The organism is Pedobacter ginsengisoli (assembly GCF_002736205.1).
GTDB lineage: Bacteria > Bacteroidota > Bacteroidia > Sphingobacteriales > Sphingobacteriaceae > Pedobacter > Pedobacter ginsengisoli_A.
This window is the reverse complement of record NZ_CP024091.1, coordinates 1,730,144-1,960,829: the sequence shown is the minus strand read 5'-3', so window position 1 is coordinate 1,960,829 and position 230,686 is coordinate 1,730,144. Positions and strand designations below refer to the sequence as shown.

The 230,686-nt window shown below is 37.6% G+C and carries 194 protein-coding genes, 1 tRNA gene, 1 other RNA gene and 1 pseudogene (2 of these 197 cut by a window edge); 79 read left to right on the top strand and 118 right to left on the bottom strand.

Features of this window, described 5'->3' with window-relative positions:
* On the bottom strand, nucleotides 1-251 hold the beginning of the coding sequence (locus CPT03_RS08050) for a FadR/GntR family transcriptional regulator (RefSeq protein ID WP_099438372.1). Its footprint begins 454 nt before the window's first position; only the first 251 of its 705 coding nucleotides appear in the window; the start codon lies at nucleotides 249-251; its stop codon lies beyond the left edge, outside the window.
* A 172-nt stretch (nucleotides 252-423) separates the two neighbouring features.
* On the opposite strand from CPT03_RS08050, the gene CPT03_RS08045 reads away from it, so the two are divergent.
* The 10 genes from CPT03_RS08045 to CPT03_RS08000 all read left to right on the top strand — a co-directional run bounded on the left by CPT03_RS08045 (nucleotide 424) and on the right by CPT03_RS08000 (nucleotide 16,563).
* On the top strand, nucleotides 424-3,879 hold the full coding sequence (locus CPT03_RS08045) for a SusC/RagA family TonB-linked outer membrane protein (RefSeq protein WP_216641621.1): 3,456 nt from the start codon (nucleotides 424-426) through the stop codon (nucleotides 3,877-3,879).
* Nucleotides 3,880-3,902: 23 nt separating this feature from the next.
* Entirely contained in the window at nucleotides 3,903-5,480 is a 1,578-nt protein-coding gene (locus tag CPT03_RS08040; RefSeq protein WP_099438370.1) for a RagB/SusD family nutrient uptake outer membrane protein, read from the top strand.
* A 70-nt stretch (nucleotides 5,481-5,550) separates the two neighbouring features.
* Nucleotides 5,551-6,480: a dihydrodipicolinate synthase family protein gene (locus CPT03_RS08035; RefSeq protein WP_099438369.1), complete on the top strand. Its 930-nt coding sequence runs from the start codon at nucleotides 5,551-5,553 to the stop codon at nucleotides 6,478-6,480.
* 17 nt (nucleotides 6,481-6,497) lie between these two features.
* Nucleotides 6,498-7,679, top strand: a complete 1,182-nt coding sequence (locus CPT03_RS08030; protein ID WP_099438368.1) for a kelch repeat-containing protein — start codon at nucleotides 6,498-6,500, stop codon at nucleotides 7,677-7,679.
* A 4-nt stretch (nucleotides 7,680-7,683) separates the two neighbouring features.
* Nucleotides 7,684-8,925, top strand: coding sequence for an MFS transporter (locus tag CPT03_RS08025; RefSeq protein ID WP_099438367.1), 1,242 nt, complete (start codon nucleotides 7,684-7,686; stop codon nucleotides 8,923-8,925).
* 31 nt (nucleotides 8,926-8,956) lie between these two features.
* Nucleotides 8,957-10,531 carry a sialidase family protein gene (locus tag CPT03_RS08020; protein WP_245870005.1) on the top strand — a complete coding sequence of 525 codons (1,575 nt, stop codon included), beginning with the start codon at nucleotides 8,957-8,959 and terminating at the stop codon, nucleotides 10,529-10,531.
* 2 nt (nucleotides 10,532-10,533) lie between these two features.
* Complete coding sequence (locus CPT03_RS08015) at nucleotides 10,534-12,606, top strand: GDSL-type esterase/lipase family protein (RefSeq protein ID WP_099438366.1); 2,073 nt, start codon at nucleotides 10,534-10,536, stop codon at nucleotides 12,604-12,606.
* 11 nt (nucleotides 12,607-12,617) lie between these two features.
* Entirely contained in the window at nucleotides 12,618-13,802 is a 1,185-nt protein-coding gene (locus CPT03_RS08010; RefSeq protein ID WP_099438365.1) for an AGE family epimerase/isomerase, read from the top strand.
* A 6-nt stretch (nucleotides 13,803-13,808) separates the two neighbouring features.
* Nucleotides 13,809-15,770 carry a beta-N-acetylhexosaminidase gene (locus CPT03_RS08005; RefSeq protein ID WP_099438364.1) on the top strand — a complete coding sequence of 654 codons (1,962 nt, stop codon included), beginning with the start codon at nucleotides 13,809-13,811 and terminating at the stop codon, nucleotides 15,768-15,770.
* A 43-nt stretch (nucleotides 15,771-15,813) separates the two neighbouring features.
* Nucleotides 15,814-16,563, top strand: coding sequence for a hypothetical protein (locus CPT03_RS08000; RefSeq protein WP_099438363.1), 750 nt, complete (start codon nucleotides 15,814-15,816; stop codon nucleotides 16,561-16,563).
* On the opposite strand, the gene CPT03_RS07995 is transcribed toward CPT03_RS08000, so the two are convergent.
* Both CPT03_RS07995 and CPT03_RS07990 read right to left on the bottom strand, forming a co-directional pair.
* Nucleotides 16,564-19,662: a PVC-type heme-binding CxxCH protein gene (locus CPT03_RS07995; protein ID WP_099438362.1), complete on the bottom strand. Its 3,099-nt coding sequence runs from the start codon at nucleotides 19,660-19,662 to the stop codon at nucleotides 16,564-16,566. It lies immediately after the preceding gene.
* 223 nt (nucleotides 19,663-19,885) lie between these two features.
* Complete coding sequence (locus CPT03_RS07990; RefSeq protein ID WP_099438361.1) at nucleotides 19,886-22,609, bottom strand: PQQ-dependent sugar dehydrogenase; 2,724 nt, start codon at nucleotides 22,607-22,609, stop codon at nucleotides 19,886-19,888.
* Nucleotides 22,610-23,239: 630 nt separating this feature from the next.
* Here CPT03_RS07990 and CPT03_RS07985 point away from each other — a divergent pair.
* From CPT03_RS07985 to CPT03_RS07975, 3 genes are all read left to right on the top strand, one after another.
* Complete coding sequence (locus CPT03_RS07985; RefSeq protein ID WP_099438360.1) at nucleotides 23,240-24,676, top strand: DUF1080 domain-containing protein; 1,437 nt, start codon at nucleotides 23,240-23,242, stop codon at nucleotides 24,674-24,676.
* Nucleotides 24,677-24,690: 14 nt separating this feature from the next.
* Nucleotides 24,691-26,655, top strand: coding sequence for a c-type cytochrome (locus tag CPT03_RS07980; RefSeq protein WP_099438359.1), 1,965 nt, complete (start codon nucleotides 24,691-24,693; stop codon nucleotides 26,653-26,655).
* A 114-nt stretch (nucleotides 26,656-26,769) separates the two neighbouring features.
* The gene (locus CPT03_RS07975; RefSeq protein ID WP_099438358.1) at nucleotides 26,770-28,455 is read left to right on the top strand and encodes a sodium/sugar symporter; all 1,686 of its coding nucleotides are present in this window, start codon (nucleotides 26,770-26,772) and stop codon (nucleotides 28,453-28,455) included.
* 154 nt (nucleotides 28,456-28,609) lie between these two features.
* Here the strand turns inward: CPT03_RS07975 and CPT03_RS07970 are convergent, their stop codons facing one another.
* Genes CPT03_RS07970 through CPT03_RS07960 form a run of 3 tightly spaced genes read right to left on the bottom strand, consistent with a single transcriptional unit; the run spans nucleotide 28,610 to nucleotide 32,390 of the window.
* Entirely contained in the window at nucleotides 28,610-29,968 is a 1,359-nt protein-coding gene (locus CPT03_RS07970) for a Gfo/Idh/MocA family protein (protein WP_099438357.1), read from the bottom strand.
* A gap of 9 nt (nucleotides 29,969-29,977) precedes the next feature.
* Nucleotides 29,978-31,339: a DUF1080 domain-containing protein gene (locus tag CPT03_RS07965; protein WP_099438356.1), complete on the bottom strand. Its 1,362-nt coding sequence runs from the start codon at nucleotides 31,337-31,339 to the stop codon at nucleotides 29,978-29,980.
* 25 nt (nucleotides 31,340-31,364) lie between these two features.
* Nucleotides 31,365-32,390: a PmoA family protein gene (locus CPT03_RS07960; RefSeq protein ID WP_099438355.1), complete on the bottom strand. Its 1,026-nt coding sequence runs from the start codon at nucleotides 32,388-32,390 to the stop codon at nucleotides 31,365-31,367.
* Nucleotides 32,391-32,561: 171 nt separating this feature from the next.
* On the opposite strand from CPT03_RS07960, the gene CPT03_RS07955 reads away from it, so the two are divergent.
* Genes CPT03_RS07955 through xseB form a run of 3 tightly spaced genes read left to right on the top strand, consistent with a single transcriptional unit; the run spans nucleotide 32,562 to nucleotide 35,146 of the window.
* Nucleotides 32,562-33,602, top strand: a complete 1,041-nt coding sequence (locus CPT03_RS07955) for an LD-carboxypeptidase (protein WP_099438354.1) — start codon at nucleotides 32,562-32,564, stop codon at nucleotides 33,600-33,602.
* Nucleotides 33,577-34,968, top strand: coding sequence for an exodeoxyribonuclease VII large subunit (xseA, locus tag CPT03_RS07950; protein WP_099438353.1), 1,392 nt, complete (start codon nucleotides 33,577-33,579; stop codon nucleotides 34,966-34,968). The genes CPT03_RS07955 and xseA overlap by 26 nt, the downstream gene beginning before the upstream one ends.
* Complete coding sequence (gene xseB / locus CPT03_RS07945; RefSeq protein WP_099438352.1) at nucleotides 34,946-35,146, top strand: exodeoxyribonuclease VII small subunit; 201 nt, start codon at nucleotides 34,946-34,948, stop codon at nucleotides 35,144-35,146. Before xseA ends, xseB begins: the two co-directional genes overlap by 23 nt.
* A gap of 5 nt (nucleotides 35,147-35,151) precedes the next feature.
* Here the strand turns inward: xseB and CPT03_RS07940 are convergent, their stop codons facing one another.
* From CPT03_RS07940 to spt, 3 genes are read right to left on the bottom strand one after another with little or no spacing between them, the layout of a single operon-like run.
* Nucleotides 35,152-36,141, bottom strand: a complete 990-nt coding sequence (locus CPT03_RS07940) for an NAD-dependent epimerase/dehydratase family protein (protein WP_099438351.1) — start codon at nucleotides 36,139-36,141, stop codon at nucleotides 35,152-35,154.
* Nucleotides 36,138-37,256 carry a hypothetical protein gene (locus CPT03_RS07935; protein ID WP_099438350.1) on the bottom strand — a complete coding sequence of 373 codons (1,119 nt, stop codon included), beginning with the start codon at nucleotides 37,254-37,256 and terminating at the stop codon, nucleotides 36,138-36,140. Before CPT03_RS07935 ends, CPT03_RS07940 begins: the two co-directional genes overlap by 4 nt.
* Nucleotides 37,253-38,458 carry a serine palmitoyltransferase gene (gene spt, locus CPT03_RS07930; RefSeq protein WP_099438349.1) on the bottom strand — a complete coding sequence of 402 codons (1,206 nt, stop codon included), beginning with the start codon at nucleotides 38,456-38,458 and terminating at the stop codon, nucleotides 37,253-37,255. Before spt ends, CPT03_RS07935 begins: the two co-directional genes overlap by 4 nt.
* Before the next feature lie 757 nt (nucleotides 38,459-39,215).
* Here spt and CPT03_RS07925 point away from each other — a divergent pair.
* From CPT03_RS07925 to CPT03_RS07915, 3 genes are all read left to right on the top strand, one after another.
* Nucleotides 39,216-40,067, top strand: coding sequence for a dienelactone hydrolase family protein (locus tag CPT03_RS07925; protein ID WP_099438348.1), 852 nt, complete (start codon nucleotides 39,216-39,218; stop codon nucleotides 40,065-40,067).
* 175 nt (nucleotides 40,068-40,242) lie between these two features.
* Nucleotides 40,243-40,545, top strand: a complete 303-nt coding sequence (locus CPT03_RS07920; protein ID WP_099438347.1) for an RNA recognition motif domain-containing protein — start codon at nucleotides 40,243-40,245, stop codon at nucleotides 40,543-40,545.
* Nucleotides 40,546-40,845: 300 nt separating this feature from the next.
* Nucleotides 40,846-41,046, top strand: a complete 201-nt coding sequence (locus CPT03_RS07915) for a tyrosine-type recombinase/integrase (protein ID WP_245870004.1) — start codon at nucleotides 40,846-40,848, stop codon at nucleotides 41,044-41,046.
* A 37-nt stretch (nucleotides 41,047-41,083) separates the two neighbouring features.
* Here the strand turns inward: CPT03_RS07915 and CPT03_RS07910 are convergent, their stop codons facing one another.
* The 4 genes from CPT03_RS07910 to CPT03_RS07895 form a co-directional block, all read right to left on the bottom strand.
* Nucleotides 41,084-41,659 (bottom strand): YdeI/OmpD-associated family protein, encoded by a 576-nt coding sequence (locus CPT03_RS07910; protein ID WP_099438346.1) that lies wholly within the window; start codon nucleotides 41,657-41,659, stop codon nucleotides 41,084-41,086.
* Between the two features lie 2 nt (nucleotides 41,660-41,661).
* Nucleotides 41,662-42,054: a RidA family protein gene (locus CPT03_RS07905; RefSeq protein ID WP_099438345.1), complete on the bottom strand. Its 393-nt coding sequence runs from the start codon at nucleotides 42,052-42,054 to the stop codon at nucleotides 41,662-41,664.
* 81 nt (nucleotides 42,055-42,135) lie between these two features.
* Nucleotides 42,136-42,825, bottom strand: coding sequence for a helix-turn-helix transcriptional regulator (locus CPT03_RS07900; RefSeq protein ID WP_099438344.1), 690 nt, complete (start codon nucleotides 42,823-42,825; stop codon nucleotides 42,136-42,138).
* A gap of 127 nt (nucleotides 42,826-42,952) precedes the next feature.
* Complete coding sequence (locus CPT03_RS07895) at nucleotides 42,953-43,285, bottom strand: hypothetical protein (RefSeq protein WP_157766378.1); 333 nt, start codon at nucleotides 43,283-43,285, stop codon at nucleotides 42,953-42,955.
* 297 nt (nucleotides 43,286-43,582) lie between these two features.
* Between CPT03_RS07895 and CPT03_RS07890 the strand changes: the two genes are divergently transcribed.
* The 6 genes from CPT03_RS07890 (at nucleotide 43,583) to CPT03_RS07865 (ending at nucleotide 48,824) form a co-directional block, all read left to right on the top strand.
* Nucleotides 43,583-44,329: an SDR family oxidoreductase gene (locus tag CPT03_RS07890; protein ID WP_099438342.1), complete on the top strand. Its 747-nt coding sequence runs from the start codon at nucleotides 43,583-43,585 to the stop codon at nucleotides 44,327-44,329.
* 240 nt (nucleotides 44,330-44,569) lie between these two features.
* The gene (locus CPT03_RS07885; protein WP_317044344.1) at nucleotides 44,570-45,322 is read left to right on the top strand and encodes a helix-turn-helix transcriptional regulator; all 753 of its coding nucleotides are present in this window, start codon (nucleotides 44,570-44,572) and stop codon (nucleotides 45,320-45,322) included.
* Nucleotides 45,323-45,398: 76 nt separating this feature from the next.
* Complete coding sequence (locus CPT03_RS07880) at nucleotides 45,399-45,965, top strand: Crp/Fnr family transcriptional regulator (RefSeq protein WP_099438340.1); 567 nt, start codon at nucleotides 45,399-45,401, stop codon at nucleotides 45,963-45,965.
* 75 nt (nucleotides 45,966-46,040) lie between these two features.
* Entirely contained in the window at nucleotides 46,041-46,781 is a 741-nt protein-coding gene (locus CPT03_RS07875; RefSeq protein ID WP_099438339.1) for an SDR family NAD(P)-dependent oxidoreductase, read from the top strand.
* Nucleotides 46,782-46,930: 149 nt separating this feature from the next.
* Nucleotides 46,931-48,157, top strand: coding sequence for a sterol desaturase family protein (locus tag CPT03_RS07870; RefSeq protein ID WP_099438338.1), 1,227 nt, complete (start codon nucleotides 46,931-46,933; stop codon nucleotides 48,155-48,157).
* The gene (locus CPT03_RS07865) at nucleotides 48,132-48,824 is read left to right on the top strand and encodes a lysoplasmalogenase (protein ID WP_099438337.1); all 693 of its coding nucleotides are present in this window, start codon (nucleotides 48,132-48,134) and stop codon (nucleotides 48,822-48,824) included. The genes CPT03_RS07870 and CPT03_RS07865 overlap by 26 nt, the downstream gene beginning before the upstream one ends.
* Here the strand turns inward: CPT03_RS07865 and pbpC are convergent.
* The 4 genes from pbpC to topA all read right to left on the bottom strand — a co-directional run bounded on the left by pbpC (nucleotide 48,821) and on the right by topA (nucleotide 60,014).
* On the bottom strand, nucleotides 48,821-51,295 hold the full coding sequence (gene pbpC / locus CPT03_RS07860; protein WP_245870003.1) for a penicillin-binding protein 1C: 2,475 nt from the start codon (nucleotides 51,293-51,295) through the stop codon (nucleotides 48,821-48,823). The two genes, CPT03_RS07865 and pbpC, sit on opposite strands and share 4 nt — an antisense overlap.
* 23 nt (nucleotides 51,296-51,318) lie before the next feature.
* Entirely contained in the window at nucleotides 51,319-56,895 is a 5,577-nt protein-coding gene (locus CPT03_RS07855) for an alpha-2-macroglobulin family protein (protein WP_099438335.1), read from the bottom strand.
* Nucleotides 56,896-57,006: 111 nt separating this feature from the next.
* Nucleotides 57,007-57,411: a hypothetical protein gene (locus tag CPT03_RS07850; RefSeq protein ID WP_099438334.1), complete on the bottom strand. Its 405-nt coding sequence runs from the start codon at nucleotides 57,409-57,411 to the stop codon at nucleotides 57,007-57,009.
* An 11-nt stretch (nucleotides 57,412-57,422) separates the two neighbouring features.
* On the bottom strand, nucleotides 57,423-60,014 hold the full coding sequence (topA, locus tag CPT03_RS07845; RefSeq protein ID WP_099438333.1) for a type I DNA topoisomerase: 2,592 nt from the start codon (nucleotides 60,012-60,014) through the stop codon (nucleotides 57,423-57,425).
* 243 nt (nucleotides 60,015-60,257) lie between these two features.
* Between topA and CPT03_RS07840 the strand changes: the two genes are divergently transcribed.
* The 3 genes from CPT03_RS07840 (at nucleotide 60,258) to CPT03_RS07830 (ending at nucleotide 62,624) form a co-directional block, all read left to right on the top strand.
* Complete coding sequence (locus CPT03_RS07840) at nucleotides 60,258-60,770, top strand: glutathione peroxidase (protein ID WP_099438332.1); 513 nt, start codon at nucleotides 60,258-60,260, stop codon at nucleotides 60,768-60,770.
* Between the two features lie 149 nt (nucleotides 60,771-60,919).
* Nucleotides 60,920-61,687, top strand: coding sequence for a 5'-nucleotidase C-terminal domain-containing protein (locus tag CPT03_RS07835; protein ID WP_099438331.1), 768 nt, complete (start codon nucleotides 60,920-60,922; stop codon nucleotides 61,685-61,687).
* On the top strand, nucleotides 61,665-62,624 hold the full coding sequence (locus CPT03_RS07830) for a bifunctional metallophosphatase/5'-nucleotidase (protein ID WP_099438330.1): 960 nt from the start codon (nucleotides 61,665-61,667) through the stop codon (nucleotides 62,622-62,624). Before CPT03_RS07835 ends, CPT03_RS07830 begins: the two co-directional genes overlap by 23 nt.
* 92 nt (nucleotides 62,625-62,716) lie before the next feature.
* On the opposite strand, the gene mnmA is transcribed toward CPT03_RS07830, so the two are convergent.
* Nucleotides 62,717-63,808, bottom strand: coding sequence for a tRNA 2-thiouridine(34) synthase MnmA (mnmA, locus tag CPT03_RS07825; protein ID WP_099438329.1), 1,092 nt, complete (start codon nucleotides 63,806-63,808; stop codon nucleotides 62,717-62,719).
* 388 nt (nucleotides 63,809-64,196) lie between these two features.
* On the opposite strand from mnmA, the gene CPT03_RS07820 reads away from it, so the two are divergent.
* Nucleotides 64,197-66,482 (top strand): GH92 family glycosyl hydrolase, encoded by a 2,286-nt coding sequence (locus tag CPT03_RS07820; RefSeq protein ID WP_099438328.1) that lies wholly within the window; start codon nucleotides 64,197-64,199, stop codon nucleotides 66,480-66,482.
* Between the two features lie 62 nt (nucleotides 66,483-66,544).
* Here CPT03_RS07820 and CPT03_RS07815 read toward each other — a convergent pair whose 3' ends face one another.
* The 5 genes from CPT03_RS07815 to ribD form a co-directional block, all read right to left on the bottom strand.
* Complete coding sequence (locus tag CPT03_RS07815) at nucleotides 66,545-66,865, bottom strand: hypothetical protein (RefSeq protein ID WP_099438327.1); 321 nt, start codon at nucleotides 66,863-66,865, stop codon at nucleotides 66,545-66,547.
* A gap of 82 nt (nucleotides 66,866-66,947) precedes the next feature.
* Nucleotides 66,948-67,826 carry a nucleoside phosphorylase gene (locus tag CPT03_RS07810; RefSeq protein ID WP_099438326.1) on the bottom strand — a complete coding sequence of 293 codons (879 nt, stop codon included), beginning with the start codon at nucleotides 67,824-67,826 and terminating at the stop codon, nucleotides 66,948-66,950.
* A gap of 10 nt (nucleotides 67,827-67,836) precedes the next feature.
* Nucleotides 67,837-68,451, bottom strand: coding sequence for an IMPACT family protein (locus tag CPT03_RS07805; RefSeq protein ID WP_099438325.1), 615 nt, complete (start codon nucleotides 68,449-68,451; stop codon nucleotides 67,837-67,839).
* Nucleotides 68,441-69,307: a DMT family transporter gene (locus tag CPT03_RS07800; protein ID WP_099438324.1), complete on the bottom strand. Its 867-nt coding sequence runs from the start codon at nucleotides 69,305-69,307 to the stop codon at nucleotides 68,441-68,443. The genes CPT03_RS07805 and CPT03_RS07800 overlap by 11 nt, the downstream gene beginning before the upstream one ends.
* Nucleotides 69,304-70,359 carry a bifunctional diaminohydroxyphosphoribosylaminopyrimidine deaminase/5-amino-6-(5-phosphoribosylamino)uracil reductase RibD gene (ribD, locus tag CPT03_RS07795; RefSeq protein ID WP_099438323.1) on the bottom strand — a complete coding sequence of 352 codons (1,056 nt, stop codon included), beginning with the start codon at nucleotides 70,357-70,359 and terminating at the stop codon, nucleotides 69,304-69,306. Before ribD ends, CPT03_RS07800 begins: the two co-directional genes overlap by 4 nt.
* A gap of 48 nt (nucleotides 70,360-70,407) precedes the next feature.
* Here ribD and prmC point away from each other — a divergent pair, with 48 nt between their 5' ends.
* The gene (gene prmC / locus CPT03_RS07790) at nucleotides 70,408-71,277 is read left to right on the top strand and encodes a peptide chain release factor N(5)-glutamine methyltransferase (protein WP_099438322.1); all 870 of its coding nucleotides are present in this window, start codon (nucleotides 70,408-70,410) and stop codon (nucleotides 71,275-71,277) included.
* Here the strand turns inward: prmC and xerD are convergent.
* Entirely contained in the window at nucleotides 71,239-72,138 is a 900-nt protein-coding gene (gene xerD, locus CPT03_RS07785) for a site-specific tyrosine recombinase XerD (protein WP_099438321.1), read from the bottom strand. The two genes, prmC and xerD, sit on opposite strands and share 39 nt — an antisense overlap.
* A 44-nt stretch (nucleotides 72,139-72,182) precedes the next feature.
* On the opposite strand from xerD, the gene aroQ reads away from it, so the two are divergent.
* Together aroQ and CPT03_RS07775 are read left to right on the top strand one after the other, a co-directional pair.
* On the top strand, nucleotides 72,183-72,617 hold the full coding sequence (gene aroQ / locus CPT03_RS07780; RefSeq protein WP_172954147.1) for a type II 3-dehydroquinate dehydratase: 435 nt from the start codon (nucleotides 72,183-72,185) through the stop codon (nucleotides 72,615-72,617).
* Nucleotides 72,607-73,575, top strand: coding sequence for a M20/M25/M40 family metallo-hydrolase (locus tag CPT03_RS07775; RefSeq protein WP_245870002.1), 969 nt, complete (start codon nucleotides 72,607-72,609; stop codon nucleotides 73,573-73,575). Before aroQ ends, CPT03_RS07775 begins: the two co-directional genes overlap by 11 nt.
* On the opposite strand, the gene CPT03_RS07770 is transcribed toward CPT03_RS07775, so the two are convergent.
* The gene (locus tag CPT03_RS07770; protein ID WP_099438319.1) at nucleotides 73,572-74,588 is read right to left on the bottom strand and encodes a glycosyltransferase family 2 protein; all 1,017 of its coding nucleotides are present in this window, start codon (nucleotides 74,586-74,588) and stop codon (nucleotides 73,572-73,574) included. The genes CPT03_RS07775 and CPT03_RS07770 overlap by 4 nt on opposite strands.
* Nucleotides 74,589-75,473 (bottom strand): lysophospholipid acyltransferase family protein, encoded by an 885-nt coding sequence (locus CPT03_RS07765; protein WP_099438318.1) that lies wholly within the window; start codon nucleotides 75,471-75,473, stop codon nucleotides 74,589-74,591.
* Between the two features lie 38 nt (nucleotides 75,474-75,511).
* On the opposite strand from CPT03_RS07765, the gene CPT03_RS07760 reads away from it, so the two are divergent.
* The 4 genes from CPT03_RS07760 to bioB are packed head-to-tail and all read left to right on the top strand — an operon-like array spanning nucleotide 75,512 to nucleotide 79,653.
* On the top strand, nucleotides 75,512-76,123 hold the full coding sequence (locus tag CPT03_RS07760) for a WbqC family protein (RefSeq protein ID WP_099438317.1): 612 nt from the start codon (nucleotides 75,512-75,514) through the stop codon (nucleotides 76,121-76,123).
* 1 nt (nucleotide 76,124) lies between these two features.
* The gene (gene corA, locus CPT03_RS07755; protein WP_099438316.1) at nucleotides 76,125-77,246 is read left to right on the top strand and encodes a magnesium/cobalt transporter CorA; all 1,122 of its coding nucleotides are present in this window, start codon (nucleotides 76,125-76,127) and stop codon (nucleotides 77,244-77,246) included.
* A gap of 27 nt (nucleotides 77,247-77,273) precedes the next feature.
* Nucleotides 77,274-78,623, top strand: a complete 1,350-nt coding sequence (gene mgtE, locus CPT03_RS07750) for a magnesium transporter (RefSeq protein WP_099438315.1) — start codon at nucleotides 77,274-77,276, stop codon at nucleotides 78,621-78,623.
* Between the two features lie 19 nt (nucleotides 78,624-78,642).
* Entirely contained in the window at nucleotides 78,643-79,653 is a 1,011-nt protein-coding gene (bioB, locus tag CPT03_RS07745; protein ID WP_099438314.1) for a biotin synthase BioB, read from the top strand.
* A 74-nt stretch (nucleotides 79,654-79,727) separates the two neighbouring features.
* On the opposite strand, the gene CPT03_RS07740 is transcribed toward bioB, so the two are convergent.
* From CPT03_RS07740 to CPT03_RS07700, 9 genes are all read right to left on the bottom strand, one after another.
* The gene (locus CPT03_RS07740) at nucleotides 79,728-81,905 is read right to left on the bottom strand and encodes an FUSC family protein (protein ID WP_099438313.1); all 2,178 of its coding nucleotides are present in this window, start codon (nucleotides 81,903-81,905) and stop codon (nucleotides 79,728-79,730) included.
* A 156-nt stretch (nucleotides 81,906-82,061) separates the two neighbouring features.
* Complete coding sequence (locus CPT03_RS07735) at nucleotides 82,062-83,210, bottom strand: tetratricopeptide repeat protein (protein ID WP_099438312.1); 1,149 nt, start codon at nucleotides 83,208-83,210, stop codon at nucleotides 82,062-82,064.
* A gap of 67 nt (nucleotides 83,211-83,277) precedes the next feature.
* Nucleotides 83,278-84,351: a tetratricopeptide repeat protein gene (locus CPT03_RS07730; protein ID WP_099438311.1), complete on the bottom strand. Its 1,074-nt coding sequence runs from the start codon at nucleotides 84,349-84,351 to the stop codon at nucleotides 83,278-83,280.
* A 32-nt stretch (nucleotides 84,352-84,383) separates the two neighbouring features.
* The gene (gene gyrA, locus CPT03_RS07725; RefSeq protein WP_099438310.1) at nucleotides 84,384-86,981 is read right to left on the bottom strand and encodes a DNA gyrase subunit A; all 2,598 of its coding nucleotides are present in this window, start codon (nucleotides 86,979-86,981) and stop codon (nucleotides 84,384-84,386) included.
* 121 nt (nucleotides 86,982-87,102) lie between these two features.
* On the bottom strand, nucleotides 87,103-87,999 hold the full coding sequence (gene hemF / locus CPT03_RS07720; protein ID WP_099438309.1) for an oxygen-dependent coproporphyrinogen oxidase: 897 nt from the start codon (nucleotides 87,997-87,999) through the stop codon (nucleotides 87,103-87,105).
* A gap of 82 nt (nucleotides 88,000-88,081) precedes the next feature.
* The gene (locus CPT03_RS07715) at nucleotides 88,082-89,302 is read right to left on the bottom strand and encodes an MFS transporter (protein WP_099438308.1); all 1,221 of its coding nucleotides are present in this window, start codon (nucleotides 89,300-89,302) and stop codon (nucleotides 88,082-88,084) included.
* A 139-nt stretch (nucleotides 89,303-89,441) separates the two neighbouring features.
* Complete coding sequence (locus tag CPT03_RS07710) at nucleotides 89,442-89,636, bottom strand: coproporphyrinogen III oxidase (protein WP_099438307.1); 195 nt, start codon at nucleotides 89,634-89,636, stop codon at nucleotides 89,442-89,444.
* 141 nt (nucleotides 89,637-89,777) lie between these two features.
* Nucleotides 89,778-90,374, bottom strand: coding sequence for a fasciclin domain-containing protein (locus CPT03_RS07705; RefSeq protein ID WP_099438306.1), 597 nt, complete (start codon nucleotides 90,372-90,374; stop codon nucleotides 89,778-89,780).
* A 72-nt stretch (nucleotides 90,375-90,446) separates the two neighbouring features.
* On the bottom strand, nucleotides 90,447-90,752 hold the full coding sequence (locus tag CPT03_RS07700; protein WP_099438305.1) for a phosphoribosylpyrophosphate synthetase: 306 nt from the start codon (nucleotides 90,750-90,752) through the stop codon (nucleotides 90,447-90,449).
* A 79-nt stretch (nucleotides 90,753-90,831) separates the two neighbouring features.
* Here CPT03_RS07700 and CPT03_RS07695 point away from each other — a divergent pair, with 79 nt between their 5' ends.
* The 4 genes from CPT03_RS07695 (at nucleotide 90,832) to CPT03_RS07680 (ending at nucleotide 94,394) form a co-directional block, all read left to right on the top strand.
* A complete protein-coding gene (locus CPT03_RS07695) occupies nucleotides 90,832-91,317 on the top strand; it encodes a DUF4442 domain-containing protein (protein ID WP_099438304.1) in 486 nt (161 codons plus the stop codon).
* 30 nt (nucleotides 91,318-91,347) lie between these two features.
* Nucleotides 91,348-91,971, top strand: a complete 624-nt coding sequence (locus CPT03_RS07690; RefSeq protein WP_099438303.1) for a helix-turn-helix domain-containing protein — start codon at nucleotides 91,348-91,350, stop codon at nucleotides 91,969-91,971.
* 34 nt (nucleotides 91,972-92,005) lie between these two features.
* Entirely contained in the window at nucleotides 92,006-93,373 is a 1,368-nt protein-coding gene (locus CPT03_RS07685) for an MATE family efflux transporter (RefSeq protein WP_099438302.1), read from the top strand.
* A gap of 82 nt (nucleotides 93,374-93,455) precedes the next feature.
* A complete protein-coding gene (locus tag CPT03_RS07680) occupies nucleotides 93,456-94,394 on the top strand; it encodes a sulfite exporter TauE/SafE family protein (RefSeq protein ID WP_099438301.1) in 939 nt (312 codons plus the stop codon).
* A gap of 325 nt (nucleotides 94,395-94,719) precedes the next feature.
* Here CPT03_RS07680 and CPT03_RS07675 read toward each other — a convergent pair whose 3' ends face one another.
* Complete coding sequence (locus CPT03_RS07675) at nucleotides 94,720-95,757, bottom strand: aldose epimerase family protein (protein WP_099438300.1); 1,038 nt, start codon at nucleotides 95,755-95,757, stop codon at nucleotides 94,720-94,722.
* 154 nt (nucleotides 95,758-95,911) lie between these two features.
* Between CPT03_RS07675 and CPT03_RS07670 the strand changes: the two genes are divergently transcribed.
* From CPT03_RS07670 to CPT03_RS07650, 5 genes are read left to right on the top strand one after another with little or no spacing between them, the layout of a single operon-like run.
* A complete protein-coding gene (locus tag CPT03_RS07670) occupies nucleotides 95,912-97,063 on the top strand; it encodes a galactokinase (RefSeq protein ID WP_099438299.1) in 1,152 nt (383 codons plus the stop codon).
* Nucleotides 97,064-97,102: 39 nt separating this feature from the next.
* On the top strand, nucleotides 97,103-97,633 hold the full coding sequence (locus CPT03_RS07665; protein ID WP_099438298.1) for an RNA methyltransferase: 531 nt from the start codon (nucleotides 97,103-97,105) through the stop codon (nucleotides 97,631-97,633).
* A gap of 44 nt (nucleotides 97,634-97,677) precedes the next feature.
* The gene (locus tag CPT03_RS07660; RefSeq protein WP_157766377.1) at nucleotides 97,678-98,310 is read left to right on the top strand and encodes a YdeI/OmpD-associated family protein; all 633 of its coding nucleotides are present in this window, start codon (nucleotides 97,678-97,680) and stop codon (nucleotides 98,308-98,310) included.
* Between the two features lie 40 nt (nucleotides 98,311-98,350).
* On the top strand, nucleotides 98,351-99,145 hold the full coding sequence (locus tag CPT03_RS07655) for a metallophosphoesterase family protein (protein WP_099438296.1): 795 nt from the start codon (nucleotides 98,351-98,353) through the stop codon (nucleotides 99,143-99,145).
* Complete coding sequence (locus tag CPT03_RS07650) at nucleotides 99,126-99,731, top strand: hypothetical protein (protein ID WP_245870001.1); 606 nt, start codon at nucleotides 99,126-99,128, stop codon at nucleotides 99,729-99,731. The genes CPT03_RS07655 and CPT03_RS07650 overlap by 20 nt, the downstream gene beginning before the upstream one ends.
* Nucleotides 99,732-99,806: 75 nt before the next feature.
* Here CPT03_RS07650 and CPT03_RS07645 read toward each other — a convergent pair whose 3' ends face one another.
* Complete coding sequence (locus CPT03_RS07645) at nucleotides 99,807-101,273, bottom strand: glutamate synthase subunit beta (protein ID WP_099438295.1); 1,467 nt, start codon at nucleotides 101,271-101,273, stop codon at nucleotides 99,807-99,809.
* Nucleotides 101,274-101,276: 3 nt separating this feature from the next.
* Entirely contained in the window at nucleotides 101,277-105,788 is a 4,512-nt protein-coding gene (gene gltB / locus CPT03_RS07640; protein WP_099438294.1) for a glutamate synthase large subunit, read from the bottom strand.
* 452 nt (nucleotides 105,789-106,240) lie between these two features.
* Here gltB and ffs point away from each other — a divergent pair.
* Both ffs and fsa read left to right on the top strand, forming a co-directional pair.
* An RNA gene (ffs, locus tag CPT03_RS07630) (signal recognition particle sRNA small type) lies at nucleotides 106,241-106,340 on the top strand.
* A gap of 139 nt (nucleotides 106,341-106,479) precedes the next feature.
* Nucleotides 106,480-107,142, top strand: a complete 663-nt coding sequence (gene fsa / locus CPT03_RS07625; RefSeq protein WP_099438292.1) for a fructose-6-phosphate aldolase — start codon at nucleotides 106,480-106,482, stop codon at nucleotides 107,140-107,142.
* Between the two features lie 66 nt (nucleotides 107,143-107,208).
* Here fsa and CPT03_RS07620 read toward each other — a convergent pair whose 3' ends face one another.
* Entirely contained in the window at nucleotides 107,209-107,742 is a 534-nt protein-coding gene (locus CPT03_RS07620) for a D-glycero-alpha-D-manno-heptose-1,7-bisphosphate 7-phosphatase (protein ID WP_099438291.1), read from the bottom strand.
* Between the two features lie 162 nt (nucleotides 107,743-107,904).
* On the opposite strand from CPT03_RS07620, the gene CPT03_RS07615 reads away from it, so the two are divergent.
* Together CPT03_RS07615 and CPT03_RS07610 are read left to right on the top strand one after the other, a co-directional pair.
* A complete protein-coding gene (locus tag CPT03_RS07615; protein ID WP_099438290.1) occupies nucleotides 107,905-108,732 on the top strand; it encodes an alpha/beta fold hydrolase in 828 nt (275 codons plus the stop codon).
* A gap of 222 nt (nucleotides 108,733-108,954) precedes the next feature.
* Nucleotides 108,955-109,027, top strand: a tRNA-Lys gene (locus CPT03_RS07610).
* 114 nt (nucleotides 109,028-109,141) lie between these two features.
* On the opposite strand, the gene CPT03_RS07605 is transcribed toward CPT03_RS07610, so the two are convergent.
* Both CPT03_RS07605 and CPT03_RS07600 read right to left on the bottom strand, forming a co-directional pair.
* On the bottom strand, nucleotides 109,142-109,381 hold the full coding sequence (locus tag CPT03_RS07605) for a hypothetical protein (protein WP_099438289.1): 240 nt from the start codon (nucleotides 109,379-109,381) through the stop codon (nucleotides 109,142-109,144).
* 36 nt (nucleotides 109,382-109,417) lie between these two features.
* On the bottom strand, nucleotides 109,418-110,365 hold the full coding sequence (locus CPT03_RS07600) for a hypothetical protein (RefSeq protein WP_099438288.1): 948 nt from the start codon (nucleotides 110,363-110,365) through the stop codon (nucleotides 109,418-109,420).
* 192 nt (nucleotides 110,366-110,557) lie between these two features.
* On the opposite strand from CPT03_RS07600, the gene CPT03_RS07595 reads away from it, so the two are divergent.
* The 6 genes from CPT03_RS07595 to CPT03_RS07570 all read left to right on the top strand — a co-directional run bounded on the left by CPT03_RS07595 (nucleotide 110,558) and on the right by CPT03_RS07570 (nucleotide 114,158).
* Nucleotides 110,558-111,523 (top strand): DKNYY domain-containing protein, encoded by a 966-nt coding sequence (locus tag CPT03_RS07595; protein WP_099438287.1) that lies wholly within the window; start codon nucleotides 110,558-110,560, stop codon nucleotides 111,521-111,523.
* 114 nt (nucleotides 111,524-111,637) lie between these two features.
* On the top strand, nucleotides 111,638-111,820 hold the full coding sequence (locus tag CPT03_RS07590; RefSeq protein WP_099438286.1) for a hypothetical protein: 183 nt from the start codon (nucleotides 111,638-111,640) through the stop codon (nucleotides 111,818-111,820).
* 37 nt (nucleotides 111,821-111,857) lie between these two features.
* Nucleotides 111,858-112,592: a hypothetical protein gene (locus CPT03_RS07585; protein ID WP_099438285.1), complete on the top strand. Its 735-nt coding sequence runs from the start codon at nucleotides 111,858-111,860 to the stop codon at nucleotides 112,590-112,592.
* Nucleotides 112,593-112,681: 89 nt separating this feature from the next.
* Nucleotides 112,682-113,209, top strand: coding sequence for an RNA polymerase sigma factor (locus tag CPT03_RS07580; RefSeq protein ID WP_245870000.1), 528 nt, complete (start codon nucleotides 112,682-112,684; stop codon nucleotides 113,207-113,209).
* The gene (locus tag CPT03_RS07575; RefSeq protein WP_099438283.1) at nucleotides 113,190-113,462 is read left to right on the top strand and encodes a hypothetical protein; all 273 of its coding nucleotides are present in this window, start codon (nucleotides 113,190-113,192) and stop codon (nucleotides 113,460-113,462) included. The genes CPT03_RS07580 and CPT03_RS07575 overlap by 20 nt, the downstream gene beginning before the upstream one ends.
* 12 nt (nucleotides 113,463-113,474) lie before the next feature.
* A complete protein-coding gene (locus CPT03_RS07570; RefSeq protein ID WP_099438282.1) occupies nucleotides 113,475-114,158 on the top strand; it encodes an ATP-dependent Clp protease proteolytic subunit in 684 nt (227 codons plus the stop codon).
* Between the two features lie 98 nt (nucleotides 114,159-114,256).
* Here the strand turns inward: CPT03_RS07570 and arr are convergent, their stop codons facing one another.
* The 5 genes from arr to CPT03_RS07545 form a co-directional block, all read right to left on the bottom strand.
* A complete protein-coding gene (gene arr, locus CPT03_RS07565) occupies nucleotides 114,257-114,694 on the bottom strand; it encodes an NAD(+)--rifampin ADP-ribosyltransferase (RefSeq protein WP_099438281.1) in 438 nt (145 codons plus the stop codon).
* A gap of 34 nt (nucleotides 114,695-114,728) precedes the next feature.
* Nucleotides 114,729-115,325, bottom strand: a complete 597-nt coding sequence (locus CPT03_RS07560; protein ID WP_216641620.1) for an ester cyclase — start codon at nucleotides 115,323-115,325, stop codon at nucleotides 114,729-114,731.
* Nucleotides 115,326-115,409: 84 nt separating this feature from the next.
* Nucleotides 115,410-117,878, bottom strand: a complete 2,469-nt coding sequence (locus CPT03_RS07555) for a mechanosensitive ion channel family protein (RefSeq protein ID WP_099438280.1) — start codon at nucleotides 117,876-117,878, stop codon at nucleotides 115,410-115,412.
* A gap of 82 nt (nucleotides 117,879-117,960) precedes the next feature.
* Nucleotides 117,961-118,746, bottom strand: a complete 786-nt coding sequence (locus CPT03_RS07550; RefSeq protein ID WP_099438279.1) for a GDSL-type esterase/lipase family protein — start codon at nucleotides 118,744-118,746, stop codon at nucleotides 117,961-117,963.
* Nucleotides 118,747-118,783: 37 nt separating this feature from the next.
* Nucleotides 118,784-120,316: a SulP family inorganic anion transporter gene (locus tag CPT03_RS07545; RefSeq protein ID WP_099438278.1), complete on the bottom strand. Its 1,533-nt coding sequence runs from the start codon at nucleotides 120,314-120,316 to the stop codon at nucleotides 118,784-118,786.
* A 164-nt stretch (nucleotides 120,317-120,480) separates the two neighbouring features.
* On the opposite strand from CPT03_RS07545, the gene CPT03_RS07540 reads away from it, so the two are divergent.
* From CPT03_RS07540 to CPT03_RS07510, 7 genes are read left to right on the top strand one after another with little or no spacing between them, the layout of a single operon-like run.
* Entirely contained in the window at nucleotides 120,481-121,098 is a 618-nt protein-coding gene (locus CPT03_RS07540) for a TetR/AcrR family transcriptional regulator (protein ID WP_099438277.1), read from the top strand.
* Nucleotides 121,099-121,150: 52 nt separating this feature from the next.
* Nucleotides 121,151-122,413, top strand: a complete 1,263-nt coding sequence (locus tag CPT03_RS07535; protein WP_099438276.1) for a TolC family protein — start codon at nucleotides 121,151-121,153, stop codon at nucleotides 122,411-122,413.
* 18 nt (nucleotides 122,414-122,431) lie between these two features.
* Entirely contained in the window at nucleotides 122,432-123,334 is a 903-nt protein-coding gene (locus CPT03_RS07530) for an HlyD family secretion protein (protein ID WP_099438275.1), read from the top strand.
* Nucleotides 123,331-124,251 carry an ABC transporter ATP-binding protein gene (locus tag CPT03_RS07525; RefSeq protein WP_099438274.1) on the top strand — a complete coding sequence of 307 codons (921 nt, stop codon included), beginning with the start codon at nucleotides 123,331-123,333 and terminating at the stop codon, nucleotides 124,249-124,251. Before CPT03_RS07530 ends, CPT03_RS07525 begins: the two co-directional genes overlap by 4 nt.
* 2 nt (nucleotides 124,252-124,253) lie before the next feature.
* Entirely contained in the window at nucleotides 124,254-124,991 is a 738-nt protein-coding gene (locus CPT03_RS07520) for an ABC transporter ATP-binding protein (protein ID WP_099438273.1), read from the top strand.
* On the top strand, nucleotides 124,957-126,102 hold the full coding sequence (locus tag CPT03_RS07515) for an ABC transporter permease (protein WP_245869999.1): 1,146 nt from the start codon (nucleotides 124,957-124,959) through the stop codon (nucleotides 126,100-126,102). The genes CPT03_RS07520 and CPT03_RS07515 overlap by 35 nt, the downstream gene beginning before the upstream one ends.
* Nucleotides 126,099-127,217: an ABC transporter permease gene (locus CPT03_RS07510; protein WP_099438272.1), complete on the top strand. Its 1,119-nt coding sequence runs from the start codon at nucleotides 126,099-126,101 to the stop codon at nucleotides 127,215-127,217. The genes CPT03_RS07515 and CPT03_RS07510 overlap by 4 nt, the downstream gene beginning before the upstream one ends.
* A gap of 5 nt (nucleotides 127,218-127,222) precedes the next feature.
* Here CPT03_RS07510 and CPT03_RS07505 read toward each other — a convergent pair whose 3' ends face one another.
* Nucleotides 127,223-128,197, bottom strand: coding sequence for a DUF1080 domain-containing protein (locus CPT03_RS07505; RefSeq protein ID WP_099438271.1), 975 nt, complete (start codon nucleotides 128,195-128,197; stop codon nucleotides 127,223-127,225).
* 135 nt (nucleotides 128,198-128,332) lie between these two features.
* Between CPT03_RS07505 and CPT03_RS07500 the strand changes: the two genes are divergently transcribed.
* Nucleotides 128,333-128,917, top strand: a complete 585-nt coding sequence (locus CPT03_RS07500) for an O-methyltransferase (RefSeq protein ID WP_099438270.1) — start codon at nucleotides 128,333-128,335, stop codon at nucleotides 128,915-128,917.
* 69 nt (nucleotides 128,918-128,986) lie between these two features.
* Here the strand turns inward: CPT03_RS07500 and CPT03_RS07495 are convergent, their stop codons facing one another.
* Nucleotides 128,987-129,805, bottom strand: a complete 819-nt coding sequence (locus tag CPT03_RS07495; RefSeq protein WP_245869998.1) for a DUF6515 family protein — start codon at nucleotides 129,803-129,805, stop codon at nucleotides 128,987-128,989.
* Between the two features lie 123 nt (nucleotides 129,806-129,928).
* A complete protein-coding gene (locus CPT03_RS07490) occupies nucleotides 129,929-131,314 on the bottom strand; it encodes a Gfo/Idh/MocA family protein (protein WP_099438269.1) in 1,386 nt (461 codons plus the stop codon).
* 142 nt (nucleotides 131,315-131,456) lie between these two features.
* On the opposite strand from CPT03_RS07490, the gene CPT03_RS07485 reads away from it, so the two are divergent.
* Entirely contained in the window at nucleotides 131,457-133,061 is a 1,605-nt protein-coding gene (locus CPT03_RS07485; RefSeq protein ID WP_099438268.1) for a Na+/H+ antiporter, read from the top strand.
* Between the two features lie 5 nt (nucleotides 133,062-133,066).
* Here CPT03_RS07485 and CPT03_RS07480 read toward each other — a convergent pair whose 3' ends face one another.
* Nucleotides 133,067-133,753, bottom strand: a complete 687-nt coding sequence (locus CPT03_RS07480) for an FAD-binding oxidoreductase (RefSeq protein ID WP_216641619.1) — start codon at nucleotides 133,751-133,753, stop codon at nucleotides 133,067-133,069.
* A gap of 68 nt (nucleotides 133,754-133,821) precedes the next feature.
* On the opposite strand from CPT03_RS07480, the gene CPT03_RS07475 reads away from it, so the two are divergent.
* The 3 genes from CPT03_RS07475 to CPT03_RS07465 all read left to right on the top strand — a co-directional run bounded on the left by CPT03_RS07475 (nucleotide 133,822) and on the right by CPT03_RS07465 (nucleotide 135,843).
* Nucleotides 133,822-134,172, top strand: a complete 351-nt coding sequence (locus CPT03_RS07475) for a DUF488 domain-containing protein (protein WP_099438267.1) — start codon at nucleotides 133,822-133,824, stop codon at nucleotides 134,170-134,172.
* A gap of 70 nt (nucleotides 134,173-134,242) precedes the next feature.
* Nucleotides 134,243-134,803, top strand: coding sequence for an elongation factor P (efp, locus tag CPT03_RS07470; RefSeq protein ID WP_099438266.1), 561 nt, complete (start codon nucleotides 134,243-134,245; stop codon nucleotides 134,801-134,803).
* A 254-nt stretch (nucleotides 134,804-135,057) separates the two neighbouring features.
* Nucleotides 135,058-135,843 (top strand): response regulator transcription factor, encoded by a 786-nt coding sequence (locus CPT03_RS07465; RefSeq protein WP_099438265.1) that lies wholly within the window; start codon nucleotides 135,058-135,060, stop codon nucleotides 135,841-135,843.
* 17 nt (nucleotides 135,844-135,860) lie between these two features.
* Here the strand turns inward: CPT03_RS07465 and CPT03_RS07460 are convergent, their stop codons facing one another.
* The 23 genes from CPT03_RS07460 to CPT03_RS07355 all read right to left on the bottom strand — a co-directional run bounded on the left by CPT03_RS07460 (nucleotide 135,861) and on the right by CPT03_RS07355 (nucleotide 167,640).
* On the bottom strand, nucleotides 135,861-136,295 hold the full coding sequence (locus CPT03_RS07460) for a hypothetical protein (protein WP_099438264.1): 435 nt from the start codon (nucleotides 136,293-136,295) through the stop codon (nucleotides 135,861-135,863).
* A gap of 22 nt (nucleotides 136,296-136,317) precedes the next feature.
* On the bottom strand, nucleotides 136,318-141,159 hold the full coding sequence (locus tag CPT03_RS07455; protein ID WP_099438263.1) for a DUF4157 domain-containing protein: 4,842 nt from the start codon (nucleotides 141,157-141,159) through the stop codon (nucleotides 136,318-136,320).
* A 28-nt stretch (nucleotides 141,160-141,187) separates the two neighbouring features.
* Nucleotides 141,188-142,696, bottom strand: a complete 1,509-nt coding sequence (locus tag CPT03_RS07450) for a DUF4157 domain-containing protein (protein ID WP_099438262.1) — start codon at nucleotides 142,694-142,696, stop codon at nucleotides 141,188-141,190.
* Between the two features lie 10 nt (nucleotides 142,697-142,706).
* Nucleotides 142,707-143,951: a DUF4157 domain-containing protein gene (locus CPT03_RS07445; RefSeq protein WP_099438261.1), complete on the bottom strand. Its 1,245-nt coding sequence runs from the start codon at nucleotides 143,949-143,951 to the stop codon at nucleotides 142,707-142,709.
* 23 nt (nucleotides 143,952-143,974) lie between these two features.
* Complete coding sequence (locus CPT03_RS07440) at nucleotides 143,975-145,348, bottom strand: ATP-binding protein (protein WP_099438260.1); 1,374 nt, start codon at nucleotides 145,346-145,348, stop codon at nucleotides 143,975-143,977.
* On the bottom strand, nucleotides 145,342-146,808 hold the full coding sequence (locus tag CPT03_RS07435; RefSeq protein ID WP_099438259.1) for a contractile injection system tape measure protein: 1,467 nt from the start codon (nucleotides 146,806-146,808) through the stop codon (nucleotides 145,342-145,344). Before CPT03_RS07435 ends, CPT03_RS07440 begins: the two co-directional genes overlap by 7 nt.
* A gap of 3 nt (nucleotides 146,809-146,811) precedes the next feature.
* Nucleotides 146,812-149,661 carry a hypothetical protein gene (locus CPT03_RS07430; protein ID WP_099438258.1) on the bottom strand — a complete coding sequence of 950 codons (2,850 nt, stop codon included), beginning with the start codon at nucleotides 149,659-149,661 and terminating at the stop codon, nucleotides 146,812-146,814.
* A gap of 6 nt (nucleotides 149,662-149,667) precedes the next feature.
* Nucleotides 149,668-152,298 (bottom strand): hypothetical protein, encoded by a 2,631-nt coding sequence (locus CPT03_RS07425; RefSeq protein ID WP_099438257.1) that lies wholly within the window; start codon nucleotides 152,296-152,298, stop codon nucleotides 149,668-149,670.
* A 20-nt stretch (nucleotides 152,299-152,318) separates the two neighbouring features.
* Nucleotides 152,319-155,537: a baseplate J/gp47 family protein gene (locus CPT03_RS07420; protein WP_099438256.1), complete on the bottom strand. Its 3,219-nt coding sequence runs from the start codon at nucleotides 155,535-155,537 to the stop codon at nucleotides 152,319-152,321.
* Nucleotides 155,534-155,965 carry a GPW/gp25 family protein gene (locus CPT03_RS07415; protein WP_099438255.1) on the bottom strand — a complete coding sequence of 144 codons (432 nt, stop codon included), beginning with the start codon at nucleotides 155,963-155,965 and terminating at the stop codon, nucleotides 155,534-155,536. Before CPT03_RS07415 ends, CPT03_RS07420 begins: the two co-directional genes overlap by 4 nt.
* 25 nt (nucleotides 155,966-155,990) lie before the next feature.
* Nucleotides 155,991-156,242, bottom strand: a complete 252-nt coding sequence (locus CPT03_RS07410) for a hypothetical protein (RefSeq protein WP_099438254.1) — start codon at nucleotides 156,240-156,242, stop codon at nucleotides 155,991-155,993.
* 2 nt (nucleotides 156,243-156,244) lie between these two features.
* Nucleotides 156,245-158,122: a type VI secretion system tip protein VgrG gene (vgrG, locus tag CPT03_RS07405; protein ID WP_099438253.1), complete on the bottom strand. Its 1,878-nt coding sequence runs from the start codon at nucleotides 158,120-158,122 to the stop codon at nucleotides 156,245-156,247.
* Nucleotides 158,123-158,129: 7 nt separating this feature from the next.
* Nucleotides 158,130-158,846 (bottom strand): CIS tube protein, encoded by a 717-nt coding sequence (locus CPT03_RS07400; protein WP_099438252.1) that lies wholly within the window; start codon nucleotides 158,844-158,846, stop codon nucleotides 158,130-158,132.
* 2 nt (nucleotides 158,847-158,848) lie between these two features.
* Nucleotides 158,849-159,013, bottom strand: a complete 165-nt coding sequence (locus CPT03_RS22900; protein ID WP_172954146.1) for a DUF5908 family protein — start codon at nucleotides 159,011-159,013, stop codon at nucleotides 158,849-158,851.
* 3 nt (nucleotides 159,014-159,016) lie between these two features.
* On the bottom strand, nucleotides 159,017-159,562 hold the full coding sequence (locus CPT03_RS07395) for a phage tail protein (protein ID WP_099438251.1): 546 nt from the start codon (nucleotides 159,560-159,562) through the stop codon (nucleotides 159,017-159,019).
* An 11-nt stretch (nucleotides 159,563-159,573) separates the two neighbouring features.
* A complete protein-coding gene (locus tag CPT03_RS07390; protein WP_099438250.1) occupies nucleotides 159,574-160,008 on the bottom strand; it encodes a phage tail protein in 435 nt (144 codons plus the stop codon).
* A 37-nt stretch (nucleotides 160,009-160,045) separates the two neighbouring features.
* Complete coding sequence (locus CPT03_RS07385; protein ID WP_099438249.1) at nucleotides 160,046-161,617, bottom strand: phage tail sheath family protein; 1,572 nt, start codon at nucleotides 161,615-161,617, stop codon at nucleotides 160,046-160,048.
* A gap of 16 nt (nucleotides 161,618-161,633) precedes the next feature.
* Nucleotides 161,634-162,674, bottom strand: a complete 1,041-nt coding sequence (locus tag CPT03_RS07380) for a hypothetical protein (protein WP_099438248.1) — start codon at nucleotides 162,672-162,674, stop codon at nucleotides 161,634-161,636.
* Nucleotides 162,675-162,696: 22 nt separating this feature from the next.
* Nucleotides 162,697-163,308 carry a DUF4255 domain-containing protein gene (locus tag CPT03_RS07375; protein WP_099438247.1) on the bottom strand — a complete coding sequence of 204 codons (612 nt, stop codon included), beginning with the start codon at nucleotides 163,306-163,308 and terminating at the stop codon, nucleotides 162,697-162,699.
* Between the two features lie 18 nt (nucleotides 163,309-163,326).
* Nucleotides 163,327-163,977: an FkbM family methyltransferase gene (locus CPT03_RS07370; protein ID WP_099438246.1), complete on the bottom strand. Its 651-nt coding sequence runs from the start codon at nucleotides 163,975-163,977 to the stop codon at nucleotides 163,327-163,329.
* A 9-nt stretch (nucleotides 163,978-163,986) separates the two neighbouring features.
* Complete coding sequence (locus tag CPT03_RS07365; protein WP_099438245.1) at nucleotides 163,987-164,736, bottom strand: capsular polysaccharide synthesis protein; 750 nt, start codon at nucleotides 164,734-164,736, stop codon at nucleotides 163,987-163,989.
* Nucleotides 164,737-164,751: 15 nt separating this feature from the next.
* Complete coding sequence (locus CPT03_RS07360; protein WP_099438244.1) at nucleotides 164,752-166,935, bottom strand: glycosyltransferase; 2,184 nt, start codon at nucleotides 166,933-166,935, stop codon at nucleotides 164,752-164,754.
* A 186-nt stretch (nucleotides 166,936-167,121) separates the two neighbouring features.
* Nucleotides 167,122-167,640: a UpxY family transcription antiterminator gene (locus tag CPT03_RS07355; RefSeq protein ID WP_099438243.1), complete on the bottom strand. Its 519-nt coding sequence runs from the start codon at nucleotides 167,638-167,640 to the stop codon at nucleotides 167,122-167,124.
* Nucleotides 167,641-168,121: 481 nt separating this feature from the next.
* Between CPT03_RS07355 and CPT03_RS07350 the strand changes: the two genes are divergently transcribed.
* The gene (locus tag CPT03_RS07350; RefSeq protein ID WP_099438242.1) at nucleotides 168,122-168,481 is read left to right on the top strand and encodes a hypothetical protein; all 360 of its coding nucleotides are present in this window, start codon (nucleotides 168,122-168,124) and stop codon (nucleotides 168,479-168,481) included.
* 52 nt (nucleotides 168,482-168,533) lie between these two features.
* On the opposite strand, the gene CPT03_RS07345 is transcribed toward CPT03_RS07350, so the two are convergent.
* The 15 genes and pseudogenes from CPT03_RS07345 to CPT03_RS07270 all read right to left on the bottom strand — a co-directional run bounded on the left by CPT03_RS07345 (nucleotide 168,534) and on the right by CPT03_RS07270 (nucleotide 188,070).
* Nucleotides 168,534-169,079, bottom strand: a complete 546-nt coding sequence (locus tag CPT03_RS07345; RefSeq protein ID WP_099438241.1) for a CHRD domain-containing protein — start codon at nucleotides 169,077-169,079, stop codon at nucleotides 168,534-168,536.
* Between the two features lie 210 nt (nucleotides 169,080-169,289).
* Entirely contained in the window at nucleotides 169,290-170,060 is a 771-nt protein-coding gene (locus CPT03_RS07340) for a Ku protein (protein WP_099438240.1), read from the bottom strand.
* Between the two features lie 61 nt (nucleotides 170,061-170,121).
* The gene (locus CPT03_RS07335; RefSeq protein WP_317044343.1) at nucleotides 170,122-170,448 is read right to left on the bottom strand and encodes a DUF6686 family protein; all 327 of its coding nucleotides are present in this window, start codon (nucleotides 170,446-170,448) and stop codon (nucleotides 170,122-170,124) included.
* 104 nt (nucleotides 170,449-170,552) lie between these two features.
* Entirely contained in the window at nucleotides 170,553-173,087 is a 2,535-nt protein-coding gene (ligD, locus tag CPT03_RS07330; protein ID WP_099438239.1) for a DNA ligase D, read from the bottom strand.
* Between the two features lie 17 nt (nucleotides 173,088-173,104).
* Nucleotides 173,105-173,779, bottom strand: a complete 675-nt coding sequence (locus tag CPT03_RS07325) for a PRC-barrel domain-containing protein (protein WP_099438238.1) — start codon at nucleotides 173,777-173,779, stop codon at nucleotides 173,105-173,107.
* Between the two features lie 1,031 nt (nucleotides 173,780-174,810).
* Nucleotides 174,811-174,918, bottom strand: a pseudogene (locus CPT03_RS07315) (3-methyl-2-oxobutanoate hydroxymethyltransferase); the annotation flags it as partial.
* A gap of 31 nt (nucleotides 174,919-174,949) precedes the next feature.
* Nucleotides 174,950-175,273 (bottom strand): cupin domain-containing protein, encoded by a 324-nt coding sequence (locus CPT03_RS07310; RefSeq protein WP_099438236.1) that lies wholly within the window; start codon nucleotides 175,271-175,273, stop codon nucleotides 174,950-174,952.
* A gap of 11 nt (nucleotides 175,274-175,284) precedes the next feature.
* Nucleotides 175,285-176,241 (bottom strand): bifunctional helix-turn-helix transcriptional regulator/GNAT family N-acetyltransferase, encoded by a 957-nt coding sequence (locus CPT03_RS07305; RefSeq protein ID WP_099438235.1) that lies wholly within the window; start codon nucleotides 176,239-176,241, stop codon nucleotides 175,285-175,287.
* A 157-nt stretch (nucleotides 176,242-176,398) separates the two neighbouring features.
* The gene (locus tag CPT03_RS07300; protein WP_099438234.1) at nucleotides 176,399-176,887 is read right to left on the bottom strand and encodes a hypothetical protein; all 489 of its coding nucleotides are present in this window, start codon (nucleotides 176,885-176,887) and stop codon (nucleotides 176,399-176,401) included.
* 104 nt (nucleotides 176,888-176,991) lie between these two features.
* Nucleotides 176,992-178,500 (bottom strand): sulfatase family protein, encoded by a 1,509-nt coding sequence (locus CPT03_RS07295; protein WP_099438233.1) that lies wholly within the window; start codon nucleotides 178,498-178,500, stop codon nucleotides 176,992-176,994.
* A 23-nt stretch (nucleotides 178,501-178,523) separates the two neighbouring features.
* Nucleotides 178,524-179,405, bottom strand: coding sequence for an AraC family transcriptional regulator (locus CPT03_RS07290; RefSeq protein ID WP_099438232.1), 882 nt, complete (start codon nucleotides 179,403-179,405; stop codon nucleotides 178,524-178,526).
* A 73-nt stretch (nucleotides 179,406-179,478) separates the two neighbouring features.
* Nucleotides 179,479-180,816, bottom strand: coding sequence for a c-type cytochrome domain-containing protein (locus CPT03_RS07285; RefSeq protein ID WP_099438231.1), 1,338 nt, complete (start codon nucleotides 180,814-180,816; stop codon nucleotides 179,479-179,481).
* Nucleotides 180,813-182,333, bottom strand: coding sequence for a DUF1501 domain-containing protein (locus tag CPT03_RS07280; protein ID WP_099438230.1), 1,521 nt, complete (start codon nucleotides 182,331-182,333; stop codon nucleotides 180,813-180,815). Before CPT03_RS07280 ends, CPT03_RS07285 begins: the two co-directional genes overlap by 4 nt.
* A 4-nt stretch (nucleotides 182,334-182,337) precedes the next feature.
* Nucleotides 182,338-185,571 (bottom strand): DUF1553 domain-containing protein, encoded by a 3,234-nt coding sequence (locus tag CPT03_RS07275; RefSeq protein WP_099438229.1) that lies wholly within the window; start codon nucleotides 185,569-185,571, stop codon nucleotides 182,338-182,340.
* Nucleotides 185,572-185,697: 126 nt separating this feature from the next.
* Complete coding sequence (locus tag CPT03_RS07270; RefSeq protein ID WP_099438228.1) at nucleotides 185,698-188,070, bottom strand: ABC transporter permease; 2,373 nt, start codon at nucleotides 188,068-188,070, stop codon at nucleotides 185,698-185,700.
* A gap of 322 nt (nucleotides 188,071-188,392) precedes the next feature.
* Between CPT03_RS07270 and CPT03_RS07265 the strand changes: the two genes are divergently transcribed.
* Nucleotides 188,393-188,836, top strand: coding sequence for an SRPBCC family protein (locus CPT03_RS07265; RefSeq protein ID WP_099438227.1), 444 nt, complete (start codon nucleotides 188,393-188,395; stop codon nucleotides 188,834-188,836).
* An 18-nt stretch (nucleotides 188,837-188,854) separates the two neighbouring features.
* Nucleotides 188,855-189,379, top strand: a complete 525-nt coding sequence (locus tag CPT03_RS07260; protein WP_099438226.1) for a hypothetical protein — start codon at nucleotides 188,855-188,857, stop codon at nucleotides 189,377-189,379.
* Nucleotides 189,380-189,498: 119 nt separating this feature from the next.
* Here CPT03_RS07260 and CPT03_RS07255 read toward each other — a convergent pair whose 3' ends face one another.
* The 4 genes from CPT03_RS07255 to CPT03_RS23360 all read right to left on the bottom strand — a co-directional run bounded on the left by CPT03_RS07255 (nucleotide 189,499) and on the right by CPT03_RS23360 (nucleotide 193,920).
* Nucleotides 189,499-191,856 (bottom strand): hypothetical protein, encoded by a 2,358-nt coding sequence (locus CPT03_RS07255; protein WP_099438225.1) that lies wholly within the window; start codon nucleotides 191,854-191,856, stop codon nucleotides 189,499-189,501.
* 112 nt (nucleotides 191,857-191,968) lie between these two features.
* On the bottom strand, nucleotides 191,969-193,051 hold the full coding sequence (locus CPT03_RS07250) for an acetylserotonin O-methyltransferase (RefSeq protein ID WP_245869997.1): 1,083 nt from the start codon (nucleotides 193,049-193,051) through the stop codon (nucleotides 191,969-191,971).
* Between the two features lie 36 nt (nucleotides 193,052-193,087).
* Nucleotides 193,088-193,735 carry a class I SAM-dependent methyltransferase gene (locus tag CPT03_RS07245; protein WP_099438224.1) on the bottom strand — a complete coding sequence of 216 codons (648 nt, stop codon included), beginning with the start codon at nucleotides 193,733-193,735 and terminating at the stop codon, nucleotides 193,088-193,090.
* Between the two features lie 47 nt (nucleotides 193,736-193,782).
* Entirely contained in the window at nucleotides 193,783-193,920 is a 138-nt protein-coding gene (locus tag CPT03_RS23360) for a MepB family protein (protein WP_099438223.1), read from the bottom strand.
* A gap of 257 nt (nucleotides 193,921-194,177) precedes the next feature.
* On the opposite strand from CPT03_RS23360, the gene CPT03_RS07235 reads away from it, so the two are divergent.
* Both CPT03_RS07235 and CPT03_RS07230 read left to right on the top strand, forming a co-directional pair.
* The gene (locus CPT03_RS07235) at nucleotides 194,178-194,819 is read left to right on the top strand and encodes a hydrolase (protein WP_099438222.1); all 642 of its coding nucleotides are present in this window, start codon (nucleotides 194,178-194,180) and stop codon (nucleotides 194,817-194,819) included.
* A 222-nt stretch (nucleotides 194,820-195,041) separates the two neighbouring features.
* Nucleotides 195,042-195,275: a hypothetical protein gene (locus CPT03_RS07230; RefSeq protein WP_099438221.1), complete on the top strand. Its 234-nt coding sequence runs from the start codon at nucleotides 195,042-195,044 to the stop codon at nucleotides 195,273-195,275.
* Here the strand turns inward: CPT03_RS07230 and CPT03_RS07225 are convergent, their stop codons facing one another.
* Both CPT03_RS07225 and CPT03_RS07220 read right to left on the bottom strand, forming a co-directional pair.
* Entirely contained in the window at nucleotides 195,276-196,115 is an 840-nt protein-coding gene (locus CPT03_RS07225) for an SDR family NAD(P)-dependent oxidoreductase (RefSeq protein WP_099438220.1), read from the bottom strand. It lies immediately after the preceding gene.
* An 82-nt stretch (nucleotides 196,116-196,197) separates the two neighbouring features.
* Nucleotides 196,198-197,100, bottom strand: coding sequence for a helix-turn-helix domain-containing protein (locus CPT03_RS07220; RefSeq protein ID WP_099438219.1), 903 nt, complete (start codon nucleotides 197,098-197,100; stop codon nucleotides 196,198-196,200).
* A 238-nt stretch (nucleotides 197,101-197,338) separates the two neighbouring features.
* Between CPT03_RS07220 and CPT03_RS07215 the strand changes: the two genes are divergently transcribed.
* Nucleotides 197,339-197,623: a hypothetical protein gene (locus tag CPT03_RS07215; RefSeq protein ID WP_099438218.1), complete on the top strand. Its 285-nt coding sequence runs from the start codon at nucleotides 197,339-197,341 to the stop codon at nucleotides 197,621-197,623.
* Nucleotides 197,624-197,636: 13 nt separating this feature from the next.
* Here CPT03_RS07215 and CPT03_RS07210 read toward each other — a convergent pair whose 3' ends face one another.
* The 21 genes from CPT03_RS07210 to CPT03_RS07110 form a co-directional block, all read right to left on the bottom strand.
* Nucleotides 197,637-198,359 (bottom strand): carboxypeptidase-like regulatory domain-containing protein, encoded by a 723-nt coding sequence (locus tag CPT03_RS07210; RefSeq protein WP_099438217.1) that lies wholly within the window; start codon nucleotides 198,357-198,359, stop codon nucleotides 197,637-197,639.
* A 400-nt stretch (nucleotides 198,360-198,759) separates the two neighbouring features.
* Nucleotides 198,760-199,407: a zeta toxin family protein gene (locus CPT03_RS07205; RefSeq protein WP_099438216.1), complete on the bottom strand. Its 648-nt coding sequence runs from the start codon at nucleotides 199,405-199,407 to the stop codon at nucleotides 198,760-198,762.
* The gene (locus CPT03_RS07200) at nucleotides 199,394-199,657 is read right to left on the bottom strand and encodes a hypothetical protein (RefSeq protein WP_099438215.1); all 264 of its coding nucleotides are present in this window, start codon (nucleotides 199,655-199,657) and stop codon (nucleotides 199,394-199,396) included. Before CPT03_RS07200 ends, CPT03_RS07205 begins: the two co-directional genes overlap by 14 nt.
* A gap of 266 nt (nucleotides 199,658-199,923) precedes the next feature.
* Nucleotides 199,924-200,190: a hypothetical protein gene (locus tag CPT03_RS07195; RefSeq protein WP_099438214.1), complete on the bottom strand. Its 267-nt coding sequence runs from the start codon at nucleotides 200,188-200,190 to the stop codon at nucleotides 199,924-199,926.
* A 1-nt stretch (nucleotide 200,191) separates the two neighbouring features.
* Nucleotides 200,192-200,530: a YnfA family protein gene (locus CPT03_RS07190; protein ID WP_099438213.1), complete on the bottom strand. Its 339-nt coding sequence runs from the start codon at nucleotides 200,528-200,530 to the stop codon at nucleotides 200,192-200,194.
* A gap of 14 nt (nucleotides 200,531-200,544) precedes the next feature.
* Nucleotides 200,545-200,880, bottom strand: a complete 336-nt coding sequence (locus CPT03_RS07185) for a hypothetical protein (RefSeq protein WP_099438212.1) — start codon at nucleotides 200,878-200,880, stop codon at nucleotides 200,545-200,547.
* Between the two features lie 33 nt (nucleotides 200,881-200,913).
* Entirely contained in the window at nucleotides 200,914-202,671 is a 1,758-nt protein-coding gene (locus CPT03_RS07180; protein ID WP_099438211.1) for a TetR/AcrR family transcriptional regulator, read from the bottom strand.
* Between the two features lie 5 nt (nucleotides 202,672-202,676).
* A complete protein-coding gene (locus CPT03_RS07175) occupies nucleotides 202,677-203,939 on the bottom strand; it encodes an aminotransferase class I/II-fold pyridoxal phosphate-dependent enzyme (RefSeq protein WP_099438210.1) in 1,263 nt (420 codons plus the stop codon).
* Between the two features lie 126 nt (nucleotides 203,940-204,065).
* On the bottom strand, nucleotides 204,066-204,458 hold the full coding sequence (locus CPT03_RS07170) for a helix-turn-helix domain-containing protein (RefSeq protein WP_099438209.1): 393 nt from the start codon (nucleotides 204,456-204,458) through the stop codon (nucleotides 204,066-204,068).
* A gap of 89 nt (nucleotides 204,459-204,547) precedes the next feature.
* Entirely contained in the window at nucleotides 204,548-205,606 is a 1,059-nt protein-coding gene (locus CPT03_RS07165; protein ID WP_099438208.1) for a thioredoxin family protein, read from the bottom strand.
* Nucleotides 205,607-205,623: 17 nt separating this feature from the next.
* Nucleotides 205,624-208,461 (bottom strand): M16 family metallopeptidase, encoded by a 2,838-nt coding sequence (locus tag CPT03_RS07160; protein WP_099438207.1) that lies wholly within the window; start codon nucleotides 208,459-208,461, stop codon nucleotides 205,624-205,626.
* 20 nt (nucleotides 208,462-208,481) lie between these two features.
* Complete coding sequence (locus tag CPT03_RS07155) at nucleotides 208,482-209,522, bottom strand: hypothetical protein (RefSeq protein WP_157766375.1); 1,041 nt, start codon at nucleotides 209,520-209,522, stop codon at nucleotides 208,482-208,484.
* 44 nt (nucleotides 209,523-209,566) lie between these two features.
* Nucleotides 209,567-209,833, bottom strand: a complete 267-nt coding sequence (locus CPT03_RS07150) for a hypothetical protein (protein WP_099438205.1) — start codon at nucleotides 209,831-209,833, stop codon at nucleotides 209,567-209,569.
* A 23-nt stretch (nucleotides 209,834-209,856) separates the two neighbouring features.
* A complete protein-coding gene (locus CPT03_RS07145) occupies nucleotides 209,857-210,330 on the bottom strand; it encodes a MauE/DoxX family redox-associated membrane protein (protein ID WP_099438204.1) in 474 nt (157 codons plus the stop codon).
* 64 nt (nucleotides 210,331-210,394) lie between these two features.
* Nucleotides 210,395-213,016 (bottom strand): sugar-binding domain-containing protein, encoded by a 2,622-nt coding sequence (locus tag CPT03_RS07140; RefSeq protein WP_099438203.1) that lies wholly within the window; start codon nucleotides 213,014-213,016, stop codon nucleotides 210,395-210,397.
* A 96-nt stretch (nucleotides 213,017-213,112) separates the two neighbouring features.
* A complete protein-coding gene (locus tag CPT03_RS07135) occupies nucleotides 213,113-215,587 on the bottom strand; it encodes an alpha/beta hydrolase family protein (RefSeq protein ID WP_099438202.1) in 2,475 nt (824 codons plus the stop codon).
* Nucleotides 215,588-215,612: 25 nt separating this feature from the next.
* Complete coding sequence (locus tag CPT03_RS07130; protein ID WP_099438201.1) at nucleotides 215,613-217,061, bottom strand: RagB/SusD family nutrient uptake outer membrane protein; 1,449 nt, start codon at nucleotides 217,059-217,061, stop codon at nucleotides 215,613-215,615.
* Between the two features lie 17 nt (nucleotides 217,062-217,078).
* Entirely contained in the window at nucleotides 217,079-220,402 is a 3,324-nt protein-coding gene (locus CPT03_RS07125; RefSeq protein ID WP_172954145.1) for a SusC/RagA family TonB-linked outer membrane protein, read from the bottom strand.
* A 411-nt stretch (nucleotides 220,403-220,813) separates the two neighbouring features.
* Nucleotides 220,814-222,064 carry a FecR family protein gene (locus tag CPT03_RS07120; RefSeq protein WP_099438199.1) on the bottom strand — a complete coding sequence of 417 codons (1,251 nt, stop codon included), beginning with the start codon at nucleotides 222,062-222,064 and terminating at the stop codon, nucleotides 220,814-220,816.
* A 68-nt stretch (nucleotides 222,065-222,132) separates the two neighbouring features.
* Nucleotides 222,133-222,720, bottom strand: coding sequence for an RNA polymerase sigma-70 factor (locus CPT03_RS07115; RefSeq protein ID WP_099438198.1), 588 nt, complete (start codon nucleotides 222,718-222,720; stop codon nucleotides 222,133-222,135).
* Nucleotides 222,721-222,804: 84 nt separating this feature from the next.
* The gene (locus CPT03_RS07110) at nucleotides 222,805-223,038 is read right to left on the bottom strand and encodes a hypothetical protein (RefSeq protein ID WP_099438197.1); all 234 of its coding nucleotides are present in this window, start codon (nucleotides 223,036-223,038) and stop codon (nucleotides 222,805-222,807) included.
* A 338-nt stretch (nucleotides 223,039-223,376) separates the two neighbouring features.
* On the opposite strand from CPT03_RS07110, the gene CPT03_RS07105 reads away from it, so the two are divergent.
* The 3 genes from CPT03_RS07105 (at nucleotide 223,377) to CPT03_RS07090 (ending at nucleotide 224,984) form a co-directional block, all read left to right on the top strand.
* Nucleotides 223,377-223,712 (top strand): hypothetical protein, encoded by a 336-nt coding sequence (locus CPT03_RS07105; protein ID WP_157766374.1) that lies wholly within the window; start codon nucleotides 223,377-223,379, stop codon nucleotides 223,710-223,712.
* Between the two features lie 429 nt (nucleotides 223,713-224,141).
* Entirely contained in the window at nucleotides 224,142-224,414 is a 273-nt protein-coding gene (locus CPT03_RS07095; protein ID WP_099438194.1) for a hypothetical protein, read from the top strand.
* 24 nt (nucleotides 224,415-224,438) lie between these two features.
* The gene (locus CPT03_RS07090; protein WP_099438193.1) at nucleotides 224,439-224,984 is read left to right on the top strand and encodes a hypothetical protein; all 546 of its coding nucleotides are present in this window, start codon (nucleotides 224,439-224,441) and stop codon (nucleotides 224,982-224,984) included.
* 26 nt (nucleotides 224,985-225,010) lie between these two features.
* Here the strand turns inward: CPT03_RS07090 and CPT03_RS07085 are convergent, their stop codons facing one another.
* A complete protein-coding gene (locus CPT03_RS07085) occupies nucleotides 225,011-226,021 on the bottom strand; it encodes an RES family NAD+ phosphorylase (protein WP_099438192.1) in 1,011 nt (336 codons plus the stop codon).
* A gap of 83 nt (nucleotides 226,022-226,104) precedes the next feature.
* On the opposite strand from CPT03_RS07085, the gene CPT03_RS07080 reads away from it, so the two are divergent.
* The gene (locus CPT03_RS07080) at nucleotides 226,105-227,163 is read left to right on the top strand and encodes a hypothetical protein (protein ID WP_099438191.1); all 1,059 of its coding nucleotides are present in this window, start codon (nucleotides 226,105-226,107) and stop codon (nucleotides 227,161-227,163) included.
* Here the strand turns inward: CPT03_RS07080 and CPT03_RS07075 are convergent.
* Nucleotides 227,158-228,543, bottom strand: a complete 1,386-nt coding sequence (locus CPT03_RS07075; RefSeq protein ID WP_099438190.1) for a hypothetical protein — start codon at nucleotides 228,541-228,543, stop codon at nucleotides 227,158-227,160. The genes CPT03_RS07080 and CPT03_RS07075 overlap by 6 nt on opposite strands.
* Before the next feature lie 70 nt (nucleotides 228,544-228,613).
* The gene (locus CPT03_RS22770; protein ID WP_157766373.1) at nucleotides 228,614-228,754 is read right to left on the bottom strand and encodes a hypothetical protein; all 141 of its coding nucleotides are present in this window, start codon (nucleotides 228,752-228,754) and stop codon (nucleotides 228,614-228,616) included.
* A gap of 192 nt (nucleotides 228,755-228,946) precedes the next feature.
* Between CPT03_RS22770 and CPT03_RS07070 the strand changes: the two genes are divergently transcribed.
* Complete coding sequence (locus tag CPT03_RS07070) at nucleotides 228,947-229,861, top strand: toprim domain-containing protein (protein WP_157766372.1); 915 nt, start codon at nucleotides 228,947-228,949, stop codon at nucleotides 229,859-229,861.
* 137 nt (nucleotides 229,862-229,998) lie between these two features.
* A protein-coding gene (locus tag CPT03_RS07065; protein WP_099438188.1) for a hypothetical protein crosses the window boundary here: on the top strand, nucleotides 229,999-230,686 show its 5' portion. The gene runs 182 nt beyond the window's last position; 688 of the gene's 870 nt are visible here — the first part of the coding sequence; it begins with the start codon at nucleotides 229,999-230,001; the stop codon falls past the right edge of the window.

The following is a 230,686-nucleotide window of genomic DNA, read 5'->3' as shown; positions in this document are numbered from 1 at the left end:
TCAGGACTGGTAATTACAGATCCTTTCTTTTTCTTTGTGTCTATAAGTCCCATCATTCGTAGCCTTAAAAGAGCCTCACGTACTACTGTGCGACTTACGCCTAAACTTCTGGAAAGATCGAGTTCAGTAGGTATAAGATCACCAACTTTTAATTTTCTCTCTACCAGGAGCTTTACAAGATTGGCTTCAACTTTATCAACCAGAGAACTGGTATCTAATTGAATAAAGGAGTCGGTTGTATTGATTGTCATATTATGTTATACATATGTAAATTGTTAACAGAATCGCTAAAAATAAAGATTTAGTGCTTATTTAACACAATGTTAATAAAAAAAATTATAAATATTTCTTGCAATAAAGAAAAATAAGTCCCAACTTAGATCTATTATGTTATACATAATGCTAAACCTAACCAAAATAACAATGAAAAGACTTTACCAAAAGTACGTTAGTCAAGTCCTGCTGACGTTAATCTTAAGCATAACAATGCTTACAGTATCAGGCCAAAACATTAAAATATCTGGACGGGTAACAGATGCCAAAGGGCAGGGGATACCTATGGCTAGTGTTTTGATTAAAGGAACCAAAACTGGAACCGCCACAAATGAATCAGGTAATTATACAATTGCCGCAAAGGGTGGAGATGTACTCGTAATTAGCTACACAGGGTTTATTACCCAGCAAATAACAGTAGGAAATCAAAGCACCTTAAATATTATCCTTGCGGAAGATACTAAGGGACTTGATGAGGTGGTTGTAGTAGGATATGGAACTGCGAGCCGCTCTAAAATCACATCCTCAATTGCAAAGCTGGATTCAAAAGTATTGGAAACAGGTATGCGTTCAAATCCAGCACAGGCTTTAGCAGGAACAATTCCCGGAGTAAGAGTAGCCACTTCAACCGGAAGACCCGGCTCTGTTGCTGCCATCACCTTAAGAGGAGGTACGAACTTCGATGGAAGTGGTAGCCCTTTAATTGTTATGGATGGCCAGGTGCGACCATCATTCAGCGATATAAATCCTGAGGATATTGAAAGTATGGAGGTATTGAAAGATGCTTCTGCTACAGCTATATATGGTGCAAGGGCTAGCAATGGAGTAATTTTAATCACCACCAAAAGAGGAAAAGCAGGTTTCTCATCTATTTCTGTAAAAGGAAAAACAGGTGTTAATTATTTAAATAATCCTTACGACGTGCTAAGTGCAGGCGATTATATAAAATGGACTCGTTTGGGTGTTGTTGAAGCAATGAGAAATGGAACATTAGGAACATTTGCTTCAAATAGTGCACTATCTGCAGTAGGACCAAGAGGTACAGGAAACTTATATAGAGATGCTAACGGAAATATTCTTGATGGTAATTATGATAACCGTGCAATTTGGAGCTTAATGCGTTTAACTGATGCTAATAAAGATGTACTTTCATTAAATGATGGTTGGAAAACTATGAAAGATCCTGTTAAAACTAATGCAGCAGGAAATTATGATCCAAATGGAACTAATGCTGATTTACTTTATAAGGACTTTAACTATGGCGATTATGCATTTAAATCTCCAGCTATTTCTCAGGATTACAATATTGGTATGACTGGTGGTAACGACAAAGGAAATTACTATGCAAATCTTGGTTATTACAATGAAGACGGTTTATCATTAGCTACCTTTTATCGTAGATACAACTTTACACTGAACGGTGATTACAGGGTTAAGGAGTGGTTGAAATCAGAAAGTAATTTGCAATATGCAAGAGCAAACTGGAGAGATCAATCGTTACAAAATGGTGAAGGTAACTTTTGGGGACGTATGCTTTTTGCGCCACCTACTATGCGAGGAACTAATAGCAACGGAGACTTAATCTTAGGTCGTGATGCTTCGGATGGTAATCCGGCAATTAATGTTGATAAATACAAAAGATCTAATCAAAGTGACAAATTTACTTTAGGGCAATCGTTTAAAGCTGATATTTTAAGGAATCTTTATATCAAATTAAGCGGTATTGTAATGTATGATCAGAGAGATGCAGAATCATTTAATAAAGATTTTCGTACTGGTTTATTGAGCTTAACAAATCCTAATACTGGTTGGAACAGAGATAGGGCCAGCAGTGCAAGTACTGATAAAACCATCAGACAAACCTATAATGCAATTGTTAGTTACAAAACTCAATTTCTTGGCAAAAACAATATTGATGCATTAGCGGGTTTTGAATATTATGATGAATACAATAAAGGCTTTAGTGCAGGTGGAAGACTTGCGCCAACTGATGATTTCCAGGATTTGGGCTTAACAGTTAGAGATGTTTCGGGTGTTGGAGCAAGGGATATTGATTCTTATCACTATCGTGAACGCATCAGCTCTACTTTTGCAAGAATAAACTACGATTGGGATGAAAAATACCTTGCATCTTTTACAGTTAGGAGAGATGGTTATTCAAGATTAATTGGCGATAATCAGTTTGGTACTTTCCCGGCTGTATCAGCAGGTTGGTTGGTTCATAAAGAAAACTTTATGAAATCCACTGAAAATTGGCTTTCTATGTTAAAACTAAGAGCAAGTTACGGATTGAATGGAAATATTGGTGAGGTAGGAAGAAGAAGTGATGGAACAATTAATGTTTATGAATTACAGGGTTCTTATGGTGCTCAAACACCTTACAATGGTGTGGTAGGGTTTTTACAGTCAGGTTTGGCAAATCCAGGTTTGAAATGGGAAAAATCAAACACTTTTGAAGGTGGTTTAGAGATGGGATTCTTTAAAAATAGAATTGTTGCATCAGTTGCTGCTTATAACAGAATTACAAAGGATAAAATTACAAACATTCTATTACCAAGTTCATCAGGGGTAACAAATCCTAATGATAACAACAGATCTAGTATTCGCACAAATAACGGAAGTATGCAGAATACAGGTGTAGAAATGGACGCGACTTTTAAAGCGGTTCAGAATGAAGATTTAAAAATTCAATTTGGTATAAACGCATCATGGAATAAAAACAAGGTGCTTAAACTTCCTTTTAACGGTAATGAAAATAATCGTCAGGATGGTCAGCAGATTTTTGATCCAAGAAGCGGAAGATTAATTTGGGTTGGTGGATTACAAGAAGGCCAGGAACCAGGTGCGCAGTATGGTTTTGTAAGTGATGGTATTATTAGAACTGCTGCTGATCTGGCTGCTTACAACAAAGTTGACCTTGCTGCCGGACAAGTATGGTACGGAGCCTCGGCAGGAAAAAAAGTGGCTAGTCAATCATTAATTAATTCAAAAGGATTAAATCCAAACCCAGCTTCTCCAACATTTATTGCTACTCAGCTGGGTGACATGAAATGGAAGGATATCGATCAAAATGATACCATCGATACAAGAGACATGGTTTTCTTAGGTCGCAGTATTCCACGCTGGACTGGTGGTTTTAATACTCAGATCAGCTGGAAAGGAATTTCATTATATACCCGTATTGATTTTGCTTTCGGACATATTCAGCAAGATTTTCAACAAATGTGGACACTGGGTTCTATGCAGGGAGAATTTAATGGTACCCAGTTAATTAAAGATACATGGACCCCTGAAAACCCTAATGCACAATATCCTCGTTATACATGGGCAGATCAATTGAATTCGAAAAACTTTGACAGGCCAAGTAGTATGTTCTTTGTAAATTCTGGTTATCTGGCTTTTAGAGAAGTTTCATTAAGCTATTCAATTCCAAAGAAACTATTGGATAAAGCAAAAATATCTGGTTTGACTTTTACTGCAACAGGACAAAATTTAGGGTATATAACCAATAAACAACTGAATTTGCCTGAGCGTACAGGAAATCAAACCAACGCAGCTTATACCATTCCAACATCATTGATTTTTGGATTGAACCTAACTTTTTAATGTAGACTATAAAGAACTTTGTTATGAAAAAGTATAAATATTTAATCTTAGTGGTCATTTGGACCTTAACCACTATGTCCTGCAAAAAGGCGTTAGACCTTAAGGCAGAAGACAATTTTGGAGATGGAACGTTTTGGCAAAACGAATCTCAGGTAACCAACTTTATGGTTGGTATGCACAAGCAATTCAGAGACAATCAATTTCAGTTTGAGCGTTTAGGAGAGATGAGGGGCGGCAGTTTTAGTAATGTTGACAGACAAAACACATCATTAAACGAATTGCCAATTATACAGCAAGATATCAATGAAAACTCTTCTGGAGTTAGTAACTGGGCCGGATTTTATGGACCTATCTTTCAATTAAACCTTTTTATTCAGAAAACGCAGGAGACCACTTTTTTATCTGAGAATAATAAAAACTATTTTTTAGGACAAGCTTATGCAATGCGTGCTTACTATTATTTTCATTTATTACGTACATATGGCGGTGTACCTTTAAGATTAGAACCAGATGCATCTAACCCAAATCCAACAGCTGTTTCACTTCGCAAAGCGAGATCAACAGAAGCTGATGTGTTGGCTGCGGTAAAAAGTGATGTAGATAAATCTGTATCTCTTTTTGGAAATACAGCAAGTCCAGCTGATAAAAGTTTATGGTCGCCAAAGGCAGCTCTAATGTTAAAAGGCGAGGTTTACCTATGGTCTGCAAAAGTATATAATGCAACTGCCGATCTTGAAGTAGCAAAAGGTGCTTTAAATGCCGCGGCAGGATCTACCTTGATGCCAAATTTTGCTAATGTTTTTACTTCTGCCAATAAGAATAATGCAGAAGTAATACTTGCAATCCGCTACAGAGTTGGAGAGGCCGAGATGAATAATGTTGCTAATTTTACTTATTCAACATTTAACTTCAATGGTGCTCATTATAAAGATTCAACAGCAACGGCAGGTGTTGGTAATTTCCTTGTGGATCCACTTATATTGGCCCAGCCTAACTCTCAGCAAGTTATCCAGCGTTATGCTTATACCTATGAGCTTTTCCAGTCATACGATTTAAAGGATACCAGAAGAAATGCAACATTCTATGACTATTATAGAGTTAACACCTCAACAACACCATATACAGTAACCATTAGAAACACTGCATTAGTGAAGTTTTTGGGTGTTATAGATGCAAATAAAAGGTATTTTTCTGATGATTGGACAGTTTATCGTGAAGCTGACAGATTATTAATGTTAGCGGAAATTGCAAATGCTGAGGGAGCAGATCCAACCCCTTACATAAAACCTGTTCGCGATCGTGCTTTTGCAAATGCAGATCCAACTCCTTTTGTTAACGGTGGAAAAGATGCTAATGAATTGGCAATATTTGCAGAGAGAAGCAAAGAATTTGTTTACGAAGGTAAGCGTTGGTATGACCTCCGCAGAATGAAAATAGGTAATGAACCACTTGTGTTTAAAACGGCTGGTAATAAATATGGTGTTCTTGATAAAGTAACCCAAGGATATAAAATACTTTGGCCAATTGAACCAGCTATCTGGACTAATGATCCACTGGTAAAACAAACACCTGGTTACGCTACCACTAATCCTAATAAATAAATTTTCTAATTTACAACAGAGCATAAGGATTATTACCTTATGCTCTGAATAATCAATTCAACATACACATATGATTTTCGAGAAATTACAAGGCTTAATTGCAGCTCCTTTTACCCCAATGGATAGTAATGGAGCCATCAACTTAAATATTATTCCGGATTACTATAGCTTTTTAAAGCACAATAAGGTTACAGGAGCTTTCATTTGCGGATCAACTGGCGAAGGAGTTTCAATGTCGACCGAAGAGAAAAAACAAGTAGCACAAGCCTGGGCTGAATGTACCAAAGGTGATCCTGATTTTAAAGTGATGTTATTTTTAGGGGGTACAAGCATTACAGATTGCAAAGAACTGGCTTTATATGCTAAACAGATTGGGCTATATGCCATTTCATTTACTGCCCCTTTCTACTTTAAACCTGCCAATGTAGATATGCTTGCTAAAGCATGTGCAGAAATTGCTGCGGTTGTACCTGATATGCCTTTCTATTATTACCATATACCGGTATTAACAGGCGTAGGTTTTGCCATGTACGATTTGCTACAAGCAATTGATGGTAGAATAGAAAACTTTGCCGGCATAAAATATACACACGAAGATTTTATGGATTTCTTATCTTGTATGAACTTTAAAGATGGAAAGTATGACATGCTTTGGGGACGTGATGAGAATATGCTCTCGGCATTAGCGCTGGGTACAAAAGGTGCTGTAGGCAGTACATTTAACTACGCCGCTCCATTGTACTATGATATGATTGATGCTTTTGAAATAAACGACCTGAAAAAGGCGAATTCATTGCAACAAAAATCTATTGATATGATCAGGTTGTTAGGTAAATATGGAGGTATAGCCACAGGAAAGGCTTACATGAAACTGGTGGATGTAGATTGCGGAGAATTTAGATTGCCTGTTAAAAACATGGATGGCAATCAGTTTGAACAATTCAAATCTGATGTGACAGCTCTTGAATTTAATACTTTTAAATCAAACGCGCCTCATTAGTTTTTAGTAATAGGCTTATGAACAAATACATATTTTCCCTATCAATCCCTTTTATGTTAATGTTAACAGACGTTTCTGCCCAGGAAACTACAATAAAGCAAGTGCAATGGTGTACGGCTGCAAAATTGCAAAATGCTGATGGCAGTACTTCATTGGGCTTTGCCGGTGCCGTTAATGCAGTTTTTAATGATGCCCTTATGGTTGCAGGGGGAGCTAATTTTCCTGATAAAATGCCATGGGAAGGAGGCAAGAAGTATTATTCCGACAGGATCCAGATATTGATTAAACAAAATGGGAATTTTGCCTGGGGTACCAAACCTTTAGCAGCAAAACTTCCTGAACCAGTGGCGTATTGCGGTAATACTGCTACTGATCTGGGTGTGGTTTATGCAGGTGGCGAAGGCCCGAATGGTTTATCAAATAAAGCTTTCATCATTAACTGGGACACTTCTGATTTAGATATTAACATAAAAAGATTGGCCGATTTGCCTTTTGCTGTTACAAATGCAGGGCTTACTCATGTAGGAAATGTGGTATATCTGGTAGGTGGCGATAAAGAAAAAAACTCATCCGATTCTTTCTATATGCTTGATTTAAATGCTAATGAAGCATCATGGGAAAAATTACCTGATCTTCCAATGCAATTGGCAAATGCGCTTGTAGTTGCCCAAGCCAATAAAATTTTTGTAATTGGTGGCCGTACCAAAACAGCTTCAGGAATTAGCGATTTGCATCATACAACTTTCGCTTATGATCTTAAAGCGGGCACCTGGCAACAACTTGCCGATATCTCTGATGGTAAACAAATTACAAACTTTTCGGCCGGTGCCGGTGTTGCGGTAGCAAACGATCTTATATTGGTTGCCGGGGGTGATAATGGAGAAGTTTTTCATAAAATAGAAAACTACATCTCCCAAATTGCAAAATCTCAGTCTCAGCAAGAAAAGGACAAACTTACTATCGAAAAGAATAAACTAAGCATAAATCATAAAGGTTTTTATAAAGCACAACTGGTATACAATGTTACCACAAATAAATGGGCCAAAATAGGTCAGTTGCCTTTTCTGGCGCATGTTACAACAACCGCTGCCAAATGGGGCAACGATATTGTATTGTCTAACGGCGAAATTAAACCTGGTGTAAGAACCCCATCAGTAATGATTGGCAAGATAGAAACTGGTTCGGCTTCAAAAAAATAACAATATGCAAAACAAAAACACAAATAATTATGCCTGGGTGCTGGTTGGATTACTATGGGTAGTGGCATTATTAAATTATATGGATAGACAAATGTTGTCGACCATGAAGCCAGCGATGCAAATCGATATAGCAGAGCTGCAATCGGCTACAAACTTTGGCTATCTGATGGCAATTTTTCTGTGGATATATGGTTTTATGAGCCCTGTTTCAGGAATTATAGCAGATAAGTTTAATAGAAAATGGCTAATTGTGGGGAGTTTATTTGTGTGGTCGGCAGTTACTTTTTTAATGGGTTATGCCGAAACTTTTAATCAAATCTATTGGTTAAGAGCTGTAATGGGTGTTAGCGAAGCTCTTTACATTCCGGCAGGCCTATCTTTAATAGCCGATTTTCATTCGCCCAAAACAAGATCTCTTGCAATAGGTATTCACATGACAGGACTGTACATGGGACAGGCGTTAGGTGGCTTTGGAGCTACCATTGCCGATAAGTTCTCCTGGCAATCTACTTTTCACTGGTTCGGAATTGCAGGTATTATTTACTCGTTTGTACTAATTTTATTTTTAAGAGAGAAAAAGCTTACAGATCATGAAATGGTTTCAGATAAGTTAACCATCAAACCTTCACTTTTTAAAGGTTTGGGCATTCTATTTACCAATATTTCATTTTGGATTATTCTATTCTATTTTGCAGTGCCAAGTCTTCCGGGTTGGGCGGCAAAGAACTGGTTACCTACGCTGTTTGCGCAAAACCTGAATATACCAATGGCTACTGCTGGTCCATTATCAACCATTACCATAGCAGCTTCATCTTTTTTAGGTGTAATACTAGGAGGTATTTTATCTGATAAATGGGTCCAGAAAAATTTAAAAGGACGTATTTATACCAGTGCAATTGGTTTGGCATTAACCATTCCATCGCTTTTATTATTAGGCTTTGGTCACTCACTCTTTCATGTTGTGGGAGCGGCCATTTGCTTCGGTTTAGGCTTTGGAATGTTTGATGCCAATAATATGCCTATTCTTTGTCAGTTTGTTTCGGCCAGATACAGAGCAACAGCATATGGATTAATGAATATGACCGGAGTGTTTTTTGGAGCTTTTATAACCGATTTATTAGGCAAATCATCAGACGCAGGAAGCCTTGGTAAGGATTTCGCGATGCTGGCCGGAATTGTAGTAATTGCATTAATAGTTCAGCTTTATTTTTTACGACCAAGACACAATGATTTTGTTGATGCATAATGCATTTAATAGTTAAATAGATTTATATAAAATGATGATACATAAGAATATATGGAAGGCTGTTTTAGGGATGGCTATTGTACTAGGAATTACCTCATGCAGTAAAAAAATATATACAGCAACAGGTGCTAACGCTATAAAAATTAATGCCACCGTTACAGAAAATCCAATCTTTACAAGAATGGAAGCAAATGCTTATCTGCGAATTGAGGTAAATATACCGGCAGGTAATTCAGAAATAGATTATAAAGCCATTTCAGGATCTATTAATAAAGAAACATTAAAAGATATTGCTAAGCTGGAAGTATACCAGAATAATGAAAAGCCTGACTTTAATAGTGCTAAATCAATAGGCAGCACTGTTCCTTCAGGCAATAAATTTACAATTCCTTTTGATTCAAAATTAAAACCAGGTATTCATTATCTCTGGCTTAGCGTTAGTTTAAAAGACAATGCCAATATCGATCATAAACTAGATCTTAAAGCAGATTTCTTAACGGATCTGTCTGGTCTTGCTTATAAGATTAATCAAAATAAACATACAGCCAAACCTCTGGGTATTGCCTTGCGCAAACCTAAGGACCAGAACGTGCATACCTATCGTATTCCCGGAATTGTTACTACCGATAAAGGTACTCTTATTTCGGTTTATGACATCCGTTTCGATCATAGTGGCGATCTTCCGGCTAATATAGATGTGGGGATGAGCCGTAGCGTTGACGGAGGTAAAACATGGGATGCCATGAAAACAATTATGGATATGGGGCGTCCGGATGAAAATAGCGGAGTAGGTGATCCTTCCGTTTTGTTTGATCCTGTAACTAAAACAATATGGGTTTCGGCCTTGTGGAGCAAAGGGAACCGCTCTATCGCGGGTTCAGGCCCTGGTCTTACACCTGAAGAAACCGGACAATTTGTAGTAACCAGCAGTACTGATGATGGACTTACCTGGAGCAAACCTTATAGCATTACATCGCAGGTGAAAAATCCTGAATGGAGATTATTTTTTCCCGGCCCGGGAAATGGTATTGCCATGGCTGATGGTAAGATTGTTTTTCCTGCCCAATATTGGGATGCCCAAAAAATGCCTCATTCTACGTTAATCTATAGCGATGATCATGGTAAAACATGGAAAAGCGGAATCGGCGCAAAATCCAATACCACCGAAAGCCAGCTTGTAGAAACTACACCAGGAACTATTATGCTCAATATGAGAGATAACCGTGGTGGTTTTAGAAGCGTTGCTACTACAACAGATATGGGTAAAAGCTGGACAGCACATGCAACTTCTTATAATACACTTGCAGATCCGGTTTGTATGGGGAGCTTTATTAAAGCAAAAGTTAAGGTAAATGGGGTGTTAAAAGATGTATTGTTCTTTAGCAATCCAAACGTTTCTAAAGCTCCAAGAAAAGATATTACTATTAAAGCCAGCCTGGATATGGGCGAAACATGGTTGCCTGCCAACCAATTATTGATCGATGAGCGTGATTCCTTTGGCTATTCTGCACTTACTAAAATAGACGATAATACCATTGGAATTTTGTACGAAGGCATAAGCAGCCTATTATTTGTAAGGGTGCCGGTAGCGGATATCATTAAATAGTTATGTTCAAAAAAAAGTCAATATTTTTATTTATTGTCTTGTTAGCTCTTGATTTGGTATCATATGCTCAGGAAGTAAAAGTGGCATGTATTGGGAACTCAGTAACTTTCGGTTATGGCTTAAAAAATCCTGAAAATGAATCTTATCCCTCTGTATTGCAAGGTTTACTTGGGCAAAAATATGAGGTTAAGAATTTTGGATTAAGCGGAGCTACACTTTTAAAAAAAGGACACAGACCTTATTACAAAACAAAACAGTTTGAAGAGGTGATGTCTTTTAAACCTGATGTTGCAATAGTACACCTTGGTTTGAACGATACCGACCCCAGAGATTGGCCAGAATTTAAAGACGATTTTAAATCAGACTATTCATGGTTAATAGATACACTTAGAAAACAAAATCCTAATGTAAAACTATTTATATGTAAGCTCACGCCAATTTTTAACGGTCATCCACGCTTTAAATCAGGTACTCGCGATTGGTATTGGCAAATTCAGCAGCAAATTATTGAAATTGCCAAGGCAAATCATACAGGCCTTATCGATTTAACATCCGCATTGTATAACAGACCAGATCTGTTTGCTGATAATTTACATCCCGATAAGGAGGGGACAGCCATTATAGCAAAAACTGTTTACGGAAACCTTACCGGTAATTACGGTGGGCTTAACCTTCCCGAAATCTTTACAGATCATATGGTGCTTCAGCGTGATAAACCTATAACTATATATGGCACAGCAAATAGCAATGAGCAAGTAAAAGTTTTATTTAATAATAAACAGCTTGTTGCAGTGGCCGATGCATATGGCAAATGGAAAGTTCAGTTTTCCGAAATGCCACATGGCGGGCCCTATATCTTAAATGTACAATCAGGTAATAAAACCATTGCCTTAACCGATATTCTTATTGGCGATGTATGGCTATGTTCAGGGCAGTCGAACATGTCGTATACCTTAAGTGCATCTAAAACAGGGAAATCAGAACTTGCTCAGATAAAAGCAAATAAGATAAGGTTATTTAAGTTTAACCAGTACGAAGAAACTAATGATGCGCCCTGGAATGCTAAAGTTTTAGAAGAGGTTAATCAGCTCAATTATTTTTCAGGAAGCTGGGCGCCAACCACTCCAGCAACAGCTTCAGGTTTTTCGGCCGTAGGCTATTATTTCGGTAAGCAAGTGGCACAGGAGTCTGGTGTTCCAATTGGCTTAATACAACTTGCCGTTGGAGGTTCAACCATAGAATCGTGGATAGACAGGTATACTATGGAACACGATGATGAGCTTGTTGATGTACTTACAAACTGGCGTAAATCTGATTTTATACAAGAATGGGCCAGAGGCCGTGCCGATGTTAATTTAAAGGAGGCATCAAATCCAAAACAACGCCACCCATACGAGCCAGTATATAATTACGAGGCGGGTGTAGCCAAACTAACCCAATTTCCAATAAAAGGTGTAATATGGTATCAGGGCGAAAGCAATGCTCAAAATGTTGATTTATATAAGCATACATTTCCGGTACTGGTAAATAGCTGGCGTAAAAAATGGGGTTATAATTTTCCATTTTATTATGTACAGCTATCAAGTATAGATCGCCCTTCATGGCCTTATTTCAGGGATGCCCAACGCAAATTACTAAAAGACATTACTAATGCCGGTATGGCCGTAAGTTCAGATGTTGGCGATTCTTTAAATGTACACCCCAACAGGAAAATGGAGGTTGGACAACGATTGGCACTTTTAGCCATAAAAGGCACTTATCATAAACCAATAACTGCCAATGGTCCGGTTATTTTAAGTGCCAAACAACAAAACAACAATATTGTACTTTCATTTACCGAAGCTAAAAAACTTACAACAAGAAATGGAGAACCCTTAATCGGGTTTCAATTAGTTAATCAGAAAGGAAATCACCTTACTGCAAAAGCTATAATAGCTAATAACAAGGTGATTTTAAAGGTTCCGCAAGGCGAAACCATAACCGATGTGCTTTATGCATGGGAGCCATTTACCAGAGCCAATCTGGTTAACGAAGCAAATTTACCGGCTTCAACTTTTTCAATTCCATTAGATTAAAATATTTCAAAATGAGCTATACAGCACAAGATTTACAGAGTCTCAGGAGATTCTACAGCAACAAGTTACTAAATGATACCATTCCCTTTTGGTTTCCCAGATCTATAGATACCGAATATGGAGGTTATCTGTTAATGCGCGATCAGGATGGTAGTTTAATTGATGATGATAAAGCTGTTTGGATACAAGGCCGGGCAGCCTGGCTATTGTCGACCCTGTACAATACTGTTGAACAAAAACAGGAATGGCTAGATGGCGCTAAATCGGGAATTGATTTTTTAAACAAATATTGCTTTGATACCGATGGGCAGATGTTTTTTCATGTAACACGCGATGGACAACCTATTCGTAAACGCCGTTACTTTTTCTCAGAAACCTTTGCTGTAATTGCCAATGCGGCTTATGCCAAGGCTAGCGGCGATGAAGAAGCAGCCGCCAAGGCAAGATATTTATTTGGTAAATGTATAGAGTATGCAACTACACCCGGCCTATTGCCTGCAAAGTTTACCGGTACAAGACCTATGAAAGGAATTGGTGTACCAATGATCATGATGAATACCGCGCAGCAATTGCGTGAAACAATTGGCGACCCAAGATGTGATGAATGGATTGACAAATGGATTGCCGAAATAGAGCAGTTCTTTGTTAAAGATGATATTCAATGTGTTATGGAACAAGTTGCTCCTGATGGGAATATAGTTGACCACATTGATGGAAGAACCTTAAATCCTGGCCATGCCATTGAAGGGGCATGGTTCATATTACATGAGGCAAAATACAGAAATAACGATCCTCGTTTAATAAAGCTAGGCTGTAAAATGCTCGATTATATGTGGGAACGTGGTTGGGATAAAGAGCATGGGGGGATACTATATTTCAGAGATGTATATAACAAGCCCGTTCAAGAATACTGGCAGGATATGAAGTTTTGGTGGCCTCATAATGAGGTTATTATAGCTACATTGTTGGCCTATACTATTACCGGCGACAAGAAATACGCAAAATGGCATAAAATGGTAAATGATTATAGTTATCAGCATTTTCATGACCCCAAAAATGGCGAATGGTTTGGATACTTACATCGCGATGGCAGCATAGCACAAACAGCCAAAGGAAATTTATATAAAGGACCGTTTCATTTACCCAGACAGGAGTGGTATTGCTTATCCCTGTTAAACGAATTCTTAAAAGCATAATCCGATATGATTAAAAAATTGCTACTAATTCTGCTTACTTTAAGTATAAATGCAGTTGCCCAGCCGGCCATAAAATCTATGAATAACCAGCCGGCACTAATTCCGTACCCTCAAAAAATGGAGTGGAAAAAGGGGCAGTTCGCAATTAAAAATTATAAAAGTATAATTATAGAAAATGTTTCGCTAAACCATGAGGCCGAGCTGTTACAAAAGCAACTGAAAGAAATTGGACTAATACTTCCCATTAAAAGAGAATCTCTAAATGAGCCTGGTATTGTTCTAAAATTAGGAAAGGTTGATGCACCAGATACCACCTCCGAAGCATATAAACTCAATATTACTGCAAGCTCAATAACAGTTACGGGTGCTGGTAAGGCCGGTTTGTTTTATGGTTTGCAAACCTTTAAGCAGTTGATTAATAACAAGTATATACAAGGATGCAGCATTACGGACTGGCCTGCTTTTTCGTGGAGGGGATATATGATAGACGCCGGAAGGAACTATCAGCCAATGGATTTGCTAAAACAGCAAATTAATGTACTTGCAGCCTATAAGCTCAACATATTTCACTTTCATTTTACCGAAGATATTGCCTGGCGATTAGAAAGTAAGCTATATCCACAGCTTACAGCTCCTGAAATTATGATACGCAATAAAGGTAAGTTCTATACTCAAAATGAGCTTAAAGAATTGATAACTTACTGCAAAGACCGCCATATTACTTTAGTGCCAGAAATAGATATGCCTGGGCATAGTGCAGCATTTAAAAGAGCAATGAAAACAGATATGCAAAGCGATAGCGGCTTGCTTATTGTTAAAAATATTCTAAAGGAATTTTGCGAAACTTTTGATGTTCCTTACCTGCATATCGGTGCAGATGAGGTAAAAATCACCAATAAAAACTTTTTACCCGAAGTAACTGCATTAATTGAAAAACAAGGTAAAAAGGTAATAGGATGGGAGCCCGGCGGTGAGTTTACAGAAAGTACAATTAGGCAATTATGGAGTGAAAATGCTACAGAAGTGAGTGTTAACCCAAATGTAAAGTATATAGATTCTCGTCATTTGTATGTTAACCATATGGATCCTTTAGAGAGTGTGGTATCCATATTTAAAGGAAAGATTTCCAACCTTGATGAAGGGAATAATGCCGCACTGGGTGGCACACTTTGTATATGGCCGGACAGAAGGGTAAGCAAACCTGAGGATGTATTTATGCAAACGGCTGTATATCCTGCTATGTTGGCTTTTGCCGAAAGAAGTTGGCGTGGTGGAGGTGAACCTGGCTGGTTAACCTATGTAGGTTTGGATGGAGCAAAAGAAGTTAAAGTGTTCAAAGAATTTGAAGATCGTTTAATGAAACACAAAAAGCATTATTTTTCAAAAATGCCATTTCCATATCAGGCCCAGGCACATTTAAAATGGAAATTCTACGGGCCTTTTAATAATGATGGTGATCTTACCAGAAAGTTTTATCCCGAAGAAACGAAAGATATTGATACCAGTAAAGCAGCATTAACTGCTGTAGGCGGCACTTTTATTTTAAGGCACTGGTGGGGACCTTTAGTTAAAGGGCTTATAGAAAACCCGGAAGAAAACACTACCTGGTATGCAACTACCAAAATTTGGAGTGATAAAAACCAGTTAATAAACTTCTGGATTGGCTTTAATAATATATCAAGATCTTATGGTTCAGACTCGCCAAATGAGGGCACCTGGGACAACCGAAAGAGCCAGGTTTTTGTAAATGATAAACCCGTAGCACCACCATTATGGAAACAAGCCGGTGCTAAAGGCAATTTAGAATTGCCACTAATTGATGAAGGATATGAATACCGAGAACCAACAAAAGTTCAATTAAAAAAAGGCTGGAACACCATATTGGTTAAATTGCCTGTTAAGTCTTTTAAAAGCAAAGATTGGCAAAATCCAGAAAAATGGATGTTTACAGTTGTACCTTGGCTTTAAATTTGATAGTCTCAGCAGTATTACATAAAAGGTGATTCTCTGTATGATTAAAAACTACAAACTTCTATTATATCTATCCCTGATTTTTTTTAGTTCTTGTTCTTCTGTTTATATGCCAAATGTGCCCAATACGCCTATGCTAAGCCAAAAAGGAGAGTTTAGCGGTGGTGGCCACATCTCTTTCCGCGGCAATGCAAGTTTAAATGGCGCTTATGCAGTTTCAGATCACTTTGGTGTACTGTTTAGCGGGGCATACATGAATAATGAAAAGCATAGTAAAGATTTTAAGCATAAATTAATAGAAGTTGGTGGAGGTTATTTTAACACCTTTGGCCCCGATAAGAATCGGATTTTAGAAATATACGCAGGCTATGGTGGCGGTAAAACAAACCGTGCATTCAGAACCTTCGATGATAATGATATATTAACAAATACTGATCTTGAAGAAATAACCTACAATAAAACATTCATACAGGTTAATTACAGTTCAAAGAAAAGTAATAATCTGCACTTATTTGGAACAGACTTCCCCATAAATTATGGAACAGCATTACGCATCAGCAGTGTGCAAATGAAAACCTTTATGCGCAATTCAGTAGGTCAGGTTAGAGAAGGTAATACCTTTTTAGAACCAATTTTCTTTACCAGAATGCGCCTAAGTGATGCAGTGCAACTTCAATATACATCAAGTGGTAATTTCGGACTAAATAGCCGCAAGTTTATGAGCGCCGGTAATTCAATATTTACCATTGGCGCTGTAATAAATGTTGGCGGCAAAAAGCTCAAACAATAGTTATTGCTCTTTTTTCTTTAATGAAGAAAGGAATTCAAGCAAATCAGAAAACTCCTGCTTTGTTATTGTTTCCTGTAACCCATCAGGCATCATAGAGCCTGGAACTTCTTTTATAAAATTAACATTAGCCGATTTTAGTTTTTGACTGGCTCCCCCTGGATATTTCAATTGAATATCAGATTCTGTTCTGCTCGAAATAATACCTACCAGGGTTGAACCATCTTTCATATCCAATTGCGAAGTTTCATAACCAAAGCTTACACCGGCCGATGGTCTTACAATGGCATCAAAAAGACCTTCTTTAGGTAGTTTTGCACCAATTTCAGACAAGTTTGGTCCAAAATCCAATCCTTGTCCATTTGCTTTATGGCATATAAAGCAAGCTTTGTTAAACACTGCTTTTCCTTTCAATGCATTTCCTTTCAATGCAATGATCTCGTTAAAGCTAACCATGGTGTTCTTTTTTGCCTCGTCTGTTTTAGCGCCTGGTAAATAGGTTTTTGCTTCATCGTATAATCCTTTAATACCCGATCCGCTTACGCCTTTTACTGCAAACGGAATCAAGTCATCAGACAAAGCCTTGCTTTTCAGTAAATCTAAAGTTCTCTTTTCACCGTTTCGGCTTTTCCCCAGCATTTCAGCAGCTTTCTGGCGTAATGCTTTATCATAAGATGTGCTGGTTGCCGCGCCAGAAAGTATACTTATAGATTCTTTATTACCCACCGCACCCAGAGCCTCAAAAACCGGGGCTATTTTATTCAAATCCTTGCTTTTAATAACCTCATTAATCCGTTCAGTATCTTTAAATTCAATTAAAAGGCGTGCAGCATCAACTCCGGCCGACTTACTTCCATTGGCAATTACCATTTCTAATAATTTGGCACCTTCTGTTTTAATTTGATATTTAGTTATCAGATTAATGTATTCCGGTGTTTGGGATTTTGATTCAAGTACCTTTTTCAAAGCATTTAAAGAAACAGGAGAACTTGCAACCTCTTTCGCATCCATTAAACTAAGTATAATAGAAGTTGTAGCAAGATCAGTGTTTTTACCAAGCATAGCTATTAAAGTTTTAGTTCTGTCTGCACCATCCTCAATAAAGTCAAATGCGCGGAAATATCTAAGCCTATTAGCTAACGGTACGCTTTGGTCAGATGTTAATTTTTCTAAAAAGGGTAGGGCTAGTGAAGTTCTGGAACGCCAGATAATATCTTTACCTCCAGCACCTGATAACGGATCGTTTACCAACTTTAAATATGCTGCCAGATAGCTATTCCATTGCCTATCTGCACCAATACCTAAGGCTTCAAGGTACCATCTGTCAGTTCCGTTGTGTTTTGTAGCCAGCTTGGCCCAAAGTTCAGCAGCCTCTGCAGTCTTATTATGTCTAAGCGCTATAGCACACTCTCTTAAAACCTCCATATTGGCATCATTTACCAATTGCGTCACATAATCAGTTACATTTAAATTAGTTTGTTTTACGGCTCTTAAAGCAGTAATGCGGATGTCAGGATTTTTATCCTTAATGGCCTCATCTAAATATTTCTTGGAATCAGACGATTTAGATAAAATCCATAAAGCCCTGGCTCTCATACGCTGATTGGCCGACGATTTCCATAATTTATTTAAAGCCGGAATCGCTTTTTTATCCATCTCCGTCAAAGCCAGGTAAGCATGTCGTCGCACTGCTAAATTCGGATTCTGAAGGGCTGCAATAGCGCCATTAGGCGTTTCAAAATTAAATACCGGAACAGAGTACTTTGATGCAAGAGCATTAGGAGCAACCCTGTAAATGCGCCCGCGTTCAAGGTCGCCAACTCTGTGCCCGCCAACTCCGGGATCATACCAGTCTGCTATAATTAAAGAGCCATCCGGAGCTATACAAACATCTGCTGGTCTAAACCATTGGTCTTTGTCATTATTTAATATGTTAATGATTTCTGCAGAATAGCCTGCGCCATTTTTCTTTACAGGGTATGATCTAACTACGTTATGCCCAGGTTCTGAATGTATAATCTGATTGTGGAATTGAGCAGGCAATAATGAGCCCTCATAAATCAAAATACCTGTCGGAGATCCGGAGCCTGTTTGCAAAAGGTTAGGAACCACACCCGGATCATTTAAGTGCCAATGGCGCAGTGGGATAGAGTCTTCCATATTAATACGCTCTGCAGGCCAGTATGCACCAGTCATTTCATCTTTAAAACCAAAATTACCGTGTTCCATTACATAGTTAATCCGCACACCTTTATTACCGTCATCATCATTGTCACTTTGCCAAACCGTACCGTAACTATCAACCGCAACCTCAAAAGGGTTTCTAAAATTGTGTCCTAAAACCTCCACATTAGACCCATCAGGATTACACCTGAACACCATACCTTCTTTATATTTTTTAGGGCCAATCTCATCGCCATCCTGATCAAGTACCGTTTTGTTATTTTTATCCTTTAGTGTTTCCCCCATATTCCCGAAATTGAAATATAGTTTTCCATCAGGGCCAAAAGTAAAGGTGTGTACACCATGGTCATGTTGTTCACCGCCGATTCCCTGAAACAGGATTTCTTTACGATCAGCCTTATCATCACCATTGTCATCGTAAAAAGCCCACACATAAGGACTTTGAGCAACAATAACCCTGTTGCCCAACACACAAATGCCTAATGGCGCATTAATTTCAGCTCCCTGATAAAATGTTTTGCTGGTTTCTAAAACTCCATCGCCATCCTTATCTTCTAGTATTAAAATCCTGTCGCCTTCAGGTTTAGGTTTGTTGTTGTTAATTTCAAACCTGTAATTGTAGGCTTCAGTAACCCAAACCCTGCCTTTTTCATCAACGTCAATATTGGTCGGATTTATTAATGTAGGTTCAGTTGCCATGGTTTGAACATGCAGACCCGGAAATGTGCGCAAACCGGCCAGGCTGTTACCCGGCAAATGTTTTGTTGCTTCTGTTAAAGGAGTATCAGTTTGAACCTTTAAGCGGTCTTTCTGTTCACTTACAGACGGGTTACATGTTTTAAATAATAGAACAGGTTGAAACAAAACTAATGCAACCTTGGCAGCAAATAGGGTGGTTTTGGTAAAATTAATAGCCATTCTTTGTACGGTTTAAAGCGATCTATTCTCTTCAAGTGGTTAGCCTGTTTAAATAGAACACAGGATATTTGGTTAACGAATTTAGAAAAAATATCCAATAAAGCAATCGATTGCTTAAGTTTTATTTAATTATCAGAATAGCAAAGTTTTTTCAATAAAAAAAGGCTGTATCATATTAAGATACAGCCTTTTTTGTAATAGTCATCCAACGATAACTATCGCCTTAAATAGGCTTAACTGTTACAGTTTTTAAAAGAGGTCTGTCTTTTACATCTTCATGAGCAGCTTTAACCACTATATAAACATCATGGAATTTACCATCAGTTACCGGGCTTATAGCTACACCTGAAGCAATTGAACCTTGCTTTCCAATTACCTGCCCATCTTTACCACCCAATCTGATTTCAGCGCTGTAATCAGCATTTGCATTTTCCAGATTTAGGTTAAAGGCAGCAACATTAGTTAAATCAATACCTTTTAATTTAATCCAGCCAGCTTTTTGAGGCAATATTAATGATTGAACCCCATCGGCATCTTTACGTCCGAAATCAGATATATCTTTAATATCGGCTGCATTTATAACATTGCTTCTTAAATTAAGGACCTTGGTGTTTGATAAAGGTTTTAAGCCTGCAGCTCCTAAATCAGAGTAAGTTGCTTTAATATTTAAAACAGATTTATCTTTATTGGTTTCTGCCGGAGGCACAATTTTACCTGTAGCAGGTAAAGAAGGACCAGTTGTAGATTTTGCACTTAAAGTCATGATCCATTCAGCAATTTCCTTAACATCAGCAGCTTTCATAGTAGGGTGGGCAGGCATAGGAACTTCGCCCCAAACACCTTTACTACCGTTAATTACTTTAGAAGTGATATAATCAGCAGCTTTGGCTTTTGTCTGATATTTGGCAGATACCTGCGTAAATGCAGGGCCAATTGATTTTGTAGAAATTTTATGGCAGGTACTGCAATCTGCTTTAAGCATTATGGCTTTACCCACAAGTGTTTGTGCAGCTTGCTGATGGCCCAGTTTAGCTCCCGCCATATCCAAACCTTCGGTATAAGTATTTGATACATAGATTCTGCTTTTATTTACAGCAGCACCTTTATCAGAAACCAATACCTGATAATTAATTGGTTTTCCTGGGAAATAGAAGCTCTTGTTTCCTGTTAAAGCTATATCAACCTTAGGCTCTTCATTTCCTGCGTAAACAGTTACAGTATTGCTTTTTGACGAAGCTTTATCTTTATCCAATACCTGAACACTAATTGCATATTCTCCAGATTTGGTAAATGTATGCTGTAATTCAGGTGTTGTTGTAGTTTTTTTGATGCCTTTTCCTAAGTTCCATACGTAAGTTAAAGCATCACCATCTGGATCTGTTACATCTACTTTAGCCACAAGTTTATATGGCAATAAGCCACTTGTTTTTTCAATTTCAAGGTTTTTCACAACAGGAGGTCTGTTGCCGGCCATGTAATCAATTCTGGTAATACCAGCATCAGGATTTTTAGAGAACCATCCTTTACCATACTCAAGGATGTATAATTTATTATCCGGACCAAGTTCCATATCAATAGGTGCAGCTAACGAAATGTTACTTAGCATCGGCTCCATACTTACATAATCTCCCGCTGGCGACATAGTTACCGCTTTAACCCATCCACGGATCCATTCGTAAATAATCAATTTACCATCATAATATGAAGGATATGGCGAAGCACCTGGTCTTGAATAATAAACCGGGCCAGCCATTGCAGTACGGCCACCTGCACCAACCTGAGGAAATTCTTTAGATTCTCCGTAAGGATACCATATAAAAGCCGGATTAGCCGGAGGAAGGCTAGATAAACCAGTATTGTTAGGCGAGTTATTTAAACCAGCTTTAGGGTCAAATGCCTCACCATTTTTACCGTCGGTATAATCATAAGCTTTATAAGGATAGTTGTTACCTATAAATAAAGGCCATCCAAAAAATCCTGCTTTGCGGGCCTGATTTACCTCGTCATAACCTCTTGGCCCTCTTAAAGCATCATCGTTTGATGCATCCGGGCCAACTTCGCCCCAATACAGGAAGCCTGTTTTTTGATCTACTGATATTCTGTAGGGGTTTCTGTTTCCCATTACATAAATCTCAGGTTTGGTTTTTTCCTGGCCTTTAGGGAACAGGTTGCCATCAGGAATACTATAAGTAGCATCCTCGTTAACCTTAATTCTAAGTACTTTACCTCTTAAGTCGTTGGTGTTACCTGCAGATCTTCGGGCATCATACTGCTGAAATCCCTCACGATTGTCTAGCGGTGCATAGCCATTGTTTACATACTTAGATTTTGGTGCATCAAAAGGAGTGGAGTTATCGCCTGTTGATACATATAGATAGCCTTCAGGACCAAAAGCAATAGAACCACCGGTATGGCAGCATATTTCGCGCTGAGAGTAAAACTCAAGTACAACCTTTTCTGAAGCAAGGTTTATTTTATCATTTATCAGCTTAAAGCGCGATAACCTGTTAACAGAAGGTTTTACCGGACTATAAAAAGCATATACATATTGGTTTTTTGCAAAGTTAGGGTCAAGTGCTATACCTAATAATCCTTCTTCAGCATTTACATCAGGGGTATTTAATGTTTTAGAATATACTTCGAGCTTACCTGCTTCCTTAAGCGTCTTGGTGCTGTTCTTGTAAAGCATAAATTCACCACGACGCTGCGATACCAAAATATCGTAATTAGGCAATACCGCTAATTCGGTAGGTTCAGTAAGCTGCCCTTGTACAAGGCTAACTTTAACAAACCTGTTCTGGTCTGGTGTGTCAATGCTAAGTTTTGGTTTCAACTTGCTCTGCTTAAGGTTGTTCAGCAGCAAAGTTTCTGTTTTTTTTGTTCTGGTTAGCGGTGGAAGCAAGCCAAGCGCAATACCAGAAATTAACAATGCAAAAGAAGTTTTCATTAAAAGTTTAATTACTGTGTGTTGTTTCGAAGACTAAATATAAATGAATATTTCATAAAACAAATAAAATTTAGGCAATCGATTTCCAAAGCTTTTGCAAAGCGCTCCATTTAGTACCAATTAAGGAATGTTTTTAAGCTGCATGGTATCGGGATTGTGACAGTGTAGGTCAGGTTCTTCACAAGATTAGCATTTCTTCACACATGGTTCACACATTCTACACACCAAATACACAAACAGGTACCTTTTTGTGTATTTGGTGTGTAGAATGTGTGAACCATGTGAGGACTTGGTATAGTGAATATGAGGTTTGTAACCCATCTTAGTGTAAATAACACACACGGTTGTTAGTGTTATTAGTACACCTTGTTAAATAATTTATTTTACAATTCAGTAAAAGTGCTTACAAAATTGTTTGAGCAACAATTCCAAAAAATGACGTTTTTCTAAAAACTATACTTTTTTTATGACTACTAATAAATGTTGATAAATAGTTTTAGCAAAACTTTAATGGCTTATTTATTGATTTTAAGGGGTTATTGTTTATTGTAACAAAATCATTATTTTGCAATCCTTTTAAACCAACATGAAATTATATACATTTAATTTTTTTTAACCAAAAAACACAACATGAAGCTTAATTATTTAAGGTTTGGAACAACCGCCTTTATCTGGTTGTTAGGAACTGCCCTTGTGTCTGGTCAGCAGCTTGCCGATCAGTCAGAAATTGATCTGAAAGATCTTTCTTCATTTAAAACTCCGGGAAAGACCTGGACGCTTGCCGGTGGTGTTACTGCCAATTTGAATGAGGTAAACGTATTAAACGTAGCAAAAGGTACCGGTATTCTGGTAAATGTACCCTCTAAGAAAGATCATGGATCAGACCTTTTAACTATTGGTGAACATGGCGACATTGTTCTTGAACTGGATTATTTGCTTGCAAAAGGAGCTAACTCAGGAATTTATCTTCAGGGAGTTTATGAAATTCAGTTAGAAGATTCATGGGGCATCTTGAAACCTACATCTTCAAACAACGGCGGGATTTACCAACGTTGGGACGATTCAAAACCAGAAGGTCAGCAAGGTTACCAGGGTTATGCACCACGTCAGAATGCAAGTAAAGCACCTGGCTTATGGCAGCACATTAAAATTGCATTCCAGGCACCTCGCTTTGATGCATCAGGAAACAAAACAGCTAATGCAAGAATTTTAGGAATAGAACTGAATGGAGTACTTATACACGATAATATAGAATTATTTGGCGTAACAAGAGGTGCCAATGATAAAGAAAAGGCTTTAGGTGCTTTACGTTTGCAAGGCGATCATGGAGCTGTAGCTTTCAGAAACATTAAAACCTCAAAATTACCTGCCGAAATGTTAAACGGTGGTCAAAGAGGTGGTAGCGATACTGATCCTATTTATATAGATGTAACTACTACACCAAACATCCGCAGTTTTGTTGATGTTCCGGGTGGTCCTAAAGTAGTTCATGCTATCTCTGTAGGTAGCCCTACACAGGTTCACTTTAGTTATGATTTAGATAACGGTGCTTTGTTCCAGGCATGGCATGGTGAGTTTGTTGATGCAACTCCAATGTGGCACGACAGAGGTAACGGTACATCGCGTCCTCGTGGCAGTGTAACAGCTTTCACTAAAAAACCTGTTCCTACCTTAGCTAAACTTACTGATGCTCAGGGAGCATGGCTTACTGATACTACCGGTACAGGCTTTAAAACTAAGGGCTATACTTTAGATGATCAGGAACGTCCTACGTTTAATTACAATATCTATGGTACTAAAGTTTCGGATGCTATTAAAGCACTTGAAAATGGTCAGGGCCTAAGCAGAGAAATCATTCTTGAAACTCCGGTTGATAACATCTATGCATTAATAGCTGATGCATCGAGCGTAGAAGAGGTTTCTAAAGGACTTTACCTTGTAGACGGACAATCTTTTTATTTAAAATTTGACGATACCAAAGACAAACCTGTTATCAGGGATGTAAACGGCAGAAAACAACTTGTTGTTCCTGTTCGTGGCAAGTTAAATTATTCTATTTTATTTTAAAAAGGGGTTAGATAATGAAATACACTTTTAAAATGCTGGCAATGCTGGCTTTAAGCTTTAGTTTTACAACGGGGTTTGCTCAGGAAACTCCGAAAGAAGAAGATTTCTTCAAAATAAATAAGGTAAGAATACCCGAAGGACCAATTTTAGAGGTTGGTGGTTTGGTTACTTTGCCAAATGGAGATCTTGGTATCTCGACCAGAAGAGGTGAGGTTTATATTGTAGAAAATCCTACAAGTAAAAACCCTTACTTCCGTAAGTTTGCATCAGGCTTACACGAAATATTAGGTTTGGCTTACAAAGATGGCGCACTTTATTGTGCACAAAGAGGTGAGTTAACTAAACTGATTGATAAAAATCAGGATGGTAAAGCTGATGTTTACGAAACTATTTATGCATGGCCATTAAGCGGTCACTATCATGAGTACAGCTTCGGACCAAAAATCGCTAAAGACGGTTCATTCTTTGTTACCGGAAACGTGGCTTTTGGTGATGAGGAATGGTGGCGCGGAGAAAGCCGTGTACCAATGCGTGGCTGGACAATGAACATTACTGAAGATGGTAAAATGCAGCCTTGGGCTACAGGTCAGCGTTCTCCTGCTGGTCCAAACGTAATAGACGGACAACTTTATTACACTGATAACCAGGGAGACTGGTTCGGTTCTGGTGCTATCTGGCAAGTTAACAAAGGAGATTTCTTAGGTCACCCTGCCGGATTAAGATGGACTGGAAGAGCCGATTCGCCAGTTAAACTTACCACAGAGTATTTTAACTCTAAAATTGACGAAAGAAGAACAAGAAATGCTGAAGGAAGAGCTATAAAACCTGAAAACAGAGTGAATGAAAACTTCAAGATGTTATGGGAAATGAAAAAAGATTTTCCTGAGTTAAGATTGCCTTCTGTATGGTTGCCTTATGGTATCCTTGGTATCTCTACTTCAGAGCCTGTTAAAATTCCTCAGGGAGCTTTTGGTCCTTTTGAAGGTCAGATTTTAGTAGGTGACCAAGGTATGAGTATCATTTCGAGAGTATTCTTTGAAACTGTAAACGGTGTAGAGCAAGGTGCTTCATTCATGTTCAGAAGCGGTTTCCGTTCAGGAGTATTAAGAATGGCATGGGGTACTGATAATTCATTGTTTGTTGGAGAAACCAACCGTGGTTGGGGATCAGCAGGTGATGCAAACGAAGGCCTTGAGCGTTTAGTTTATACCAATAAAGTGCCTTTCGAGATGAAAGCTGTTAGAGCAATGCCTGATGGTTTTGAAATTGAATTTACTAAACCAGTTGATTTAAAATCGGCAGAAGATTTAGCTTCATATGATGTAGAAAGCTATTTATATAAATATCACCCGGTTTATGGTTCACCTCCAATCAACAAAGAAAAGTTGAAAATTAAAGGTGTTAAAGTATCGGCTGATGGTTTAAGAGCAAGACTTATTGTTGATAACCTTCGTCAGTATTATATCCATACCATTACTATTGATGGTGTTCGTTCACAAGAAAACTTCTATTCTTTAGTTCATCCAATAGCTTACTATACTTTAAATAGTATTCCAAACGGTGAGAAATTATCTATGAGCGATGTAAGTACTAAAAACTCAGCAAATGCTCCTGTAGCTAATGCTGCTCCTGGAAAAGGAACTGGTAAAAAACCGGTAGCTGGTGCTAAAACTACTGCTGCAGCACCAAAAGCTGTTGAGGGTGGCGCTAAAGCGGCAGCTCCAACTTATGCTCAGGTTAAAGGCTTATTAACAACTTATACTTGTACTGCTTGTCATAACCCGACAAAAAGACAAATCGGACCTGCGTTTGCTGATGTTGCAAAACGTAAGTATACTGCAGAAAAGATTCTTTCTTTAATTCACAACCCTCAGCCTCAAAACTGGCCAGGTTACGCGACAGAAATGCCGCCGATGCCTCAGGTTACTAAAGAAGACGGTATAAAAATAGCCAACTGGATTAATTCCTTGAATAAATAAAGGACCCGGTGCTAAAGTCCAATTAATATATCGGCATTTCCCTCGGATATCTATGGGGAATGCCGATTTATTTTATACTTTAGTTCCTCATTTCAAAAACAACCAATATAAACGATGAACAAACTAGACTATCGCGATTACATTGTATTCTTTATATACTTTATAATCGTATCAGCTTATGGATTTTGGATCTATTATAAAAAGAAGACCAAAACAGCAGATTCAAAGGATTACTTTTTAGCAGAGGGCTCATTAACATGGTGGGCAATTGGTGCTTCTCTTATAGCATCTAATATATCTGCTGAGCAAATGATAGGTATGAGCGGATCAGGATTTAAGCTTGGCCTTGCAATTTCTGCTTATGAGTGGATGGCTGCCGCTACCTTAATTATTGTAGCTATATTCTTTATGCCGGTTTATCTTAAGAACAAGATATTTACCATGCCACAGTTCCTTAGTCAGCGCTACAATGAAAAGGTGGCAATGATTATGGCGGTATTCTGGTTAATGCTTTACATTGTAGTAAACCTAATGTCTATCCTATATCTTGGAGCTTTGGCCATTAGTGGTATATCCGATCTTCCTATCACTTTCTGTATCCTTGGCTTAGCTGTATTTGCTATTATCATCACTTTGGGTGGTATGAAAGTTATTGGTTATACTGATGTTATTCAGGTATTTTTCTTAGTGCTTGGTGGTTTGGTAGCTTCATACATAGCATTAAACATCATCTCAGATAATCAAGGTATTGTAAAAGGCTTCTCTATTTTAACCAATGGTGCCTCAGAGCATTTCCATTTGATATTTAAAAAGGATAACCCTAACTATATGGATCTTCCTGGTTTAAGTGTATTAATAGGAGGTATGTGGATTGCAAACTTAAGCTATTGGGGATGTAACCAATACATTACTCAAAGAGCATTGGGTGCTTCTTTACCGGTTGCCAGATCGGGTCTTTTATTTGCAGCATTCTTAAAAATGCTTATGCCTGTAATTGTTGTTATTCCTGGTATTGCAGTTTATTATATCATAAAAGAGAAAATTCCTAATATAAGCCCAGAGAGTTTATTAACTTCTTCTGGTGTTCAGGATCCTAATAAAGCATATCCTGCATTGTTAGGTTTATTACCTGTAGGTTTAAAAGGACTTTCATTTGCAGCACTTACAGCAGCAATTGTTGCTTCATTAGCAGGTAAAGCAAACAGTATTGCTACTATTTTTACCTTAGATATTTACAAGAAAGCATTTAATAAAAATGCCGGCGAGGGAACATTGGTAAACGTTGGTAAAATTACTGTAATCGTTTCAATGTTACTTGCAGTAGTATTGTCGCTAATAGTTGGTGATGCTTTAATGGGGGAAGGAAAACAAGGTTTCCAGTACATTCAGGAATATACAGGTTTTGTATCACCGGGTATTTTTGCCATGTTTATTTTAGGCTTTTTCTGGAAAAAGACTACATCAAATGCGGCATTGTTTGCTACTATAGGTGGTTTTATTGCTTCGGTAGTATTAAAGTTCTTACCAGGATGGATAGATCTTGCTCCTTTACATGATATGGGATGGTCTGTGGCTAACTCGGCAGGTGTATTTGAAATTCCATTTATGGACAGGATGCTTATCGTATTTGCAATCTGTGTAATTGGAATGTATTTCATCAGTACTTATGAAACCAAGAAAGGCGTTGTAGCCCATGGATTAGAGGTTGATACAAAAATGTTTAGAGTATCTACATCTTTTGCAGTTGGTGCATTAATTATTGTAACTATGTTGGTAGCACTGTACTCTGCTTTTTGGTAGTATACAGGAAAACAATAACAATAAAGTAATCGAAAAAGGCGCCTTGGGTTTATCCAAGGCGCCTTTTTTACTTATTCATTTATAACACACGTTATTAAACTTTTCTTTTGTTGCACCCGTCATCCTGAATCTATTTCAGGATGACGGCATAGTGCTAGTATTTAAATACTTTACCACCAACCATGACTTCTTGTGTTGCTTCATCAAATGTAGCCTTTTGGCCGGTTCTTGCTGACGCATTAGTCATAATGTTTGCAATTGAATGATAATAACCAGCTTCAACAGGAGCATTTGTTTCCTGTCTGCTGCGAACGCATTCCATCCAGTTACGCATATGTGCTGAAGTTAGTTTATCACCACCAGTATTGGCAGAAGTTGCAACCTTTTCAGCAAGTTCAGTAAGCTTAAGCTCTGGTAATAAATTGGCTTTCATATTCATTTCGGCAGCTGCTTTTGCAGTAAGGCCACCCTTAGGAGATACTGTATTTGTATTCAGGTTCATTTCTCCGCCATTTGCATAATAAATCTCGGCAGGGTTTTCATCACCATTGTGCATTCTTGAAGTAAATACCACCTGGAATCCGTTATTAGGATCATTTGGTTTACCGTAGTCAAACACAGCAGTAGTAGTGTCCCAGTTTCTGCGACCATCTTTCCATTGATAAATACCACCATTTGCCACAACACTTCTTGGGTGTTTTAAGCCGGTAAACCAGTGTACAGTATCAATTTGGTGCGACATCCATTGGCCTGGCATTCCAGACGAGAATGGCCAGAACAGGCGATATTCTAAATATTTACGAGGATCCCATTCTTCAAATGGACGGTTTAGTAAGAAACGTTTCCAATCCGTGTCTTCTTGTTTTAATCTGGCCACAAGATCAGGTCTGCGCCAACGGCCAGGCTGGTTTACATTCCAGCTTAGTTCTACCATTGTGATATCGCCAAACTTGCCGTCTTTTATAAACTGAGAAGCCGCTTTATAATTTGCACCACTTCTGCGCTGAGAACCAATCTGTAAAATCTGTTTCGATCCTTTTACTGCTTTTAGTGCTGCTCTTGCATCTTCCATAGTTTCGGCGAAAGGCTTTTCACAATACACATCACATTTGGCATTTACAGCCTCAATTGCATGAGATGCGTGTGCAAAATCAGGAGAACTGATAATTACGGCATCAATATCTTTTAAACTATACAATTCATCATTATTGCGGCATGCAGTTATGTTATGGCCAAATTTTTCTTTTAAATGATCAACACCCAAACCGCGACGGTAATTCCATAAATCTGATACAGCAACCATATCAAAATTCAATTCCTTATGATGATTTAGGAAACAAGGTAACAGTGAACTTTTAAAACGGTCTGAAAAGCCAACAACACCAACCCTTACACGGTCATTTGCACCAATAATATTTCCATAGCTTTTTGCACTTAAACCCATAGTACCTAAATAGGTTCCGGCAGCTGCGATGGCAGATTGCTTAATAAATTTTCTTCTTGAATCTAACATGATCTATGATTAAAGTTGTTTAATTTTTATACTTCTGAATGAAACATTATCGCCATGGTCTTGAAGTAAAATATGTCCTTTAGGGGCCATACCAAAGTCTTTCCAGTCTTTATACTTACTGCCAGCAACTAAGTCAAGAAACTCCTGCGTACCTCTGGTAAATTCTACAACCTTAAAGCCATTTAGCCAGTATTCAATTTTATTGTTAGGGAATACCCTGATTAAACCTCTGTTCCACTCACCAATTTTTCTTTGCGCATTAGCGATTTTTTTACTTGCAATAAGGTCATAAAGAGAGCCAAGAGTACGGTTACCATTTTTACCCAGCTTAGCATCCGGATGTCTTTCATCATCAAGAATCTGATATTCCATACCAATTGCAGAACCTTTGTTTTTTTCAGAAAGTGTTACAAAAAACTTAACACCACTATTGGCACCTTCAGTAAGTTTAAAATCAAATTTCAATTCAAAAGCACCATATTCTTTAACAGTAACTATATCGCCACCATTGGTAGATTCTGCACCGTTAGCCTTTACAACGCTAAGTACACCATCTTTAATTTCCCATCCTTTTTCAGGGAATTTGGTTTTGTATGCGCCAATCCAGCCTTTTGTAGTTTTTCCGTCCCATAGCAAAGAAAAACCTTCAGCTTTTTCTTGCTTAGATAGATCATTTGGAACCATATTTACTACAAAAATATCGTCTATTTTAGATGGCTTAAGGTTTTCTGTCTGGATACGTACATTACGCCAGCGAATCTGCTTTCCCGGTGTATCATTTTTTCCAATACCGTGTACCTGTAAAGCGATAAAGCCAGATGGAGTCATTGCATCAACAACATTTGCAGTTGGAATACCATTTACCCATGTCCTTATAGAATTGCCAATACACTCTATATGATATTTGTTCCATTGGTCATTTTTAAAAGCGGCCTGGCCTTTAGGATTGATATCTAAAGGATATAACCATCCACGACGTGCCTCGTCATATAATCCTCCGCTCCATTTTCTATCTGATGGATCAACTTCTACCTGATAGCCATGAACCCTGCCATTATTATAGTCTGCTTTACTTTCACTTCTGATTTGTATGCCAGAGTTCATTGAATTATCAACCAATAATTCCACTTCGAGTATAAAATCTCCGTAATTTTTTTCAGTTGTTAAAAAAGAGTTAGGCGTATTTGAAACCGTTGTGCCTACTATTTCTCCATTCACAACTTCATACTTAGCCTTGCCGTTCAATTGTTTCCATCCCTGTAAGTCTTTTCCGTTAAAGAGATTTTGCCATTTTCCTGTTTGTGCCTGCAATGTAAACGGGGTGGCTCCAAGCATCAGGGCAGCAACAATCAGTAACTTTGTTTTTTTCATTAGTGTGTATTATTTGTTTTTATGTTTATTTTCCAAAATTGGCAGCTTGTGCATTCAATGTTTCGGCCGAAACTTTAGTACCAGACCCCACAATAATTCTGTATCTGAAAGTAACCGAAGCGCCTGGTTTTAAAGTAAGGTTTAAAGTCTCTTTTCCCTCGCTAAATATGGCCTGTCCAAGCGGATTGGCTGCAAACAAACCATAATCACGTGCATGCCAGTAAGTAGGGTAGCCCGGGTTTTTAGGATGATCAATTATAGCAACAGAAAGGTGCTTGCCATCTTTTACTCCGTATAAAACACACCAGTTACCTCTGGTGCCCCAGGCATCGTTGCCGGTTTTACCAGCACTGGTTAGATAGGTGCCATTGGCACCATTACCTGATGCTGATACTTTAGTTATATTTCCTTGACTGTCAGCAAATTCTTCAACCTTATTTGAAGGAAACTCAAGCTCTTTTGTAACACGGATGCCAAGCATACCATCTTTAACATCTTTAAAGTTTACAGGATCTTTTTGTGCGGATAGTGTAGTTATCCTGTCAATAACCCTGGTATGATCTGTACCCGAGAAAACAAATGTAGTTTGCTCTTTCAACAAAACATCTTTAGCTTGATTTTCCCAGTTGGCGCTATAGCTTAATTTGCCACTGGACTTGCCGTTTTCAACCTTGTTTACCTTTACATTTCTAATCCATCCGTATTTTACTTTCTTTTCGGCAGGAATAGCATAGGAGTTGTTCCAGAAGTCGAGGCCGTTAACACTTTCGTAATTAAACCATAAACCAACATGATGCGGGTGATCAACACGTTCACCTTCGCGTTTATTAAGCGGAAAGCCTCTGGTTAAAATAGCACCATCAGCAGCAAATATCGGATAGAGGATAGGCTTTTCCATATCAGCGGGATAGATAAAACTGGTAAAAGGCTTACCATCTATCAGCACATCAACCTTACGATCCTGGTCATTTCTTACAAACGACACATTTTTAGTTTGTGCATTGGTACTTAAACTAAAATAACAACAGGCGATAATCAAGTATTTTTTCATTCAGATTGTGCAGGTTATAATCATATTTGGTAAACTAATATACCGCTCTTGAAATACAATTTCCCCAGAAAAGTGCATTTGTATATAGAAAAAATACGAAAACGATTGCGAGGAATTCCTTCGGATTTCATCAATTTGCCTTATTATTGTATATAGAAAAAGCCACCAGCAATGAACCGTAAACACTTTCTTTCCTTTGCTATTACTGCCGGAGTATCTGCTTCAGCATCAAAGGTATTAGGGAATGCGAGTGTGGTAAGTAAGGCTGAAGTGCCCGAACTGGCTAAATCAAAAATACCGCCATACCTTAAACCGGGTGATACAATAGGGATAACAAGTCCGGCAAGCTATATTTCTTTATTAGATATCCAGCCATCTGTTCAATTGATGCAAAGCTGGGGCTTTAAAGTAGAAATCGGGAAAACTATTGGGACACGGGATTTTTCGCTTGGGGGTACCGATTTGGAAAGAGCAGCTGATTTGCAGCGTATGCTGGATGATCCAAATATTAAAGCAATTATGTGTGCCAGAGGAGGCTATGGCTTGGTTCGGATAATTGATAAGCTGGATTTTACAAAGTTCAAAGCCAATCCAAAATGGATAATAGGATTTAGTGATATTACAGTTCTGCATACCCATATTAATAGTAATTATGGTATTGCAACCATACATTCTAAAATGTGTAATAGCTTTCCAAATGATTGGTTGCTTGCAAAACCAATGCAAATAGAAACTATACTCTCCATCAGACAGGTACTTACCGGGGCCGATGTTAAATATACCGCAGCACCGGTAAGTTATAACCGTGCTGGTAAAGTAGAAGGTATTTTGGTAGGTGGCAATCTTAGTTTGATTGAAACACTTGCAGGAAGCAATTCTGATCTTAAAACTGATGATGCTATTCTATTTGTAGAGGATACCCATGAAGAACTATACAGCATAGACCGCATGTTCTGGAATCTTAAGCGAAGCGGAAAACTTGATAAGCTTAAAGGATTAATAATAGGAGGGTTTAGTTTAAAAGAAGAAACACCCGGCGAAGAATTTGGACGAACGGTTTATGAAATTGTTGCCGAAAAAATAAAGGAATATGATTATCCCGTATGTTTTGATTTCCCGGTAGGGCATCAAATTAATAACTTTGCACTTAAATGCGGCACTAAGCATATCCTTAATATAGATGTAAATGGCAGTTCCCTTGTATCCATCTAATCCTGCTTCCATAAAACTCTCTGAGCTTACCGGTCAAATCCAGCAGGCAATGGATGGTGTATTTGGGCAAAAGACTTTTTGGGTAATTGCTGATGTAACCAATTATACCTACAAACCGCAAAGCAACTATCATTACTTTGAGCTGGTAGAAAAAGAAAAATCATCGAATAAGATACTGGCTAAAATTGCCGGAAGAGCATGGGGGAATGCTTCTTTAAATATCACAAATTTTGAACAGGCAACAGGCCAGAGGTTTAAAAACGACATTAACGTATTGGTGCAGGTAAATGTTCAATATAATCCTGCTTTTGGCCTTCAGTTAAACCTGATTGATATTGATACCAATTTTACCCTTGGGTTATTTGAACAGCAACGAAAAGATACACTTGAAAGGCTACTGAGAGAAAACCCTGAATTTATACAAAAAAAGGGAGAGTATTACTTTACTAAAAACAGTAGCCTGCAGTTAAATAAAGTATTGCAGTATATTGCAGTAATATCCTCAGACACGTCTGCAGGTTATATGGATTTTAAACACACGCTCGAAAACAATTCTTTTGGGTATAGTTTTAAAATTGATGACTATTTTACTTTGGTACAAGGTGAGGCAAACGCCAAACAAATTCTTAATAAGATCATAGAAGTATATCAATCATCAAAATCTTACGATGCCGTTGTAATTATCAGAGGTGGTGGCTCGCAAACAGACTTTCTGATATTTGATAATTACGATCTGAGCAGGGCTATTGCTAAATTTCCCATTCCGGTAATTACAGGGATAGGGCATCAGAAGAATGAAACCATTGCCGACCTTATGGCGCATACTTCTACTAAAACACCAACAAAAGCGGCCGAATTAATAATAGCACATAACAGGGCATTTGAAGAATCAGTATTGAGTATTCAAAAAATGATGCTGATTAAAACTTATCAGATAATAAACCATCATAAAGACAGGCTTAATCATCTTAATCAGATCACTATAAATACAACCAGAAATCTGCTGAATGAGCATCACAGAAGCATTTTGAATTTATCGGGTCTGATCCTCATCAATCCTAAAATAATTATCTCAAATAAGCGCAAAGACCTCAGTAATCTAAATAATAACCTTCAATCGTATAGCAGAATGTATTTTGCTAATAAAAGAGGGTATATTGGCCACTTTCAGTCGCTGGTAAAACTAATGAGTCCTCAAAGTATTTTAAATAAAGGGTTTGCAATATTAAAAGTGGAGGGCAAGATTGTGAGTAATGCAGATAACGTAGAGGTGGGACAGGAATTAACAGTAAGACTGGCTACAACAGAAATAAAGACAACCGTAAAATCTAAATCCAGAAACAATGGAAACGAATTTAACATATGAGGCTGCCTATAAGGAGCTAACAGAGATTGCACAGGAGATAGAAAATGAATCTGTATCAGTAGATGTACTTGCTGATAAGGTTAAGCGTGCTTCGGAACTGATTGAGTTTTGTCAAACCAAACTTAGAGCAACCGAAACAGAAGTAAATAAGATTATTAAACAAATGGAAAATCAATAACCCCCCTATAACCAATTATTAGCTTTATACCACTTAACGGTATCAATTAATCCTTTTTCTAGATTAAATTGTGGCGCATAATTAAGATCACGTTTAGCATTATCAATATTGCAAGCCCAGTTAATTGCCGTAAGCTCAGCCATTTTTTCTTTATTTAAGGTAGGCGTGTTCTTGCTGTTTGTGTAAATGAAATCCATAAATGAAGCCATAGCACTTACTACAGGAACAGGCAAATGGAATTTAAAAGTCCTTTGTTTCAAAGCCTTCTTAACCAGCTCTGCAAGTGCATAACGATTATATACATTGCCATCCGAAACATTGTAATGTTTTCCGTTAACCTTAACAAAAAGAGAATTCACAATAACATCTGCAAGATCTTTTACATAGATAAAGCTTAGTTGTTGTTTAAAGCTACCTATGTGGGGCTCCAAGCCTCTGCTTATACTTTTAAATAAAATAAAAATATCCTTTTCACGAGGCCCATATACAGCTGTAGGACGAATGGTGATTAATGGTAAACCGGGTATTTCTGAAAGGTATTTTTCGGCAAGTAGTTTACTTGCACCATAATTGGTTACCGGATGGGCAGGGGTATCTTCTTTAATTTCCTGGCTAAGATCGGTAAGCGGGCCTAGTGCAGCCAGACTGCTTACAAATACAAATTTCTCTAACTTAATGCCAGCAGTAATTGCCGCAACAGCCAGGTGTTCGGTAAATTCAGCATTAACTTTATTGTAATCTGCTTTAGTTTTGGCTTTGGTAATACCTGCCGCATGAATAATATAGCTAAACTGATGCTCTTCAAGCTGTGATCTTAAACTCTCTACAGAGCTGTAATCCAGATCAACATACTTAATGTTAAACTCGCTCAGGTGAGCTTTACTGCTGCTTTTGCGAACAGCTGCATAAACCTCTAAGCCAGATTGTATAGCTTTTTCAATAAGATGATAACCCACAAAACCTGTAGCACCGGTAATTAATACCCTTTTACTCATATTGCTTTCTCGTAGATCCTGTATTTCTTATAAGGATCGCCTTTGATGGCAATAATAGCATTATTTACAAGATCGTTATGCTCTAATGTCCATCCAGCCTCTGCGTATTCGAAATTTTTAGCACGGTAAGATTTAATGATGCTACCATAAATACAAGCCTCGATACCCATTTTACGATAGCCATCAATAACACCAAGAAGTAAAATCCTGATTCCTTTTACATTTTTCTTGCCAAATAACAATTTGAATATACCGGTAGGAAGAAGCCTTCCTTTTTTAATTTTAATCTGGATCTGGTTCATGTCTGGAATGGCAGCGCCAAAACCAACAAGTTTACCATCTTGTTCCGCCACAAAACAAAAATCAGGATCAAGCACCAGTTTCAGGTCTTTAGCCTGATAATCAAATTCCTCATCATTTAAAGGTACAAAACCGGCATTTTTATCCCAGGCTTTGTTGTAAACTTCACGCAGGTTGGCAGCTTCCTGTTTAAAATTTTTCATATTGATTTTACGGATGGTGATGTTATTTCTGTTCAAACGTTCCTCTAACCGGTCCATAAGCTTTACAGAACGGTCATCGTAATTGTCGCCATTAAATTTCCATGCAATTAGGTCTACTTTCTTATTAAGCTTCCAGCCTTCCATTAAAGCAGGGTAGTAGGTTGCATTATAAGGCATCATAACCACAGGAGGAGAATCAAATCCTTCAATCAATAAGCCACAAGACTCATTGGTAGAGAAGTTTACCGGTCCTATAATTGCACCGGTTACACCTTTATCTTTCAGCCATTTAGCCGCAGTATCTAATAATAAATTGGCAGCTTCCTGATTATTTATACAATCAAAAAAACCGAAGAAACCGTCATTAGTACTATTAAAAATGTTATAGTTGTTGTTCAGTATAGCCGCAATTCTGCCAATGATTTTGTCTCCATCAAAAAGCAAAAAACATTGCAAAGAAGAATGTTTGTGAAAAGGGTGAGTTGTAAGTAAATCCTTTTGAGCTATAAAAAGCTCCGGAACATAATTAGAATCACCTTTATAAAGGTCATGAGGGAAATCAATAAACTGAGCTAACTGCTTTTTATTGCTAACTGCAACTATGTTTTTCATATAGTTACCTGCGATAAGTTAACCTGAACTTGTTTAGCAGCAGCTGCAATTTTTTCAACGGCTTCCTCAATCTGTTCAAAAGTATGTGTAGCCATTAAAGAGAACCTCAATAAAGAAGAATCTGAAGGAACTGCAGGTGAAACCACAGGATTTACAAATATTCCGTTTTTACTTAAAATATTGGTAATAAGGAATGTTTTATCGTTATCTCTGATGTAAACAGGAATGATCGGACTATCCGTGTGTCCTATATCAAAGCCTGCTTCAAGAAGTAATTTTTTTGCATAATTGGTATTGGCCCAAAGCTGATCTATACGCTCAGGCTCTGATTCAATAATATCAAGGGCAGCAATAACACTTGCAACAGCTGAAGGTGGCATACTTGCACTGAACATTAGTGAGCGTGCTCTGTGTTTCACAAACTCAATAGTCTCTTCAGAACCTGCAATAAAACCACCAAGAGAAGCTAATGATTTACTGAAAGTTCCCATAATCAAATCAACCTTATCAGTTAACCCGAAATGAGAAGCCGTTCCTGAACCGTTAAAGCCAATAACGCCTAAACTGTGCGCATCATCCATCATAATGTTTGCCCCAAATTCATCAGCAATTTTTACGATCTCTGGTAAATTAACCAGATCACCTTCCATGCTAAAAATGCCATCGGCAACAATTAATTTTGCAGCATCCTCAGGTAACCTGCTCAATTTCTTGCGCAAATCATCCATGTCGTTATGTGCATATTTTATTGAGCGCGAAAACGACAACCTGCTACCATCAATGATAGATGCATGATCGTATTCATCAAGAATAAGGTAGTCATTCCTGTCTAGCAGGCAGGATATCACACCTAAATTAACCTGAAACCCGGTACTAAAAAGAACAGCAGCTTCTTTACCAACGTAGGCAGCAAGTCTTTTTTCAAGTTCAATGTGAATATCAAGAGTACCGTTTAGGAATCTTGACCCGGCACAACCAGTACCATATTTATCAACCGCAGCTTTTGCAGCTTCTTTTATTTTTGGGTGATTTGTTAATCCCAGATAGGAGTTAGAACCAAACATCAATACCCTCTTCCCGTCTATCATCACTTCTGTATCCTGTGCTGATTCTATTGCCCGGAAGTAAGGATATAAGCCTTTTTCCTTAATTGCTGTAGCATCTTTAAAAGCTGCTATCCTATCGTGTAATTTTTTGCGCATGCTAGTACTATATGTTTAGATTACAGGGCTGGTTATTATTGATGTCGGCTATGTTCCAAGGAATGAATCCTACTCTATAAAAATACCCTTATGTAATTAGTTTGAAAAATCAACATCTATGCCAATTAAAAAAACTTTTCAAATCTAAGATCATAAACACAGAAAACAAAACTTGAACTCAACCAAGTTTCAATATATTAATTTTTAAAACAAAAATTACAATTTTCTTATAATTTAATTCCGATAGCTTTGAAAGGTTAAGAATAAAAATGGTTTTTCAGCGCAAAGGTAAGGATTATTATGATGCTAAAGTCTGACTTCAATAGTATTTTAGTCAAACAGAACTCATTTTATGTTAAGGATAGCTTGGTAGCGTAATTTTTTAACGACCGCTAGGTGACTCTTTAGCGAATTTGAAATGACTTTGGATGACCTTTTTCAGCTAAATGTCTTTTTAGAATGACAAGAGAGTTGATAGAGAAACGGGATAGAATTAAAAGGAAACAGGGATGAATCTGGCGATTATCCCTGTTATTAATAGATGGTTGGTCCACCACAGACCAACCTAAACCAAACAAACTGCATATATAACGAACGATATTGTTAAATTGTTTTCAACGAAAAAAATAAAAACAATTTCATGACAAATCTCCCTTATTAAATAACGTTTTATCATGTAACGTAATTGATAAAATCGTTAAATGATGCCATATAAACATTATATTAGTACTTATTGTTCATATTTTATTAATTATTTATGGATCAGAAAATCATTAACTTATACGATGAATACACCCATAGCAAGCTAAGCAGGAAGGAATTTATGAAAAAGCTGGCTATTATTACGGGTAGCACAGCCATAGCCTTAACAGTATTGCCCCTGCTAGAAAATAATTATGCATCGGCTTCGAGCTTTAATGATGAAACCATTACTGTCGAAAACATTAGTTATCCAGGTGCAGATGGTGATGTGAAAGCTGTATTGGCTAAACCTAAAGACAAAAAGAACCTTGGTTGCGTGCTTGTAATACATGAAAACAGAGGCTTAAATCCTCATATCATAGAGGTAACCAAGAGAGTAGCTGCCGAAGGGTTTATTGCTTTAGGTGTAGATGCTTTATCTCCATTTGGTGGAACGCCGGCAGATGAGGATAAAGGCCGGGAGCTAATAGGTAAGCTTGATCCTGCAAAGAACCTGGAGAATTACCTTAAAGGTCTTGAATACTTGAGAAAACGAAAAGATGGGAACGGAAAAACCGGATGTATGGGCTTTTGCTGGGGCGGGGGTATGGCCAATAAACTTGCTGTAAATGATCCTAAATTGTTGGCAGCTGTTGCTTACTATGGTGCTCAGGCTGCTGCAGAAGATGTTCCTAAAATTAAGGCGAGCATAATGCTGCATTATGGAGGGCTCGATGAACGAATAAATGCAGGAATTCCTGCATATGAAGCCGCGCTAAAACAAAATCACATAGACTATAAGCTATATGTATATGAGGGGATAAATCATGCTTTTAATAACGATACCTCACCAACCAGATACAATGAGGCTGCTGCAAAATTGGCCTGGCAAAGAACCATATCGTTGTTTAAAGCTAAATTGGGCTAGTTTTAAGCTGTTAGTTATAAGAATTTTAATAATTAGGGTAGTTTTTTTACAATTGGTAAAACAGAATTTTCATTTGTTTGTTATGAAAAATATTAGATAATTATACTTATAACTGACACTAGCATTGGAATTTAAGCTAAAAATGCTTAACTTTGTGCCAAATTTTTAGAAATTAATGAAGATATTTATTACAGGCCTTCCTTTAGAAGTAGGGGAAGAAGAATTAACAGCCGTATTTGGTGATTTCGGTCAAGTAAAATCACTAAGGATTATCAAAGATCGCGAAACTGGTCAGAGTCGTGGGTTTGGTTTTGTGGAAATGCCGGTAGAAGAAGAGGCAAAAGAAGCAATCAAACGCATGAATGGCGGCGATTACAATGGTAACCGTATCAAAGTTGCTGAAGCACAAGAAAAACCAAATACTGGTGGTGCTGGCGGTGGCTTTAAACGCAATAACCGTACAGAAAAAAGCTATTAATTAGCTTTTTTTATTAAAATTAGTTACTGATTCTATTTTAATATACTAGAGCAGCAGTGGTGATATACGTCATTAATTGCTGCTTTTTTATTTTAAAATTTTCAGAAAAAAGCTGTATCGGTTGAATACTAAGCCTTTATAGAGATAATCAAAGAAGTCAGGTAACGATTTGGTAACGGTGCTTATTGCTCTGCTTTTCAACGTGTTTCCGTTAGCTCATAGCAAATATTTGCAGATGAACAATTCAAGAGTTTAAAGCTTCGAGGTAAAATCCGTTTAGGTGATGTACATCTGGACAAAATGGGAGAAGAAATCAAACTACCTTTCAAACTGCATTTCCATTTAAGCCGACACACTTTTGCTACCAATGCTTTAAATAACGGTATGCGTATTGAGTATGTAAGTAAACTCCTTGACCATTCCTCTATCCGACAAACTCAGGTGTATGCCAAGGTTGTAAGTGAGGAACTGGATAATGCGGTAGATAAGTATGTGAATTAGATTCCCATTTATAGAAATTTGTATCATAATCTAAACGTTACAAAAACTGCTTAGGTTTCCTTTTTTCACCTGCACAGAAGGCAATTTCTTCAATACGTTTTTGTCGGGTTTCGGGGAGTTTGGCAAGAACAATCCAGCTTAATAATATTTTCCGTGCCGATTTACTTAAACTTTCAAAATAGTCTTTTGCTCCTTCCTGCTTTTTGAACGCTTCCTCTAAGTCGTTTGGAATGATGAGTGCTTCCACTTCATCTAAAATGGTCCATGAGTTATTTTGTTTGGCGATTGCTATGCTTTCGTAGCCAGCAGTTGTCATCAATCCTTTTTCCGTAAACGTCTGCACTTTTTCTTTGTTGATTTTTGACCACGTGCTTTTGGCTTTTCGTTTACTAAAAAACTGATGCGATATTTCGTGATCTATTTTTACTTTCTTACTGTCTATCCATCCAAAACAAAGTGCTTCATCCACTGCTTCGCTCCAAGAGATGGATTTTTTACCCGATGCTTTGCTGTAAAAAACAAGCCATACAGATTGTTTGGAAAGGTGGTTTTGAGCCAACCAATCTCTCCATTCTGTAGGGCTTGCTGGATAAAATATTTCTATTTCAGACATTGTTATTTAACAACCGTTGCTTCTAGCTCTACGGTTAAGGTAGCAAAAAGTCCTTTAACTTCAAGCAATGTCATCGCTTGTTTGATACCATATTTTTGAATAAATGGTACATAAACATCCATACAAGTGGTAAAAAAATCTTGAGTAGAGGTGGTGTAAATATTTAGTCTGACGATGTTTTTGCATTCGTAACCGGACTCATTGATGAGTTGCTCCAAATTTTGAATGGTTTGTATCAACTGCGTACGCATATCGGCATTACTCGGTATGCCATTTTCATCAAGGGCTGCCTGTCCCGAACAGTAAAGCGTTCCAGTTACATTGGTTACTGCTACTGCTTGTGCAGAATTGGTTTGCTCGCCCCATTTCCAAGGGTCAATTGTTCTTTTTTCCATTTTAATTTTGTTTGCTTTTTAAAATTATAATGCAAAACTAAATGGCGATTATGACAGCCTTATGTCAGGGGTCTAAAATGATTAGTGAAATTTATCAAAATACTCTTGTAAGGTCATTTTATGGGGTCCAAATGTATCGGTAAGCACTTCCATTTTTTTAATTCTATCTAAGCGAAAAAAGCGAAATTCTTTTCGCAAACGACAGTAAGCTACCAGTAGCCAGTTTTCTGTACTCAATAAAGCAAAAGGTTCAATCAATCGGTTACTGTTTTGGTTTTGCTCGTTGATATAATCGATTTTTGTAAGTCGAAAATTGGTCAAAGCAAATTGTAAATCCGATAAATTATTACTGTTGCGTTCCCGATTGTTGTTTTGATCAAATCGCGTTCTCTCTGCTAATAAATTGACTTTATCTTTTTGATGGTATTTCAATACCGCTTTTATTTTATCAACGGCTTCTGTATAATCTTTAATGAATGAAGTGTCTTTATTTTTCAAAACCAATTGTTCCGCTGTAATGAGTGCATTGGCTTGAGCCTCGGTAAACATCACCGGTGGAACCCGATAACCTTCCATCAATGTGTATCCTTTACCATCTTCCGTAAGAATCGGAACGCCCGCTTGTTCCAATGCTTTGATATCTCGGTAAATCGTGCGAACACTCACCTCAAATTTTTCTGATAATACCGTTGATGTTAACAGCCGATTGGTTTGCAATTGAGTAAGAATTGCAGTAAGTCGTGAAAGCCGTTTGGTATCCTTTTCATTCATAAGTTAAAGATAGATTTTTGTTTTCAGGAGCCAAAGCTCTTTTTCTTGTAGAGCATTCCTAAATATGGCTACATAAAAAAGACAGGATTTCGCCTGCTTCAAGTATTCAAAATTGTTAAAATATCTATTAGAATGGCAAATGCCCCACTATTAAAACTTGTGCTCCCAATCCATTGATATTGTTTGTTGACAAGCCCCTCTTACTTTTTTCTCCTATATTGTAACGATAGTTTACGCCAGCTTCTAAACTGATGTACTTATTTACTTTTACCCCCAATTGAACATCAGGACTAACAAATAAACCGCCTAATCTTTCTTTAGTCATCGTTTCATTATTATCGACTCCATTATTAAACTTGTATTCCATGTTTATAGATCTATAACCCGAACGAATACCTGTATACAAGTATAGAGGTTCAGTTAAAAGAAGTTTTGTATCCTGTTTGCAAACTGTATTCATACACCTGAAATTTATCTGGTTTATAAGAACTGTTTTTCCAAATATCAGCAGGATGCTGTATTGCCCTATTCTTACAAACCATTTATCATTAAAATACCTAAAAGAGATTTACAAGAACATTTGTAAACATTTGCTGCAATGATTTTACGCTCATAGTTTTAAGCGTAATTCCGGATTTATATCTAACAATAGCTTCCCAAAAATCCAAATCATAGATTTGGCTAAGACCTTCCGAGATTTGGCAAACTGAATGCTATGCATTTGCTTCAATTTTGCATCAACAAAAAAATATTAAAAATGGAATTAAAAGGAAAAGTAGCCTTAATTACCGGAGCGTCGAGCGGTATTGGTGAAGGCGTAGCAAAATCATTAGCAGCAAAAGGTGTAAAAGTTGGTTTGGCAGCTCGTAATTTGTCGAAATTGAAAAGCATTGAAGAAACAATCGTTCAAGCAGGCGGAGAAGCCTTTGCTTTTGCTCTTGATGTTACAGATGTTGATAGCATAAATGCTGGCGTGCAATTGTTGAAAGAGAAATATGGCACTATTAACATTCTTGTAAACAATGCTGGTATTATGCCTGCATCGGATGTGGATACTTTTAAAATACAAGAATGGCAAGACATGGTTAATATCAACATCAATGGTGTTTTGAATGTTGCAGGGGCTGTATTGCCTACATTTATTGAAAACCATAGTGGTCATGTTATTAATTTATCGTCTATTGCTGGTCGTAAATTGTTCAAAGGTTTAGGTGTGTATTGTGGCACCAAACATTTTGTTGCCGCATTTTCGGATATTATGCGAATGGAGCTTGGTAAAAAACACAACATTCGTGTTACGAGCATCCAACCGGGAGCGGTGGCTACCAATTTGTTCGATCATATTTCCGATGCCAATTACAAAGAGGGAATGGAAGGATTGCGTTCTCAAATGACTTTCTTAACGCCGAATGACATTGCCAACAGCATGATTTATGTTTTGGAAGCACCCAACCATGTAGATGTTTCGGAAATCTTTATTTTACCAACAGACCAAGAGTGGTAATCGTATTTTTATGGACATGATTTAATTGTAAATTGTGTCCATAAAAATTTTCAATCAATCATTAAAAATCATAAAGAAATGCAGGCTAACATCCACTTAAATAGCATTTACGATTTTCATCAATTCAGCGGACTGCCTAAGCCTGAACACCCTTTAGTAAGTTTAATTGATTATAGTTTGGTCAAATATCCACCCGAATATACAGAAATTCGCTGGATGCAAAACTTCTATTCCATAGGCTTGAAAAGAAATGTAGCCAAAAAGTTTAATTACGGTCAGTTGTCTTATGATTTTGATGAAGGCGTGCTTGCTTTGGTAGCTCCTCAGCAGGTTATTCAAATAGAAATTGATCCCAATGCCGACGCAGAACCTTCGGGTTGGTTGTTATTGGTGCATCCAGATTTTTTATGGAAAACGACTTTAGCTGCAAGAATGAAAAAAAGTGAATATTTTGGATATGCCGTTAATGAAGCTTTGTTTTTATCGGAGAAAGAAGAACAAATGATGGTTGCTGTTTTTAAAAGCATTCAGCAAGAATGCCAGCAAAACATAGACAAGTTTAGCCACAATATTATCATCACGCAAATTGAATTATTACTCAACTATACCGAACGTTTTTATGAACGTCAATTTCTGATCCGCAGAATATCAAACGACAAAATTTTGACCCGTTTAGAAACCTTACTAAGCGATTTTTTTAACGATGAACAACTTTTAAATAAAGGCATTCCTACAGTGCAAGAAATAGCTAACGAATTGCACCTTACGCCCAATTATCTTAGTACTTTGCTCAAAGTTTTGACAGGGAAAAGTACGCAAGACCACATCCACCAAACACTTATCGATAAAGCAAAGGAAAAACTATCAACCACAACATTGTCTATCAGCGAAATTGCTTATGAATTAGGTTTTGAGCATCCATCTTCTTTTACCAAACTTTTCAAACAAAAAACAAATCAAACCCCTTTATCGTTTAGGCAAGGGTTTAATTAATGTAAATATTTTGAGTATCGCATTACTTTTTACCATTTGGTAAATAAGCAAAACGGAATTATTGATACCTTTCCAAATGGATGAATTGATAGCGTATATCTTGCAATTTGGAAGCCTTAATCAGCAACAAATCGACCTTTTAATCAGCAAAGGAAAAGTATTGCATTTAAAAAAAGACGATTATTTTTCTGAAGCTGGAAAAATACCTGGACAAGTTGGTTTTGTTGTGCAAGGCGTTGTTCGTGGCTGTTATTATAATAACAAAGGCGAAGAAATTACCCGTTGTTTCATTAGTGAAAATAGCTTGGTTTGCGATTATGTCAATTTTGAAGCGAATGTTTCTTCCTCCGAATATTTGCAAGCCATCACCGATTGTCAGCTTATCGTTTTCTCAAAAAATGATTGGGAAGAACTTTCTCAAATTATTGTGGGTTGGGACAGCATCAAAAACAAAATGGTACAATTATGCATGTATCAAAAATCAAGAAAAAACCCAGTCATATCTCAGGATGCAAGCACACGATACATGGAATTTATGGAAAATTATCCGTCGCTTATCAACCGTATTCCTTTATCGCATATCGCTTCTTATTTAGGCGTAACCCAGCAATCACTAAGTAGAATAAGAAAAAATATTCGCTAATCATCTTTTTACCATTTGGTAAATGATGCTACTGTTTAATACCGGAATTTTGTATCGAAATTTAAATTAAAAGATATGAAAACAGCATTAATTACAGGAGCCAACAAAGGGATAGGCTTTGAAACAGCCAAACAGCTTTTAGAAAAAGGATTTTATGTGTTCATCGGAAGTCGCAACTTAGAAAATGGTTCGGAAGCCGTGAAAAAACTGAATGAAGCAGGCTATACAAATGTGGAAGCAATACAGTTGGAAGTAACTGATTTGAATTCCGTACAAGCTGCTCGTGAAGCCATTGGTAAAAAAGTGGAAGTGTTGGATGTTCTTATCAATAATGCCGGTATCAACGGAGGAACTGATCCATACACGGTATTGGAAGCTAAAAGTGAGGAATACCAAAATGCGTTTAATACCAATGTGGTAGGCACTGCCAATGTTACGCAAGAATTTATTGATTTACTGAAAAAATCTGAGGCTCCAAGAATTGTAAACTTGAGTACAAGTGTGGGGTCGCTTACATTACAAAGTGATCCGAATTGGCCAGCGTACCACTATGCAAAATATGGGGTCTATGCTGTATCAAAAGCAGCCTTGAATATGTACACGATACAATTAGCCTACGAATTGCGTGACACCAACATCAAAGTGAATGCGGTTTGTCCGGGATTGACCAAAACAGATTTTACCTATTTCAATGGCGGTGAAGTAAGTGTTGCGGCCAATAGAGTTATCAAATATGTATTGATCGGTAATGATGGACCAAGTGGTAAATTATTTAGCGAACAAACCAATCCTGAAACAGGCGAAATTGCTTGGTAAAGCTCTCTCAATTAAATACCATTCACAATTTGCATACATCATTCATTGATTTTCCGTTTTTCTTTGGGGCGTTCTTTTTAAGGTAAAAGAATACCTTAAACGTTGATTTTTTTGTCGTTTCCATACTCACAATTCATTAGATTAGTAGAATGAACGTGGACTATATTGCTTTATCGGTTCCTATATTCTTTATTCTGATAGGAGTAGAGCTAGCTTATTCTTTCTATAAGAAGTTAAACTATTACCGCTTAAACGATTCCATTTCCAATTTAAGCCAAGGCATTGGTCAGCAGGTAACAGGCGTTTTCATGAAAACAGCGCTCTTCTTTGGCTACATGTATATTTTTGAACATTGGCGGTTATTTGATCTTCCGCAAACCATATGGGTCTGGATCATACTTTTCATTGGGGTCGATTTTTTCTATTATTGGTTTCACAGAATGAGCCATCAGGTAAACGCACTCTGGGCAGCTCACATTGTACACCACCAATCTGAAGAATATAACCTTACCGTAGCTTTAAGGCAATCCTGGTTTCAGGGATGGTTTTCGTGGGTGTTTTATTTACCTCTGTCTTTTATTGGGTTTGATCCGATCATGTTCCTCACCTTAAGTGCTTTTAATACTTTATACCAGTTTTGGATTCATACCAGAGCTATAAAAAGTATGGGGCCATTAGAATGGATTTTAAATACACCATCTCATCACCGTGTGCATCATGGTTCCAACCCAAAATACATAGATAAGAATCATGCAGGTACTTTAATTATTTGGGATAAAATTTTTGGCACCTTTCAAAAAGAAGAAGAGGAGGTGTACTATGGCATAACCACTCCATTAGCCAGCTGGAATCCTATCTGGGCAAACGTACATTACTGGAGTGAACTTTGGAATACCGCAAAACAAAGCCCAAAATGGAGCGATAAAATAAATGTGTTTCTTAAGCCACCCGGATGGTTTCCAGCGCATTTGGGTGGCTTTAAGCCAGCAAAGGATATTGATCCTGCCAGTTATGCAAAATACAATCCTGAGTTTCATCAGAAATTTTCCGGATACGTGCTTTTGCAATTTTTGATAGGCTTAGCCACAGGATCGGCCATTTTGTTTTTAAATGCAACCTTGCCTACAGCACCCTTAATAAGTGGTTCCGTGTTTTCAATACTTACACTATTAACCTGCGGTGCATTGCTCGAAGAAAAGAAATGGCTCATTTATTTTGAATACTGCCGCCTCCTATCAGGTATTTTAATAGTTTTGTTGCTTAATTTCCCTATTGGGTACCAGGTGATATTTGCGGGCTTACAAATCGTTTCATTAGTCTGGTTCTATAATCTTAACAAACCGAATACCCATGCTCAAGAAGTACCTGAAGTTTAACCTCATATTTGCCCTGATTTTTATACTACAGCTTGTGGCAGAGTATTACGAGCTTTCGGCTTTAAAATACATTACAAAACCACTCATCGTTATCTCTTTACTTATCATGTTTGCAATAAGTACCAAACTAAAAGGTCGCTTTCATAAACGTTTGTTTACAGGCTTGGTTTTTGGCCTTATAGGCGATGTATTGCTTATGCTGGTATGGAAAAACGAAGCTTTTTTTACCTACGGACTAATTGCTTTTTTACTTTGCCATATCTTTTATATCCGCGCATTTTATCTTGATTTCTCGTCTGCACCCCAATTAGATAAAAAAGGAGCAAGGATCGCCATTGCACTTTGTGCTGTGTTCAGTATCAGTTTTTATGTTTACATCAGGCATGGGCTTGGCGCAATGAAACTACCGGTTATGGTTTATACTTTTGTGATCAGTTTAATGATGATGATGGCAGCGTTCAGAAACATGAGGGTAAATAAAATCAGCTTTAACCTGATTCTTTTTGGCGCAATATTTTTCCTGATCTCTGACTCAACACTTGCTTATAATAAGTTTGTTAAGGGCTTTGATCTTGCAGGATTGTTGATTATGGCAACTTATATGATCGCGCAATATTTGATTACCATAGGAGGCATCGAGCGTCAGCTTGTAAAAAGAGAGGATTAGTTCTTTTCCTTTTCTTTTTCCAACACAGTGAAATGCTGTACCAGCCTTTCGCCATTCTCATCAACGAGTGTTAAAATATGTTTGCCAGGCGCCGGACTAACAGCCAGCTGATGATAATTCTTGGTTGTGGCAACATACTCATTATCAATATGCCAGTAAATCTTAGCGTTAGCGTTTCTGTGGGTAGCATTTAACACAATTTTTCCTCTGGTGCCATCAAACTCAACAGGAATATAAACCGTGGCGTAGTTTCTTGGATAGATCATTTCCATTACAAAGTTATTCCCGGCATCGCCGCAACCAGGTTTAAATGGAGGCAGCTCCTTATAGTCACTATTTTTAATCTTATAATAATATTCCATAGACGGAGGTAAAATAAACCACGATTTATGCACCATGGCAGATGGAGCTTCGCATTCATCAGTTACCCTGTAAGTTCCTGTACGGTCCAGATGGACCATTTTATGGTAGGGGCAAAGACCTGTTTTTTCACCTGCAGGAGAAACCAGCTGTATCACTTTATCAGTGCAATATTCGCCAGCTTTATAGCCACTTTCTTTGCAAACCACAATTTTCTTAAGTTTACTTGTAGGGGTTTTAAACCATTTAACAACAGGTAATTGCTTAAAAATATCAAACATAACAGGAGCAGCAGCATCTATACCGGTTAAGCCCGGTCGGCCTTCGCCATCGGCATTGCCAACCCAAACGCAAACTACATAGTTCGGGTTAAGTCCAACTGCCCAGGCATCCCTGAAACCGAAACTGGTACCTGTTTTCCATGCCAATCGCTGCGAAGAGGAAAACTGTTCCCATAAACCTTCCTCGCCCGGCCTCATTAACTCCTCCATAGCATTAAATGCATTCCAGATAGAACCATGATCAATGGCTGAGTTTACTTCGGTCTCAAACTCATCAAAACGTTTATCCCGCTGTTCGTTCACATACAAAGGCTCATCGTAATCATGCGGATTGTACCTGCCTTTATAATCATTAAAATGGTTAAGCGTTCTGGCCATTCCCATATAAGTTCTTGCCAGGTCCCACATCGTTACCTCGCTGCCACCAAGAATAAGTGAAAGCCCATAATGATCGGCTGGTTTGTTTAGCGTAGTAAAGCCCAATTGTTTAAGCTTATCATAAAACCTTTGGTACTTGTAGTTCTGCAGCATTTTAACCGCAGGGATGTTTAGAGAGCGGCTCAGCGCTCTATCGGCTTGTATGGCACCATCGTAGCCCATATCATAATTTTGGGGCGAGTAGCCGCCTATTTGAGTGGGTATATCGGCTATTAAAGTTTTAGGAAGTATAAAGCCATCATTTAACATACTGGCGTACAGAATGGGTTTTAATGTACTTCCCGGACTCCTTGGTGCCTTAATCATATCCACATGACTTTCCAGTTCGGTATTTTCCGGTTGGTAGATGTTGCCAACATAACTAAGTACAGTACCTTTTTTTACATCTAAAACCAATGCTGCAATGTTGTTAATGTCGTTTGCCCGATATCGGTTGTTGTAGCGCTTCAGCAAACTGCTTACCCGTAGTTGCAAATCATAATCAAGTGTAGAAGTGATCCTTGTAGATCCTGTTTTTAAAGCCGACCGCTCTGCCTTAAATCTGTTAAGTAAATGCGGTGCGTTTTGAGGCAGTTGTTGTGGTTTGCCCGGAATAGGCTCCAGCTTAGATAGATTGGCGGTTGATTGGTCTATGATTTTTAATACCGCTAATTTATCCAGCAGATCGTTCCGTTTTTTGATCAGTCGGGGAGAGTTTTTGCCAGGGTGTACCAGTGACGGGCTATTTGGTAGCACCGCCAGTGTAGCCATCTCTCCCCAGGATAAACTTTCGGCACTGCGGCCGAAGTACCTCCATGCTGCAGCATCCAATCCAACCACGTTACTCCCAAAGGGGGCGTTGCCGGCATAGAGCTTTAAAATTTCTTTTTTTGAATAGCTGGCTTCTAGTCTGATAGCCAGGATAATCTCTATTAGCTTTTGCCAAACTGTTCTGCTTTCGCGTCTGGATAGTCTGATCACCTGCATGCTTATTGTGCTTCCGCCACTTATCACACTTTTGGCTTTAAAGTTTTGGCGCATAGCTCTGGCCATAGCAATAGGATCTACACCGGGGTGGTAATAGAAACGTTTATCTTCAAAAGCGACCAGACATTGCGCAAATTTCTCTGGTATGTTGTCGGCTACAGGGAAACGCCATTGCCCATCTTTAGCAATAGAAGCGCTTAATAAATCGCCATTTGAAGCTTCTACAACATAGGAGGTAGGGCTTACAAAAAGCTTTGAAGGCAAAGAAAACAGGAATATAAGTAGTAAAATGAGGAAAACAACATCCGTCATCCAGAGCGAAGCAAAGGATCTCTTGTTGCTGCTATTCAAGAGATCTCTCCTTTGTCGAGATGACGGAAGTCCGGTTTCAGGAAGTCCTGTTTTGGTTAATTTACAACTACTCACTTACTTTATACCTACCCACTTGCTTATTTAATAACCTGCACCCAATTTCCTGCTTCTGTTGCACTTATGCTGTTGTTATACATTGCTTCGCACTGAACAGCCGATAAATAGTACCTACCAATATAAGATGCATTTAAAAGCACTTTATAAATAACCGTTTCGTTCTCACGCAGGTTAAAATAAGTAAACACACGATCATCTCTAATATCCCTGTAAGTATATGGCGATGAAGCAATGATGCTTTCATTGTCATTTACGCGGGTATTAATGATTTCCCATCCCGATGGGAAGATCTGTGTAAGTGCCATTTGCTCATAATATCCACTCTTACCCGGATTTTTAACCACAACTTCAGCATAAAAGTCTGTGCCTTGTTTCAAAGTAGTGGGATCCAGCACCTTGCCATTAAGTAATTTATAGCTGATACTCATGTCTAACAGATCAGGGTTGTTCGGTTGGAAATTATTTTGTCCGGCCGAAGGTTGCCCCTGTAAAATTAAACGTGCAAACAACACCCTGTCGCTGGTATTGGTAACAGCCACATTGCCTTTAAACGCCAGTGGCGTGCTAACAATGTACTGGTTTGAATTTACATTGCCTTTTTTACCATCAATAGTATAGCTGTATTTAAGGTTATTTGATGAAGAATTTACACCACAAAACTTAGCGATGCCTAGTAAACTGTAAGCTGTAGTTTGTGTACTGTACCAATCATCTTTACCTAATCTGGTAGCTACCGACTGCAATAACTGCGCTGCTGTACCTTTACGGCCCAATAGAGTCAGTGTTTCCAATATCATGGCCTCATCTCTTAAATCAGAACCATAAGTGCCGCCTAGCTGATTGTAAGGTTTTATTTCAGTAGGTAAATCTTTTATCAGTTTATTGGCCGCATCTGCTTGTCCGGCAAGTTTATATGCGGCAGCCAAACGCCATTTTGCAGATACAGAAAGGTATTCGAATGCCCTTAATCTGTTCATTGCTGCTATTTCCGGTCTCTTGGCCAACGCAAGCACATATAACCTGTACGACTGAGAAAGATCACCACCATAAAAATTACTGCTATTTGGCGCCCAGTTATTGGCTTTTGTTTTTAAATAACGAACAAGTTCATCAATCATTCCTACTGGAAGGGTGTATCCTGCATTTTGCGATTCTACAAGGAAATGCCCTGCATAATTGGTTCCCCACTCATCAGACGTACCTTCGCCCGGCCAGTAACTTAAACCACCATCAGTAGTCTGGAAGCCTTTCAACCTGTTAATACCCGCTTTTATGTTTCGTTCTGTATTTGCCTTTTGCTGTTCATTTAAAGCAGTTAATTGGTTAAGGAATAACTGAGGGAATACACCGGAAGTAGTTTGCTCTACACATCCATGCGGATATTGCATCAGGTAACTTAAGCGCTTTTTAAGATTGATAGGAGGTATAGACGAAAGCTCTATAGACCCTGAATTTGTACCAGCCATACCAATAGGCGCATAGTTTAACGACCAATTGGCACCCGGTTCAACTACTGCCGATACCACATTGGTAACAAACGGATTAGGATTACGAATGTCCATCTCTATATCATAAACAGCCTTCTCGGTACCGCTTTGTGCAATGATCTTAACCTTGGCAATACCTGTAACCTCAGGAGCCTTGATTTCGAAATATGCCATCTGTTCGCCTGGTTGTTTAAATCCAAGCTGTTGTGTTTTACTACCAATTACCTGTAAATTCTGTGCCTGTAGTTGAACAGTTACGTTTTTAAGGTTATTTTCTGTAGCAAATACGGTTGCAGGTAAAGTAAAGCTTTCGCCCGGACCAATAACACGTGGTAAAGTAGCCAGCAGCATTAAAGGTTTTTTAACCTGTACAGATTTCTCTGCAAAGCCATAAGCACCATCTTGTCCGGCAACCACCATTGCTCTTACCGCGCCAATATATTGCGGAAGCGTAAACTTATGGGTTTTGCTTTCGCCTTTGCCCAATGCAAAAGGACCAAGATATTTTACCACAGGTACAAACCTGTTGGCTTTTGCCGGATTCAAATTCCTGTTTACACTGCCATCACCACCAATGCTTAAAATGCGTTCCAGATTGCCGCCCCATGCACCAAGTACATAATCGAACAAATCCCATGTTTTAACACCCAAGCCTTCTCGGGCATAAAAAGCACTATGAGGATCAGGAGTTTTAAATCTGGTCAGGTCAAGCAAACCTTCATCTACAATGGCTATTGTATAGGTCATGGCCTTGCCATTTTGTTCCGCAACAGTAATGCTATTCTCTGTTTCAGGTTTAATCTTATCTGCCATTTTAATAACCGGTTTTAAGATCGTTTCAGGATCTTCAATAAGCAATGGAATAGCTCCATACATCCTTATTGGCAAATCATTTACCGTTTGGGCATGTGGCTGAAGCAAAGAAACCACGGCAAACACATTAGGCGCCATGTTCTTTTCGGCCTTAAAGGTAAATTGTGTTTGGCCGGCTTTAGTTTCTGTCCAGAAGGTTTTTAATACCCTGCTGCCATTTTCTATAGAGATTAACGCTCTGCCGCCTTTACCCGATGGGATGGTTAATACCACATCTTCGCCAACATTGAACTTGGTTTTATTGGCAGTAAACGATAGCATAGAGGCCTCGGTAGGGTTGTTGGCCTGTTCACGTTGTGCCCAACCCGGCCAGTCAACATATACAGATTTGCCGGTTACATGGCCACCATTTACATCGCGTACCAGAATCAGATAACGACCCCATTCCGGTTCATCTATTCTTAAATTCCAGCTTCCTTTACCGTTTGATAAAGTGATGCTTTCTTTTTTAACGAGTTTATTATAAGAGTTTTGGGTAAAGTTAGCATAGGAGTTCTGGTCGTCCTGATCCCACCACCAACGCCACTGTACTTTGTATAGCTCAACCTCAACAGTTTTGCCACCTTGTACCAGTTTACCGTTCCTGTCTACATTAACAATATTAACTTTATGATCCTTGCCGGTTACCAGCATTCCGCTTAATTTCTCACCATCAGGGGTTTTAATACCGTAATAGTTGTTGTAAACATGGTAAGGGATACTAAAGTTATCAATACTGAAATTACCGCCTGCTTCAAATACCTTAGTGGTAAAGTTTGCCTTAAGCATGCCCGGAGCAGTATTGTTTTCATTTAAACTGGTATTTACAACGGCAGTTCCATTCTCATTTAATGTGCCTTCGAATATGGTTTTTACCTGCGATTGGAACGCTACTGTAGGGTTATCAAAAGTATACTCATCAAAACCCTTAAAAGTGGTTTTCATGGTATTCAGGTTCACATCAACCTTAGCTTTCAGGCTTTTACCTACAGAACCAAATAGCCAGTTTGCCGAAAGCGTAGCTGAAGATGCACCGCCAACACCTAAATAAGCCGCATTGCCTATATTGAAATTTATCTTTAACCTGTTGGGCATTACGGTTTCAACCTTAATGGTTTTGCTGAACACTGCACCACCCGCTTTTACTTTAGCAAGCCAGTTGCCTGTAGGAGCAGTGTTTTCTGTAGCGGTTTTAAAAGCATAGAATCCATTTAATGGTTTACCATTGATGATCCTTTTAATTAATTGTCCTTGAGGGTTGTATAATTCAAAAGTGACCGGATATCCGCCTGGAAGTTTTTTAAGTTTATCCTCAAGAATGAAGGATACGAATATAGAATCGCCAGGTCTCCAAACACCTCGTTCTCCATAAATATAACCCTTCAATCCGTTCTGCACCACATCGCCACCCACATCAAATCGGCTTAAAGGAAGGGAACTACCATCGTCCATTTTGAGGTAACCACGTTCATCGCCATTTTTAGCTATCAATAAGAATGGTTTCCTTTTCAGATCAAAAGTAGCCATCCCATCGCCATCAGTTTTAACCGTATGGATGATCTGGCGCTGGTAATCTAAAAGCTCTAAAGTAACACCGCTCATTGGTTTTGCCGTAAGCAGATCTGAGGTTACAACAAGCATACTATTGTCGTTACCGCGTTTGGCAATAATACCAATGTTCGAAGCCATTACGTTTCTGCTGGCCCATTTATCATTGGTATAGTAGGATGGGGTGCAAGGGTTATCCCGATCTTCCCACCTGTAATTATTAGGATAGTAACTGTTGTAACGCTCCCAGAACTCATCATCCTCATCAATTTTTTCGCCATAACCACGATAGTCATCATCAGAAGTGGCTTCATCGTTGGTTACTTCAGCACATTTAAATACATTGTACTCATTTCTGAAACCGATGGTTATGCGGTACATTGCACCCGGTTCCGTTTTGATCAGCTTATCCAGGTCTAATGTGAAACGGTTCTTTTTATGCAGGTTAAGTGCTTTATCTTCGTCTAAACGAATTGTTTTTTGAACAACAGGTTTACCTACCCTACGAATCTCACTTCCATCTTTATAGCTGTTGGTCTGGAAAAACTGAGGGATATTGTTTTCATAGATTTTGATAACTGTAACATCAACAGCCCTTAAATTGGTGGCTTCGAAAGGCAATACCAGTTTACCCGAATTTGGAAGTATGGTACCGCTGCCGGCAATAACAACCGAAGGCAATTTGTTCTCAAAAATGATATTGGCTGTTTTCCCTGCTCCAAGTTTCTTTCCGTTAATATTTTCGATACCTGAATTTATGGTAAAGGCATAATTTCCTTCCAAGGCAAGGGCCGAATACACTTTTACCTGACTGCCATCAATAGTGAACCTTAAATCAGACAACCCGCTTAAGGAGATTAAACCAGCCAGATCCTGTGCAACACCAACTGGTTCAGAAAGCTGTACCAGGGCATAATCTTCAAGGTCTTGAACCGCTTTCATGTCCAGAATCTTAAATACGCCTTTGGCAGGAACAACAACTGTTTGCTCACCTTTGCTGTCTGCATCAATGGTTTCGCCAGACCATTTTAAAGTTAATTTCGTATCCTGACCTGCTTTTTTAATACTATCTACAGTAAAGGCAGAAGTATTTTTTTCAGGATTATGTTGCCATTTTATTTTTAAAGTTTGTGGGAAATTAAGCATTAATGCTTTTTCAATTGCTTTTGGATCTTCCTGATCAGAGGTAGTAATTTCACCCTTAAGCTTCATGTAGTCTAGCGAAGTATTGTTTTGCGATACCAAACCATCCTGACTAAGGCTCATTCCCGGTCTGATAACTCTAAACCCGAATTCAAATTCTTCGAGATCTTTTTCTGTTTCGGTAACTTTGCTTAAATCAAAATTGGCTTCATAAGTTTCGCCAGATTTTAAAGGCTCATCTGGCCTGAATTCAACTGTCTGGGCATCAATCCAGTATGCTTTTCCTTTTACAGAAGGGGAGAAGCTGAATAAATCACGGGTGTCTGCCACGCCAACATCACTCATTGTTTTTACTTCGCTGGCCAAGTGTACTCTAATGAAACTCTTTTTAGAGATGGTTCCAGAGGTATAGGCCTCTATGTATTTAGAATATTTTTGATTATAGTCTTTAGGTTTTTCTTTTTTAAAGAAGAAAATTGATGCAATGCCTAGCAATACAACGGCAACAGATCCAATAATTAAAGGTTTCTTATTCCTTTGAACAAAGGAAGAGCGGGATGATTCCATGATACAGATTTTTCGTAATAAGATGTGTACGAAAAGTAGTAAAAATCATCGGCAAACTAAAACAATTATTATCAACAGAAGAAAAATCAGAAAGTAAAAGCTTTTTGGGTACTATTTGATCATCACACCCGGCATATTTACAAGAGGAACACGTATTAAGTTTTCATCTACAATGCTTTCCGGTAGGAAAATAAACTTTTTGTCGTAAATAACCCCGTCTATATAATAGCTTAACCAGTATTCGTTTGTTAAGCCGAAAACTTCTGTATCGATAGCTTCTACTCCAGCAAAAGATTTGGCGTTAATGTTGCCCAGAAAGTGTCGGAGTACAGAAGTTTTTACCAGTTTACCGTCCTTTTCTCCGTACCCTTTAGAGCTGATCAGTACATTATCTATTGGAATGTCTTTAAGATTAACAAGATAAACAGTCCAGTTTTTTACTTCCGGACTTTCATTGATTAGCACTACAGCCATCGCAACATCTTCAACTATATTTTCAGGAAGGTCTTTTTTCATATAATAAATACCTACTTCTTCGCTGCAACTTTCTTTTTTGCAGGCGCTTTAGCTGTTACTTTCTTGGCCGTTGTACCGGTTTTCTTTGCTGCTGCTTTCTTGGTTTTAGGTTCAAAAGCGTTAGGCACCTGCTCAACTATCAATTTTTTAACTTCATCTAAAGAAATTACCTCTAATTCCTCTTGAGTATATTTGTCGTTAGTAGTCGGATTTTTACGTAACTTAAGCATTTCTTTACCAAAGCGAATAAACGGTCCCCATCGGCCATTTTCGATAGCAATTTTTTCTTCAGCCCACTGCTGTATAAACCTATTGGCCTCTTTTTCTATTTTTTTACCAATCAGCTCTTCAATATCCGATTGTTTTAGATTATCAAAATTATAAGCCTTAGGCACATTGATAAACAAATCGTTCCATTTAATAAACGGCCCGAATCGTCCTTTTCCTTTGGTAACAGGTAAATTCTGGTAATGGGCAACCGGAGCATCAGCAGTAATTTTTTCGCCAATAATCTCTATTGCACGATCTCTGTCAATTGATAAAGGATCTTCATTTTTAGGAACAGAGATGTAAGCATCACCCCATTTGACATAAGGACCAAAACGACCTACACCAACAGAAACCTCTTTACCTTCATAATCTTCAAGTTGGAAAGGCAGTTTAAACTGTTCCAAAGCATTTTCTAAAGTAACCGTTGCCACAGATTGCGATTTAGATAAGCTCGCATAACGAGGTTTTTCTTCGTCGTCATTCTGACCAATTTGGACCAACGGACCAAATTTACCAACCTTAGCATAAACATTTTTACCACTTACCGGATCAACACCCAATAAACGCTCGCCATTAGCCCTGTCGGCATTTTCTAAAGTAGTTTCAACCTCATTATGGAAAGGAGTATAGAAGGAGTGAAGCATCTTTGTCCATTCCTGCAGCCCTTGCGCAATCTCATCAAATTCCTTTTCTACACTTGCCGTAAAGTTAAAATCTACAATTCCCTTAAAGTGTTCAACCAGAAAATCGTTAACAACTTCTCCTATATCTGTAGGGAACAACTTGCCTTTTTCTGCACCTGTTATTTCAGTTTTAATTTGTTTTTTGATAGCACCATTGGCTAATACAATAGCACTGAATGAACGCTGACGGCCATCACGATCTTCTTTAACCACATAACCGCGGTTTTGGATGGTCGAAATTGTTGGTGCGTAAGTAGATGGCCTTCCAATACCAAGCTCTTCTAGTTTTTTAACCAAACTTGCCTCTGTATATCTGGCCGGTGGTCTGGAGAAACGTTCAGTTGCATTCATCTCTTTTAAAGTCAATTCCTGACCTCTTACCAATGGTGGCAACATGCTGTTACCTTCTGAATCCTCAAGGTCATCATCATCACTGGATTCAAGATAAACCTTTAAGAAACCATCAAATTTTAAAACCTCACCCTCGGCAATTAAGTTCTCTTTGCGCGTGCTGATGCCTATTTGGGCGGTTGTTTTTTCAAATAAAGCCTCACTCATTTGTGAAGCGATGGCACGTTTCCAGATCAACTCATATAAACGTTGTTCAGAACTGTCGCCTGGTACAGTATGATGATTAAAATAAGTAGGGCGGATGGCTTCGTGAGCCTCTTGTGCACCTGCCGATTTAGTTTTGTATACCCTTAAGTGGTGATATTTATCGCCATAAGCAGATTTTATTTCACTTGCTGCAGCCTGTAATGCCGTTTCCGATAAGTTCACTGAATCGGTACGCATATAGGTGATTCGTCCACTTTCATACAGTCTTTGCGCAATTTGCATTGTCCTTGAAACTGAATAACCCAGTTTGCGGGAAGCTTCTTGCTGTAAGGTAGAAGTGGTAAACGGAGCTGCAGGATTACGTTTTGCAGGCTTCGTTTCTAAACTATCAACCGCGAAACCAGCATCAATACAGTCTGTTAAAAACTGCTCTGCATCTGCTTCTTTTTCAAATCGCTGAGGCAATTCTGCTCTAACAATTTCCTTTCCTTTTCCGGTCGAAAACTGTGCAGTTATTTTAAATGCTGCCGAAGCATTGAATTTATTTACTTCTCTTTCTCTATCTACAATTAAACGAACTGCTACTGATTGTACCCGACCTGCCGAAAGTGATGGTTTAACCTTTTTCCACAAGACCGGAGAAAGTTCAAAACCAACCAACCTATCTAACACGCGGCGCGCCTGTTGTGCATGAACCAGGTTATAGTCAATTGTACGGGGTGTTTCAATAGCCTTTAAAATTGCAGGCTTGGTAATTTCATGAAAAACAATACGTTTTGTTTTGGCTTCTTTAAGTCCTAAAGTTTCGTACAAATGCCAGGAAATGGCTTCTCCTTCACGGTCCTCATCGGATGCTAGCCATACCATTTCGGCCTCCTTAGCTAGTTTTCTTAACTCGGCAACAACTTGCTTTTTATCTGAAGGGACTTCGTAGGTTTGAGCAAAATTATTAGAGATATCAATTCCCATATCTCCCTTAATCAAGTCACGAATGTGACCGTAACTAGATTTAACAAGAAAATCCTTACCCAAATACCCCTCTATGGTTTTCGCTTTCGCAGGTGACTCAACTATTAGTAAATTCTTCGCCATTCAGAACGTTTTTCTGCAAATAAAGCTATAAATAAGCCTAATTTCAAAATCCGATCTAACTTTTCTGACAAATTTATTTAAAAGTGACTTGTTTTACCTGATAATGAGCAATGCCGGGATTGCTGCTTTCAGGGCATTAAATTCGACCGGCAGCGCTAAAAACTGTTTTAAACATTTTACTTAAATAATATAATTATCTATTTTTTTTGTGCTTAACTTCGTAGATATAAAAAACATAAAACCATGAATACATTACTCATCCTGTTAAGCCTTCTGTTTACGCCTCCAACTAAAAACGTTTATGATTTTTCTTTTAAAACCATTGATGGTAAGGAGATTAAGCTTTCTAAATTTAAGGGTAAAAAGATCCTGATTGTAAATACAGCTTCTAAATGCGGGTTTACACCTCAGTACGAAGACCTTGAAAAATTACAAAAACAATATGGTAAAAATGTAGTGTTAATTGGTTTCCCGGCTGGTAATTTTGGTGGCCAGGAATTGGCTACAAATAGCGAGATTAAAGAATTTTGTACTGGAAAATACAATGTTACCTTCTTGTTGTCAGAAAAAAGCAGCGTTAAAGGAGATGATATCAGCCCATTATTTAAATATTTAACCAGTCAGGAAAACCCTGATTTTACTGGTGATATTCAATGGAACTTCGAAAAATTCCTGATAAATGAAAAAGGCCAGTTGGTACACCGTTTCCGTTCCAAAGTGAAACCTTTAGATGAAGCGATTACAAAGAACTTGTAAGGTTTAATAGGACAACTGTTAACAGAATCGTTATTGGAGCCCCATTATCTGTGAACTTTCAAGATAATGGGGCTTATTATTTAACACTATTATCACTATATTTTTACATCATATTGCAATGTTTGCCGTATTTTTGTACCAAAATAAATATGGTGGAACCTATCAAATCATTCAGGAATTATTTAGCGCTATCAGTTGTCCTTTTAGTTGCTTCATGCTCTTCAGGATACCATCTTGTAAAGACCAATCGGGCTGAATACAATGTTAATAAGGAACTTACAGTTGATAGTTCAATTATAAAAACCTATTTGCCTTACAAGGCTCAGCTTGATGCTGAAATGAATAAAGTTATAGGTCATTCGGCAGCGCAGATGTCTAAAAAAAGCAGCGATACTTTACCTGAAAGCCTGCTTAGCAATTTCTTTTCTGATGCAGTTCTGGAACAGGCACTTAAATACGACCAGAATATTGATTTTGCGTTGCCATCAACAAAAGGAGGTTTACGTGTAGATTTTCCTAAGGGCAACGTTACCGTTTCCAATGTTTTTGAGCTTATGCCTTTTGAAAATCAGCTGATTATTTTTACACTGAAAGGTACTGATGTTCAACAAGTGCTGGATTATATAGCTTCTACAAATGGGCAGCCTGTGGCTCGTTTGCAAATGAAAATAATAGATAAGAAGCCTACAGATGTATTGGTAAACGGTAAACCGTTTGATGTAAATAAAACCTACAAGGTGCTTACTTCAGATTATATTGGTGGTGGTGGCGACAATGTTCCGGCCTTTAAAAATGCTATAGATCAAAAGGTTATAGGTCTTAAAATACGCGATGCATTAATGAATTACGTTATTGAAACTGAGGCTGCCGGAAAAACAATTAATCCAAAATTAGATGGAAGAATTACTAAAAACTAACCGCAGAGATTTTCTTAGAACTGGTGGTATTGCTGCAGCTGCTTTGGCCTTAAATTTAAATGCATTTGAAGCAGAGGCGGCCGGTGGGGTAACAAAGCTAACTATTTTGCATACTAATGATGTTCACAGCAGGGTAGAGCCTTTTCCTATCGACGGATCTAAATATGAAGGTTTGGGTGGTACGGCAAGGCGATCCGCCCTGATAAAAAAGATAAGAAGCGAAGAGAAAAACGTGCTGCTGTTTGATGCCGGCGACATTTTTCAGGGAACTCCATATTTTAATAAGTTTGGTGGAGAGCTCGAAATTAAGCTCATGGCTGCAATGGGATATGATGCTGCAACGATGGGCAATCATGATTTTGATAATGGTATGGAGGGGTTTTATAAGCAATTGCCTCATGCCAATTTCCCTGTTCTTTGTAGTAATTACGATTTCTCTAATACGATACTCAATAAATCGACCCTTCCGTATAAGATATTTAAAAAGGATGGATTAAAGATTGGTGTTTTTGGGGTTGGAATAGAATTGCATGGTTTGGTTGATGGCAAAAACTATGGAGATGCAGTTTACTTAGACCCGGTTGCAAAGGCTAATGAAATAGCTGATATATTAAAGAATGACTTTAAATGTGATCTGGTAATTTGCTTATCTCATTTGGGTTACAAATATAAAACAGATAAGGTTTCTGATCAGATTTTAGCGAAAAATAATAAGAGTATCGACCTGATAATAGGTGGTCATACGCATACTTTTATGGATCAGCCAGAGGATGTGCAGAATTTGAGCGGAGCAATAACTACCATAAATCAGGTTGGTTTTGCAGGGATTAATCTTGGCAGGGTAGATTATTATTTTGAAAGATATAAAGGTAAAAAGATAAAATCGGCTTCGCCTTACTTGATCTCTAATAAATTGGAAAAGAATGACCTCCAATGATCCCTACAGATTGGGCAATATATTTTTCAAAAAAGGGAGTTGTCTCCCTTAGACAGTACTTAGGGATCTAAGGGAGCACATTTTAAGGTCTTCTAGCAAAGGAAGCCGCCGCCCAACAGGTCGTTTCCTTCATAGAAAACTGCTGATTGTCCAGGTGCTATTGCTGATACATTGTGGTCAAATACTACGCGCATTTTATCGCCTTCCTGAACGATAGTGCTTAACATACCTGCATCTTTATATCTGATTTTAGTAACTACATTATCCATTGGTTCTAAAATACTTCCGTATTTTACCAGATTTACGTTGCGTACCAAAGCCTCGTTTCTTTCCAGATCTTCGGCTCTGCCAAGTACTACTGTATTACTTTCAGGCATAATTTGGGTTACAAACATTGGCTCGCCAAAGGCAATTCCAAGTCCTTTACGCTGACCAATGGTGTAAAAAGGATAGCCTTTATGCTGGCCAACTACCATTCCGTCTTTAGTGATGAAGTTACCGCCGGCAACTCTGTCTTCTAAATCTTCAACTTTATGTTTTAAGAAGGCACGGTAATCGTTATCTGGCACAAAACAGATCTCGTAGCTTTCACTTTTCTTAGCAAGTTCTTCTTGCCCCATGTCTAAAGCCATTTGTCTGATTTCAGACTTGGCAAAAGAACCCAGAGGGAATTGTGTACGTGCAAGGTTTTCCTGAGAAACACCCCATAGTACGTATGATTGGTCTTTATTTTCGTCTTTTCCTTTAGAAATTACATAACGGCCGCTATCTTGTTGTCTGATGTTTGCATAGTGCCCTGTTGCAATAAATTCGCAATCCAGTTTGTTGGCGCGTTTTAATAATGCTTCCCATTTAATATGGGTATTGCACAATACACACGGGTTTGGTGTACGTCCTGCAAGATATTCATCAACAAAGTTGTCGATTACAAAATCGCCAAACTCATCGCGGATATCGAGAATATAATGAGGGAAACCATAGTTTACGGCTAAGGTGCGGGCATCGTTTATGCTATCTAAACTGCAACAGCCTGTTTCTTTACTACTGCTGCCTGATGTTGCATAATCCCATGTTTTCATGGTTAATCCAATAACTTCATAACCTTGTTCGTGTAGCATTACTGCTGCTACTGAACTATCAACACCGCCACTCATGGCGACTAATATTCTTCCTCTTTTACTCATTTTATTTAATACTGCCTCGGGTTCAAAGCCCGGTGATTAGAAATAGGGTGCAAAAATACGTGATTTTAATTGAAGTTTTTAATTTGGGAGGTCAATAGGTTGTCAAAGTAAAATTAAGTGATCTGTTTTCGGGCTGGAACCATTTGCGCTGAAGGGCGCAAATGGTTCCGAGGCCCTCTTCCTGACACTGAATTTTAGCCGAATTGGGAGGAGATAGAAGGAGGTTTAATTGAGGGGGAAATTAGGAGCTGATGTGTACGGAGGATAGATGGTTAAAGAGAAGTGAGAAATATTTTAATCAAACGTTATAGCAATAGTAAAAAGGCTGTTTTTTGTATGATTTTTTTATACCTTAGACGATCATAAAAAAATAGAACTAAAGTTAAATATGAAAAAAATCCTCCTGTACTGCTTTTTATCAGCCCCGGTGCTGGCAAATGCGCAGCAAAGCCTGGTAAAGTATGTAAAGCCAATTATTGGAACTCAAAAAATGGGGCATACGTATCCGGGCGCTACTGTTCCTTTTGGATCTGTTCAGCTAAGTCCTGATACAGATACTTTGTCGTACGAATTGAATGGCAAGTATAATGGTGATATTTATAAGTATTGTGCCGGGTATAAGTATGAGGATAAGACAATTGTAGGGTTTAGCCATACGCATTTCAGCGGTACCGGACACTCTGATCTGGGAGATTTTCTGATTATGCCAACTCAAGGAAAACTGCAATTAAATCCGGGTACTGCTGATGATCCTAAATCGGGTTTTAGATCAGCATTTTCTCATGATAATGAGGTTGCAGAGGCTGGATATTATAAGGTTAAACTAGACGATGACAATATTTTAGCTGAGCTTACCGCAACAAATAGGGTAGGTATGCACCAGTATACATTTCCAAAGTCTGATGAGTCGCATATTATACTGGATTTGATGTCGGGCATTTACAACTATGACGACAAAACGGTATGGACTTTTGTACGTGTGGTTAATGATACTTTAATTACCGGTTACAGGCAAACTAATGGTTGGGCACGTACACGTACCGTGTATTTTGCGATGTCATTTTCTAAACCGTTTGTTTCTTACGGACAAAAGAATTTTGATAAAGCACAGGTGTATAAGGGGTTCTGGAGAAAGTTTGACCAGACTAAAAACTTTCCGGATATTGCAGGACGACGTATTAGAATGTACTTTGATTTTAAAACAGAAAATCAGGAAAAGATCAAGGTAAAGTTCGCGTTATCTCCTGTTAGTCAGGTAAATGCTTTGGAGAACATGCAGGCAGAAGCACAGGGATGGGATTTTAATAAAGTAAAACAACAGGCACAGGCAGAGTGGAATAAGGAGCTTAACAAGATCAAAATTGATGCTTTGGAAGATGATAAGACCAATTTCTATACAGCAATGTATCACGCTTTTATTAACCCGACGAACTACAGCGATGTAAACGGAGAGTATAAAGGGTTGGATCAGGATGTTCATAAAGCCGATGGCTTTATCAACTACACCACGTTCTCTTTGTGGGATACTTATCGTGCATTGCACCCTTTTTTGAATATCATGCAGCCTGCCAGAAACAACGACATCGTAAAATCAATGATGGCTCATTATGATCAGAGTGCGTTAAAAATGCTTCCTATATGGTCGCACTATGCAAACGATAACTGGTGCATGAGCGGTTACCACAGTGTTTCTGTTTTAACAGACGCAATTATTAAAGGTGTATATAATGGTGATGCCAACAAGGCGCTGGATGCTTGTGTAACCACTGCCAATCACCGCGATTATGAGGGGATAGGGGATTATATAGATCTGGGTTATATCCCGGCAGAGCGCAGCGGAACGTCGGTTTCGAATACATTAGAGTATGCTTATGATGACTGGTGTATTGCTCAGCTGGCTAAAAAGCTAAACAGACAGGATGTTTATGATGAATTTACCAAGCGTTCTGGAAACTGGAAAAATGTGTTTGATAAGTCTATAGGTTTTATGAGGCCAAAAATGGCTGATGGTTCTTTTAAAAAAGAGTTTGATGTATTAAGCACTCATGGACAAGGGTTTATTGAAGGCAATACCTGGAACTACAGTTTCTTTGTGCCTCAGGACCCTAAAGCTTTAATTGAGCAAATGGGCGGCAATAAAAAGGTTGGCTTAAGGTTAGATTCTTTATTTACGATGCACCTTCCGGATGAGTTTTTTGCTGAAACAGAAGATATTACCAGAGAGGGGATTATTGGTGGATACGTGCACGGCAATGAGCCTGCTCATCATGTGGCTTATCTGTACAATTGGATTGGACAACCCTGGAAAACGCAGGAGAGGGTGCGTATGATCCTGAAAATGCAGTATAAACCTACACCTGATGGGTTGGGTGGTAATGATGATTGCGGACAAATGAGTGCATGGTATATGTTTTCTTCTTTAGGTTTTTATCCGGTATCTCCAGGCTCTGAAGACTATTCTTTGGGAAGCCCGGCTATAAAAAATGCTGTGCTTACACTTGAAAATGGGAAAACGTTTACTATTGAAGCTTTAAATCAAAGTGATAAAAATGTGTATGTTCAGAAGGTTTTGTTAAATGGAAAACAGCTTGCTGGAAATACAATTAAACACTCTGATATTACGGCTGGCGGTAAGCTGACGTTTTATCTGACCGCTAAACCGGTTAAGAAATAAAAATAGATTAAACAATAAAGGCCCATACTCAGTATCGGCCTTTATTGTTTAATCGTTTAAGCTTATACAAACGCAGGTACATCAGACCTTGGGTCGTTGCCTTGAATTTGATTTCTTCTTATATCAGATATTTCAGTTGGTTTTTTAGTTATTCTCTTATTTAAGCCACTTGCGGCATTATATAATAAAATACTTCCTAGAGCAACTTCTTCAATTGCTGTAAACGGATGCTGACGAATATTTCTGATTCCTTTTTGTAAGATATATACACCCGCAAGTACAGAGATTAACCTTTTTCCGGTATCCAGATCTTTAGCTTCGTACCCCGTCAGCGAAGAATTAACCACCGACAACACGAATCTCTCTTTTATTTTCCCTAACATATTACTCTTATTTTTAATTCTATTGATCACACTTTATAATTAATCTCTGAACATTAATCATACCGAATGAACAGTGATTGCGTCATTTTTGTTTAATTATTTTCTCCAGAACCATTTTTATCGCCCTGTCTACAACCGCTCCAGGGTTTTTGCTGAATTCGAAATTTACTCTATTTGCGAGTATCGCATTTACTGACAGTGCTTTATGACCTAAAGTTTTTGCCAATGCATAAATTCCTGCGGTTTCCATTTCTAAGTTAGTAATTCTATTGTTACTATGCTGAAAATTATTTAATAAATTGATAAAATCAGGTATAGCGTTCTTTGCCCTCACTTGTCGGCCCTGTGGCGCGTAGAATCCGGGAGCGGTTATGGTAATCCCGTGTTCCATATCACTGCCTATGGTGTTTAGTAGTATATTGCTGGCTGCTGTAAGGTATGGGGTAATGCCTTTAATATGCGAAAAATGTGACTTAAAAGCATCTAGAATGCCATGTTCGTCACCAGATAACTCATGGATGTAATACTGCATTAAGGAATCTAAGCCCAACCCGAAAGTAGATGCAAGTATCGTATCCATAGGTATGTCGGGCTGTATTGTTCCAGAGGTTCCAATGCGAATGATATCTAATGAGGTTAACTCTTTTTTAACAACCCGTTTTTCAAAATCAATATTTACAAGCGCATCAAGCTCATTAAAAACGATGTCAATATTGTCGGTTCCTATACCAGTAGAAATTACAGTAATCCGTTTTTTATCGAGGTAGCCAGTATGCGTTATAAATTCTCGTTTTCCTTTTTTAAGCTCTATGCTGTCGAAGTATTTTGAAACTTCGGAAACCCTGTCAGGGTCACCTACAGTAATTACTGTGGATGCCAAATCTTCAGGAAAAAGGTTCAGATGGTAAATTGAACCATCCTGATTAATAATCAGGTCTGCTTCTGATATTTTAGTTTCCATATCATAGGTTTTAGGCGGTGGAAAGATATTTAGTTTTTAAATTATCAATTTTATCTAATTTACCAAGTACAATATTTAAACTGGCTTTTCTAACCTCGAATTTAATAACACAAGAGGTATCAAAGTTTTGATCAATAATGTTTAGTTGTTCATCTTTCATTAAACGCATTACATCGTTCATAGCCAGATAGTCGAATGTGATTTCGTAAATATCGTTTACTGTTTTTTCTATAACATTGGCTTCTTTAATTGCTTCAGCTGCTGCAGTTTTGTAGGCGTTAATTAAACCTGGAACACCAAGTAGCGTGCCCCCAAAGTACCTTACTACTACAATAAGTATGTTTGTTATATCTGCTGAAAGCAGGGTGTTTAAAATAGGTCTGCCGGCAGTGCCTGATGGTTCGCCGTCGTCTTGAATGCGAAATACAGTCCTGTCTGGACTTATGCGAAGTGCCCAGCAAAAATGGCGCGCTTTAGGATGTTCTGATCGAAGATTTTGAAGTATGTTTTTTACTTCATCATCTGAACTTATAGGGTAGGCATAAGCAATAAATTTGCTTCCTTTATCCTTAAAAACCCCTTCGGAAGCAACTGATATTGTTTTATAGGTATCATCAAATAGCATAGATCTTTGATAGTGTTATTAAAATAATTGCAGCAAGTGCTAAAAACAAGCCCCAATAGTTAAGCTTGTTTAATTTTTCTTTGAAAACAAATATTCCTATTAGGCTGCCAAGAATAATGACCCCCATGTTCATACTTGCAAATACGGTTGATGGGTTCTGTGCCATCGCACCATGTGCTTTAAGGTAGAACAGGATATTGAAAAAATTAAAAAAGCCTAATACGCATCCGCAAAGTACATTAACCAGCTCAAGTTTTTGGTTTTTAAATGTCCTGAAATATAGAATTGAGACAATTGAAATTATAAAAGCCAAAATGAAGATAATGGTTAATGAGGTAGTATAGGGGATTGATTTGATTTGTGCTACCTGTTTAAAAAGGATGTCGATTATGCCAAAACCTATAAACACAATAAGCGGGTAAAACCAGCTGCCAATGGTACTTCTTTGCTTTGTTTTTTTATATAGAGTGAAAAATATAGCCACAAAACCTATGACAAGTCCACAGATTTTAAATAGGGTAAAATGTTCTTTAAATAAAAAATAGGAGGCCAGTATTGGAATAAATAATGACAAGCGCTGTGCTATATCGGTCCTTGCAATTCCTATGTTTCTGATGGAACCTGCCAGGAACCAGAAAATAAGAGGCAACAGAATTCCAAGACTTAAATAAATATCGTAGTGAGCGGTTGAAGCAAGGTGGCTAAATTTAGGTTTAAAAAAGAAAACACTTAAACCAATGGCAAAGAGGTAGTTCCATGTAACCGCCTGCACGATATTGATTCTATATCTTTTGGCAAACTTTAGTAGTACTCCGACTGTAACACTGCAAAAAATGCTTATTAACAGGTAAATCATTTGTTTGGGTTGTTTTTATAGATAGTTAATTTGTCTTTTTCTATATAATGCTCTTCTGTTATTATTCCATTAATTATTGGAGACGAAATGCCGTCTGTCCAGGAATTGGCAGAAGTGAAAACCCTTGCTTCATCCCATAAATTACCCTGAATAAACTGGTTTAGGATATTTGCTCCACCTTCGATAATGACAGACTGAATATCCATAAGATACAGTTGAAAAGCTATTTTTTGGGGCAAGTAGTACTGCATATCTTCCATCTGGATGAAATGAACATTGTTTTGTACTTCTGTTTTGATTTCGTTAATAATGATGGTTTTTGCATCGTTATTATAAATGTGGCTATTTATGGGAAGCTGCAGATTACGATCTATAATAATCCTTACAGGGTTTTTGCCCGGCCATTCTCTGGTGTTTAGTTGTGGGTTATCAGCAATGGCCGTTTGCTTTCCAATAAGTATTGCGTCTTCCTCTGTTCGCCATTTATGCACCAGCTTTTTTGCAAGTGGCCCGCTTATCCACTGCTGTGCGGTGTTTTTTGGAGCGAAGTATCCATTTGCTGTTTCTGCCCATTTAAGAATTATGAATGGGCGTTGCTGTTTTATTCGGGTAAAAAAGCGACGATTAAGGTAGCTGCATTCGTTTTGTAGTATGCCTGTTTCTACTTTAATACCTGCATTGTGTAGTTTTTCTATTCCCTTTCCGTTTACATCTGCAAATGGGTCTGTATTGCCAATAACAACTTTTTTTAATCGGTGTTTAATCAGTAAATCTGCACAGGGAGGGGTTTTTCCAAAGTGGGCACAAGGTTCTAAACTTACATATGCGGTTGCATTTGCAAGTAATGCGGGTGCATTATCACCATGGTTTTTAAAAACATCGTTTATTGCATTTACTTCGGCATGGGCTTCACCAAACTTTTTATGGTATCCTTCGCCAATTATCTGATCATCGCATACTATTACGCAGCCTACAAGTGGATTTGGGCTAACTTGTCCATTCCCCATTTTTGCCAGTTCAAGGCAGCGCCTCATATATAGTTCGTTAGTCATTACAGCAAAAGTAAGGTATATTGTTCTATTTACTTACTTTTGCATAGCATGAATTTAAAGCAATTATTGCATCATTTTACGAAAGAGTTAATAGAGATTTACGATGAACAGGAAATAATTTCTATTTTCAATATTAGTGTGGAACATATTTCTGGGTTTAACAGGAATCAGTTGATGCTAAAGGGAGATGCTGTATTAGAGGATGTTAAGCTTAATGAGTATTTAAAAACGCTAGCCAGGTTAAAAACAGGTGAGCCTTTGCAATATATTATTGGAGATACTGTTTTTTATGGTTTAACTTTTAAAGTTAATTCCTCTGTGCTGATTCCACGACCTGAAACCGAGGAGTTGGTTGAATGGATTATTGAAAAGTGTAAGCGGGAGCAGTTTAATGGTAGTATTTTGGATATTGGTACCGGAAGTGGATGTATTGCAATTTCGCTAAAAAAGAACCTGAATAAGTTTGCTGTTAGTGCTATTGATGTTTCTGAGGGTGCATTAGCTATTGCAAACGAAAATGCATTGTTAAATAATGCCGGGGTTAATTTTATTCATGCAGATATTCTGGACTTTGAAAGTGCTGAAAAGTACGATGTAATAGTTAGTAATCCACCTTATATTACAATGGAGGAACAAAAGACTATGCATATAAATGTATTAGAAAATGAGCCTCATTTGGCCCTTTTTGTTTCTAACGAGAAACCTTTGATATTTTACCAAGCCATTGCAGAATTTGCACTGAGTAATTTGAAAGACAATGGGCTGTTATTTTTCGAAATTAATGAACATTTAGGTAAAGAAACTGTACAGATGTTATCGGATAAGTCATTTGTAAACATAGAGTTGAAAAAAGATATCCAAGGAAAAGACAGGATGATTTTAGCTTCTGGAATGAAACTCCGTTATGATTCCCTTTAAATAATCGCGATCCAGATGGGTGTAAATCTCTGTGGTGGTAATACTTGAGTGTCCGAGCATTTCTTGTACAGCCCTTAAATCGGCGCCGCCCTCTATTAAATGGGTTGCAAATGAATGCCTAAAGGTGTGAGGACTAATGCTTTTTTTTATTCCGGCTTTTAAGGCTAAAGTTTTGATCATTGTAAAAACGGAAATGCGTGAAAGGCCTGTTCCGCCTCGATTTAGAAAAATATAATCTTCAAAGCCTTTCTTTATATTAATATGAATTCGCGATTCTTTAATATAGATTTTAATGAATTTTAATGCAGTAGCCCCAATTGGTACTATGCGTTCTTTATTTCCCTTTCCAATTACTTTTATGTATTCGTTTTCGTAATACATGTTAGATATCTTGAGGCTGATTAGTTCGGTAACCCTTAATCCGCATCCATAAAGGACTTCAAGGATTGCTTTGTTTCGCATTCCATCTGGCTTAGAGGCATCAATGGCATCTATTAACTGGTTGATTTCAATAATATTCAGGGTGTCTGGGAGTTTACGGGATAGTCTGGGCGATTCCAGTAGTGCTGTAGGGTCAACGGGAATGACTAGCTCTAATAACAAAAAGCTAAAGAATGATTTGAGGCCTGATATTACCCTGGCCTGTGTACTCGGTAACATGCCAAGCTCATTTATCCATGTTATGAATAACTTTAAATCGTTACTGTTAATCTCCTTTAAATCAATTGTTTTTTTTGTAGATTCTAAATATTGAAATAACTTGTCGATATCTGTTAGATAAGCATCAATAGAATTGGCTGAAAGCGAGCGCTCCAGTTTTAGATAGTTCTTAAACGATTTTAAATAGGGGTTATTAATCACACAAAAATTTTCTGATGTAAGTTTTTAGCTTTAAGTTTGAACTGATGAAGATACAAATTATTAATGGTCCAAATTTAAACCTTTTAGGGGTTAGAGAGCCGGGTATTTATGGAAATTTAAGCTTTGATCAATACATTCCGCAGTTGCGTGAAATGTTCGGTATCATTGATATTGATTATTACCAGAGTAATGTTGAGGGTGAGCTTGTTAATAAGCTGCACGAGGTTGGTTTTGATTATGATGGCATTGTGCTAAATGGGGGAGCTTACACACATACTTCGGTAGCTATTGCTGATGCAATTGCCGCTATTAAAACTCCTGTAATTGAGGTGCATATATCAAATATTTATGCAAGAGAGGAATACAGGCATGTTTCGTTAACAGGTAAGAACTGTAAAGGCGTTTTAACTGGCTTTGGTATGGATGGATACAGACTGGCAATTGAAAGTTTTTTAAAAACTCAGAATAATGCAGGTTAAAAAGTATTTATTAACTGTTGTTGGTTTGGCAATGGGCTTGGGTGCTATTGCACAAACTGATGCTACTGAGAAGGAGATCCTTGGGCATATTTCATTTCTCGCATCACCAAAAATGGCGGGTCGTTTTCCCGGGACTAAGCAGAACAAGAAGGTTGTTAGTTATCTAATAAAGGACTTTAAAAAGGCTGGAATTAAGTCTTTTAACGGTAGTTATGTTCAGGAATTTATTGCCAAAATCCGTGTAAAAAAAGGGGTTACGGATACACCCCGAGTTAAAACTCAGAACGTAATTGGTTTTATTGAGGGGAGTGATCCTGTTTTAAAGAATGAGTTTATTGTACTTGGTGCTCATTACGATCATTTAGGGATGGGTGGGCCATCTTCTAAAAAGCCTGATACTGTAGGTATACATCTCGGTGCTGATGATAATGCAAGTGGAACTGCCGCTTTATTGGAAATTGCAGAGAAATTGTCGGCCAATAGAAAAGATTTAAAACGCAGTGTGCTTTTAATAGCTTTCGGTGCTGAGGAGCAGGGCTTATTAGGATCCAGGTATTTTATTGAACATCCTTTGGTTCCGTTATCTTCTATCAAATTGATGCTTAATATGGATATGGTGGGTAGAATGAATGCTGAAAAGCAATTGTATATGGGAGGTGCTGCTTCTTTTGATGGTGGTATGGATTTAATGAAAAGTCTGGGCCCGCAGGTTGGCATTAACCCAATTGTAATTGCTTATGATGTAGGTGGTTCTGACCATGTATCATTTTATAGAAAGAACATTTCTGTATTGGGTTTTCATACAGGTGGACACCCTCAGTATCATACTCCTGAAGATGATATTGCCCACATCAATATAGCCGGCGAAAAACTGGTTTGCGATTATATTTACAAGGCTATTGTAAGTGTTGCAAGCAGGGAAGGGGCAATATTGTTTGTTCCTGAGAAGAAAAATTAGATTTTTAACTGACTGAAAAACCTAATTTTCTTGATAAAATAGGCATATACAATGCTTGAAGGATATTGGCCAACGTGCTTTTGAAAGCTGATTTGTTTAGCTGTTCTTTTCCTGCCGTTGGCCAATAGGCTTTTAAGGAAATGAAAATGTGCTTTATTAATAGCAAAAGCAAAGTCTGTTTTTCCTTGAAGCAGAAAATGAATCCAGGCAATAAAATCAAGGCACATTCTTATAAATATCCTTGAATAAGCATCGCCTATTGGCAGGTTCTTTTGAAGAATAATCAGGTTGTTTCTGAAGTTTAAATAGGTTTTATAAGGGTTATTTGCACTTAGAGTGCCGCCGCCGACGTGATAAACTTCTGCATCGGCACAATAGGCAACTTTATAACCAAGGTTTTTTAAGCGCCAGCAAAGGTCAATTTCTTCCATATGAGCAAAAAAATCAGGATCCAGGCCGCCTACTTCTTTCCATTGTTTGCTTTTTATGAATAAGGCCGCTCCACTAGCCCAAAATATCTCAGTTGAATCGTTGTACTGGCCATGATCTGATTCAACGGTATCGAATAGCCGACCCCTGCAAAATGGGAATCCGTGCAAATCCAGGTAACCCCCGGCTGCACCTGCATATTCAAATTCGCTTCTGTTTTTTTGCCATTTTATTTTAGGCTGGGCAACAGCAATACTGCTGTCTTTTTGCATCATGTCTATAACCGGCTGTATCCAGTTTTCCGGAACTTCCACATCTGAATTTAAAAGCACATAATATTCTGCATCAACCTGTTCCAGTATTTTACGGTATCCTTCCGCAAATCCATAATTTGCATTGTTTTGTATAATTCTTATTTGAGGATAATTGGCTTTTAGAAACTCAATTGAATTGTCTGTAGAGGCATTGTCGCCCACTATTAATTGTAAATTACTGTATTTTGATTGAATTACGCCGGGTAAAAATTGCTGAAGCAAAGCTTGCCCATTCCAATTCAAGATTACTACTGCTACACTTGGTTCCATTTATCCTGCATTTTCTTGTTTACTGTGTTTCCATCGTCTATGACTCCATAACCAGTAGGCCGGGTTTTCGTTGATCATATTTTCAAGGATATTGAAACTCATATTGGTAATTTGATATTCTGCTGTGGTGCTCGGATCATCACATATTGTCTCGCAATCTACCTCATAATAACCATTTTTTATATACTTCATTTTGAAATAGATTACCGGTCTATTGGTTTGCAAAGCTACTTTTTCTAATCCAAGTAATACAGGCGTGCGCTGATTTAGGAAGGGTAGCCAGTATTGAATTTGGTGGCCAACAGGAGTTTGGTCGTTAGCAAAACAAAACATTGTTAGTTCATTTTTTGTAGATGCTAACATTCTAAGTGTCTGTTTCATAGCAATAAATCTGTTCCCAAATCTGGTTCTCATTTTATAAAACCAGCTGTTAAAAAGCTGATTGTTAATCGGTTTGAAAATTACATAACTCTGCGGGCATAAGGTTAGACTAATAGCCAGCATGCCCCATTCCCAATTACAATAATGACCAGTACATGCCAGTATACTTTGTCCATTTTTTACATGCTTTTCTATTAATTCTAAATTATTGAATTTAACCCTCTTCAGTAATTCCTCTTTTGAAATGGAGGCCATCTTTATTGTTTCAATTACCAGGCGGGTGAAGTGCTTGTAAAAGGCTTTCTCAATTTTAATAATTTCTTCAATATTTTTATTGGGGAAGGATTTAACAAGGTTTTCGCGGACAACTTTTTTACGGTAGCCGAGAACATAATATAAGGGATAGTAGAGTAGTGCCGCAAAAATATACAACAGAGAGGTTGGTAGGAGAGACAAAAAGTTCAAAAAAAATATTCCTATATAAGAAAAGCTTTTTTTTATCATTAATTTGGCGAATTGAGAATGCAAACATAAATTATCAGATGCAAAGTTCAGCTATATTCCCCCTTTTTTATCTTCCGCCTATTAGTTATTTCTCTGGTTTAAAAGACTTTGAGGGTTATTTTTTAATTGAAAAGGAGGAGCATTTCCCTAAACAAACCTATAGAAACAGAGCCAGGATATATTCGCCAAATGGAAGTTTAGATCTTATTGTACCAGTTATTAGAGGAAATAAAGTACATACGAAAGTTAAAGATGTTAAAATAAGCAACGAGTTTAACTGGCAAAGGCTACATTGGAAGAGTTTTGAGAGCTGCTACCGAAACTCTGCTTACTTCGAGTTTTATGAGGATGAGTTTGCTCATTTTTATCATAATAAGTTTGAGTTTCTTTTTGATTTTAATCTGGAGTTGTTGGAATGGATCTTAAAGCAGCTTAAGAGAGAAGTTAAGCTTGAATTTACTAGTGAATATTTTGATGATATAGCTCCTGATCTGGATTACAGGTCTAAAATACATTTTAAAAAAGTTAATGACAATACGATATATAAGCCTTATTTTCAGGTTTTTGATGACAGAGAAGGGTTTAAACCAAATTTAAGTATTGTTGACTTGCTGTTTAACCAAGGGCCACAATCCAAATCATATATCTAATATGGGTAAACAAACAAAACGTAAGCATCATAAGCATAAAAAGTATTCGTTGCCAGTAGCAGGTTCGAGCCCAGGCCAGATTTATATTGACGAGAATGCTTTAAAACCTGTAATTAAGCTCTATAAGTATAGCGCGGATCATTACGAGGTTAAAGAGCTTAGTTCTTTAAATAATGTGGCTCAAATTGTTTCTGATAAGAATTTTACGTTTTGGATTGAAATTAAAGGATACGATTCATTAGCAATGTTCGAGACCTTGTCTGCAGATTTTAATGTAAACAAGCTTGTTCTGGAGGACATTACACGTACTTATCAGCGTCCAAAATTTGAGGAATATGGAAGTTATGATTTTGCAATAAGCAGGATGCTCCATTTTGATGAGAGTAAGGATCTTGATAATGTACAGGTTTCATTTTTACTGACCGATAATACATTATTTACACTGCAGGAAAGTTATGAAGACTGTTTGGAGCCCATACGCGCGCGGTTAAAAGGTGGAAAAGGAAACATCAGGATAGCGGGAAGCAGTTATTTGATGTATGCTCTGATGGATATTATTGTGGATACTTATTTTGTGATTTTGGGGGCCTGGGGTGAGGATTTGGATACTATTGAAGATCGCCTTTTTGATAAGCCGGATAAATCAGTAATGTTTGATACTCAGATTATTAAACGAAATCTAATTGGTATTAGGAGAGTGGTTTGGCCTGAAAGAGACAAGTTAAATGATATCCTGAGAAGTGATAGTCCTTTGATTACTGAGCAAACAAAGCTTTATATCAAAGATGCATATGATCACTGTATTCAGATCATAGATGTGGTTGAGTCCCTAAAAGAGATTTCGATAAGTAATCTGGATATGTATTTATCTATGATAAGTAATAGAATGAATGAGATTATGAAGGTGCTTACTATTATCTCTTCAATCTTTATTCCACTAACATTTATTGCAGGGATTTATGGGATGAATTTTGCAATTCAGGATCCTGTTACAGGCAAATTATTACCTAAAAATATGCCGGAGTTATATGCAGCTCACGGATATTTATACACTATGATTGGTATGGGCATTATTGCAATAGCACAAATCATATATTTCTGGCGTAAGGGATGGTTTAAATAGAACTGATTATTCTTACCTTAGCGGCTTATGCAATCTTTCGATCTAGACAAAACAGACGTATCTAAGATTAAGGCGGCTTTAGGCGGTAGTGATGAAGAACTTCAGGTTATTCTGGAAGAGTATCACGCGTCTGAAATTGCGATCTTATTTGAAAGTTTAACTAAAGATGATAGACAACGCATAATCAATCTCTTATCTGTTGAGACGGCTTCTGAAGTAATTTCAGAAATGCATGAAGAATCGCATCCAGAGGAACTTTTACTACAACTTCATCCTGATAAGCGGACAGAGATTGTTGAGGAACTGGACTATGATGATGCCACAGACATCATATCTCAGCTTGAAGAACACGAGCAGAAAGAAATTCTTGAGGATCTGAGCGAAGATGATGCTTCGAGCATTCGTAATTTATTAAGCTACCACGAAGAAACCGCCGGTGGTTTGATGAATACGGAATTTATCCGGATAAATTTAAACCTTACCAAGAAGGATGCTATCGATGAGATTATCCATCAAAGTGAAGAAATTGAAGAGTTTTATACTGTTTATGTAATAGATGATGAGAATACTTTTCAGGGAATCGTTTCTTTGAAAGACATCATTAAAGCCAAAGGAAACGTAAAAATAACTGAGCTTGTTAAAGCTGAGGTTGCCTGGGTTCATCCTGATACGGATCAGGAAGAGGTGGCCAGACTTATTTCTCAATATAATATTACCAGTATTCCCGTTTTAGATAGTGATATGAAATTGCTTGGGCGCGTAACATTTGACGATGTTATAGATGTTCTGGAAGATGAAAATACTGAGGATATCTTGAAGATATCAGGGGTATCAGAAGATGAGGAATTAAGTGGTAACTGGATTGAGGCTGTAAAATCACGTTTGCCTTGGTTGATTTTGAATCTAGGAACAGCTTTTCTGGCATCAGGTGTTATCAGGCATTTTGAGCCTACTATTAAACTGATTGAAGTATTACCTGCATACATGACAATTATTGCTGGTATGGGCGGAAACGCAGCGACCCAGGCACTTGCTGTAACGGTAAGAAGGATTTCATTATATGACCTTACAGACAATCAGGCTTATAGAACAGTATTAAAAGAGGTTTCTGTTGGTCTTATTAACGGTGCCGTAACAGGCTTAATTGTATTTTTATTTGCAATAGTTTTTGATTCCAACCCAATGCTGGGGCTGGTTATTTTTATGGCCATGACAGGCAATTTATTAATAGCCGGCATTACCGGCGCAGGTATTCCGTTAATTTTAAAACGTGTTGGAATTGATCCAGCCATTGCTTCTTCAATAATTATTACAACATTTACAGATGTTTTCGGATTTTTGCTCCTGCTAGGCTTAGCGAGCGAACTTTTACTTTAATTCTATTATTCATTATTATATGCAACCAACAAAACACAACTGGACGAAGGAAGAAATATCAGCCATATACCATAAACCATTTTTGGATCTCGTTTACGAAGCCGCAACTATACATCGCGAGAATAAAGATTACGCAGAAGTGCAGGTGAGTTCTTTGATCTCTATAAAAACAGGTGGCTGCGCCGAGGATTGTTCATATTGTCCACAGGCTGCACGTTACCATACTGATCTGGAAGTTCAGCCGCTTATGCAGGTAAGTCAGGTAGTGAGTGCAGCTGTAAAAGCGAAAGAAGGTGGTGCATCACGTTTATGTATGGGTGCTGCATGGCGCGAAGTACGTGATAACCGCGACTTTGATCGTGTAATTGAAATGGTGAAGGCCGTAAATGATATGGATATGGAGGTATGCTGTACATTGGGCATGCTTACTGAAAATCAGGCTCAGAGACTTGCAGATGCAGGTTTGTATGCTTACAACCACAACATTGATACTTCAGAGGATGATTATAAACGTATTATCTCTACCCGTACTTATGACGATCGTTTAAATACCATAAAAAATGTACGTAAGGCGAAATTAACGGTATGTAGTGGAGGAATTATCGGATTAGGTGAAACTGTTGAAGACAGGGTTTCTATGCTTCAAACCTTATCTAATATGGCTGTGCATCCTGAGTCTGTTCCGGTAAATGCTTTAGTACCTGTTAAAGGAACCCCACTAGAATCACAACCCCGTGTTCCAATATGGGATATGGTTAGGATGATTGCTACCGCACGTATTGTTATGCCAAATTCTGTTGTTCGCCTTTCGGCCGGTAGAAATGAAATGAGTACGTTGGAGCAGGCATTTTGCTTTATGGCAGGTGCAAGCTCTATTTTTGCAGGAGATAAATTATTAACAACACCAAATCCGGCATTTATTGATGATATGGCTATGTTTGAACTTCTTGGTTTAAAAACCCGGGATGCTTTTAAAAATGGCAGACCAGTAAATACAATTGCTGATAAACAGGAAGAAACGGCAATTTAATTATCCGAAAAGATTATGAAAAAGGTCCAGACATAACATCTGGACCTTTTTTATTGGCTTAAATAAAGCTTCTTTTAAATATTTCTTTTGGTAGTTTTAGATATGACTTCTGATAATTTATAGATGTCATATGCTACTTTCTGAATCGTATCAAATTGTTCTGCAATGATTACCTCATCGCTTTGTTCATCAGCATTAGGATTTATATTTCTTCTTATTAATGGAACATTACTTACTGTATCTGTATTTTTAAATAAGTTTTCGGAAGCCAGGTTAAGTAGGTAAACAGTGTTTTGCGTGATGGGGTTTAACTCTTCAAAATTTGGAAAAATAAAGGAATGCTCCTTATAATACAAAGATAAGGTAGCTATATAAGATGATAAGAGGTGATTTAATGCAGTAAATTGATGCAGCTCTTTCATCATAATCTGTTTGCTTTTTGGTTCTGAAAACATTCGCTGAAACAGCGAGGCTAGATTTGCTGTAGTCACATAAACTTCTTTTCTGGCAACTTTATAGTTTGTTAAATCTGTAACTTGTTCTGAATAACAAAGCTTAACCTGTTCAAAATATTTTATATTGGCAATTAGTGTATCAACCATAGCTTCTTTGAGCTTTTCGTACTCCCAGTTTGGAAATAATGAATAACTTGCCATTAAAGCAATACCCGAACCTATTAACGTATCATAGATTCTTTCTCGAGCTAAAGAAATACTTCCAAGTCCAAGAAAATCAAATAATACCAGTATGTAGGGTGTCATGAAGAGTACGCTTACCACATAATTTTTACGCTGAAAGCTATAGCAACCAATCATACATATCAGTAAAATCACAAACAACGTGTTTTTATCTTGAATGTAAACTAGTATCCCCATGCCAACAAATGCGCCAATTACTGTTCCCACCAAACGCTCTATATTTCTTTTTTTTGCTAAACTAAAACCAGGTTTAGATATTACCAGAATGGTTAAAAGAATCCAATAGCTATGTGAGAAATCCAAAGATTTGGCCACAATAAAACCAATAAGCATTACTATGGCAACTCTTAGCGAATGCCTGAAAGTTGAAGAATTGAAGGTTATATTTTCAATTAGTAGTTTGAAATCAATATTTTGTCTAGTTACAAACCTTTCAACTTCAATTTTTCGCGGTTTCAGATTCTTTTTCTCGCTTTTATTAAAATATCCATTGATAGTTTTAATTCTGGAAAGGATGTTTTCTATGTTTACTTCTATATTCTTTAAAGCGATGATTCCAAGAGTGTTATATTTGTTTTCTGTATTGTTTACTTCAAGTGCTGTGATCTCATTTTTTAGTTTATCTATATCTTCAATTAACGAAGTGGGTAGGCTAGGGGTACTCCCGGTTTTTAAAGAAAAGGCAATATCGTCCAACTCATCTGCAATTCTTATAATAACTGATTCGTAATGAATTAAAATACCCGAAGCATCGAACTGTTCATGGAGTTGCTTGTAATTATAATAAGTAGACATGACTTGTTCAAAAAGATCAACCATATCAACAAAAACTAAGAGCAGAAACCTGCCTTCGGGGGTAGTCTCTCTAACTATTTCTCTAGTTTTAAATAATACCTCTCTGACAGCGTCTTGTTTTTCGTGGACCGTAACCTGAAGTTGAAGTAAATCGGCATAGTTGTCATCATAGTTTGTATTTTGACGATAAAATTTCGCTTTAGCTCTTAAAAATTCACTTACTGAATGTATTGAATCACTAAGTGTTTGTTGAACAATTCTATATGGCCTTAATCTGTAAAAAAAATAGCTAAGTAAAGTATACCAAATGCTGCCGGCAAAGATAAGTAAGGCAGAAAAGAGAACTTCAGTCCATGGGCGGATGTCATCAATACTTAAAACCATGATGAGCAATGAAGCTGTTCCAATTGCAGCGGCTCTGAGGCCGTACAAGAAAAACATAGAGAAAACAAAACTGAAACAAGCAATAACAATCCCGGTAAAATAAATATTGCTGTTTGTAAGGCCTACAATAATAAATATTAGCGTAATTAAGACTGTAGTGATTAACATGGCATTTCTGCGATGTACAATTGGACCTGGAGAATCAACAACACTTGCGCATAAAGCTCCCAATGATAAAGTCATACCATATTGGAGCATTCCAAATTGAGCTAAAATTAAGGAAGGACAAAGAACGCCGAAGGTAATTCTCAGACCATCAGCGAAATATGTGCTAAGCAAGAAATCGTGGATACTTCTTATGGGACGATCAAACATATTGAAAATCACTTACTGCAAAATAACAAAAAATATGAAAGAACCCAGTGTTTAATGTATAATCAAATTATACATTATTATAGTCTAATAATTAATATTATGTTAAGTAATAAATTAAACAATCATCCCCTATACGAAGATGCTTGAGTAAATAGTCTAAAACTCTTCTAGCTTAGATTTAAGTTCCTGAACTTTATCCAGCTTATTTTTGCGTGTATAGATTTCTATAAGCAACTGAACAGTAGATTTATCATTCTGATTGATCTCATGAGCTTGTAATAATGAAACCTCAGCTCTATTAATGAATGATGAAAACTTTACGTTTTTATCTGAACTTGTTGACTTAAGAGCCTCATTTGCAGATTGTATATAGGCTACACCTAATTGATATAAAGCATCAAAATAATTCTCATCAATAACCAGAGCTTTACTGTAAGCTAATTCAGCTGTTCCTAAGCCCGAATTATTTTGATATAGATATCCGTATAGAAAATAGAGCAACTTGTTTGCTGTATCAGTTTTTAATGTATTCTCGATAACTTTTATTGCCTGACCGTATTTTTCGTTATCAAGTAATAAGTTGATATAATTATTTGTCAGGTTAACGTCTCCGGAATTTATTCTTATTCCATCTTCAAGTGTTTTAATTGCCTGGTCAACCTCAAATTTTGAAGTATAGATATTTGCCAGATTTTGAAATACTGCCGGATTTTTTGCACCATTTTCTTTAGCTCTTTTAAAATATTCAAGAGCATTATCAAAACCTCTGATATTTTGTGCAGCAAGGGCCGTATTTATTGCTAAAGTAGTATCCTTTGGGAAAAAATCACTCACTTCCTTAAGTAAGTTAAAGGCAGCGGTGAAATCATTTTTTGCAAAAGCCGCATTTGCCTTTTCTTGCTTTTTAATATTAATATTGTAAATCGATGCTTCTATTAAATGCGTATTAGTTTGAAATTTATCTAACCTTTTTGCAGAATCTATTGCGTCTATTGCCAGATTATAATATTTGTCCGAATTGCCCTCATTTGGATCTGTAATGGCTATATATGAACTTAAATAAGCTTTAATCGCCCATGTTTCAGGCCATTTCTTCGTTTTCTTGTCATTTTGAGCTGCCTCAGTTGCCCTTATCCCTTCTCCTATTATTCCTAATTGCGCATTAGCATCCTGCTTTTTGTTAATAGCTATTTGCAATTTACCCACACTATTTCTTGCTATTAAAAGCTGACTTTTTTGAGAAAAGGCCAAATTACAAGTTGTTACAACTAAAAATATTGTGCTAATAAAAGATATCCTACTCATATTACAAACTTAAAAAAAAAGAGGGATAAACCTATCCCTCTTTTCACATTCAAAAAAATGAGTGTGCCTATTTTAATTCAGCCAATCTTTTTTTAATGGCTTCATAGTTCACGTTATCATTTTTAAATGCATAGATAATCGCTAAATTTTCTAATGTATTTACGTGTTTCGGATCTATATCAAGGGCTGCTTTATAGAAAGGAATAGCTTGATCGATGAATTTAGTCATCTTAATACCCAGTTCATTAAATTCCTTAGTTTTTTTAGGATCTAAAGCATTTCTTTGAGTTTGTACAGCAAGTGCTTGTTTGTAGTAAGTATCACCTAAAAGAGATTGGTAGTTAGCATTTTTAGGATCTTTTGCTACCAATTTAGTGAGCATTTCCTGAGATTTAGCTATATCTCCCTTTTTTAGATAAATATCAGTTTCAAGACCAATAAAATATGGGTCCTCAGGATATTTAGCAGATGCTTCTTGTAGTAAACTTAAACCTGCAACGCTATCTTTTATCTCATCAAAAGTAGTTTTGATAATATCAGAGTAAAGCATTTTAGAATCTTTATAATTCAGCTCAATAGCTTTTTTAAAGTTTCTAACTACTTCAGGGTAATTCTTTGCTTCTTTAGCCACAACACCAGCATTGATAAACATAGCTGTGTCATTCGGGTTTTTAGCAGTTACTTCATTAAATGCTGCTAATGCTCCGGCAAAGTCCTTTTTTTGATAAGCGTAAATCCCCCTGTTTCTCATTGCATCCTGAATGGTTAGGCGTGCATTCTCGATATTTTCTTTTTCGTTGCCTTTAGTATCTAAGGCTTTTGCTTTTTCAACTGCTTCTTCAGCAATTTTCTGATTTGCAGATGAATTAGCAGCATCAAGTGAATCTACTAATGCAATTCTCGAAGCAAATAATGCTCTGTACGACCAAGACTCAACCAGGTCTTTTGATTTCTCATGAGCAATTGCTTTATCTGTGTGTGCCAGCCCTTCATTTAGAGTTTTTAAATTGTCGGCTAAGGTTTTGTCTTTATTTAAAGACAAAAGTGCCCATTGTTTTTTTGCAGCTTCAATTTCACTCTTTTGTGCATTAGCAAGTGTGGCAACACCTACAAATAATAAACTAAAAAGTATCTTTTTCATTTTATTTAATATATGTTCAACAATTATGATTTTTAGTCTTCAGTTTCGTCTTCTGCATCATCTCCAGCTTCTTCATCGCTTGTTTCTTCTTCAGTAGTATCCTCATCTGGAGCAGCTTCAAGAGCTTCACCATCTACTACAACATGGCTTTCAGTTGCTTCTTCAGTTTCTTCGTCATCGTGATCAATTCTGGCTACTGAAGCAATCTCATCATTACCTTTTAAGTTAATTAAACGTACACCTTGTGTAGCTCGTCCCATTACTCTTAATTCGCTAACAACAATTCTAATAACAATACCTGATTTATTGATGATCATTAAGTCATCAGAATCAGTTACGTTTTTGATTGCAACAAGCGTTCCTGTTTTCTCAGTAACGTTAATGGTTTTAACACCTTTACCGCCCCTATTTGTAACACGATAATCTTCTATATCGGTACGTTTGCCATAACCTTTTTCTGATACAACAAGAACAGTAGCTCCTGGATCATTAACAGCAATCATGCCAACAACTTCATCATTTTCATGAGCAAGTGTTACACCACGAACCCCGGTAGCAGTTCTTCCCATTGGTCTAACCTTCTCTTCGTTAAAGCGAATTGCCCTTCCAGAGCGCAATGCCATAACAATTTCGCTGGTTCCTGTAGTTAAACTTGCTTCAAGTAGCTGATCTCCCTCATTAATGTTGATTGCATTGATACCATTAACTCTAGGTCTTGAATATGCCTCCAAAGAAGTTTTCTTAATTGTTCCTTTTTTGGTACACATGATGATATAGTTATTTTCAAGGTACTCCTGATCCTTAAGATTTTTAACCTTAATAAAGGCTTTAATTTTTTCTTCTTTAGGAATATTGATGATATTTTGGATAGCCCTTCCTTTACTTAACCTCGATCCCTCTGGAATTTCGTATACTCTTAACCAGAAGCAGCGACCTGTTTCGGTAAAGAACAACATGTAGTTGTGATTAGATGCAATTAGCATGTGCTCAATGAAGTCTTCATTTCTTGAATCACTTCCTTTTGAACCCTTTCCGCCTCTGCCCTGTGTGCGATATTCAGTTGCAGGAGTACGTTTAATATAACCCTCATGAGAAATAGTAATTACAACTTCTTCATCCTCGATGAAGTCTTCCATGCTCATGTCTTCGGCAGAGTGTACGATCTGAGTTCTACGCTCATCACCGTATTTTTCTCTCATTTCAGTAAGCTCTTCAACAATTATCTGCATACGCTTACCTTCATCTGCCAAAATAGATTGTAAGTACTCTATAGTTTTCATTAACTCATTGTACTCTTCCTTAATTTTATCACGCTCCAGACCGGTTAATCTGCGGAGTGTCATATCAAGGATGGCTCTGGCCTGAATATCACTTAGTCCAAATTTCTCCATTAAGCCTAGTCTGGCTTCTTCTGGTGTATCAGAACTACGGATCAAGTTAATTACTTCATCTAAATGATCAAGGGCAATTAACAAGCCTTCTAATATGTGAGCGCGTTTTTGTGCTTCGGCTAATTCAAACTTGGTTCTGCGGATTACTACTTCGTGACGGTGCTCAACGAAATGCTGAATCAGGTCTTTTAGATTTAATAATTGTGGTCTGCCTTTAACCAGTGCAATGTTATTTACACTAAATGATGTTTGTAAGGCAGTTTGTTTAAATAAGTTATTTAATACAATTGAAGCATTTGCGTCACGTTTAATTTCGTAAACAATACGGATTCCGTCTTTGTTAGACTCATCCTTAATATTCGAAATACCTTCAATTTTTTTCTCTCCAACAAGCTCAGCAGTACGCTCAATCATCATTGCTTTGTTTACCTGGTAAGGTATTTCAGTTACAATGATTGTTTCCCGTTCTTTCGTAGCTTCAATTTCGGCTTTGGCACGCATAACTATACGGCCTCTACCTGTTTCAAATGCTTCCTGAACACCAGTATAACCATAAATTATGGCCCCTGTTGGAAAATCAGGTGCTTTAATATGTTTCATCAGTTCTGCAACTGTAACATCGTTGTTTTCAATGTATGCTATGGTTGCATTAATTGACTCTGTGATATTGTGAGGAGGCATATTTGTTGCCATACCTACAGCAATACCCGAAGAACCATTGATTAGTAAGTTTGGAACTTTTGAAGGAAGCACAGTAGGCTCCTGTAATGAATCATCAAAGTTTAACTGAAAATCTACAGTGTCTTTATTAATGTCGGCAAGCATTTCCTCTGCAATTTTTTGGAAACGGGCCTCTGTATAACGCATTGCTGCAGGAAAGTCACCATCAATTGATCCAAAGTTTCCCTGTCCCTCAACCATTAAATAACGTAAGCTCCATTCCTGGGCCATCCTTACCATGGTATTATAAACAGAAGCGTCACCATGTGGGTGATACTTACCCAGTACCTCACCTACAATACGTGCAGATTTTTTATATGGTTTATTGTTTGTTAATCCCAGATCGAGCATACCGTATAACACGCGGCGGTGTACTGGTTTTAATCCATCACGTACGTCAGGCAATGCCCTTGATACGATAACCGACATCGAATAATCGATGTAAGCTGATTTCATTTGCTCGTCAATATCGATTCTTATTATTTTGTCGTTTTCTTGATTTTCTAAATCTTCTGCCATAAATATTAATGTTCCTTAAGAACGATTTAAATGTGGTATTCTTATAACCTTGCGAAGCTAATAAAAAAAGCGCCATTAAGGCGCATTGTGGAAAAATTTTAACGTAAAAATTAGGCTATTATCAGACCCATTCTATACCTTTTTTAAGCTTGCTTAAAGTATAAGATTCATCACTGTTTGGAAGGGTTTGATGATTGTATATCCATTTGGCCATAGGTGGCAAACTCATTAAAATAGATTCAATTCTGCCATTGGTTTCGAGACCAAATTTTGTTCCTGCATCATACACCAAATTAAATTCAGCATAACGACTTCGTCGCAGATATTGCCACTCTTGCTGTTTCTCGTCAAATTCTTTATCTCTGTTTCTATCAATTAGTTCTGTATATGCGGGGATAAAAGTATTACCAACAGCTACAGAAAAATCAAGGATCTGATCAAACGATAAACCGGTATTTTCCGGTTTCAATCTATCATAAAAAATGCCTCCCACTCCTCTTGTTTCTTCACGATGTTTAATAAAGAAATAATCATCGGCATGAGCCTTAAACTTAGGATAAAAAGAAGTGTCAAATTCGTCGCAGGTATGTTTCAACAGATGGTGGAAATATCTTGCATCGGTATCAATAATATAATGTGGGGTTAAATCTATGCCTCCTCCAAACCATCTTGTTTCCTCATCCATTTCGAAGTACCTGATATTCATATGGATTATAGGTACAAATGGGTTATTAGGATGCATTACTATGGACACACCTGTAGCAAAAAAGTTCTCACTATCAACCTTAAAAGCTTTTCTAATGGAGTCTGGTAATTTACCATGAACTGCCGAGAAGTTAACGCCGCCCTTTTCTATAACATTACCGTGTTGTAATATACGGGTCCGGCCACCACCTCCACCCTCTCTATTCCAAATTTCTTCCTCAAATTTAGCTTTGCCATCTGTTAACTCAAGGCTTTTGCAAATCTGATCCTGAATTTGCTGATAAGCCACTACTACTCTATCTTTAAACACCATTTCTTTAAAACTATACAGACAAAGTTAACCTTAATAAAAAGGCATCATTCCTTTAATTTTCAGATAGTACATTTTTTTGACACTACTCCTCTTCAAAATTCAAATCGCGACCATAAGTCTCATCTAAATTATACAAACCGATGTATGCAAGCCCTACAGTTAATACAGCTAAACAAAGTGCTGCATTAATAATTCCTGTTCTTACTACCAGAAATTGAAATAAAAGCGTAACAAGGATCAGCGAGCCTCTTACCATATTTGGAACGCTGGTTGTTACAGTGGCGCGCAGATTTGTTCCAAATTGTTCTGCTGCAATGGTTACAAATACTACCCAATAACCTGTAAATAAGCCAAAGAATATACATAATATATAAAATCCAGTTGCTGTCCATCCGGTGTTTAGCAAATACACCAGCATGGTACAAAAGGTTAAGGTAATAAAGATGAAAACAATTTTTTTACGAGTTTTAAAAAGCTGGCTCAAGGCCCCGCTCAGGAAATCTCCTAATGAAATTCCTATATAAGTGAACATTACACCTTTACCATTATCCAGAACATCTACTGCATGCAATGCTTTTCCAAATTCAGGTGCTATACCCACCAAAATTCCTACTACAAACCATAATGGCACAGCTATAAGGATACAACTTAAGTACTTAGAAAAACGTTTCCAGGGAAAAAAAAGCATGAAGAAGTTTCCTTTAGTAACTTCCTTTTTAGACATATTTTCGAATAGGCCCGATTCAAAAACACCGAATCTTAAAAGCAGCAATATTATGCCAAGGCCTCCACCCACAAAAAAGGCAGTTCTCCATTCAAAAAAGTCACCAACTATATAAGCTGCAACAGCACCCATAAGCCCAATTCCGGCGACCAGCATAGTTCCATAGCCCCTCTTTTCTTTACTCATGCTTTCACTTACCAAGGTAATGCCAGCCCCAAGTTCCCCTGCTAAACCTATTCCGGCAATAAATCTTAATGCTGCATATACTGGAATACTGGTGGCAAAACCATTTGCAATATTAGCCAGAGAATACATAATTATAGACCCAAAAAGTACAGATAATCTACCTTTTTTATCACCCAGAATTCCCCAGAATATACCTCCAATAAGTAGTCCGGCCATTTGCCAGTTCATTAAATAAAGTCCTGTTTCTGTAATCTTATCTGCCGGAACGCCTAATGATGAAAGGCTTTTGTTTTTAATGATAAGAAATAAAAGAAGATCGTATATATCTACAAAATAGCCCAAAGCGGCTACTAGAATTAAAAAGAATACATTTTTATTCTGCTTGTTAATCATATAAATTTGTTTGGCTGCTGAAAATACAAACAAATTTTATTTCTAATAATACATTTTTAATAAAAAAACACGTATCAAAGCAGTTTAATGCAGATACGTGTTTAAATTTTCTGCTCTTATCTCAAAAGAGCTGCTATTACTAAGGTTTTACAGTTGTATCAGGTGGTAATTTGGTGGTATCGGTCGGCATAGTTTTACTGGTATCTACAGATTTTATTGTTGTATCTACCGCTGTACTGTCATTAGTACCCGATACATTCTTTGTTGAATTGCATGCTGAAGTGGCTATTATTATAGAGCCCGCAAAAGCAAGACTTAAAATTAACTTTTTCATAGGGTTGTTTTTAAGTTATATGTATTGAACAATGAACAAGGCGAGCCCATAAAAGTTTTAAAAAATTTATAAAGGCTTGATTATAACGCAAAAAAGGCCTTCCCGTTTTCACAGGAAAGCCTTTAAAAAATTAACTATTATTTATTTCTTTGGCATTAAAACACCATCTATTACGTAGGTTACGCCATTGCTTGAAATTACATCAGGAATAGTAATTTTAGCATCATTTACCCACCATGTGCCGTCTTTTTCAGTTAACTTAATTTTCTGACCCTGAACAGTTGTAAGTTCCATTCCATTTTTTAAATCAGACGATTTATAGCTTCCAGCAACCACATGATATGTTAACACACTGGTTAGGTCCTTTTTCATCGCTGGTTTCAATAAATTATCAACCGCACCGGCAGGTAATTTAGCAAATGCCTCATTTGTAGGTGCAAATACAGTAAATGGCCCTGTTCCACTTAATGTTTCAACTAATCCGGCTGCCTTTACCGCTGCAACCAAAGTAGTATGGTCGCTTGATCCCAGAGCATTTTCTACAATATTTTTAGAAGGAACCATCATTGCACCGCCAACCTTAACACCACTTTCAACAGTCGCCATAGCTGTGTCTGCAGCTGATGTATCCATTATTGAACTATCATTTGTTGTGTCGGTAGTTTTAGAAGAGTTACAAGCAGTAACCATAGCCAGTAATGCAATACCTGCGGTTAAATTTAAAAATTGCTTTTTCATAAAATTTAGTTTTGTTGTTTTAAGATTTTCGTTTTATTTAACATATAAACGAGAATAACAACAAAGCAGATTTTAATGATGCATTTTTAATTTATCAAGTAATTCAGGAGAAACATTTTCGGCATATACCCCATAAGCATCAATTAATACCCCTCTTAAATTGCCAACCGGCGATGATATGGCGTAAATTACAGCACTGTCATCCGGATCTGTCATTCCTTCAAATCTGTAGAATTCATCAATCTCAAACTCTTCTGGCATCAATTTTATATCAATTGATTTGCATTCAATAAAATCGGCGCTAAGGGTAAAATCGTATTCATAACCTCGTTTTTCAAGGTCAGATACTGCAGCTGTTAGGGTATCATATATATACATATCCTAATTTACTAAAAATTTACTTTAACTTGCTATATAAAATTTCATAGTTCAATAAACTTTCTGATATTTAAGCATCATGGTTGTATCAGAGAAAACCCTCAAATGGGGCTTGTGTTTATACCCTCCCATGCTGTTTCAGCGTATATGGGTGAAAAAATTTCATAAAGGATTTAGAGGTGTCGATGTAAAGATTAATAAAAGCATTTTCAACAAAAATTATAATGGTTCTATATTTGGCGGCACAATATATGCAGCAACCGATCCATTTTACGCTTTACTTTTTGATCAGCTACTTCAAAGACAAGGATTTAAAGTAAGGGTTTGGTTGAAAAGCGCTTCAATACAATATCTAAAACCGGGAAGGGGCAATTTATATTTTACTATATCCGTTACAGATGATATGCTAAACGATGCAATTGAAGCTTTAAATACTTCGGGGAAATTTGTAAAAGCTTATCCAATGGAAATAACCAATGCCGAGGGCGAAATATGTGCAACAGTTCTAAACGAAGTCTATGTTCGTAACCTTCATCAGGGAGAGCAACCAAGAATAGCTTATTAAATATTACCATTCGCTTAATAACATATACAAATGAATATCAGGAAACTAATTTTGCAGGGCGAAGGAACTACACTCGATTTCAAAAAGACAATTACAAACAATGAAAAGATTGCGAAAAGTCTGGTCGCATTTGCTAATAACAAAGGCGGACAATTACTTATTGGTGTAGCTGATGATGGTAGTATTAAAGGTGTAAAATCTGAAGATGAGGAGCGGTATATGATCACCAAGTCTGCACACCAGTTTTGTAAACCGGCAATAGAACCTGAATTTGAAGAAATTTATGTTGATGATAAGCTTGTTTTGGTAGTTAAAATTGCAGAAAGTGATACTAAGCCTCATTATGCGCTAGATGAAAATAAAAAATGGTGGGTTTATTATAGGGTTAATGATAAAAGCATTTTAGCCAGTAAGATCATTGTTGACGTGATCAAAAAAAGTAGCAAATCTGAAGCAAATCTGATTACTTACACTGAGCAGGAAAAGAAACTGTTTGAACATCTTAGTCAGGAAGGCCGTATAACTCTGAAACAATTCAGTAAACTTACACGCAGTTCTTACAGGCAGGCCCAAAAAATATTGGTAAGCTTAATTATAAGTGGTGTTATAAAACCCAACACATCAGAAAAGGAGGAGTTTTTTACAACAGTATAACTTACCTGACAACAAAATAGCCGACTTTTGCAAAATGTTGAATACCTTATACTCAAAGTACAAACCTTATTATTCTGATAATTTACGATTGGCATTGCCCATAGTAGTTTCTCAGCTGGGGCATACACTTGCACATCTTGCAGATAGTGTTATTGTTGGTCATTTTGCAGGTACAATTCAACTGGCGGCTGTATCGTTAGTAAACAGTTTGTTTATGCTCATCCTTGTTTTAGGTATGGGATTGGCTTATGGGTTAACCCCTTTAATAGCCCAGGAAAATGGACGTAAAAATTACGATGAATGTGGTAAGCTGCTTTCCAACAGTTTAATTATAAATTTCTTCATTTCTTTACTCCTTTATGGGTTTGTTCATTTAGGGACTTTATTGGTTATAGATCATATTGGCCAGGCACCTGAGGTAGTTGCGTATGCAAAACCATATCTTGGATTGCTTGGTTTTTCTATTATCCCGTTAATGATATTTCAAACTTTCAAACAATTTGCAGAAGGTTTAGGCTTTACAAAACAAGCTATGTTTGTGTCCATATGGGGCAATGTAATTAATATAGTTTTGGGTGTTGTTTTTGTTAAGGGGATGTTTGGAATAACTCCTATGGGGGTAAAAGGTGTTGGTTTAAGTACCTTAATAGATCGTACAGTTATGGCCATTGTAATGTCTATATATGTTATGCGATCTCCTGTTTTTAAGGTGTATGTTAAGCAATTTAAAATTAGCTTTTTTGATAAAGTAAGGGCATTTAAAATTGTGAAGATCGGGGCTCCGGTTGCATTGCAATATTCTTTTGAAATTAGCGCATTTAGTGGTGCTGCTATACTTATAGGAACCATTGGAGCTATTGAACAAGCGGCACATCAGGTAGCTATAAACCTCGCTTCTATTACCTATATGATGGCCAGTGGAATTGCTTCTGCAGCTACCATCAAAACAGGCAATAACTTTGGAAAAAATAACTTTAAAGATCTCAGACAATCGGCAATTGCAAGTTACCATGTAATAATATTGTTTATGACAATTACTGCCTTGTTTTTTGTTTTGGCAAATAACCTGCTTCCCTTCCTTTATACAGAAGATAATGCTGTAATTAGTATTGCTGCTCAGTTACTTATTATTGCTGGTTTTTTTCAGTTATTTGATGGTACACAGGTTGTGGGTTTAGGAGTTTTAAGAGGTATCGGAGATGTGAATATTCCGACCGTTATTACCTTTATTGCTTATTGGATAATTGGTATTCCTTTGGGTTACTTTCTGGGGATAAAACTGGAAATGGGTGTTAATGGTATTTGGTATGGCTTAACATTTGGATTGCTTACTGCCTCTATCCTACTGTTTATTAGATTTCAAACCAAAACAAGGGTCTTGCTATCCACAATCAGCGGCTAAGAGAAATAATATCGTAAAAAATTTTGTTTATTCATTAAGTTGAGGTAATATTGTCTACTAATTCGATAGATTTAATGTTATAATGAGTATACGCGAAAACCAGATCAGAATAGCCGTTACTAATAAATTGCAAGAGAAAAAATGGAAGCGCATAGCTTATATATGCCTCTTTATATTAGCTATCCTATTTATTGGTATAGCAATCTATACAAATTTCACTTATCAGGATGCTGTGGCATTTGGTCAGGATTTATACTCACAACTCGACGATAAGTTCTTATGGATGCTTCTTGTTGGTTTTATGGCTCAACTGGTTGATGGAGCTTTAGGAATGGGTTACGGAGTAATTTCTACTACCCTACTGCTGTCAGGTGGTTTAAATCCTGCAGTTATTTCAGGTAGTATCCATACAGCCGAAATGTTCTCTAGTGGGGCATCGGGTTTTAGTCATTATCGTTTTGGTAATGTAAATAAAAAACTCTTTAAAACATTATTGATCCCTGGGGTATTGGGGGCAATTGCGGGAGCACTATTATTGGGATATGCTGGCGAAGAGTTTTCAGTATGGATAAGGCCTGTAATTTCTATTTACACGTTGTTATTGGGAATAAGAATATTAACTAATGCCTTTAAAGAAAAACAGAAGCCTCAAAAGGTAAAGCGTGCAGGGTGGTTAGCCGGAGCCGGAGGTTTTCTTGATTCATTCGGAGGTGGTGGTTGGGGTCCCCTGGTTACCTCTACCCTTATTTCAAAAGGCCGTACACCTAAATACGTAATCGGGTCAGTAAGCTTAACAGAATTTTTTGTAACAATGGCAAGTGCTGTTACATTCTTTTTTATTCTTGGAGTAAGTCACTGGCAATCAATATTAGGATTAATTTTAGGTGGAGTTGTAGCTGCGCCTTTAGCCGCTCGTTTAGTAGGCAAACTTCCAATTAAAAAAATGTTTATAGGGGTTGGTATTATAGTAATTATATCAAGCGTACGTATAATTTGGATGTTTATAGATAAGTTAACTTAACCTAACAACATTAGTATCTTAATATATCCTGTAAAACTATTATTTAATTTTACAGAGTTAAATAAACGCTCCAAATGAATGTTAAATTAGTTTAATAATGGAACAGAATTCAGCTGGAATAGAAAGATACCATTGCCGCAGATGCTCAAAACCATTGGATTATCGAATTCCCAGGCAGCCACTTGTAAAAGCTATACTTTTTTGGGTTCCGCTTAAAAGGTATAAGTGTACTTCATGCGAAAAAAAGCAGTATGTAGTACTTAAAACATGAAGTGCATTGATAATTATCAATGCACTTTTTTTTAAAAACTTTCTGGAGTGATATTTATGCATGTTCTACTTTATAAATAGTAGTTTGAGTATAAGTTTCACCAGGTCTCAATACTGTACTTGGAAATTCAGGGATATTTATCCCATTCGGATGATGCTGTGTTTCAACACAAAAAGCTCCATATGGTTCATAATTTCTTCCCTCTTTCCCATGTTTTACATTAAGGTATTTAGCTGTATAAATATGGGCAATCGGTTCAGTTGAATAAACAGATAATTTTAAGCCTCCGGTCTCTTCTGTTGTTTCAGAAGCTAACGTAAGCTCACCATATTCTTTATCAAGTACATAGGTCTGATCATATCCCTCTTCCGGATCCCAGTCTCTCCCAAATTCTTTACCACCTAAAAAATCATGATGAGTTCCTTCTACCGGAATAAGTTTTCCTGTTACTACATAGTTCTCATCCTGTTCAAGGTAATAGCTGGCGGGCATTCTGTGGTGATGTTTAGCAATTGAGCCACCAGCTGGGTTAAGATTAAAATACCCATGATGTGTTAAATTAATAGCGGTCGCTTTATCAGTCGTTGCCTTAAAATCAAGAATCAATTCATCCTCATCTGTTAATTTAAAAGTTAATTGAATAGTAAGATTTCCAGGGAAGTTTTCTTCGCCATCCGGACTTACATATTGAAGTGTTGCGCTTGGATCTATAGTAGATAAAACGTCCCATACTCTCTTGTCATAGCCTATATCGCCACCATGTAAACAATCTCCTCCCCTGGCTTGCGACAATTGATATATCTCTCCGTCAATTGTAAATCTTCCATTTTTTATACGATTGGCGTATCTGCCAATTACGGCTCCCAAATAAGGATAATTTGCTAAATATTCTTCGCTTGTATATTGGTCAAAATCCTCAAATCCCAATACGATATCCTGTTTTTCGCCATTTTTATTGGTTACTATAAATTTACTTATTATAGCCCCATAATTGTATATTTTAACGTAGGTTCCTTTGGTATTTGTTAACTCAATGGCAAGTATCTCTTTGCCATCAATAATTTTACCAGTCTTTATCAGTTTAGTCTTCATTTATATATAATAAAATGTATTTTATGTTGAGCTGAACTTACTCGATTCGGTTCATAATTGTATATTTAGGGCCGGGTATTTTTAAAGCCACTCATTTTCTAAACAATGCTAAAAAATACTTTATAAAACTAAAACATTAATTTAAAATATTACAATGAAAGCGGAATTAACCAATAAATTCTTTGAAAAGTATGAACAACAACCAACAGCACATTATTTTACTCCAGGTCGCGTAAACTTAATTGGCGAACATATAGATTACAATGGTGGTTTGGTAATGCCTTGTGCGGTTACTTTAGGAACCTGGTTAATTATAGCACCCAATAACGATAACGTAATCAGATTTACAAGTTTGAATTTTGAAGAAACTGCAGAAATTGAACTAAAACCATCATATACTAAAACCGGACCTGAATGGTTTAATTATCCTCTAGGTGTTTTCAATGAGATTTTAAAGAAACATACAATTCCAACAGGTTTAGATTTATTGTTTTTTGGCAATATTCCAGTAGGTTCTGGTTTATCTTCTTCTGCTTCTATTGAAGTGATAATGGCTTATGCTTTAAATGATTACTTTAAATTAGGTTACGAAAAAATTGAGTTACCACTATTAGCTCAGAAGGTTGAAAATGAATTTATAGGAGTTAATTGTGGAATCATGGATCAGTTTGCTGTTGCTTTCGGTGAAACTGATAAAGCAATTGTGTTAAACTGTGATACATTAAAATATAAAATAGTTGACTGTAATCTTGGTGATTATTCTTTGGCTATTATCAATACCAATAAACCTCGTAAATTAGCTGAATCTAAATACAACGAAAGAGTATCAGAATGTCAGACAGCCTTAGCTCAATTAAATCAAGAAATTAAGCTTAATAACTTATGCGAACTAACAGCAGAAAAGTTTGCCTTACATAGCCACCTTATTACCGATGAAACTGTTTTGAAAAGAGCAACTCACGTTATTAAAGAAAATGACAGGGTGAATTTAGCTTCAAAGGCATTAAATGAGGGAAACTTAGCTGAGTTCGGACGCTTGATGTATGCTTCTCACCAATCACTAAAAGATCTATACGAGGTAACTGGAGTAGAACTTGATACAGTGGTAGATTTTTGTTCTGATTATGAGTATGTTATTGGTTCCCGTATGACAGGTGCAGGTTTTGGAGGTTGTGCTATTGCCTTACTTAAAAAAGGTAAGGAAGAAGATTTTTCAAAACAACTTACAGACTATTATGTAGAGCGTGTTGGCTACCCTGCCTCAATTTATATTAGTGAAATTGGCAACGGAGCTTCTGTTATTTAATCTTAATTTTGCGGCTTACTAAAGATTTAAAGGTATTTGATGAAGAAGCTAAAATTAGATGAGCTAAACCGTGTTGGTATTGATGAATTTAAAGAACAAGAGAAACTGCCTGTAATTGTGGTACTCGATAATGTGCGCAGTATGCATAATATCGGCTCTGTTTTTAGAACTGCAGATGGTTTTGCTATCGAAAAATTATATCTGTGCGGAATTACGGCCCAGCCTCCGCACAGAGAAATTGAAAAAACTGCACTTGGTGCTACACAATCTGTAGAGTGGGTTCACTTTGAAACTACTCTTGATGCTGTCGCTTCATTAAAAAAAGATGGTTATCGAGTTATTGGAATAGAGCAAGCTGCCGGAAGTATAATGTTAAATACATATAAGCCAGGGCTCTCGGAAAAGTATGCCTTGATTTTTGGTAATGAAGTTAATGGTGTAAGTGATGAGGTAATGGGTCAGATAGATGAATGTATCGAAATTCCTCAATTTGGCACAAAACATTCTTTTAATATTGTAATCTCAGCCGGTATTGTGCTATGGGATTTCTTTGCTAAATTAAGGCTATAAAAATATATCTGTTTTTGTATATGGAGAATGGGCTATTAAAAAAAATGTATTTTAAACCTGGTTTTAAGGTTTTACTGGCAAATGCTCCTGAAAACAGTAATGTAATTTTAGGTGATGCCAGCAGCATCACGCTGGTAAATAATATTGCTGATGTTTTTAATGGACTGCTGCTTTTTGTAAAAGACAGCGTTGAATTAAACAGAGAGCTTAAAATATGGGCGCCAAAAATTGATGCTGAAAAAGTAGTTTGGATTGCCTATCCAAAAAAGACTTCTGGAATAGTTACAGATCTGAAAATGGAGAAATGGAAAGAACTAGAGCTATATAAACTTACCCCTTGCGCTTCTGCAGCAATTGATGATACCTGGACAGGTTTAAGAATTAAGCCAATTGATCAGGTAAAAGCGTCAGGAGTTGGAAATAATGAAATTAAAAAAAATGAATTCTCTGAATTTATTGATGTTGAGAATAAAAAGGTAACTGTGCCATCAGATTTGGCAAAGCTATTTCTTCAACACCCACAAGCAGAGTCTTTTTTCAATACCCTGGCCTATTCCCATAAAAAGGAATATGTGTTATGGATACTCACAGCTAAACAAGAACAAACAAGAATAACCAGATTGCAAAAAACTGTCGAAATGTTACTGGTTGGTAAAAAGAATCCAACTATGAAATAGTCCTGACATTCAATATTTGCATATCCCCTTAATTTGTGACATGCGAATATTTTTACTATTTCTACTTTGTGCTGCCTTTGCTAGTTGCAACCATTTCGAGTTTAGTCCAAATCAAACTTTCGATAAAATTTCTTTAAAAGATGTCAATGCCACCAATCTAAAAAGGTTGGGTAATGGTGCGGATGATGATACCGTAACTTTTGTTTTAACCGGAGATAGCCAGAAATCCAGAGACGAAACTGTACAGTTTTGTAAAGCTGTAAATGCCATTAAAGGTATTGATTTTGTAGTTCTGGCCGGCGACATTACTGAATTTGGAGTTTTAAAAGAAATGCTTTGGATTTCTAGAACCCTCGAAGATCTTAATCCTCCCTATGTTGCAGTTATAGGAAATCATGATGAAACAGCCCGCGGAAAAGAAACATTCTTACATATGTTTGGCGAACTCAATTATTCATTTGTTTATGGAGGTATAAAATTTGTTTGTCATGATAGCAATAGTCGGGAGTACAATTTTAACGGTCAGATACCTAACATTCCCTGGTTAAAAAATGAATTGAAACCATCACCTCAGATTAAAGGTTTTGTAGGCATTTCTCATGTTCCGGTTAATTCAGAAGATTTTGATGGTAAATTAATAAAGGATTACACCGCCACATTTGCCCAAACTCCTGGTTTTCTGGCATCACTTAATGCACATACCCATAATTATCAGCTCTATTATCCAGATAATTCAGGTATCCCCTATGTCATTACAAGTGCAATGGCAAATAAGGAATTTTTAGTAGTACAAATTATAAATAATAAAATAAGTTTTGAGAGAGTATATTTTTAAGTTCCGTTTCGTTTTTTTACTGTTGGTTGCAAGTAGTGTTAAAGTCTCAGCGCAAAATTTCAAATTTTTAATTCCAGATCAGGCAATTGTACAATATGCAGGCAGCATAGGTTATTTTAGCGGAGGTGTAGGTTATGAACTGTTTGGCAATAAAAAGGGTAATTTAGATTTGCTTTATGGATTTGTTCCTGGTAATAAAGGTGGGGTTCTACATATAGCTACTGCTAAATTTGGTTATAAGCCCTGGACTATTAAATTAAAAGATTGGGGAAAAGTTTATCCTTTTAATCCTGCAGTATTTGTTACTTATACTTTTCATAAGGATTTATCTTTCAAATTTCCAAGTGGACAGTATGCCCACGACTATTATTACTGGTCAGAAGCACTGCGTCCACATCTTGCATTTAGCAGCGAAATTGAATTAGATGCAAAGAAACTTGTGAAAAATATTGGTGTTAAAGCTATCGGCCTATATATAGAGGCCAATACCAACGATTTTTATCTGATCAATTACCTTCAAAATACTTCTGCTCTAACTATAACTGATATTTTTCAGTTAGGGGTTGGTATACGCGTTAAGTTTTAGAACAGAATGCAATAAACAGCAAAAGGGTCTGACAAATTTGTCAGACCCTTTTGCTGTTATAATAATTATAGAAACTTAAGCGTATGGAATACCATCTTTAGATGGTAAACTGCTGTGTCCCATTAAGTACTGATCTACTTTTCTGGCAGCCTCTCTTCCTTCAGAAATTGCCCAAACAACTAATGATTGTCCACGGCGCATATCACCTGCGGCAAAAATCTTCGCAATGTTGGTTTGATATTTACCTTCCTCAGCTTTTACATTTCCTCTGTTATCAAGCTCAACGCCAAGATTTTCAATTAAACCTTCTTTTTGCGGATGTAGGAAACCCATTGCCAAAAGAACAAGCTGGCACGGAAGATCACGTTCAGTATCTGCTTTTTCTTTGAAATTTACCGGGCGACCGTTAGCGTCAATTTCCCATTCTACATCAACTACTTTTACAGCTTTCAGATTTCCGTTTTCATCTTTGATGAATTCTTTGGTGTTAACTCCCCATCCTCTTTCGCATCCTTCTTCATGAGAAGAAGTTACTTTTAAAAGCATTGGGTAAGTTGGCCAAGGCATATTGCTGGTACGATGCTGCGAAGGCATTGGCATAATCTCAAACTGAGTTACCGATTTTGCACCCTGACGGTTAGAAGTACCAATACAATCAGATCCCGTATCACCACCACCAATTACAATAACATCTTTACCTGTTGCCAATATAGCTTCACCATCAATAGCAAAGTTTTTAACGCGCTTATTTTGTTGTTTTAAGAAATCCATTGCAAAGTGAACACCTTTCGCTTCTCTTCCTTTTGCAGGAAGATCTCTTGGAATTGTTGATCCACCAGCTAAAATAATTGATTGGAAATCTCTAAGTAAGGTATTCAATTCAATATTTACACCTACGTTTGAGTTGCATTTAAATACAATACCTTCTTTTTCCATTAAAGCGATGCGTCTTGTTACAACATCCTTTTGTAGTTTAAAATCAGGAATACCGTAGTTAAGCAAACCACCCGGAGTATCGTCACGTTCGTAAACAACCACCTCATGTCCGGCTCTGTTCAATTGAGCAGCAGCAGCCAAACCTGCAGGTCCTGAACCAATAACGGCAACCTTTTTACCGGTGCGGATTAGTGGCTCCTCTGCTTTAATATAACCTTTATCAAAGGCAATTTCAATAATGTGTTTCTCAATTTCCTCAATTGATACCGGCGATTTATTAATCCCCAATACACAAGCTGACTCACACGGTGCAGGGCAAATCCTTCCGGTAAATTCAGGGAAGTTGTTCGTACTCAATAATATAGTGCTGGCCAGGTGCCAGTCGCCTTTGTAAACAGCTTCGTTAAATTCAGGAATCACGTTGCCTAAAGGACAACCTGACTGACAGAAGGGAACTCCACAATCCATACATCTGGCTGCTTCTTTGTTTACTTCTTCCAGTTCAAAATTCTTTACAAATTCATTATAGTGTTTTAAACGCTCTTTTGCATCTTCTTTTAAAGGAGCAGTTCTTTCGTATTCTAAAAATCCAGTTACTTTTCCCATTATTTAAGATATTTTCAATTTGTTACTTTTGTTCATTAATACTGCTTTGTATTCTTTAGGGAATACCTTTATAAAATGTGCAGATTGGGTAGCCCAGTCATCCAGTAAGAATTTAGCTACACTACTTTCGGTAAGCTGAAGATGTTTCTTTAATAAATGGTTAATGCGCAATTCATCTTGCTCATCAAGCGGATCAAGATCTACCATCTCCTTGTTACATTTACTAGCAAAATCACCTTTAACATTGTAAATCCATGCAATACCGCCGCTCATACCTGCAGCAAAGTTGCTGCCTGTATCTCCAATAACAAGTACTTCACCTCCTGTCATATATTCACAACCATGATCTCCAAGTCCTTCAACAACTGCAGTTGCACCAGAGTTACGTACAGCAAATCTTTCACCTGCCTGTCCTCTTACAAACAACTCACCGGAAGTTGCACCGTAAAGGGCTACGTTACCAATAATAATATTCTGCTCAGGTACATATTTGGTAGCACTGAAAGGGAAAATTGATAATCTCGCTCCAGAAAGTCCTTTACCTACATAATCATTAGCCTCACCTTCAAGATGTAACGAGATACCTTTAGTTGCAAATCCTCCGAAACTCTGACCAGCAGAACCTTTAAATTTGAAATTGATGGTATCAGCAGGTAAACCTTGCGATTTGTATATTTTCGAAACTTCGTTTGAAAGCATAGTACCAATTGAACGGTTGGTATTTTTAACTTCGAACTCTTTATATATTGGCTCTTTGTTAAATAAAGCAGGTTGTGCAGCTTTGATTAAATCATGATCCAGAATTTCTGATAATCCATGATCCTGATCTTCTGTTTTATATAAACTCAATCCATTATCCGGTGCTTTATATAATATGGCAGAAAGGTCAAGGTCTTTTTGTTTCCAATCTTCCTGATCTATAGCACGAACTTTTAAAGCATCAGATTGACCAACCATTTCTTCAACACTTCTGAAACCAAGTTCAGCCATTGTTTCCCTTAACTCCTGAGCAAGGAAATAGAATAGGTTAACCACATGATCAGCCTCACCTGTAAATAGTTTTCTTAAGTTAGGATCTTGAGTAGCTACACCAACAGGACAAGTATTTAAATGGCATTTACGCATCATAATACATCCTGCAGTTACAAGGGCTGCAGTTGCAACACCCCATTCTTCAGCTCCAAGTAAAGTTGCAATTGCAATATCCCTACCCGTTTTTAGCTGTCCATCTGTTTGTAAAACAACTCTGCTACGCAGGCGGTTTTTAACAAGAGTTTGGTGTGCTTCTGCTAATCCAAGTTCCCATGGTAAGCCGGCATGTTGTATTGATGTTAATGGAGAAGCTCCTGTTCCTCCGTCAAATCCTGAAACCAGAATTACATCAGCGTGCGCTTTAGCTACACCGGCAGCAATAGTACCAACACCAGCTTTAGAAACCAGTTTTACGTTAATTCTTGCTTCTCTGTTAGCATTCTTTAAATCGAATATTAACTGTGCCAAATCCTCGATAGAATAAATATCGTGGTGTGGCGGAGGCGAGATCAATCCTACCCCTGGAGTAGCGTGACGAACCTTTGCAATCCAGTCATCTACTTTGTGTCCAGGTAACTGACCACCTTCACCAGGTTTTGCACCTTGTGCCATTTTTATTTGCAGCTCATCAGCATTAGTAAGGTAGTAACTAGTTACTCCAAAACGTGCAGAAGCAATTTGCTTAATAGCAGAGCGCATCGAATCACCATTTTCAAGCACTTCGTATCTCAACTCATCTTCACCACCCTCACCGGTATTGCTTTTTCCACCTATACGGTTCATTGCAATAGCTAATGTAGAGTGAGCTTCGTGAGAGATAGAACCGAAAGACATTGCTCCGGTAGCAAATCTTTTAAAGATGTTTTCAACTGGTTCAACTTCCTCTAATGAAATAGCCGGACGATTGTAATTGAATTCAAATAAACCTCTTATTGTATAAGCCTGGTTTGTTTGCTCGTTTACCAGTTTAGAGTATTGTTTATAAGTATTGTAGTCATTTTTCCTTGTGGCGTTTTGCAACAAGTGGATGGTTTGAGGGTTAAACAAATGCTGCTCACCTTTACGTTTCCATTTGTAGTTACCGCCTGTAGGTAATATTGCATCCGGACGGTTAGCTAGTTTAAAGATCCTGTTGTGTTTAATCAACGTTTCTTTAGCTATTTCGTCTAAACCTAATCCACCGATTCTAGAAACAGCTCCGGTAAAGTAATTGTCTACTACACTTTTATTTAATCCCAGAATTTCGAATATTTGAGCACCATGGTATGATTGTAATGTAGAGATACCCATTTTAGAGAATATCTTTAACAAACCATTGTTAACCGCGTAGATATAATTTTGGAATAGTTTTTCTTTTTTCTCTTGAAGTTCAGTTTCAAAACCGGCAATAGTTTCTAAAGCCAGGTAAGGATTTACTGCCGTTGCACCAAAACCAATTAAGGTTGCAAAATGGTGAACTTCCCAAACATCGCCAGCCTCAACAACAATACCAACAGCACCTCTATATCCTTTACGGATCAAGTGATGATGAACGGCTGAAACAGCTAATAATGAAGGAATAGCAGCATGCTCAGAATCCAGAGCCCTGTCAGACAGAATAATTACCTGGAAACCATCTTCAACTGCATCAACAGCATAGCGACAAAGTCTGTCAATACCTTTGGCTAAAGCACCAGGCTTACCGTCAGCTCTGAAATAAGTTTGAAGAGTTTTAGATTGGAATACTCCGGTATCAATACTTCTTAATTTCTCAAGTTCAAGGTTAGTTAATATAGGATGCTTAATGCCTACACAATGACATTGCATTGCATTTTCTTCCAATATATTACCATTATTACCCATAAAACCAGCCAAACTCATCACCACTTTTTCCCTGATCGGGTCAATTGGCGGGTTAGTAACCTGAGCAAATAATTGCTTAAAGTATGAAGCTAAATGCTGAGGTTTTTGAGAAAGAATTGCCAAAGGAATATCAGTACCCATTGAGCCAATTGGCTCTTTGCCGTCCTGAGCCATTGGTTTTAAAATCAGATCGATATCTTCTCTGCTATAACCAAAAACTTGCTGATATCTAAAAATAGACTCCTGAGATAGGTTGCTAAACACCAATCTCGGATCAGGAAGTTCTTCCAGTCTGATTTGGTATTTATTAATCCAGTCGCCATAAGGCTTGCTGCCGCACACTTGTTGTTTAATCTCGGCATCACTAATAATCCTGCCCTGCTCCATATCAACGACAAACATTTTTCCAGGAGTTAATCTTCCTTTTTCAATGATCTTGCTTTGATCAAGAGCTAGTGCACCAGCCTCAGATGCCATAATTACACGGTCATCTTCAGTGATGGCATATCTTTGCGGACGAAGTCCGTTTCTATCTAATGTAGCACCAATAAGGTTTCCATCGGTAAATGAAACAGCAGCTGGTCCATCCCAAGGCTCCATTAAAGTAGCATGGAATTTATAGAAAGCTTGTTTCAATTCATCCATATCATCGTTACCATCCCATGCCTCAGGAATAAGCATCATAAGAACATGTGGTAAAGAACGACCAGAGTGAAGTAATAATTCTACTATATTATCTAAACATCCTGAATCTGAGTTAGACTCATCAATTACAGGAAGTAAAATATTTAATTCTTCAGGAGTAAAGTAAGAAGAAGCAAAAGATTTAACACTTGCCCTAAACCAGTTAAGGTTACCCTGCAAAGTATTAATCTCTCCATTATGAGCAATGTACCTGAAAGGCTGCGCCAATCTCCATGAAGGGAAAGTGTTTGTTGCAAAACGTGAGTGAACCAAACCAAATGCCGAAACCACACGTTTGTCACTAAGCTCAGTGAAGTAGCTTCTAACCTGCAATGATGTTAACTGACCTTTATATACAATTGTTCTTGATGAAAAAGAGGCAATATAAAAGTCGCCATTAATACCTTTTACAGTATTATTAATTGTTTTAGACAGGTAGTTTTTAAATACGTAAAGTTTACGTTCAAAATCTGCACCTGCTGCAATTGCATGAGGACGGGCAATAAATACCTGTTCCATTTCCGGTTCTACTGATAAGGCCATATCTCCAATACCTTCTGTATTGGTCAATACCCTTCTAAAGCCCAGAACTTCAAGATCTAGTTTTTCTGCAGCGCGGTAAATAATTTCCCTACATTCTTCTCTTGCCTTCACGTCTTTGGGTAGGAATAACATCCCGACGCCGTAATCTCCAGATTCGTTTAAGCTGAATCCGATTTTGAGACACTCGTCATACAGGAATTCATGGGGTATTTGTATCATAATACCAGCCCCATCGCCCGTATTGATTTCAGCACCGACAGCTCCGCGGTGATCAAGATTTTCAAGAATGGTTATAGCGTCAGAAATAATTTGCTGCGACTTCCTGCCTTTTATATGGGCAACAAATCCGATACCGCAGGCATCGTGCTCAAAACGCTGGTCATATAACCCTTGGTTATCTTGTTTTGGTTCCATAAGTCTCGTTTAAATATTAGTTTTGGTATAGTGTATTTAGGACACTAAGATACGAATAAAATTCAAGGAATTATAATATTTACATTCTTTTTAGAAAAAAAGTACTTCTTGGCAACGAATAGTGTTCTTAATTATGATATTAATAAATTATATCGTTTTAATTTACGATGTTAATAATGGTGTTATTTAGAATTATTTTGCATAACAAAATAATTACAAATGGCTTTGCAAGCTTTAAACGCTATTTTTCTTTATTTTCAATGCTTTTTTCCATTTCCTTAGTTAAACTTAAACTGTTTCTTTGGTTAGGTTATTTAAATATAACGGAAATATTAAATTATTTGCAAACTCAATCTCTTTAACGTCAATTGATTATCTTTATTTCCTTTAAAAAGTTTAAATATTTAGTGATTTTCCTTTCGTAAATTCAGGTCTTTTGCTACTTTTGTGGCGGGCAAGTCTTTTACGATCAGCTCCTTTTGAACTCCCCCAGGTCGGGAACGAAGCAAGGGTAGAAAGTTGTAGCGATGCGATAAGAGGTGCTTGCCCTTTTTTTACTTTCAATGTAAAAAAAGGCACTCCTCTCCTACTTATTCCACATTTTCTTAAAAGACTTCAATGTAAATACCTAATTTAGGCGTTTATTAATTGACAACTTATAACATTAACCAATTTGCTAAATTAAAATAACATGAAATTTTTTATTGACACAGCTAATCTTGATCAAATAAAAGAAGCGCAAGACCTTGGCGTTTTAGATGGAGTAACAACCAACCCAAGTCTTATGGCTAAAGAAGGTATTACAGGTGATGCTAATGTGACCGCTCATTACAAGGCTATTTGTGCCATTGTAGATGATAACGTAAGTGCCGAAGTAATATCAACCACCTTTGATGAAATGGTTAAAGAAGGCGAAGCTTTAGCTAAATTAGATCCAAAGATTGTTGTTAAAGTTCCTATGATTAAAGATGGTGTTAAAGCAATTAAATATCTTTCATCTAAAGGTATCAGAACCAACTGTACTTTAATTTTCTCTGCTGGTCAGGCATTATTAGCTGCTAAAGCCGGAGCAACATATGTATCTCCATTTTTAGGTCGTTTAGATGATATCTCTACTGATGGTTTACAATTAATTGAAGATATCAGATTAATATTTGATAACTATGGTTATCCAACTCAAATTTTAGCTGCTTCTATCCGTGGCCCATTACATATTGTAAACTGTGCTAAATTAGGCGCAGATGTAATTACAGGTCCTTTAACTGCAATTACTGCTTTGTTAAAACATCCATTAACCGACACTGGTTTGGCTCAATTCCTTGCAGATCATAAAAAAGCTGCTGAAGGAAAATAATATTTCTTTAATGCATAAAAAAGGGTCGGTATTTTAATTAATACCGACCCTTTTTTGTAATCTGAATTATTTATTCTTTAGTCCTGTACTAAGTACCTGAAATTCGTTTCCTGCAAGCACTTCTTTAACAAGATTGTAGTCTATCTGCTCATCAGGTACTATTTCTATACCCCTTACCCCTGCTCCATTTGCAGCTTCAACATCTCTTGGTTTGTCGCCAATCATCACAGAAAGCGCCGGATCAATATTGTATTTAGCTATAGCTTCTAAAAGCATTCCCGACTTAGGCTTTCTGCACTCACATTCACCACTAACAGTTGGATGATGAGGGCAATAGTAAGCATGCGTTATTAAAGCGCCTTGAGCTTCAAATTTTTGAGCCAGAACCTTATGCATTTCGGCCAGTGTTTCTTCAGAATAGCGCTTCTGAGCAATTCCGCCTTGGTTTGTAATTACAATCAGCAAATATCCTTCGTCATGTAGTTTCTTTAACGGAGGAATCTGATATTCTAAAACTTCAAAATCTTCTAGTTTGGTAATGTAGTCATGGATTTCGTGATTAAGAACGCCATCGCGATCCAAAAAAATAGCTTTATTCATTATTTATAGTTATTCCTCCAGGTATTTTATACCTTATCGGTTAGTTTAATACCCCAAATATGGGAATATAAAGTTTATTTTGGCCAGATATTGTTTGTTTTTATTAAACAAATGACCTTTGGTGATGTTAATAAAAGAGTTATACATTAAATAAATACAATTATGCCGTATATTAAAAAGAACCCGGAGAACAGCTCATCTGTTAATATATTTTTTGAAGATCTAGGTACTGGTAAACCAGTGGTTTTGATACATGGGTGGCCTGTATCACACGAAATGTGGGAATACCAGGTGAATACATTGGTAAATGCCGGGTATCGGTGTATCGCCTATGATAGGCGTGGATTTGGGCAATCCGACAGGCCATGGCATAGTTATGATTATGATACACTTGCATCCGATTTGCATGAGGTAATTACTGCATTGAATTTAACTGATGTTACTCTTGTAGGATTTTCGATGGGTGGTGGCGAAGTGGTTAGGTATTTAGGTAAATATGGATCATCAAGAGTTTCAAAAGCTGTATTAATCAGTTCTGTAGTTCCTTTACTTTCAAAAACAGAGGATCATGAAGAGGGTGTTCCTACTGAGGTATTCGATGGTATGATAGCTGGCCTGCAAAATGACCGACCTGCTTTTTTAGCTGGTTTTGGGAAACAATTTTTTAGCGTAAATGAGCAAAATAACTCCGTTAGTCAGGAAATCCAGAATTGGATGCATCAACTTGCAATTGTTGCGAGTCCGCGGGCAACTACCGAATGTGTTCGTTCTTTCTCAGAAACTAATTTCAGAACCGACCTCAGTGTAATTACCATTCCGATAATGATTATTCATGGCGATGACGACAAAATTGTACCTATTAATACTACAAGCGAGGTAACCTCTTCATTGTTACCTAACTCAGAGTACCATATTATCGAAGGTGCATCACACGGTGTGTTTTTTACACATAAAGATGAAGTAAATAAGTTGTTGCTTAATTTTCTGTAAAATAGGTTAATCACTCTCTTATATTATTAAAAGCAGGTTATTTTAAATAGATTACAGTATATTAATTGACCATGAAGAAACGGTTAAATGATAAATAATCAGGCTAGGAATCAGCTTGGTAGATGATTTATGGATATATTATTTGCAGAATATATATCGTAATCCTATATTTGCACCACTTTAAAGGGAAAGCTTTAGAGTAAAGTTCAAAATAAGAACTTTGATTCCGTAGCTCAGCTGGTAGAGCATTACACTTTTAATGTAGTGGTCCTGGGTTCGAATCCCAGCGGGATCACTTAAGGAGACGATCAATTTTGATTGTCTCCTTTTTTTATTTCCAGCAATTAACTGTTGTACAGCTACTTAATGTAATATTTCATCGTTCCGGAAATCGGTAATTAAGAAAGCGCTAGGCTATTGAGGCTGTGATTGAATGTTCGAAATCCCCTTGCTGTTGTTTGTCATAATTGGTATGTTGTGCACTTTGATCATAGTGTGTTTTAGCAAGCAAATACAGAAAGTCAAGTATATCTTTCGTTTGTTCTTCAGTGGTCTCGATACCATTTTTCTTTAAAACTTCCATGACCTGGGCAATAGAAACTTTTCGTTCTGAAAAGAATTGAGGTTTATTGTTTGAGATTTGTTCCATAGGTTTGAATTTTAAATGAGCTACTAATTGCTTTGACTAATCGCCGGAGGTAGTTATCATCGATAGCGCTTGATTTATCTGCAGTGGATTTAGTTCTTTGGTGACGGGATTAAATGAAGATGGGGTAAACAATTCGATAATGAACTTCATGCCTGCCACGTCCTGATTTTTGTATAACTTAAGAACACTACTTTCACCTCCCATCAACTTTTCATCACATTTGACGACATAGCAATTGGATAGCCTTTCATTGGTAAGTGTAAGTTTCTCGTTAAGGAAACCAAGAACTTCCTTGCATTCCTTTTTTAACTCACTAAAATCATTAAAGTCAATTTTCTCTTCAAGAAAATGTCTTCTTATTTTTGAGATTAGAAGTTCCTGTTCTGAAATTTCTTTATGAATCTTGTTCCGCTCGTTCAGAAATTCCTGTCTTGTTATTGAGATGTCTTCATCTTTTAATATAAGCTGAAACAACTCATAAACTTCAGGCTTGATGACTACCTTTTTTAATTTTTCCTCATATTGCTCATCAAGTATATCAGCCCTGATACGGCCTTTGCACCTGGAGACGGAACAGTGGTAATATCGGTATTTTGCATTTCTTCCAGTAGATACACTTGCAGTTGATCGCCGGTCACAGAATGGGCATGTCAAAAAACCTCTCAATGGGAAGATGGATCTGATTCTTTGCTTATATGCATTTCTTGTACGGCGGCTATCTATTAAAGACTGGACCTTTCCAAAGAGTTCTTCGGTAATAAGTGGTTCATGGATACCATTTACAAATTCCGCATCTTCTGTTCTGGTTGCAGGCACAGTTATAGAAAAATCCTGAACATCTGGCTCTACGATGCGCTGAGTACTTCCTTTATGGAAGAAAGCCTTTCCAAATCTGAAGTCATCATTATCTATGAGCAACTGGTCAAGCTGTTCGAGGCTATTTGGTTGATTAGTCAGCGCATCGCCACAAAGGCTTAAATTCATTTTAACAGTCCTTCCGCTAAATATCAGTTCTTTCTTAGGGCGGTCGATAACTTATGATATCTACAGCCGTTAAGTTTGATCAACTGGAACATTTGATAATAGATATAAACGAGTATATTCGTTTATAAATGTTTAAGGCTGATAGGATTTGCAAATACAGAAGTTAGTGGCAATTATAAGAGACATACTTTAATGACAACAAGACAAATAATAATTTTAGTTATGACAATTTCAATTTTGACAAGTTGCAGACGCGGCTACAAGATTGAAGACGACAAAGTTTATTATGAATCTTGGAATGAAGGAAGTGGACAAAACAAGCGAATAATTGAACAAGCAGATGCAAAGACTTTTAAAGAATTAACTTTTGATTGCGATTGCGACTTTGAGTTCGGCAAGGACAAAAATCATCTGTTTATAGACGGCGAGCTTATAAAAAATATTGACCCAAACACTTTCAAATTTATTGGAAATTATATTTTCCGTGACAAAGACTCAGCGTATTTTTTTGGTTTTTATAACAGCTTAAACGATTGTGTAATCAAGGGCGTTAATCCAAACAAGATAAGATTAATTAAATATCCTTGGGCAAAGGCGGATAATTTTTTAATTCACGGAGGAGCTACTATAAATATTGACGATATAAATGAATTTGCCCCTATTGACGATGATTGGGGAAAGACAAAAAAATACGTTATAAATAAAAATCAAATTTTACACGGAGCGGACGTAGAAACTTTTAAAATCACAAGTACCTTTCAAGGTAAAGACAAGAAATTCAATTACGAGTTCGGTATTATCAATGAAGATGATTTTAAAAAAATGAGTTTTAAAACCTTTGATTTTGCCAATAAAGATTTCTGTCAAACTGAACCAATTGTGTTTGTTGATGTTTACGACAGTTTAGTTTCATATATAGAAGATAAGAATGAACCTATCGAGCTTGTTGAAAAACTTAAACAAATGGGTTTCACATTGAATAATACGATGTATTTAGATTGGGGTGGAGAATCAAAAATTATCAGAGCTTCTATGACAAGTAGCAAATGTAATTGTATTGTTGAAAAACTTTACCGTTACGATTATGGAAAACCTTCTGAAACAAAAAACATATTTAAAGTGACAGAAAGAATCTACTATGAACCGAGAGAGAAATAAAATAAAAATAACTACCACTAACAGGGGTTGGCAGACTTAGTAGAAACACCTCCTAGCCCCCTCTTGTTTTTCTAGTAAATTTACTCAAACCTAATCTCAAATACAAATCGCCACATGAAACAGACCTTTTACATATTTACTTTCATTCTAATTGGCTGTTCATCAAATGTGAAGGATAAGTCAGAAGCTACTAACTCGCTGGAACAGCATGACAAGGCAATGAAGAGTTTTCAGCAATATACCATCAGGGATACTATAGCTGTCGATTTAGACGGCGACAGCATACAAGATCTATGAAAAAGATACTTTTTTTATTTGTTGTCATACATGCTTTTTGCTTTCACTTGCGGCACAAACTACATCAAGAGCGGGTTTTGATGTGAATGTTTACAATCCCTCTGCTAATCAATTCTTTGATCGACATCATAACATTGATCACATTGTAATTTTCTATGATAAAGGAAATTTAGAAACTATAGAGATATTTTTCCGGGGTAAGCCAAAGCCTACGTTGGGTGAGCGGTACACGCTTACCTTTGATGGTGATCTCTATTTGTTTCGTAAAAAATACGGAAAATTTCCTCTCCCAAATGCTACAACAGCTAAACTGACAAATTTTCAAGGAATCGGAAAAATAACTGATGTTAATGTTATTTACAACTTGACAACAAGGATGCAGCGCGATTCTCTTGTGCATCATTTCAATTTCTACACATATAATGGAAATACCGAACCTTTTCTTGGTTCTGCTGATTATCGCCCTACTTTTAAAGGTGATATTTTGAAATTGACAAAAAAACTAGAACAAGATTTTAAGAATTGGAAGCCCATTGCAATAACAGATTCTATGATCATCATTACTGGCTTAGTTGAGAAAGACGGCACAATTGGAAAATTAAAACTAATTGAGGGCAAACCTTCTGTTTATTCGAACAAAGTTTTAGAATTTATGGGCCATGAAGCTACTATGTGGTTGCCGAGAGTTGATGGTGGTGGAAAAAGAGCTTGGAACATCAGAATATCGGTACGGGTTAATAAAGATAATTCTATGAAGGTTTCTATATTGTGATGATGTGCTCTTATGAGAAATAGGATTTCAAAGGTGATATTTACTATATATTTTACACATAGTAGTAAAAAGACATTAATATGCATAGTATGAGTAACATGGAACAAGCTATGAAACGGCAGCTGCTTTTTATTAGTTTATATAAAAGTGCTTTTCCGGGCGTAGCCAAATACATTAGTCGGTTGGGTGGCAGCTTTGAGGAGGCTAAAGATGTTTTTCAGGATGCCCTGATTGTATATTTTGAGAAAACTGCTATACAATCATCTGCCTTTGACAATGATACCGCCTACCTGGTTGGAATTGCTAAAAATTTATGGTTGAAACGTTACAGACAATCAACGCAAAACTTGCCTATAACAGAAGTAGATCTGGCATTACACGAACCTGAAGAACATCCTTCAAGTCACCGTCTGATGCACTTTTTAAGCAAAGCCGGTCAGAAGTGTATGGATTTACTCAAAAGCTTTTACTATGATGAGTTGCCGCTTAATGAGATTGCACAAGAGTTCGGCTATTCAGGAGTGCGTAGCGCTACAGTCCAAAAATATAAATGCCTCGAAAAAGTAAGAACAACTATTAAAGAAAAAGCATTATCGTATGAAGACTTCATGGAATGAAACCCAACAGATCGAAGCGTTTATTAGAGGTACCACAAGCCCCAGCGATGCAATACTTTTTGAGGCTAAGCTGATACTGGATGATGAACTCGCCGAAAAAGTAAGATGGCAGAAACAAGCTTATCAGGTAGTAAAACAATACAGTCGTCAGAAATTAAGAGAAGAGATAGAAACTGTACATCAGCAGCTATTTACCGGACATCAACACCTAACTTTCAGTCAAAAAATAAAGCAGCTTTTCAGCAAACTTTAAACCTATAATTTTATGAAAATTGACAAAAATGAGTTCCGCAAATTTGCGGTGGGGCATTGCTATGTCCCGTCGGCAAGGGTCGACAAATATATTTCAGCGGTTGAGCGCATGACTGTTCCAACGGCCATGACACCCTATATTACTGAAGAACGTGAAATGCGTGTTTCGCAGATGGATGTATTTTCAAGGCTAATGATGGACCGCATTATATTTATGGGTGTACCGGTAGAAGCTAATATTGCCAATGTGGTACAAGCTCAACTACTCTTCCTGCAATCAACAGATGCCAAAAAAGATATCCAGATGTATATCAATTCTCCAGGTGGCGAAGTTTACGCAGGCTTTGGTGTTTACGACACAATGCAATTGATTAGCCCGGATGTAGCCACTATTTGTACCGGTATGGCTTTATCATTCGGAGCAATATTGTTGTGTGGTGGCGCAACAGGTAAACGCAGTGCACTTGAACATGCTCGTGTGATGCTGCACCAGCCTTTGGGTGGCGTGCAGGGCCAGGCATCAGATATAGAGATAACAGCTAACCAGGTATTGAAAGTTAAAAAGGAGTTATACAATATAATAGCCAAACACAGCGGTCAGGATTATCAGTACGTACACGATGTTTGCGATCGCGACCATTGGATGACCGCTGATGAAGCAAAGGAGTTCGGGGTGATCGACGAGGTACTGAAATAAACCTCCTGTTCTAATTTGCTTTTGTTTTGCTATTTTATTGCTGGAGCAAAAGGATAGCAAAACAAAAGCAAAAGAATAGCAAAAGAAATGTACTACTTTTACTCCTCTATTACCATATTTCCAAGCTGTTTAAGCTTATCCAATCCGTCCTTCATTGCTTTAAGTTGTTCTGCTAAATGTCCCTGCCAGACGGTAACCTCGCCAATAACTTTGAAAGCGTGCTCAGAACGGTATGACATTGTTGGATTACCCGGGAATTTTTTATTAGTTACATTAGGATCATCTTCCAATGGGCCTGTTGCTTCTACAAGGTATATTCTTTCACGTCCGTTCCCAGATGCCAATTCAGCTCCCCAGATAGCTGCATTTAAGGTAGCAGAAAGATAAATATGTTTTAATTTTCTGTCTACAAAATTTGAGTCAAAACCAATTTCTATTAAGTCCCCGATTTTTAAATCCGCTTTAGTTCCATGAAAAAAGGTTTGAGAAAAAGCATGTTGAATAGGTGTCTCGATTGCTGGATTTTCTGTGTTCATTCTATTGTTGTATCTTCAAAAGTAAAGTTAGCAGTTATTTGCCAATGCCAAGTTGGTTCATATATGTTTGATTATCCCAAAATAGATATTCTTCGCTCATTGTACCATCTAGTTTCCAGATACTCACTGTTGCCATCGGAATTTTGAACGCTTTACCAGTAGGTTGAATGAATTTACCATTACCCACAGGCATAGGTTTAGTAAAAGTGCCTTCCATTACTCCGGTAACGGCAGTTAAGTTTCCTTGTCCTACTTTAATTGGGTGTACTGAAATTCTGGTATCAGGGGCATATACAAACATTGCTTCCATATCATCTATATGTTTTTTAAGCCCTTTTGTAGTATGCCCGTCTGGGAAATGAACTACAACATCTTCTGCATGGCTTTCATGAAATCTGGCCCAGTCTCTCCTACTGAAAACATTAAAATCTAAAGTATCAAACTTAGCGAGATTTTTTGCGACCATCTCATTGGCTGCCATTAGCTCCTTAATTTGGGTCCGTAAGGAATCTATTTCCGATTTGTTTGTTGCATTTGTTCCTTCGCTGTTTTTGCAACTACTGAAATATGCAATTATTACCAATGCCATTACTTTAAGTAATGGTTTGGTTATTACAGTTGTTCCTTTCATTTTGCTGTGGTTTAAACGGTTAAAAATGAAGTATTTAAATTACATAAAATTAAGAAATATCCCGTTACTCAAGAACAACAATTTTTATTGATCGGGATAATGAAGATATACATCTTGTTGAGGAAACGGAATTGAGATGCCGTTTGCTTTAAAAGCGGCTACAATAGCTATAATCAAATCGCTCCTGGTAGCAGATGTATCTCCAATATGTTTTGTCCAGAAATATATCCTCAGATCTATAGCGCTATTACTAAACTGCTCAAATTGTACCACCGGACCGGGGTTTTTACTGATTCGCTGATCATTGTCTAAAATTCCAGTTAATACTTGTCTGCATTTTTCAAGATCTGTATCATAAGCAATACCAATCTGTATAGATATTCTTTTACGGTTTCCGCCAAGCGACCAATTAATCAGATGTGCATTAAGCAAGTCGCCATTTGGCATTACTACATCTGCACCATCCCAGGTTGAGATGATGCTGCTTCTAAATCCAATAGATTTCATTTTACCACCCTGGCCATCAACATCAACTATATCGCCAACGTTTACTGGCTTCTCAAATGCAATAATAAGCCCACTTACCAGGTTGTTCACTAATGTTTGCAAACCAAAGCCTATGCCTACACCTAATGCTCCTAAAACAATCGTTATTCTGTCTACAGGAATTCCTGCCGCTGCAATTGCTAAAAATAGGCCTATACAGAGGATAGAAATGCGAACCAGCAATATCCAGCTACCTATCCCCTGCCTTTCATTCTTATTATCCCTGCCGCCTGCAAGATGTCCGTCGGAAGCAAAAAAGGAGACGATTTTAGAAACAATCACCGAAATAGACATAATTACAATAAAGAGAACCAGACTATTAATGCTAAAGGTATAATCGCCCAGTGTACGATCCTGATTAAAAAAGTTCAGAAATGGTTTGAATAAGTAATCAAATGCAGGGAAATTTCGCCCAAATAATACTGCCCAACCAATAATTAGTAATACATAAAATAACAACGGAGCTTTTTTGCCAACCTTTTCAAAGTTCAGGTAAAAAAGCTTTTTATCTTGTCCGGAATATACATTAAATGCCAGAAACAGGCCTTCGTTAATTAGTCGTACTGTCCAGAGGAAAAGAATTGCAATAATCACGTTCAGAAATCCACTAATGAATAGCGTTTTTGCTAAATTATATCTGCCAAATATATTTGCAAATACAGATGCAAATTCAAGTAAGGCCATAAAAGTGATTGACCAAAGGATCCATTTCTCCTTAAGCTCTTCACGATGGCCTTTTAGTAGCGCAACCAAGCCAACTATAACACCAGATATCGAAGCGATGAGCATACACCATTGTTCAATTCTTGAAGCCTGCAATATCAGGTTACTCAGAGCAGATATAAGAAAAAGCATAACTATAATCAGCCATATCCGCATCCAGTAGCGGGCTATGAAATTCCTGAAAATAATGGTTAGGCAAACACATGATATTGACCAAAAGATAACATTTAAAATAAAAGGGGGCGAAATGAAAAGGAACTGAAATAAACTTGTAACTAATAGAATGGCCGATAAAATTGGATACCTGAGCACTAGTTGGCCTTCGTAATCAGTTTTTAGCAAATTATTCTCTAAATAAATGTTTTTAAGCGAACGCAGATAAATGAAAGAAGTTGCCACAAGTAAAACAAGCAGTACTAGTTTACCCATATTATTTTCTGCATAAAACTTAAGCGTTAGTAATCCCTTCGTTTTTGAGAAATAAAGTATTTCATTAAATGGCTGGTAGTAATCGGGTGATTCCCATATGTTACTAAATTCTCTTTTGTAGGTTTGGCCGGCTATGTCTTTTTGATGTGATTCAATTTCTTCCAGACTTGTTTCTAATTTGAAAACAGTCAGGTTTGCCTGATTTAGCAGGGATTGGATATTGTTGCTTGCCTCTTTAAGTGAGCTTTCTATTGGAGTAGTTTCGTAGGCAACAACTTTTATTTTTTCCAGGTACTTTGTTAGCGTAACCGAATCAGTTGGAAACTTAAATAATGCAGGTACGCTCAATAATGAATCGAGCTGATATTGGAAAGCGTTCAGTTCCTGCAGGCGCACATCCAACTTTAATTTACCTGCATTTGCTTTATTGAGCAGTTCCGATACTATTTTTGAAGTAGCTGTTAAATTGCGATAAGTTTGTGAAGATCCTTTATTAGTAAAAACACCATCGCCAACAACAATCAGGTCTTTTTCAATTTTTTTAAATTCCCTTTTTATACCTGGAGTATCCAGTTTACCATTAACATAAATCTTTGCTTTTTGCATTGTCCGCTTTATCTCTTCAAATGTTTTGATTTGAATGATAGTTGCTTTATCGGCCTCAAACTCATCAGCGCTATTCTTTGCAGATCGTTTTGCAAAAGCCTGCATTTTGGCTACAAAATTCAATTTTAAGCTATCCTGTAAAATTGATTTATGAATGGTAGAATCTTTCTTTTGGGCAAGTAGGGTAATGCAGCTAAATATGCTGATACAAACCAAAAGTGAACAGGTTAATTTTTTAGGGAGCATCATTTTACTGAAGATTAATATTCAATAATACGCAAAAAAGCGCTATTAATACCCCCCCCTTTTAATGTATTAAGGTTCAGGAAATTTAGATGGCCTTTAAAATCCCCTTGCTCCAAATTCTTGCCAGTTCTTTAGATCCCTCTGCATTTGGATGTAGATAAAACGTGCCTTTTTTTCCTTGTTCAGGCTTAAACAGCGTAGTGTGATTCTTCCTGAAAAAATTAAAACCAGATTTATCGCCGGCAAATATCCGTCCGGGGGCTATTTTTTTATACTTTTTAACCAGATTATCAATTTTTGGGAAGTAGCTTTCTAACCTATTTAAGCCTTCTTCTAAATAGGCCGCATTATTTTGAGTGTTTGTGCTATACCAAAGCGGATACTGCAGTACAAATTTTGCCTTTGGGTATTGATTTGATAATGCATCGATCAGTTTAGACATATTCTGATCATACTGATCGGCAGAGATCGGAGATCCATTAGGTCCAAATATTGCACTGTCATTGGTTCCCAGCATAATAGAAAACAAGAGTATAGATGAAGTATCTTTATTGAAGTTGTTTGCGGCCTCAATAACCTTTGGGAAGTCGGTATTCGTAGTAGGTAAAAAGTCGAGACTGGTATGTCCGCTAAAGCCCCTATTTGCAACATCTACCGATGTGAATTGCCCGTTTGAACTTAGAATTTGCTGAACAATTAATGGTGTTGCTTCTAAAGCAGGTTGTTTAAGTGCGCCCCCTTCAGTAATGCTATCTCCTATAAAAACAATGTTTAGTTTGGTTCTTTTTCCTGAAGAGAAAGAAGTTAGTATTAACGCAAAAACCAGTAACAGTAATTTTGGGCTGAGCTTGGCAAAAAGAGGTTTATTCATGATTGTTTTTTAATAAAGATAGGTTATTTTGTATTAATTAATTTGCCATCACATTGTAATGCGGATCTTCTAAAATATTAACTTCTATCACTTCTTCAGCATTTTTAAGCAAAGTTCTGCAATCTTCACTAAGATGTTGCAGGTGTAATTTCTTGCCTGCCAGCTTATAGCGCTCTGTTAACTTATTTAATCCTTCTATGCCACTCATATCCGCTACCCTGCTGTCCCTAAAATCGATAATTACTTCTTGAGGGTCGCCACTAATATCAAATTTTTCATTAAAAGCAGTTACAGATCCAAAAAATAAAGGGCCAAATATTTCGTAATGTTTAACTCCCCGTTCATCTATATATTTTTTTGCGCGGATTCTTTTAGCACTTTCCCAGGCAAAGACCAATGCTGATATCACAACCCCAATTAGGACTGCAAGCGCCAGATTATGAAGCCAGATGGTTATTATCGCTACAAGTATACCTATAAAGATGTCTTGTTTTGGCATTTTGTTAATGATGCGAAAGCTTACCCATTCAAATGTTCCGATAGCTACCATTATCATTACTCCGGTTAATGCTGCCATTGGGACGCGATCTATAATGGGGGCACCGAAAAGTATAATAATAAGTATGGTTAATGATGCAATTATTCCGGATAATCGCGCTCTTGCACCTGCGGATAGATTAACCAGTGTTTGAGCGATCATGGGACAGCCTCCCATTCCAAAGAAAAAGCCATTGGTAATATTTGCAGCGCCTTGTGCAATACATTCTCTATTGCCATTGCCCTTTGTACTGGTAATCTCATCAACCAGGTTAAGAGTTAATAAACCTTCGGTTAAGCCAACCCCAGCCATTATTAAGGCATAAGGAAAAATAATTTGTAAAGTGTTTAGTTCAAAGGGTATAGCCGGGATGTGAAATGGAGGAAACCCGCCACTAACAGAAGCAATATCTTTAACCGTTTTTGTGTCTATATTAAATCCAAAAACGAGTAAAAACACTACTATAATAGCGATAAGAGACGGGGGAACAGCCTTGGTAATTTTTGGTAAAAGCACCACTATTGCTATGGTAAGCAAAACTAAACCTGCCATAATATATAATGAGGCTCCACTAAGCCAGGTAGATGTTCCATTTGCAACAGTTTTAAATTGCTCTAGCTGAGCTATAAAAATGATAACAGCAAGACCATTAACAAAGCCATACATGACTGGTTGAGGTACCAATCTGATAAATTTGCCTAGTTTAAACAGTCCTACCCCTATCTGGATAATTCCAGCAAATGCAATAGCAGCAAAAACATATTCGATTCCATTTGATTTCATTAAGGCAATTAATACGATTGCTGTAGCTCCTGCCCCACCGGAAATCAGACCTGGCCTGCCTCCAAAAATTGAGGTAATCAATCCCATAATAAAAGCAGCATATAAACCCGCTAATGGAGGAAATCCGGCAAGGATGGCAAATGATAAAGATTCCGGCATCATTGTCATGGCCACTGTTAGGCCCGCCAGGATTTCATTTTTGTAATTGACTTTTTGAGAGAAGTTAAAAAAGCTATTGCTTGAAAACATATGTAAGGTTGATACGTAGAAAGTATAGATCAAAAGTAGAAAAAATACTTGATTTGGGCATTACCAGGCTTTATATGTATGTATTTAATCAAATGATTAAATTATTTGATTAAATGAAATATTTAGTTTTATATTTGTAGGACTTAATATGTTACAACAGAAAGATGAGTAAAAAATTAAATGTAGAAGCAGATAGCAGCACAGAAGAAAAGATTAAAGCAGCAGCCAATTTGGTATTTACAAAAAAAGGATATTCGGGCACGCGTACCAGAGATATTGCTGAAGAAGCCGGTATAAATCTTGCCTTGCTAAACTACTATTTTAGAAGTAAAGAAAAGCTGTTTGATATTGTAATGATGGAGAACATACAGCAGTTTTTAATGGGAATTAAAGGATTGCTGAACAATGAGGGATTGAGCTTAACTGAAAAGATTGCTCTTGTTGCCGAGAACTACATCAATTTGTTAAGAGTACAACCAGACATGCCTCTATTTATTTTAAGTGAAATAAGATCCAATCCTGAAAAACTGGCGACAAATATGAATGTTAAGGAGATTTTATTAAAATCTCATTTTTATCAGCAACTGAATGAAACTTTAAACGGCAAAATTAACCCACTGCATTTTATCATAAACATTATTAGCTTAACAGTTTTTCCTTTTGTGGCTAGTCCGCTTATTAAAATTATTGGAGAATTGAAACAAGAGGATTTTGATAAGATGGCAGAAGAAAGAAAGAAAATGATTCCTGTTTGGATTGACGCAATGTTAAAAGTCCATTAAAAAAATTTATATGGCAGTTAATCAAATGATTAAAACAACTAAATAAATAGAAATGAAATCTATATTTTTCAGCACCCTCATTTGTTTTGTGCTTTATCAAACGAATGTGCAAAGTCAGGAAAGGCTTTCACTTGAAGAATGCTATTCCCTGACTCGACAGAACTATCCTTTGGTAAAGCAGTTGGAATTGATTTCAAAAACTGCGGCTTACTCTGTAGATAACGCTGCAAAGGGATATCTGCCTCAGTTTAATATCAGCGGACAAGCCAGTTATCAGTCAGATGTAACAAAAATTCCAATTCAGATTCCCGGGATGAACGTTCCTCAGTTGAGTAAAGATCAATATCGTTTGAGTGCAGAAGGAACTCAGGTTTTGTTTGATGGCGGTGTTATCAGGCAACAAAAGGAAGCAATTAACACTAATGCTTTGGTTGAAAATCAGAAACTTGAGGTAGAGTTGTACAAATTGAAAGAAAGGGTTAACCAGTTATTCTTCGGGGTACTTTTAATGGATGCGCAATTAAAGCAGAATGAATTACTGGCAAAAGATATTCAGCTGGGTATTGACCGGGCAAAAGCTAATGTAGCCAATGGAATCGCCTTTAAGAGTAGCTTAAATATACTGAAGGCTGAATTGCTAAAAGTAAATCAAAAAAATATAGAGCAGAAATTTACCCGTAAGGGATATATAGAAGTACTAGGCTTATTTATCCATAAAACACTTACGGAAGATATAGTGCTACAAAAACCCGAACAACCAGTGCTGCAAACTGAGATCCAACGCCCGGAGCTTGATTTGTTTAAACAACAACGCAACAGTTTGGATGTGAAAGAACGAGCTATTGCCGCACGGAACTTACCTAAGTTTAATTTGTTTTTGCAAGGTGGCCTTGGCAAACCTGCATTAAATATGCTGAATAATTCAATGGAGCCTTTTGCCATAGGTGGGCTGAGAATGAGTTGGCCCCTGTCAGGATTTTATACCAGCAGAAAGGAAAAGGCAATTATTGATATCAACAGAAAAGAGATTGATCTGCAAAAAGAAAACTTTTTACTGAATACTAATTTTGTGGTAAAGCAACAGGATTCGGAAATTGATAAGCAAACAAACCTACTGAACTCAGACGATGAGATTATTGCATTACGGGCAAGTGTAAAAGAAACATCGGCAGCACAGCTGGAAAACGGAGTTATAAATACCAGCGATTATTTGCGCGAGGTAAATGCTGAAGATCAGGCCAGACAAGGCAAGATCATGCACCAAATACAATTACTAATGGCCCTGTACAATAAACAAACCACCACAGGCAATTAATATTAAACAAACATAATCATGAAGAAAATAGCATTTGCACTAACTGCCGCTTTGTTTCTGGTATCGTGCGGGCAAAAAGAACAAGCTTATGATGCTTCCGGCACATTTGAAGCTGTTGAGACCATAGTGTCTGCTGAGGCAAACGGAACAATTAAGGCACTGAATCTTGTGGAGGGACAGATACTAAAAGCAGACGAAACTATAGGTTATATTGATACCACACAACTGTACTTAAAAAAGAAGCAGCTCATCGCCCAAATTGGTGCCATATTAGGTAAAAAGCCTGATGTATCGGCACAGATTGCCACATACAGGGAACAGCTAAAACAAGCAAACAGAGAGCAACAGAGAATCATTAACCTGCTAAAGGCAGATGCAGCAACGCCAAAACAGCTTGATGATGCCAATTCCCAGATTGCTATTATTAAAAAACAGATCCTTGCTCAGGAATCAGCATTGAGCATTACTTCTACCAGTTTAGGTAAAGAAACACTTCCATTGAATGTACAAATTGATCAATTAAACGATCAAATTTCCAAAAGTAAAATTGTAAATGAAACAGCTGGCACTGTGCTGGTTAAGTACGCCGAAGTAAATGAAATGGCTTCAGTAGGTAAACCGTTATACAAGGTAGGCGATTTACTGTCTATTATTTTAAGAGCATACATTACTGGTAACCAGTTGCCGACTGTTAAACTGGGACAAAAAGTTGAAGTATTGGTAGATGCTGCAGATGGTAAGTATAAGACTTATGAGGGGACAATTGAGTGGATTAGCGATAAGGCGGAATTTACACCTAAAACTATACAAACAAAAGATGAGCGCGCAAATCTGGTATATGCAGTAAAGATAAAGGTGAAAAATGATGGTTATTTAAAAATAGGTATGTATGGTGAAATCATTTTATCTAAAAAAATATGACCAGTACTATAGCCATCGAAGTAAACCAACTCCGTAAAACTTACGGTAAGGAGCAGTTAGTGGCTGTGGATGATATTTCTTTCGACGTTAATAGAGGAGAATTATTTGGGTTAATTGGTCCAGATGGTGCAGGTAAAACAAGTATTTTCAGGATGCTTACGACCTTATTACTTCCTGAAAAAGGCACCGCAAAGGTTGATGGTTATGACGTAGTTGCCGATTATAAACAGATCAGAAAAACGGTTGGCTATATGCCAGGCAAATTTTCTCTTTATCCGGATCTGACTATCGAAGAAAATCTTCGGTTTTTTGCTACAGTTTTTGGGACCACCATCGCCCAAAATTATCATCTGATAGAAGATATCTATGTACAAATTGAGCCCTTCAAAGACAGAAGGGCGGGAAAGCTATCGGGAGGAATGAAACAAAAGCTGGCTTTATGTTGTGCTCTTATTCATAAACCAACAGTTTTGTTTTTGGATGAACCAACAACCGGAGTTGACCCGGTATCTAGAAAAGAATTCTGGGAAATGCTGAAAAGACTTAAAGGACAAGGTATTACTATTCTTGTATCGACACCATACATGGACGAGGCTACCTTGTGCGACCGCATCGCCCTAATTCAGTATGGGAAAATTTTATCTATAAATACCCCTCAGAAAATGATACAGCAATATCCAGATCAACTATTTGCTATTAAAGCAGATAGGATGTATGAATTGATTAAGGCGCTTAGGAAGTACCCGGGTGTAATGGATTGTTATGCTTTTGGTGAATATGCTCATGTTTCCTTTAAGAATTCTTTTGAAGGTGATAAGCTCCGGAGTTACCTAATTACAGAAGGATTAACCCGAATAGAGATTAAACCTGTACCTCCAACTATAGAAGACTATTTTATCAAGTTATTGAAAAATTAGCTATGGAATATGTAATTAAAGCAGTTAAACTAACCAAGCGATTTGGAGATTTTACGGCAACAAATGAAATTACCTTTGAGGTGGCAAAGGGCGAAATATTTGGTTTTCTGGGGGCTAATGGAGCAGGTAAAACAACTGCCATGCGCATGCTTTGCGGTTTATCTATGCCCAGTTCAGGAGTAGCAACGGTAGCAGGTTTTGATGTTTATAAGGAAACGGAGGAAATTAAAAAGAACATAGGTTATATGAGTCAACGATTCTCTTTATATGAAGATCTGACTGTACAGGAAAATATCAGGTTTTTTGGAGGTATTTATGGCCTGACCAATAGGGATATTAAGATTAAAAGTGAAGAACTGTTGGAACAGCTTGGATTAAAAAATGAAGCCAAAAAACTTGTAGCTTCACTCCCATTGGGTTGGAAACAGAAACTTTCCTTTTCTGTGGCGGTTCTACATCACCCAAAAGTTGTATTTCTGGATGAACCTACCGGAGGGGTTGATCCGGTAACCAGAAGACAATTCTGGGACCTGATCTATGAGGCATCTGCAAGGGGAATTACTGTTTTTGTAACCACCCATTATATGGACGAGGCAGAGTATTGTAACCGCATATCTATTATGGTGGATGGAAAAATAGAGGCGCTGGATACACCGGAAAATTTAAAAAATCAATTTAAAGCAAACTCAATGGACCAGGTTTTTTATGAGCTGGCCAGAGGTGCTAAACGAGGTGATTAAAGCAATGGAACAGTTTATCAACTTTGTAAAAAAGGAATTTGCTCATGTTTGGAGGGACAAAAAGACCCTATTAATCTTATTTGGCATGCCAGTAATCCAGATTCTCATTTTTGGATTTGCTTTGACAAATGAAGTTAAAAACTCTGAGATAATTGTTATGGATCAGGCTAAAGATGAGGCGTCCCAACAAATCATCAATAAGATAGCCGCTAGTAGATATTTTGAGATTAAAAACATTGCGATGAACAATGTGCAAATTGAAGCGGCATTTAAGCAGGGGAAAATTAAAATGGCCGTAGTTTTTCCTGCCGGGTTTAATGAAGCGCTTCTTCATCAGCACAAGGCACAAATTCAGATTCTTGCTGATGCTTCTGATCCAAATACAGCTACTATGCTCACAAATTACGTTTCTTCAATTATTCAGGACTACCAAAGGTCAATTGATAAAACTGCAGCCATACCTTATTCAATAGTTCCTGAGGCAAGGATGTTGTATAATCCGCAATTAAAGGGGGCACATAATTTTGTTCCAGGGGTAATGGCCCTGGTACTGATGTTGGTTTGTGTAATGATGACGGCTATTTCAATTGTAAAAGAAAAAGAAACGGGAACAATGGAGATTTTACTGGTTTCACCATTTAGTCCTTTGCTGGTTATTCTTTCTAAAGCGGTGCCTTATCTTATCCTTTCGCTGATCAATGTAGCTTCTATTCTTCTGTTGAGCGTGTATGTGCTTGACTTGCCGGTTAATGGAAGTGTAGCCTTGCTTTTTGCAGAAAGTACACTGTTTATTATTACATGCCTTAGTTTGGGTATTTTTATATCCGTAAAAACAAATTCCCAGCAAATGGCCATGTTGATTTCATTGATGGGAATGTTTTTGCCAACTGTACTTTTTAGTGGGTTTATGTTCCCAATAGAAAACATGCCTTACCCTTTACAGCTAATTTCGAATCTGGTTCCGGCAAAATGGTTCTATTTAATTGTTAAATCTATTATGATTAAAGGTTTAGGCTTTATGTCTATCTGGAAAGAGACATTAATTTTAGGTGGTATTACTATAGTTTTATTAGTGGTGAGTTTAAAAAGTTTTAAAATCAGACTGGCATGAGAACGATCCGTTTTTTACTGGAAAAAGAATTCAGGCAGATTTTCCGCAATAAAGCTATCCTGTTGCTTATAATGGTAATGCCTGTTATGCAGTTAATAATTTTGCCTCTTGCAGCAAATTATGAAGTAAAAAACATCAACCTTTCAGTGGTTGATCATGATCATTCCAGCTATTCCCAAAAACTGATTTCTAAAGTTACTGCTTCTGGTTACTTTAAACTTACAGGGTATAATAGTTCTTTTAATGAGGGAATGAAATTGGTTGAGACAGACAATGCAGATTTGATTCTGGAAATTCCTCATGGGTTTGAAAGGAATCTTGTCCGCGAAGGGCACCAGCATCTATTTATTGCTGTAAATGCCATAAATGGAGTGAAGGCAAACCTTGGTGGGGCATATCTAGGTGCTATTGTAAAAGATTTTAATAACAGTATAAGGTTACAGTTGCTTCCCTCTTCAAAATTTAACGAGCCTGCTGTAATAGAGGTCACTTCTTCAAACCTTTTTAATCCTCAGCTTAAATACAAGTTTTTTATGGTGCCAGGTATTCTGGCCATATTAGTTACCATGATTGGAGGATTTCTTTCAGCACTGAATATTGTAAAAGAAAAAGAGTTTGGTACCATTGAACAGATTAATGTAACACCAATAAAGAAACATCATTTTATATTGGGTAAACTTATTCCTTTTTGGATGCTAGGTAATGTGGTTTTTACATTGGGTTTGTTGGTGTCGTGGTTAATTTATGGTATTGTTCCACTCGGAAATTTGTTGGTATTGTACCTTTTTGCATCAGTTTTTTTGTTGGCTATTTTAGGCTTTGGTCTTTTAGTTTCTACCTTTTGTGATACTCAACAGCAGGCAATGTTTATCATGTTCTTTTTCATGATGATTTTTATTTTGATGGGCGGTTTGTTCACCTCTATTGATAGTATGCCGGAATGGGCAAAGATAGTTTCACGATTTAACCCGGTAAGTTATCTTATAGAAGTAATGCGAATGGTAATTCTTAAGGGAAGTGGATTTAAGGACATATTACCCCAGTTAGTAACTGTTGGTATATATGCCCTTATATTAAATGCTTGGGCGATATGGAATTATAAAAAAAGGAATTAACGACTTTATTTAGCCGGTGTAATCACTATCTTTTTAAATTCAATCGGACCGTGATCTCCCTGGATATAAATTGGTCCGGGTTCACCTTCATTGCTATCCAGCGCACCACCGGTAATTCCTGGAATTTCCTGATTAGTAATAACAGTTTTTCCGTTAACAACCACAGTAACCATTCTGCCTATTAAAGTAATATCAAAAGTTTGCCATGTATTTGGGCCTAATGCATTGATCTCACTAGGTGTAAGGAAGCCGTAAATACCACTAAATAACACACTTGATGGATGTTGCTCTTTCGGGCTATCTTCTATCTGAACTTCATGTCTGCCTCTTAAATATACACCGCTATTGCTTCCTTTTTGGTATCTGAATTCAACATGCAATTTAAAGTCGGTAAATTTCTGATCAGAAATCAGGTTGGCACCCGATCTAGGACTGGTTAAAACACCGTCTTTTACTATCCATTGGTTTTGGCCCATTGCTTTCCATCCGGTTAAGTCTTTTCCGTTAAACAGGTTAATGGTTTTGCCCCAAACCGGAGCAGCGGTTCTTTTTAAATACGGAGCCTTTACTCCTTTCCAATTGTACTTTTTACCTTCGTTTGTAGTAATTGTTCCCTGAATAGCATCTCCAATAACTTCACCTTCGATCACAAAATCCTGACCTCCATCTTCCCACTGAGGTGGAATTGTGAAACTGAATTTACCATTGTCGAAATTTACTTTAGCTACCGGACGGGCACTTCCGCTAGATCCAACAAAATAGCCTACAAGTGTTTTTAAACCAGAAAGCTTTACTTCTAACCATGATGGTGCTGATTTTCCATTCTCATCAATCGTGATGTCCCAGCGGCCAATTAAATCTTTAGGGTTAGCTTCTGCCTGGGGGCTAACAGTTATATTTTTTTTTGATGCCAGAACAGATTCTGCTGAACCCAACATCAACAAACAACTCATACCAAGTACAAAGAGATTTTTATGCATAATTTTCTTTTAATAACAATAAATACTATTTGTTTTAAAGTTAGCTGAAAAACTTAAGGTTTTAAAACTTCGTAACTAAACAAAGTCTATATTCGCGGCATTAATAGTACCATAATCCCTATAAACCAAATATTCATGATTGAAGAAATTAACCAAACTTACCCAAAAGCGTACCATGCTATAATTGAAGCAACTAAGAATACCGCTTTTTCAATGTCATCAGATGTGTTTACCTGTTCTTTATTGAAAACATTGGCAGGTGCAAAACCAAAATCAAGGTTTTTAGAGTTAGGAACGGGAACGGGCTTATCTACTTCGTGGATTTTAGATGGAATGGACAAGGATTCTACCTTAATATCTATCGACAACGATTCTAACTATTTATCAATCGCAGCTCGTTTTCTTGTAATAGACAGACGGTTGGACTTGCATTGTATTGATGGTGGTGAATGGATTGAGGAGAATAAGGATTTAAAATTTGATTATATTTTTGCTGATACATGGCATGGAAAATACTTAATGCTTGACGAGGTAATTAATATGTTAAATCCTGGTGCATTTTATATTATTGATGACATGCTTCCACAACCAAATTGGCCAGAGGGACATCAGGAAAAGGCTACTGCGCTGGTTGAGGAATTAGAAAAAAGGAAAGATTTGCATATAGCCAAGCAATGCTGGGCAACGGGAATTTTGATTGCAACAAAAAAAGGTATTTAATATTAGCATTAAACCAATCCAAAAACTGAATTAGATTAGTTTTTGGATTGGTTTAATGAATTTTTAAGTTTAGTTACCTATACCAATAACTTTGTAGGTTATTTTATCGCCGTCTACAATTTTTTCGTAATAAACACCATCTTCAGATAGGTAATATTGAGATCCTTTTATCATTACATCTCTGGTACCATCTGGCAACTGGTTTACTACATCACCTATTTGAGGGAGGTTGCTGGTTCCATCTGTAGCGGTACCATTATCTGTATCTAAAACTCCATCTTTACCTGCCACTGTATAAACGGTTTTTCCGTCGGCATCTACAGTAGTACTGTAATAAACTCCTTTATATTCATAATAGGTTTGTCCGTTAATGGTTATTTCTTTTGCTTCTGATGGAATGCTTGGTACCTGAGCCCCAACGGGAGGTACAACTACTTTATAACCATCGTCGTATTGTCTGTAAAAGAACCCGCCTGAATAATAAAATTGATCAGCACCAAAATAGAATGGGTAGTAACCAAAAGGCAATACACTTAAACGGATCCCTAAAAATGGTCGGTAATAGTTATAGTAGTATCCGTAATAAGGCCTGCGATAAGAATAACCTGGTCTGTAGTGATACCCCGGACGATACCCATTTCCTGGTCTGTAACCATAACCCGGTCTGTTAATAGTTCCACTTGGCCGAGAAGGCCGGTAGTTAGGACGAGAGGTATTGCCAATTGAAGGTCTTGATGGTCTGTTGCCCCCACCAGCTGATACGTGGTTACCACCGCCACCTCCACTGCCTCTTGATGATCTCTGTGCTAACACGTTGTTTGTTGTTAAGCCGCTGATCAGGATTATAGATCCCGCTATAATTAGTGATTTAAAATTCAAGGTTTTCATAATATACTATATCTATATTTAACCGTAAGACATAATATAAACGAAAAGGATTACTCCTTATTAATCAGTATTTTTAAACTGACAAATTGATGATAATCCATTTCGTTTTCTTCTCTTTTAAAACTAAAATTCGCCCTTAATTTCCCAGCCTTTCCTATACTTCCTTCTCAGAAATTTATTTGCTTCCGGATAGTTGGGGAATTTCATGTTTGCAGCATCCCATTGCAGCAACTGGTTTGGAACCCGAATGGCTACGGTACCAAGCAATATGGCTTCCGTCATAGGGCCTGATTGTGCAAAATGCGATTCAGTTTTTTCACCTCCTAAACAGGCATCCACAAAATGGTGATAATGGTTACGGCTCTCTAATTTTTTGAAAGCTGTATCTTTGAACTTGCTTTCGGGTAAAAGCACTGGCATTTCTCCGCCATGCGGTATCAGAAGAGCGCCTTCAGTACCAATTAGCATGGCACATTCGCCTGGATAATTTTCTAAAGAATAAAGTGCCCGGACTTCTTGTGGAGGATATATTTCTCCATCAAACCATTCCAGCGTTAATTTATCAGATTCTGTATACGAATTTCCAGGGAAAATCCAGGTCATATGATCTCCCTGTGGCCAGGTATCTCCCCTACGTTCAGATGAGTCTTTCCAGCTTTGCTGAACTTCTGCAATTACTGATATTGGGGCTTTAAGTCCTAAGCCTTTCCATACGGCATCAAATATATGGCAGCCAATATCTCCAGACCAACCGGTACCAAAGTCCTGCCATGCCCTCCATTTGGCCGGATGATAAATGCCTGGTGCATAAGGACGAACAGGCGCTGAGCCAATCCATAAATCCCAGTTCAGGGTTGCAGGCGGCTCCTGAGTTTCTGCTGGTCTGGGACCCACCAACCGGTAATCTGCAATGGCTCCCGGTCTATTTGAACATAGATATGCATGTTTAATCTTACCAATTGTGCCGTTCTTTATTAACTGAACAGCTGTACGATCACAAGCGGTTGAAGCAACCTGGGTACCCAATTGGGTTATCACACCTTTTTTAATTGCAATATTTGTAAGAGAACGAACCTCTGCAACATCATGACACATTGGTTTTTGGCAATACACGTGCTTTCCGGCTTTAATGGCCTGATAAGCAACTGAGAAATGTGTATGGTCTGGTACTGTTACATTAACCGAATCTATATTTTTTATTTCATTTTTAAGTAGTTCCCTCCAGTCGGTATAAGTACGAACACCGGGAATTCCGGCAGCTGCGGTTTTTAGAATATCGCTATCTACATCGCAAATTGCAACAATCTCTACATCTGGATGAGATTTAAAATTACCAAGATCATGCGCTCCCATTCCACCCACACCAATACTTGCATGCCTTAGTTTACGACCTGGAATTTTTGCTGAAGCAATAGTGTTCATTAAAAATGAGGGCAGTACAGCAGCTGCTGCTGCCGACGCCAGAAAATTCCTACGGGAAACCTGGGGTTTTTGTTTGTTTATATCCATAAAAAGTATATTTGGTTTACGCTACTAGCTGGTTATTAGTTGCTTAAACAGTAAATATATAAGAAAAAATTATGTTTGTGTGTACAAGCGCTAAAAAAGAATTTTTTATGGTTAGATTTATCTACCTACATTTATTCCAGCTATGATACATCAAAACCTCCTTTTAATTCTTGCGCTATTTTTTGCTATGGCGTTACTTTATTTGTTAAGTCAACGATGGAAAATCTCTTATCCTATTTTCCTGGTAATAGGTGGTTTAGCCATAAGTTTTATCCCAGGAGTGCCATCAATAAGTGTAAATCCGGATATTGTATTTCTTATTTTTCTTCCACCTCTCCTCTTTGAAGCTGCATGGTACACTTCGTGGAACGACTTCTGGAAATGGAAAAGGTCGATTTTTCTGTTGGGTTTTGGATTGGTACTAATTACCTCTTTGGCTATCGCTTATTTTTCTGTGAGTATTATTCCCGGATTTACATTGGCATTTGGTTTCCTGCTTGGTGGTATTATTTCGCCTCCCGATGCTGTAGCTGCAACTTCTGTATTAAAGGGTTTAAACATGCCCAAAAGAGGCTTAACAATGTTGGAAGGAGAAAGTCTGGTTAATGATGCAGCTTCTTTAACCGTGTTCAGGTTTGCAGTAGCTGCTATTCTGACAGGTAAATTTGTTTTACAGGATGCTGTAACTGATTTTTTTGTTTTATCATTTATGGGTGTTGTTGTGGGGCTTTTTATTGCTCATATTCTCTATTTTGTACTCAGATATTGGGCTAAATCGTCGAACATAACTACCCCTATTACATTAATTGCACCATATCTGATGTATATTGTTGCTGAGGAGTTTCATTGGTCTGGTGTGTTGGCTGTTGTAAGCGGAGGGTTATTTCTGTCATTCCGCTCTCACGACTTTCTTAATTACCATACCCGTTTACAAGCCAAGGAGGTTTGGGCCACGGTTGGCTTTTTGCTGAACGGTTTTGTTTTTATTTTAATTGGACTTGAACTGCCTGTAATTGTGAATGGATTAGAAGGCTATTCTATGGATGAAGCCATAAGATATGCCCTGCTCATCAGCTTAATTGTAATTGTTGTTAGAATTATCCTTGTATATGTGGCTGGTTTTGTTCCAAGGTTTTTAAGTGCAAAAATAAGGAATAAGGAAAAGAGCCCGGGTTTAAAATTACCTTTCGTTATTGGATGGGCCGGAATGCGTGGTGTGGTTTCTCTGGCATCTGCACTTGCTATTCCTTTAACTTTAAATTCAGGGGATGCATTTCCGCATCGTAATATGATTCTGTTTATCACTTTTGTGGTGATTCTTATTACGCTGGTTTTTCAGGGGCTAACATTGCCGCTGTTCCTGAAATGGCTAAAGATTGAAGAAATTGACGAGAGACGCCCTGAAGACGAGCAAATTGAAGCAATACGCATGCAACTTGCAAGGGAAAGTGTTAAACATCTTGATGCCAAGTATAGTATGGAGATGGAACAGTTCGAGACTATTGCGAGAATTAAAGAGCAATTAGAACGCAGCATAAGGGCAAGTGAACGGACTTTAATTGAAGAAAACCAAAAAGAAGAAGTCGGTTCAGTAAGAAAGCTATACAGAACGATTATGCTTGAGCTGATTACCTTAAGGAGAGCAGGCCTTAAAAAACTTAAAGCTACTAAGGAATATGATCACGAAGTGCTTCGTGATATGGAGGATAACCTGGATCTTGAAGAGGCCAGATTAAGTAAGCATTAATCGGCTTATTCTTCTATAACTATGTGGGAATCTGGGATGCCAAGCTCTTTAAGGTTATTTACCATTGCTGCGGTAAACGCATCCGGACCACATATATAATACCATTTACCCTGGTCTTTGGTGTATTTTTTTAAGAGATCCTGGTCAATCGTTTTGCCCGGGATTTCTGGATTTAATGGGCTTTTTAATACATCGATATAATTATCACCTAACAAGTATTTTAACTCAACTTTGTTTATAATATCTTTCTCGTTATGATTTGCAAAGATCAGGTTATTTCCGGATAAGGAACCATCAATGTTAAGTTGCCTTAATATTGCGATAAATGGAGTAATACCAGCCCCTCCGGCTATAAATACACCTTTACCTTTGTAATTTATAGTTCCAAATACATCATGGATAATCAACTCGTCTGTAGCTTTTAATGAAGAAAGTTTAGATGTTAAACCATCATGCTCTTTGTAAATTTTGATGGTGAATTCCAGGAAATCTGATTTATTAAGCGAAGTAAAAGTAAAGGGGCCAACTACGGATTTTAGATCTGGTTTATTGATAGCTATATCTGTAGCCTGTCCTGGAATAAAACTGTAGTTGTCTGGCTTTTCAACCGTAAATCGTTTTACATTGTGCGTGATATCTTCAACACTCAATATTTTAACAATATGCTCATTTATGTTAGCTGGTTCTTCCATAATTATAACTGTTTTACTTATATTAGAGATACGCCATCCGTATAGGGTTACAAAAATTATGCTGTTTTATGATTAAAGTAAAAAGAATTTATGACGCTCCGTTAAAAGATGATGGTTATAGGATTCTTGTGGATAGGTTGTGGCCGCGTGGATTAAAAAAGGAAAATGCAGTTATTGATTTATGGCTTAAGGAAATTGCACCAACAACAGCATTACGGAAATGGTTTAATCATGAGCCCGGGAAATGGCAGGAATTTAAAAATAGATATTTTGAGGAACTTGCAACTAACAATTTTGTTGGGGATGTATTAAAAATTTACAACAACTATCCAATAGTAACACTCCTGTTTGCTGCACATGACCAAAATTATAATCATGCTTTGGTACTGAAGAGCTTTTTAGAAAAAGAAATTGGATAGTAGTTTATTTGGGCACACAAATACGCAAAAAGCATATATATTTGGGCTCAAATTTTAGAAATACATTTTTATGGCAAAGGCATCCGAAATTAAAGTGGGCAATATTTTACGTTTCAATGGAGAACTGGTAACAGTTACAGAATTTTTACATCGTACACCGGGTAAAGGCGGAGCCTTTTATTTAGGTAAATTCCGTAATATTAAAACCGGTAGAATTGTTGAAGCACGTTTGGGAACTGATGAACAGGTTGAGATTTGTCGTGTTGAAACTAACGATTATCAGTATTTGTATGAAGAGGGTGACTATTTTGTGGTAATGGATAATGTTAGTTTTGAGCAATTTAATGTACCTAAATCTCTTTTTGGAGCATCAGCAAGGTTTATTAAAGAAGGAATGGATGTTCTTGTTTCTATTGAAAGTGAAGAACCTATTATGGCCCAGGCTCCAAACTTTGTAGAGTTAGAAATTACATATGCTGAACCTGCTGTTAAAGGTGATACCTCATCAGGAGCGCTAAAGTATGCTACCACAGAAAATGGAGTGGAATTGAGAGTACCTTTATTTGTGAACCAAGGTGATAAGATAAAGGTTGATACACGTACCGGTGAGTATGTTGAACGTGTAAAGTAGTATAAATAAACTATTTTTTATTTAAAAGCCATTCAAATACTCATAATGGGTATTTGATAACTAAGGGGCTCAGTTCACTTGTTTTTGCGGAATATTAGAGATCTAAATTCTAATTTTGGGTTATAATCAAATCACCTATTACTATGAAAAATCTCAATTCTAATAATAACAGGAAGCTGTTTGGCCCCTAAATCTTTTATACGTGTCTTAAACTGACATTGTGATCCGTTGTTTTACTTCTAAATTAAGCTGCTATGAAAGATTCTAAAATACCATCATATGCTGATTTTTTGAAACATTCAAGGAATCGGCCTGGTTCACCATTTTCTGAGGCGGAAAAAATACTGTTGCATTTTGACAGTGAATCATTGAATAATAATTTTTTCCCCTCTATTTATTACGTAAGTGACTATATCGAAAACTCTAACTGTTTTAGACCTTTTAGTACAAGCCATTTTTTAGGATATTCTTGTGAATTCTTAGTGGATACGGATATTCTGTTCTTTAATAGAATTAGAAACCGGGAGGATATGAAGATATTTGATGAGCAAATATTTCCGGATCAAATGGCTTTTCTTAGCAATCGCAAGCGAGAGGAAAATGTGAATTATACTTTTACTACGAACTTTAGAATTAGGAACAGTGATGGCTCGTGGTCATCAGTGGTACAATGTACTCATTATCTTTTTAAAGAGAATTACAGATTGCCTGTTGCATCTATTAATTCACTTACAGATCTTACCTATTTTAAAAGTGATTCAAAAATTAGTCATCTAATAGAGAAACACGAGGCAGGAGGCGAAAAAACTTTAATTGAGAACAGGTCTTATTTCTTACAGAATACAGAATATATACTTAGTAAACGGGAAATTGATGTTTTGAAACTGGCCAGCCAAGGAATGGGAAGTAAAGAAATTGCAGATCGGCTCAATATAAGTATCAATACCATTAATAATCACAGGCGAAATATGCTCATGAGATCGAACTGTAAAAATTTCTTACAGCTGGTAGATATTGCGGTTAAAAATGGTGTGCTTTAAGTTACAGGGATAATATTCTATTTTTCTGAGATAGATTGCAGCTGACTTTTGAGAAAATTCCCTGATTTTTCCTGGAGTGCTTTTTTCATCAGTTCATATGGATGAATTTTGGTTTCATTTGTTTTAAATCCTGTTAAAAAAGGACCAGCTTCTATAATGCGCTCATTTTGGAAAGACATATCCCAATGGCCACCTATTTTTTTTCGAAAAACCTCTCCTATGTACCTGCAGAAACCATCTACAGTTATGGCTCTATGCATTGCATCTATTGCTTCGGGTGTTTTATATGTGTTTATTAGCCATTCTTCTACATTTTTAAGAGACTCTATTGAATAATCCAGATGTGTTTTGATATCTCCATATAATGAAGATATGAAAGACACTAATTTGTCGTCCATTTGGAAAATCCAATATTCAAAATCCTTTTCTGAAAAATTATTATAAATACTCATACTTATTGTTCTTTGGCAAATTCTAAGGTACAGGAATTATTTTATATGGAATGCCCGCTTTTTCCAGTGCTTTTTTAAGTGGACCACTTGCGTCTCCTTCAAATACCCATTCCATTTGCCAGCCTTTTTCTTTCATCAGGATTTCGTCACGAGCAATTTCCCATTGTATATCCTTAGTATTGTATATTTTACCTGTTTTATGTTCTATTACTTTTGGTTTTATCCCTGCTTTTTCCATATCCTCCAGATGTATTATGCCATCTTTTCTCATTTCAGGAGGTATGCCTTCGGTTTCCATTATATCAAACCTTCTTTCTACGCCTTCAATTTCTACGCGTACTTCTCTTTCTGCTTTTCCGCCCCACTCTAATTTTGCTTTGTATGCATCAACAGCCTTGTTAGCCAATTTGGCTCTTGTCATATTTTTGCGGTATACATTTTCCCATCTTTCTTTTTTCCACTTTTTAGGATTACCTTCCATCCTTTTCTCGTATTCTGCCCATCTTTCAGCCATATGTTCTTTTGACCCTGCCTGACCCGGTAAGGGTTCATCAGTTGGCACCTCATTAGGGTCAATCTTTGTAGTATCGGCTTCGGCGGAGTCTGGTTCAATTCCATCTTTCTTTTCTAATGGATCATTTTCAGCATCTGGTTTTTCTTCTGGTGCTTTAGGCTCTTCCTTGGCTTTTGGTTCATCTGTTCCTTTACCAGTATTCTCTTCGGCAGGTTGTTCTTTTGCAGTTGGCTCTGTAGGTTTTATTCCTTCTTTATTCTCTAAATTTGTTATTTTTTCATCAAAAGCTTCCAGATCCTTCATAACAGCAGGATCTTCGGGTGCTTCGGCCATTCTTTTTCTTAGTTCTTTAAGTTCTTCGGCTAGTTGAGGGTTTTCTTTGAGTATTTCTCCATGACTGATTTCATAAACCTTACAGTCAGAGCATTTTACAATGTGACCTTCATTATCTACTTTAAGTTCATGTCCGTCTTTAGCCTTACCTTTGGAAACGACACCTTCATCATTTTGAGCGCTTTCAGCAAAATCTTCTGCTTTTTGCTGATCGGGAGTTTTGGCTTCTGGTTCAGCTATTGGTTCAGTCTCCGTTTTTACTTTTGGTTCAGTCTCGGCAACAGGCTCAGGTTCAGTTTTTACTTTAGTTTCAGAAACTTTGGTTTCTGCTTCCGGTTTTATTGGAGTATCAACTTCTGACCGGGTTGGCTCTATATTGCTGGTTTTTGTATTTTCGGTTGTTTTTTCCTTAGGGGTACCAGGTTTTTCTTCTCCTCCCAATCCAATTTTCTCTTTAAGGCCGCCAATTTTTTCTTTCATTCCTGCTCTGCCTTCGTTAAATCCTTCACTGGCTTTTGCGAGTCCCTGGCCTATTTTACTATCTTTTAATGCCCCTGCTGCGCCTTTAAATGCTTCTGCTACTTCCGGCATCAATTTGCCGATAACAGTGCCTAATTTTTTAATTGCAGCAAGTAAGCCTTGTGCAATTTTACCACCTATGGCTCCCAGTAAAAGTAGAGCAACCATAACACCAAGGGTTAAACCACTGTTTGCAATGCGCTGGTACGCATATAATATCCTATCCCTACCTGTTTTAACCTGTCCGCTGGTATATTGTCTTGGCCCGTTATCTGCTTTTGGAGCATCTTCATGAATCTCTCCGGCAGTTTTTTCTTTAGCTGGAGGTGCTGTTGGTGGCGCAGATTCTACACCGTCATCTTCAGTTACTGAAAGATCATATACTGATTTGGCAATTACAGCTGTTTCGGTAGCAATCATTGAAACCATAATTCCTTCACCAATAGCTACTCCAACTTCAAAGCCAGCCCCTGCACCAGGAATTGCACCAGCACCAACTCCAAAAATACCTCCCAGAATAGCACCTACTACCGCACCGCCAATAACTATCCAGCCGGCAAAGGCGCCAACTGTCATGTTCAATGCCTGCATCCATTCCAATCCTCCGTCAATTACTTTACTAAATTCACCATCCCAAAGGTCATTCCACATCTGAGGAATCAATCTCCAGAGTTTAGGCGCATCTTCATATAAGGGGCTGCCTTCTGCAAATGGCCAGATCAGGAACCAGATCATTTTTTTGGCCTCGCCCCACCAATTGGCAATTAAATGATTGATGTTCGGGGTAAGATATTTCATTATCCCGGTAATGTGCCTGGCTGTTGCCAAACCAACCAACCCTAAGGCTTTTTTAATCTCGCCCTCTGTACTACCGGGTATATCTTTAATGTAGGGTTCCAGAAATTCTTTTGCTTTTTCTTCTAATATTTCGGGATGATCCCATATTAGCAGAAACCCATCAATCATGGCCTTAAATAACTTGTATTGTTTTTCAATGTCATTTATAAATGCCATTATTTTAAGGAAACCAACAACAATTACCTCTATAACTGAGAGCGCAATGTTAAGGGCTTTCTGAACAATAGCCAGAGCCGTATCAACAAATTCGGCAAATGCGTCTATAATAGCTGCTACTGCACGTTTAAACCGCTCAAATGCCTCATTTGTTGCAGCTACTGCCGTGTCTACTGCCGAATCAATTTTGGCATTAATTGCATCGCGTATAGTAGGGAAAGCGGCAAAGGCGATGTCAACAAATCCCTTTAATATAACACCAAACCCTTTTATTAAGCCCACAACGGCTTTGCGTGCCAATTCAAGCGCAGCCAGGGCAAATTTTTTGGCCTGTTCAAAAATCCACTTAAGTGCAGCTCTTAGCTTATCAAAAATAAAGTTTACAGCTCGTTTTAAACCATCTATAAGGGCAGACGCAGCATCAGCAAGCCAGCCAAAGAAACCTCCGCTTTCTTCTTCAGATTTTTTCTTTTTATCTTCTGCTTCTTGTTTTGCCGCCGCAGTTTTCTCTGTAGCTTGTTTATTGGCATCCTCATAATGTTTTTTTGCTTCGGAATTTCCTTTTTCTGTTTCCTTTCCAATTTTTCCAATATGCTCTATAGCACTGGCCGAGGCCTTTGTTTTGAAGTCTGTTTCGGTAGCATCAAGTTGTTTCTGCCAATCTAGTCTTGATTCTGCAACTTGTTTCTGTGCACTTTGCTGTGATTTGTTTTGTGACGTTTTAGATTTAACTGTTTCATCGTTAATCAGTTCATCGGTTTTTTGTTTTTCATTTACTAGTTTTTCCTGATAGGCTGCTTCGTCCTGTTGATATTTCTGAGATTGTTCTCCTATTTTTTGATTTGCCTGACCTGCAAGAGAAGCGTCAAGTTTAGCCGCTATTTCTGGTGACAGGCCTGAAGCCGGTCCTACTGTTGTAGAGTTTACACCTTGTGCTTTTTTGAACCGGTGCTTACTTTTAATATTTCCTTTTCCGGGTTTTTGAATTACATCATTTTCACCAAAATCATTCAAGATTTCTTTTTGAGCGCTGGTTTTTGCTATCAGTAGATCTGCCGTTTGCTCTTCCTGCTCTTCTGATATATTGTTTATACTGGCATCACCTGTTAAGGCTAATTCCGGGGCTGCACCTAGCTCTTCGGGCAGAGCACTGGTGTCTAAATTAATGTTACCCAGTTCATTTTGTGCTGCTCCACTTATGTTTTCAGATCCTTCACTATTTCCAAATCTTGAAAACAATCCTGATGGAACAAATTTGGCCTGAGGTGGAAGCGAAACTTCTTCAACAACGGGTGGTTGCCACGCACCTTTTCCTTCAAATTTGTTTTTTACAGTTGCGGTAGCCTTTTGGGCTATGTGTTTTGTTTTAGCTCCAATATTCTGGCCGTAGGCGCTTCCACTACCTTCAGCAACTGTAGGTACAAGTTTTAGCGCTTTATCTTTTTGCAACTGCATACTCTGAGAAGAGATGCCCTTTGCCTGATTTAAGGCTTCTGGTAGCTGGGTAGCTGGTGTAGATTGTAATACGACGAGCATATCCCCAGGATTATCTGTAGCTGTAATAACCGGTTTTTCTTTTATTACCTCTCCTGCTGCTACGGCGGCTTTAGTCCCACCTGCTTTTGGAGCATCTTTCCCTATTGGTGCAACTGCCGGTTTTTCTGCCACTTTAGGAGTTGATGCCGGGGCTTTATTAATATTGGTTCCGCCCTTGGCTGGCTCATCAGGCGGTGAACTTTGAAAGCCCTGATTATTGGCTGTTCCACTAGCATCCTTTTTCTCTGATTTTTCCTTTAAAGGCTCGTTTTCTGTTGTTTGTGGTACCGTTGGAACAGGCTCAATTGTTGGATTTTGTTTCTTTTGTACGGCTTTGTCAGCAACAGGATCAGTTTGCTGTAATACATGTGTAAGTTCATGTGCAAGTAATCTTTTACCATCGTCGGTTTGTGGACTGTATTTACCTTCATTAAAGTAGATATCATTTCCGGTGGTAAAGGCCTGGGCATTAAGTTCCCTATTCATCTGTACCGACTCTTGCCCTGAGTGTATTTTTACAGAACTAAAATCTGCCCCAATCCTATTTTCCATAAAGGATTGGGTTTGGTGATCCATAGATGATCCATTACCCCTACTATTTTCTATTGAAGAAGTTAGCTGATCACTAACTTTAGATTCACCATCGCTTTTAGTTTGAACAAAGGGGGTTATATTTGCAGATAGGGGTTTTTTATGGATAGTTTCTTCTTCTTCGCACGCAGCACATTTAAGTTGAACAAAATTTGCGTCGCTTGAGCGCATTACTTTATCAGCAACAGCATCGGCCTCTTTTTCGAACGGATCATCCGGGTCGCCAACGTTCAATTTTGTTTGTAAAAAGAACGAAGCTTCGCCATCCGCCTGTAACAGTTCATTTTGTTGCAGACTCTCCTGCCTTACTGATGCAGCAGGTGCAATAATAGGTTCGGAAACAGAATCTTGTTTCATTTTAATTTAAATTGATGAAATAAGAAGGTTATGGATATTGAACAAGGAAGTAAGCGTATATATTTGGACGAAGTGCTTTTAAAGTAGCTGGCTGATTTATGTATAAGGAAAATGCCTCAGCAAAATATTCACTTTCTGAGGTTTTTGTTGCAGCATATTCACTCATCCCTTTGCCCAGGCCACCGTCTTTTCCTAATGCTTCTCTAAAGCTTCCTTTAGCCTTATCGGCACTTATGGATTCCCCTCCTTTTCCGCCAGAACCTTCATTGGGTCTGAAATCTAAAGCATGACCAAATTCATGGGCCATGATAAATGCCTTTTGTGGTAATGTGGCACTAAAGAAATCACCATAAACAGTAATTCTTCTCTTCCAGTCTGTACTGCCCTTCGGACGTATTTGACTGTATTCTGCAGATTCATTTTTTGGACCTTTCGGAGTTTGTCCTAAATGTATTGGGATACCTGTAGCCTTACTTAAAATGCCTGTTGGTACTATATCTAAAGCTTCTAATACCTGGTCAAATTTTGCATCACTCATGGTATCCGGTGGATCGCCCAATGGATCATTTCTTACCGGAACTGCGTTGGTTATCTGGTAAGTTGTTTCATATCTCTGCCGCCTTTGTGCCGAGGTTTCTGTAGATGTCTTTGCAGTAAAATTGCTCAGCTTTTCTACAGCCAATTGAACGTTTTTTATTTTTTTGGCTCCCTTTCCGGTAGCATCGAACTCTGTTGATGTGAATCGGACCATAGCATTAGGCCCTGTTATTTTAGCATCCGATGGATTTGTTTCTCCACTCAAATCCAGATGCTGTACGGTAGTAATATTAGTAATGGCGGCGTCTGTTGCATCTTTGTTCAAGTTAAAATTATAAAGTATCAATGCCCTCATAGCACTTTCTACCCATGCCTCTGCCGGATCAAAACCTTTTACAACATAAGTAACATTGTAGCCTGATCTTACATCTCTTACTATTCCTTTCTGGAAAAACAGAGAAATGTTTGTTTGAAGATTGAAGCCAATATCATAATGGATATTTTGCCTGGTAGCAGCATCGTATGATTCAAGATTTTGAACCGTATCTTCTCCTGGCATAGGTGAACGTTGTATCGTATTCCCATTTTGTTGTATGGTATGTGTTAACTCATGTGCTAGCAGGTGCTTGCCTTTAGCAGAATTTGGATGATACATGTTTTCATTAAAATATATATCCTTGCCTACGGTAAAGGCTTTTGCATTGAGTGAGTTAGATAATTGACTTGCATCTGTTCCGACATGGATGTTAACATCAGAAAAGCCGGTTCCAAACCGGCTTTCCATAAAGCTTTGTGTGTCTCCGTCCATTTGTGTTCCTGAACCTCTTGAGGCTTCAATCTGGTCGCTAACCTCTGCTTTTAGTTTTGGCTGGTTATGGTAAACCAGCTCGTTAGTAGAATTAGGTTGATTGTTTTCATTTTGGAGTGATGCAGCTTTGGGAGTATCAGCAACCTTTGTTTGCTGATTTACAGTTTCATGTGATCCACTTGTTCCCTTCATAATTTAACTATTACCAGTCATTGCTACCCCTTTCCGGTGCAGTAGTAACACCGGCACCTGTCCAGCTAATTTCTTCGTCCCAGTTCCACCACATATATTGAGGTTCCATTCCACTTAATGGAAAATAGCTTGCAAATCTTCCAAATGATGATTGATCCATAGTATTGTACATCCAAACTCTTATTGTAGCGGTGTGACTTGCGCAGTTAATGGAATCTACTGTTACATAAAGTCCGAAAGATCCAATTGAGCAGGTATATAAATCTAAAGTTTGTATAGGTGGCCCCATACCTATCCTTGAGCCCTGGTAAAGTATAAAAGCATTTCTACAAGTGTCGGGATCAGTACCTGGCGGGCTCGAAACCCATAGTGGGTAAGCATTTGGATCTGTTACCGGGGGTTTGGTCATTCCGGCATGCCATGATGAATCTGTTCGGTGACTGGCAGCCCATGTAGCACAATCTGAAGCAATATTTGCTTTTATTGAGGTAAGCCCGTCAATTACCGGTTGCCAGGCTCTAACTATTGTGGTATAATTATCGCCTTCGGGCATATCCCATTGGGTAGCACTGGAGAATGGGGAAAAGAATTCGTCTAATATTGCACCAACTGTTGTTCTTTGTACTAGTTTTTTATTTTTTATAGATGAATCTTTCCCCTGTTGTAATGTGTGTGTTAGCTCATGGGCAAGTAAATGTTTTCCTTCATCAGATTGCGGTTGATATTGTCCTTCATTAAAGTATATATCATTTCCAATGGTAAAGGCTTTTGCACTTAGATCATTACTTAACTGTATAGATTCATGATCTGTATGAATGTTAACGTCACTAAAATCGCTTCCGAAGCGATTGCTCATAAAGCTATTTGTCTCGTTATCCATTTTGTTTCCGCCTCCTCTGGTGGCTTCTATGGCATTTGAAACACGATTACTTACTGTTGATGTGTTTTCGGCTTTTGCCTGTATACCGGTTGTTATTCCGGCAACTAAAGGTTTTCGCTGTGCTTTTTCTTCTTCCTCACAATGGGCACATTTTCTTTGAATAAATGAGTTTTGAGGCATGCGCATTACCTGATCTGCTACCGCATCGGCCTCATCTTCTAAGGGATCATTAGGTGATCCGACTGTAAGCTTTGCCTGAAAAAAGATATCGGAACCAGCTTTATCAGTAGCAACATCACTTTGCTCTAGTATTTTCTCTTGATGAGCTGCTGCCATTGGTGTTGCAACAGGCTCTGATACGGCAACGTCTTTCATAACGTAATATTTTGAACCTAGATCTAAACAGTTTTCCCCTCTTTTCTGAATTCTTTTTTTATGCCTTCTAAAATGTCTTTTCCTCTAATAATGTTTTCTTTGCGATCAAGTGCCATTAAAGAAGCATATTGAACAACATTTATTATTGAACCACCGGCTAATTCGTATTTTTCAGCAATGGTATCAATATCTAAATCCTCTTCAAGCTGTACTTTATTGCTAAATGTTTGTCGCCATAGTAATAATCGTTCATTACTTTTTGGTACAGGAAAATGGATAATAGACTGTAATCGTCTACCGAATGCTTCATCCACGTTGTTACGCATATTTGAGCTTAAAATAACTAAGCCATTGTAGTCTTCAAGGCGCTGCAACAGATAGGCGATTTCTTGATTTGCATATTTATCGTGAGCATCAGAAATTGATGTTCTTTTTCCAAATAGTGAATCGGCCTCATCAAAAAACAAGATCCAGTTTTTGTGTTCAGCTTTTGTAAATACTTTTTCCAGATTTTTCTCTGTTTCTCCAATGTATTTTGAAATTACCATCGACAGATCTACCCGATATACATCAACACCTGCCAGTTTACCAAAAAGCCCAGCGGTTAATGTTTTTCCTGTTCCGGGTGGCCCATGAAATAATGCTTTATAACCAGGTTTCAGCTTTTTCTTCATCCCCCACTCGTTCATTAACATAGGGCCATGTTCTAACCATATCTTAATTTCACCTAATTGCTGCATAGTGTGTCTGTCCAGCACCAGATCGTCCCATTCAAGTTGGGTGTTTATTCTTTTGGCTGGAAATTCCATACTAAAAGAAGGCTTACGCAACTTGCCACCTGTAAAAAGGTCAATGTACTCGTCATTAATTAACAGTTGGCCACTTAAAATGGGCTCGTTTGAGGGCGATGAGCCAAGCCAAAGTATATTATGAATTTTAAATAAATGATCGACATCAAAAAACTGCTGTGCCCTAAAACGCTTACTTAAATCGCTGCCTGCCAATAAAAAGGCTGCAGTTTCTCCAGTTGGCAAAAAACCGCTATGGTATGCCCCTTTTAAGCCGCCAAATTCTGTTACTCCGCGATCTTTTAATGTTGTTTTGATAAAAAATACATCAAGTAATTGTGGGGCAATATGCGGTAGCAATGCTAAAACTAAAATTAGGCGTTCGGAAAAGGAAAGTTGGTAGAATTGAATGAATTCGTAGAAAACTGATTCTTTCTCATCAGATTGAGGCGGTTCTATGTCGTATATGGATTCATACTCGCACTCTTCTCCAAAATAGAGCTTTAATCTTGTTTGAAGAACTTTTTCAAACCAGTTAATTTCATCCAGCAGATCTAATGCATTTAAATGATATGCATCCTTTTTGAAAGATTCTTCATTCTTTACCATTCTGTATGTATTATTTCTTTTAGCCAGGGAAGTTTTACGGTACCGATGCTCCAGGGTAAGCGATCTAGTAAAATATCAACGCCTGTCCGTTCAACCTGTATAAGCCATGAATTATCTTTTGGTGTTATTTTACCTTTGCGTAAAAAAAAAGTATTCTGCAGGGCCTCAGTGCTTGAACCTTTTAGGGCTTCCCAATACCTCACCACCGTTTCCAGTAATAATTTTGATTCTTCCTTTTCTTTTTTTTTCAGCTTAATGCCTTTTGGAATTAAATCAACACACTGTAACCCACAAAGAATTTTATTAAAGGGCATTTCCCATTCGTTGTATTTTTCGCTTCCGCATTGCAAATAATAGAGTAAAACTGATGCCCGTGATTGTGCATTGGCGGATATAAATTGATTCTTGTCATTAATTAGCTTTAAATCCTTAAAATATGCGGGCAGAAACGGATGTAAAAGGATTAATCCGGCATTTTCTATATATAAGCTCTCTTTGGTTTTATGATTATCAGCGGATTTTTTATCAGATTTATCAGCCCAATTTATTTCATTTGTTTTAATCAGATCGCTGGAAATAAGTTTTTCAAGATCAGAACTAACTAGATTTAGTTTTATTTCCTGCGTTCTTTTTTTGATTTCTTCTGCCGAAGCAGGAAAAGACTGTCTTAAATTGATCAGGAATTTTTTAATGAAATCAGTTTCATCAATGTGGAGCAGAATGAAACTTAGTAGTTGTTTTAAGAATATCTTTTTTGGCACATTAAACAGTTTTGCTAACTGATTTCTCGCTGCCAAAAGCGTGGTTATATTTGCTTTACTAGAATTGTTGGCGTACAGATCTATAAAAAGATTTATGTAACCTACAAGATCAGCGCTAGTGGTGTAATCAGCAAATCTGCTGAATGTTCGCTCAGCTTCTGAAATTGGTAATACCCGGAGCTTAGTTAATAATTTAAACAAAAATTCCTTTTGTTCTTCCTGATCAAAAGTACCAAGAATTTGAAAAGGGGATTTTTCAGGCGATTGTTCGTACCACCAGGGATAAGTACCATTTTGAAAAAAATACAATAAAACAAGCTTTTTCTGATCCTTTTCGCTACTGTATTCTATTGAAGGTGAATGATCAGGGCCTGAATTGAAATTGTCGCCAACAGAAAAGTCTTTGTTGTGTGGGTTTTCTTCGAACTGTTTTTTAAGTTCACTAACAATCTTTTCTTCTACGATTTCTACGAATCTGTTTTTGAACTCACTTATCTGCAGGTTGCCTATATCAACCTTAATATTGCTGATATTTATATAACTGTCCTGGTGTATATTTTGATGAAATATTCTCTGGTAAATTTCAGGCAGCTTGTTGCTTACTATTTCATTCAAAAATTGCTTACAATCAAACGCAAGTTTCTCATTACTGGCATGCAGCCTGATTTTTTGTTTGCGGATAATTACATCACCATTCACATTTTACATATTAATTCTAAAACCTCTGGTAATAACGTTTGCTTTGCCTACAGTAATGGCTCCTTCTTTTCTTATACTTTCATCTTTAATTAAACCTATACCACTCTGTACTTCTGCTAAGGCAGCATTCACTTCAAGGGCATTTGTTTTATCGTTGGTTATTAAAGTATTTCCCAGTTTCTCGGTAATTATGTTTGCATTTTTAATATAATCACGTTCTGCTGCAATTCTTTCAGGCGTTCCATCCCTAAGACTCTCCATCTTATCCTGGGCAGCTCTTAAGGCATTAAGATCGGCTGTTATTCCTAAATCTTTACCTGGTGTAGTGAACTTTGTGGGTGTAAGAACTGTGGTGAATAATGATGAGTTTTCATTGAGACGTTTATCAAATCCATCTAGTTTAATATTTAAGCCTTTAATGCTTTCTTCAACTCCTTTATTAACTCTCACATTAATCCTGTCATCTAAATCAATATCCTTAATGTAAGGAGTAAGTCTTAAGTTGAGATCTTTAGTGTAGTTCGGGATAAGCTCAAATAAATGACCTATTGGGAACTTTGGAATTATTGGAGTTAGAGGAGGTAAAGGCAAAGGTAACGGAGTATATATTGGTGGATTGGTTACCACATCTTTATCTATACTTGCATAAGGAAGCATAAAGTCGGCCACAACAGTTTTATCATCGGCAGTGTAAACAATTACAAATGTTCCTCCTCGTAATACACCTCCTGCATGTTCTAAACCTGGATTTTCTTTCATGAAATTACCCAGCATTAACCCGGTTTTCTTTTTGATTAGGGTATTTTGATAGATGCTCGATATAATGTCAGTTTTTCTAAGAACATCTGAATTCAGTATAAAATCATGCGGAATTGCAGTATTTGAGAAGGTAAACTGTTTGGTTTGTGCTTTAACATTACTAGCCGCTGTAATGATATTTGATACTGCGGAACGGTATTTTACATAGTCGAATTTTGCATCGCCAATATCTACTGCATTATCATAAACATTTTGCCGTGCTGTTTTAAATTCAGTTGCAGGAATTAATGTTGTTGCAGCGTCAGTTGCTCTTACCAGATCATCATTTACTGAGTCTGCATCATCCATACGATCAAAAAAAGTACTTTTTATCGATTTTTCGTACATATATAGATGTGGGAAAAACCATGGTCTTGGAGGGATTGTTTCTAATTTCTTTTCGACCTGAACCGACATGATGTTTATAGGCAGATTATTCTCCAGAATCATTTTATTTAGTGAAGCTTCAACATCAGAAAGCTTAAAACCTATATGCCCCTCTATTCGGAAAAAATTATACTTAAGGATATTGTATTTTAACGGGGTAACTGTGGCCCCGACATTTGAGTACTGATTTGAGAAATAAGAAAGGATCTGATTCTCTTTTTTCCGGTTGTTTGCATTAAAATTCCAATACAAATTTATAGGGAAGCTTGGGTTATAACTATAATAGAATGGTATACTACGCTCGCCAATAGGTACATCTTCGAAAAGGCTGGGGATAATTTTAAGCCCAACATCTACAGAGCGGAAGTCGGTAGATGTGGGTACTTTAAAGCTGCTTATCATGCTGTGGATACGCATGAAATTGAATCGTGTTAATTCATCAGAATCATTATTATTGTTCAATATTGGCGATTCATAAAAATGATGACGATATTCTAAATCAATGTGTATTTTATTGAACCGTTTTATCAGTAATCCAAAATTGAATCGAATATTACTTACTCTTAAAATATTGGAGCGAAGAAAGTCAGATATTGGTCGGGTTTCCAATACAGGTATTTCCCTTACAGGTGGAATTCTCAGATCAGGAAAAATTACCGGGATGGGATTTTTTAAAGTGGCATCTCTAACCAAGCCAATTAATACATGTTTAGGAAATAGATCAACATCAGGTGAGGTTAGCATATCATCTGAAAATAAACTTTCCCTAAGCTCATTATAGGCATAAGTGATATCGCGTGCATAATCATATACATATTGGCCATAAAAGGATTCACTAAGTTTAAATTGTTCTTCCAATAGGCTTTTCCACTTTTCTGTTGGGTCTCCCCCTTCAAAATCATCTTCAACTACCAGTTTGCAAACCTGGTAAGCTTTAGTAAGTTTGGCAATGATTTCCTCTTTTACCACTAAAGCATTATTAAATGATGCATTTAGTTCTTTATAAGTATCAAGATCGGTATTAACAATAACCCTGGGAATATTAAGGTCATCAATTGAGAAATAGTCCTTATTCATTGACGGCATGCTTTGAAGCAGGGCACCGATGTTATTTTTATGGATAAGTAAAATTTTTAATTCCTTAACGGCTGTAATCCCCTTGTTATCACAATCTGTTCCTGTACATAAATCAGGATCATTATTGTAGTCTTCCAGATACAAAATACCCACATAATCCTTTAACAAAGTGCCAGTTGTTGCTTCAAGCGTCGACAGATCTTTTCCTGGTATAGCCCCTACCAAACGGCTATCTCTTAATTCAAACATCGGCAAAGGCTGATTGCTGTCGTTAAGAAAATAAGGATATTTTGCATTCAAATCTTCAAAGACGTCATACTGATCAAATTCCTGATCATAGTCAAAATACAATAGATCTCCATCCGTAGTAATTGCTGCACCTTTTGAAACTACAAGATGTTTGTTGTCTATTACGCCTATTTCCAACCCATAAATAATCCCGACCCCAATTGCCTTGGTTCGTGTTAGCTTGTTCTGTACGTCAAGATAATTGAATAAATCATTCAACTGATCTGCCGTTAATACCTGATCATTTTCGAAAATAGTAAAGCGGGTATTGTCTTTACTAATTTGGTCTAGCACATTACCCATGATGTTTTATGTTTTAAGAGTTCCTAATGCGTTTTGATTTAACATAAAGAGCGTCCGCTCTTCACTACTACTGCAATCTTCGAGTCTGGCTACCGGATAAATTGACTTTAATGCCGTTAAGATGTTTATAAACTCGATTAATTTTGTATTTGTTGTATCTTCTGTTTTTCCTGATTTTACATCAAGCCATTCTTTGTAAGCGTTTTCGAATGTGATTAATTGTTCGTTGCTTACCCAGCAAATTTTTACAAATGTGTGTGCGGGGGCTTCCATTCTAATTGTTCGTTCGGCATACTGCCTAAAAGCAATATTTAGAAACCGAGGGGTATATGCCGGTAAAACAATACTGATTCTAAATGAGTAAGGATCTTTGTCTTCACAATCTTTACACCCATCATCAACGCATATTGGCATAAATCCAGCTTCATCGTCGGGAATTAATTCAGATACTTCGGTTGATGGGGTATTTATTGTTTTTACCTGGGGAGGTAATAAAAGCATATGCTCTATTAGAAACATCCCCTCTTCAGCCCTGTTTTTAGTAACCAGTAAAACTAGCTGTTGCAAGTCTAAAGCAGCCTCATTCATAGACGAATAAAGCTTAGTACTTGTGCCTATAACCTTATCTGCATTTAAAACCTGGTAATAAAAGGTGCCATCGCCATTATCAATGGTTTTCAAATTCTGTGCAGAATAAATCAAACTCAATGCATCTTCCATAGCAAAGCGGGCTTCTTCCTCTCCTGGAAATTTCTCAGAGCCTTCAAGCAAAATAGTTCCGGTTTTAAAATCAGTTATCCTGTACCAGTATTCATCATTGCCTGATCCATTTAACCCATGTTGAATGTTTGTATTAAGGTTGACCAGGTTACGCCTGTTTAGGTTCTCAAATCCAAGCAAACGCTGTAATCTTTTTTCGAGACCACTTATATTATTACTGTCCCATAATTGGTCCTGTTCAGTGTAATTATAGGCTGAAAATCTTTTTGCACTATATTCCGGATAATTTTTTAGAAAATTAGCTTTGTCCTGAACGATATCTTCCTGATTTATAACAGACGGGCTAACCACATCTTTTGGATTTGAGGTAAAACCAGAGTAAAGTACATTTACATAATCAGAAAATGATTCAGAGAACCTTGAAAGCAAATGATCCAGGAATAGGTTCCGGCGTTTATAGTAAGTAGCTTTATCTTCGGCTGCGGCTTGTACATTTACATCTACCGTGGTATTATCCAGAAAAATATTGCTGGCATCTTTGAAACTCCTTACAGTGTTTGCAAAATAGGTGTTCTTCTGTGTATCTGTTGAGAACAGATTACCCAGATTTGAAAGTTGCGAAAAAGAATTGGCCAATTGCTGATCAAAAAAATACAGATAGGCCTGTAACTGTTTAGCTTGTGCAATCCGTTCTGCTGTCGCATCTTCGGGCAAGCCCCAGTGGCTTATTCCATAATTTTTAGGGAAATGATTTTGAATAGAATAATAATTACCTGTATCTATAAAAGTACCCTCATCAAATCTTATATCTTCAGTTCTTACCAAATCATTGCCTGAAATATAATTGTCCATTAGTTTATCAAACCTATTTTTTATGATGTTCATATCAGGTCTGAGAGGAATTCCATTTTTATAAATCAGTACATTTGAATCGAGAATATTTATGATTGGTTGCTTACCTCTTCTAACCGGAATTATCCATTTGTTATCGAGCTCTTTTGCTTGATCGGTGGGGTTAAAGATAATATCCAGGATGTTGCTTACGCCAGGAACATTAAGCATTTGCTGCATGATATCTGAAAGATGAATTTCTCTTTTCAGATCCGAAGCCAGGAGCTCTTCTTCTTTTATAAAACCATGAATGAGTAACGGACCTTCGAATATTGCATCAGAGGTATAGCCCATATTGATCAAATCATTTAACCAATAGAACTTTATTAGCGGAGTAAGGTAGAGCTGAATATTGAAAAACAATTCGGCCAGGGTATCAAAAGGATCAGCATCAGATTTTAGTTCAATTTCTGTACAAAGCCTAAACTCTTGTTTACTTATCTCATTAATTGTTAGAAAGTCTTCGCAAAGATTTCGGTTTTGCATAAGCAATTCCAGCACTTCGCTTTTTATCCGTTCTTTATTATCATCATCAACATTGGTGTCAAATTCTAACAATACATCGTAATATCCAAGCACATCAACAGGTTCCCATTTAAAGCTCTGAGGCTGGGTAAACTGAAGTTTTTTAAGGCTTATGTCGGCAAATATGCCTAGGCTCCTTTTTTGTAGCCAGGCATTTTTTACACCTTCTATATCGATGATTAGTTTACGGTAATCATTAATTGTTACGGCGTTATTTGGAAATATTTTTGAGGCAGAAAAAAAGTGTTTTAGAATGTTTGTCCTTGCATCTTCAGGTGTAGCCAGCAGATCAGGAATAGTATTGTTTGTTCTATAGCTTAAATCTGTAATTGCATAACATAGCAGTTCAAGCATGGTAATTCCCGGATCATGAACATTATAATCAGTCCAGGTAGCAGAGCCTGTTTTTTCGAGGTATGCGATACCAGCTTTCCGCAGTTCTTCATAATCAAAAGCATCATTTTGAGGCTTTTTTGGCGAAATACTTAATGCTTCACTCATTAGTTGGAGGTTTATTTAATTCAGATCAGAAGTTTTATTGGTCCCAAAAATGAGTTCCGGGAATTTGAAGGATCACTTATCACATTGTGTTGGGTATGAGATACCAATATAGATGCAGGGTTTGATGCTTCTGCAACCTCTACATTTCTACCGAAGGCCCGCATATTTGGAGAGAATTTATAAAGTGACAAATCTGTCAGATAATCAATGTATTCCAGATCTTCTAAAAATTTGATAACCATTGACTTTGTAATTTTGCCTCCAAAATGAATATCGTTTCCTTCATTGTTCATCCATGGGGATAAAAAATCCTGCAATTTTTGGTCTATAACCTTTTGATAGTAGTTAAACTCGTAGCCCTTTTTTAATTTGAGATTAACAGATATCTTTAGTGGTTCATAACTTGGATTTACTACCTGATATGAGGCCCAGGCAGATGAATGCTTGCTTAAGAAGGTATTTATTTCATCAAGGGTATTCTTATCTACTTTTGGTTTAAAAGGATCAACAGCATTGTGGTTGGTCAAATCAGGAACAACTATTATTAAGGTGTTTCCCGGCGAATAAAATGAACTTGCAGTTGCATGGTTGATACATTTAACTTTATGAACTGTGGGAAAATGCTGTAGAATAAGGCGCTCGTAATCCCAAATTGCAACAGTTCTTTCTTTGTGGCGTAAACGCTCGCTTACACGAGTATAATACGCAGAATCATTCTCTTTTACCGCCCCACCAAATGAAGCGTATGGCTGGTTAATTTTTTTAATGGCAGCTATTTCAGCTTTTAACTTTGTAATGGCTTTAGCTGGCAGCGCACTGGCTAAACGCAAGGGATCATTGCCTTGATCATCAAAAATAACAATTGCAGCATTCGCCTGTACATCAATCAGGTTGCAGACAGCATCTGTGTCTTTTTTTATGGATGCCTTTATCCAAAGCAGACCACCAGATAAGATCGTGTTTGATGTGGTAGCCTCTTTTGGGATTACTATTTTTATAATTCCGCTGGTAAGTAAGCCATTAGTAGTGTCAAGAATGAAATCATCATTTGTAAGTGTTTTCCAGTAATTATCGCAAAGTATGCTCCATTCCAGATCTATTTTTGGTTTTTCCGGGTTAGCACTTCCTTCTGCTACCTGGAATAAAATACTTGCAGAATCTTCGGCATATAAATCACTTAAACCAACAAACAATTCACCTTCTGAGTTGTACTGTGGCAGAAGTTTTACCAGCGCATTATTTAGAAATGAATGTTTACTTCTGGTATACGCATGTTCACGCGCTTGCCCAAAAGGACCGCATTGAAAAAATTCAATCTCTTCATCAATGTAATCATTTAATGAAGTTCCACTAAAATTGATTTTAGCCGTTGTTGCTGTATAGTTTAGTGAAATTGATTGGATTTCGGGTGCAAATGGTTCGGCAGGAAGCTTAAGTTCTCCTCCATTAAGGCTATATCTTAAGATTTCGGCAGTGTATTTTTCTCTATAATCTTTAAATAGAAAACTATGATCCAGTTTAAGGTGTAATTGGCCTTTACGGATATCTTTATAAAGGTTAAGTATTAACTGAAGTGCTGGTTTGTATAATTGCAGGGTATTAGCCGATTTGGCATTTACAAAATTGGTTTTTTGCTGAATACTTGAGAATCCTGGTAACAAATAAGACATTTTGCTGCTTACCGTTTGCAATACTGATTGACCCGGATTAATGAAATATGGAGTGTAAAGCTGTGGAAGTATAAAGAACGGAAACAGAACAGCATAATCTGGATTATTAAACTTCCAGCTGGTTTGTAATTGAGCATTCGATGTATTGAATAGCTTTACCGATTCTGAACTTTTTTTCCATGAGTAGCCATCTTTAAATGATGCGGATGCACTAAAGAAGCCATTGTCGATATTCGAATTGCCATAATTAGCAAAGTAAGTTTTAAGATTGGAAGCAGGAATATTTTTCCATTCTACATCTAGTGAAAAGCTTTTTAGCCGTTTTGAAAATGTTTCTTCATGAAGAATATAGAAATTAGAGTTTTCGTCTGACAGGGGGCCAAATGGTTTAAAGGGTTTTTTAGGGTTTAATGCCCCAAAATCGTTCTCAAGTTCCATTGAAGAAATGCCCTGGACGTTTACCTCTATTGTGGCATCTACAAGTTCGGCGTTAGTTAGGTTCTGATAGCCAAAGTCTGTTTTCTCATTATTTACAATAATTTGTAGTATCGGATTAATGGTGTCAAATTCTCCGCCATGCGTTGCTTTATTATATACAACTGCGGCTGGTTCATCTTTACTTATGTTGATACTAAATTCTATTCTGTAATTAAAATTATCTGATGATGATATTGTTGCTGAGGTTAGTTTTGGTCCTATCCACCCCTTTTCTCCGGTTATGCTAACTTTAAAAAGATTGGCGGTTAAAACATTATTTTTTGCAGACACATCAAGACCTCTAACAGTGAGGTATACCTTAATATTTCTGTCGCCTTCTCTCATTTTCAGAATACTGCTTGATAATGAAAAGCCAACCTGTGCCAATGGCATTGAAGTACTACCGAAGCCATTCCATTTTGGGTTCTGGGAGTCTAAAATGGCACCCAATCCATCTTTAGAATTTGCAATTGGGGCATGGAATATAATGTTCCGGTTAAAGGGGTTTACATAAAGGGATTTTAGTTCAGCTACTTTTGATGCATTTACAATAATATCCTGCTCAAGTTTATAACTAATGTCTTTCTTAGTATTGTCTTTACCGGCCAAAAGTAATGTGCCGGATTTTAATAAGGTGTTTTCTGTATTCTTTTTAAGTTCAAAAAGCACATGTGCTTTATCTGCAATTGGAGGTGTTTGGTTTAGTTTTAGAACATCGTGGTAGTAAAAATCAAGGTGGCGCTGTGTAAGCGTATTCATTAAAGCCTTTGGTTTTTCCATTAGCTCAATAAAAGTGTTCCAGAGTGCCAGATGTGGAGGCAATAATTTATTGCCTGCCATAGCATTAATCTCTTCTATACTTAGGCTAAAGAAATTATCCCACTCCCCATTTTCCGTTAGACTTTTATTAACGGCATCGATATCAAAAAATTTTACTTGTTTTGAAATCTCCTGCACAAACTTGTAGTAATCTGCTTTTGTACGTTGATCAACAGCGGCAATTGCAGGATCCAGTAACGCGGGCATTCGCTCTTGCTGAGTTTGCCCATCGCGTTTCAGAATAACTTTATAATCTATTGATTTAGCGCTCATGCCAATTTATTATTAGCCTCATTAAGATAAAATGGATATACAAGATTGAACCGGGTATTGGTATTAATTACTTCATAATCAACTGAAATATCTATTCGGCCTTCTGTTATGAAATCATCAAGAAGATTTACAAGTAATAACTTAATTCTTGGCTCAAACATTAGAATAGCATTCTTGACAGTTATTTTAATTGAAGTTTCTGTGGAGGCACTCATAGCTTCGAAAACATAGTTTTCGAGGTTACAACCATATAAGGGCTGAAGGAATCTTTCGCCAATGGTTGTGGATAATAAAATTTCAAGACTCTTATTAATATCCTCCTCATCAGAAGTCATCAAAACCTGATTTGTTTGCTTAGAGAAAGTTGGAGGAAAACTCCATCCTCTTCCAAGAAATGAAAGTTCGGATACATCTTTAAGCTTATCCATAATGTTTGATACTTTATATTACACGTTAAATAATTTCAACTACAGCATTGTACAATGTGTCATCATTGAATTTGGTTTTAATTACAAATGCCTCTGGATGGGCTTTTAAATGATTAATTACACCTTCCGCTACTGCTACACATAAAAGTGTCATTTGCTTATTGGTTTCGGGCGAATTTTTTCCCATTACTTCCGGATAATGATTATTAAATGCAGTCTGTATTGCTTCTGCCATACTTGAGGCAAGGTTTGATGGGGTTCCTGGAATTAAGGCCATAATTATCCTGTTTTAACTTTTACTGACAATAAACTTGGAGTTGCGGGTGGCATTGGAGGGACAGGTGGTGCCGGACTTACAGGCATTCCTAATGCGGTTTCTCCGGGGTGCATGTGTGTAGCATATATGTTTACAATCTGATTAAGATAAGTAAGTAGCTCATCTCCAAATACCAGCGGATGAGAGGCCCCGTCAACCAACTCTATCTGAGGGGCATCTACAATCACTTTTGTATTTGCATGTACCTTTATCAGCCCTCCATTTATATCTATATTTATTTCGTTTCCTACCGAATCTTTTATGGTAATATTGGATGGTTCAGTAATGATCTTATTTCCGCTCTGATCTTCAACACTAAAACCTTGTTTATCATCACTAATGAATACTTTGTTTTCTCCAGGAGTTTCTATTTTAATTTCCTTGATATCATCATCAAAAGTTAACTTCATTTTTTCGCGTGAAGTATAGCCCTTTTGATGGTTATCGTTTGAAGGTTGTATTGGCGGAACTTTGTTAGAGCTATGAAGCATACCTAAAATAACAGGCTGACGAGGGTCGTCGTATAGAAATCCTAGTAATACCTCGTCTCCAAGCTCTGGCCTAAAAAACATCCCCCTGTCATCACCGGCATCTGTTAAAGCAATTCGTGCCCATACCCCATCATCATCGGCATTAATGTAAGGCATCTTTACACGAACACGCTGTTCGCCGTCAGGATCCTCATTGTCAGTTACAATACCTGTATGTAACCCAATTACACCGGGTAACAATCCGGCTGCTTTTGGTGCAACAACATTGTTTTCCTCTATGAATGCATCCGGACTATGACCAAATTGTGCATGTGTTTTCCATCCGTTTGATAAAGTGTACTCATGTCTGATGCCACTAACAAATGCTTTTCCATTAAAACGCTCGCCAAGACCATTCAATTCTACCACATCTCCCGGATTTATGTTTGAGATGCCTTGAAATTTCACTCTACCCCTTATTTTAGATAATCTCGATCTCAGTAATTCTGCGTCTGCCCAGGCTTGTGTTTCTTGTTGATTTATAGAACCTGAGTGATTTAAATAGAATTCGCCTGGGCCAGCAACTGATGCCAGATCTGTAGCACTAAAGCTTCCTTGTTCTTCTAAATCTGAAGGATCGGTTGCTGTGGATTCAGTAATTTCCTGATTAGCCATATCCCAAGCTTTGCTGATTACTGATGTATATTGATTTCTGCTATCCATCTCAGCATCCAGTTCTATAATTGTTGCTCCATGTAAAAGGGAAAGAACTGCATCTCCGGTTACTGTAGGTTTCTTGGTAATGATATTTTCATCATTAGTAAGCACAATATTTCCATTCGCTTCGGCTCTGCTTAAAATAAAATCCCAATCAGTTGAATTGTATTGAACCATTTCTTTGTGGGTAACATTGGTAGATTCAATTTGGATATCAGTAAAATCTGCATCATTTAAAACTTGCGTAATAATATCCGAATCAGTGAGTGCGTGGAAATATGCATTTTTTCTCCCAATTGTTGTTTTTACTGCTTTGTGTTTACACTCCACTGTAAGCAATGGCGCCATGCCATTTCTTATTTTTAGTGACTGCTTAATTATAATTCCTTTAAATATATTTACGGTAGTGTCCGGATCTCCGGCTTCAATTTCTATCTCATTGCCCGGACTAAACAAATCTCCATCAGTTAAAGGAAATATTCCATCTGAGGCATCTCCGTCCTGAAAAACCAGAATTGCTGAGGATATTTTATTTACAACCTTGGTAACAAACACAGATTGTTTTTCTACCGACTGTGGTACCTCAGTGCCGTTTATTTTGAGCTTAAACTCGGTTACCGACTCAATTTCAGGAATTATTCTTTCTTCGGCCATTGCTCAGTTACTTTAAGTTCTTTTCAAAAGGAGGGAAAATCAATTTTTGTCCGGGTATTAAATCCCTGAAATTTTTTAGGTTATTAACCTTTGCTACCTGCAGGTAATACTTAAAGTTGCCGTAAATTTTATGAACCATTGCAGGCAAAGTATCGCCTTCTTTTACAATACGGATATGGGTAAGATCTGCTGATTTTTTATCCTCTTCGGCTTCAATTTGCTCCTTCGTTCTTTTTTCAATAAAAGTTGCTGTAATAATTGCCCTAAGTGGTTTTCCGCCATTGTTAAATAGCTTGTACTGAATGTTGGCAGATTTTAAGATACAATCAAAAGCAAATTGATTGGCTCTGTACCAAATTAAGCCAGGCCATTTAATACGTAAAAATCTTGTTCTGTGTCCTTTGCCGTCATAGCCTGTAGTTTGATAAAATTCAATAATCTTATCCTTTACATCAAGCGGAACACCTGTTGCATTTGTACCATCTAGAAAAAACTTTAATGTTACTTCAAATGGTGTAGTGCCAAGAAATGCGCCTGCATTTCCGGTTGCTCCGCTCGCAGAATTCTGCTCCGATAAAACGCTATAATTTAGCGTAATCTCATCAGGATTAATGAAAGTAGAAAATGTTTTCTCAGAATCTCCTGCCCGATCAATTTTTTCCCATGATTCTATTTTAAGCTTATCGGCGGGCATAAAGGGGTTTAAAGCATCAAGAATTCCCATTGTCAGCGTTCATTTTTTTGTTTAAGAATTTCCATAACCTGCTCAACACATTCTTTGATAATCTCTTCCTTTGCTGGCATATTAACACCCTGTGGAGCGCCACCTGAAGCTGATGTATCATCAGAAACGGTTACAGAAATTTCGATCTCGTTTATTATTATCGGCATAACTTAAAAACTTACTGATCCAGATACACCTCCACTTATGGCCCCACCTACGGCACCTACAGCGCCCATCAATAAATCATCCAGACCCATTGGCTTAAAGTATTGGTAGGTTAGTTCCAATGTTTCAACTACCATAGTATTTTGCTCAGCATTGAATTCAGAGATGTCAATTTTTGTAGGGTATGCATTAAAAACATGCCATACATTTAATGGGATATGACTATCATTCAATAGGCTTATAAGAATGTTTTTGGGCTGAAAATTGAAGTTCTCAATGCTATCCCTACACCAATGACTTACAAAGGAGCCCAAAAACAATCCACGCTTCAATACAAGTTTATTATACTGCGGAACACCTGGAAACTGATGTTTAAACCTGTTTTCTCCGCCCTCGGCCACAGTTTCTGTGGTAATGCTTGCACTTAACCCGTTTACGCTTTGAAAACGTACATCCTGGGGTGTTTGTGGAAACATTTCAAATACAACCAGAAAATGGAAGCCTACAGGAGGATAAATTAATCCATCAATAATACCACTGATTAAGCTCATAATATTGCTTGTTAATCACCATTTTGTATAGTTAAACCCTCGTGGGCCAAATCAAGCTGCTCAATGGCAACCTCGCTTCCGTCTGCCTTTAAATCAGTACTTTGTATTTTAATTGGAAAGGCATTTTTAATTTTCCAGGTTACCACAGGTTCGTGGTTTTCATTAAGTAGTTTAATAACTACATCCCTTCTTTCAACCGTATTCAGGCTTATGGTATTTAACCATTGATAAAATTCATTATCTCCGGCAAACACTCCCCGTTTTAGTGTAATGTTACTAAATTCCCGCATGCCGGGCATTTTAATTTTACTGAACTCTGGCGATGCGCCATCGCGGTATTCAATTAATTTATTTTCAATATTTAATCCGCTTACTTCCGTAAAGCCAATTTTGGTTCCACCCCAGTCAACCTGGAAATGAAACTTTGGTAGTGGATAAGTTGCCATTTTATTTAATTTTAGATGAGCTTTTAAAGCCGATTAATTAAGATTCCTGAAGTTTGTGAGAGAATTTGAGTATTATGAACTCTGCCGGACGAACTACCGCCATGCCTATTTCAATATTCATTCTGCCTTCTAATATGTCAAGTGCGGTCATAGTTACACCAAGGCCAACCCTAACAAAGAATGCATGTTCCGGTTTAGCGCCTGCAAGTGCTCCGGCCCTCCATTGTTTAATAAGGAAGTTCTCAATCATCGCCCTAACCCTAACCCAGGTATTTGCATCGTTTGGTTCAAAAACAACCCACTCAGTGCCTTTTTTAATAGATTCTTCTGCAAAAATAAAGAACCTGCGTACCGGCACATAGCGCCATTCATTGTCATTACCTGCTAAGGTTCTGGCTCCCCAAACCATAACTCCTTTACCTGTAAAATACCTTATTGCATTTATTGATTTACCAGAAGTTGGATCAACATTTAATGACATTTGATCCTGATGAGAAATCTTTAATGATGCCGCATTTACATAAGACAATGAAACATTAGCCGGTGCTTTCCAAACACCTCTTGAACTATCAACAGCAGCATAGATTCCGGCAATTGTTGATGAAGGTGGCATAACAATATTTATTTTTTGCAATTGAAGCTTTATCAGGTTGTAAAGCTCTGTATTGCCGGTAACCTCTGGTGGGGTAACTGGTGAAGTTGGTACAGTGGGTGCCGGTTTTTGAAGGTTAAGCCCTTTTTTTAGCGACTCTTTTATGTTAGATGCCGGATTTTGAATACTAGCCAGACTAATATTTCCAGGATCACCATCAGTTTCTACAGTTTCTGTTGCCTCTACTCCACTAATAACTGTTTTATAGACTACGTTAATGTCTTTGTCATCAAATCTATAATTCAATATGGTTTCCAGATAAGGAAAATAAGCAGCACCATATTTTATCAGATCAAGGTTACTGCCAAGGGTTGCGGCGTTTCTAAAGTCATCTGCCGAACTGTTAATGTCGTTTGGAGTACCCTTTGCTTGTATTACATCGATAATTGTAAACCTATCCTGAAGTAAGAAGCATTGATTTAATGCCTGGTTAATCAGTGAATAATAGCTCGACGAATCTAACGATGGTCCATCCGGGAAAAGAAGCAAAGTCGGCTCATCAACTTTCGCTATGGCTGCTAAACCATCTTGAAGTTTTTGAGATGTAACATCAGTATCAGAAGGTGCCGATGAAGGATAAAGACCCACTGATACTACATAGCATGGACCTCCACCATTAGCGAAATACATTTGCAGACCATAGTACAATTTAAATCTTGAACTTGTAGCAGCAGCCTTATCAATTGAGATAGTTCGTGCAATTGAAGAATCAGAGTTGGTGGTGTCTGTAATGGTTACAGTAAACGCCGTTTCTTTCTGAGCCTGACCAAATAGTTGTTCATACTCTAACAATGAACTAATTCGCTGGGGGATCATTGTAAGATCCTTACCATTAAAGGTTGCTTTCTCAGTATAACCGATGAATGCAGGAATAGCGGTTTCCACTTCAGCTACAGAAGGTGGAAACGTTGGGATCTCGCGTATATAGACCCCAGGGGTTTTAAATACATCTGCCATGTTGGTAGGGTTTTAATTAGATTGTGATTAAAATATCCGAGAAAGTATCAGAACCTTCTGTTCTTATGAGATTTAAAGGAGGATTGGGTAAATTGGCTATGATCACTTTATTTGATCCATCTGTCAATTTAATACCTGTAATTGATTCTTGCTTAAGTGGAAGTACATTATTGGAGGTAAAAATGAACTTGCCGGGTGGTGAGCTTCCAAGCAATGTAAAATCTATTGGTGAACCATTTGTTTTGGCTACTTTAACAGTAGTAATAGATGAGTTAAATTGCTTGGTAATAATGTATCTCCATTTTGTTGAGCGATTTGTAAATGGGATTTTATAGCTTTTTGTACTTATTGAATTATTATTGTTTTGAAATTGGTATGCTGAATTTAAATTGCTTTTGTAAAAAATTTCAACTACTCCAAATACATCAGAAAGTTCATTTGGACTGATTGTATAAAATGAAGTTTTAACAACACCGTCAATTAAAAATCGTGTTCTTCCTCCGTTTGATTTATTAAGATCGAAAGAGAAGTTGTAGGTATTATTTGAGTTATCTAACAACTGGCTTAAACTTTCTCCGCTGTCGGTAAACTCCAGTTTTCCGGTTTGGTTTGCAAGATTACTATTGTGTGCAAAAGAAAAAGTATTGCTTACAAAGGGAAGTAAATCTGCTTCAGAAACAATCTTACTGGTTTGATTGGCAACTAGAAGTGGTTCGGTTGCTGATAAATTTGGAACAAGGTTATTAAAATAATAGTGGCTGCCAGCTGGTTTGATAGCATTAATATCTGTAATGTTTTCGAACAGATTATTTTTAAGCTTTAGCAGAAAAGTAAATTTTGTTCCCTCGGCTAAAGGATTATTAATCACATCAGTACTATCAACCTTAGCATATAATTTACCACCAAAATCGCCGGGTAGAAAATGCAACCCCAAGGATTTTATCAACGCAGCACAGCTTTGGGAAGGTAACAAAGCAATATCAGGACAATTACCAGAGCTGTAAAAGGTATGGCGAAAGTCTATTGAGAATAGGGCTTTGTATTTGATTTTTATCATCGCAAAAAGATTGAAGGTTAACTTAATTATCGCTAATTGTAACTTCTGTAATTGGTGGAGCTTCCATTTTAGGTTCAAGATCAATGAAGCTCATGGTTCTGATTTTGTAAATAACGCTAGGCATGTACTTAGCTCCAAGCGTTGCCCAAAGGTTATTTTGCTGTTCAAAAGTAATGGGGTGTAAATTAACAAGCAGGCGTCCTATTTTTTGCCAGGGTTTATCATTGTCGACCTTTGAATTAATACCGGGATACTTATCACTGTCAAAAACCTGATTTCCCTGGAAAAATGAAATCACATAAGATAGAAGTCGTAATGCAGTTGAATAGTTATTAGCAAATACACAAAAGGCAACAAAGATATTCAGGTTAACCGGAGGGTTAACTACTTGAATTTTATCATCAGCCTTCCTGTAATTGTACTGTGCTTCAGAAATGCGGTCTTCTTCTAGATTGACCAATGTTAAAATGATCTTAGACACGTCGTTGCCATCAGATACAACAGCAAATGTACCATCTGGAGTCATGAGCGATGAAATGATAACAGTATCATCATTCCCAAAGTTGGTGGCGTCCTTGCGTTTAAGATAAGCGTTAAGCTCATCTGACAAAAATTCAAGTGCGGTACGTAGCATTTCTATGAAATAAATGGATCAATTCTTTGAATAAACAAATTGCCTTGCGGCAGAGATATCTGGGTTAAAGAGTAAACTATAACCGTAATCCTTTAATTTTTGATGATTAAAATTATCAGTATGTGTTTCAATGATAATGGTATGTATCTTTTTCAGGTCCTCTTCTTTAGAAGCTTCAATTAAAAATTCTTCATACCCTTCAATGTCTAACTTAAGTATAAAAACATCTCTGTCTAGCGCATTAATAAAGGGAAATAACCCTACAGATTCAACGGATAAAAAATCGTTTGAATTCGGTATAGATGTCCATCTACCACTCCATTCACTTTGATCTGGCGAATAGAGATTTAATGTCCCGTTTGTTATTGAAACAGCCTTGTTCAAGGCTTTAATTTTTCCAAATATTTTGGCGTTTTCATTTAGGTACCAAAAACTATCCGGGTTTGGTTCAAAGGAAATAACATCAACATTTTTTAAGTATTTGGCGCACATTATAGAAAATGCTCCAATATGGGCGCCGCAATCTATTACATAACTTTGAGCTACAGGCTCTATGGGAGCTAATCGACTTTTAATACAATACATATCCTGGTCAATAACTTCAGGTATAACCCACTGATCATCATCAGTGTCTTTTCTGTAAACAATATTCAAAACTTCATTCATCATAATTGTATATTAAGCAAAAGCGGAATTTGTCTTTTTATTAGCTTCCGAGGTTCTTAATAAGAAGCTGAAAAATGTATCATTATCAAGTATATCCGGATATTGATTTTCTTCGAGATAACCTCTAACCATATTGGCAGATACCATGTAACAAAAGGAATCTGGATTAAGCATTTGCTGATGTACCACATCATTACCTTTTTTAAAAAATGCAGCAGGATTGCTCCAGCAAACTGGTTGAATCTGTTCAACCTTTAATTCATACCATGAAGCCTTTCCCTCACTTAGAGTAGCCGTTAATGCTTCAGACCCAATTGTTAACCAATTAATTTGTTGTCCGGAACGGAGGATTTTACAAACCCGGTTATAGTAATTAGAGGCAATAGTACTATTCAATGATGCCCCCATAAAATTATTGGTTACATCGCCAGAGCGTTCCCTATAACCAACAAAGTCGTACATGTTTAGAATATCTATTAAAGGTTGTATTGATTTAATAACAACACAATCGGAATCGATCCACAATCCGCCAAATTTTTTAAGTAAAAAGGCTCTTATAAAATCTGCCCTATGTGCCACATATAAATCCTCAATCTTGATGTCCAGGTCACAATCACGCAATTCAGCAAAAAGCTCAGGGGTTAACAATTGTACATTATCTGTATGTGCAAATACTGTTTTCTGGCAGGATTTAATCCATTCAGGAAGCTCACCTTCCCAATATAGCCATACTGGTAAGTTTTTATTTTTCAGATTAGTCATCTTTGTTTGAGTGCTTTAATTCAACTTCTTTAGAATCAATAAAGAATCGGTTTGACCGATTTTTTGGTAGTTCTTTTTTAAAATAAGTTCATTTGCAAAAGCCATTACATCAGGGAAGTATTCAGCAAAGTCATGAAATGCAAGATAGCCCCCGGTTTCTATCCAGGGTGAAAACTGCCTGAAATCATTTGAAATATTTAAATAATCATGCAAACCATCAATTAGTAACATAGAAATTGAGGTATTCCATGTTACATTTTTAGATTCATCTACAATCGAAACCACTGTTTCATTTAGATTGGCTTTTTCTATGTTTCTCTTAAAATGATCTAAGGATGGCTCGAATTGCTTTAATCCCTGATCGGCAGAACCTTGTATCCCGGTATGCGGATCTATGGAATAAACTTTTATAAGTTCAGATACTGATTTTGCCAGGGCGCCAAGAAGAATTGTTGCCTTGCCATGGTAACTGCCAACTTCAACTAAATCCGCATTTGGAAATTGATTACAGGCCTTTAAGCCACAGGCAAGTAACAGCTCTGCTTCACCATCACTTAGCCAACCTTGAATTTGTTTAATATCTTTTAATATTTGGCCTGGCGAAAACAATGGTTCACTAATATTTTCCTCACAAATTCCATTGGCTTTTTGCACATAGCTATTTAAGTGCTTACGAGTATGTTTTCTAAGAGGATCATCATAGTTCCGATTTATTGGGTGTATCCAGAAAGCATTACTATTACTAAAAGCGTAATCTAATTCCTGTGTTGTGTACTCCCTTTTGTAATTTACAAAATCGTGGCAACAAGGGTTCATTTCTATATCGTAACCTAGTAAACTAACCATTGTTGGCAGTATGATCTCTTCAGTTGCCCATATTTTTGTATGCGACATTATGTTTTGAAGAATAGAGTTGGTTTTAAAAAGCTTTAGCAAATCCTTTATTGCATCGTAAGTGAACACTGTTGAAGGCCAAAACGACCAATGGACAAATTTGCTCTCCCCATCTTTGAAAGTTTTTAGCAAAGGTTTCCATAAATCATATTCTTTAAATGCCTGAATAGAAGTATAAACATCAGTATTGTTTGCGTTTATATGTTCGGGTCTGTTTGACAAAAGCCCGATATTACTTTTTTGCGAAAAGAAATCGGACATGAACGAAGAATATGATGGCTGCAGACTTAACTGGTCGGAATCTACAATTGTAAAAATATCAAAAGCGCAATTTTCTATTGCAAATTGCATGCACTCAAGTGCGAAATTATGCAAGTAGCCATGTTGCACCTTGATAACATTTGGGTGTATTATTACTCCAAATTCCTCAAAAGGAAATGAGCAGGAATTTAATTGAATATCGGCACTGCTGTTAAAGATTATTATGGTGGATGATGGATCATGAAAATGCAAATTACGAACCAGATCAATTACACAATCTATACTTTCATGTACCAGGCATGCATAAACATTTTTTAAGGGCCGTTTCGCAATTTTTAAATTCCATTTGTCTGAAGCAATTTGATCGTGATTAGGATAATACTTTAAATCCAGGTTCATTATTCGTTCTATGTCTAACACCGGATATGGATGCCACCAATCTCCTGAAGTTTTTTTGAAACTAATATTTTGATCATGTATCATGTGTACAGACATGGTTGAATCCGTAAGGGCTGTTACTTTTTCAGGCTGGGCGGCCCAAACAAATAAGCCGTCTACCCCAACATTTATTTCTTTATATTGATTCTTTTCCCAGTAAGATCGTTGGTAGCAAAGGGAGCTTCCCAGTAACCATTTACGCTGATTTATAGGGTATTTATATTCAAAAGCTTCTTTTTTTTGTGGATCGTAGTAGAGTAAATTATTTATTCCACAAATATCGGCATTGCTCTTTTTTAACTCTCTTACCTGATATTTTATCCTATAAGGAGCATACCAGTCGTCGTCGTCCCAATTAACTATTATACCACCTGAGGCATGCTTGCAAGCTATATTCAGTTTTTCGCCCAGAGTTATTTTATAGTTAAGGCGAATATATTTTATATTATCAGCCTCCGGAACCAGATCCCGAATACAATCAGAACCATCGTCAATTATAATTAACTCTTTATTTTCATACTCCTGCCTTTGAAAATATTTAATAGCATGCGGAATAAAAAATCTCCGGTTATAAGTAGGCATCACACATGAAACGAGCGGAAGCATATTTATTAAAATTTCTGACTTTGAGATGTGGTAAGTATAAAGCTTCGCTAGAGGTTTGTCACATTAACACCCTTTTAACAAGTTCAATATATTTGGTAAAATGATTAGACCCCCTTAAAAGAAGATTTAAAATGAGGCTGAACTTATAGTAATAAAGCTAAACCCTTTATTGATTAACATCAATAGTTAGTTATAACTATTTTGACTTACAACTTTTCTTAAACTAGACGAACACACTTCAACAGAAAGTGATTGATTAATAGAGCTTAAATGAACGCCAAGACGTTCTTTTCCCCTTTTTAAAAATAATCTTCCTTGTAAGCCTGTAAATGGACCGTCAACAATAATCACCTCATCACCACTAACAAGATTTGTCTCTATCTCAAAAACCATTGTTTCAAATTTCATGATGCTCGAGATTTCATCTTCGGATACTACGGCAGGCTTACCTTCAAAAGTTATAAATTTTAATACCCCTCCTATTTTCAATAGATTAAAACGCTCCCTTTCTGTAGAATTAATAAAAACATAATTAGGGAACATTGGTATTTTTATTTCCTTTTTACGATCACTCCATTGCCTTATCACATTTTGTAATGGCAAATAAGCTTTTATGTTCTTTTTTGTTAGCTCGTTATAGATTTTTTTCTCCAGATTGGGAAAGGTATAAACGATATACCAATTATTTTCTAATCCATTTTTCATAATTCAACATACTAGGGATATATATATTGGACGATAATAAAATTGATAAAATTTAATTAAGAGCTAAATAGTTATTTATAATCATTTATAAAGCACTTAAATAGGCTCCTTTAACCAAAGATATTTAACAAAAGGAAATATGAGCACCTGCTAATAGTCAAAAAAGTGCTTTTAATGTTCACATGTCATAAAAATTTCTATCTATAAGTATGTTATTTGATTCATAGTGTATTTTGAATCAGAGAATACCATTAAAGTTGCTTCATTGTAGACTGAACATCAAAAGTATTTTTTTGACAAGCAACAGGGTCTGGAATTTTGGTTTGTTAAATATCTTTGATAAGAAGCTACCCAATTTTAAATAGACGCTACTCTCATTAATTCTAATATTCCGGAAACCAGTAATTTAAAATGCAATATGTAATTAAATCAAGACGTCCCTAACGTTTTAACCTAAGTATTATCTAAAACTATTATAGTTATGGAACATAACGCCGGAGAAATAGTTGAACTTGCTGTTCGACGACAAAACGTAAACATTAGCGAATTATCAAAGCGCTTAAACGTAAACAGACGGACTTTATATAATTGGTTTAAACAAAGGAAATTGCATACTGATGTTATTTTAGAAATTGGTAAGGCTATTAACTACGATTTTTCAGTTGATTTTGAAGGAGAATTAAAACATTTAAATTTTGCTGAAGATATAAATGTTAATTCAAGAGATCTTAGCTCTGCACATTCAGAATCGGTCTATTATTGGATGGAAAAATATATCACCTTACTTGAAGATTATAAAAGGTTGGTTCGAAAAGAATCATCAGAAAGAATGCTAATGTAGTATTTTTAAATAAAAAAGCTACTCTGATTATAGTTCAGGGTAGCTTTTTTATTTAGTAGTTACCACCGCCACCACCATTGTTTCCACCGTTACCGGTACTTGCAGCAACCAAAACAATATTACCTCTCATCTCGCCACTTGTAAAGTTGGAGCTATGGATATTTACATACCATTTTCCTGCTAAAAGCTGACTGATTTCTGTGGCATTTAATGCTCTTGTGCTTCCTGTAAGTGTACCTGAACTTGTAGTGCTGAACCCCGGGATTTCAATTACAATTGGGGAACTGGTTGAGTTGGAGCCATTATCGGCACCGTGAAAGTGCATCCCTGTAGTAGTTGCAGTTGCAGATCCAAGCTGCCATGTAATGGTATAGCCAATAGTTTTTGATTGCTCGCTATAAGTGATGTTTGCTGTGCCATTTCCTGTTGTAGTAACCATAGGAACCTCATTTGAACCGTTTAACTGTACTGTGGCTGTATAAGTTCTGTAGGTGATTTCAGGTGCACTGCTTTTCTTTTTACAGCCTGAATAAAGAACTAAAAAGATTCCTGCCATCATCAGGATGCCAGAAAACAGTTTGACTGAATAAGTTTTCATAGTAAGTAAATTAAATTGTTAATTAATTACTCTGATTGACAGTACATAAAGGGCGATAACTTGGATGAAGGTCTAGAGTTGTCCTGTCATCATCGCTTCAATGTATAATACGTAATTATTTAAAAATGGTTGCCTGGCAACGTTTACTTATTTCGACTGATTTTGCTGATTTTTTGAATATTTAAGAAAGGACTCCATAATTTTATTAAGCTAAGCCCCCTTTTTCTTAGTCAGGCTTTCCATTAATTGGCTATAAAGATCATTGCTGCTGGCTTGCTGAGATTTCATTTTCTTAATAATAGGGCGTTTACCTTTAGCTTTTGCCTTTATTATGCTTAAAAGTTCTACCCGGTACTCATCCTTAAAAGAACTGATGTCAAAATCACCGCTATATTGTGCAATTAAAGCCATACCAATTTCTAATTCCTTGCTAGTTATACCTTTTTCTATTTTCAGTTTAATTTCTTTAGGGCTTCGGATCTCTTCTTCGAATCTGATTTTGGTAACAACCAACATCTCATCTAAAGGATGGATAACACATAAATTCTCAGTGTTTCTGAATACGAATCGGGCCACTCCTGCTTTTTTTGATTTCACAAGAGCATTTAATAGCAATGAATAAGCTTTTTTTCCTTGATTTTCTGGTTGGGTATAATATGAGGTTTCGTAATAAATTGGGTTTATTTCACTTATGTCAACAAACTGCTCCAGTTCAATAATTTTGGTTTTTTCCGGACTAGCCTCTTCAAAATCATGTTCATCAAGTACAATATAATTTTCATTGAGCTGGTATCCTTTAACTATTTTTTCGTACGGAACTTCTTTGCCAGTGTTCTCATTTACACGTTTATATTTTATTCTTGCATGATCTCTTTCATCAAGCATATCGAAATCAAGATTACTATTCTGCACAGCTGAGTAAAGCTTTACAGGAATATTTACAAGGCCAAAGCCAATAGCTCCTTTCCAAATCGATTTCATAATATATATCTTTTAAGTATTAACTGTGAGATTATGAAATTGTTTGAATACCCTTGTAAACTTATCTTTCCTTTTCCATCAGCATATACACTTCATTCATGTATGCCGCTTCTGCAAGAGCTGTTCTAAAATCTTCTAACTCGGTTAGATCAAAGGCGAAACTGATATCATCATTAGGGGTATGCAAAATAATGCGATCTTGCCCATCAGGAAATGGTAATGAATTGCTTTCAAAACATATTGTACTAACAACATCTTTAAAGGAGCTAAAACCCTGGGCAGGAAAGTTGAGCACCAGATTGTGATGCCATATATAGTACATCTTGCAGCTTGCACAGCAGCTTATAACCGTTTTTCCTGTGGATGTTAATACCCTTGGCTGACACATACCTCTGTTTTTATAAATCCTTTATTACACTTGCCCCATCTGCATCAAAGGTAATATAATTTCTATTTATTTATAATTATTCTAAATAATGACTAATATATATTTTATCCAAAAATCTTTTTTGCCTTATTAATGGCCACTACTAAATCAATACTCTTTCCAAGTGTTCCTTTAAATAGATCACCAGTTTCTTTGATTCTATCAATTGCATTGAAGATTGTAAAATCACCCATGGTCATTCCCGGTTTAACTTCATCCCAGGTAAGTGGCATAGAAACCGTGGCCCCAGGTTTGGGTCTAAGGGAATAAACGCACGCAATAGTAGCTCCAGGTCTGTTCTGTAAGAAATCCAGATACATTTTTCCTTTCCGATTAGCAATCATACGTTCTAAACTGGTAAAAGCAGGAATCTCACGGTGCACTAAATTTACTATGATCCTGGCAAACATTTGAGACTGATCATAACTGTACTTTGCCCCTAGCGGAATGTAAATATGCATGCCTGTTGAACCTGAAGTTTTTGCGTAGCACGGTATTTCAATCTGGTCTAGTATCTCTTTTACTATTTGTGCGGCCTCTATTACCTGATTAAATGTGTTTTTATCTGGGTCCAGATCAATCACACAATAATCTGGATTGTCAATTGTTTGGGTTCTGGAAAACCATGGATTCATTTCTATGCACCCAAGCGAGGCCATCCAAAGCAATGTAGCCTCATCATTTCCAAGCAGATACTCCTTGTGTTCACCATCCTCTGTTGTGTGAGGAAATGTTTTGGCCCAGGTTGGCGCTATTTCACTTACATCTTTCTGATAAAATCCTTTGCTATTAATCCCGCCGGGAAAGCGGTTTAACGACATAGGCCTATCCTTTAAATGAGGCAAAATATAGTCGGCCACTTGGTAATAATAATTAAACATTTCTCTTTTGGTTACCTTGTCTTCTGGCCAGTAGAGCTTGTTTAAGTGGGTAAATTTTAGAGGGTGCCCATTCAGTTTTCGTAACTGCGTTTCATCAATAGGGTTAAGAAACCCTTTAGTTTCAATTTCAACTTCTCTAACTGCCTCCTTAGCTTTTTTATCTATGCGCATGCCACGAAATGAAGGGTGGCGAAATACGCCATCATCTGTTACCTCTGTAAATGAAACTTCGCAAACTAATTCTGGCTTAAGCCAGGTAACTTTAGTATTGGAAGGATTGGGCTTGTAGCGAGATCCCTTATTTACGTTTGGGACTTCAAAAAAAGGACTTTTTACGGTAACCAATGAACGAAATTTCTCTATTAGCTCTTTCTGAAAATGATCATTAAAACCAGTACCAACTTTACCAACATAATGTAACTCGTTATTTTTGTATACCCCCAGCAAGAGTGAGCTAAATTGTTTAGATGTACCACTATTTTTGGTGTAACCTGCAATAACCACTTCCTGATATTTGTTAATTTTAATCTTTAACCAATCTTTTGAACGGGTATTTTTAGCATAGGTGCTGTCTGATTTTTTAGCAATAATTCCCTCTAGCCCCTTCTTAACAGCAGCTTCATAAAATTTATTTCCATCTCCATTAAATACCTTACTTATCTTGATATGATCGTCGGTATTTGCTAAAACTTCTGCCAGTATTTTTTGGCGGACATTAAGCGGAAGTCCTGTTAAATCTTTACCTTCATACCAGATAATATCGAATACGTAATAAACCAGTTTACCATCTTCCTCACTGCGCCAATTTTGAAGATCTTTAAAACTAGATATACCTTTATCATTAATTATTAGAATTTCGCCGTCAATTACCAAATCCTGTTTTAAGCCCTGAAGTATCCTAAAAATTGGATAAAATTTTTCATTGAATTGTTTGTTATTTCTGGAAAGTAACTGAACATCTCCATTTTTTAAACAGAATGCTAATGCACGATAACCATCCCATTTAACCTCATAAACCCAATTAGGGTCGTCAAAAGGTTTGTCTATTAAGGTAGTCAGCATTGGCTTCATTCCAATTGGAATTTTAGATTTCTTACCCTTTTTCAATAGCGTGTTAACCTCTGCCGAAACTTCAGTAACCTTTGCCTTTTTTACTTGCTCTATAGTTTGTGAAGACAGCACCGATGTATCCTTTTTAGTGATATCAACCAGCGAGGCGTACTCATCTTTATGTTTAATTAACAACCAGCCATTTTCTCCCATGCCTTGTGTTTTTACAAGTGCATACTCTCCTTTTAATTTCTTGCCATGCAAGATAATTTTGAGTGATCCATCATGCAATTGGTTAAGTAAATATTTCTCCTGTGCTTTTTTACCTTTAACCTTTTCAATAGGTTCATAGGTTCCTTCATCCCAAACAATTACTGTACCTCCACCATATTCGCCTTTAGGAATGATGCCTTCAAAGTTTTTATAATCAAAGGGATGGTCTTCCACCATTACTGCTAAACGTTTTGTTTTTGGGTCTGTAGAAGGTCCTTTGGGAACCGCCCAACTTTTTAACACGCCTTCCATCTCCAGGCGGAAATCGTAATGTAAACGACTAGCATCATGTTTCTGAATCACAAAGTGAAGCTTTCCTGTGGATTTTGTTTTAATTGCTTTGGGCTCGGCTGTTTTATTAAAATCACGTTTTTTACCATATTCCTTTAAACTCATAATAGAAGGTTTAGTACTTACATGTCTTTTACTGTTTCCATTGAAACATCAACCTCGACGGATGAATTAGCCCAATTAATTTCTTTTATCCTCTGTGGCGATAGCAAAATTTTTCTTTCTGAAAACCAACTTCCGGTTTCTACTATCATAAAGCTTACTTTGAAATGCTCATCAACCATTAAATCAGCTACATGCCCTATCTCTCCATTTGTGGCATGAATATGATATCCAATCACTTCGCTTACACTTCGTAAGTGTGGATCTCCGGGCTGCCTTTTAAGGTCTGTTGCTGCAATGGATGCCTCGAAAGGTACTCTTGAATCAATCATGCCTGCCACACCCATCTGACCATAAAATCCCCCACTTGTTGGGTCGCCATATGGCCACTCATAATGATCATATAATGCCAGTTCCTGCTGTCGGGATACAGGTTTTGCAGTGTCTATATCAGGACTGTGTTTAACTTGTTTTTTAGTAAGATCAACAGGAAATGATCTGCTTTTCCAATCTGGATTTCTTAAAGCTCCGGGAGAGATGAGTACCTTACGTTCCATTAACCAACCACCCGTTTTTACAACCAGATAACGTATTGTCCAGGTTTCATCATCAAAATAGAACTCATCAACCTTTCCAATTTCTCCATCGGTAGCACCCATAGTAAAACCGATCAGACTTTTTACACTATGTTGCATAATTTCAATAATTAAGGTTCAACAATCTATCGTCTATCTTATATTTTTAACAATTCAGCTCTGAATTTGTTCATTCAGAATCTACCCAATTCTGTATCAGGGCTTGACAACTGCTCGGTTACCACTTATTAAAAAAAGCTGTTTTATAGGTGTTTCATAGGTGTCTAATAGGTGTGCCGTTGGTCTACATACACATGAAACACCACTTTAGCTACTATCTAGCCTATATGTTAATTTTGTGATTAATACACCTTGACCGAAGCCTGCATATACTCTTTAACTAGCTTAACACTCAAAAACCATATTAAAATCACAAAAACTGCATAATATATCTTATTGCGCATACTCCGTTAATAAGTGCTGTGAAACGCAAAAGCGCATTTAAATTTCTTATATATTTAATTTTAGAATTAATTATTAAAAAAATTAGATTGAATTTGGCTTGAGTTCAGATTTGGGGAATACACATTTTTCGGCCTATAATATAGTCGCTTTTAGAACCATGCTCACTCTGACCTTGTACGGCCCTCGTTCGACCAGAGTCGAATATGTAGCGAACCAAAATGGTACTATGCCCGAAGGATCTGAACCTCCCAAAACAAACGCAAAAAAAATAATTATCCAGGCAAAATTTCACTTAGGCATCTTCTTCTGTAATGATCATAAAAATTATATGGAATCTGGTAAGGAAGACTTGAGATTTAAAATCTCTTTAACGCAAAAAGCGTGGAACCCCCGCTTACCGCTCTAGAGGTCCTGAGAGACCGTGCAACGATAAGGGGAGCCCACGCTTAAAGCGTGAGCACCTTTTCACTTATCCTCTTGTCGCAATTGAAATTCTCAGGTTTCTAGAGCAAGATTCTTAGTGCCAAATGCCTCAAATATTTTGAAGATTTTGCAAAAATATAATATTAGTCCATTACATACATATTTTGTTTAGACGAATATATATAGGTTTGAATGAAACAAACAAGTTAGAGTAATTATTTTTTATTATTCAGATGTTCTCATATGATAAATTTTTAAGTAGTGTACAAGTCTGCATATTGTCTGAGAAATTTAGGTCTGAAGCCTTTATTCAACCCGAGCATATCATGAATTACCAACACCTGACCGTCACAGTATTTGCCGGCACCAATTCTTTTGTATCTCATCCATAAAAACCAATATTTATAGATAGTCCTGTCTGATTGGAGTAAACACGTCCAATACCTCTCCCGGTTCTATAATGTCGATACTATGTTCAACATTTGCAGGTATCGAGTAACTATCTCCCGTGGCGAGTTCATATCTTTGTCCGTCAAAGCATAAGATGTATCTCCCTGAAATCACATATCCACTCTGTTCGTTGGGATGCTTATGGAAAGGCACGTTATCCGTGACTTTATAAAGCATTTTTGCGACCATCGATTTATTCCCGATAGAAAGCACTACAAAATCTACTCCAAGGAACTGCCTTGGAACCCCATTCTCTTTTTTTACAACACTTTTCATTAATTGCAATTTTAATCGTTTAATGATAACTCCATTTGAATATTGCACCTTGCGTAGGGCGTATCACGCCCAACCACTTTCTTGAAACCAAGTTTGTGGTACAGGTTGATAGCAGGCTTTAAGATAGTATTGCTCTCCAGATAGAGTTTATTGGCACCTAACATCCTGGCTTCATCGGCTATCGCTTTACCCAGCAACCAACCGATGTTTTTACCTTGTGCCATAGGCGACACAGCCATCTTTGCCATTTCATACTGATAATCAGGGTCATCCATCTTTATGAGTGCACAAACACCTAGAGGCTCCCCATTGTATAGGGCAACAAATATCTTTCCGCCTTTATTAAGTATATAAGAATCTGGGTTATCTAATGCCTTTCTGTCTGCATCCTCAATCTCAAAATAATTTGAAATCCATTCCTCGTTTAATGTTTTAAAGGCGTTCTTGTACTGGTCAGAATAGGGAACTATCTTCACATCTTTACTTTCACGGATTTTACGCTGTTCGATGACCCGCCTGAACAACGATTTCTGTTCGAACAGGTATTCCCATTCTGCCAGTGCTTCCCAAAGATTATGCCTAGCTTCATTGATCACTGCGTCGATTGCAGAGTCCACATCTGCAAGTTGCGGACCTAACTTTTCAGAAAACGATTTGCCTTTGCTCGTCAATGCCACGACGTTCCTACGCTTATCTTCTGACTTCTGTTTCTCCTTTACCAGCCCTGCAGCAGTCATCTCCCTGATCAACTTACTAACTGAAGGCTGCGAATGCCCTATTTCAACAGCTATTTCCGTGATCGTCCTTTCGTCCGCTTCTGCAAGGACAAAAAATACAGGAAACCATTTTGGCGCGAAGTCTAGTCCATAGGATTCGTAAATCTTTGCCGCATCATCGGTAACCTTCGTAGTGAAAAGTCTTAGCCTACTTCCAAGTGCAGACTTCCCTGTTTTCTCAAAAATCTCCATAATATAATTGATTACATAATCAGTTATGCAAACTTAGCATTTACTTTAGTAAATACAAATATTTGGATGGTAAATGAAACGATATAACATGTACTTTCTATTCCGGGGTCCTGAAATAAATTCAGGATGACGACCATTTTTTTAAAAAAAGAAAGATTTAAATGCGTACAGAATGCAAATGATGAGAATTTGAAGGGAATTTTAGAATTACTTCTATCTGTTTGTTAAAACGGCTTTTAATCATGCTATTCACCTCACCGATGATTTTATTAAATTTATCAACTACTTCTTTGAACAGTTTCTTCTCTTCGAGGGTTTTAGGTGTATGGAATACTGTTTCAAAATAAATAGTATCTAAATCACGATATATTTTCAAGTGCTCTTCGCTATGATTTTCTGCAATAAACTTTACTATCGAGTTAATGAGCCTATCGTAATGATAAGCTATGATATGATCCTTATTCATACCATGTGGATTACTAAAATTAGGATGGGTATTTAACTTCAGCTCAGTTTCAGTTACTTGTAAGTCATTAAAATCCAGGAGGTACAAACTTTTGTCGTAATTTACCTCCCGGATAAAAGTGAACACCTGATCGCCATCAGGTGTCACATAAATAACGTTGGTTGATTCCTCGAAATTCATAACATCAGGCTTTACTTCCTATTAAAAATACCTTAAAAAAACTTAGTTTACAATATCATTTCATAATTTCTGTAAATTTTTAAGGGCAAGCCTGTGTAAAAATGCTATCGTTTATCCTTTATTTCAGTCAACAAATCCTTTAGCATTTTAACTTTATCCGGATACTGTGAAGCAAGATTATTTTTCTCAGATTCATCGGTTTTTAAGTTATACAGCTGTGGTTGGTTTAAGTTGCCCAATTCTATTCCTACCAACTTATCATTTGCCGGACCTGCATTAGGTTCAATATATTTCCAGCCATCTTTTACTATTGACAAGGTAGAGGCATGTTCAATTAAAACTGATCTGCCTTTTTTTGATTTTCCAAGAAATACATCAAGCGTATTCTCACTGTCTGTAGCATCACCTGCCGGTATTGGCTGATGAAGAAGTGCAGAAAATGATGCCAATAAATCGATCTGACTTACCGTAGTTGCAGAGACCTGCTGTGGTTTAATTTTTCCGGGCCAGCTTACAATAAAAGGAACCCTTGTACCTGCTTCAAGTATACTGTACTTGCCCCCTCTTAATGCTCCTGCCGGGGTGTGCCCATTTAATTTTGTTACTGCCTCATCTTGATAACCGTCATCCAGAACCGGACCATTGTCACTAGAAAAAATGATCATGGTATTCTTATCTAAGCCTGTTTCCTTTAATTGCTTAACAATTTGTCCTATTGTCCAATCAAGCTGTAAAATGGCATCTCCCCGTAAACCCAAGCCACTCTTTCCTCTAAACATAGTTGCAGGCATTCGTGGTACATGAGGCTCTGTTAAAGCAAAGTATAAAAAGAAAGGTTCTTTTTGATTTTTTTGGATAAAATCTTGTGCTTTAATTAAAAAGGTCGATGAGACTTCTTCATCTACCCAGCGTGCCAGCTTTCCGCCACTCATATAGCCAATACGACCAATTCCGTTTACAATGGTATTATTATGCCCCTGCCCTGGAGAAGCTAGTAGTTTTAACAATTCCGGATGCTCTTTCCCGGTTGGATCATCGCCAACTTTTTCCTTGTAATTTACTTTTATCGGATCCTTAGGGTCAAGTGCAACAACATTATGGTTCTCGAGAAAAACAGTTGGAACACGATCAGCAGTTGCAGGAAAAATAAATGAATATCCAAAGCCAACTTCATTTGGTCCGGGTTTAATTTCATTGTTCCAATCCTTTTCTACCGCTTCACCAAGCCCCAGATGCCACTTTCCTATGATGCCGGTTTGATAGCCGGCCTTTTTAAAAAGATTGGGTAATGTTGTTCTGTCGGTTGGTATAATTAGTGCAGCATCTCCGGGTAAAATGCCTGTTCCTTTTTTGCGCCACGGATACTCCCCCGTCATTAATGCATAACGTGAGGGTGTACAAGTTGCTGAAGTACAATGCCCATCCGTAAAACGGATACCTGATGCCGCTAATTTATCCAGATTTGGAGTTTTTATCTTAGTTGCACCATAGCAACTCAAATCTCCATAGCCCAAATCATCGGCATAGATATAAATAACATTTGGTTTCTCTCCTTTTTGAGCAAAAGTTAAATTTGCCAGGAGGCACAGTAGAATAAATAATGATTTTTTCATTTTATTTTAAGTTTGGATAATATTTAGATCATTAATCTGCCGGCAATGGTTTTCTTATATTGTCCTGGAGTAAAACCTGTTAATTTTTTGAAAACTCTTGAAAAATAGGTTTGACTTTCAAAACCTAACTCGGCCGCAATTTCATAAAAAGACATATCTGTGGTTGCAAGAAGAAACTGAGACCTTTCTATTCTTTTAGACTTTAGATAATCCAGAGGCCTTACCCCAGTATTTTTTAAAAACAATCTTGAAAAATGATCTGGATGGTAGTTTGCAGTTTTGGCCAGGTCTGATACAGAGATAGAACTACCAAGGTGATTTTGCATAAAAAAAATTGCATTGGCAATTTTAGAATCTATATGATTTATCTCTGTTTTTAAAAATAATGGAGATTGAAGAAAGCGAGATACCAATTGCAATAGAAGCCCGCAGGTTTCCATGTAAGCAAACAAAGGAATTGTATTATTCAAATTGTAATATGTAGTTAAGACTTTGTCAATTTCATATGTTTTTGGGTTATTGGAGTTGTTTAGGCCTCTGCCAGGATTTAATTTGAAAATTTTCATCATTGAAGCCATATCTGTTTCGGCAGCATGAATTTTAAATACTTTTCGGTTTGAAGCAAATAAAGAACCTAATTGAAATTCTTCTAAAAAACAGATGTAATAATGACTTAAATAATGCTCGCACACATAACTACAAGTTGTAAAACTAGGTATAAAGTAAATAAATCCGGCTTCAAGAACATATTCCTGATGGTTGCAAATGAGCTTACCTTCTCCCTCATCTATATATATAATTCTACTGAACACACTGGTAACATTCTTATAATTCCAGTTCTTATTTACTTTTACGTAATCTGTGAGCAGTAATGTAAATGTTGACTTGCAATCAATCGTGTTCATTAAATTTTTTTTTGAAGATAGTCTTTTTCAATTTCTATCCTCACTGAAAAATGATGTTTGTTAATCTCTCCTATTAATTATTTATTGAGGCGGTGGTTTTAGTTTTCCAACTGTACAGCCGCTTAATGCCTGAATTCTTTTTAAGCGTAAGAATGGCCCCATCTGTTATATTGGTTTCATTTAGGTTTATTGCCTCCAGGTGTTTCAATGAAATCAAATAATTACTCACTTGATCTGTAATGGGGTTTTTATCTAATCTTAGTTTCTCCAGATTCTTTAACTCTGGTAAGAAGCTAATTTCCTGATCTGTTAGTTGATTATCCGAAAAATTTAACCAGACAATGTTCTTTGCAAGTTTCAATATGTGACCTTTTATGTCGGCCATTTTAATCCCTGATTTTGGAGGTAACGTAACATCGAGCATTACAGGTTTGTTAAGCATCACCCTAACCCTTATTCCTTTATTTTTAAGATTAGCAAGGCTTGATGTATCTATGGTAAGAGGTAGATCAGGATTGATTTGCTGATCCGGTTCACCATCGTTTTGTTCCGAATCTGTAGAACCGCCCATTCCTAAAAACAGGGCTACCATTGGCTTTAATGCATTTGTATTTTTCATTCCCGCAATGGTCTTGCCTGCTTCAGCCTTTCCTTCTTTAATCCACCAGGCAATAAGTTTTACTTCATTTTTTGTTAAGGGTGGTTTTCCATCTGCCGGCATAAAATCTTTATGGTCTTCATCCAAAATAATACGGCGAAAAAGTTCGCTGGCATCCGGTTTACCTGCAACAACTGCCGGTCCGCTTTTGCCTCCTTTTTTTAAAGCGATTAAAGATTCAACCGACAGCTCACCTTTTTGTTTTCCATCGCGATGGCATTGCACACATTTTTTTTGAAGTATTGGTTGTATTACATCCTCAAATAGTATAGCCTGTTCTACAGTTGCAGGTTTTTTACGTTCCTGCTGCATCAGAGCCCGAAAAGTAAGGTAATCATTACCATGAGTTAAACTAGCTCCCTGATGGCCACTGTAACTCATTAGCACAACCAATCCTAACAACAATAAAGAAAAAAGCTTATCGGCCATGCCTAGAGTTTTCTTAAGCAAAGGTGTTGATGAAATATAGAGTAAACCGCAGATAGCAGCTAATGTGATTCCTGATATTTTGTGGTGGGTAAGCGTTTCTGTATCATAATCTCCGCTAAGTGAAAGTACATATCCAAATATGCAAGCCAACACTGCCGCAATAAAGCCAATTAAAAGTATAAATGGAACTGACTGTTTCAGATACCGATATTTTTTAGTGTAGGATAAGAGATCAAACAGTGCGGCCAGTAAAATAAAACCGATTGGCAAGTGTACAATTAGTGGATGCAATCGCCCTGAAAAAGTAAAAATATCTATAATCATGCTAAAATGCCTTTTACAATTTTCCCTTCAACATCGGTAAGTCTGAACCGGCGACCTTGAAATTTATAGGTTAAGCGTTCATGATCAATTCCCATTAGGTGCAATAGTGTGGCTTGAAAATCGTGAACGTGAACAGGGTCTTTAACAATATTGTAGCTAAAATCATCAGTTTCTCCAAAACTGATTCCCGGTTTCACACCTGCACCTGCCATCCACATTGTAAAGCAACGCGGATGATGATCCCGACCATAATCGTTAGCTGTTAGTTTGCCTTGTGAGTAAACCGTACGTCCAAATTCGCCTCCCCATATTACCAGCGTATCTTCCAGTAATCCTCTGCGTTTTAGGTCAGTAATTAAGGCGGCTGTTCCCTGGTCTGTAGCTTTACACTGACCGGCAATTCCTGATGGAAGACTTCCATGCTGGTCCCAGCCCTGATGGTATAGTTGAACAAACTTTACATCCTTTTCTAAGAGTTTTCGGGCCAGCAAACAGTTGGCCGCGTAAGTGCCTGGGTCTTTACTGTCGGGGCCATATAATTCAAATATTTCTTCTGGTTCATCAGCCACGCTCATTACCTCCGGGACTGATGTTTGCATCCGGTAAGCCATTTCATATTGGGCTATTCGCGCATCTACCTCAGGATCACCATAAGTGCTATTTTGGATTTGGTTTAGTTTTGAAAGATAGTCCAGCATTTCCTTTCTATCTGCGCCGTCATATCCTTCGGGGTTGTTAAGAAACAATACCGGATCTTTTCCGGAACCAAACTGTACACCTTGATGCTTAGATGGTAAAAAACCATTACCCCATAGGCGGGCATAAAGAGGTTGGTCTTTCTGGCCATTCTTTGATACGAGTACAATGAAAGTAGGCAGGTTTTCGTTATCAGAGCCTAAACCATAACTAAGCCAGGAACCTATTGACGGGCGGCCTGGCAATTGATTGCCAGTTTGAAAAAAGGTGATAGCAGGATCATGGTTAATGGCTTCGGAATGCATAGATTTCACGATGCATAAATCATCAATCACTTTGGCAGTATGAGGCAATAGCTCACTAATCCACGTTTGGTTTTGTCCATGCTGATTAAACTTATAGTATGAGGGCACAACGGGTAAAGCACTTTGGTTTGCACTCATGCCGGTTAACCGCTGGCCTTTACGAATAGATTCGGGTAGATTTTGGCCCATCATATTTACTAATGCAGGTTTATAATCAAAAGTCTCAAGCTGTGATGGCCCGCCACTCATGAATAGATACACTACTCTTTTGGCCTTTGGTGCAAAGTGAGGTAAGGCTTTCAATATTTCCTGTTCCATATCCCCTGTTGCGTTGCTAATGGCCGGGCGTGGAGCATTTCCCATTAATTTATTGCCAAATAGTGATCCAAGAGCAAGAGCACCAATACCCATCGATGTTTTGGTCAGAAAGTCTCGTCGGTCCAATCTTTGGTTTAGCCTTTCAAAATCAGGATTATTAAGTCTGAATTCTTCTTCGTGGTGATGATGATCTGCCATACAATTATCGTTTAGTAAGTGTTGCGTCTGAATTTAATATGGTGCTGGCAACAACTGCATTAGCAGCAATCATTGCGGTATCCATCATTTTATTAACTTGATACTGGCCGGCATTGAGCCAGCCATTCTGTTTTTCCGGATTTTTCCTGAATTTGTTCAATTCCGTTTGCTGCAATGTGCTGAGGAGTTTTAGCTCGGCTGGCTGTGCCCGTCGTCCGGTTAACTTTCTATAGGTTTGGGCAATAGCCTCAGTGTTGTTAGGCAGCATAGTCATTTGCACACCCAATACTTTTGCAGCTTCAAGAAAAGTAGGATCATTTAGTGTTACCAGAGCTTGTAACGGGGTATTGGTTTTTTGCCGGCGAATAATACAGTAGCTTCTTGAAGGAGCATCAAATGTTGATAATGTAGGATTTGGTACTGACCTTTTTATAACAACATATAAACTGCGACGGTACACTTCAGGGCCTTTATCCTGCGTATAGGAAGTATTGTTGATTTCCCATAGCCCTTCGGGTTGGTAAGGTTTAACACTTTTTCCGCCGATTTTTGGATTCAATAATCCGCTGGCCATAAGTGCATTATCCCTTATCATTTCGGCAGGCATCCGATAGGCCGGTCCATGAGATAGCAACCTGTTTTCCGGATCTTTTTCATGCGATTCTTTAGTTGCACGTGAATCTTGTCTGTAAGTGGCAGACATTACGATCATTTTATTCAATTTCTTCACATTCCAACCAGATTCCATGAAAGAAACAGCCAGCCAGTCAAGCAATTCTAAATGGCTTGGCATTTCGCCCTGGTTACCAAAATCTTCGGAGGTTTTAACCAGGCCTACACCAAAGAAGTTTTGCCAAAGGCGGTTTACGGCAACCCTTGAGGCTAATGGATTATTTGGGTTAGTAAGCCATTGAGCTAAACCGTACCTATTTTTGGGTAGGTTTTTGTCGTATGGCAATATACTGGTTGGTGTATTGGGATAAACTTGTTCTTCGGGCATATCATAGTTGCCTCGTTTAAGTAAGAAAGTTTTTTTAGGTGTTGCCATTTCCCGCATAACCATTAATTCCTGCACATTCTCTACTGAGTCTGCCAGTTTGGTACGCAATAGTTTGAGCTCATTTTCTTCTTTTTTGAGCATCGGATCAACTACCGTAAAATAGTACTGTCTTAATGAACTAATTTCCAGATCTGTTAATTTTGATTTTGTAACCAGCTGAGACATGCTTGTCTTTTTAGCAAGGGCATTTATTTCGAGTGGGGTTAAATTGCGGTTGTATACTGTAATTTCATCTACCTTACCTTCTTTGAAGCCGCGACCACGCCACCATGCGCCTATTTGTAAGCCTGGCTGTGTGCCACCGTTAAAAAGAATATCCTTATCTAGCCTATCCATAACGGTTTCCATTTTCATATCTGCCCCATCCAGGTATAATTTTAAGCCGGCAGCTTTTGAAGAACCATCATAAGTCATGGTTAGTTGTATCCATTTATTGCGTGGTACTTTATCATAACTAAGTTTTGTGATTGCATTGGCAGGATATGCGTGTGCCATACTCAATTCCAGCTTATTGTTTTTAAGGTATAAATGGTATCCTTTGAAATTATATAATCGTTCAGCGATGCACTTATGAAAGATCACTCCCTCGGTAAGATCTTTGGGTATGTTAACCCAAAGGCCAATGCTAAAAGGTTCCGTTTTACGAAAAACACCTGCCTGGTTCAAATCAAGCCATGTATCGCCATTAAGCAATAACCCTTTGCCAACACTCCCGGCAGTAAATACCGGTGAATCACCAGGTTGCCCGGCATCTCGCTTCATTACCGCGGTTTGCTTATGATCTTTTGAATCGATGAGATTTCCATTATCAAAATTAAAATAAGCTTGTAGTCCGTCTGTAGGTATATTTTTTGATGATAGTTTGATATACTCTTTTCTGCTGAGCCAATTTAGAAATGCGGTCTCTTCCTGACGTTCCTTCTCCTTTATTTTTTGTTGCTGTACAGAAATAGTTTTTTTAATGTCGTTTATAACCTGCTCCTTTTCTGAGTCTGGTAATAGCATTGTTGGCGCAGGCATAGTATCATCAAACGAAATCTGACCGGCTTCTTTTACATTGTTAAAAAAACTATACAACTCATAGTAGTTCTTTTGCGAAATGGGGTCGTACTTATGGTCGTGACACTTTGCGCAACCTACAGATAGGCCGAGCATTGCATCACCAAAAGTATTGGTTCGATCTATCACATACTCAGTTTGAAACTCTTCCTCAATAATACCACCTTCCATATTTTGCTGATGATTACGGTTAAAAGCAGTTGCAATCATCATTTCGCGTGTTGGATTTGGCATTAAATCACCAGCCAGCTGCCATTGCATAAATTTGTCGTAAGCCATATTGCTATTGAAAGCTTTAATCACCCAATCGCGATATGGCGACATATCTCTTAGTCTATCTACAGTATACCCATGTGAATCAGCAAAACGAGCTACATCTAGCCAGTCTACAGCCATTTTTTCGCCATAGTGGGGTGACTTTAGGAGCCGGTCGACTTGTTTTTCATATGCATTTGAGGATTTATCTTGCAAAAAAGCATCAATTTCTTTTAAGGTTGGTGGCAGACCTGTAAGGTCTAAAGATACCCTGCGTAGTAAAAGCTCCTTACTTGCCTCTTTAGATTGTTTTAGCTTTTGTTTTTGTAATTTTTCGACAATGAAATTATCTATTGGGTTATTTAATACTACATCTTCAGTAATTTTTGGAGCTTCGAGTTTAACTGGTTTTACAAATGCCCAATGGGGTTTGTAAAGTGCACCATCCTTAATCCATTTGATAAGTGTTGCTTTTTCAACGGCCGTAAGATTAAGATGTGATTCAGGCGTGGGCATTTTATATTTAGCATCCTCAGAAATTATCCTGTGGAAAGCTTCACTGTTGTCTAGATTACCCGGGTCAATAGCAACTTTACCTTTGTTTTCAGGTAGGTCTGCATATGCAAAATTGGCCAGATCTAATCTTAAACCTGCCTTTTGCTTAGCTTTATCGGGTCCGTGGCATGCAAAACATTTATCAGAAAGTATAGGTTTTACATCTATGTTATAGTCTAAAGTTTTAGGCAAAGTATTATAAGCCTCTTCTACATCAACTGGTAGTTTGGGCATAGAAGATGAATATACATAGATGCCAATGCCAACTAAAAGTATGGCACCCAGCAACATAAAAAATTGTCGTTGCATCACAAGAAGTTTATACTGGTTATGGATATAAAATTAACTCAGTTCCCCTCTTAATAATTTAACAAATACAACTAATTTTAGTACAAATCCGACATTCATGAAGGATTTCTATCAGCTAAGCTAATTTTATTCGTATTTTAATGCATCAACAGGGTTAGCTTTAGCAGCTTTATAAGCCTGAAAACTGACCGTTAAAAATGCAATGATTGTTGTTCCTACTATTGACACAAGTATAATTGTCCATGATAAGGTTGTTCTGAACTCAAAACTAGTAAGCCATCTATTCATTAAATAATACGCCATTGGTACTCCAATACATGCTGCTATAAAAACCATTTTAAGAAAGGAAACCGATAACAGCCTCATGATATTTCCTACCGAAGCTCCTAGTACACGGCGTACGCCAAACTCTTTTGTTCGTTGTTCTGCACTGTATGCCACCAGACCATAAAGCCCCATGCAAGAAATTAATATGGCTATACTCCCAAATAAGTTGACCAGAATACCCAAGATTTTTTCGGATTGTAGTTTATTAGCATACAGGTCGTTAATAAGCCTAATTTCTGCAGGATAGTCTGGGTTGATATTTTTAGCAATAACGGAGATCAATTCAATATTTTTGCTTAAACTATTTGCAGGGTTTAACTGCAGATTGATGATTCCTCCTTGATTTTTATTAAAATTAATTACCATTTGCCTTCCGGAATGGTAAGGTGAATCCCATAAGAAATCTTTAAAAACACCAATCACTTTTAGCTGATTTCCAAACAACTTTACATTTGTTCCAACAGGATTTTTAAGTTTCATTACCTTTACCGCAGTACTGCTCAGTAGAATTGCTGCACTATCTGATGCAAAATCTCTGGAGAAATCGCGCCCGGCCAGCAACTCCACACCGCTTGTCTTTACAAAATCATACTGAGTTTGAAGGCGGTTAAAAACAATTTCTTTCCCTTTTTCTTCCATTCCTGGCCATTCGAAACCATAAAACCAGTTGCTGGCATGAGTCATGCTCTGCGATGTTTGGTTTACTGCTGTAGCTGCACCACTTTTCAGTACCTGATCTTTAAATAGCTCAAACTTATTGAACAGTGCCCCATCCTGAGACATTTCTGCAAGTAAATTGATATTATATCCTACAGGTCTGTTTTTTATGTATTGCATCTGCTTATAAATAACCAATGTGGCAATGATCAGCACAATAGCAAAACAAAACTGTCCTACTACCAGAACCTGTCTCAGGTTAATTGGGATAAGTCTGGTTCTTACAGCTTTTTTCTTTAATGTTTGAATTGGATTAAAGGAAGAAAGAAATATTGCAGGATAAGCTCCTGCTAAAAGACCTGTCAGCAGAGCTACTATTAACAGAGCTAGCCAATAACCTGTGTTGGTATAATCAATAACGACTTTTATGTTAAGTAGGTTATTAAATACAGGTAAACTCGCCTCAACAACGGCAACTGCAATTAGTACTGCCAAGGTGGCCAAAACCAGGGCTTCAGTAAGAAACTGAATAATTAATGAATTTCTGGTTGCTCCTATTGTTTTCCTGATCCCAACCTCTTTTGCCCTGCGCTCTGATTTTGCAGTAGCCATGTTCATAAAATTGATACAGGCAACAAGTAAAATACCAAAGGCTAATGCAATAAAAAGATAAATACGTTCTATATCGCCACCTATACTCTTACCGTTTAAAAATTCATCATGCAAATGCATATCTGACAAGGGGAATAAAAAATTTTGATTCTTTTGTTCAGTATAATTTTCATTGAACAGCTTTTTTACTTTAGAATTGATCAGATCAATACTGGCTGGATTATTAACCCGGGCCATGGCCAGATAGCTAAAATCTCCCCAACCTGGGTTTTTGGCATAATCGTCAATACTTTCGTAAAAAGACCAGGGCATTAAATAATCAAACCTGAGTGAAGTGTTTGTAGGCAAATCTTTAATTACACCAGTAACTTTTAAATCTTTATTATTTTGGTATCTGACAGTTTTGTTTAATGCATCTGTGGTGCCAAATAAAAGTTTTGCTGTCTCTGTAGTCAATATAATAGCATTTGGTGTATTTAACGCTGAGTTTGGGTCACCCGCAACAAATTCGTAGTTGAATACTTTCAGTATATCCGGATCAGCAAACATGTCTACTCTATTAAAACTTTTTTGCTGATTTGCTATGAGTGATTTATTACCACCACTAATTCTGGTAATAGCGTCTATCTCTGGTATTTTAGTTTTAATAGCCTTTGCAATTCCATTTCCTGGCGATCGGCCTGTACTTGTGATTTTTCCTGAAGCATCCTGGAAATTCGTTAGAACCTGATAAATTTTGTCAGCATCTTTATAATGCCGGTCAAAATTTACTTCGTAATTTACATATAGCAGCAATAGCAGGCAAGCTGATAAACCAACTGCCAGACCAATAATATTAATAACAGAAGAAGTTTTGTTTCTCCATAGGTTACGCAAAGCGATTTTTAAATTGAGCCTGAACATGGAATATGTGGTTTATCAATTAATACAAATATGAATACCCGGTGGCTTACCAAGTCTGTGCCAATAGCATTTAATTATGTAACTTATTCTTATATAGCTGTTTAGTTTTTTATTGTTTGTAAAATTGTTCATTATTGAACGGTAGGTGTACAATGTTGAACAGCAGAAAAAACCAAACATATTAAAAACCATTTGACAATGAGGATGTTAATTGTTCATGAAAGTCGCAATTCAACCCTTAAACTGTCGCATTGATACCCTATAGCTGCTTACTTTTTTCGATAGTTTTGTTAGACAAGTTATTAACCTTAAAATTATTTCTATGAAAACATTACAATTCACAAAAGAGATCAAAGCACCTGCTCAAAAAGTTTGGGATACGCTTTGGAATGAGCCAACTTATTCGCAATGGACAGATGCCTTTAATCCTGGCGGTGGTTCTAAAGTGCATAGTGATTGGGAGATTGGAGGAAGGACACTTTTTCTGGACGGAAAAGGTAATGGCATGATTAGCACCATTAAAAATAAAAAGGAACCTTATGATATTGTATTTGAGCATCTTGGCGAAGTAATAGATGGTAAGGAAGATACCACCAGCGAAAAAGTGAAAAGCTGGTCGGGTTCGCTTGAGGCATACCATCTTTCTGAAAATAATGGGATTACTAAGCTTAATGCTTCTGTTCAAGTTGGAGAAGAATGGGAAGAAATTATGAATAACGGCTTTACTAAAGGGCTGGAAGAACTAAAAAAACTCTCGGAACAGTAATTTATTAAAACTACAATTATGGAAAAACCAAAAGCTAAAACCTTAGAGGTTATTATTCCCGGCTATAGGATGCATAGCCAGATGTTCAATAATTTATTGGATGGTATTAAGGAGTCTGATGCCTTAACGCGTATTGAAAATAAAACCAATCACTTTACATGGATGGTTGGCAATCTGGTTAACTGCAGATACTGGATGGCTGGTATTGTAGGCATCGAGGAGAAAGATCCTAACGAGTCGCTTTTTAAAGACGGAAAAGCTTTAGATGAAAATGCGGAATATCCATCTTTAGATGTTTTAAAAAAAGAATGGCATAAGATCTCGCCAATTTTGTTTAAAAAATTATTGTCTATTGAAGAGACTGAACTAGAGCAGCCTTATGAATTGGGAATGAATATATCTTATGTACAGGAGAATAAGCTCAATATGTTAGGCATGTGCATTGACCGTGAAAGTTATCTTTTTGGCCAATTAGGCCTTATGCGAAAGATATTGGGATATAATGCCGTAAAATACGATACGGATGATAAGTTAGGTTATTAATACATCCACACAATTATTCATAAGCAATGGAGTAAATTTGAGCGCGAAAACCAATGATAGTATTGTGCAATAGTTTCTTTAACTATTGCACAATTGTTTATCGATCTCTCTTATTGAAATTATCTGTTTTTAATTATTTCAGGTGTACTGATAGTTTTGATGATAAATCTATTTGTCAGCTCATTTTCATCAGGAAATTCGCAATCAAATTTGATGGTGTGCTTACCTGATTTTAAGCTAGGGATAGTTTGATTTAATGTGATTTCCTTTTTAAAACCACCTTTACTATTATATATTTTTATTGTTGTTCCGTTGCATACAATTGAATTACCTGCTTCATATTCGCCTGGCAATTCAAGTTTAAAATAGCCATCCAATTCTATCCATGGATTGCGGATTACACCTTCTTTCCCCATAAAAGTAAGGGTGAAATTTAAAGGCTGTTCAAGGTTACTATTTACAAATTGCCATTCAGAAAAGGTCGGTTGACCGGGTTGAAGTACTTGTTTGGCATGCTCAAATTTGAATTTTTTAAACGGATATAATTTCCAATCCTGGTTATTCTTTTCAAGATGAAAGTCGTTTTCAGGATTCTTTAATCTTGTCAATTGATCGGCAGAAAAAATCTTCCTTTTATAGGCTTCTTGCCAAAGCTTAATAAGATTCAGTAATTGAGTAGTATTTGGATTTTTTTGCAGGTTTTTATAACGTGCAACCAAAGCAAAACCGGCATTATACCCCGCGGCCCTTGCCATCATCCATTCAATGTCTTCTGCTGTTGTTGTTGAAGAAAGCAAAAACCATCCAAGCATATTAGGCATATAATTTCTTTCAAGAAAAGGTTGGTTTTCTAAACGGTAATCTCCCTGAGATTCACGAAATCCGCCATACCATGGTTCTCCCCAATTCCAATAATGACAAATATGCCAGTAATAATGGCTCGATCGACTGGTGCCATTAACAAGTGTGTGCTTTGTGTCTTTAAAGACCTTTTCAGCAAAGGCTTGCATACCATAATCACCTTCTCCGGATGACAGACATCCTTCGTGACCATCAAAGTCCATCTGTGAAACACCGGTTTCAGTAAAAAAACGGCCTAAATTTCCAGCAATTTCCTGCTGAAGATTAAAATTTGTGAAAAGCGTATTGTATGGATAATCCATCATCATACCTACTTCAATCCCTTTTTGATAGGCTGATGCCTTTGTTCCATAGGCTCCGCGCTGGCAATCAAGTAATTTAAAAGGCTTTTTAGATGTTACTTCACGAAAACGGATAATTTCCTCGCCAATTTGCACTGCATGTAGTGTGCTTGGCTTAATGTTTTTAAAATACTCATCAGATTCAACTGTAATTTCAGTAGCAGATGAAGTTACATCTTCTGTTAAGACAGAAGATCCGGTTAAAGCAAGTCGTTTATCAGGTGTAGGCGTAACATAAGGGTCATTTGTATTTATAAAATTGCTAAGTGTATGTACACCTATACGAATGCCCATTTTTGATGCTTTATCAACACAAACTTTCATTCCATCATTACCATTAGGGAAGCTTGTTGGATTTAAAACAAAATGACCCCAGGATTGAAATGGGCTTTCGTGATAAAGCGACATAAGTCCTGCCTGTTTTGTATAGCCTAGCAGCGAATCTATATTACTTTCATCAAAATCGGAAATCATATAAGCCCTCCCTGTTTCGGGTGATTGCTTGTGCCAAATGCCATTAATTAATGGATGAGGAAGACCTTCGGCAAGCTCAATTACACCAATACGAGACAGTACCTGATTTTCTGAGCACCCAAAAAGTGCAATCTTTGAGCCTATAGTAGTTTCATTTGGTATTGCATTAACAGGCATATTAGGATATTGGTTCCAAACTGTAATTTTCCTGTCTTTTGATCTGTCCAGGCTAAATGCTTGCAAGCTACTGCCATAAGGTTGACTGATCGCTACCGAACCTCTTGAATAATCTGCACCTTCTGGATTTTTTAATACTCCTCCGATAGTTTTTACATTTAATGATTGAAGCCCGATTGCAAAATCGCCATCGCGTACCACGCCAACAACTTCTCCAATTGTTTGTCCAATAATAGTTGGATATGAACCCCAGGTAACCGCACTTACTTTATCTTTAACACTTAATCGAATTAATTCAAAAATCAAATGGGTTTTCTTTTGGATAACTTTTACTTCTGCTGAGACTTTGGAATTGGCATAATTAAGAGTTATAATATTTAATTTACCATTAAATGTAGCCTGTGCCGGATCTTCCCATTCGTTGAGCGTAAGAATTCTTAACAACGGTGCCTTTTCGCCTACAGCCAAATAGTTTTTTCCTGTTTTTGGATTTAACATTGCTATGATCTGACCAGAGGGAGAGATATTCAGACCCAGATCATCCGTTTTAAGGTTGATCTGCTGTGCCGAAGAGTAGAAAAAATTGAGGAGTAAAGTAAAAGTAAGTAAAATTGTTTTTTTCATTATATCATTTGTGCGTGTATGATGAGAACTAACCCAGATCGCTAAAATACTTAGCACATCCTTAAAAAACTCCTGCAATATTGATCTATATTGATGTTTTTTTTGCTTTGTTTTACTTGTATGCTATTGCTGCACTTGATGGACCGGTTAATGGAAGAAGCGTAGTTGTTCTAAAACCTACAATATTAGCCCATCTGTTAAAATCAGCAAATGTATAATCAAAACCTGTTCCTGTTTCAATTAACATATTTAAACTCATCATCATGCCAAAAACATTCTCTTTCCTTTCATCGTCAATGATCCCCTCAATAGCTACAAATGCTCCATTAACGGGCAGTGCATCATAAGCTTTTCTCATTAATGCTATTTTATTTTCTTCGTTCCAATCGTGCAGAATATTTCCCATTACAACTATATCTGCACCAGGTATAGGCATAGTGAAGAAATCACCACTTGCAGTTTTCACACGATCTGATAATCCGAATTGTTGAATAGTTGTGTTTGCGATAGGTTGAACAGGCGGTAGATCAAAACTAGTACAATTCATATGAGGATTGTGCGTTGCTACCATAATTGACAGTAACCCGGCAGAACCACCTACATCTATTAGGGTATTATACTTTTTAAAATCGAATTTTTGAGAAAAGGCCACGAAATTTCCCATCTGAATACCACTCATTGCACTGGTAAATTCTTTTAGTTTTTCAGGGTCCTGATATATCAGGCCAAAGAAATCCTCGCTCTTTTTTGCTTCATTTTGCGGAAGCCCAGTAAGTAAGCCCTCGCCAAGGTTGCCCCAAAATGTGTACAAACGATTGTTCATCATTTCAAGGATACCTCCGATGTAGGATGGCTTGTTTTTGTCTAAAAACATATCCGTGTCGAGAGTATTTGAATAAATAGCTGTATCCAGAATACCTTCGCGCTTTAAAAAGCCAAAAGCAGTTAAGGCATCTAAAAAATCATAAGTATTCCTATCTGTACATTTAAGTCCCAAAAAGTCTTTGATGTCCTTAGCCTTCATGGTTTTCTTTTCAGCAAGCTTAGTGAACAATTGAAAACTCACTGCAGTTAGAAGAATTTTTGAGGCCCAAAAGCCTGTACCAATCTTCATAATATTTTCTGGAGATGGTTGGTTGGTTTGATTTTCCATTCTTTCCTTATTAATTGTCAGTTTTAATAAATTAAGATTCATTTCAGGGAGTTTTACTCCAGATAGGTTTAAATTTAGTTATACTAAAATACGGAGATTCAATTTCCCAATCAATACTAAATCAGTGATTATTAAACCATCTTTATCAGGAGAACTAAAGCGGCTTAAATTGACTATTTCAAATTTATTCTCTTCGAGAGCTTTAGTTAAAAAAACTTCCTGGTGGTAATGCACATACACCCGATCACCGGTGCTGGATGTTTGAAATCTTGATTTGTTATGATCATCCTCGGCCATAGTGCTTAGGTAAAACATACCCCCTGGCTTTAACAACTCAGATACGGAGGCAATCAACTTTATAGCTTCTTCCGGTGTTAAATAAGGCAAACAAAAACCACAGATTATCCCGTCGAATTTCTGTTTGATTGAGCCAATTTTACGACAGTCCATTAGTTGAAATTTAGCCGCAGGGTTATTGGCCTGAGCAAGTTCGAGCATTTTTGGAGATAGGTCGATCCCTAAGATTTTGTAGTCAGGCTTCCTGTCTAGCAAGTACTTTGTAATATTTCCGGGGCCACAAGCGATATCCAAAATATTGGCATTATTGGCTGTTATGTTGCTGCAAAAGAAATCGAATGTATTGGCAAATTGACTAACATCCATGAACTTATCCTGATATATTTTTGCCGATTTGTCAAATGCATCGGCTGGCTTTAATATTTTCATATTTTTATCCCAAGCTACTATCTACTTTTACGTTAGTTATATAAGATTTATTTGAGTAATACTTTCAATAACTCCAGAGCTGTTGTATTGTTTTCTTCAATTTTTACAAAATTATCCTTTTGCCAGTTTTTCGTATTTTTTGCTTGCTTGTTGTGTACCTCATCCCATGGTGGGTAGATCCTCATGCCGCGAATTGACCAAAACCCTGCTTATTCAAATGTAATGCCTCCATATCAAGGGGAGAATAAATTATTTATGAATATAGGCTAAAAATTAAAACCAATTCAGAATTCCAGAGGTTATGTAATTAAAATAGTTCCCTATTCTGAAGCGGCACATATCTCCTATTTCAATATTCTAAAAGATTAGCACGGTGTACTAAACAATTGAAACAATTAAATCATAATTAACTGAATTTTTTAATTATTTAATAACAAACATCATGAGTAGCTTACCAATCAGGGACCAAAAAAATGATCATCTTTTAACTCCTGAAAATGCAGCATTAATCATTATTGACTATCAGCCAGTTCAGGTAAATTCAATTGCTTCAATGGATAGGCAATTGTTAATTAACAACATTGTTGGTGTCACCAAAATGGCGAAGCTTTATAAGCTACCCATTATCCTTTCTACAGTTAATGTAAAAACGGGTTTAAATTTCGAAACCATTCCTCAATTGCGTAAAGAAATGACAGGATTGCCCTCGTATGACCGCACTACAATTAACGCTTGGGAAGATGTTGAGTTTCTTGAAGCTGTAAAAGCGACTGGGAGAAAGAAATTGATAATGACAGCACTATGGACGGAGGCATGCCTTTCTTTTCCTACTTTAGATGCTCTTAAAGAAGGTTATGAGGTTTTCCCAGTTGTTGACGCTGTTGGTGGAACTTCGTTGGCCGCTCATGACGCTGCCTTAAGAAGAATGGAGCAGGCAGGTGCACAACCGGTAAGTGTAGCGCAATTGTTCTGTGAGCTACAGAGGGATTGGGCAAGATCAGAAACCGTTCCTGGATTTATGAAATTATTTATCGAGACAGGTGGTACAGCTGGTATCCAATTCTCTTATGACAAAGCAGAATAATTCATAGATTAATCATAATTCCGGCATTAAAAAATCAGCTGGAATTATGATTAATACTAATGCTCATTTCATCCAACATTAAGTAGTATGATACAATGGTTATTTGTAGTTGTAGTATTGCTTAAATAATATTAATTACATATTAATAACAATTTTATTTGAATTTTATATTAAATTAGCAATGTAATTGTTTTAATTCATTTTACTTTAAATATTATTCAAATGAAAACATCAAGTAAAATCTTAATGGTTCTTGGAGCCATTATTACAATAGTAGGCATGTTGGTATTTCGGAATCTACAGTATGTTAATGCAGTTGATGGACATGCCTGGACAATCAATATTAACGGTATAAACTCCTTCCCATGGATTACCTTTACCGGAGGATTGTTTATCGTTATTGGGATTATTTTTTACATCTCAAGTTTAGACTCTAAAGGCAAAAGGTATAATTAATTACCCATTATAAGCCATGGCCTTCGAAAGCTCCTCGTTTAGCAAGAAGTCTTCTCTCAATCTGTCTAATTTAATCATAGCACGATCGTAGGCATCTTCGCCAAGCAACAAGTAAAGTGGTGGATTTTCCATATTAGCTACTTCAATAATAGCAGTAGCGGCCTTTTCTGGATCACCACTTTGCTTCCCGTTTTTTTCAAGGAGCATCTTTTGAGCATTATGCATCGCTGTATATCCAGAAATGGTATGTTGTGCAATATTAATAGAATCCACATTTAAAAAATTGGTTCGAAATGCACCAGGGGCCACCACAGTTACTTTAACACCGAATTCTGCAACATCCAGAGCAAGTACCTCAGACAATCCGACAACAGAAAATTTCGTAGCTGCATAAACCGACCAGCCTGTTGTAGGCGCAATACCCGCTATTGACGATACATTAATAATGTGTCCCGACATTTGATTACGCATATAAGGCATTACAAGCCTTATAACATTAAGGGTTCCAAAAACATTTATTTCGAAACTATTTCGGGTTTCGTAATCACTTAATTCTTCGATACTCCCACCGATACCATAGCCCGCATTATTTATTACAACATCAATTCCTTTAAAAGCGTGATTTGTTTGATGAATAGCGCAACCTACACTGTCCTCATCACCAAGTTCTACCTGAAGTGGTAGAAAGTTTGATCCAGTAAAACCAACAGCAGTTACCAGTGCATCTAAATCACGAGAGGTAGCTGCAACGTTCTGTCCTGCCTGAAGTAATTGTTTAACCAGGTGTAATCCAAATCCCTTAGACGCGCCCGTAATAAACCAAGTTCTTATCTTCTCCATATTTTGTTTGTTTTTAATTATACAAATGTATGGCAGAGAAACAGTTTAACGTGTACGCCAATCAAACCAATTATTACGAAATTCAAACAATTCGAAATGCTGACGGTGTAGTACTGGTTTGTTTTTTGAAAAAGTTGTTAAAATGTGTTGGAGCTTCAAAACCCAGGCAATAACTAATCTCGGAAATATTCCAGTTTGTGTGACGTAAAAGAGCCCTGGCTTCACTTGCAAGGCGTTCCATAATATGATCAGTGGTAGTTTTTCCAGTAGTCTGGCGGACAGCTCTGTTTAGGTGGTTTACATGTACGGATAATTGGTCTGCAAAGTCTTTAGCTGAGCGCAAGTCAAACCTTTGTGATGGAGATTCAATAGGAAACTGTCTCTCAAGAAGCTCCGTGAATATCGAAGTAATGCGAGAATTTGCATCAGGGTGCTGATAAAGCCTGTTGGAAGGCTGAATCTTCATGGCGTAATGAATCAATTCAGTAACGTAGCTGCGAAGGAGATCATATTTAAAAATGTAGTCGGAACTAATCTCCGCCAGCATCTTTTCAAACATAGCGAATACAAAGGCTTCCTGCTCACTATTAAGTACATAGACTGGGTTAGCTCCAATAGAAAACATTGGCAATTGATGAATGTTGTTACGTAAGGTCTCGGTAAAGAAAGACTCTTTATAAATACAGAACCTTCCTGAATGTATCTCGTTCAGGTTTTCGAAGGTGTAAGGGACAACCGGATTAAAGAAAACCAAAGCTGTTCCATCCATTTCAATACTTTTATCTGCATAATGAATAACACCCTTACCCCTGAACAGACTAATTTTATAGAAATCTCTTCGGCTATACTGAACAGGCTTTGCACCAGGTACATGAAAGTCTTCAGTCCGAAAAACGTTAAAGTGCCCAATATCCTGGCTAAGATTGTCAGGTAGCCAATTAAATTTCTTTTTGTAAAAATCTTCTAGTGTTTCTGTACGTGCCATAGTGCAAAGTTACATAATTCAAATAACTATCCATAGGCAATCATTTAATGTAATTTAACGTGCTTATTTCCCGATACATATATTGTAACTAGTTGTATATTATCCTCTGGCCGAAAAATACGTAGTTACTGATCCTGTAATTGTACAAAGAAAAGCGCAAGTTTACCTGCCCATATATGCTGAATATTTTTATACTCCTGGTGACTCTATCCTAAGGCTCATTTCTTATAATTGGGAAATGGGACGCTACGACGACATCGATGACAAGCAAAAGATGTGGAAAGCCGAGAATAAAAAGTTTGCGATATATGATAAGGAATATGAGCGGATCAAAAAGGTACTGGCAGCTCAATTTGGTGCACCCACATCGGCTGATACCTCTGCAAAAACAATAAATTCGGAAGGATCAAGCTACCTCGAGAGAAACACACGCTGGGAAACTGAAAATATACATACGGAATTGAATATGATTTTCTCAAAGACTACCCATCGAATCAGGATGACCCTGTACTGGAAGAAATAATTAGCTAGAAGTATTAGAGGCTTTTTTTGATAGGTCGGATTATCTTTTTGAAGAGACTTGGCCTTCTGACAATGCAGACCTCTCCCATGAGTTTTGAAGTGTCTTCAGTTCTCATTAATGCAACGAACTTATCGGTACCTGCCTCCTGTTCAAAGGTCTTATATCCAAGGTATACAATGACCAGTACAGGTTTGACGTCCTTACTGAAACTGATCTGAAAATTGCCTGTACTGTCAGCGAATGACCTGATTCTGGTGCCCTTTATCGTAACTTCCGCTCCCCGCAGGCTCTCTCTTGTATTTTTATCCAAAACTATGCCCTTTATGGTTCTCAGGCTGTCTGCCGGCTGTGGCTGCTTTTCAGCGGTTCGGGTTGCTGTGTGTTCCTGTACTGGGGTTACTGTTATGGTTTGCTTTTGTACCGGCAAATTTGGGGAGGCTTTCAGCACAAAAGGGAACAACAGAACTGAGGCGGCAAGGATCTTCGTTCTGACCATATCCCATACGCTCACTTTCGGTTCCGCCTGTACAACCAGCTGACTCTTGAGAAACCTTCCGCATACTTTTTCATTCTGGTGCAGCAGAAACCACTCTTGTATCGCTTTCTCATTGAAATCAGTAAAATCAGTGACCTTTTTTTGGCAGGATGTACAGTATTTTCCTCCTGCTACTTGCGTCATGCCGGCCCAGTTCTCTGAGCAGCTTTTGGGTATACTGATTTCTAAGCGCTTATTCATCACATGAATTTAAACTAATATTTCGACATTTTCACTATGATCATCTTAATCGGAAACCAGAAAGGTGGTGCAGGTAAAAGCACACTTACCCTCTTACTGGCAAACTATTTACTTGTCATTAGTTGTCGTAATTATGCGGTAGTTTTCAGTGATTACTTCCCGATACACATAATATATATCGCTACAAATCAGTTGATTACAAACAAATAGTAACAAAAAAGCAACTGCCTTTAAACACTAGAAACCACCTACGGAATGTGGAAAACTAGTGCAAAAATACTAATGAAATAGCTATATAATAACAAGAAAACTGTATCGGAGAATATTCAAAACTCAGGAACCGAAGTGACACACGGATAAATGTACTAATTCACAGATAATTATAACCTTGGTGGCCTAACTATTTTACTTTGAAGTTTTTGAGTTGTGTATGCAACAATGGTAATCCTTTTTTGATCCACGCTTTCTTTAGTGCTTTAGGAGATACATATTCAATGATGTTATTATCCAAACTACAAAGCAATGTTGGCACTAGCATTCCGTCATAGAGTTCTATCCTTTGAAAACTTTGATACTGACTATTAATATGCATCAGATTATCATTATATACACCTTTAATTGTATCTGGTCTGACAAGATGCCCACCTTCAAGAACTCTTTGTTCAACCCTACCAATACAATCCCCTACCTTATCTAAGCAAAGATAATTCAGTTGAACCTGATAGCCAGCTGACACAAACATATCTATATACTTCCAATAATCTGGATGTGAAAGTGGCGTCTCTAATACGAAATGCTCCTTATTTTTTATAGCTTTTCTCATCTCCTCAAAAAGCTTTTCCTCCATCATGCGAGTAGCACGAGGAACTATATCTGTTTCTAGAACCCCTTTTGTCTGAAGCTCTAGTTCAAAAGCGACACGAGTTCGATCTCTATCAAAAGAAAATATTCCCTCAAATGAGTCAGGTAGCATGGTCTGAATATGAGTTGACTTGCCTGCACCATTAGGACCAGAAATTACTAGTAGAGTGGGCTTAGAGTAATCCATAAGTTTTACGAACGCTATCTGCCTGCAATCCTTTAAGAACCTTAATTACCCGTGTACGGAATTTTTTTCCAGCAGATACAACTTCTTGGATTTCGATGCGACCATCAGCAAATTCTTTATAAACTTGTCCTTCTGGGAGACTTTCGGAAAGAATAAGGAATGGTAAATCCTTACTGAAATTATTTGCCCTCAGATTTCTGATTGTAATCAGGTATTTCTCATGTTTAGTTTCAAGCTCTAAATCTGACATAGTTTTAAACAGATGATTTAGTGTAAAAATACAAAATTTAAGACAAAAATTAAAATTTAAAGCATTTAGGAGTACCCAATTGCATGTTCAATAGGAACCAACTATTTGGCATCTGAAAGCCGTTGAAGTACAGAAATATCCGATCTATTAATTAACATAATTTTTTATATTTTTTTGAACTACTATTGATTTAACCTAACCCAACAGCGGTATATATGCTCATTACCAGCTTTTGTGACATATCTTAATCTCCAAGATTCAACTGCTTAAATAACTCCCTTGTGATTTGGCAGTTCCTTCTTTTCCAGAACCTGTTTCTTCAGTCTTGCTATGATAGTAGCTTTTCTCTTCTGCATTTCAGGGCTGGTCAGTTTACAGCTCAGCGTTTTTTCTGAACAGTTATCGGTATATAGATCTGTACAGGTTCCCTCGGTTTTCTTAGCCTTCATAGCAGTTGGGTTTGCCTTTATGTTCTGACAGCAGCCACTTAATGCTAAAGCCAATAAAGGAATTGTTAGAATAATGTATTTCATGTTATTGTTGAATTGAACGTGGAGCGTAAAAGATAATACAGACACCTATGAGCGCAACCAGCGCACCGATAACATCATAACGATCAGGCTTGAAACCATCTACCTTCCATGCCCACACCAGTGACAGCACGATAAAAATGCCGCCATAAGTTGCATATACACGTCCGAAATTTGCAGACTGCCAGGTAGCAACGACACCATAAAAGGCCAGTATCAGTGCACCCGCTATACCATACCAATAAGGTTTGTCTTCTTTCAGCCAAAGCCAAACCAGGTAACCACCACCAATTTCACAAATCCCTGCCAGCAGGAATATGGACAACGATTTCAGAACATCCATATCATCTCTTTAAGTTATATATTTGCAAATATAAACCGTGGAGTATACAACGACAAAGGCATTTCCTCACCAACCGCAGTAATAAAGCTCATTTTGTTTAATTGCTCTATAAAAATCTCCCGACATATCATACCATCGCCATCCTGAAATCCCCCACCATTCATTTTCATTTTAACAGCATCATAGCGAGATCTCAGCAACCTTTGCCTGCACAACGCACTAAACTTTTCAAAATATCCTGCTCCTACCAGATATTCACATGCACGTTCAAATCGCAGTAACGCATTCCGATCAATCTGGGCACGCGACTGTCGCATTGCCTGCGTATTGGCATTCTTCTTTTTACTCATGTCAATAATTCAAAGAACAGCTAACATATAAGATCAATTACCATATAACTTAACCTCATCCAGCATCTTCTCCAGCTTCTCTCTCAACGGTCGGTAGTTCACTTCAATCTTCGGATACAGCTTCGATTTTACACTTGATGCCGAAGCCCTGGCACCTCCACGTATTTTAAAATTATGCGATACCTTATCCGAAAACTGATCCAGCGTAGTCACCTCTTCATAAATACCATGATCCAGCTGTAACTTTTGCCAGTAAGCAAGCTGCCCGGCATTCAGGTTCGTCCCCAGGCTCAAAGGATTCTCCTCTTCGGGCTCGTCCGGTAACGACAAGTTTCTTTTCAGTTCCATATCAATCCAGCGGCTTAGCTCTTCAACTATGGTGGTTTTACCGGTATCAAATCTCAAATTAGTCCTGTTGCTTACCTGGCATACAGCAGTCTGCGATTCCAGTAAAAACTTACTTCGTTTCAACTCCGGCAACCCTTCACACGTATTCTTCATCAGTGTGGTATAATATACCGTCAGTCGTGAATGGTTCATGCCAATCCCAATCATCAGATCCAGCACCTTTGCCTCATTTAATCCTTCCGTCGATGTTTCCAGTTCAACTATCGATGCATAAGTCTTCAGGTACTTATAATCACACCACCTCACGTCATGCTCCACCATACTAAAATTCCAGAAAGGCAGATAAACAATATCAATGATAAACGGATCGATTTTCGATCCTTCCAGATTTCCCTTTATCACCTGCCATTTATCATAAAACCCTGCAAATTCACGTTTACAAAACAATTTGGGTAAAATAATTCCCTCCGGTACAGTATCACCAAACATCTTCAGCAAAGACATCAGTAGATCCACTACCAGATCGGCATCCGGATTATACTTACGCTCCGGAACAAACAGCAGATCCGAAACCTCGGCAAGCTTGGTCATACACATTTTCATATAGCTTGTAACCTGGGTATCGTTATTCAGGCCTGTCACATGATGTGGAATATTTCTGCCTAATTTCTTGGTTTCATTCACCATCATCGCATCTGGCACATTAGTTTCTGTCGTATCTGTCTTCGCTGATAATTGAACTGCAAATGTCTCCAGCAGCTCAAACTGGTAATTCATCATATATCTGGATTGGTTTAATTTTTCGTTAGGATCGGCCCGTTCACAAGCCCAGGTAATCAACTGTTCAATTGTTTTCAAGATCTCAAGCTTATCCGATTCCCTGTTCAGGTCAATCCCGCATACCTTGCTTTTATTGGTCGCGGCATGCAAAACCATATAATAAATACCACCTAGCAGCAGACCAATCACAGCCCTGAAGTTCACGTCTGACCCTTCAAAAGTCGGATCTGTCAGCTCAAACAACCGGTCACCATGTTCCTCCCGTCCGTTCGAAATTTCGGTCATCAGGTCATTTTCTTCACTGATCTGCCACAGGATGATATGCTGCATTTCTGAATTGCTGCTGAAAAAATCAAAATTCTCCTGCATCAGAGTCACAAATGTCTCTTTGATCTCCGCTATACCATCAACATCGGTAAGTACAAACCTTTCAAAGATCGGGATCCAGTAATCCTTCTCCATAATGTATGCACGTTGCAGACCGGCAAGGTCAGTAAAATAACGGGCTATCAAAGTCTTGTCCTTACCCGTATAACGGGCAATCCTGTTTACTTTTAAACCGCTATAACCTTCCGCTCTAAGTATATCACCAATCGCATCTATAAACTGCTTCATGGTGGCATCCTTATCCCTGATCCTGATCCGACGTCTGGGTGTAGCCATATTACCTATTCAAAATTTTTAATATTCTCTTTAGTTTTCACCCACTCCCAGGCATTTAGTATCCTGTCCATGTGATCCAGGGTATGCGCAGCGGTAATGCTCATCCTTATCCTTGCACTTTTCAGGTTTACCGCAGGATAACCGATCTGGTTGGTATATATACCTGCCTCCAGCAGCCATTTACATACTTCCGCATTCTGGCCAGGCCTGCCAATAATCACAGGTACTATCGCGCTTGCACTATTTTCTGTATTCAGCCGCAGGTCATGCAGTCCCTTTTTCAGGTAATTAATGTTTTCCCAAAGCTTCAGCTTCCGCCACGGTTCTTCATCAACAAGGTCTATGCTTTTCATCACACATACCGATGCCGGTGTTGGTGCAACTGAAAAGATATGCTGTGCCGCCTGAAACTTCAAATATTCAATTATCTCTGGTTCCGCTACCACATAGCCACCTAAATGGCCAAAGGTTTTGCTAAATGTTCCCGTAATAATGTCTACATCTTTATAGGCATCATGCAGCTCTATCACTCCTCTGCCGCTTTCACCTATTACACCTATTCCATGGGCATCATCCATGGCCAAAAAAGCACCATATTGCTTGCATAGTTTTACAATATCCCCTAAAGGTGCCAGGTCTGCCGGCTGACTGTAAACTCCATCTACAACAACTATTATACTCCTGTACTTGTCTTTGTTTGTTTTCAGCAACCTTTCCAGGTGCTCCAGGTTATTGTGCAAAAAGGTCTTCACATTAGTAGTGTACTTTACACCTTCTATCATGCTGGAGTGCACTCCGGCATCCACAAGCGCCAGGTCTTCTTTTTTAAACAAAGCCTGCATGGTAGCACTATTGGCGGTATAGCCTGTTGTAAAAAGCATGGCTGCTTTTCTGTTAAAAAATCCGGCAATCTTTTCTTCAATGTCCCTGTGAAAGTCCATGTGCCCGCCTATGGCTGGGCTGGCTGTTGATCCTACACCGTATTTTTCTATGCCGGCTATGGCCGCAGCAATTACCCCGGGGTGCTGACTCAATCCTAAGTAGTCGTTAAACACTGTGGCTACAAATGTCTTGTTGGGATTCCCTGGCAAGTCCAATGTTACTTCGGGTAACGACCCGTTCAAACATACCTGTCTGTAGTTCCAGTGTCCGCGACTGTCCCAGTCAGCAATGTATTCACCAAATTGTTTTGCTTTCTGGTAAATGTGCTGGCCTGCCGGATTCTCAAAATCTTTAAATGATGCTGTTTGTAAAAAGTTTTTGTCCATACAAATAATAAGTTTTTAGTTCAACGGCGAAGATATATCCGCTTAAATCCCTAAGCGGGGACATATCGGGTAAAAGTTTTTAACAAATAGCAACTGGGGAAACCACCAACTCCCGAATACGTACACTTAATATATTCTAAAGCCATACTGTCTGAATTTCTTTGGGGTAATTCCGGTTTTTTTCTTAAAGCAGCGGTTAAAATAACAGGGATCACTACAGCCAAGTTCGTATGCAATTCGCTTTACGGACCAATCTGTCGTGATCAGCAACTTTAATGCTTCGCGGTGTAACTTCTCCTGAACGAGTTCATATACCGTTCTATCCATTACCATTCTGCAATATTTGTTTAACATATGTTCATTTATGGATAATGCATTAGCATAAAAAGCGGGGCTTCTTTGCTGAGTAAAATGCTGATCAATTAATCTGGTCAGATTGACTATAACCCGTATACGATCAGGAACATTCTGAACCACGTATACACCCTGAACTTCATAAGTTAAATTCGCTGTATTCATATCACAGTTTTCAATTATTTAATGTCCTTCTTTATTGAATTTAAAACGGAAACGCCTTCACCTAAAACATATCAGAATCGCTGACATATTTAATCTTTAACATATACACCTTTTACAGAATACCCTTGACCTCCACCAACATTCACCTTTTTTTCTATAGTCAACACCTTGCCATCTTTTGAAAGTCCAAGATGTTCATAGCTCTCAAAGTCCAGCTCAAATTTGCTTCCCGGTAAAGTAAACTCAGCATACTGCAGAATTTCACCCTTATCTGGCTCATTGATCAGCACACTACGTTTTATCCGATCTTCACGAATGTGCGTATCTACCTGATGTCCATCAGTTTTTAAGTTTTCCGCAATTGAAAAAGTTTCGCTTGTCTCACTCTCTGTAAATCGCTCAATTTGAAATACATTACCAGATTGCACGATTTTGATCGATTTCGGCATCAACCTAAGTGGAAATTTCCCAAAATCAGATTCCTGATAATTAATATGCCAGTTTCCAGAAAATTCTTTAGAGGGAACAAAAGCTTTAACACCACCAATCCTTGAAAAATAGTCCTTTCCGATTATCTTATCGGCCAACAGCGAATAGCCCATATTCCTTGCCATATCCCCAAATTTCTTCAGAAATTCCGGATCCTTTTTACCACCCAAATACGCTTGTAATAATGGCCAATATTGATTCTCTCGCTGTTGCGCAAACTGAGCTGTTGCAATCAAACCCTGAACATCCTTGCCCCCGGCATGTTTATACAACAAATTACCATCCGTATCTAAAAAAATCAAAGAAGGCAAACCGGTCACTTTATATTGGGTAGAAATTTTCCTGGCATCATCATACCATGCCTTCACATTGGCATCATCCCCGGAAGTCTGGTCAGTTTGAACCTTTACCGAAATAAACTTATCTTTAAAATATTGCTGTACAGTATCATTGGAATACACATTGGCGTCCATGTACTTACAGGACCCGCACCAGGTAGCCATTACATCCAAAAAAATCGGCTTATTTTCGGCTTTAGCCTTTTGTTTTACTTGCTCCCAGCTTAGCCCGTTTTCAAACTTCAGGCCCTGGGCCCGGACAGGTGTTAACGTATTAAAAGTCAACACAGTGATCAATAATGTTTTTGTAAGTATTTTCATTTTTTATGCATCCTTATTTATGATCCGGGTATCTGCTTTGGCAACAGCACAAACCTGATGTAATTATCTTCATTTAAATACTTCTTTGCCGCTTGCTGAAGTGTGCCTACGTTCAGCTGTTCAATTTCAGTATTAGCCTTTAAAAATGCTTTCGGGTCTTCACCATCAAGATATTGAGACGATAAATAATTCAGCCAGAAACTATTGCTCTTTTCCATCAGCTCATTTTGACGGATTTGCTCTGCCTTAAACTTTTGCAAATCAATTGGTGAGATACCGTTTTCCCTTAATTGTTTTAACTCATCCAGTGTCGCGGCTATAAGTTTTTCCACATTTGCCGGTGCGCAGCCAAAATTTACTGTAAAACTATATCGACTAGCAGGGTACTTGGTCCTATTCATTAAAACACCAGGTGTATATACACCGCCTTCGACCTCCCTCAATCTCTCTGTCAGCCGGAACTGCAAAATCTCCTTTAACGCAGATAGAGATAAGTTATTCTCGGCATTAAACTCGTAGTCACCAGTAAATACCAGTTTTACTGTAGCTTTATCTTCTTTACCTGCCTTTACCACTTTGGAAATTTTACCTTTTGGTGTACGTATCCCGAGGTCTTTCGCTTGCTCAATTACCCCACTCGATGGCAATGATGCCAGGCATTGTTCTACTTGAAGCCTAAGTGTGTCTGGATTAAAGCTTCCTACAAAAAAGAAAGTGAAATCACCTGCATCAGCGAAACGCTCTTTATAGATCTTCGACACCTTATCCAGCGTGATGCTATTCAGCTTCTCAAGGCTCGGGCCGGCCCTTCTTAAATTGTAAGCACCCAGTACAGCAGAAATGGTATCAGCAAAGACATTATTCGGATCCGTATAGCGACCACTGATCTGCTGAGCGGAATTCCTGATGATTGTACGGAAAAGCGCGGTGTCCTTACGCGGCGCCGTAAAATACAAATGAACCAATTCCATTGCTGTCCTAAGATCCTTTACCGTCGAAACACCTTGTAAACCCTCCACTCTATCAGCTATAAAAGGCTGCATCGAAACTTGTTTGCCGTTAAGTAATTTGGGAAGGCCAATGTTATCATGATCTCCAAGCCCAAAGCTCGCGATGATACCAGCAGCACTGGCAGCAGATTCGTAGTCTACATTATTGTACAGAGAAGTTCCTCCAGGGCTAAGGGACAGGAATACAATCTCATCGTTCTTATAATTTGTTGGCTTCAGTACCACCTTCGCCCCATTGCTCAGTGTCCATTCAGTGACACCTATGTTAGCAATTTGTTTTTCAGCTGTAATGCTACCTTTCAGTGGCAAATTAGTCATTAACCCTAAACTTGATTTGGTTTCTGTATAAGGCTTAATTTTTGACTGCTGAACCTGCTGTAACCAGGCATATACCGTATGCTGACTAGGGAATTGATTCTTCTCAGCCATAGGAGCAGTAATGATGACATCCCGATCTGTAGCCTTAATCATTGCTTTAGCAGCAGCATTCAATTGCGCAAGGGTAATCTCCGGCAGGAACTTTTTTACCAATGCATACTCTTTTTCGATACCTGGCACAGCTTGGCCTTTTAGAAAATGGACTTTGTATTGATCGGCTAAAGCTGTAGAGTTTTGTTTATCTTTTTCTCTTAATGACACTTCAACTTCACTCATCAGCTCTTGTTTCATCCGACTAAGTTCGGTCTGTACAAACCCATTTCTGCGTATACCATCCACTTCTGTCCATCCTGCTTTGAGCCCTGCCTCAAGCTCCCCTTTACGTGGAATGAGACTTACAGACAAAGCATTTAGACCACCCATCAATTCTCCATAGCCGCCCTGCAATTTCATAAAAGGCGCATCCGGCCTTTTTGATGATTCAGCAAGTCGCGCAGCAAACATCTTTGAAAACAGGTTCCTGATTAAGGTCTCCTTAAAATCAGTTTCGTTTTTGATGATCTTTTCCTTATGCTTGATCAGGAACTCAACAGTAGTTTCAGACAATTCAGGATCTATTACAGTCTTGAATTTGTTTTTACCATCCAGTGCAATGTTGTAAATATTGCGTTTCCTGGGTTGTCCAGGCATTTTCAGATCCGAAAATAAACGTATTACCTCTTTTTCAATAGCAACCATGTCGATATCTCCAACTACAATTATAGCCTGTAGGTCTGGCCGATACCAGTCCTTGTAAAAAGAGCGAATTACTGCGGGTGTGAAATTCTTTAATACTACCTCAGTACCAATGGGTAGTCGCTTTGCATATTTGGAGTAGTTAAGTAGGGCTGGTAACGTCTGCTCCTGCACTCTTTGCTGAGCCCCTCCGCGTAGACGTTTTTCTTCTAACACCACACCACGTTCGCGGTCTATTTCCTCCGGATCTAATGTGGCATCCTGCGCCCAATCACGTATAATCTGCATTCCGTTTTTCAATATTTCCGCATTATCGGTGGGAATAGGTAACTGATATACTGTTTCATCAAAACCGGTATAAGCGTTCAGGTCTGCGCCAAAGCGAATTCCAGATTTTTGGAGATACGCTACTAATTCGTTTTTCGGAAAATGTTTGGTGCCGTTAAAACTCATGTGTTCCATAAAATGTGCCAGGCCAAGCTGGTTTTCATCTTCCAATATAGATCCAGCCTTTACTACCAGGTATAGGGTAACCCGGTGCTTCGGTTCCGTATTCTTTTTGATATAATAGGTAAAGCCATTACTAAGTTTACCCGTCTTGATAGCAGCATCAAACGGTATCAACTTCTGAGGCTTTTCCTGAGCATTAACTTTCGTACAAAAAATCGATAGATTAAATACGATGATCAGCAGCAGAAAAATAGATTGCTCTTGGTTTTTATTAAAATTCATTATCTGGAATTAATAGTATTTTAGAAATTCAATTTGAACGTGTACAGATATCGCCCGAATAAGGCGACCAATGTATTACCAAACACTTTAAAATCTGTCAACTTATTTTTATCCAAATCCGGCAGGTAAAAACTAAATTGATACGCTACGTTTTCTACATCATAAACATCTATCACCGCTACTTTTTCAAATGTTGATACGGTTTCATTATCAGCTTTTAGCATAGATCGAAGAAACAGATATTTTTCGGTTGCACTAACCTGCTTGTTAACAAATAAAGGTGGCGATGCCATCGTGATCTCGTTTGACGATTTAATTTTTGCCACGGTTATTTTTGCATGGCTCACGGTATCAACGGTCCTCTTTGTATACAGCAAGTTCAAATTGGTGTCCAGACAAATAATTTGATTTCTGTAATAGTAAACGTAAAAGATCTTATTCGCATTAGGTACTTTCGCCATCAGCCCATCCGTACAAAACAAACCATCAACTTGCTTTTTCAGCAATTTTGTTTTCGGATGTAGGATCTCTTCATTATTATTCTGCTTGACTAATACATTCTCATGCTTTTGATTATCAATCCGTCTAAACAAAAAGGAATTAGTCGAAATTGGTAAAACCTCAGTAAAATTTGGAGTTGATATTATCTTGATTAATTGTTTTTTTGACACATCTCCTGATAAGATTTTAGCAGCCATGCCATCCATTAGATAGAATCTATTAAATTCTGTTTTAAGCACAGCATCACCAAAGATCTTAACATCATTACTTGCTTTAACTAATACAGTAATTGTATCAGCCGTACCCAAATCAAAGCTAAGGAGCTTGTTTTTAACATTCATATCACCGATAAAGACTTTGCCATTTGCAACTCCTGCTATATACTTTTTATCATTCTTTAAATCTTTCAATTGATTTGCGGTAATCTGAAACGGAGGGAGTTTCCGGATAAATCCATTAAAAATATTGAGTTTATAATCTGATAAACATTTCAAACATGTAATCCCTAAAACGCTCAATACAAACAAGACCAATAGCGTAAATATTCTATTCGTAATCATAATAATTAGTAATTATCCCGGAAATAATCCGGGATAATTTGAATTTAGGGCTGTCTTAATGGATATAAACAAGATTGATTAAATAACCTATCGTAAGCAGGTTTAACACCCAATACACCAAGAGTAATTGTACATTGGGGTCCGGTAAAAACCGAATAACAATCATGCTGATCTGTCTGGCCAAGATCTAGGCAGTCACCATTATAAAACCAGGAACAATACGATTGAGCCATTTTAACAGGTTTAAAACCTACTGATGCGAAAAGCGCTAACAGGAATGTTCCTGCCAAAAAAAATCTTCTAATTTTCATAAAAAATAATTTAGTTTAATTGCTTACTCTTTAAAGTTTTCAGCTTCCCCTTTTATTGACAACACATCAATAAATTCTTTATTTGTCGGGTACATTAAAATCCCAACAATACTTACGAAAACGAATCCTATGTTAAATACCAGATGCTGTCTCCAGGACATATTTTCCAGAATTCCCCCGCAGCTGCATGGAATATATGGGCTATACTTTAAAATATAGATGATGTAAATAGAAAAACATAACATAAGTGTATATGCCCCGTATATTGCAATAAGTCTAGATCTCTTAAAACACAACATTACAGCGAGTAAAATTTCCACCATGGGAACTATGTAAACTACAATTCCCACAAATGCATTCAATATAGGGGACTTCCCTAGCTGCACCCTAAATTTCTCTATATCGCTTAACTTACTAAAAGCAGCGTATACAAATAAGAATAAAAATGCAACCGAAACTATCTCAATTAAAAGGACTTTCCATTTTATAAGTATCATAAGCTGTATAATTAGTACAAGATGTTGATCCTAATCATTGGTTAAAATTCTCCACAAGACTGACCTATTGCCCACTCCAGGTCGGTTTGTCCGCACGCATTTTCTCCAAGATTTCTACAAACACCTTTTCATCTTTTGACAGCTTGACAGCCTTCTCTTCCCACTCAATGGCTTCCTCTTTCCTGCCGGCTTTATACAAAAGGTTCGCATAGGTATCAATACCATTCGGGTCATTTTTAGCAAAAGTTTCTACATTGTATTGGGTGGTTTTTACCGCTATATCCAACACTTTTGGATCTGTTATATATAGGAACACATGCCAGGAAATATTGTTGATATGGTATTCGCTTCTGGCGATGGCCGTTTGATAATACAATGCATAATATTTTCCAAAATTTACCCAGTCTTTTTTATCCAAGTACCAAACCATTTGAGCTCCATACACTTTCTCCAATCCTAGATCACCATACTTAGCCTCAACCTTCTTGGTAATTTCGTCCCAATCCGGATTTGCATTCGTACCCTCCATATACGGCTTTACTTCTTCCTGACCTATAATCCCCCGGATTTTAGATTCAGCAGCATTCTTACCGAGCACCTCGTTTACTTTGGTTTTACTGTTCAAAAAGAGGGTAAAGCCAGTATCCTTTGATGTACGCGTGATCTGCTTGATAAATAAAAGAGACTCCTTCGTATACAAATCTTTCAAACCAGTAATATATGCCGCACCTACTTTTGTCGCATTAGGCTGATCTGATTTTCTAATTGCCATCAAGGTTAGCCTTCTCAGAAAAACAGAATCTCTTTTACCTTTTTCAAATGCGGCCAGCAATTCCGGATAACGTTCATCGGTATCATTGGCATCAATATTCTCTGCGATTCTAAATTTTGGGTTTAGCTTAAATCCATCACTTTTTAAAGAAATCATTTGGCTATGAATTTCTCTTAACCTGGTTAATGGTATTTTAATAATCTCCCGATCATAAGTCATCAAACCATTCTCTTCGCCTTCCACATCAAATGGCTGCGTATAGATCGAACCGGATAAACCTTCCTCCTCCAGTTGCTTAAGCTGTTTTACCATTCCATCATATTTACCTTCTAGTTCCTTTGGATACACTTGTACATAGCCCCAGCCTTTCTCATCATCCCATTGGTGCCCAGGTACAGGTACTCCAACACCTCCAAATTCACCCAATACCCGCACTTTACCAGCCTGCAACGGGGGATTCATCGGATTGGGATAACTATGGACATCCGTCATATCACTGGATGGATATGGATTTTGCACTTCTTCTCTTGGCTTTCCATCAATGTACAGCAACTCTCCCGAGTGGCCATTCACCAATCTGTCTGGATCGTAATTTTTAGCCCATTTAGTTAAACGCTCCTGATCATACCGACCCCAACCCTCATTAAATACTACCCAGCTGGTAATGCTCGGATAATTGTGTAGCTGATCCATCGTTTCTTTCGCCTCCTTCTCAAATTCTTCTTTAGCACCTTCTGGCAACCTTTGGTTTGGATCCACAAAGTCCTGCCAAACCATCATACCGATTTTATCTGCATGATAATACCATCGGGCAGGTTCAATTTTGATGTGCTTTCTAATCGTATTAAAACCCATTGCTTTGATTGCCTTGATATCAAAAGCCAAAGCTTCATCTGTTGGTGCAGTGTATAAACCATCAGGCCAGAAGCCTTGATCAAGCGTCCCCAGATTATAGGTGTATTTGTTATTTAACATAATCCTATCAAAACCTTTGCTATCTTTTCCAATACTCACCTTACGCATTCCGAAATAGCTTTGTATAACATCCTTACCCATTGTTACTTTCAAATCGTACAAGTAAGGATCATCTGGAGTCCATAGTTTGACACTGGTTATTGGTATTTTTATAACTGAATTTGCTTTTCCCGTCACAGTTCTTCCTCCTACTGTCAACGCTACATCATTATTTCCAGCGGCATTGACCTTTACCTTAACTAATGATTTGTCAATATCTGGTGTGATAATTAAGCTTTCAATGTAATCTTTGGGCACCGTTTCCAACCACACTGTTTGCCATATCCCACTACTCGGCGTATAATAGATATTACCAGGATCCAATACCTGTTTCCCATGTGGACCAATACCCTGGTCAGTAGGATCAAATACCCTAACCATTAATTCATTGTTACCAGATCTAAGCAAATCAGTAATATCGAAAGAAAAGGCAGTATAGCCACCTTGGTGTTCTCCTATCTCTTTACCATTTACGAAGACCGTGGCTTGCCAATCCACAGCACCAAAGTTTAACATTACCCTTTCTCCTAGCTTTAAAATTGGCTTTGCCAATATTTTCTTATACCATAAATACTCATCTGGCATCAGAGCTTTCTTTACACCTGAAAGTGCCGATTCAATAGGATAAGGAACCAGGATCTTTCCGGTAAAAGAATTTGGTCTTTGATCTTCTTTTTTGGTAATCACATAATCCCAAAGCCCGTTCAAATTTGTCCAGGTTTTTCTTTGTAACTGCGGCCGCGGGTATTCTTGATGTGCGTTAGCAGGCTTAACATTTTTTGCCCAGCGACTTTGCATTTGTACGGGCTGAATCTTCCAATCCTGCTGAGCGTAAGCAAAGTGAGATAATACTCCACCCAGCCATGCCGTAAGTAAAACAATCTTCGTTTTGTGTTTCATTTTGTGTCTATGTTTATTGGTTTTGGTAAAATAATTTTGGCATAGCTATCGCTTGACAACCCGTTTTAGAGGTCGATGAAAAGCTAAAAGCCTAATTCAATTTTGATTAACTTTAAGGGACCATTCCAGGCGCATCGAGCTCCAAACCGCTATCAATCTGCTTGTACTCCGGTAAAATCCCCGTGTCATCCACTTCGGCGCTAATTTGCCTTTTAAATAATGATCAAAAAATTGGGAAATCCTTAAATTCATATCCTCACAATCCTTTCCTGGCTGTACTCCATGCCCACCTTTATCATACTGTAGCATCCAAGTTTTCATTCCTAACCTTCTCAGCAATATAAAAAACTGTAATCCTTGGTAAAAAGGCACTGCACTGTCATCAATGTTACTCTTAATCAACAATGGAGTTTCCATTTTATCGGCAAAAAATAGAGGTGATTCTTCGATATACAAATCATGAACATCAGTCAACAAGCCCCCAAAGTGAATTTCATTTTGTGCAAATTTCGCTCCACCAGTTGAATATTGATTTCTAAAGCCTGATCCACTGATCTGTTCTGAATAACCCGCGCCTGAAAATGCGGCTGCAAATAGGTTAGAATGGGTCACCATGTAATTCACCTGCTCACTTCCCCAACTGCATCCCTGTAAACCGATCCTCTCGGAATCCACATAAGACAGACTTGCTAGATATTTAACTCCTGGGATAAGCATATCAAAGGCAGACTTAAGGCGTCTTCCAGGCTCACGACAAATTAAATCAGGCATAAAAACCAAATATCCATTGCTAACCAGCCAAGTAATATCCAAGGTATTCACATCTTGCTGAACACCCATATATTTGTTTAAACCACTGGTAAATTCATTATAAATATGAACGACAACTGGATATTTTTTTGAGGGATCAAAATTTTCAGGTTTGTATAAGATTCCGTCACGAAATTCACCGTTAGCTGTTTTCCAATGCAATAGTTCAGCTCTCATCCAATTGTACATATTTTGAGGTTGGACATCTGAAAGCTGAACGAATGACTTAAAGTCATGGGTCACAAACAAGTTGGGAAATGTAGTCGCAGTTCCGCGGGTCAGCAAAAATGTCCTTCCTTGATCTGATTTAACAATACCAGGATCCTCTCCCCCATAGTAATAAGCACCTGAACTCAGTTTTTGTAGCCCTTTTCCAGATAAATTAGTTAATTTATAAAAGCCCCAAGTTTTGTCCTTATGATCATAGGCGTTCAACAAATAACCATTGAGCTTATTTTCATTTAAATAAGAATCTGCAAAGAGAGACCTTGGATGAAGCGTTTTATTAATCCAAAAAGTAGTGTTGTTCTTCTTGCCAAAACCTCCTGTTAAATTTAATGGTGGATTTTTTCCAGTCAAATCCAATTTCCACAAATCATAATCATCCTTGACGACTAGAGCATGATCTTTTAGCCAATAAAAATCGGTTGAAGGATATTTAGATTTTATGTCAATTGTGGTTACTGAGATTTCTATTTTGTGACATAAGTCTACAAGTGTTCCTCCTTTTATATCATAGGCCAGATATTTAAGTAGCCCGTAATCACTAAATACTACATAATTTCCATCAAGTGAAAGTACTCCTTCAATCAATCCCTTTGAATTCTGCTGATGGATCAATTTCTTTGAACCATCTTTTATTGAAACCAGATAATAGCTTGCCCTGCTTTTTTCATTCCAGGTAAATTCAAATGATGGATTTGACAGTCTATATTCCACAAGTGCGTGATCTCCTCTTATTGACAATACCCGCTCATTTTGACCAGTTAAAGAAACAACCTTTCCTGTTTCGGAACTGATCACATATTGCCAACACTTCAATTCCTTTTTCCGCTCAGCAAAGGGCAAAGGAGCCGAGGCATCTTTATACCCCCAAACATCAACACCAGAAAGTTGTGAATTTATACTATCGAAAGGCAGTAGCACCTTGAACAAAACAGAACCAACATTAAAATGGTCAAGTTCGATTCTTTCTCCCGATTTACTTTCAAATAAAAGAGTACGTTTTCTGGTGTCTAAATTATAACGATATAGGGCATTAATCCCTTTTGTAGCATCTTTACAATTTATTATGAACGAACGTTTATCTGCCAATATTACATGATCAATAATATCTTCAGCATCCAATTGGATTTCAATATCAGTTTTTATCGATACCATTTCCTTCTTTTTGATATTATTTGTTCTTTCTTTGTTTTGCACTAAATCCAGATATACAGTGCTACCATCCGATTTGTTTAGCAATACATACTTATTATCCCCCGTAAACTCAGCCGTCTGTAATCCAAAGTATTTCCTTTCCCATTTATTATTTACAGGTTTAATCACAAATTCCTGGATTTTAGATTCGTCATCAGCCACACGAAATATGATATATTTTCCGTCATTACTGAGCTGAGTTCCACTGATAGAAGGCCATTTTTTATATGTTTTGAAATCAATCGCTGGCTTGCCTTGAACCTGTGCAAACGTAATTCCATGATGTATGAATGTCATCAAGAATGTAACCAAGAGGATATCAAATTTTCTTTTGTAGATCATCTTTTTATTTTTTTTAACACATGTTTCAGTTATACCCTGGGTTTTGGTGCCCTTTTAAATTCGGGTTATTTCGTACGTCATTACCTGGTAATGGAAACAATTGATCTGTTGTTTGCCATCCTGGTTTAACACCAAGTACCGCATCTGCTCTTCCAGTTCTTTTTAAATCAAGCCAGCGGTGCCCCCATTCTGTAAACAGTTCATTTTTGCGTTCCTCTTCAACAGCTAGCAGAGCTTCGATCTTAGACAAACCAAAAGGCAATTGACTCAACTGAGCAGAAACCGAAACGCTTAAATCTGTAGCCCGTTTTCGTATCTTATTCAAGTCAGAGATACCCTGATCAATATCCCCTAATTGAATCTTTGCTTCAGCCCGAATTAAATATTGTTCCCCAAGCCGAAAAACTGTTGAATATTCTTTAGTATCTGAATCTTCAAAGCCAATTTTATATTTATAAGCGTAAGCATATTTACTTCCATTCAAGGTAGTTACTGTATTTATCCAGTTAATCTTTCGCTGGTCTTTATCATCAAAACTATCCACCAGAGTTGGGCTTAGAAAGACAAGCGGCTCATTATTTTCTGGAAGAATTTTCAGTAACTGTCCTTCCCTTGTATTCTTTGTTTTCAATGCATTTACTCCAACAGGCTGTAGTTGCCAGATGGCTTCTCTATTATTTTTAAGAAAGACTTCATCCAGATTAACCAATTCATACGTTTCTGAATTACCAATTACATTAGAAGACTGTAAGAGGGCATCGTTATAGCTCCCTATATACAGATACACTCTGGCCAGCAATGCTGTCGCAGCGGATTTACATGGCCTCACACGTTCCAATGAACGACTCACTCCATCTTTATCCATATAATTCTCATTTAATAAATCCTGAGCATCTTTGAGATCTGAAATGATTTGTCTATAAACAATATCTGATGAACTACGAGGCAAAAGATCATTTACCTTATAATCGGTTGTTAGCGCTAAGGGAATATCCCCGTAAAGATTCACGAGATAGAAATAACAAAGTGCCCGCATAAATTTAGCTTCACCCAATGCCTGATTCCTTACCGAAGGCGTAAGCAATGTTCCTGTAGGTAATTTCTCAATTGCCGAATTAGCAATAAAAATCATATTATAGATATTCCCCCAGGTTGATTCTATTGGAGATATATTGTTGAAATAATATAAGCCATATCGACTGTTGCTTTTATCTCTAAGCTCCAACTCGTCACCAGTCATTCCTGTAGTAAAAAATACATTGGTGAGACGTCCGGTAAGATTGCTTACGTCCATCTGACTCATATTAGTATATAAACCCGTCATCACTGCCATTGCGCTACCATCTTCGTTAAATACATTATCCCCATTGGTACTGGTTATAGGCGGATCCACTTCCACAAATTTGGAGCAGGAGGTACAAAATAGAAGCACAATCAATTTTAAGATTGCTATGGTTTTAATTTTTGATTTCATCTTAATTTCTTTTTTGTTTATAGCCCTATTTGTACACCAAGTGTTAACACCTTTAAAGCAGGTATTCCACTTAAATTCCTCGTTTCTGGATCTGCCCCCACATACCTCGTAAAGGTCAACAGATTTTGTCCCTGCATAAATACTCTGGCATTCTGGATGTGCGCAGTTTTTTTCCAAATTGACGGCAACTGACAAGAAAGTGAAACATTCTTTAAACGCACATAGGAGGCATCTGAATAACTTTTATCTGATTGCTTGGCCATAACATATTGATTGATTTTTGTAAAATCCACATGATAAGCTTGTATGGTCGCCAAATCTCCGATTTTCTGCCAACGATCTAATACTGAGGTTGGTTGATTTACATAAGGTAATCCTCCTGGAAATTGCCCAAAAAAATTATTTAATCCTTTCTGTTTAGTAAATTGGAACAACAGATCTAACGAGAGCCCTTTGTAACTAAAACTACTTTGAAAGCCACCATAATAAGAAGGATTAAGATCAATGTAGACCATTTGATCTAGGCTTGCGTCCGGTGTGGAGGTTGCATTTCCATTCCTGTCTTGAACCTGATACAAGCCGGTTTGAGGATCTACACCTAGAAAATGATAAACCTTTTGTACGCCTAATGGTTTACCGACCAAATCTCGTTGATTATCAGCATCGATATTACTAATTCTAATTAGTTTGTTTCTTGGAATAGTTAAATTAACAGAGGTGGACCATTTAAAATATTTAGTTGTAACATTAATCGTGTTTAATCCCAGTTCCCAACCCATATTTTGTACGGTTGCAGGTCGGTTAGCCTTTATACCAGCACCTCCAGTTACTGAAGTTGCAAAATTCTGAAAACCCAATTGATTGGAACAGCGATTTCTGTACCAGGTTGCATCCATTAAGATCCGGTCGTTTAAAAAACCTAGATTTAGAGTAGCAGATAGCTTTTTGGTTTCCTCCCATTGAAGGTATGGGTTAGGGAAGCTGTCAAATGGTGCAAGCCCAATAGCTCCCTGATAATAGCCTCCTTCTGTAGATACATTTTGATATAAATTCAAATAGCTGTAATCACCAATCTGGTCGCTCCCTGTGGTACCATAACTGGCTTTTATCTTCCCAAAACTTAGAAAGGATAGATTGTTACTTAGTGAAGCTTCGTTAGAAAATATCCATGCCCCAGCGATGGATGAAAAATTATGAAACTTATTTTCCTTTCCAAATCTACTCGAGCCATCTCTTCGAATGGAATAATTGAGCAGGTATTTATCATTAATATTGTAATTGATCAATCCAAATATCGCAGCATACTTGTAGGTAGTCAATATAACCCCATTATTTTCAGAACTAACTCTTACATTAGCTGCAGCTTTTAGATTATACATACTTTCATCAGAAGAAAATCCGGTAGCTTCTAATTTTAACCGATCCCGATCTTCTTGCTGTATACTTGCCCCCAAAAGCACATCTAGTTTTCCCTTCCAAATGGACTTTATATACCTTAATTGCGGTTCTATGATCCAGGAGAACATTTTTGCGGTGTTGAAATTCGCAGAACGTACGGCAAAAGGTCTATAATGTGGGGGATAAAAGGAACTCGGCATTGTAGATACCTCATCCGATTGCAATTTATTATACCCAAAACTATTTTTTAGTTCTAGACCTGGGATAATTTCATAACTAGCTATTGCATTGGAAATCAGATTTTGGGTTTTATTGACATAGCCATTGTTTAGGATAGCCAACGGATTGTTTAAAGAGAGTTGAGTAGGCGAAATATAATCCCAAAATAAAGTTCCGTTTTCATTATACAATTTGGGGGCATTTGGGGCATAAGTATAGGCCGCAACTGCAATACCCCCGATTCCTGCCAATTTATTATCATCCGTTACATAGCTGGCAGAAAGACTAAATTTAAACCGTTTATTCTCTGAAGTGGAGTTCAAATTGAAACTTATGGAACCTTTTTGATCCCGTAAATCACCTGGTGTAACTGTACCATCTCTTTGGTAGCCAATACTAAACCTAAACTGCGTATTGGAATTTCCACCATTTATTGTAGCTAAGGCATTGGTATATTTTGCTGTTCCACCCAATAATTCTTTTTGCCAGTCCGTATACCTGTTTTGGTCCCAATAACTTAAATCGAGATCAGCACCCGTACTAGGGTCGATAGGCAGGGCTCTATTATCATTAGCAAAAGCCTCTTTTCTCATTTCTAAATATTGCTGGGTATTGAGCATTTTCATTTTCCTGCTTATCTGTCCCCATCCCTGCTGTACATTAAAATTCACAGCTGTTTTACCTGCGACTCCTTTCTTTGTGGTTATTATAATCGCTCCATGTGCCGCTCTGGAACCATAGATAGAAGTCGCATCGGCATCTTTTAAGATGTCTATAGACTCTATGTCCTGTGGATTAATAAAATTTAGTGGATTTCCAGCAGTACCTGATTGCGAACCGCCTGCTCCAGGACCTGAGTCGCCTAATATTCCCTGCCCCAGTCCTGGCAATAACTGCGAGGTATAGGGTACACCATCAACCACATAAAATGGGTCATTTCCATATTCCATACTGTTCTGGCCTTGAATCACGATTTTCACCCCAGCTCCAGGTACTCCAGATGATTGTTGTATAAAAACCCCTGGTATTCTGCCTGCAATAGCCAATAATGGGTTAGCTACGGGAGCCTTAGCAATATCCTCGGCTTTAACCGTGGAGATATTCCCTGTACTCAACCGCTGTGTGGTTTTACCATAAGCCGTAATTTGGATTTCGTCAAGCTTGCTATCGCTTATTTCCAATACAATATTACCCAGTTGCTTCTCTACAGTAACTTCCTTGTTTACGTACCCAATAAAACTGATAACCAAAAGCTCGGTTTCATCTAGCTTCTCTAAGAAAAACTCACCTTTGGCATTAGCACTAACGCTTTTACCTGTGCCTTTCACTTTTACCGTAGCTCCCGGCAATGGTTTCCCTTCCTGGTCCACCACCCTACCATGTACGTCAATAGCAGCCCAGCGATCAGCCAGGCGTTCCAGAAAGGAGGGTGTTTTTTTTAAGATCGTAATATCCTTGTCACTAATCTCAAAAGACAATTTCTGGTCCTGTAATGCAATAGTTAAAGCTTGTTCCAAAGGCGTGCTTTGGAAATTCACATTTAATCTTTTGGCATCGTCAATGACTTTATCTGAATAACTGACATTGTATCCTGTCTGTTTTCTGATTTCCCTGAAAAATTCATCGAGTGTAATATTCTTCTGAATCAGTGTGACCCTTTGCGCAAAACTGCTAGCGCTGACCTGCATAATCGCTGCAAATAATATGATGGTTGTGATCCTCATAATGAGCAGGAGCTTTTTAACATGCCGGTGGTGCCAGCATGAATGTATTGTAAAAATTTCCATTTATTAGTCCATTTTTACAGAGCAAGGGTATAAACAATATCAGCAAATACCACTTAGGTAATCTGCAAACCGTTTATTACCTTTGATCTGTTTGGGTTGAATCGTAAATTAATTTTAGAGAATTGTATGCGTGCTAACCTGAACATGAGCCAAGGATGTTTCCAGCATTCTTGGCTTGCTCACACAGTTATCCTAACCGTGTATCGGATTTTCTCCTGCTAGGGCCCTGTCTTTGTTTTTCTTTGTTTCATAATTTCTTTGGTTTAGTTGATTAATATAATTATAGGGGTGGTTACTCCCTGATGATTCTGTTTCTTACAATTACTATTGGGTATTCTAACCCGTACTTTATTTTGATACAGTAATCTTATTCTTCTCTATTTCAAATTTTAGCTTGCTAATTTTGGCTAGTGTATTTAACACTCCTGATACTTTTTCCGAACGCGACACATAGCCAGAATACGTTTCTCCATCTACAGATACCTCACGGTATACTATTTCAACATTATACCATCTGGACACTTTGCGCATGATAGAAGCTAATTCTTCTTTACGGAAATTAAACACCCCCTCCTTCCAATCCACATAAGTTTCTCCAACCACCGGAATTACCTTTATTCCTTTATCCTTAAGTATGGCCTGCTGGTTGGGTTTAAGCACCACGGCATCCAGTTTGGCACCGCCATCTCGACGTGAGGAGAGATCTCTTGAACGAACCGCTACACTACCTTCCAACAAAGTTGTTTTAGTACTCGACTCATCAGTGTAACTATTTATGTTAAAGTGCGTTCCTAACACCTCTACTTCCTGTTTATCCGTTGCAACTATAAACTGATGTTTCTTATCTTTTGCAACCTCAAAGTAGGCCTCGCCGCTTAGTTCAACTTTTCGGTTACCTAATCCTTGAAAAGTTGATGGGAATGAGAGTGAAGAAGCAGCGTTTAGCCATACTTTGGTGCCATCCGGCAATGTGATTTGATAAGTACCACCCCTGGGTGTAGCAACACTCGTAATATTAACCTTTTCGTCTACTCGGCCTCCCCCGTCATCTCGACCGTATGGGAGAGAGCCCTTGCCTGTGCTATTCAAACGATCGCTTTCTTCTTTCGAAATAACCGAACTGTTATCATTATACTTTAAACCTTCCGCGCCAACCACTACACCTGTCTTCGCATCGCTTAACACAATCGTACTACCATTACTCAATGTTAAAGTAGCCGTGTTTTTCCCCGGTGCTAAGTCATTTCCCACCACTACATCATGACCTTGTTTCACAATCTCATTGTTGCCAGTCAGAAACCAAATCCCGCTCGACACAACCATCAAAGCCACAGCTGCAGCTATCAATACTTTTGGCCAGAGTTTCCTGCTTTTTGTTTGATCTCCCTCTTGAAAATTCAGACGTTTCCTGATCGCTTCTATTTTTGAATCTGCATCAAATTCAACATCGCTATACAACGCACTGCTGGTTTTAATTGCCTTTAGCTCATCCAATAATACCAGTTCATCAGCCGTTAAAACTGTTGATGCTGGCAATTCGCCATTAAGCACGCTTAGTACTTTATCCCAATCGGGTTGATATAAATGATGATTATCCATATTCAGGTATATGGCGCAATCTGTTAGAAAAGTATTACCCTAAAATCAATTTTTTGTTAAATTAAATTTTAACTAACTGATAATAAGGCTAATAAAATTGCGGTATTACTTAGTATAGAAACCGTATCGTCACCATTATTCGATGGTTGACGCAGGTTAACGTTTTCACGTATAAAGTTGTAAGACTTATAGATTTGCGACTTCACAGTATTGATAGAGATACCTAGTTGATCTGCAATTTCCTGATTGCTTAATCTATCTCTGGAGCTCATAAGCAGGATTTTTTTTCGTTCGGCGGGCAATTGCTCAATTAACCTGAGCACTTCCATTTGCAGTGCATCTTTATCAAATCCTGTGCTATCCTCCTCAATTTCAGTATAGGTTTCGTTCCCAAATTGGTTAAGCCGTTTTTCTTGTGTATGCTGACTCCTGATAACGGATATACTTTTGTTTTTAACCGCACGTGCTGAGTATGCTTCAAAACTAACTTTTATGAGTGTACCCCTTCTGTTTTCCCAATAATCAATAAAAAAATCCTGTACAATGTCTTCAGCTGTAGCTGCATCATGCACATAGTGCATCGCAATCATGCATAGGAATTTATAATGCCTGCTGAACAAACTTATAAACTGCTGCTGATTTTCGATAACACTCATAATGCGCGCTGTTTTATTGTAATAAGTTCGGGGGGATCACTTTAAATTTACACATTTATTCCTTAAAATCAATCGCTTAGCTTTTCAAACCAGACGCGGGTCTATTAATGCGCCAAGTCCTGCCGATTCCATAAAGCTCACATATTCATGTACAAGCAATATGTTAAAGCCTGGCTTCTTTTCCAGCGCTGCGGTCCTGATGCTGACTATATCCTTCAGCTTTTTATAACCTAACTTTTCTGCTGCATCTTTAAATTCTAAACTCAAATCCAGATCGGCTATTGCTTCCTCTAGTATAACTGTATTATAATCCCTCATTTTAAATTTCAATTGCTTCCTGTTTGTCCCACAACAGTTTTTAAAATGAAATAGCGCGGGACACAACCATAATCCGTCTAAGAGGTACCGCGAAGCACCCTGGAACAGAAAACAGCTGCGCCCGCGCTATTGCACAGGCGAGCAGCATTATTTTCCCTTGTTCCATTTAAAAATTCGCGGTTTTCTTAGACAAGTTCAAATAGCTGTCGCTATAAAATATTTTACTGTTACAAACATAATTAAATCTTCGGATACTCGGTAAAAGCATAAGCTAAAAACGCTGGTGGTAAAAGCGGATGCTATATTCCTGCTACTCAGAAGCCTTAAATCCCCTACTGGTGGATACACCACGTATAGACCAGCAATTTTCAAATCCGCACAATTACTTTGCTGCCATGACACTGAAGGAATTTAGTTTTCTGTTGAAAGATGCAGTGATCGACGGCACCAACAAAGCCTTGATAGAATCTGGCCAGTTACCGGATACTTTAACCAAGGCACAGGCATTTCGTCTGTTTGGCAGGTCAAACGTCGAACGCTGGATCTCCGAAGGTCTGGTCAACCCGATAAAGCAAAGTGGCAATAGCTCTAAAAAGTTTATTGACCGCTTAAAGCTCGAATCGGTAGCCAGGGCCAGCAACAGAACAACTTACCTTCCCGTGTCCGAAAGATAGGGGTTTCCTGGATCGTTATCCCCTATCTGTTCTTTCTCCTGCTGGGTAGAAGCGTTATTCTGGCAACACCAGAAAACTAAAGTGCAACTGCCATCCACACCCATAAGGTTTTGAATAACCCCTTGGCCGGATAGCAGTCAACCATAGGCAGCCGGTTTCGGCAAGGAAGGTAAATTCCTACGTGTGTACACCTCAAAAGGCAAAGGGCGCCGATCGGTAGATCGGCGCCCTTTTGTATTTACACCCTTTTCCACACTCGTCATCTCCCCCTCTTCCGTCATCATCCTTGCTTGGTCGTCATCTCGATCGCAGAGAGAGATCTCTTGAACTATACAACTCACAAACTCATCCATTCATTTATTAACCCTACTCACAAACTCAACCATTCACCTATTCACCCCATCAAAAAAACTCATCTCATAAAATTATATGCCCGAACTTTCAAGTCACACATTATTCTTATTGCTCCAAACAGCCGCCGAACTCGGCGCAAAACAAAGTCTATGCAAAACCGGTAAACTCAAACCATACCTCTCAAAATCCCAGGCTTTCCGCGAATTCGGTCGTTCAAACATCGAACACTGGATCGAGCTCGGCTTAATCACCCCTCGTAAAGACGGTGATCATTCCGCTGCATGGCGCATCGATCGCATCGAAGCCGATACCATCCGGCATGCAAAGGAAATTATTATTTATATTTGAGTTTACTATCCATTGTCTAACCAAATGATGCAACGCTCTTTTATGATATCTGATGAAGGTGATGAATACATCCGGGATCAGATTCGCAAAAAACAGGATTTCTTTTTCTTCAACAGTTTTTTTATTCTGGCTATCGTTGTAGTCACCGGATATCTCAAACTTAAAGTAATTGATGGTGGTGCTATCCTCTTTGGTTTCTGCTTATTCCTGGTAATGATGACACTTAATCTTCGTCATTATTTTAAGTTCAAAAAAATAAAAGCACATCTGGTTCGAAGTGTTCAAATTGATGCCGAAAAAATAATTTTGGCCACTTATGGTGATTATAAATATGAGCCCATACTATATACATTGCCACTGGAAAATAACAAGTTAAGCAAAGGCCTTCCGGCGGCAGTAATAGAAGCTGAAAAACCTGTGCGAACTGAAATGCTCGGTATTTTCCGAACTTATACTTTAAGTTCTGACCAGGATCCCAAAAACACTTTTTATCTGATGAGTCCATTCTGGCCAGAATGGGACGAGATGTACTCGATCCTCAAACAAACCCGCAAAACTACGTTAATCTAATTTAAATCAAATGACTGGATGGCCCGTTAAAAATCTCCCGGCCCAAAGTGATAGTCATAAACAACTTTCTTTAAGACAATCCTATTGATACAGGTTGAAACTACGGTTCCTTCCTTTACTGGCCTACCGAATAAGCCAATGTTTTTCACGACATCTTGAGAAGCATGAATTTGGCTGAAATAGGAAGGATAAACTAAACCATCAAATCCATGATTCTTTGCTGCAAGCGCTATCGCCCTGATTATTTCATATGAATGTGCGGGGGCACGAAAAAGCATGCGTATTGCTAAACTTAAACTTTCGAATTCTGTGACGTCTTCTGTTATCCAGGCCGTAAGATCAAGTAGTTTTAAGTCTTTGGCCACAGCCATTGTACACAGATAAAGCTCCTGTTCCAATGTTACGCGGCATTCATGAAGGCAAGCTTCGATATCAAAAGAACCATACAATATGGGTAGTTCTTTGCTATCCAATCTACCTTTGGCCAGATGCTCATCTGGTGCACTGTCGTATTCTAAAGCATTCATTTGATTTGCGGGATTAGCTCGCAAACGATAGAAACAAGTATCTTTTGTCAGTACGGTAACTGGAAACTCCTGGATGATCCTTTGGATGATAGAATCTCTTTCTTCAAGAACCTGCAAAGATTTCAGGGGTTCAATTTCACCAACCATCCATAAGCGTGGCGGATATAAGAAAAAACCAATCTGAAGTAGCTCGGCGATGATTTTTGCATCTTCTGCAAGAGGTTCTGGGAAGTCTATATCACCAATACCATTGTGATGTTCGTTATACTTTATTGCAACAGAACCTCCACAATCAGTTCTAATCCGGGAACCATTAACAAAAAATGAATGACTCAGCTCCTCTAAGTCTGATTTATAGAGTGTAACACCTGAATCAGATCCACATCGCGGGCAATTGACATTTAGTGGGTGACCACAACGTTGCGCTGCAAGTTTTAATCCTTGATCTCGGAAGCACTCCGAACAAGCTAGGACTTGTTCTTGTTTTAAATCGTCAGTAGAGAGCGTCATATTCTTTAAACTTGATATACTGTACAATATACAAATATTGAAGATGTATAATCAAACACAGCTACTCAATTCAACGTTAGATTATGAATGAACAGGTCCTGAGTCGCATCGATCGTGCAGTAGCAGACAACATCAAAGACATCCAGCGCTCTTTCGGTAGCCAGGCAGGTTTAGTTCAAGATTTCATCGTGTTCATTTCCCATCGCCTAAAAACAGATCTCTTCGGCTACACCAGGTTTACCCTTCAGGATTTTTGCAAACAAACTGGCCGCAACCGTCAGGATTTAGCCTTAATCCACCCCGATTTTATTTCAGGTAGGTTCAAACCTCCGGTAATTGAGGGCTTTGCTTTTCAGACAGTATTCGACTATGCCCTGTATTCCATGATGGAACGCAACATCATCTTTTCCTCACGTTACGAAGCGCGCGAAAAAGATTCAGTTTTGGTGATGCACAGCTTCTCTATTTTAAAGGATTTGCGTCTAAACTTCATGCGTACTTCTAAGGAACAGAAAGTTTACGAAGTCCGGCTCTCTGATGAACTACTTCAAGGATTTCTTAGCCGTTATTATACTGTTAACACCGAAAGCTATAGGCTAGTCGGTAAAGGAAGAGGTGGCGACAGCCGAAAAAAGCTTTTGCTCTACCTGTCCAAACTCAGCCATGTCGTACAAACCAATGGTCATTTAGAAACAGCAGTGCCACTAGACAGGCTATGCGACTTTGCCGACATCACAGATGCACGCCCATCCCATAAAAAACAAAACCTAACCCGGATATTCCATCACCTAAAAGAAATCGGGAAATTTGGGTTCAATTACGAATTTACCTCCAGAAATGGTTACATGGTAACACTGGTATTTGAACCTACCCTTTCCCGCCGTACCCTGCAAAACGAACACAACTTTTATTTCAGGCTATTTACAGGCCTTCATTCGGTATTTGAATGCCGGAAAGTTTTGCCTTCGGGTTCACTCGATAAAGATCCGTTCCAAGCATGGCTTGTAGACACTTGTGTTGATGTTGAGGCCAAGGGTCAATTGCTGGCACAGGCATATTATGCAGCTTTAGGGTTTGATGTCAGTATCCCACATGCTATTAATCTTGTCAGATCCGGACAATTAATCAACCAGAAATTATAAAAAAATTTTCTGTTGAGGTTTCATGGATATTTTGGCATTTGTACCCCAATATGGACTCTTTTGTATTTCCCGAATAAAGTCCAGTACAAACTCTTCGGTCATAAGATGCCGAATGATGTAACCAATAAATAAGTCAAACCTCTGTACGACAGCAAAGAGTTTGTCGGGTGTACGAACAGGCGGGTGGGAATACTTACTATCGACTTGAAAGCCCATCTTTTCTACGTCAAGTATCAAATGTACCGGATTGAATAACGATATCAAATGGCTATCCTTAAAATAGATTTTTTTTAACGCTTTGTTCTCCATATTCGTCCAGAACAACGGTATTGTCCCCGGGATACAGGGATCAAATTTTTTATCGACATGAAGTAATTGCCCAATGATCAAAGAATTTCTCTTTTCCTCAGACTTAACCAGCTTGGTAACGATCGTAGTGAACATCTTTTCAAGTTCTCTTTCTACTTCGTCAATCTCTCTGTTGAGAAGTTTATGGAACAAGCTTGCTTTTTTAAACCTGAAACAAAGAAATGCAAGTCCCGGACTCAGTTGTTTTGAAAGTTGTCCGTTAATTGGACATTCATCAATCAATTCTCCTATTTTGATTGCGTAAGACTCATTAACTATGGTACCATCGATTTTTGGATCCTTATCTTCTATACTAAGAAATTTTGAAATTCCAAGGATTTGACGTTCCCGGCGGTCTTTTGGCCTTTCTTCCATCAAACGTTGCTTGGCTTCTTTCTGATTTACCTTTTCGCGATCTATGATATAAAGCATGCCATTAAGTTTTTTTTCATCCACCTGCTTTGTTTTAAGTTCTCCGATTCGGGATATCTTTAATGTCCGCAGGTCGACAAAACTAAAATCGCCATACCTTAAAATATTGGTGATGCCATGGTATATGGGAAACTCCTTATTCAGGTGTTTGATATTTTTAACAAAAGCCAGCTCACCAAGTTCGCCCAAGCCAGAGGTATGGTTAATTACTACTTCATGGGATAAGTGCTCGTTTAAGAGATCATGTTCAAACTGATAAAAAAAATGAGCAAATGCATCGCCGAGATCTTTGGCGATATTTACCATTCGGTCAATAGCTTTCTTATATTTGGAAAGCGTTTGTAACTTATTTTTGAACCATTCAAATTGATATCTGGACTTATTTTTGACGTAAGCTTTTTCTTCAAGAATGATCATATCTCTCACTCGCTGAAGTTCAAAAATTGCGGTAGCAAGTTTGTCTTGAAAAGCCATTAACCGGACAGCACTTCCTTTGCCCATATTTCTGGTTTTCATGGTGATAAGTACGTCCCAACAGAATTCATAAGCTTCCTCAGCTTTTTTAAATTCGCTTCTTATAATTTTACTTGTAATACTCATAACATTGCCCTGAACAAATATACCGTTCTAGGTTTCTCTCCATGCCAATTGTTACTAACAATAAGCTATTTTAGGTAGGTACAATGTCGAAAGTTTCGGCATACTTGTCGGGTATTTTGATTTTAATGTCAGGTAATTCGATTTGGATGTCGAACAATTTGGTTTTGATGTCGGGCAACTCGATATCAATGTCACCTATTTCGGCCCCCATGTCGAACTTTTCGTCAAATCTCCATTGATGTCGGGTATTTCGTCACCAGATAACTCCTGCAGCTACCTGTAACATCATTCAATGTCGAACATTTCGACCAATACAATAAAATAGAATATACTTAATAAGGCACTCATTTCTGCTCTGCCTTATTCCTCTGCGCTTCCAGCTGAAAAACAAATTCAATATTATATGCTATCAAACTCTGTCAAGGCCCTTGAAATTAGGGAACAGGTTTCCATTATGGATTTTCTCAACCGGCTCGGTTTCCTTCCTCAAAGTAAATCTGCAAACGAATCAATATTCCTCAGTCCTCTCCGCGATTCAGATACCACACCATCATTTAGTGTCAACAATAAACTGGATGTGTGGTTCGATCATGGTATCGGTAAAGGCGGCAGCATTATTGATTTTGCCCTTCTTTACTGGAAAGGCCTTTCTTTTCCCGAAGTTATTCAAAAAATTCAGGACACCTGCAACCTCATAATCCCCGAAAACAACTCAACAAAACGTAGCTCAATTCGCAAACGGCTTAAACCCGCAATAAAAATCCCCAACTATAAGATCGAAACCATTAAGCCCTATGGCGGCAACGAAATCATTAATAGCTACCTCAATTCCCGTGGTGTATTAAAAGCTGCTGCCTACCATATCAGTGAAGTCTACTATTATGTGGAAGATGAAAAAAAGCTGCGTAAACACTTCTTTGCAGCAGGTTGGCAAAACGAACTTGGCGGCTGGGAAGTCCGTAACAAATATTTCAAAGGCTGTCTCGGCAAAAAAGCCATCACCTTCATCAATTGCGATCCGAAACACTTAGCAGTTTTCGAAGGCTTTTTCAACTTCCTAAGCTGGCTAACCGACAACCCTGATTCTACAAAAAGTATCATAGTCCTCAATTCCTTATCCTTGTTGGATTCAGGTATCCATAAAGCAAAACTATATTCACACATCGATCTTTACTTTGATCACGATAAATCAGGTTTCACCGCACTCCAAACATGGCTCAAAGCACTGCCCTACTCTGTCGATCGCTCTTCTATCTACGACGGCCATAATGACTACAACGACAAGCTCATTGGCAGCCTAAAGCAGAGTAAAAACTAGATTTCAAGAATATATTTTAGCTATAGCTCATGCGTTAAACAAATTCTTAATGTGGATTAATCGTGTTTTTTATATAGTTTATTCTTAATAAAAAAGAATTTTTAATTGATTTTAACGCACTTACCAAATTCCTTCAAATGAGCGATAAACTTTTGCCACCAATCATTACCGGACTTGTCACCATCTCCATTTTCTTATTCACTATCTGGAAGGATAAAATAAAAGACAACAGGAAAAGGCGGAAAGAAAATAGTCAGAAGAATGTATATCTTCTGAATCTTTTGCAAGACACAATCCAGCACATTGAAGGCCAAATACAGCATAATAAAGTGCTAATAAATGACCTCAGAGCTAGCCCAACATCAGCAAGCATACTAACTTATATGCCAATCAAATACCTTGACCGCTTATCAGCGGTTTTAGCTAACGACAGCTATTTTGCTGCATTCAATAATATTTATAGCAAAATTGACGAAGAAAAACGTATCAAAATTTACAATGATCTGGCGATAGATATAGATTTGTTTCATGGCTACATGACTGAATTATACATCTACATCGAAAAGGGGTCTGAATACTACGAAAACTTTAAAAGCAATTATTTTGAGGCCAGCAAGCTGTTAATAAGAAATCTCGGCGATCTTCATCTGAAAGTTTCGGGCCCAGATAGAAAAGATATGGATACTGAAGAACTGTCAAGCGTTTTAGACAAGTTTAATTATGAAGACATAATTAACGCGTTGAAAACACATGATATGATATATATGAATAAGCTAGTTGGTCAACTCCAACAAAAATTAGTTTCATTGCTAGTGCCTCTTTTTT

What these genes read in the sequence shown, in the direction of transcription:
- CPT03_RS07490 (WP_099438269.1), bottom strand. Translation starts at nt 131,314, where the DNA reads ATGGATATAAACAAACAAAAACCCCAGGTTTCCCGTAGGAATTTTCTG.
- CPT03_RS07740 (WP_099438313.1), bottom strand. Translation starts at nt 81,905, where the DNA reads ATGTTTGATCGTCCCATAAGAAGTATCCACGATTTCTTGCTTAGCACA.
- CPT03_RS07245 (WP_099438224.1), bottom strand. Translation starts at nt 193,735, where the DNA reads ATGAAAATATTAAAGCCAGCCGATGCATTTGACAAATCGGCAAAAATA.
- CPT03_RS08040 (WP_099438370.1), top strand. Translation starts at nt 3,903, where the DNA reads ATGAAAAAGTATAAATATTTAATCTTAGTGGTCATTTGGACCTTAACC.
- bioB (WP_099438314.1), top strand. Translation starts at nt 78,643, where the DNA reads ATGCAACCAACAAAACACAACTGGACGAAGGAAGAAATATCAGCCATA.
- CPT03_RS07355 (WP_099438243.1), bottom strand. Translation starts at nt 167,640, where the DNA reads ATGAAAAATGGATTAGAAAATAATTGGTATATCGTTTATACCTTTCCC.
- CPT03_RS07090 (WP_099438193.1), top strand. Translation starts at nt 224,439, where the DNA reads ATGATGCAACGCTCTTTTATGATATCTGATGAAGGTGATGAATACATC.
- CPT03_RS07920 (WP_099438347.1), top strand. Translation starts at nt 40,243, where the DNA reads ATGAAGATATTTATTACAGGCCTTCCTTTAGAAGTAGGGGAAGAAGAA.
- CPT03_RS07970 (WP_099438357.1), bottom strand. Translation starts at nt 29,968, where the DNA reads ATGTTAGATTCAAGAAGAAAATTTATTAAGCAATCTGCCATCGCAGCT.
- topA (WP_099438333.1), bottom strand. Translation starts at nt 60,014, where the DNA reads ATGGCGAAGAATTTACTAATAGTTGAGTCACCTGCGAAAGCGAAAACC.
- CPT03_RS08005 (WP_099438364.1), top strand. Translation starts at nt 13,809, where the DNA reads ATGATTAAAAAATTGCTACTAATTCTGCTTACTTTAAGTATAAATGCA.
- CPT03_RS07175 (WP_099438210.1), bottom strand. Translation starts at nt 203,939, where the DNA reads ATGGACAAAAACTTTTTACAAACAGCATCATTTAAAGATTTTGAGAAT.
- CPT03_RS07150 (WP_099438205.1), bottom strand. Translation starts at nt 209,833, where the DNA reads ATGAAAATTAGAAGATTTTTTTTGGCAGGAACATTCCTGTTAGCGCTT.
- CPT03_RS08030 (WP_099438368.1), top strand. Translation starts at nt 6,498, where the DNA reads ATGAACAAATACATATTTTCCCTATCAATCCCTTTTATGTTAATGTTA.
- CPT03_RS07895 (WP_157766378.1), bottom strand. Translation starts at nt 43,285, where the DNA reads ATGAATACAGTTTGCAAACAGGATACAAAACTTCTTTTAACTGAACCT.
- CPT03_RS07850 (WP_099438334.1), bottom strand. Translation starts at nt 57,411, where the DNA reads ATGAAAAAAGACCTTCCTGAAAATATAGTTGAAGATGTTGCGATGGCT.
- CPT03_RS07965 (WP_099438356.1), bottom strand. Translation starts at nt 31,339, where the DNA reads ATGAAAAAAACAAAGTTACTGATTGTTGCTGCCCTGATGCTTGGAGCC.
- CPT03_RS07125 (WP_172954145.1), bottom strand. Translation starts at nt 220,402, where the DNA reads ATGAGGATCACAACCATCATATTATTTGCAGCGATTATGCAGGTCAGC.
- CPT03_RS07690 (WP_099438303.1), top strand. Translation starts at nt 91,348, where the DNA reads ATGAATATCAGGAAACTAATTTTGCAGGGCGAAGGAACTACACTCGAT.
- CPT03_RS07280 (WP_099438230.1), bottom strand. Translation starts at nt 182,333, where the DNA reads ATGGCAGATCATCATCACCACGAAGAAGAATTCAGACTTAATAATCCT.
- CPT03_RS07880 (WP_099438340.1), top strand. Translation starts at nt 45,399, where the DNA reads ATGGATGAATTGATAGCGTATATCTTGCAATTTGGAAGCCTTAATCAG.
- CPT03_RS07485 (WP_099438268.1), top strand. Translation starts at nt 131,457, where the DNA reads ATGATACATCAAAACCTCCTTTTAATTCTTGCGCTATTTTTTGCTATG.
- CPT03_RS07510 (WP_099438272.1), top strand. Translation starts at nt 126,099, where the DNA reads ATGAGAACGATCCGTTTTTTACTGGAAAAAGAATTCAGGCAGATTTTC.
- CPT03_RS07520 (WP_099438273.1), top strand. Translation starts at nt 124,254, where the DNA reads ATGGAATATGTAATTAAAGCAGTTAAACTAACCAAGCGATTTGGAGAT.
- CPT03_RS07500 (WP_099438270.1), top strand. Translation starts at nt 128,333, where the DNA reads ATGATTGAAGAAATTAACCAAACTTACCCAAAAGCGTACCATGCTATA.
- CPT03_RS07595 (WP_099438287.1), top strand. Translation starts at nt 110,558, where the DNA reads ATGACAACAAGACAAATAATAATTTTAGTTATGACAATTTCAATTTTG.
- CPT03_RS08015 (WP_099438366.1), top strand. Translation starts at nt 10,534, where the DNA reads ATGTTCAAAAAAAAGTCAATATTTTTATTTATTGTCTTGTTAGCTCTT.
- CPT03_RS07375 (WP_099438247.1), bottom strand. Translation starts at nt 163,308, where the DNA reads ATGCTACGTACCGCACTTGAATTTTTGTCAGATGAGCTTAACGCTTAT.
- CPT03_RS07380 (WP_099438248.1), bottom strand. Translation starts at nt 162,674, where the DNA reads ATGATAAAAATCAAATACAAAGCCCTATTCTCAATAGACTTTCGCCAT.
- CPT03_RS07395 (WP_099438251.1), bottom strand. Translation starts at nt 159,562, where the DNA reads ATGAGCTTAATCAGTGGTATTATTGATGGATTAATTTATCCTCCTGTA.
- CPT03_RS07865 (WP_099438337.1), top strand. Translation starts at nt 48,132, where the DNA reads ATGCTCAAGAAGTACCTGAAGTTTAACCTCATATTTGCCCTGATTTTT.
- CPT03_RS07770 (WP_099438319.1), bottom strand. Translation starts at nt 74,588, where the DNA reads ATGGAACCAAGTGTAGCAGTAGTAATCTTGAATTGGAATGGGCAAGCT.
- CPT03_RS07110 (WP_099438197.1), bottom strand. Translation starts at nt 223,038, where the DNA reads ATGAGGGATTATAATACAGTTATACTAGAGGAAGCAATAGCCGATCTG.
- CPT03_RS07180 (WP_099438211.1), bottom strand. Translation starts at nt 202,671, where the DNA reads ATGGCTACACCCAGACGTCGGATCAGGATCAGGGATAAGGATGCCACC.
- CPT03_RS07765 (WP_099438318.1), bottom strand. Translation starts at nt 75,473, where the DNA reads ATGATAAAAAAAAGCTTTTCTTATATAGGAATATTTTTTTTGAACTTT.
- CPT03_RS07685 (WP_099438302.1), top strand. Translation starts at nt 92,006, where the DNA reads ATGTTGAATACCTTATACTCAAAGTACAAACCTTATTATTCTGATAAT.
- CPT03_RS07465 (WP_099438265.1), top strand. Translation starts at nt 135,058, where the DNA reads ATGAAAGATTCTAAAATACCATCATATGCTGATTTTTTGAAACATTCA.
- CPT03_RS07600 (WP_099438288.1), bottom strand. Translation starts at nt 110,365, where the DNA reads ATGAATTTAAGCCTTTGTGGCGATGCGCTGACTAATCAACCAAATAGC.
- xseB (WP_099438352.1), top strand. Translation starts at nt 34,946, where the DNA reads ATGGAAACGAATTTAACATATGAGGCTGCCTATAAGGAGCTAACAGAG.
- CPT03_RS07615 (WP_099438290.1), top strand. Translation starts at nt 107,905, where the DNA reads ATGCCGTATATTAAAAAGAACCCGGAGAACAGCTCATCTGTTAATATA.
- CPT03_RS07960 (WP_099438355.1), bottom strand. Translation starts at nt 32,390, where the DNA reads ATGAAAAAATACTTGATTATCGCCTGTTGTTATTTTAGTTTAAGTACC.
- CPT03_RS07710 (WP_099438307.1), bottom strand. Translation starts at nt 89,636, where the DNA reads ATGAAAAAGTTAATTTTAAGTCTTGCTTTTGCGGGCTCTATAATAATA.
- ribD (WP_099438323.1), bottom strand. Translation starts at nt 70,359, where the DNA reads ATGACTAACGAACTATATATGAGGCGCTGCCTTGAACTGGCAAAAATG.
- CPT03_RS07730 (WP_099438311.1), bottom strand. Translation starts at nt 84,351, where the DNA reads ATGAAAAAGATACTTTTTAGTTTATTATTTGTAGGTGTTGCCACACTT.
- CPT03_RS07495 (WP_245869998.1), bottom strand. Translation starts at nt 129,805, where the DNA reads ATGAAAACCTTGAATTTTAAATCACTAATTATAGCGGGATCTATAATC.
- CPT03_RS07530 (WP_099438275.1), top strand. Translation starts at nt 122,432, where the DNA reads ATGAAGAAAATAGCATTTGCACTAACTGCCGCTTTGTTTCTGGTATCG.
- CPT03_RS07855 (WP_099438335.1), bottom strand. Translation starts at nt 56,895, where the DNA reads ATGGAATCATCCCGCTCTTCCTTTGTTCAAAGGAATAAGAAACCTTTA.
- CPT03_RS07680 (WP_099438301.1), top strand. Translation starts at nt 93,456, where the DNA reads ATGAGTATACGCGAAAACCAGATCAGAATAGCCGTTACTAATAAATTG.
- CPT03_RS07170 (WP_099438209.1), bottom strand. Translation starts at nt 204,458, where the DNA reads ATGAATACAGCGAATTTAACTTATGAAGTTCAGGGTGTATACGTGGTT.
- CPT03_RS07070 (WP_157766372.1), top strand. Translation starts at nt 228,947, where the DNA reads ATGCTATCAAACTCTGTCAAGGCCCTTGAAATTAGGGAACAGGTTTCC.
- CPT03_RS07620 (WP_099438291.1), bottom strand. Translation starts at nt 107,742, where the DNA reads ATGAATAAAGCTATTTTTTTGGATCGCGATGGCGTTCTTAATCACGAA.
- CPT03_RS07250 (WP_245869997.1), bottom strand. Translation starts at nt 193,051, where the DNA reads ATGAATCTTAATTTATTAAAACTGACAATTAATAAGGAAAGAATGGAA.
- xseA (WP_099438353.1), top strand. Translation starts at nt 33,577, where the DNA reads ATGGCAGTTCCCTTGTATCCATCTAATCCTGCTTCCATAAAACTCTCT.
- CPT03_RS07400 (WP_099438252.1), bottom strand. Translation starts at nt 158,846, where the DNA reads ATGGGAATTCTTGATGCTTTAAACCCCTTTATGCCCGCCGATAAGCTT.
- CPT03_RS07705 (WP_099438306.1), bottom strand. Translation starts at nt 90,374, where the DNA reads ATGAAAAAGCAATTTTTAAATTTAACCGCAGGTATTGCATTACTGGCT.
- CPT03_RS07310 (WP_099438236.1), bottom strand. Translation starts at nt 175,273, where the DNA reads ATGAAAAGTGTTGTAAAAAAAGAGAATGGGGTTCCAAGGCAGTTCCTT.
- CPT03_RS07560 (WP_216641620.1), bottom strand. Translation starts at nt 115,325, where the DNA reads ATGAAAGGAACAACTGTAATAACCAAACCATTACTTAAAGTAATGGCA.
- CPT03_RS07605 (WP_099438289.1), bottom strand. Translation starts at nt 109,381, where the DNA reads ATGGAACAAATCTCAAACAATAAACCTCAATTCTTTTCAGAACGAAAA.
- CPT03_RS07420 (WP_099438256.1), bottom strand. Translation starts at nt 155,537, where the DNA reads ATGAGCGCTAAATCAATAGATTATAAAGTTATTCTGAAACGCGATGGG.
- CPT03_RS07155 (WP_157766375.1), bottom strand. Translation starts at nt 209,522, where the DNA reads ATGATTACGAATAGAATATTTACGCTATTGGTCTTGTTTGTATTGAGC.
- CPT03_RS07875 (WP_099438339.1), top strand. Translation starts at nt 46,041, where the DNA reads ATGAAAACAGCATTAATTACAGGAGCCAACAAAGGGATAGGCTTTGAA.
- CPT03_RS07430 (WP_099438258.1), bottom strand. Translation starts at nt 149,661, where the DNA reads ATGGGTAATGTGCTAGACCAAATTAGTAAAGACAATACCCGCTTTACT.
- CPT03_RS07295 (WP_099438233.1), bottom strand. Translation starts at nt 178,500, where the DNA reads ATGAAAAAATCATTATTTATTCTACTGTGCCTCCTGGCAAATTTAACT.
- CPT03_RS07270 (WP_099438228.1), bottom strand. Translation starts at nt 188,070, where the DNA reads ATGTTCAGGCTCAATTTAAAAATCGCTTTGCGTAACCTATGGAGAAAC.
- CPT03_RS07580 (WP_245870000.1), top strand. Translation starts at nt 112,682, where the DNA reads ATGAGTAACATGGAACAAGCTATGAAACGGCAGCTGCTTTTTATTAGT.
- CPT03_RS07550 (WP_099438279.1), bottom strand. Translation starts at nt 118,746, where the DNA reads ATGAATAAACCTCTTTTTGCCAAGCTCAGCCCAAAATTACTGTTACTG.
- CPT03_RS07995 (WP_099438362.1), bottom strand. Translation starts at nt 19,662, where the DNA reads ATGGCTATTAATTTTACCAAAACCACCCTATTTGCTGCCAAGGTTGCA.
- CPT03_RS07775 (WP_245870002.1), top strand. Translation starts at nt 72,607, where the DNA reads ATGCAGGTTAAAAAGTATTTATTAACTGTTGTTGGTTTGGCAATGGGC.
- CPT03_RS07900 (WP_099438344.1), bottom strand. Translation starts at nt 42,825, where the DNA reads ATGAATGAAAAGGATACCAAACGGCTTTCACGACTTACTGCAATTCTT.
- CPT03_RS07360 (WP_099438244.1), bottom strand. Translation starts at nt 166,935, where the DNA reads ATGCTTCCGCTCGTTTCATGTGTGATGCCTACTTATAACCGGAGATTT.
- CPT03_RS07450 (WP_099438262.1), bottom strand. Translation starts at nt 142,696, where the DNA reads ATGAAGGGAACAAGTGGATCACATGAAACTGTAAATCAGCAAACAAAG.
- CPT03_RS07545 (WP_099438278.1), bottom strand. Translation starts at nt 120,316, where the DNA reads ATGTTTTCAAGCAATAGCTTTTTTAACTTCTCTCAAAAAGTCAATTAC.
- hemF (WP_099438309.1), bottom strand. Translation starts at nt 87,999, where the DNA reads ATGGTGTTTAAAGATAGAGTAGTAGTGGCTTATCAGCAAATTCAGGAT.
- CPT03_RS07290 (WP_099438232.1), bottom strand. Translation starts at nt 179,405, where the DNA reads ATGAACACGATTGATTGCAAGTCAACATTTACATTACTGCTCACAGAT.
- CPT03_RS07445 (WP_099438261.1), bottom strand. Translation starts at nt 143,951, where the DNA reads ATGAAAGACGTTGCCGTATCAGAGCCTGTTGCAACACCAATGGCAGCA.
- mgtE (WP_099438315.1), top strand. Translation starts at nt 77,274, where the DNA reads ATGCAATCTTTCGATCTAGACAAAACAGACGTATCTAAGATTAAGGCG.
- CPT03_RS07350 (WP_099438242.1), top strand. Translation starts at nt 168,122, where the DNA reads ATGGAACATAACGCCGGAGAAATAGTTGAACTTGCTGTTCGACGACAA.
- CPT03_RS07555 (WP_099438280.1), bottom strand. Translation starts at nt 117,878, where the DNA reads ATGATGCTCCCTAAAAAATTAACCTGTTCACTTTTGGTTTGTATCAGC.
- CPT03_RS07915 (WP_245870004.1), top strand. Translation starts at nt 40,846, where the DNA reads ATGGGAGAAGAAATCAAACTACCTTTCAAACTGCATTTCCATTTAAGC.
- CPT03_RS07425 (WP_099438257.1), bottom strand. Translation starts at nt 152,298, where the DNA reads ATGAGTGAAGCATTAAGTATTTCGCCAAAAAAGCCTCAAAATGATGCT.
- CPT03_RS07955 (WP_099438354.1), top strand. Translation starts at nt 32,562, where the DNA reads ATGAACCGTAAACACTTTCTTTCCTTTGCTATTACTGCCGGAGTATCT.
- CPT03_RS07480 (WP_216641619.1), bottom strand. Translation starts at nt 133,753, where the DNA reads ATGGAAGAACCAGCTAACATAAATGAGCATATTGTTAAAATATTGAGT.
- CPT03_RS07300 (WP_099438234.1), bottom strand. Translation starts at nt 176,887, where the DNA reads ATGAATTTCGAGGAATCAACCAACGTTATTTATGTGACACCTGATGGC.
- CPT03_RS07365 (WP_099438245.1), bottom strand. Translation starts at nt 164,736, where the DNA reads ATGACTAATCTGAAAAATAAAAACTTACCAGTATGGCTATATTGGGAA.
- CPT03_RS07190 (WP_099438213.1), bottom strand. Translation starts at nt 200,530, where the DNA reads ATGGATGTTCTGAAATCGTTGTCCATATTCCTGCTGGCAGGGATTTGT.
- CPT03_RS07820 (WP_099438328.1), top strand. Translation starts at nt 64,197, where the DNA reads ATGAAAAAAATCCTCCTGTACTGCTTTTTATCAGCCCCGGTGCTGGCA.
- CPT03_RS07590 (WP_099438286.1), top strand. Translation starts at nt 111,638, where the DNA reads ATGAAACAGACCTTTTACATATTTACTTTCATTCTAATTGGCTGTTCA.
- CPT03_RS07235 (WP_099438222.1), top strand. Translation starts at nt 194,178, where the DNA reads ATGAGTAGCTTACCAATCAGGGACCAAAAAAATGATCATCTTTTAACT.
- corA (WP_099438316.1), top strand. Translation starts at nt 76,125, where the DNA reads ATGGGTAAACAAACAAAACGTAAGCATCATAAGCATAAAAAGTATTCG.
- gltB (WP_099438294.1), bottom strand. Translation starts at nt 105,788, where the DNA reads ATGGAACCAAAACAAGATAACCAAGGGTTATATGACCAGCGTTTTGAG.
- CPT03_RS07390 (WP_099438250.1), bottom strand. Translation starts at nt 160,008, where the DNA reads ATGGCAACTTATCCACTACCAAAGTTTCATTTCCAGGTTGACTGGGGT.
- aroQ (WP_172954147.1), top strand. Translation starts at nt 72,183, where the DNA reads ATGAAGATACAAATTATTAATGGTCCAAATTTAAACCTTTTAGGGGTT.
- CPT03_RS07535 (WP_099438276.1), top strand. Translation starts at nt 121,151, where the DNA reads ATGAAATCTATATTTTTCAGCACCCTCATTTGTTTTGTGCTTTATCAA.
- CPT03_RS07215 (WP_099438218.1), top strand. Translation starts at nt 197,339, where the DNA reads ATGGGACGCTACGACGACATCGATGACAAGCAAAAGATGTGGAAAGCC.
- CPT03_RS23360 (WP_099438223.1), bottom strand. Translation starts at nt 193,920, where the DNA reads ATGAGGATCTACCCACCATGGGATGAGGTACACAACAAGCAAGCAAAA.
- CPT03_RS07800 (WP_099438324.1), bottom strand. Translation starts at nt 69,307, where the DNA reads ATGATTTACCTGTTAATAAGCATTTTTTGCAGTGTTACAGTCGGAGTA.
- ligD (WP_099438239.1), bottom strand. Translation starts at nt 173,087, where the DNA reads ATGAGTTTAAAGGAATATGGTAAAAAACGTGATTTTAATAAAACAGCC.
- CPT03_RS07975 (WP_099438358.1), top strand. Translation starts at nt 26,770, where the DNA reads ATGAACAAACTAGACTATCGCGATTACATTGTATTCTTTATATACTTT.
- CPT03_RS07140 (WP_099438203.1), bottom strand. Translation starts at nt 213,016, where the DNA reads ATGAAACACAAAACGAAGATTGTTTTACTTACGGCATGGCTGGGTGGA.
- CPT03_RS07335 (WP_317044343.1), bottom strand. Translation starts at nt 170,448, where the DNA reads ATGTGTCAGCCAAGGGTATTAACATCCACAGGAAAAACGGTTATAAGC.
- CPT03_RS07540 (WP_099438277.1), top strand. Translation starts at nt 120,481, where the DNA reads ATGAGTAAAAAATTAAATGTAGAAGCAGATAGCAGCACAGAAGAAAAG.
- CPT03_RS08045 (WP_216641621.1), top strand. Translation starts at nt 424, where the DNA reads ATGAAAAGACTTTACCAAAAGTACGTTAGTCAAGTCCTGCTGACGTTA.
- CPT03_RS08000 (WP_099438363.1), top strand. Translation starts at nt 15,814, where the DNA reads ATGATTAAAAACTACAAACTTCTATTATATCTATCCCTGATTTTTTTT.
- CPT03_RS07265 (WP_099438227.1), top strand. Translation starts at nt 188,393, where the DNA reads ATGAAAACATTACAATTCACAAAAGAGATCAAAGCACCTGCTCAAAAA.
- CPT03_RS07940 (WP_099438351.1), bottom strand. Translation starts at nt 36,141, where the DNA reads ATGAGTAAAAGGGTATTAATTACCGGTGCTACAGGTTTTGTGGGTTAT.
- CPT03_RS07645 (WP_099438295.1), bottom strand. Translation starts at nt 101,273, where the DNA reads ATGGGAAAAGTAACTGGATTTTTAGAATACGAAAGAACTGCTCCTTTA.
- CPT03_RS07840 (WP_099438332.1), top strand. Translation starts at nt 60,258, where the DNA reads ATGAATACATTACTCATCCTGTTAAGCCTTCTGTTTACGCCTCCAACT.
- CPT03_RS07410 (WP_099438254.1), bottom strand. Translation starts at nt 156,242, where the DNA reads ATGGCCTTAATTCCAGGAACCCCATCAAACCTTGCCTCAAGTATGGCA.
- CPT03_RS07760 (WP_099438317.1), top strand. Translation starts at nt 75,512, where the DNA reads ATGCAAAGTTCAGCTATATTCCCCCTTTTTTATCTTCCGCCTATTAGT.
- CPT03_RS07890 (WP_099438342.1), top strand. Translation starts at nt 43,583, where the DNA reads ATGGAATTAAAAGGAAAAGTAGCCTTAATTACCGGAGCGTCGAGCGGT.
- fsa (WP_099438292.1), top strand. Translation starts at nt 106,480, where the DNA reads ATGAAATTTTTTATTGACACAGCTAATCTTGATCAAATAAAAGAAGCG.
- CPT03_RS07370 (WP_099438246.1), bottom strand. Translation starts at nt 163,977, where the DNA reads ATGATGAATGAAGTTTTGAATATTGTTTACAGAAAAGACACTGATGAT.
- CPT03_RS07805 (WP_099438325.1), bottom strand. Translation starts at nt 68,451, where the DNA reads ATGCTATTTGATGATACCTATAAAACAATATCAGTTGCTTCCGAAGGG.
- CPT03_RS07385 (WP_099438249.1), bottom strand. Translation starts at nt 161,617, where the DNA reads ATGGCAGATGTATTTAAAACCCCTGGGGTCTATATACGCGAGATCCCA.
- CPT03_RS07085 (WP_099438192.1), bottom strand. Translation starts at nt 226,021, where the DNA reads ATGACGCTCTCTACTGACGATTTAAAACAAGAACAAGTCCTAGCTTGT.
- CPT03_RS07570 (WP_099438282.1), top strand. Translation starts at nt 113,475, where the DNA reads ATGAAAATTGACAAAAATGAGTTCCGCAAATTTGCGGTGGGGCATTGC.
- CPT03_RS07815 (WP_099438327.1), bottom strand. Translation starts at nt 66,865, where the DNA reads ATGTTAGGGAAAATAAAAGAGAGATTCGTGTTGTCGGTGGTTAATTCT.
- CPT03_RS07575 (WP_099438283.1), top strand. Translation starts at nt 113,190, where the DNA reads ATGAAGACTTCATGGAATGAAACCCAACAGATCGAAGCGTTTATTAGA.
- CPT03_RS07985 (WP_099438360.1), top strand. Translation starts at nt 23,240, where the DNA reads ATGAAGCTTAATTATTTAAGGTTTGGAACAACCGCCTTTATCTGGTTG.
- CPT03_RS07870 (WP_099438338.1), top strand. Translation starts at nt 46,931, where the DNA reads ATGAACGTGGACTATATTGCTTTATCGGTTCCTATATTCTTTATTCTG.
- CPT03_RS07115 (WP_099438198.1), bottom strand. Translation starts at nt 222,720, where the DNA reads ATGAGTGTTATCGAAAATCAGCAGCAGTTTATAAGTTTGTTCAGCAGG.
- CPT03_RS07660 (WP_157766377.1), top strand. Translation starts at nt 97,678, where the DNA reads ATGTATTTTAAACCTGGTTTTAAGGTTTTACTGGCAAATGCTCCTGAA.
- CPT03_RS08010 (WP_099438365.1), top strand. Translation starts at nt 12,618, where the DNA reads ATGAGCTATACAGCACAAGATTTACAGAGTCTCAGGAGATTCTACAGC.
- CPT03_RS07165 (WP_099438208.1), bottom strand. Translation starts at nt 205,606, where the DNA reads ATGAAAATACTTACAAAAACATTATTGATCACTGTGTTGACTTTTAAT.
- CPT03_RS07455 (WP_099438263.1), bottom strand. Translation starts at nt 141,159, where the DNA reads ATGAAACAAGATTCTGTTTCCGAACCTATTATTGCACCTGCTGCATCA.
- CPT03_RS08020 (WP_245870005.1), top strand. Translation starts at nt 8,957, where the DNA reads ATGATGATACATAAGAATATATGGAAGGCTGTTTTAGGGATGGCTATT.
- prmC (WP_099438322.1), top strand. Translation starts at nt 70,408, where the DNA reads ATGAATTTAAAGCAATTATTGCATCATTTTACGAAAGAGTTAATAGAG.
- mnmA (WP_099438329.1), bottom strand. Translation starts at nt 63,808, where the DNA reads ATGAGTAAAAGAGGAAGAATATTAGTCGCCATGAGTGGCGGTGTTGAT.
- CPT03_RS07260 (WP_099438226.1), top strand. Translation starts at nt 188,855, where the DNA reads ATGGAAAAACCAAAAGCTAAAACCTTAGAGGTTATTATTCCCGGCTAT.
- CPT03_RS07195 (WP_099438214.1), bottom strand. Translation starts at nt 200,190, where the DNA reads ATGAAATACATTATTCTAACAATTCCTTTATTGGCTTTAGCATTAAGT.
- CPT03_RS07185 (WP_099438212.1), bottom strand. Translation starts at nt 200,880, where the DNA reads ATGAGTAAAAAGAAGAATGCCAATACGCAGGCAATGCGACAGTCGCGT.
- efp (WP_099438266.1), top strand. Translation starts at nt 134,243, where the DNA reads ATGGCAAAGGCATCCGAAATTAAAGTGGGCAATATTTTACGTTTCAAT.
- CPT03_RS07810 (WP_099438326.1), bottom strand. Translation starts at nt 67,826, where the DNA reads ATGGAAACTAAAATATCAGAAGCAGACCTGATTATTAATCAGGATGGT.
- CPT03_RS22770 (WP_157766373.1), bottom strand. Translation starts at nt 228,754, where the DNA reads ATGGGGGCCGAAATAGGTGACATTGATATCGAGTTGCCCGACATCAAA.
- CPT03_RS07525 (WP_099438274.1), top strand. Translation starts at nt 123,331, where the DNA reads ATGACCAGTACTATAGCCATCGAAGTAAACCAACTCCGTAAAACTTAC.
- CPT03_RS07210 (WP_099438217.1), bottom strand. Translation starts at nt 198,359, where the DNA reads ATGAATAAGCGCTTAGAAATCAGTATACCCAAAAGCTGCTCAGAGAAC.
- CPT03_RS07305 (WP_099438235.1), bottom strand. Translation starts at nt 176,241, where the DNA reads ATGGAGATTTTTGAGAAAACAGGGAAGTCTGCACTTGGAAGTAGGCTA.
- CPT03_RS22900 (WP_172954146.1), bottom strand. Translation starts at nt 159,013, where the DNA reads ATGCCGATAATAATAAACGAGATCGAAATTTCTGTAACCGTTTCTGAT.
- CPT03_RS08035 (WP_099438369.1), top strand. Translation starts at nt 5,551, where the DNA reads ATGATTTTCGAGAAATTACAAGGCTTAATTGCAGCTCCTTTTACCCCA.
- CPT03_RS07095 (WP_099438194.1), top strand. Translation starts at nt 224,142, where the DNA reads ATGCCCGAACTTTCAAGTCACACATTATTCTTATTGCTCCAAACAGCC.
- CPT03_RS07225 (WP_099438220.1), bottom strand. Translation starts at nt 196,115, where the DNA reads ATGGAGAAGATAAGAACTTGGTTTATTACGGGCGCGTCTAAGGGATTT.
- CPT03_RS07135 (WP_099438202.1), bottom strand. Translation starts at nt 215,587, where the DNA reads ATGATCTACAAAAGAAAATTTGATATCCTCTTGGTTACATTCTTGATG.
- CPT03_RS07440 (WP_099438260.1), bottom strand. Translation starts at nt 145,348, where the DNA reads ATGGTAAAGAATGAAGAATCTTTCAAAAAGGATGCATATCATTTAAAT.
- gyrA (WP_099438310.1), bottom strand. Translation starts at nt 86,981, where the DNA reads ATGGCAGAAGATTTAGAAAATCAAGAAAACGACAAAATAATAAGAATC.
- CPT03_RS07925 (WP_099438348.1), top strand. Translation starts at nt 39,216, where the DNA reads ATGGATCAGAAAATCATTAACTTATACGATGAATACACCCATAGCAAG.
- CPT03_RS07285 (WP_099438231.1), bottom strand. Translation starts at nt 180,816, where the DNA reads ATGATTATAGATATTTTTACTTTTTCAGGGCGATTGCATCCACTAATT.
- CPT03_RS07340 (WP_099438240.1), bottom strand. Translation starts at nt 170,060, where the DNA reads ATGAAATCGATTTGGAAAGGAGCTATTGGCTTTGGCCTTGTAAATATT.
- CPT03_RS07735 (WP_099438312.1), bottom strand. Translation starts at nt 83,210, where the DNA reads ATGAGTAGGATATCTTTTATTAGCACAATATTTTTAGTTGTAACAACT.
- CPT03_RS07515 (WP_245869999.1), top strand. Translation starts at nt 124,957, where the DNA reads ATGAGCTGGCCAGAGGTGCTAAACGAGGTGATTAAAGCAATGGAACAG.
- vgrG (WP_099438253.1), bottom strand. Translation starts at nt 158,122, where the DNA reads ATGGCCGAAGAAAGAATAATTCCTGAAATTGAGTCGGTAACCGAGTTT.
- CPT03_RS07145 (WP_099438204.1), bottom strand. Translation starts at nt 210,330, where the DNA reads ATGATACTTATAAAATGGAAAGTCCTTTTAATTGAGATAGTTTCGGTT.
- CPT03_RS07700 (WP_099438305.1), bottom strand. Translation starts at nt 90,752, where the DNA reads ATGTATATATATGATACCCTAACAGCTGCAGTATCTGACCTTGAAAAA.
- CPT03_RS07980 (WP_099438359.1), top strand. Translation starts at nt 24,691, where the DNA reads ATGAAATACACTTTTAAAATGCTGGCAATGCTGGCTTTAAGCTTTAGT.
- CPT03_RS07830 (WP_099438330.1), top strand. Translation starts at nt 61,665, where the DNA reads ATGGAAGAATTACTAAAAACTAACCGCAGAGATTTTCTTAGAACTGGT.
- CPT03_RS07675 (WP_099438300.1), bottom strand. Translation starts at nt 95,757, where the DNA reads ATGAAGACTAAACTGATAAAGACTGGTAAAATTATTGATGGCAAAGAG.
- CPT03_RS07130 (WP_099438201.1), bottom strand. Translation starts at nt 217,061, where the DNA reads ATGAAATCAAAAATTAAAACCATAGCAATCTTAAAATTGATTGTGCTT.
- CPT03_RS07475 (WP_099438267.1), top strand. Translation starts at nt 133,822, where the DNA reads ATGATTAAAGTAAAAAGAATTTATGACGCTCCGTTAAAAGATGATGGT.
- CPT03_RS07255 (WP_099438225.1), bottom strand. Translation starts at nt 191,856, where the DNA reads ATGAAAAAAACAATTTTACTTACTTTTACTTTACTCCTCAATTTTTTC.
- CPT03_RS07460 (WP_099438264.1), bottom strand. Translation starts at nt 136,295, where the DNA reads ATGAGTATTTATAATAATTTTTCAGAAAAGGATTTTGAATATTGGATT.
- CPT03_RS07075 (WP_099438190.1), bottom strand. Translation starts at nt 228,543, where the DNA reads ATGAGTATTACAAGTAAAATTATAAGAAGCGAATTTAAAAAAGCTGAG.
- CPT03_RS07910 (WP_099438346.1), bottom strand. Translation starts at nt 41,659, where the DNA reads ATGTCTGAAATAGAAATATTTTATCCAGCAAGCCCTACAGAATGGAGA.
- CPT03_RS07080 (WP_099438191.1), top strand. Translation starts at nt 226,105, where the DNA reads ATGAATGAACAGGTCCTGAGTCGCATCGATCGTGCAGTAGCAGACAAC.
- CPT03_RS07715 (WP_099438308.1), bottom strand. Translation starts at nt 89,302, where the DNA reads ATGATTAACAAGCAGAATAAAAATGTATTCTTTTTAATTCTAGTAGCC.
- CPT03_RS07935 (WP_099438350.1), bottom strand. Translation starts at nt 37,256, where the DNA reads ATGAAAAACATAGTTGCAGTTAGCAATAAAAAGCAGTTAGCTCAGTTT.
- CPT03_RS07670 (WP_099438299.1), top strand. Translation starts at nt 95,912, where the DNA reads ATGAAAGCGGAATTAACCAATAAATTCTTTGAAAAGTATGAACAACAA.
- arr (WP_099438281.1), bottom strand. Translation starts at nt 114,694, where the DNA reads ATGAACACAGAAAATCCAGCAATCGAGACACCTATTCAACATGCTTTT.
- CPT03_RS07230 (WP_099438221.1), top strand. Translation starts at nt 195,042, where the DNA reads ATGAAAACATCAAGTAAAATCTTAATGGTTCTTGGAGCCATTATTACA.
- CPT03_RS07835 (WP_099438331.1), top strand. Translation starts at nt 60,920, where the DNA reads ATGGTGGAACCTATCAAATCATTCAGGAATTATTTAGCGCTATCAGTT.
- CPT03_RS07905 (WP_099438345.1), bottom strand. Translation starts at nt 42,054, where the DNA reads ATGGAAAAAAGAACAATTGACCCTTGGAAATGGGGCGAGCAAACCAAT.
- CPT03_RS07655 (WP_099438296.1), top strand. Translation starts at nt 98,351, where the DNA reads ATGCGAATATTTTTACTATTTCTACTTTGTGCTGCCTTTGCTAGTTGC.
- CPT03_RS07325 (WP_099438238.1), bottom strand. Translation starts at nt 173,779, where the DNA reads ATGCAACATAGTGTAAAAAGTCTGATCGGTTTTACTATGGGTGCTACC.
- CPT03_RS07205 (WP_099438216.1), bottom strand. Translation starts at nt 199,407, where the DNA reads ATGGATTACTCTAAGCCCACTCTACTAGTAATTTCTGGTCCTAATGGT.
- spt (WP_099438349.1), bottom strand. Translation starts at nt 38,458, where the DNA reads ATGCGCAAAAAATTACACGATAGGATAGCAGCTTTTAAAGATGCTACA.
- CPT03_RS07415 (WP_099438255.1), bottom strand. Translation starts at nt 155,965, where the DNA reads ATGGATAAGCTTAAAGATGTATCCGAACTTTCATTTCTTGGAAGAGGA.
- CPT03_RS07120 (WP_099438199.1), bottom strand. Translation starts at nt 222,064, where the DNA reads ATGGATAATCATCATTTATATCAACCCGATTGGGATAAAGTACTAAGC.
- CPT03_RS07505 (WP_099438271.1), bottom strand. Translation starts at nt 128,197, where the DNA reads ATGCATAAAAATCTCTTTGTACTTGGTATGAGTTGTTTGTTGATGTTG.
- CPT03_RS07990 (WP_099438361.1), bottom strand. Translation starts at nt 22,609, where the DNA reads ATGAAAACTTCTTTTGCATTGTTAATTTCTGGTATTGCGCTTGGCTTG.
- CPT03_RS07275 (WP_099438229.1), bottom strand. Translation starts at nt 185,571, where the DNA reads ATGCAACGACAATTTTTTATGTTGCTGGGTGCCATACTTTTAGTTGGC.
- CPT03_RS07220 (WP_099438219.1), bottom strand. Translation starts at nt 197,100, where the DNA reads ATGGCACGTACAGAAACACTAGAAGATTTTTACAAAAAGAAATTTAAT.
- CPT03_RS07695 (WP_099438304.1), top strand. Translation starts at nt 90,832, where the DNA reads ATGGTTGTATCAGAGAAAACCCTCAAATGGGGCTTGTGTTTATACCCT.
- CPT03_RS07345 (WP_099438241.1), bottom strand. Translation starts at nt 169,079, where the DNA reads ATGAAAACTTATTCAGTCAAACTGTTTTCTGGCATCCTGATGATGGCA.
- CPT03_RS07160 (WP_099438207.1), bottom strand. Translation starts at nt 208,461, where the DNA reads ATGAATTTTAATAAAAACCAAGAGCAATCTATTTTTCTGCTGCTGATC.
- CPT03_RS08025 (WP_099438367.1), top strand. Translation starts at nt 7,684, where the DNA reads ATGCAAAACAAAAACACAAATAATTATGCCTGGGTGCTGGTTGGATTA.
- CPT03_RS07200 (WP_099438215.1), bottom strand. Translation starts at nt 199,657, where the DNA reads ATGTCAGATTTAGAGCTTGAAACTAAACATGAGAAATACCTGATTACA.
- CPT03_RS07665 (WP_099438298.1), top strand. Translation starts at nt 97,103, where the DNA reads ATGAAGAAGCTAAAATTAGATGAGCTAAACCGTGTTGGTATTGATGAA.